The sequence below is a fragment of the Sebaldella termitidis ATCC 33386 genome (assembly GCF_000024405.1).
Taxonomy (GTDB): domain Bacteria; phylum Fusobacteriota; class Fusobacteriia; order Fusobacteriales; family Leptotrichiaceae; genus Sebaldella; species Sebaldella termitidis.
In genome coordinates, this window is record NC_013517.1 from 3806315 (window position 1) to 4037000 (window position 230686).

Annotated in this window: 213 protein-coding genes and 13 tRNA genes (2 of these 226 cut by a window edge); 46 read left to right on the forward strand and 180 right to left on the reverse strand. The window is 33.8% G+C overall.

The window, feature by feature from the left end; all coding sequences use genetic code 11:
* The 12 genes from STERM_RS17720 to STERM_RS17775 form a co-directional block, all read right to left on the reverse strand.
* On the reverse strand, nt 1-458 hold the start of the coding sequence (locus tag STERM_RS17720) for a DUF1848 domain-containing protein (RefSeq protein ID WP_012863003.1). Its footprint begins 478 nt before the window's first position; only the first 458 of its 936 coding nucleotides appear in the window; the start codon lies at nt 456-458; its stop codon lies beyond the left edge, outside the window.
* Nucleotides 455-910: a MarR family winged helix-turn-helix transcriptional regulator gene (locus STERM_RS17725; protein ID WP_012863004.1), complete on the reverse strand. Its 456-nt coding sequence runs from the start codon at nt 908-910 to the stop codon at nt 455-457. Before STERM_RS17725 ends, STERM_RS17720 begins: the two co-directional genes overlap by 4 nt.
* A 758-nt stretch (nt 911-1668) precedes the next feature.
* On the reverse strand, nt 1669-2160 hold the full coding sequence (nrdG, locus tag STERM_RS17730; protein WP_012863005.1) for an anaerobic ribonucleoside-triphosphate reductase activating protein: 492 nt from the start codon (nt 2158-2160) through the stop codon (nt 1669-1671).
* Entirely contained in the window at nt 2157-4319 is a 2163-nt protein-coding gene (locus STERM_RS17735; protein ID WP_012863006.1) for an anaerobic ribonucleoside triphosphate reductase, read from the reverse strand. The genes nrdG and STERM_RS17735 overlap by 4 nt, the downstream gene beginning before the upstream one ends.
* 295 nt (nt 4320-4614) lie before the next feature.
* Nucleotides 4615-7236, reverse strand: a complete 2622-nt coding sequence (mngB, locus tag STERM_RS17740; protein WP_012863007.1) for a mannosylglycerate hydrolase — start codon at nt 7234-7236, stop codon at nt 4615-4617.
* A 34-nt stretch (nt 7237-7270) separates the two neighbouring features.
* Nucleotides 7271-9184, reverse strand: coding sequence for a PTS 2-O-a-mannosyl-D-glycerate transporter subunit IIABC (gene mngA / locus STERM_RS17745; RefSeq protein ID WP_012863008.1), 1914 nt, complete (start codon nt 9182-9184; stop codon nt 7271-7273).
* 145 nt (nt 9185-9329) lie between these two features.
* Entirely contained in the window at nt 9330-10046 is a 717-nt protein-coding gene (locus STERM_RS17750) for a GntR family transcriptional regulator (protein WP_169305420.1), read from the reverse strand.
* Nucleotides 10047-10123: 77 nt separating this feature from the next.
* Nucleotides 10124-10639 carry a hypothetical protein gene (locus STERM_RS17755; protein WP_012863010.1) on the reverse strand — a complete coding sequence of 172 codons (516 nt, stop codon included), beginning with the start codon at nt 10637-10639 and terminating at the stop codon, nt 10124-10126.
* A 212-nt stretch (nt 10640-10851) separates the two neighbouring features.
* Nucleotides 10852-11097, reverse strand: coding sequence for a hypothetical protein (locus STERM_RS17760; protein ID WP_012863011.1), 246 nt, complete (start codon nt 11095-11097; stop codon nt 10852-10854).
* A gap of 74 nt (nt 11098-11171) precedes the next feature.
* Nucleotides 11172-11396 (reverse strand): hypothetical protein, encoded by a 225-nt coding sequence (locus STERM_RS17765; RefSeq protein ID WP_012863012.1) that lies wholly within the window; start codon nt 11394-11396, stop codon nt 11172-11174.
* A 371-nt stretch (nt 11397-11767) separates the two neighbouring features.
* Nucleotides 11768-12760, reverse strand: a complete 993-nt coding sequence (locus STERM_RS17770) for a PTS sugar transporter subunit IIC (protein WP_041311013.1) — start codon at nt 12758-12760, stop codon at nt 11768-11770.
* Between the two features lie 54 nt (nt 12761-12814).
* Nucleotides 12815-13339: a transcription repressor NadR gene (locus STERM_RS17775; protein ID WP_211205112.1), complete on the reverse strand. Its 525-nt coding sequence runs from the start codon at nt 13337-13339 to the stop codon at nt 12815-12817.
* Nucleotides 13340-13627: 288 nt separating this feature from the next.
* On the opposite strand from STERM_RS17775, the gene STERM_RS17780 reads away from it, so the two are divergent.
* From STERM_RS17780 to STERM_RS17790, 3 genes are read left to right on the forward strand one after another with little or no spacing between them, the layout of a single operon-like run.
* On the forward strand, nt 13628-14104 hold the full coding sequence (locus tag STERM_RS17780) for an NADH-quinone oxidoreductase subunit NuoE family protein (RefSeq protein ID WP_012863015.1): 477 nt from the start codon (nt 13628-13630) through the stop codon (nt 14102-14104).
* A gap of 50 nt (nt 14105-14154) precedes the next feature.
* Nucleotides 14155-15963: an NADH-quinone oxidoreductase subunit NuoF gene (locus tag STERM_RS17785; RefSeq protein ID WP_244407292.1), complete on the forward strand. Its 1809-nt coding sequence runs from the start codon at nt 14155-14157 to the stop codon at nt 15961-15963.
* Nucleotides 15964-16017: 54 nt separating this feature from the next.
* Entirely contained in the window at nt 16018-17781 is a 1764-nt protein-coding gene (locus STERM_RS17790; RefSeq protein WP_012863017.1) for an NADH-dependent [FeFe] hydrogenase, group A6, read from the forward strand.
* Nucleotides 17782-18228: 447 nt separating this feature from the next.
* On the opposite strand, the gene STERM_RS17795 is transcribed toward STERM_RS17790, so the two are convergent.
* The 8 genes from STERM_RS17795 to STERM_RS17830 form a co-directional block, all read right to left on the reverse strand.
* Nucleotides 18229-19374, reverse strand: coding sequence for a glycerate kinase family protein (locus STERM_RS17795; protein WP_012863018.1), 1146 nt, complete (start codon nt 19372-19374; stop codon nt 18229-18231).
* A 124-nt stretch (nt 19375-19498) separates the two neighbouring features.
* Nucleotides 19499-20173, reverse strand: coding sequence for a FadR/GntR family transcriptional regulator (locus STERM_RS17800; RefSeq protein WP_012863019.1), 675 nt, complete (start codon nt 20171-20173; stop codon nt 19499-19501).
* 587 nt (nt 20174-20760) lie between these two features.
* Nucleotides 20761-21741: an ADP-glyceromanno-heptose 6-epimerase gene (rfaD, locus tag STERM_RS17805; RefSeq protein WP_012863020.1), complete on the reverse strand. Its 981-nt coding sequence runs from the start codon at nt 21739-21741 to the stop codon at nt 20761-20763.
* 3 nt (nt 21742-21744) lie between these two features.
* Nucleotides 21745-22161 (reverse strand): nucleoside 2-deoxyribosyltransferase, encoded by a 417-nt coding sequence (locus tag STERM_RS17810; RefSeq protein ID WP_012863021.1) that lies wholly within the window; start codon nt 22159-22161, stop codon nt 21745-21747.
* A 102-nt stretch (nt 22162-22263) separates the two neighbouring features.
* The gene (locus STERM_RS17815) at nt 22264-23103 is read right to left on the reverse strand and encodes a PHP domain-containing protein (RefSeq protein WP_012863022.1); all 840 of its coding nucleotides are present in this window, start codon (nt 23101-23103) and stop codon (nt 22264-22266) included.
* Nucleotides 23104-23108: 5 nt separating this feature from the next.
* The gene (secA, locus tag STERM_RS17820) at nt 23109-25781 is read right to left on the reverse strand and encodes a preprotein translocase subunit SecA (protein ID WP_012863023.1); all 2673 of its coding nucleotides are present in this window, start codon (nt 25779-25781) and stop codon (nt 23109-23111) included.
* 58 nt (nt 25782-25839) lie between these two features.
* Entirely contained in the window at nt 25840-26211 is a 372-nt protein-coding gene (locus STERM_RS17825) for a hypothetical protein (protein WP_012863024.1), read from the reverse strand.
* A gap of 361 nt (nt 26212-26572) precedes the next feature.
* A complete protein-coding gene (locus STERM_RS17830) occupies nt 26573-26899 on the reverse strand; it encodes a hypothetical protein (RefSeq protein WP_012863025.1) in 327 nt (108 codons plus the stop codon).
* Nucleotides 26900-27065: 166 nt separating this feature from the next.
* On the opposite strand from STERM_RS17830, the gene STERM_RS17835 reads away from it, so the two are divergent.
* Nucleotides 27066-27512, forward strand: coding sequence for a hypothetical protein (locus STERM_RS17835; RefSeq protein WP_012863026.1), 447 nt, complete (start codon nt 27066-27068; stop codon nt 27510-27512).
* A 100-nt stretch (nt 27513-27612) separates the two neighbouring features.
* On the forward strand, nt 27613-28416 hold the full coding sequence (locus tag STERM_RS17840) for a MerR family transcriptional regulator (RefSeq protein ID WP_012863027.1): 804 nt from the start codon (nt 27613-27615) through the stop codon (nt 28414-28416).
* A gap of 97 nt (nt 28417-28513) precedes the next feature.
* Here the strand turns inward: STERM_RS17840 and STERM_RS17845 are convergent, their stop codons facing one another.
* The 4 genes from STERM_RS17845 to nifJ form a co-directional block, all read right to left on the reverse strand.
* Entirely contained in the window at nt 28514-29038 is a 525-nt protein-coding gene (locus STERM_RS17845; RefSeq protein ID WP_012863028.1) for a DJ-1/PfpI family protein, read from the reverse strand.
* A gap of 123 nt (nt 29039-29161) precedes the next feature.
* The gene (locus STERM_RS17850) at nt 29162-29767 is read right to left on the reverse strand and encodes a nitroreductase family protein (RefSeq protein ID WP_012863029.1); all 606 of its coding nucleotides are present in this window, start codon (nt 29765-29767) and stop codon (nt 29162-29164) included.
* A 48-nt stretch (nt 29768-29815) separates the two neighbouring features.
* Nucleotides 29816-30229 (reverse strand): Rrf2 family transcriptional regulator, encoded by a 414-nt coding sequence (locus STERM_RS17855; protein ID WP_012863030.1) that lies wholly within the window; start codon nt 30227-30229, stop codon nt 29816-29818.
* 222 nt (nt 30230-30451) lie between these two features.
* Nucleotides 30452-33988, reverse strand: coding sequence for a pyruvate:ferredoxin (flavodoxin) oxidoreductase (gene nifJ, locus STERM_RS17860; RefSeq protein WP_012863031.1), 3537 nt, complete (start codon nt 33986-33988; stop codon nt 30452-30454).
* Between the two features lie 712 nt (nt 33989-34700).
* Here nifJ and STERM_RS17865 point away from each other — a divergent pair.
* The 3 genes from STERM_RS17865 (at nt 34701) to STERM_RS22740 (ending at nt 37538) form a co-directional block, all read left to right on the forward strand.
* Nucleotides 34701-36104 carry a Do family serine endopeptidase gene (locus STERM_RS17865; protein ID WP_012863032.1) on the forward strand — a complete coding sequence of 468 codons (1404 nt, stop codon included), beginning with the start codon at nt 34701-34703 and terminating at the stop codon, nt 36102-36104.
* A 109-nt stretch (nt 36105-36213) separates the two neighbouring features.
* Complete coding sequence (locus STERM_RS17870; RefSeq protein WP_012863033.1) at nt 36214-37275, forward strand: FAD-binding protein; 1062 nt, start codon at nt 36214-36216, stop codon at nt 37273-37275.
* Nucleotides 37276-37409: 134 nt separating this feature from the next.
* Nucleotides 37410-37538, forward strand: a complete 129-nt coding sequence (locus STERM_RS22740; protein WP_012863034.1) for a hypothetical protein — start codon at nt 37410-37412, stop codon at nt 37536-37538.
* A 45-nt stretch (nt 37539-37583) separates the two neighbouring features.
* On the opposite strand, the gene STERM_RS17875 is transcribed toward STERM_RS22740, so the two are convergent.
* Nucleotides 37584-38459 carry a hypothetical protein gene (locus tag STERM_RS17875; RefSeq protein ID WP_012863035.1) on the reverse strand — a complete coding sequence of 292 codons (876 nt, stop codon included), beginning with the start codon at nt 38457-38459 and terminating at the stop codon, nt 37584-37586.
* A gap of 123 nt (nt 38460-38582) precedes the next feature.
* Between STERM_RS17875 and STERM_RS17880 the strand changes: the two genes are divergently transcribed.
* The 3 genes from STERM_RS17880 (at nt 38583) to STERM_RS22325 (ending at nt 40175) form a co-directional block, all read left to right on the forward strand.
* Nucleotides 38583-39188, forward strand: coding sequence for a class I SAM-dependent methyltransferase (locus tag STERM_RS17880; RefSeq protein WP_012863036.1), 606 nt, complete (start codon nt 38583-38585; stop codon nt 39186-39188).
* A gap of 113 nt (nt 39189-39301) precedes the next feature.
* Nucleotides 39302-40000, forward strand: coding sequence for a TIGR00266 family protein (locus tag STERM_RS17885; RefSeq protein ID WP_012863037.1), 699 nt, complete (start codon nt 39302-39304; stop codon nt 39998-40000).
* Between the two features lie 28 nt (nt 40001-40028).
* Entirely contained in the window at nt 40029-40175 is a 147-nt protein-coding gene (locus tag STERM_RS22325) for a hypothetical protein (protein ID WP_012863038.1), read from the forward strand.
* 257 nt (nt 40176-40432) lie between these two features.
* On the opposite strand, the gene STERM_RS17890 is transcribed toward STERM_RS22325, so the two are convergent.
* The 19 genes from STERM_RS17890 to STERM_RS17980 all read right to left on the reverse strand — a co-directional run bounded on the left by STERM_RS17890 (nt 40433) and on the right by STERM_RS17980 (nt 61121).
* On the reverse strand, nt 40433-41632 hold the full coding sequence (locus tag STERM_RS17890; RefSeq protein WP_012863039.1) for a M20 metallopeptidase family protein: 1200 nt from the start codon (nt 41630-41632) through the stop codon (nt 40433-40435).
* 195 nt (nt 41633-41827) lie between these two features.
* The gene (locus STERM_RS17895; protein WP_041310110.1) at nt 41828-42019 is read right to left on the reverse strand and encodes a hypothetical protein; all 192 of its coding nucleotides are present in this window, start codon (nt 42017-42019) and stop codon (nt 41828-41830) included.
* 248 nt (nt 42020-42267) lie between these two features.
* The gene (locus tag STERM_RS17900) at nt 42268-43014 is read right to left on the reverse strand and encodes a glutamine amidotransferase (RefSeq protein ID WP_012863040.1); all 747 of its coding nucleotides are present in this window, start codon (nt 43012-43014) and stop codon (nt 42268-42270) included.
* A 15-nt stretch (nt 43015-43029) separates the two neighbouring features.
* On the reverse strand, nt 43030-44283 hold the full coding sequence (locus tag STERM_RS17905; protein ID WP_012863041.1) for a M20 family metallopeptidase: 1254 nt from the start codon (nt 44281-44283) through the stop codon (nt 43030-43032).
* Between the two features lie 85 nt (nt 44284-44368).
* On the reverse strand, nt 44369-45295 hold the full coding sequence (locus STERM_RS17910) for a nucleoside hydrolase (RefSeq protein WP_012863042.1): 927 nt from the start codon (nt 45293-45295) through the stop codon (nt 44369-44371).
* Between the two features lie 171 nt (nt 45296-45466).
* Nucleotides 45467-46396: an ABC transporter permease gene (locus tag STERM_RS17915; protein WP_012863043.1), complete on the reverse strand. Its 930-nt coding sequence runs from the start codon at nt 46394-46396 to the stop codon at nt 45467-45469.
* Between the two features lie 4 nt (nt 46397-46400).
* On the reverse strand, nt 46401-47426 hold the full coding sequence (locus STERM_RS17920; protein ID WP_211205113.1) for an ABC transporter permease: 1026 nt from the start codon (nt 47424-47426) through the stop codon (nt 46401-46403).
* Nucleotides 47416-48948: an ABC transporter ATP-binding protein gene (locus tag STERM_RS22435; RefSeq protein ID WP_012863045.1), complete on the reverse strand. Its 1533-nt coding sequence runs from the start codon at nt 48946-48948 to the stop codon at nt 47416-47418. The genes STERM_RS17920 and STERM_RS22435 overlap by 11 nt, the downstream gene beginning before the upstream one ends.
* A gap of 33 nt (nt 48949-48981) precedes the next feature.
* Nucleotides 48982-50058 carry a BMP family lipoprotein gene (locus tag STERM_RS22440; RefSeq protein ID WP_012863046.1) on the reverse strand — a complete coding sequence of 359 codons (1077 nt, stop codon included), beginning with the start codon at nt 50056-50058 and terminating at the stop codon, nt 48982-48984.
* A gap of 22 nt (nt 50059-50080) precedes the next feature.
* Complete coding sequence (gene rbsK / locus STERM_RS17935; RefSeq protein ID WP_012863047.1) at nt 50081-50995, reverse strand: ribokinase; 915 nt, start codon at nt 50993-50995, stop codon at nt 50081-50083.
* Nucleotides 50992-52014 carry a LacI family DNA-binding transcriptional regulator gene (locus tag STERM_RS17940; protein ID WP_012863048.1) on the reverse strand — a complete coding sequence of 341 codons (1023 nt, stop codon included), beginning with the start codon at nt 52012-52014 and terminating at the stop codon, nt 50992-50994. Before STERM_RS17940 ends, rbsK begins: the two co-directional genes overlap by 4 nt.
* 446 nt (nt 52015-52460) lie before the next feature.
* Nucleotides 52461-53480 (reverse strand): glycosyltransferase family 4 protein, encoded by a 1020-nt coding sequence (locus tag STERM_RS17945; RefSeq protein ID WP_012863049.1) that lies wholly within the window; start codon nt 53478-53480, stop codon nt 52461-52463.
* Entirely contained in the window at nt 53383-54636 is a 1254-nt protein-coding gene (locus tag STERM_RS17950; protein WP_012863050.1) for a glycosyltransferase family 4 protein, read from the reverse strand. The genes STERM_RS17945 and STERM_RS17950 overlap by 98 nt, the downstream gene beginning before the upstream one ends.
* A 600-nt stretch (nt 54637-55236) precedes the next feature.
* The gene (locus tag STERM_RS17955; RefSeq protein WP_012863051.1) at nt 55237-56157 is read right to left on the reverse strand and encodes a DMT family transporter; all 921 of its coding nucleotides are present in this window, start codon (nt 56155-56157) and stop codon (nt 55237-55239) included.
* Nucleotides 56157-56867: a 3-oxoacyl-ACP reductase FabG gene (gene fabG, locus STERM_RS17960; protein WP_012863052.1), complete on the reverse strand. Its 711-nt coding sequence runs from the start codon at nt 56865-56867 to the stop codon at nt 56157-56159. The genes STERM_RS17955 and fabG overlap by 1 nt, the downstream gene beginning before the upstream one ends.
* Before the next feature lie 24 nt (nt 56868-56891).
* Nucleotides 56892-57383: a septal ring lytic transglycosylase RlpA family protein gene (locus STERM_RS22745; RefSeq protein WP_012863053.1), complete on the reverse strand. Its 492-nt coding sequence runs from the start codon at nt 57381-57383 to the stop codon at nt 56892-56894.
* A 207-nt stretch (nt 57384-57590) separates the two neighbouring features.
* The gene (locus tag STERM_RS17970) at nt 57591-58451 is read right to left on the reverse strand and encodes a thiamine pyrophosphate-dependent enzyme (protein WP_012863054.1); all 861 of its coding nucleotides are present in this window, start codon (nt 58449-58451) and stop codon (nt 57591-57593) included.
* Nucleotides 58452-58453: 2 nt separating this feature from the next.
* A complete protein-coding gene (locus STERM_RS17975) occupies nt 58454-60109 on the reverse strand; it encodes a 2-oxoacid:acceptor oxidoreductase subunit alpha (protein WP_012863055.1) in 1656 nt (551 codons plus the stop codon).
* A gap of 208 nt (nt 60110-60317) precedes the next feature.
* Nucleotides 60318-61121 carry a tetratricopeptide repeat protein gene (locus tag STERM_RS17980; RefSeq protein ID WP_012863056.1) on the reverse strand — a complete coding sequence of 268 codons (804 nt, stop codon included), beginning with the start codon at nt 61119-61121 and terminating at the stop codon, nt 60318-60320.
* Nucleotides 61122-61378: 257 nt separating this feature from the next.
* Between STERM_RS17980 and STERM_RS21430 the strand changes: the two genes are divergently transcribed.
* Entirely contained in the window at nt 61379-61822 is a 444-nt protein-coding gene (locus STERM_RS21430; RefSeq protein WP_012863057.1) for an META domain-containing protein, read from the forward strand.
* Between the two features lie 354 nt (nt 61823-62176).
* On the opposite strand, the gene STERM_RS17990 is transcribed toward STERM_RS21430, so the two are convergent.
* A complete protein-coding gene (locus STERM_RS17990) occupies nt 62177-62770 on the reverse strand; it encodes a DNA-3-methyladenine glycosylase (RefSeq protein ID WP_012863058.1) in 594 nt (197 codons plus the stop codon).
* Between the two features lie 84 nt (nt 62771-62854).
* Here STERM_RS17990 and argS point away from each other — a divergent pair, with 84 nt between their 5' ends.
* Entirely contained in the window at nt 62855-64570 is a 1716-nt protein-coding gene (gene argS / locus STERM_RS17995) for an arginine--tRNA ligase (RefSeq protein ID WP_012863059.1), read from the forward strand.
* Between the two features lie 15 nt (nt 64571-64585).
* Nucleotides 64586-65203, forward strand: coding sequence for an epoxyqueuosine reductase QueH (locus STERM_RS18000; protein ID WP_012863060.1), 618 nt, complete (start codon nt 64586-64588; stop codon nt 65201-65203).
* A 24-nt stretch (nt 65204-65227) separates the two neighbouring features.
* Here the strand turns inward: STERM_RS18000 and STERM_RS21435 are convergent, their stop codons facing one another.
* Nucleotides 65228-65674 carry a pyridoxamine 5'-phosphate oxidase family protein gene (locus STERM_RS21435; RefSeq protein ID WP_012863061.1) on the reverse strand — a complete coding sequence of 149 codons (447 nt, stop codon included), beginning with the start codon at nt 65672-65674 and terminating at the stop codon, nt 65228-65230.
* Nucleotides 65675-65773: 99 nt separating this feature from the next.
* Here STERM_RS21435 and STERM_RS18010 point away from each other — a divergent pair, with 99 nt between their 5' ends.
* Complete coding sequence (locus STERM_RS18010; protein ID WP_012863062.1) at nt 65774-66703, forward strand: helix-turn-helix transcriptional regulator; 930 nt, start codon at nt 65774-65776, stop codon at nt 66701-66703.
* 68 nt (nt 66704-66771) lie between these two features.
* Here the strand turns inward: STERM_RS18010 and STERM_RS18015 are convergent, their stop codons facing one another.
* Nucleotides 66772-67269, reverse strand: coding sequence for a hypothetical protein (locus STERM_RS18015; RefSeq protein WP_012863063.1), 498 nt, complete (start codon nt 67267-67269; stop codon nt 66772-66774).
* Nucleotides 67270-67428: 159 nt separating this feature from the next.
* Nucleotides 67429-68154 (reverse strand): Bax inhibitor-1/YccA family protein, encoded by a 726-nt coding sequence (locus STERM_RS18020; protein ID WP_012863064.1) that lies wholly within the window; start codon nt 68152-68154, stop codon nt 67429-67431.
* Between the two features lie 154 nt (nt 68155-68308).
* On the opposite strand from STERM_RS18020, the gene STERM_RS18025 reads away from it, so the two are divergent.
* Nucleotides 68309-68791: a hypothetical protein gene (locus STERM_RS18025; RefSeq protein ID WP_012863065.1), complete on the forward strand. Its 483-nt coding sequence runs from the start codon at nt 68309-68311 to the stop codon at nt 68789-68791.
* 124 nt (nt 68792-68915) lie between these two features.
* Here the strand turns inward: STERM_RS18025 and STERM_RS18030 are convergent.
* The 10 genes from STERM_RS18030 to STERM_RS18075 all read right to left on the reverse strand — a co-directional run bounded on the left by STERM_RS18030 (nt 68916) and on the right by STERM_RS18075 (nt 76503).
* Nucleotides 68916-68990 (reverse strand) — tRNA-Cys (locus STERM_RS18030).
* Nucleotides 68991-69008: 18 nt separating this feature from the next.
* A tRNA-Phe gene (locus STERM_RS18035) sits at nt 69009-69084 on the reverse strand.
* Between the two features lie 5 nt (nt 69085-69089).
* Nucleotides 69090-69166 (reverse strand) — tRNA-Asp (locus STERM_RS18040).
* Nucleotides 69167-69176: 10 nt separating this feature from the next.
* Nucleotides 69177-69252 (reverse strand) — tRNA-Val (locus tag STERM_RS18045).
* Between the two features lie 81 nt (nt 69253-69333).
* On the reverse strand, nt 69334-69819 hold the full coding sequence (locus STERM_RS18050; protein WP_012863066.1) for a hypothetical protein: 486 nt from the start codon (nt 69817-69819) through the stop codon (nt 69334-69336).
* Nucleotides 69820-69871: 52 nt separating this feature from the next.
* A complete protein-coding gene (locus STERM_RS18055; protein ID WP_012863067.1) occupies nt 69872-71020 on the reverse strand; it encodes a DNA polymerase III gamma/tau subunits in 1149 nt (382 codons plus the stop codon).
* A 1-nt stretch (nt 71021) separates the two neighbouring features.
* On the reverse strand, nt 71022-72059 hold the full coding sequence (gene mreB / locus STERM_RS18060) for a rod shape-determining protein (RefSeq protein ID WP_012863068.1): 1038 nt from the start codon (nt 72057-72059) through the stop codon (nt 71022-71024).
* Between the two features lie 19 nt (nt 72060-72078).
* The gene (cysS, locus tag STERM_RS18065) at nt 72079-73476 is read right to left on the reverse strand and encodes a cysteine--tRNA ligase (RefSeq protein WP_012863069.1); all 1398 of its coding nucleotides are present in this window, start codon (nt 73474-73476) and stop codon (nt 72079-72081) included.
* Nucleotides 73477-73486: 10 nt separating this feature from the next.
* Nucleotides 73487-74158: a 2-C-methyl-D-erythritol 4-phosphate cytidylyltransferase gene (ispD, locus tag STERM_RS18070; protein ID WP_012863070.1), complete on the reverse strand. Its 672-nt coding sequence runs from the start codon at nt 74156-74158 to the stop codon at nt 73487-73489.
* A gap of 2 nt (nt 74159-74160) precedes the next feature.
* The gene (locus tag STERM_RS18075; protein WP_012863071.1) at nt 74161-76503 is read right to left on the reverse strand and encodes an endonuclease MutS2; all 2343 of its coding nucleotides are present in this window, start codon (nt 76501-76503) and stop codon (nt 74161-74163) included.
* Nucleotides 76504-76686: 183 nt separating this feature from the next.
* Between STERM_RS18075 and STERM_RS18080 the strand changes: the two genes are divergently transcribed.
* The 4 genes from STERM_RS18080 (at nt 76687) to rpmB (ending at nt 81007) form a co-directional block, all read left to right on the forward strand.
* A complete protein-coding gene (locus tag STERM_RS18080; protein ID WP_012863072.1) occupies nt 76687-77679 on the forward strand; it encodes a LacI family DNA-binding transcriptional regulator in 993 nt (330 codons plus the stop codon).
* Between the two features lie 78 nt (nt 77680-77757).
* Nucleotides 77758-79194 carry a sucrose-specific PTS transporter subunit IIBC gene (locus STERM_RS18085; RefSeq protein WP_012863073.1) on the forward strand — a complete coding sequence of 479 codons (1437 nt, stop codon included), beginning with the start codon at nt 77758-77760 and terminating at the stop codon, nt 79192-79194.
* A gap of 3 nt (nt 79195-79197) precedes the next feature.
* Nucleotides 79198-80661, forward strand: a complete 1464-nt coding sequence (locus STERM_RS18090; protein WP_012863074.1) for a glycoside hydrolase family 32 protein — start codon at nt 79198-79200, stop codon at nt 80659-80661.
* 82 nt (nt 80662-80743) lie between these two features.
* On the forward strand, nt 80744-81007 hold the full coding sequence (gene rpmB, locus STERM_RS18095; RefSeq protein ID WP_012863075.1) for a 50S ribosomal protein L28: 264 nt from the start codon (nt 80744-80746) through the stop codon (nt 81005-81007).
* Nucleotides 81008-81215: 208 nt separating this feature from the next.
* Here the strand turns inward: rpmB and STERM_RS18100 are convergent, their stop codons facing one another.
* Together STERM_RS18100 and STERM_RS18105 are read right to left on the reverse strand one after the other, a co-directional pair.
* Complete coding sequence (locus STERM_RS18100; RefSeq protein ID WP_012863076.1) at nt 81216-82799, reverse strand: PTS transporter subunit EIIC; 1584 nt, start codon at nt 82797-82799, stop codon at nt 81216-81218.
* Between the two features lie 121 nt (nt 82800-82920).
* Nucleotides 82921-84261: a 6-phospho-alpha-glucosidase gene (locus tag STERM_RS18105; RefSeq protein ID WP_012863077.1), complete on the reverse strand. Its 1341-nt coding sequence runs from the start codon at nt 84259-84261 to the stop codon at nt 82921-82923.
* A gap of 269 nt (nt 84262-84530) precedes the next feature.
* Here STERM_RS18105 and STERM_RS18110 point away from each other — a divergent pair, with 269 nt between their 5' ends.
* Together STERM_RS18110 and STERM_RS18115 are read left to right on the forward strand one after the other, a co-directional pair.
* Nucleotides 84531-85286, forward strand: coding sequence for a MurR/RpiR family transcriptional regulator (locus STERM_RS18110; RefSeq protein WP_012863078.1), 756 nt, complete (start codon nt 84531-84533; stop codon nt 85284-85286).
* Between the two features lie 205 nt (nt 85287-85491).
* Nucleotides 85492-86022, forward strand: coding sequence for a hypothetical protein (locus STERM_RS18115; RefSeq protein ID WP_012863079.1), 531 nt, complete (start codon nt 85492-85494; stop codon nt 86020-86022).
* A 62-nt stretch (nt 86023-86084) separates the two neighbouring features.
* Here STERM_RS18115 and STERM_RS18120 read toward each other — a convergent pair whose 3' ends face one another.
* The 4 genes from STERM_RS18120 to nth all read right to left on the reverse strand — a co-directional run bounded on the left by STERM_RS18120 (nt 86085) and on the right by nth (nt 89447).
* On the reverse strand, nt 86085-86606 hold the full coding sequence (locus STERM_RS18120; RefSeq protein WP_012863080.1) for a hypothetical protein: 522 nt from the start codon (nt 86604-86606) through the stop codon (nt 86085-86087).
* 47 nt (nt 86607-86653) lie between these two features.
* On the reverse strand, nt 86654-87175 hold the full coding sequence (locus tag STERM_RS18125) for a hypothetical protein (RefSeq protein ID WP_012863081.1): 522 nt from the start codon (nt 87173-87175) through the stop codon (nt 86654-86656).
* A 125-nt stretch (nt 87176-87300) separates the two neighbouring features.
* Nucleotides 87301-88791, reverse strand: a complete 1491-nt coding sequence (locus STERM_RS18130) for a D-alanyl-D-alanine carboxypeptidase family protein (protein ID WP_012863082.1) — start codon at nt 88789-88791, stop codon at nt 87301-87303.
* Complete coding sequence (gene nth, locus STERM_RS18135; protein ID WP_012863083.1) at nt 88788-89447, reverse strand: endonuclease III; 660 nt, start codon at nt 89445-89447, stop codon at nt 88788-88790. Before nth ends, STERM_RS18130 begins: the two co-directional genes overlap by 4 nt.
* Before the next feature lie 388 nt (nt 89448-89835).
* Here nth and STERM_RS21440 point away from each other — a divergent pair, with 388 nt between their 5' ends.
* Nucleotides 89836-90186: a hypothetical protein gene (locus tag STERM_RS21440; RefSeq protein ID WP_012863084.1), complete on the forward strand. Its 351-nt coding sequence runs from the start codon at nt 89836-89838 to the stop codon at nt 90184-90186.
* A gap of 63 nt (nt 90187-90249) precedes the next feature.
* Here the strand turns inward: STERM_RS21440 and STERM_RS18145 are convergent, their stop codons facing one another.
* The 15 genes from STERM_RS18145 to STERM_RS18220 form a co-directional block, all read right to left on the reverse strand.
* The gene (locus tag STERM_RS18145) at nt 90250-90828 is read right to left on the reverse strand and encodes an IMPACT family protein (RefSeq protein WP_012863085.1); all 579 of its coding nucleotides are present in this window, start codon (nt 90826-90828) and stop codon (nt 90250-90252) included.
* Nucleotide 90829: 1 nt separating this feature from the next.
* Nucleotides 90830-91600 (reverse strand): site-2 protease family protein, encoded by a 771-nt coding sequence (locus STERM_RS18150; protein WP_012863086.1) that lies wholly within the window; start codon nt 91598-91600, stop codon nt 90830-90832.
* A gap of 14 nt (nt 91601-91614) precedes the next feature.
* Nucleotides 91615-92214, reverse strand: coding sequence for an HAD family hydrolase (locus STERM_RS18155; protein WP_012863087.1), 600 nt, complete (start codon nt 92212-92214; stop codon nt 91615-91617).
* Nucleotides 92215-92283: 69 nt separating this feature from the next.
* Nucleotides 92284-93648: a ComEC/Rec2 family competence protein gene (locus STERM_RS18160; protein WP_012863088.1), complete on the reverse strand. Its 1365-nt coding sequence runs from the start codon at nt 93646-93648 to the stop codon at nt 92284-92286.
* On the reverse strand, nt 93648-94172 hold the full coding sequence (locus tag STERM_RS18165; protein WP_012863089.1) for a hypothetical protein: 525 nt from the start codon (nt 94170-94172) through the stop codon (nt 93648-93650). Before STERM_RS18165 ends, STERM_RS18160 begins: the two co-directional genes overlap by 1 nt.
* Before the next feature lie 100 nt (nt 94173-94272).
* The gene (gene ruvA / locus STERM_RS18170; protein ID WP_012863090.1) at nt 94273-94890 is read right to left on the reverse strand and encodes a Holliday junction branch migration protein RuvA; all 618 of its coding nucleotides are present in this window, start codon (nt 94888-94890) and stop codon (nt 94273-94275) included.
* Between the two features lie 50 nt (nt 94891-94940).
* Complete coding sequence (gene murI, locus STERM_RS18175; RefSeq protein WP_012863091.1) at nt 94941-95717, reverse strand: glutamate racemase; 777 nt, start codon at nt 95715-95717, stop codon at nt 94941-94943.
* Nucleotides 95718-95925: 208 nt separating this feature from the next.
* Nucleotides 95926-96237, reverse strand: a complete 312-nt coding sequence (locus tag STERM_RS18180; protein WP_012863092.1) for a metal-sensitive transcriptional regulator — start codon at nt 96235-96237, stop codon at nt 95926-95928.
* Nucleotides 96224-98908: a heavy metal translocating P-type ATPase gene (locus tag STERM_RS18185; protein WP_012863093.1), complete on the reverse strand. Its 2685-nt coding sequence runs from the start codon at nt 98906-98908 to the stop codon at nt 96224-96226. Before STERM_RS18185 ends, STERM_RS18180 begins: the two co-directional genes overlap by 14 nt.
* Before the next feature lie 10 nt (nt 98909-98918).
* Nucleotides 98919-99635, reverse strand: coding sequence for a tyrosine-protein phosphatase (locus tag STERM_RS18190; RefSeq protein WP_012863094.1), 717 nt, complete (start codon nt 99633-99635; stop codon nt 98919-98921).
* 587 nt (nt 99636-100222) lie between these two features.
* Entirely contained in the window at nt 100223-100990 is a 768-nt protein-coding gene (locus tag STERM_RS18195) for a hypothetical protein (RefSeq protein WP_012863095.1), read from the reverse strand.
* Between the two features lie 852 nt (nt 100991-101842).
* Entirely contained in the window at nt 101843-102187 is a 345-nt protein-coding gene (locus STERM_RS18205) for a VOC family protein (RefSeq protein ID WP_012863097.1), read from the reverse strand.
* Nucleotides 102188-102375: 188 nt separating this feature from the next.
* Nucleotides 102376-102882, reverse strand: a complete 507-nt coding sequence (locus tag STERM_RS18210) for a TlpA family protein disulfide reductase (RefSeq protein WP_012863098.1) — start codon at nt 102880-102882, stop codon at nt 102376-102378.
* Between the two features lie 18 nt (nt 102883-102900).
* Complete coding sequence (gene tpx, locus STERM_RS18215) at nt 102901-103572, reverse strand: thiol peroxidase (RefSeq protein WP_012863099.1); 672 nt, start codon at nt 103570-103572, stop codon at nt 102901-102903.
* A gap of 143 nt (nt 103573-103715) precedes the next feature.
* Nucleotides 103716-104258, reverse strand: a complete 543-nt coding sequence (locus STERM_RS18220; RefSeq protein WP_012863100.1) for a helix-turn-helix domain-containing protein — start codon at nt 104256-104258, stop codon at nt 103716-103718.
* Nucleotides 104259-104596: 338 nt separating this feature from the next.
* Between STERM_RS18220 and STERM_RS18225 the strand changes: the two genes are divergently transcribed.
* The 3 genes from STERM_RS18225 (at nt 104597) to STERM_RS18235 (ending at nt 108869) form a co-directional block, all read left to right on the forward strand.
* The gene (locus STERM_RS18225; protein WP_012863101.1) at nt 104597-106759 is read left to right on the forward strand and encodes a patatin-like phospholipase family protein; all 2163 of its coding nucleotides are present in this window, start codon (nt 104597-104599) and stop codon (nt 106757-106759) included.
* Between the two features lie 146 nt (nt 106760-106905).
* Complete coding sequence (locus STERM_RS18230) at nt 106906-107559, forward strand: response regulator transcription factor (protein WP_012863102.1); 654 nt, start codon at nt 106906-106908, stop codon at nt 107557-107559.
* Nucleotides 107556-108869 (forward strand): HAMP domain-containing sensor histidine kinase, encoded by a 1314-nt coding sequence (locus STERM_RS18235; protein ID WP_012863103.1) that lies wholly within the window; start codon nt 107556-107558, stop codon nt 108867-108869. Before STERM_RS18230 ends, STERM_RS18235 begins: the two co-directional genes overlap by 4 nt.
* Before the next feature lie 55 nt (nt 108870-108924).
* Here the strand turns inward: STERM_RS18235 and STERM_RS18240 are convergent, their stop codons facing one another.
* The 5 genes from STERM_RS18240 to STERM_RS18260 all read right to left on the reverse strand — a co-directional run bounded on the left by STERM_RS18240 (nt 108925) and on the right by STERM_RS18260 (nt 113382).
* The gene (locus STERM_RS18240) at nt 108925-109305 is read right to left on the reverse strand and encodes a lipid-A-disaccharide synthase N-terminal domain-containing protein (RefSeq protein ID WP_012863104.1); all 381 of its coding nucleotides are present in this window, start codon (nt 109303-109305) and stop codon (nt 108925-108927) included.
* A gap of 1 nt (nt 109306) precedes the next feature.
* On the reverse strand, nt 109307-110881 hold the full coding sequence (locus STERM_RS18245; protein ID WP_012863105.1) for an ArnT family glycosyltransferase: 1575 nt from the start codon (nt 110879-110881) through the stop codon (nt 109307-109309).
* On the reverse strand, nt 110882-111586 hold the full coding sequence (locus tag STERM_RS18250; protein ID WP_012863106.1) for a glycosyltransferase family 2 protein: 705 nt from the start codon (nt 111584-111586) through the stop codon (nt 110882-110884).
* A 198-nt stretch (nt 111587-111784) separates the two neighbouring features.
* Nucleotides 111785-112765 carry an FAD-dependent oxidoreductase gene (locus STERM_RS18255; RefSeq protein ID WP_012863107.1) on the reverse strand — a complete coding sequence of 327 codons (981 nt, stop codon included), beginning with the start codon at nt 112763-112765 and terminating at the stop codon, nt 111785-111787.
* A 74-nt stretch (nt 112766-112839) separates the two neighbouring features.
* Nucleotides 112840-113382 (reverse strand): hypothetical protein, encoded by a 543-nt coding sequence (locus tag STERM_RS18260; protein WP_012863108.1) that lies wholly within the window; start codon nt 113380-113382, stop codon nt 112840-112842.
* 196 nt (nt 113383-113578) lie between these two features.
* Between STERM_RS18260 and STERM_RS18265 the strand changes: the two genes are divergently transcribed.
* Complete coding sequence (locus STERM_RS18265; RefSeq protein ID WP_012863109.1) at nt 113579-114478, forward strand: diacylglycerol/lipid kinase family protein; 900 nt, start codon at nt 113579-113581, stop codon at nt 114476-114478.
* Between the two features lie 133 nt (nt 114479-114611).
* Nucleotides 114612-114917 carry a sterile alpha motif-like domain-containing protein gene (locus STERM_RS18270; protein WP_012863110.1) on the forward strand — a complete coding sequence of 102 codons (306 nt, stop codon included), beginning with the start codon at nt 114612-114614 and terminating at the stop codon, nt 114915-114917.
* A gap of 82 nt (nt 114918-114999) precedes the next feature.
* Here STERM_RS18270 and fosB read toward each other — a convergent pair whose 3' ends face one another.
* The 5 genes from fosB to agaB form a co-directional block, all read right to left on the reverse strand.
* Entirely contained in the window at nt 115000-115410 is a 411-nt protein-coding gene (fosB, locus tag STERM_RS18275) for a metallothiol transferase FosB (protein ID WP_012863111.1), read from the reverse strand.
* A 199-nt stretch (nt 115411-115609) separates the two neighbouring features.
* The gene (locus STERM_RS18280) at nt 115610-116041 is read right to left on the reverse strand and encodes a PTS sugar transporter subunit IIA (protein WP_012863112.1); all 432 of its coding nucleotides are present in this window, start codon (nt 116039-116041) and stop codon (nt 115610-115612) included.
* 24 nt (nt 116042-116065) lie between these two features.
* The gene (gene agaD / locus STERM_RS18285) at nt 116066-116863 is read right to left on the reverse strand and encodes a PTS galactosamine transporter subunit IID (protein WP_012863113.1); all 798 of its coding nucleotides are present in this window, start codon (nt 116861-116863) and stop codon (nt 116066-116068) included.
* Nucleotides 116853-117665, reverse strand: coding sequence for a PTS galactosamine transporter subunit IIC (gene agaC, locus STERM_RS18290; protein WP_012863114.1), 813 nt, complete (start codon nt 117663-117665; stop codon nt 116853-116855). Before agaC ends, agaD begins: the two co-directional genes overlap by 11 nt.
* Before the next feature lie 184 nt (nt 117666-117849).
* Nucleotides 117850-118329, reverse strand: coding sequence for a PTS galactosamine transporter subunit IIB (gene agaB, locus STERM_RS18295; RefSeq protein ID WP_012863115.1), 480 nt, complete (start codon nt 118327-118329; stop codon nt 117850-117852).
* A 238-nt stretch (nt 118330-118567) separates the two neighbouring features.
* Between agaB and STERM_RS18300 the strand changes: the two genes are divergently transcribed.
* The 6 genes from STERM_RS18300 to STERM_RS18325 all read left to right on the forward strand — a co-directional run bounded on the left by STERM_RS18300 (nt 118568) and on the right by STERM_RS18325 (nt 126471).
* On the forward strand, nt 118568-119779 hold the full coding sequence (locus tag STERM_RS18300; RefSeq protein ID WP_012863116.1) for a replication initiation protein: 1212 nt from the start codon (nt 118568-118570) through the stop codon (nt 119777-119779).
* Nucleotides 119780-120087: 308 nt separating this feature from the next.
* Nucleotides 120088-121236, forward strand: a complete 1149-nt coding sequence (gene nagA / locus STERM_RS18305; RefSeq protein ID WP_012863117.1) for an N-acetylglucosamine-6-phosphate deacetylase — start codon at nt 120088-120090, stop codon at nt 121234-121236.
* Nucleotides 121233-121976 carry a glucosamine-6-phosphate deaminase gene (gene nagB / locus STERM_RS18310; RefSeq protein WP_012863118.1) on the forward strand — a complete coding sequence of 248 codons (744 nt, stop codon included), beginning with the start codon at nt 121233-121235 and terminating at the stop codon, nt 121974-121976. The genes nagA and nagB overlap by 4 nt, the downstream gene beginning before the upstream one ends.
* 64 nt (nt 121977-122040) lie before the next feature.
* A complete protein-coding gene (locus STERM_RS18315) occupies nt 122041-124464 on the forward strand; it encodes a glycyl radical protein (protein ID WP_012863119.1) in 2424 nt (807 codons plus the stop codon).
* Between the two features lie 220 nt (nt 124465-124684).
* Nucleotides 124685-125599 (forward strand): glycyl-radical enzyme activating protein, encoded by a 915-nt coding sequence (locus tag STERM_RS18320; protein ID WP_012863120.1) that lies wholly within the window; start codon nt 124685-124687, stop codon nt 125597-125599.
* Nucleotides 125600-125685: 86 nt separating this feature from the next.
* Nucleotides 125686-126471, forward strand: a complete 786-nt coding sequence (locus STERM_RS18325) for a DeoR/GlpR family DNA-binding transcription regulator (RefSeq protein ID WP_115388812.1) — start codon at nt 125686-125688, stop codon at nt 126469-126471.
* Nucleotides 126472-126702: 231 nt separating this feature from the next.
* Here the strand turns inward: STERM_RS18325 and STERM_RS18330 are convergent, their stop codons facing one another.
* The 17 genes from STERM_RS18330 to STERM_RS18410 form a co-directional block, all read right to left on the reverse strand.
* Nucleotides 126703-127386 carry a LytTR family DNA-binding domain-containing protein gene (locus STERM_RS18330; RefSeq protein ID WP_012863122.1) on the reverse strand — a complete coding sequence of 228 codons (684 nt, stop codon included), beginning with the start codon at nt 127384-127386 and terminating at the stop codon, nt 126703-126705.
* Nucleotides 127379-129139, reverse strand: coding sequence for a hypothetical protein (locus STERM_RS18335; RefSeq protein ID WP_012863123.1), 1761 nt, complete (start codon nt 129137-129139; stop codon nt 127379-127381). Before STERM_RS18335 ends, STERM_RS18330 begins: the two co-directional genes overlap by 8 nt.
* Nucleotides 129140-129319: 180 nt before the next feature.
* Nucleotides 129320-130090 (reverse strand): MipA/OmpV family protein, encoded by a 771-nt coding sequence (locus STERM_RS18340; protein WP_012863124.1) that lies wholly within the window; start codon nt 130088-130090, stop codon nt 129320-129322.
* A gap of 581 nt (nt 130091-130671) precedes the next feature.
* On the reverse strand, nt 130672-131274 hold the full coding sequence (locus STERM_RS18345) for a TetR/AcrR family transcriptional regulator (protein WP_012863125.1): 603 nt from the start codon (nt 131272-131274) through the stop codon (nt 130672-130674).
* An 89-nt stretch (nt 131275-131363) separates the two neighbouring features.
* The gene (locus STERM_RS18350) at nt 131364-138176 is read right to left on the reverse strand and encodes an autotransporter domain-containing protein (RefSeq protein WP_012863126.1); all 6813 of its coding nucleotides are present in this window, start codon (nt 138174-138176) and stop codon (nt 131364-131366) included.
* A 12-nt stretch (nt 138177-138188) separates the two neighbouring features.
* Complete coding sequence (locus tag STERM_RS18355) at nt 138189-138455, reverse strand: hypothetical protein (RefSeq protein WP_012863127.1); 267 nt, start codon at nt 138453-138455, stop codon at nt 138189-138191.
* An 18-nt stretch (nt 138456-138473) separates the two neighbouring features.
* Nucleotides 138474-138752: a hypothetical protein gene (locus STERM_RS18360; RefSeq protein ID WP_012863128.1), complete on the reverse strand. Its 279-nt coding sequence runs from the start codon at nt 138750-138752 to the stop codon at nt 138474-138476.
* A gap of 8 nt (nt 138753-138760) precedes the next feature.
* Entirely contained in the window at nt 138761-138970 is a 210-nt protein-coding gene (locus STERM_RS18365; protein WP_012863129.1) for a hypothetical protein, read from the reverse strand.
* A gap of 684 nt (nt 138971-139654) precedes the next feature.
* Nucleotides 139655-140068 carry a VOC family protein gene (locus STERM_RS18370; protein ID WP_012863130.1) on the reverse strand — a complete coding sequence of 138 codons (414 nt, stop codon included), beginning with the start codon at nt 140066-140068 and terminating at the stop codon, nt 139655-139657.
* 52 nt (nt 140069-140120) lie between these two features.
* Nucleotides 140121-140591 carry a GNAT family N-acetyltransferase gene (locus STERM_RS18375; protein WP_012863131.1) on the reverse strand — a complete coding sequence of 157 codons (471 nt, stop codon included), beginning with the start codon at nt 140589-140591 and terminating at the stop codon, nt 140121-140123.
* A gap of 15 nt (nt 140592-140606) precedes the next feature.
* A complete protein-coding gene (locus STERM_RS18380) occupies nt 140607-141380 on the reverse strand; it encodes a DeoR/GlpR family DNA-binding transcription regulator (RefSeq protein WP_012863132.1) in 774 nt (257 codons plus the stop codon).
* Between the two features lie 318 nt (nt 141381-141698).
* Nucleotides 141699-142142: a PTS sugar transporter subunit IIA gene (locus tag STERM_RS18385; RefSeq protein ID WP_169305421.1), complete on the reverse strand. Its 444-nt coding sequence runs from the start codon at nt 142140-142142 to the stop codon at nt 141699-141701.
* Between the two features lie 43 nt (nt 142143-142185).
* Nucleotides 142186-142485, reverse strand: coding sequence for a PTS sugar transporter subunit IIB (locus STERM_RS18390; RefSeq protein WP_012863134.1), 300 nt, complete (start codon nt 142483-142485; stop codon nt 142186-142188).
* Between the two features lie 4 nt (nt 142486-142489).
* The gene (gene deoC / locus STERM_RS18395; protein ID WP_012863135.1) at nt 142490-143158 is read right to left on the reverse strand and encodes a deoxyribose-phosphate aldolase; all 669 of its coding nucleotides are present in this window, start codon (nt 143156-143158) and stop codon (nt 142490-142492) included.
* Nucleotides 143159-143189: 31 nt separating this feature from the next.
* Nucleotides 143190-144437 carry a PTS galactitol transporter subunit IIC gene (locus STERM_RS18400; RefSeq protein WP_012863136.1) on the reverse strand — a complete coding sequence of 416 codons (1248 nt, stop codon included), beginning with the start codon at nt 144435-144437 and terminating at the stop codon, nt 143190-143192.
* Between the two features lie 85 nt (nt 144438-144522).
* Nucleotides 144523-145413: an aldo/keto reductase gene (locus STERM_RS18405; RefSeq protein WP_012863137.1), complete on the reverse strand. Its 891-nt coding sequence runs from the start codon at nt 145411-145413 to the stop codon at nt 144523-144525.
* A gap of 129 nt (nt 145414-145542) precedes the next feature.
* A complete protein-coding gene (locus STERM_RS18410) occupies nt 145543-145842 on the reverse strand; it encodes a PTS sugar transporter subunit IIB (RefSeq protein ID WP_012863138.1) in 300 nt (99 codons plus the stop codon).
* A 395-nt stretch (nt 145843-146237) separates the two neighbouring features.
* Between STERM_RS18410 and STERM_RS18415 the strand changes: the two genes are divergently transcribed.
* Nucleotides 146238-146801 (forward strand): TetR/AcrR family transcriptional regulator, encoded by a 564-nt coding sequence (locus tag STERM_RS18415; RefSeq protein ID WP_012863139.1) that lies wholly within the window; start codon nt 146238-146240, stop codon nt 146799-146801.
* Between the two features lie 331 nt (nt 146802-147132).
* Here STERM_RS18415 and STERM_RS18420 read toward each other — a convergent pair whose 3' ends face one another.
* Both STERM_RS18420 and STERM_RS18425 read right to left on the reverse strand, forming a co-directional pair.
* On the reverse strand, nt 147133-154245 hold the full coding sequence (locus STERM_RS18420; protein WP_012863140.1) for an autotransporter domain-containing protein: 7113 nt from the start codon (nt 154243-154245) through the stop codon (nt 147133-147135).
* Nucleotides 154246-154844: 599 nt separating this feature from the next.
* Nucleotides 154845-155777 (reverse strand): sugar-binding transcriptional regulator, encoded by a 933-nt coding sequence (locus tag STERM_RS18425; protein ID WP_012863141.1) that lies wholly within the window; start codon nt 155775-155777, stop codon nt 154845-154847.
* 343 nt (nt 155778-156120) lie between these two features.
* Here STERM_RS18425 and STERM_RS21445 point away from each other — a divergent pair, with 343 nt between their 5' ends.
* Nucleotides 156121-157140: a tetratricopeptide repeat protein gene (locus STERM_RS21445; protein ID WP_012863142.1), complete on the forward strand. Its 1020-nt coding sequence runs from the start codon at nt 156121-156123 to the stop codon at nt 157138-157140.
* A gap of 184 nt (nt 157141-157324) precedes the next feature.
* On the opposite strand, the gene STERM_RS22330 is transcribed toward STERM_RS21445, so the two are convergent.
* The 3 genes from STERM_RS22330 to STERM_RS18445 form a co-directional block, all read right to left on the reverse strand.
* Nucleotides 157325-157615, reverse strand: coding sequence for a hypothetical protein (locus tag STERM_RS22330; protein WP_147289497.1), 291 nt, complete (start codon nt 157613-157615; stop codon nt 157325-157327).
* A 260-nt stretch (nt 157616-157875) separates the two neighbouring features.
* Entirely contained in the window at nt 157876-158598 is a 723-nt protein-coding gene (locus tag STERM_RS18440) for a GDSL-type esterase/lipase family protein (RefSeq protein ID WP_211205114.1), read from the reverse strand.
* A gap of 293 nt (nt 158599-158891) precedes the next feature.
* Nucleotides 158892-161633, reverse strand: coding sequence for an autotransporter domain-containing protein (locus STERM_RS18445; RefSeq protein ID WP_012863145.1), 2742 nt, complete (start codon nt 161631-161633; stop codon nt 158892-158894).
* Nucleotides 161634-162327: 694 nt separating this feature from the next.
* Here STERM_RS18445 and STERM_RS18450 point away from each other — a divergent pair.
* The 4 genes from STERM_RS18450 (at nt 162328) to STERM_RS18465 (ending at nt 164113) form a co-directional block, all read left to right on the forward strand.
* Nucleotides 162328-162768 (forward strand): MarR family winged helix-turn-helix transcriptional regulator, encoded by a 441-nt coding sequence (locus STERM_RS18450; protein WP_280109821.1) that lies wholly within the window; start codon nt 162328-162330, stop codon nt 162766-162768.
* Nucleotides 162768-163286, forward strand: a complete 519-nt coding sequence (gene paiA / locus STERM_RS18455) for a spermidine/spermine N(1)-acetyltransferase (protein WP_012863147.1) — start codon at nt 162768-162770, stop codon at nt 163284-163286. The genes STERM_RS18450 and paiA overlap by 1 nt, the downstream gene beginning before the upstream one ends.
* A gap of 65 nt (nt 163287-163351) precedes the next feature.
* Nucleotides 163352-163573 carry a DUF6485 family protein gene (locus STERM_RS18460; RefSeq protein WP_012863148.1) on the forward strand — a complete coding sequence of 74 codons (222 nt, stop codon included), beginning with the start codon at nt 163352-163354 and terminating at the stop codon, nt 163571-163573.
* Between the two features lie 201 nt (nt 163574-163774).
* The gene (locus STERM_RS18465; RefSeq protein ID WP_012863149.1) at nt 163775-164113 is read left to right on the forward strand and encodes a hypothetical protein; all 339 of its coding nucleotides are present in this window, start codon (nt 163775-163777) and stop codon (nt 164111-164113) included.
* Nucleotides 164114-164370: 257 nt separating this feature from the next.
* Here STERM_RS18465 and rihB read toward each other — a convergent pair whose 3' ends face one another.
* Nucleotides 164371-165303: a ribosylpyrimidine nucleosidase gene (rihB, locus tag STERM_RS18470; protein WP_012863150.1), complete on the reverse strand. Its 933-nt coding sequence runs from the start codon at nt 165301-165303 to the stop codon at nt 164371-164373.
* A 115-nt stretch (nt 165304-165418) separates the two neighbouring features.
* Here rihB and STERM_RS18475 point away from each other — a divergent pair, with 115 nt between their 5' ends.
* The gene (locus tag STERM_RS18475; protein WP_012863151.1) at nt 165419-166102 is read left to right on the forward strand and encodes a transcriptional regulator YeiL; all 684 of its coding nucleotides are present in this window, start codon (nt 165419-165421) and stop codon (nt 166100-166102) included.
* A gap of 691 nt (nt 166103-166793) precedes the next feature.
* On the opposite strand, the gene STERM_RS18480 is transcribed toward STERM_RS18475, so the two are convergent.
* The 8 genes from STERM_RS18480 to STERM_RS18515 all read right to left on the reverse strand — a co-directional run bounded on the left by STERM_RS18480 (nt 166794) and on the right by STERM_RS18515 (nt 171912).
* The gene (locus tag STERM_RS18480; protein WP_012863152.1) at nt 166794-167072 is read right to left on the reverse strand and encodes a hypothetical protein; all 279 of its coding nucleotides are present in this window, start codon (nt 167070-167072) and stop codon (nt 166794-166796) included.
* Nucleotides 167073-167267: 195 nt separating this feature from the next.
* Nucleotides 167268-167549, reverse strand: a complete 282-nt coding sequence (locus tag STERM_RS18485) for a hypothetical protein (RefSeq protein WP_012863153.1) — start codon at nt 167547-167549, stop codon at nt 167268-167270.
* A gap of 4 nt (nt 167550-167553) precedes the next feature.
* On the reverse strand, nt 167554-169188 hold the full coding sequence (locus STERM_RS18490; protein WP_012863154.1) for a DUF4280 domain-containing protein: 1635 nt from the start codon (nt 169186-169188) through the stop codon (nt 167554-167556).
* A gap of 318 nt (nt 169189-169506) precedes the next feature.
* A complete protein-coding gene (locus STERM_RS18495; RefSeq protein ID WP_012863155.1) occupies nt 169507-170112 on the reverse strand; it encodes a hypothetical protein in 606 nt (201 codons plus the stop codon).
* 227 nt (nt 170113-170339) lie between these two features.
* A tRNA-Phe gene (locus STERM_RS18500) sits at nt 170340-170415 on the reverse strand.
* Nucleotides 170416-170419: 4 nt separating this feature from the next.
* Nucleotides 170420-170507 (reverse strand) — tRNA-Ser (locus STERM_RS18505).
* Nucleotides 170508-170735: 228 nt separating this feature from the next.
* Complete coding sequence (locus STERM_RS18510) at nt 170736-171386, reverse strand: uracil-DNA glycosylase (protein ID WP_012863156.1); 651 nt, start codon at nt 171384-171386, stop codon at nt 170736-170738.
* 217 nt (nt 171387-171603) lie between these two features.
* Nucleotides 171604-171912, reverse strand: coding sequence for a hypothetical protein (locus tag STERM_RS18515; RefSeq protein WP_012863157.1), 309 nt, complete (start codon nt 171910-171912; stop codon nt 171604-171606).
* Nucleotides 171913-172415: 503 nt separating this feature from the next.
* Between STERM_RS18515 and STERM_RS18520 the strand changes: the two genes are divergently transcribed.
* A complete protein-coding gene (locus STERM_RS18520) occupies nt 172416-172634 on the forward strand; it encodes a hypothetical protein (protein WP_169305422.1) in 219 nt (72 codons plus the stop codon).
* Nucleotides 172635-172754: 120 nt separating this feature from the next.
* On the opposite strand, the gene STERM_RS18525 is transcribed toward STERM_RS18520, so the two are convergent.
* The 19 genes from STERM_RS18525 to STERM_RS18615 all read right to left on the reverse strand — a co-directional run bounded on the left by STERM_RS18525 (nt 172755) and on the right by STERM_RS18615 (nt 185585).
* Complete coding sequence (locus STERM_RS18525; protein WP_012863159.1) at nt 172755-173132, reverse strand: hypothetical protein; 378 nt, start codon at nt 173130-173132, stop codon at nt 172755-172757.
* A 20-nt stretch (nt 173133-173152) separates the two neighbouring features.
* Nucleotides 173153-173536 (reverse strand): DUF5362 domain-containing protein, encoded by a 384-nt coding sequence (locus tag STERM_RS18530; protein ID WP_012863160.1) that lies wholly within the window; start codon nt 173534-173536, stop codon nt 173153-173155.
* 310 nt (nt 173537-173846) lie between these two features.
* Nucleotides 173847-173921 (reverse strand) — tRNA-Glu (locus tag STERM_RS18535).
* A gap of 3 nt (nt 173922-173924) precedes the next feature.
* Nucleotides 173925-174001: transfer RNA gene (locus tag STERM_RS18540), tRNA-Ile, on the reverse strand.
* A gap of 11 nt (nt 174002-174012) precedes the next feature.
* Nucleotides 174013-174089, reverse strand: a tRNA-Arg gene (locus STERM_RS18545).
* Nucleotides 174090-174102: 13 nt separating this feature from the next.
* Nucleotides 174103-174178: transfer RNA gene (locus STERM_RS18550), tRNA-Lys, on the reverse strand.
* Between the two features lie 3 nt (nt 174179-174181).
* Nucleotides 174182-174257 (reverse strand) — tRNA-Gly (locus STERM_RS18555).
* A gap of 20 nt (nt 174258-174277) precedes the next feature.
* Nucleotides 174278-174354: transfer RNA gene (locus STERM_RS18560), tRNA-Met, on the reverse strand.
* A 46-nt stretch (nt 174355-174400) separates the two neighbouring features.
* Nucleotides 174401-174488 (reverse strand) — tRNA-Leu (locus tag STERM_RS18565).
* A gap of 140 nt (nt 174489-174628) precedes the next feature.
* Complete coding sequence (locus STERM_RS18570; RefSeq protein WP_012863161.1) at nt 174629-175201, reverse strand: biotin transporter BioY; 573 nt, start codon at nt 175199-175201, stop codon at nt 174629-174631.
* A 187-nt stretch (nt 175202-175388) separates the two neighbouring features.
* Nucleotides 175389-177842 carry an AMP-binding protein gene (locus STERM_RS18575; RefSeq protein WP_244407198.1) on the reverse strand — a complete coding sequence of 818 codons (2454 nt, stop codon included), beginning with the start codon at nt 177840-177842 and terminating at the stop codon, nt 175389-175391.
* Nucleotides 177843-178002: 160 nt separating this feature from the next.
* Nucleotides 178003-178470: a hypothetical protein gene (locus tag STERM_RS18580; protein WP_012863163.1), complete on the reverse strand. Its 468-nt coding sequence runs from the start codon at nt 178468-178470 to the stop codon at nt 178003-178005.
* Between the two features lie 260 nt (nt 178471-178730).
* Entirely contained in the window at nt 178731-179360 is a 630-nt protein-coding gene (locus tag STERM_RS18585) for a ribulose-phosphate 3-epimerase (RefSeq protein WP_012863164.1), read from the reverse strand.
* Nucleotides 179361-179364: 4 nt separating this feature from the next.
* Nucleotides 179365-180183, reverse strand: a complete 819-nt coding sequence (locus STERM_RS18590) for a BtpA/SgcQ family protein (RefSeq protein WP_012863165.1) — start codon at nt 180181-180183, stop codon at nt 179365-179367.
* A gap of 58 nt (nt 180184-180241) precedes the next feature.
* Nucleotides 180242-181564 carry a PTS galactitol transporter subunit IIC gene (locus tag STERM_RS18595; protein ID WP_012863166.1) on the reverse strand — a complete coding sequence of 441 codons (1323 nt, stop codon included), beginning with the start codon at nt 181562-181564 and terminating at the stop codon, nt 180242-180244.
* Nucleotides 181565-181584: 20 nt separating this feature from the next.
* Nucleotides 181585-181860 carry a PTS sugar transporter subunit IIB gene (locus tag STERM_RS18600; protein ID WP_012863167.1) on the reverse strand — a complete coding sequence of 92 codons (276 nt, stop codon included), beginning with the start codon at nt 181858-181860 and terminating at the stop codon, nt 181585-181587.
* Between the two features lie 26 nt (nt 181861-181886).
* On the reverse strand, nt 181887-182987 hold the full coding sequence (locus STERM_RS18605; RefSeq protein WP_012863168.1) for a M42 family metallopeptidase: 1101 nt from the start codon (nt 182985-182987) through the stop codon (nt 181887-181889).
* An 18-nt stretch (nt 182988-183005) separates the two neighbouring features.
* Nucleotides 183006-183458: a PTS sugar transporter subunit IIA gene (locus tag STERM_RS18610; protein WP_012863169.1), complete on the reverse strand. Its 453-nt coding sequence runs from the start codon at nt 183456-183458 to the stop codon at nt 183006-183008.
* Nucleotides 183459-183467: 9 nt separating this feature from the next.
* Nucleotides 183468-185585 (reverse strand): BglG family transcription antiterminator, encoded by a 2118-nt coding sequence (locus tag STERM_RS18615; protein ID WP_012863170.1) that lies wholly within the window; start codon nt 185583-185585, stop codon nt 183468-183470.
* Between the two features lie 503 nt (nt 185586-186088).
* Between STERM_RS18615 and STERM_RS18620 the strand changes: the two genes are divergently transcribed.
* Nucleotides 186089-186544 carry a hypothetical protein gene (locus STERM_RS18620; protein ID WP_012863171.1) on the forward strand — a complete coding sequence of 152 codons (456 nt, stop codon included), beginning with the start codon at nt 186089-186091 and terminating at the stop codon, nt 186542-186544.
* Nucleotides 186545-186678: 134 nt separating this feature from the next.
* On the opposite strand, the gene STERM_RS18625 is transcribed toward STERM_RS18620, so the two are convergent.
* The 22 genes from STERM_RS18625 to STERM_RS18730 all read right to left on the reverse strand — a co-directional run bounded on the left by STERM_RS18625 (nt 186679) and on the right by STERM_RS18730 (nt 209704).
* The gene (locus STERM_RS18625) at nt 186679-186984 is read right to left on the reverse strand and encodes a barstar family protein (protein ID WP_012863172.1); all 306 of its coding nucleotides are present in this window, start codon (nt 186982-186984) and stop codon (nt 186679-186681) included.
* 107 nt (nt 186985-187091) lie between these two features.
* Entirely contained in the window at nt 187092-188111 is a 1020-nt protein-coding gene (locus STERM_RS18630; RefSeq protein ID WP_012863173.1) for a hypothetical protein, read from the reverse strand.
* Between the two features lie 202 nt (nt 188112-188313).
* A complete protein-coding gene (locus tag STERM_RS18635) occupies nt 188314-190218 on the reverse strand; it encodes a PTS fructose transporter subunit IIABC (protein ID WP_012863174.1) in 1905 nt (634 codons plus the stop codon).
* Nucleotide 190219: 1 nt separating this feature from the next.
* Nucleotides 190220-191134, reverse strand: coding sequence for a 1-phosphofructokinase (pfkB, locus tag STERM_RS18640; protein WP_012863175.1), 915 nt, complete (start codon nt 191132-191134; stop codon nt 190220-190222).
* Nucleotides 191134-191871, reverse strand: coding sequence for a DeoR/GlpR family DNA-binding transcription regulator (locus tag STERM_RS18645; protein ID WP_012863176.1), 738 nt, complete (start codon nt 191869-191871; stop codon nt 191134-191136). Before STERM_RS18645 ends, pfkB begins: the two co-directional genes overlap by 1 nt.
* 180 nt (nt 191872-192051) lie before the next feature.
* Nucleotides 192052-192666 (reverse strand): non-canonical purine NTP pyrophosphatase, encoded by a 615-nt coding sequence (locus STERM_RS18650; protein WP_012863177.1) that lies wholly within the window; start codon nt 192664-192666, stop codon nt 192052-192054.
* Nucleotides 192667-192919: 253 nt separating this feature from the next.
* The gene (locus tag STERM_RS18655; RefSeq protein ID WP_012863178.1) at nt 192920-193750 is read right to left on the reverse strand and encodes a 4Fe-4S binding protein; all 831 of its coding nucleotides are present in this window, start codon (nt 193748-193750) and stop codon (nt 192920-192922) included.
* A 490-nt stretch (nt 193751-194240) separates the two neighbouring features.
* Nucleotides 194241-194768: a DUF4352 domain-containing protein gene (locus tag STERM_RS18660; protein WP_012863179.1), complete on the reverse strand. Its 528-nt coding sequence runs from the start codon at nt 194766-194768 to the stop codon at nt 194241-194243.
* 144 nt (nt 194769-194912) lie between these two features.
* The gene (locus tag STERM_RS18665; protein ID WP_012863180.1) at nt 194913-195122 is read right to left on the reverse strand and encodes a hypothetical protein; all 210 of its coding nucleotides are present in this window, start codon (nt 195120-195122) and stop codon (nt 194913-194915) included.
* A 227-nt stretch (nt 195123-195349) separates the two neighbouring features.
* Nucleotides 195350-197329, reverse strand: coding sequence for a transketolase (tkt, locus tag STERM_RS18670; RefSeq protein WP_012863181.1), 1980 nt, complete (start codon nt 197327-197329; stop codon nt 195350-195352).
* Nucleotides 197330-197354: 25 nt separating this feature from the next.
* The gene (locus STERM_RS18675) at nt 197355-197729 is read right to left on the reverse strand and encodes a transcriptional regulator GutM (RefSeq protein ID WP_012863182.1); all 375 of its coding nucleotides are present in this window, start codon (nt 197727-197729) and stop codon (nt 197355-197357) included.
* Between the two features lie 3 nt (nt 197730-197732).
* Nucleotides 197733-198698 carry a sugar-binding transcriptional regulator gene (locus STERM_RS18680; RefSeq protein WP_012863183.1) on the reverse strand — a complete coding sequence of 322 codons (966 nt, stop codon included), beginning with the start codon at nt 198696-198698 and terminating at the stop codon, nt 197733-197735.
* 271 nt (nt 198699-198969) lie between these two features.
* On the reverse strand, nt 198970-199959 hold the full coding sequence (gene lplA / locus STERM_RS18685; RefSeq protein ID WP_012863184.1) for a lipoate--protein ligase: 990 nt from the start codon (nt 199957-199959) through the stop codon (nt 198970-198972).
* 368 nt (nt 199960-200327) lie between these two features.
* The gene (gene lpdA, locus STERM_RS18690) at nt 200328-202016 is read right to left on the reverse strand and encodes a dihydrolipoyl dehydrogenase (protein WP_012863185.1); all 1689 of its coding nucleotides are present in this window, start codon (nt 202014-202016) and stop codon (nt 200328-200330) included.
* A 19-nt stretch (nt 202017-202035) separates the two neighbouring features.
* A complete protein-coding gene (locus tag STERM_RS18695; protein WP_012859515.1) occupies nt 202036-203364 on the reverse strand; it encodes a dihydrolipoamide acetyltransferase family protein in 1329 nt (442 codons plus the stop codon).
* Between the two features lie 39 nt (nt 203365-203403).
* A complete protein-coding gene (locus STERM_RS18700; protein WP_012859516.1) occupies nt 203404-204387 on the reverse strand; it encodes an alpha-ketoacid dehydrogenase subunit beta in 984 nt (327 codons plus the stop codon).
* Between the two features lie 248 nt (nt 204388-204635).
* Complete coding sequence (locus STERM_RS18705; RefSeq protein WP_012863186.1) at nt 204636-205598, reverse strand: thiamine pyrophosphate-dependent dehydrogenase E1 component subunit alpha; 963 nt, start codon at nt 205596-205598, stop codon at nt 204636-204638.
* Between the two features lie 138 nt (nt 205599-205736).
* On the reverse strand, nt 205737-206009 hold the full coding sequence (locus STERM_RS18710) for a hypothetical protein (RefSeq protein ID WP_012863187.1): 273 nt from the start codon (nt 206007-206009) through the stop codon (nt 205737-205739).
* Nucleotides 206010-206245: 236 nt separating this feature from the next.
* On the reverse strand, nt 206246-206602 hold the full coding sequence (locus STERM_RS18715) for a PTS glucitol/sorbitol transporter subunit IIA (protein ID WP_012863188.1): 357 nt from the start codon (nt 206600-206602) through the stop codon (nt 206246-206248).
* Between the two features lie 17 nt (nt 206603-206619).
* Complete coding sequence (gene srlE, locus STERM_RS18720; RefSeq protein ID WP_012863189.1) at nt 206620-207630, reverse strand: PTS glucitol/sorbitol transporter subunit IIB; 1011 nt, start codon at nt 207628-207630, stop codon at nt 206620-206622.
* A gap of 11 nt (nt 207631-207641) precedes the next feature.
* Complete coding sequence (gene srlA, locus STERM_RS18725) at nt 207642-208193, reverse strand: PTS glucitol/sorbitol transporter subunit IIC (RefSeq protein WP_012863190.1); 552 nt, start codon at nt 208191-208193, stop codon at nt 207642-207644.
* 218 nt (nt 208194-208411) lie between these two features.
* A complete protein-coding gene (locus tag STERM_RS18730; protein ID WP_012863191.1) occupies nt 208412-209704 on the reverse strand; it encodes an NAD(P)H-dependent oxidoreductase in 1293 nt (430 codons plus the stop codon).
* Nucleotides 209705-210476: 772 nt separating this feature from the next.
* Here STERM_RS18730 and STERM_RS18735 point away from each other — a divergent pair.
* The gene (locus tag STERM_RS18735) at nt 210477-211313 is read left to right on the forward strand and encodes a histidinol-phosphatase HisJ family protein (RefSeq protein ID WP_012863192.1); all 837 of its coding nucleotides are present in this window, start codon (nt 210477-210479) and stop codon (nt 211311-211313) included.
* Between the two features lie 83 nt (nt 211314-211396).
* Here the strand turns inward: STERM_RS18735 and STERM_RS18740 are convergent, their stop codons facing one another.
* The 10 genes from STERM_RS18740 to rhaB form a co-directional block, all read right to left on the reverse strand.
* Nucleotides 211397-212128 (reverse strand): phosphatase, encoded by a 732-nt coding sequence (locus tag STERM_RS18740; protein ID WP_012863193.1) that lies wholly within the window; start codon nt 212126-212128, stop codon nt 211397-211399.
* Between the two features lie 178 nt (nt 212129-212306).
* The gene (locus STERM_RS18745; RefSeq protein WP_012863194.1) at nt 212307-212795 is read right to left on the reverse strand and encodes a hypothetical protein; all 489 of its coding nucleotides are present in this window, start codon (nt 212793-212795) and stop codon (nt 212307-212309) included.
* Between the two features lie 166 nt (nt 212796-212961).
* Nucleotides 212962-214116 (reverse strand): iron-containing alcohol dehydrogenase, encoded by a 1155-nt coding sequence (locus STERM_RS18750; RefSeq protein ID WP_012863195.1) that lies wholly within the window; start codon nt 214114-214116, stop codon nt 212962-212964.
* A gap of 272 nt (nt 214117-214388) precedes the next feature.
* Nucleotides 214389-215324 carry an alpha/beta hydrolase gene (locus STERM_RS18755; RefSeq protein ID WP_012863196.1) on the reverse strand — a complete coding sequence of 312 codons (936 nt, stop codon included), beginning with the start codon at nt 215322-215324 and terminating at the stop codon, nt 214389-214391.
* An 82-nt stretch (nt 215325-215406) separates the two neighbouring features.
* A complete protein-coding gene (gene bglB / locus STERM_RS18760; protein ID WP_012863197.1) occupies nt 215407-216498 on the reverse strand; it encodes a beta-galactosidase BglB in 1092 nt (363 codons plus the stop codon).
* A gap of 118 nt (nt 216499-216616) precedes the next feature.
* The gene (locus tag STERM_RS18765; protein ID WP_012863198.1) at nt 216617-217909 is read right to left on the reverse strand and encodes an ABC transporter substrate-binding protein; all 1293 of its coding nucleotides are present in this window, start codon (nt 217907-217909) and stop codon (nt 216617-216619) included.
* Between the two features lie 23 nt (nt 217910-217932).
* Entirely contained in the window at nt 217933-218757 is an 825-nt protein-coding gene (rhaD, locus tag STERM_RS18770; RefSeq protein ID WP_012863199.1) for a rhamnulose-1-phosphate aldolase, read from the reverse strand.
* Between the two features lie 63 nt (nt 218758-218820).
* Nucleotides 218821-219135, reverse strand: a complete 315-nt coding sequence (gene rhaM / locus STERM_RS18775) for an L-rhamnose mutarotase (RefSeq protein ID WP_012863200.1) — start codon at nt 219133-219135, stop codon at nt 218821-218823.
* A gap of 49 nt (nt 219136-219184) precedes the next feature.
* A complete protein-coding gene (locus STERM_RS18780) occupies nt 219185-220450 on the reverse strand; it encodes an L-rhamnose isomerase (protein WP_012863201.1) in 1266 nt (421 codons plus the stop codon).
* A gap of 149 nt (nt 220451-220599) precedes the next feature.
* Complete coding sequence (gene rhaB, locus STERM_RS18785; RefSeq protein WP_012863202.1) at nt 220600-222057, reverse strand: rhamnulokinase; 1458 nt, start codon at nt 222055-222057, stop codon at nt 220600-220602.
* Between the two features lie 282 nt (nt 222058-222339).
* Here rhaB and STERM_RS18790 point away from each other — a divergent pair, with 282 nt between their 5' ends.
* Together STERM_RS18790 and STERM_RS18795 are read left to right on the forward strand one after the other, a co-directional pair.
* Nucleotides 222340-223320: a LacI family DNA-binding transcriptional regulator gene (locus tag STERM_RS18790; RefSeq protein WP_012863203.1), complete on the forward strand. Its 981-nt coding sequence runs from the start codon at nt 222340-222342 to the stop codon at nt 223318-223320.
* A 64-nt stretch (nt 223321-223384) separates the two neighbouring features.
* A complete protein-coding gene (locus STERM_RS18795) occupies nt 223385-224104 on the forward strand; it encodes a hypothetical protein (protein WP_012863204.1) in 720 nt (239 codons plus the stop codon).
* A gap of 167 nt (nt 224105-224271) precedes the next feature.
* Here STERM_RS18795 and STERM_RS18800 read toward each other — a convergent pair whose 3' ends face one another.
* The 9 genes from STERM_RS18800 to rho all read right to left on the reverse strand — a co-directional run.
* Nucleotides 224272-224751 carry a flavodoxin gene (locus tag STERM_RS18800; protein WP_012863205.1) on the reverse strand — a complete coding sequence of 160 codons (480 nt, stop codon included), beginning with the start codon at nt 224749-224751 and terminating at the stop codon, nt 224272-224274.
* 96 nt (nt 224752-224847) lie between these two features.
* Nucleotides 224848-225381 carry a cyclophilin-like fold protein gene (locus STERM_RS18805; RefSeq protein ID WP_012863206.1) on the reverse strand — a complete coding sequence of 178 codons (534 nt, stop codon included), beginning with the start codon at nt 225379-225381 and terminating at the stop codon, nt 224848-224850.
* A 171-nt stretch (nt 225382-225552) separates the two neighbouring features.
* Nucleotides 225553-226254 (reverse strand): carboxymuconolactone decarboxylase family protein, encoded by a 702-nt coding sequence (locus STERM_RS18810; RefSeq protein ID WP_012863207.1) that lies wholly within the window; start codon nt 226252-226254, stop codon nt 225553-225555.
* Between the two features lie 313 nt (nt 226255-226567).
* Complete coding sequence (locus tag STERM_RS18815; RefSeq protein ID WP_012863208.1) at nt 226568-226849, reverse strand: peptidoglycan-binding domain-containing protein; 282 nt, start codon at nt 226847-226849, stop codon at nt 226568-226570.
* 215 nt (nt 226850-227064) lie between these two features.
* Nucleotides 227065-227454, reverse strand: a complete 390-nt coding sequence (locus STERM_RS18820; RefSeq protein ID WP_012863209.1) for a hypothetical protein — start codon at nt 227452-227454, stop codon at nt 227065-227067.
* A 66-nt stretch (nt 227455-227520) separates the two neighbouring features.
* Entirely contained in the window at nt 227521-227886 is a 366-nt protein-coding gene (locus tag STERM_RS18825; RefSeq protein ID WP_012863210.1) for a hypothetical protein, read from the reverse strand.
* Nucleotides 227887-228001: 115 nt separating this feature from the next.
* Entirely contained in the window at nt 228002-228538 is a 537-nt protein-coding gene (locus STERM_RS18830) for a LysM peptidoglycan-binding domain-containing protein (RefSeq protein WP_012863211.1), read from the reverse strand.
* A gap of 222 nt (nt 228539-228760) precedes the next feature.
* Nucleotides 228761-229270 (reverse strand): hypothetical protein, encoded by a 510-nt coding sequence (locus STERM_RS21450; RefSeq protein WP_012863212.1) that lies wholly within the window; start codon nt 229268-229270, stop codon nt 228761-228763.
* A 177-nt stretch (nt 229271-229447) separates the two neighbouring features.
* On the reverse strand, nt 229448-230686 hold the 3' portion of the coding sequence (gene rho / locus STERM_RS18840) for a transcription termination factor Rho (protein ID WP_012863213.1). 6 nt of this gene lie beyond the right edge of the window; only the last 1239 of its 1245 coding nucleotides appear in the window; its start codon lies off the right edge, out of view; its stop codon occupies nt 229448-229450.

Here is a 230686-nt window from a genome sequence, read left to right on the forward strand (position 1 = left end):
CTAAAAATACATCGATCAACATAAGGAGCAATTTCCTTAGCCATGTATGAAAAAGTTTTCATATGTGTCTGAACTGTATACTTGTCAGTCAGGAGTACAGGATCATAACGCCATGCTATACGCTGTTTGCCTGTAACGACAGATAACCTTTTCAATATCTCTATACTTTTTTCTATAGACGGTACTCCCGGTTCTATATCCTGTCCATATGCAGTAATTGTGTAGTGAAAGTATGTATTGAACCGATCTGTGATCTTAGACAAGTCTGTTAAAATAGGTTCATAATTTTTGGAACAGAACTGAATACAGTCTACTTTTTCCGGTGTCAGTTCATATCTTGATACCTTATTAGGAAACAGAGGATTGCGTGATAAAACATATCCTTCTTCAAAACGTTTCAGCAGCCATTTGGCATAGTACTGGACAGTATCCGTTCTCCCTCCTGTATTAATAATCATTTTTCATCCTCATTTCTATTCATTAAATCAGCAAGATTCCTTGTAAATTTTCTTGAAAGGCTGATAAGCTGTTCCTGCTCCTCTGGTGTAAACATCGACATGGCAGTATCTTCCGCCCGTGTAATATGAACAACTGGCTGTTTAGCATATGCTTTACCGCTTTCCGTCATCTTTACAAATTTATTTTTCTTATTTTGGGGATCCTCCTCTAACGTGATATACCCGTCTTTAAGAAGATTTTTAATAATCAAATTTACTGTCTGTTTTGAATTAAATGTCTTTTGGCAGATTTCTTTCTGTGTCATGCTGCTTGGTGCATAGTAAAGCACATTTAAGACAAGCAGTGTTTTCATGAGTAATCCGTGCCTTTTAGCATATTCATCATAAAGAGCATACTGCTCATCACGAAATTTGCAATATAAATATGCATTTCTTTTATCATTTTTTTTCATATTCCTCATCCTTTTAGTAAATTTATTGACTATTTTAAGTATAGTCCATATTTTGCATATTGTCAATTAATTGTTTCAAAAATAAACTGCTGCTAAAGCTGTTTTCATTCTGTTATATGAAAAATCCGTCCCGGTAAAAAAATAAATTCCAGACTGTAATAATAAAAAAATTTTCAAAAATATACTGCTTTAAATCCTCTGCATATAAAATTTTTCCCCAAAGTAACTTTGTTTAAAGTGTTCGTCTGCTTTACAAAAAAATCATCAAAGTCATTGTTTTTAAAGGGATTGTATGAGTTTTTGGTTTACAATTTTTCTTTTTTCATATTTTATTTACAAATATTATATTTTTTTGAATTTTGTAAACCAATTATACAACCAAAACCTTATTTTATATTGAATACAAATTATTTTATCTGTATATTTAATGATATTATGTCTGAAACCCTTAATTTTCAATTATTACATTATGATTTTGGTTTACAATTTTTATATCCCATTCAGTTTACATATTATATTTTTTAAAATTTTTGTAAACTAAAAATATTAAATTAACCTTATTTAACAAGGATATAAACAAATTTATTAACATTTTGAAATATATCTCATATTTTATCTAAGAGTTCTGCTCAGATCTTTTCGCAATGAAATTATAATGAAGCTCAGCTTCTCAGAATGACTCTATTTTTTTCTTTATTGGATATAAACAGATCACAAAACAGCTCTAACAAAAAAACGGCTCTGACAAGCCGTTTTTTCTAGAATTCAATATTATTATCTTTTATATACTCTTTTACATTTATAATTCTTTGATTTTTACTGCCTCTGAAACTCAACTCTTCAGAATGAAGTTCCTGTATAAAACGTCCGTCCACAAGAGTATTTATATACTTTAGACATTCCTTTTTTACCTTGTCCAAAAGCAGCTGTTCTATTGTATAACCTGTATAACACCATATATCTATATCCCCGGTTTCTTTTCTCAATCTCACAAGAAAATCCAGAAATTCCTCAGAGTCATAAAAAGGATCACCGCCGCTGATTGTTATACCGCTCAACATTTTATTGCCGTTTATTTCATCTGTTATCTTCTTGAAATACTTACTGTCCATAACCTCGCCGTTATCAGGATTCCATGATTCCTCATTATGGCATCCCGGACAGGCATGGGAACATCCCGAAAAATATATTGAATACCGGAAACCCGGACCATCAGATATAGTTTCCCTGAATATTTTTAATATTCTCATTTAGAAACTCCGTGCTTTGTTCTGTCCTTTTCTTCAGCTTTCTTAAATGAATTCCAACTGTCAAGATCTCCTGTAAGATATCCTGTTATTCTTCTTGTTCTTGAAATTTCCTCGCTTCCGCATATAGGACATTCTATTTCAATAAGACTTTCAAATCCGCATGACTTACATCTGTCTATAGGATGGTTAATAGAACCATAGCCTATATTATTATCCTTCATGGCTTTTATTATCTGAAGAATAACCACAGGATTCTTTTTCGCTTCCCCGTCAAGCTCTACATATGTGATATGTCCGCCCTTTGTAAGCTCGTGAAATCTTCCTTCTTTTTCTATTTTTTCAAGAGCCGAAATTTCAGACTTTACGTCAACATGGAAAGAGTTTACATAGTATTCTCTGTCATTTACATCTGTGATTTCACCAAATTTTTTCTTATCAATAGTTGTAAATCTTCCTGACAGACTTTCTGCCGGCGTAGCCAGTACAGAATAATTCAGATTATCTCTTTTCTTATATTTATCTACTACTTCATTCATTACTTCAAGTGCTTTTACTAAAGTATCATATGATTTTTGACTGTCTCCGTGCCCTTTGCCTGTTAAAGCTACCATCGCATTATGACCGCCGATAAATCCTACTCCTAATGTTCCTGAATCAAGCATAGATCCTACTTCATCATTTCCCATCAGAGTATTTCCGCCTTTCCAGATATTGTTTCTCATCATGAAAGGAAACTGTTTTGCAAGTGCTGTTCTCTGGAATTCATATCTTTCTTTTAACTGTTCTATTACGAATTCAGTATATTTTTTTAGTTTTTCAAAAAATCTTTCGATAGCCATATCTTCCAGAGACTGTGCATCTATATTGCTGTTTTCTGCCAAAATTTCATTCTTAGCTTCTACTGCAAGTCTTGGAAAGTTAATTGTAGTAAATGACAGATTTCCTCTTCCTATAGAAGTCTTATCTCCCGCTACATTTTCAAAAACTCTTGTTCTGCATCCCATTGTGGCTACTTCATATTTATACTTGTACGGATCATCCATTCTCCACATTTCATGCTTATTATAAGTAGTATCAAGAAATACGAAATTAGGGAATAATCTTTTTGCTGTAGTTAAAGTTGTTTTTATTAATAAGTCAAAATTCGGTGTTTTATACTTAAGCTCGCCTTTTATTGCCTTATCCCAGTTTTTAAGGGCCAGTTCATAGTCTTCTTCAGAATAATTCAGCCCTTCCTTTACCTTAAAAATCTGTATTGGGAAAATAGGTGTTTCACCATCTCCCAGTCCTGCTATTGTTGCATTCAGCAGTTCGTTTATAAGCATTCTTCCTTCAGGTGATGTATCTGTTCCATAGTTTATAGAAGAAAATACTACCTGATTTCCTCCACGTGAATGCATCGTGTTTAAATTATGTATGAATCCTTCCATTGCCTGGTATGTCTCATATTTAGTATCATAATATGCTACATGTATTGCTTTTTCTACTTCATTCATTGTTAAATTCAATTTAGATGACAAAATCAGCTTCTTCTCATCAGTAACTTCAATAGAGTCAATTATTTCCGTAAGAAGATCTTTTAATTCCTGATTTGCTTCTTCTACGTAATCAGACTCAAGATATGCTAAAACTCTGTATTTCAGATGTCTTCTGAAAGATTTTAACACTCCTTTTGCCATAAAAAAATCAAATGCCGGTATCGACTGACCACCATGCTGCTCATTTTGATTTGTCTGAAATATGATTGTAGCCAAAGTTGCATATGTCGATATACTTTTCGGCTGTCTTATGAATCCGTGCTTTGATTTAAATCCGTTTTCAAAAAGGTCTTCCAGATCATACTGAACACAAGTTGTTGTTTTTGTAGGATAATAATCCAGATCATGTATGTGGATATATCCTTCCTTATGAGCATCAGCATATTTTGGTGTCACCAGATACTTCAGGGCATAATCCTTCGATGTTTCAGAAGCAAATTTCATCATTTGTCCTGCAGGAGTATCAGATGACATGTTAGCATTTTCATTGTTGGTATTATTTTTTTCTACATTTATAATACCGTCAAAAATTTCTTTAAAGTTATTTTTTATTGTTGAAAATCCCTCGTATTCTGTTACTCTTTCCTCATCATTTTTATTTATATACACCATTCTATCCATAACGACCTCACTATATATTGTTTTATTTAATATAATATACCACTATATATAGTGTTTTGCAAATAATATCTTAGAATTTAAAAAAATGATTTTTCAAAATTTTTCAAGTTATTATTTGATTAAAAAATTTTAGTTTCCATAAATAAAGACCTGCTAAATTTATATTTTTTATTTTAAATTTTAAAATTATGTTCTATAAAACATTCGTTAATTATTTTTTATTTAAAAATATCGAATTTCATAATATATGCTACAGGCACCATAATTTGTACGACAACAATGCTTAAGACCTCGTTTATTTTGACAAAGCTACTGTTTTTACTTGGCATGGTTTCAAAATAATGTCTGCATTATTGAGATCATTTACCTTATCTTCATTTAAATTCGTTTCATATATGTTTTTTATACTCTTATCGAAAATAAGTGAATCCTGTATATCTTTATTAATATTTGGATTATATATTCTTATCAGCAGAGCTTCCTCCCTCTCTGCTTTTTTTACTGCACTGAGAACACTTCCTTCTATTTTTTTGCCGAACAGGGAATATCTGTCCGGAGTGTTAAACTCGGCGGGATTTAGTCTCATTGCATTATAAGGAATTTTATTATAAACAGTGACAGGTGTAACATATTCTCTTCCTTTTTGCGGCACCAGTCCCTCTATTTCATCTCCGCTGTGTATAAACACAGCAAACTCAAATTTCAGTTTCCCCAACATTTGCGAATCAGGTGTTTCAAGCTTTATTCCTGATGGTCTTCCAGGTCTGTAATACATCTCCTCCTTCCCCAGAAGTCCTACCCCTCTGAATAAAGTAAGTGCAATATTGCTAAAATCTTCTCCCGTGATTTCATATTCACGAAAACCATTTGTCAGCAAAGACATCCCGGAATTTTTATCATTCAAATCTGTAAAAGACATCATCTGATACACAGGAACAGGTTTCTCTTTCCACTTTTCCGCTTCCCACACTTCATTTGCAGTATCTATAACAGGTCTTTTTATAGTTCCGAACTGATTATCCGATACCGATTCTGTACTCTTATATCCTGTCGGCATTATAAATCTTACTCTGTGGTCTTTTGAATTATTATCTATTTCTGTTTTTATTTCCACTTTATCAGAATTTTTTCTTAATTTTATTTCTGTGGAAATTCTCATCTTTGAATCCTTTATTTTATTTTTTCTGCTTTCCAGATCCTTTGGTATATCCATTTCATATGAAACATAAGCTGTTTCGGCAAACGGAGTATGCTCGAACTTTATTTCCGCTGTCACATCTTTATTTGTAATAATAAAATCATCTTTCAGTGGTGAATAGTCATATTCATCACCGTCATCGGAACCGTCTTCCGCGATAAGCAGTTCCCTGTATTCTTTCATTAGTCTTTTATCTGAAAGATTTATTGTACCGTTTGAATTAACAGTAATTTTATAATATTTGTTTTCAATAAACGCTTTTTCTTCTGCTATTTCCTTTAATCCCTCATTACCTGTATTATATTTTATATAAAATGTTTCATAACCCATAGGAGGTATATTTTCAGCTGAAAACTGTATCAAAAATTCATGGAACGGGTCGTAATTCCCATAATGCACTATCTGCCTGTCAATCAGTCCCGGATCAAGCTCTCTCTTTTCTTTTACATAATAAGGAATTTCCTTTCCGTCTTTATTATATATAGTAAAGTTTCCGCCTCTGAGCCTTATTTTAGTTTCTACCTCTTCTGTACGCTCATACGGCAGAAGATTAAATACAGTCAGTTTGTCCATTCCCTCTTTGTCTTTTACTGCATCCACAATTTTTCTTTTATAAAAATCTATAAGCTTGTCAGCCTTATCATGTGCCAGTTCAAACCTCGCCATTATCTCCCTGTGCACCTGATCTGTACAGCAGCAGCTTATACTGTCATGTGCATGATTTTTCATAATTTCTTTCCACATAAGCTCTATAAGCCCGTGATGATATTCAAAACCGAGTGAATATGCTATAGATGCAAGCGGCTCCAGAATATTTGTTATTTTATTCTCTATAGTGACGTTGGCAATTTTTATATCCATTCTTGTAGATGATATAGTTCTATGCACTCTCATATACTTAGGATCATTAAATTCACCTTTTATCACATCCAGCTTTTCTCTGTTCTTCTCCAGTTCTGCAAATATATTCTCATATCTGCTTATAAAAAAATCTTTATCAGGATATATTTTTTTCATCATATCCATTACTTCAAATATATTCTGCTGAAGGGGCATCTGGTCATGCCCGTTCGGAAGTATAAGATTTTCAGTTACCGCACCTCTTTCCAGCACAGGAAAATATTTATCCAGTCTGTCTTTCAGTTCTTCCTCATTAAGCGGAAGATATTTTCCTATGGCGTATCCCAAGGGCAGTATTTGAGCAGTGACCTCGCTTCCGTCATTTGACTGCCATAAAAATTCTGTTTTGTTTGTTCCGTGTCTTTCAGAGCAGCCCCTCCAAAAAACTGTATCTTTTATTCCAAATCCGTTCAAAATCTGCGGCAGCTGGGCAGACTGACCGAAGGAATCGGGAAGATATCCTATCTTCATATAATCCCCGAATTCATTTGAATCTTTTATACCGTAAAGAAGGTTTCTAACTATTGATTCTCCCCCTACCATCATTTCATCTGTCTGGGTATACCAGGGACCGATTATGAGTTTTCCCTTTTGTACAAGACTTCTGACTCTTTCTTTATTTTCCGGCTTTACATCGAAGTAATCCTCGAGAATGGCCGTTTGTCCGTCGAGCATATAGTACTTATAATCCTCGTCATTCTCCAGTCTTTCTAATATTTCCTCCATATTATTTACCAGAAGTATTCTTGATTCCTCTGTAGTAAAATACCATTCCCTGTCCCAATGCATATGGGGTATTACATGTACTTTCCAGTCCATAGTTTTATTGCCTCCTGTTTTATTCTGAAATCTGTTATTTTGAAATACTTTTTTTATACTTATGCCCTTTTAAGATCAGCAGTAAAACAGTAGAAATAACAGTTCCTATTAACGCTGCTATCAGCCATAGAATTCCTCCTGCTATAGAGCTTTCTGCTCCGTCCATATTCATAAACAGCATAGAAAGTATTCCTGCTCCCGGAACTCCGAGTCCCAGCTTAAAGTATACAACCATCGCTCCGGTTACCATCGAACCTGCCACAAATGCTCCCAAAACCCTGAAAGGATCATTTAATGCCACAGGAATTGCACCCTCTGTAATCCCTGCAAGTCCCAGTATCCATGTAGAATTCCCCAGTTCTCTTTCTTCTTCAAGAAAATAATGCGGTTTTAATTTAGTTACCAGAGTTGTAGTAAATGCCGAGACCATTTTTACAGATGCAAAGGCTGCATACGGAACCAGATTTCCATTCCCCATTGCTCCGAGACAGAAAGCATAGGCTGCTTTATTCACCGGACCTCCAAGATCAAATGATACCATAGCTCCTATTATCGCTCCGAGTACAATTGCATTTGCTCCCTGCATTGCATTCAGCCAGTCTGTCAGCGCAGTATTAAGCCATGCCACCGGTTTTCCCACTACAAACATCATAAGTGTTCCTACCACAAATGTCCCTACTACGGGATACAAAAAGAAATTAAAGAAACCTGCAAGTGTTTTACCGCCTTTTATATTAGCCTTAATCCATTTCATTATATAACCGGCAAGGAATCCTCCAACTAATCCTCCAAGAAACCCTGAATTAATAAGATTCGCGGCAAATCCTGCGGCAAATCCCGGTGCAAGCCCCGGCTTATCTGATATTGAAAATGAAATATACGCTGCAAGTACCGGCACCATCAAGGTTCCAAGCAATCCGCCGCTTAATTTTCTGTACATCCACAGCCATGAATTTTCCTGATCCCATAATGCTTCCAGATGAAGTGTCTGCTTCATAAGAGTGGCTATAGCAAGAAGCATTCCCCCCGCTACAATCAACGGTACTATATATGATATCCCTGTTAATATTGCTCTTTTCGATTCTTCCCTGAATGAAAGCTTTCTTTCGGGTTCCTGCGCAGCTCCTGCATAAACACTTCTTCCCTTTTTGGCAATTTCAAGTGCTTTTTTTATTAGTCCTTCCCCGTTTTTAATAGGCTCGGCTACAGGTACTTCTATGCTCGGAATTCCTGCGAATCTTTCCTTTTCCTTTACTGCTACCTCAGCTGCAAATATTACAGCCTCAGCTTTGGCAAGCTCTTCATTGGTAAATCTTCCTTCTATTCCGTTTGCGCCCTGTTTCTCTGTCCTTACTTTTACATTTAGTTTTCTTCCTGCTTTTTCAAGTGATTCTGCTGCCATATATGTATGTGCTATTCCTGCCGGACACGCAGTAACTCCCAGTATTAATCTTTCTGTATCAAAATTTTTCTCATCTTCTTTTATTTCATCTTCCGAAAGCAGTTCAAGAAACTTTTTTTCATTATCAGCTTTCAGAAGCTTTTCTATTAACTCTTCATCGGCAAGCTTTGATGTAAGCTTGGTCAGTATTTCAATATGAGTACTTCCGGCCTGTGAATCCGGCACTGCAATTAAAAATATAAGCTCTGCATCTTCTGAAGTTTCATCTATTTTCTCCCAGTCTTTTATAGGTGTTTTTACAGTGGCTGCTGCAAAACATGGCTCCAGTACAAATGCCGATTTCCCGTGCGGAATAGCCAGCTTCATCCCTACATTTGTCGCTCCCTGCTTTTCTCTTGCTTCCACATCCTTAAGATAACCCTCTTTATCGCTTATTTTTCCGCTTTCATACAGCTTCTCTGCCAGAGCCTCCAAAGCTTCCTGCTTTGATTTGTAATCTGCTTTCAGAATTACCAAATCTTCATTTGTTAATTTTTTCAAATTCATAATTTCCTCCTTGTATAGACATGTTTAACTTTTTCAAAAAAAATTGTCTTTTTCCAATAAAATCAGTATTCCAACCTGTATAGACAACTTGTTTATTCCCAAAAAATAAAGAAGAAAAACTTCTTTACTTATATATACCATATTTTCAATATTTGTCAATATCTTTTTTCAAAATTTCCAAAAATTTATATTTTTCCTGATTATAAAAAGCCTTTGTATATTCGAATATTTCCCCGTTTTCGAGTATCGCAGTATTTTCCAGTTTAAATACAGGAATATTTTCTTTTATATTAAGAAGCTCCTTTATATCCCTGTTTGGCAATACACCCATATATTCCTTCTGCATCTCTTTTATTTTATAGTTTTCGCTTAATGCATAATTATACTTGGACTCAAAAAATTCATTTAACCTTTTTTCATTTACAAATTTTTTCGGAATATAAGTTATCTCTACCACCACAGGCTCTTCATTGATAAATCTCAGTCTTTTCAGATATACTATACGCTCCTCCTTATTTATATTGAGCTTTTTACTTATCTGGTCAGACGGAAAACGCTCCTCATACTGGAGTACATTAGTAACTGCACTGAGATTTTCTCTTTTTGTTCTTTCACTGAATCCTATTGCCTCATTCAAATAGATTATATGCTTATTTTCATTATTTTTTACATATGTTCCTTTTCCCTTTATCTTATACAGATAATTTCTCTGAACGAGATTTTCTATGGCTTTTCTGCATGTCATTCTGCTTACTCCGAACTTTTTTGCCAGCTCATTTTCAGATTCTATTTTTTCCTCTGATAAATATACATCACTTTTTATATTATTCAAAATATATTCTTCTATCTTATCGAATTTCATCATATTCTTAGTTTTATCCCTTTATTTTTATTATATGTTATATGCATGTTTTTTTCCAGTATTTTTATTTGCAGACATTACTCCATATACAGTATTTCTTCCAGAGAGGGCACCTCCGGATCATCTTCATAAGGCAGATCCACAAAAATATCATCTAAGTACCCGACCGTACCGTCCTTTTCAAAATAAACAGTCAGGTTCAGATTAGTAAATTCATATGATCCGTCGTATTGGTCTTCTTCATGCTCAAATTCAAAATCTTTATGTGATATCTTATGATAATATTCTACTTTTTCCAGAATTGTTCTCATATCCTCGCCGCTTTTTATTGTTAATCCTCTGTCCAGATACAGCTCATTCACTATAAAGCTCAGGGAATGATATTCTGCCTGATCTTTTTCCACATAATAATTAACTCTGTAAAAAATCTCCAAATCTATTTCGGAATACAGAAAACTCACCTTAAAATCTTTCAATTCAGAGTCTCTTTCTATTTTTCTCTCATTCGGCGTGCCGAATACATTTATTATTTCTCTTAAATCTATTCTTTCTATCCCGTTAATTCCGTTAGTATCATTTAAAGTAAATTTCATAACAACCTCCCTGTTGTTTATATATATATTTTGAATTTTACCATTTTTATATCAAAAGTCAAAAAATATATTATTTTTCTCTGTATAGTAATTTTCAGATATTTTTTTAGTTGATGATTTCACTAAATTATTTAGCTTCAATAAACAAAAAAAGGCTATATCAAAATTAAAATATCTTTTGATATAGCAAATTAATCAAATCATTTTTTATTTCAATTTGAGTTTTTTAAATACTCTCTCAAAGCAAAACCTGACTTAAAACTAAAATCAGCACATTCTAAAAGTTCATCAAGAATCATCTCACTTATCTTACAATAATCCTTAAACACTTCATTACCATATTTTTCCTGAAATTGATTTTCTAAATCCAAAATTTCTTGATTCAATTTTATAAGTTTTGGATCTGTAACTAGATTTTCCTCAAATAAAGTATTAAACAGTGTTTCTTTTGATATCATTGATACCACCCCTTTTTGTTTTTATATCAATATTATATCATTCCATTTTAAAAAGTCAAGATTTTTTAAAATAATCATTTACACTTTATTACTTCCAGAAAAATCTTTTTTAATGCTTCTGTAGTGCTTTTCAGATTATTTTCTTTTATATATTCATTAAGATTACTTCTCATTTCTTCATATTCATAGTCTTCTACTTTATATCCAAAAAATTTCTTTGGATTTTTCAATGTTTTTTTTCTGCCTGTAAAGACCCCATCTCCTGATTTTCTTCCGCTCTTGCCTTTTACTCCTGACATAATTTTCCTCCCCTGCTTTTTCAAATTATATCATTTTTAAAATAATTATGTAAATATCAATTAATATTCTGTCCCTAAATACAGATTTTTATTGCAATTAAAAAGACTGTCTTAATAAAGACAGCCTGAAAGTTTAAAATAAAATTTCTGGAGAGATTTCAGCACCCTGTTTTATACAGTCTTAAAAATAACTGCTAAGACCGGATGCGAGTGTTAATTACCTGTTGACTTTTTTCCCGACAGTATAAAGACTTTATTCCGATACTTTTAACCCAAAAAACTCCAATTTTTTAAATTATATAAATTTTTATACTGTTTGATATTATAATACTACTCCTATGTGAAGACAATGTGAATAAAAAAAATATTTTTTATATTTTCATATCCCCTTGTTTTATAAGTCCAGTTTTTCTCATAATACCTGATACTAAAAGAGCTATTACCGCCGGAAATATAAAATGCAGAAGAAGCATGGGAATAAGAGACTTTTCTCCCATCACTTCAAATGTAGTAAACTGCCCCACAAGACCGCTTGTACCCATTCCTGCACCTATTTTATTATTTTCCATTTTAAATATTGCTGCACCTACTCCCCCGAGTATTACCGAAGCTGCCATCGGAGGAACCAGAATAAGGGGATTCTTTATACTGTTCGCCATCTGAAGCTTTGAAGTTCCCAGTCCATGTGAAATAAGACCGTTAAATCCGTTGTCTTTATATCCCGCCACTGCAAAGCCCACCATATGACAGGCACATCCTATAGTCGCAGCACCAGCCGACAGTCCTGACAGACCTAGAGATATTGCCACAGCTGCGCTGCTTATCGGAGAAGTTATTATTATTCCCATTATTAATGCCACAAGAATTCCCATAGGCAGAGGATTTAGATTAGTAGATTTATTTATTATGTTTCCTATAAGCATCATAAATCTGCTGATATAGGGTGAAGCAAATATGCTTATCACACCGCCTGCTATGATAGTAATTCCCGGAACAACAATAATATCACACTTGGTTTTTCCAAATACTGCTTTTGATGCAAGTGCTCCTGCCACACTGGCTGCAAGCGACCCTACCGGCTCTCCCGATGCCAGTATATATGAGCTTCCTCCGTATTTAATAGTTCCTGCACCGAGCATTCCGCATACTACAGATGCAAAAACTCCCAGTGGCGGTGCTTCCAGTGATAATGCCACACCTGCACCTATAGCCGGTCCCATCATATACTGTGCTACCTGCCCAAACATAATTAATTCCTGAATATTCAGATATGTTCCGATCTGTTTCAGTATTACCCCTGTCACCAGTGACGCCATTAACCCAAGTGCCATCCCGTTCAAAATTTTTACCAAAGTATTGTTCAAAAATCCTGCTTCTTGTTTTTTCAATTCTCTTCTCCTTTTGTATATAAAAAATTTTTATATTATCAAATATCCTTTTTTCAGCAGCTCGTTTTTTATTTTCTCAAAGCTCTCTTTATTCGTTGTTTCAATGGTATGCATATGAAGTCCGTCAGTAAGTGAACATAAAGGCTCTACTCTTGATGCTTCCAGTTTTTCCATAAATTTTTCAATATCATCTTTAGTTCTTATATTCAGATTTCCTTTTACCTCACCGTAAACACCATGCTCCACAAATACATCCAGTACTTTCCCACCATGATTTACTATTATTCCCAGCTCGTCCTCCAGCTCATATTTTCCTGAATGACGGCAGACGATAGTATTAAGAACTCCTTCCCGCCTGAGCTTTATGTATCCGTTCGGAGTAGCTATGATATCCTCTCCGGTTGCTCTCAAAAGAGATATATCCTGTACTATTACCTGCCTTGAAACATTAAATTTTTTCCCCAAAGCACTTCCTTTTACACTTTCAGAAGATTCATTTAATATTTTCAATATTTGGTTTCTTCTTTCCTGATTATCCAAAATTTTACACCTCATTTCACACTGTATATTCTTCTGTCTTGTCACCTTTGATATTTAATTTATCATATTTTGAAGTTTTTTTCAAACTTTATTTTCAAAAAGTATGTATATAAAAATAATTTACACGATCTTATAATCTAATATTATAGACCTAATTTACTTTACATATGTAAAGCAAAGGAATATTTGTTCTTGACAATAAAAAAATTTTGAGCCTATAATTTATTACAGACTGTATTTTACCTGATATGAAAATAAATTGTTTCTATTTATAAAGATTTCTAGAAAAGGCGGTTGATAAGTATGTGTCCAAACCGATTAAAAGAAAACGGATTCAGGGAGCTGGAGTCTTATATAAATTCACTGGATACCAAGGAGGAAGCATTAATCACAGTTTTACATAAAGCTCAGGAAATCTTCGGTTATCTTCCCAAAGAGGTACAGGAATTTATCGCCGACAAACTCAATGAACCCCTTGCCCGTGTTTACGGCGTCGTTAGTTTTTATTCATTTTTTACCATGATTCCCAAAGGAGATATTGCAATATCCGTCTGTCTGGGAACAGCCTGCTTCGTCAGAGGAGCAGAAAAGGTACTAGATGAGTTTCAAAGCAGGCTTGGAATAAAAGCAGGCGAAACCTCTCCCGACGGAAAATTTTCACTGGATGTGCTGCGCTGCATAGGTGCCTGCGGAATCGCCCCTGTGGTGCTGGTAAACGGGAAAGTATACAAAAAAGTTGAAGCAGGTGAAGTAAAAAATATTGTTAGTGAATATATGTGAAGGGAGTGAAGTATATGCCCCGTGACGAACTTATTGAAAGACTCGAAGATATGAGAAGCAGTATTACCAAGGAAAGAAATTACAAAAAACAGGTACTTGTCTGCTGTGGAGTAAACTGTCTCACTTCGGGAAATGACATTATTCTGGATAAATTTCAGAGCAGGATGAAAGAAATGAGGCTGGATAACGAAATAAACGTAACAAAAACAGGCTGCTTCGGCTTTTGTGCCAGAGGCCCTATAGTAGAAATCCTCCCTGATAAAATCTTTTATACTGAAATAACATTGGATGACGTTGACAAAATTATAGACAAACATCTCTTAAAAAATCAGGAAATCGAAGAACTCTTATACACCAATCCTCTTACCAAAGAAAAAATAAGCAAACCTAAAAATATGGACTTTTATAAAAAACAGAAAAAAATTGCTCTCAGAAACTGTGGTATTATTGATCCAGAAAATATAGACGACTATGTTTTAGCTGACGGATATACTGCTTTGGACAAAGCTTTGAAAATGACTCCAGAAGAAGTCGTGGAAATCATCAAAAAATCAGGACTCAGAGGCCGCGGCGGTGCAGGCTTTCCTACTGGAAAAAAATGGGAAATAGCACTTCATAATAAGGCACCGAAAAAATATGTAGTCTGTAATGCTGATGAAGGTGATCCCGGAGCATTTATGGACAGATCTATCCTCGAAGGTGATCCTCATTCCATTGTGGAAGCTATGGCTGTCTGCGGTTATGCCATCGGAGCTGAATATGGTCTTGTATATATCAGGGCAGAATACCCTAATGCAATGAAAATCCTTGCTAAAGCTATAAAAGATGCAAAAAATCACGGCTTTCTCGGGAAAAATATTTATAATACCAATTTTAATTTTGATATTCAGCTGAAATATGGTGCCGGTGCTTTTGTCTGCGGCGAAGAAACCGCTCTTATACGTTCCATGCAGGGAAAAAGAGGGGAGCCTGTTAATAAACCGCCGTTTCCCGCAGAAAGAGGATATAAAAATTCTCCTACCAATGTAAATAATGTGGAAACTTTAGCTAATATTCCGGTTATTATAAAAAAAGGCGCAGAATGGTTCAGATCCTTTGGTACTGAAAATTCACCGGGAACAAAGGTATTTGCCCTTGCCGGAAAAATTAACAATACCGGTCTTATAGAAGTCCCTATGGGAACTACACTAAGAGAAATTATATACGAAATCGGCGGCGGAATCAAAAACGGCAAAAAATTCAAAGCTGTCCAGACAGGAGGACCGTCAGGAGGCTGTCTTACTATGGATGATCTGGATACTCCCATTGATTTTGACAATCTTGTTGCCAAAGGCTCTATGATGGGTTCCGGAGGTATGATTATTATGGATGAAGATAACTGCATGCCTGCCGTGGCAAAATTCTACCTTGATTTTACCGTGGATGAATCCTGCGGAAAATGTACTCCGTGCAGAATAGGAAATAAAAGACTTCTTGAAATATTAAAAAGAATAACTGATGGTGAAGGAACTGAGGATGATCTGGATACACTAAAAGAGCTTTCACTAATTATAAAAGATTCTGCATTATGCGGCTTGGGACAGACAGCTCCAAATCCTGTTCTTTCTACTCTTGAAAAATTCTGGGATGAATATGTCGCCCACGTAAGAGATAAAAAATGCCCTTCCGGACAGTGTAAAGCTTTGATAAAATATGTAATAAACAACAAATGTATAGGGTGTACGCTCTGTGCAAGAATCTGCCCCGAATCCTGCATTACCGGAAGCCCGAAACAAAGACATTATATTGATGCCGAAAAGTGTATTAAATGCGGTTCATGTTATGAGGCCTGTAAATTTCATGCAATTAACAGAGATTAATTATAAAGCATGTCAGTTTGCACAATTAACTGAATCCCAAAAAGGAGGATATTTATGAAACATAATTTAATCACCCTTACTATAGATCATAAAACTGTGGAAGTACCTGAAGGCACTACCATACTTGCTGCAGCTAAAAGTGTCGGCATTAGTATTCCTACTCTCTGTTACCTGAATCTTTCAGACTTCGGCTGTGTAAATACCCCGTCTTCTTGCAGAATGTGTCTTGTAGAAGTAGAAGGCAGAAGAAATCTTGCTCCTGCATGCGTTACTCCTGCTTCTGATAAAATGACAGTCAGTACTAACTCTGTAAGAGCACTGAAAACCAGAAAAACAATGCTGGAATTACTTCTTTCAGATCACCCGAAAGACTGCCTGACCTGTCAGAAATCAGGAAACTGTGAATTGCAGAGCCTTGCTGATAAATTTTCTATAAGAGATATAAAGCTGAAAGGAGAACAGTCTGCTTACAGACTGGATATCTCAAAATCCCTTATCCGTGATATGGATAAATGTATTATGTGCCGCCGCTGTGAAACAATGTGCAATGAAGTACAGACTGTAGGAGTATTATCTGCTATAAACAGAGGGTTTGAATCTGTTATTGCCACTGCTATGGAAATAAATCTGAGTGACTCTGTATGCACATATTGCGGACAGTGTGCTGCCGTCTGTCCCACAGGAGCCTTGGTAGAGAATGATGCTACATGGGATGTTGTCAAAGCTTTGGGAGACCCGGAAAAAACAGTCATTGTCCAGACTGCTCCTTCGGTAAGGGCAGCACTCGGAGAAGAATTCGGGCTGGAGCCGGGAACACTTGTTACGGGTAAAATGGTGGCAGCATTGCGCGGTCTTGGTTTTGACAAGGTATTTGATACAGATTTTGGTGCTGATCTTACTATAATGGAAGAAGCTTCCGAATTTTTAGACAGATTAACACGGCATCTTGACGGTGACACCAGTGTAAAACTTCCTATACTTACTTCTTGCTGTCCTGCATGGGTAAACTTTTTTGAGCATAATTTCAGCGACCTTCTGGATGTTCCTTCCACTTCAAAATCTCCTATGCAGATGTTCAGTGCCGTAGTAAAAAATGTTTACGCTCAGGAGCTGGGTGTAGACAGAAAAAACCTTGTGGTTGTTTCTGTTATGCCTTGTCTTGCAAAAAAATACGAAGCAAGCCGTGATGAATTTTCAATAGGAAATGACTATGATACTGATATCGTTCTTTCTACAAGGGAACTTGCAAAATTAATAAAACAATATAATATAGAATTTAATCTGCTGAAAGATGAAGAGTTTGATAATCCTCTCGGAGAATCAACAGGTGCAAGTATTATTTTCGGAAGAACAGGGGGAGTTATTGAAGCAGCGCTCAGAACAGCTGCTGACTGGTATACCAAAGAAGATCTGCAGGACATTGATTATACTCAGGTCAGAGGATTTGAAGGAGTTCGAAGTGCTGATGTAAAAATCGGCGATCTGGAGCTGAAAATCGGAATTGCTCATGGTCTGGGAGAAGCACGCAAGCTGCTTGAGGAAGTAAGAGCCGGAAAATCTGCATACCATGCTATAGAAATAATGGCCTGTAAAGGCGGATGTATCGGCGGCGGCGGACAGCCTTACCATCACGGGAATACTGCTATACTAAAGAAGCGAACCGAGGCGCTCAAAACTGAAGACGAATCTAAAAAAATCAGAAAATCCCATGAGAATCCTTATATTATAAAACTATATAAAGAGTATTTCGGAGAGCCTTTAAGCCACAGATCCCACGAATTACTGCATACAAAATATTTCAAAAAGCATAAAATATAAATATAAAACAGCTGGTAAGAAAAAAACAGCTGTTTTTATTTTATAATTATTATTTCTGTCAAAAAAAGAGGCTTGGCAGCTGCCAACCCCTTTTAGGTGTAAATTTAGGAGATAAGGTTTCTCTTTCAGCTGTTTCAGTATTCTCACATAAATTCTGAAACATTCTCTTCAAAACCCTTTTTCTTGCATTTACCCGCAGTATATAATACTATTTTCAAAACTTTTTACCAAAAACTCCCGGATTAACTACATTAACAAAAATATTATACTGCTTATATACATAATATTATTTCAATGTGAAAATAATGTGAATAATAAAAAAATTCTGCGTATATTTATACAGAATATGAACTAATTCTCTTTAAATATAAAAAAGAACTGTCTCAAAATATTTTTTTATTTCAATAATTTTATATCAAAATCTATTTTGAAGCAATTCTTTATATATTAATTTTTTTTATTCTGTTTTATAAGTCTGAATATCTGTTCTGCTGTTTTTTCTACCAGTCTTTGTGCATTTTTTGTATCCATAGCTTCACCAAGAGTCATCGGTGAATCTATTATTGAAAAAGCTGCTGTAATACCGCAGTCATATATATTACCTATCTCATCATCAACACTTCCGCCTATTGCTATAACAGGAATTCCGTATTTTTTAGCCAGCTTTGCCACTCCTGACGGTGTTTTTCCCATCGCCGACTGAAAATCTATTCTTCCTTCTCCCGTAATAACATAGTCCGAACCGTTTATCTTATTTTCCAATTCTATTTTTTCAGTAATGATATCTATTCCTGGTTTCAATTCTGAATTAAAAAAGGCTGTAAATGCTCCTCCAAGTCCTCCTGCTGCTCCTGAACCGGAAATATTTGAAATATCAGTTTTTTTTATTTTTTCTATTACATTTGAAAAATTTCTCATGCCGTCATCAAGTATTTTTATAATATCACCGGTAGCACCTTTTTGTTTCCCGTATACATGGGCGGCACCGTTAGTTCCGTAAAAAGGATTGTCCACATCACATGCAATCAGAAATTTTGCTTCTGACACTTCTTTCATGACTTTATCATCCTTAAAACTTTTTATATTAATAAGATTCTCTCCGTTTGGTTCCAATTCATTCCCGTTTTCATCCAGAAATATATATCCAAGAGCTGAAAGCATCCCTGTACCTGCATCATTAGTCGCACTTCCCCCAATTCCTATAATAAACTCCCGGCATCCTTTTTCAAGAGCATCTTTTATCAGCTCTCCTGTTCCGAATGTCGTAGCTTTTAGAGGATTGCGTTCGTCCGGGCTGAGAAGCGGGAGTCCGCTTGCTGCTGCCATCTCTATTACTGCTGTTTTCCCGTCTCCAGAAATGCCGTAAAATGAATCTATATCACGCATCAAAGGATCCTTCACCTTAATATTGACCATTTTTCCGTCCAGATTATCTATCAGTGCTTTTACCGTTCCTTCCCCGCCGTCTGCAAGAGGAATTTTTATGAATTCGGCATCCTTATATACTTTTTTTACACCTTTTTCAAATGCTGCTGCTACTTCCAATGATGTCATACTGCCTTTAAATGAATCTATTGCTGCTACTACTTTCACTTTTTTACTCCTCCTTATTGGAATATAATATTCTTTAGTTATAAGATAAATTCTATATTTTGTCAATTTAATTCTGTATTTTTTCTTATCCCCGAATTATTAATTTCAATCAGGTGCAGCAGTCTTACATATTTTCCTTAACTTCATTTATTGAGCTTTCTACATGTCTTACAGAAAAAATCTTTGCTGTTTCAATATCATTTTCTCTTATTGCATTCAAAATTTTTATATGTTCTTCAAGTCTGTCCTGATTCTCGCTATTATCTTTATCAATATTTCTTCGTCCGTGAATTTTTAATAATTGCGATATTATATCATATAATCTAGTCATTAGTTCATTATCAGTACATTCTGCAATTTTTTTATGAAATTCCATATCCCATTCGTTGAATTCCCTGTCTGAATCTTTATGCTCCATCATTTTTTCTACAATCGGTATCAGTTCCGCTGTCAAAATGCTGCAGTTATTAGCCATTGCCACACTGACTGCAAGCGGATCCAGAGCTTTTCTCACTTCCAGTATTTCGAGATATCCGTCCAAATTAAGTGAAATATTCGGTATAATATCATTAAAATAAATATTCGGCGTTAAATTGTTTACATAAGTCCCACCGCCCTGTGTTCTCGAAAGTATGTTTAGCGCAACAAATTTTTTTATAGCCTCTCTTACTACTGACCGGCTGACGCCTAATTCTTTGGAAAGAGATATTTCCGGTGTTATTTTATCTCCTATATCCCATTCGCCCGTCAAAATTTTTTCCTGTACATAGTTAAATACTTTACCAACCTTATCATCCATAGTTTTTCTCCCTTAAGTTTAAATAAATTATAGTTCCATACTTCTAAAATAATCCTAACAAAAAATTTTTCATAATACAAAATGACCTGATAATCTCCAGTTTAAAATATGATCATCATTAATTCTACATAATTAAAAAAATTATGACAGATTGTCAAATATATTCAGTTAAATTTTTTATTTTATACAATCACCTCCTTGTTTAATTCTTTCATTATCTTAAAAAAATATTAACTATTGACATGTTTTTCTAAAACAGTTTTTTATTTTGGGATGAGATTTTTTATTATAATTTCGTCTATTTGCATATATAATCATAGTATAAACATATATTATTATATTGTCAATAGAAATTTGCCATGCATTTCTGATAAAAGTATATACCTTTTCAATTTTTAATTTTTCCTTGTAATGAATCACCTAAAATTGTTTACATATTTTATTATCTTTTTATAAACGCTGATAATAAAATTTTATTTTCTCAGTTTTTATGATACATGGTCCGTTCTATGACTTTTTAGTCCAGATCTGTCTGATCAAAATCCATCCGGCATGTAGTAATGCTAATACTGCTTTATCATTTATTTTTACAGATACTTATCCTCTTTCATAAGATAATTCTGTACATAATCTTTTACTCCGTCTTCCAAAGAGGTAAAATCTCTGCTGTAACCGGCTTTTTTCAATTTATCTATCTTTGCCTCTGTAAAATACTGATACTTTCCTCTCAAATCCTCAGGCATATCTACAAACTTAATCTTGCCTGCATCTCCGTCTGCTGCTTCCACTGTAGATTTAGCTAATTCATAGAAAGCTCTTGCACTGCCTGTTCCAAGGTTATAAACACCGCTAGGGGCATTGATCTCTTTCATAAGAAAGTACATTACATTCGTAACATCTTTTATATATACAAAGTCTCTAAGCTGATATCCGTCTTTATATCCGTCTTTATGCGATTTAAAAAGTTTTACTTCTTTTTCTGCATTATATTGATTGAAAGCATGAAAAACCATACTTGCCATTCTTCCTTTATGATATTCCTGAGGTCCGTATACATTAAAATATTTTAGTCCGAACCATTTTTTCGGAGTTTTTTCCTGCTTTAAAGCCCATACATCAAAAATCTTTTTGGAATAACCGTATTTATTTAACGGTCTTAGTGCATTATGCCCTTCAAGACCTATTTCGTCATCATAGCCAAGCTCACCGTCTCCATATGTAGCAGCACTGCTTGCATATATGAAAACCGCATCATTTTTTACCGAATAATCCCAAAGTTTTTTTGTATATTCATAGTTATTTTCCATAAGAAAATCCATATCTTTTTCAGTTGTTGCAGAACATGCTCCCATATGAATAATCGCTGTTATCTTCTCAGCTGTTGTTTCCAGATAATCAAACAGCTTATCCTTATCAACCCAGTCGTAATATTTTCTCTTGGCAAGATTCAGCCATTTTTCCTCTGTTCTGAGCTTATCCGAAACTATGATATCCTCTATTCCCATTTCATTCAGCTGCCATACAAAGGCACTTCCTATAAATCCTGCTGCTCCAGTAACTATTATCATTTTTTATACCTCCCCGGCAAATATTTTAGCCAATCTTTCCATTGCTTCATTTATATCAGTATATTCAAGTATTGTTATTTTTTGGTTTCCTCTTATCATAGCCGACAGCTTTTTCTCAGAGCTCTGATCGTAAAGACATATTACCCTTTTTTCCATTGCATCGGCATAACCGATTTCATAGCCTACTCCTATAGAAAGTATCGATACTTCCGCGACCATTATGTCACTTTCTCTAAGCCAGTTTATATCCTGCTCATATATTTCCCTGTCTGTCTGATGATAAACGAATTTTTCCTCTTCAGGCTCTGATATATGCTCTGTAAGAACTTTACCATATTCCTTTAATTTTCCTATTATCATCTCGAATTCTTTTCTTTTTTCTCTTCCGCCTCTTACCGAGCCTGCAAAATATATTTTCATATTCTATTACACCTTTCTGTTTTCATTCATTTAGTTAAAAAGGAAGATTTGAAATTCTTCCTTTGGTCTGATACATCGATCCGCTTAGTTTGATCCAAAGTACTAATGCTTGTTTTTTTGTTCATAAAGCTCATTCCAGATGTAAAAAAGTTCTTTTGGTGCATAATTATCTCCAATATCCACACCTTTTCTATTTTCACCGTGAAAATCAGACCCGGCACTTCTTATAAGAGAAAATTTTTCTGCTATTTTTTCAAAGTATTTCATATCTTCCTTTGAAAATAGGGAATAGTATGTTTCTATTCCATCCAGTCCATGATCCTTCATATCCTTCACAAGCCGGACAAAGTCTTCTTCTTCCAGTCCTATAAGCTTAGGGTGGGCTAAAAACGCCAACCCTCCGCTTTTTTTTATTATCTCTATTCCGTCAAAAGGATTCAGATTTGATTTTGGAACATAGGCAAGTCCGTTTGATCCCAGATATTTGCTAAATGCTTCCTTTACATCTTTTACGTAACCTTTGGCTATCAGAGCTCTTGCCAGGTGTGTTCTGCTTATAATTACTCCTTCTGCCTCACGGAATGTATCCTCTTTCGTAATCTCTATTCCATGATTATTCAGTATTTTTATAGCTTTTTCATTTCTGTTGATTCTTGCCTGTTTCATTTCATTAGAAAAATCTATCAGGCTTTTATCTTTCTCATCTATAAAATAACCGAGTATATGTACTTCTTTTCCTTTATATTCTGTAGATATCTCTATTCCGTTTATGAATTTTATGTTATTTTCTATGCACTCTTTCGCAGCCTCGGCAAGTCCTTCCACAGTGTCATGATCTGTAAGCGACAATATTTTTATACCCTTTTCACCGGATCTTTTCACTAATTCAGAAACACTGAAAGTTCCGTCTGAATATAGAGAATGCATATGAAGATCTACCATTACTGCTACCTTCTTCCTTTATGATTCTGTCTTTCCAGTTCTCTTCTTTTCTTTCTTGAAACATGAAGCATTTCACTTTCCGCCTTCTCAAGTGCATCTTCCACTTCCTCGGCTTCTTCTATTTCTGCATGGGGAGCCTGAAGACTCTGTGCTCTTTCCTCAGCTTCCATCTCCTCTTCTGTTTTGAATCTCAGCTTCATCAGAAATGAACTTACTTCTCTTTTTATACCGTCTATCATTTCATTATAAAGATCGGTACTTATTATTTTATACTCATTAATCGGATTCTTTTGCCCGTATGATCTCAGATAAATTCCTTCACGTAATTCAGTAAGATTTTTCAGGTTCTCTCTCCATCTCTGATCCAATACCTCCAGCATTATGTATCTTTCCACATCTCTAAACTGATCAGAGCCGATTTCCCGCTCTTTGTTATTATATCTGTCAAGAAGATCCTGAATAATTTCAGCTTTCATTTTATTTTTTTCCATATCAAGATACAGCTCCGGAACATGGTAATTATAATTATCTCTCAAATTATCCACCAGATAATCAAAGTTCCAGTCCTCTCTTGAATCTCCCGAAAGAGCGTTATCAATTAAATCCTCTACTGTTTCTTTCATCATGGAAATAATCAGGTCTTTCAGATCTTCATTTCTCAAAACAAGATCTCTTTGCGCGTAGACTACTTCTCTCTGTTTATTATTAATATCATCATATTCCAGCAGATTTTTTCTTATTGAGAAGTTTCTGCTTTCTACTCTTTTTTGTGCTCCTTCTACTGCTTTTGTAATGAATTTATTTCTTATTTCCTCATGCTCTTCTACTTTCAGAGAAGCCATCATATTCTGCAGTCTGTCTCCGCCGAACAGTCTCATCAGATCATCCTCAAGAGACAGATAAAATTCTGATGCTCCCGGATCTCCCTGACGTCCTGCCCGTCCTCTAAGCTGGTTATCTATACGTCTGCTCTCGTGTCTCTCTGTTCCCAGTATGAATAATCCTCCTGCTGCTATGACTTTCTCCTTATTTTCCTCACATTCAATCTGATACTGATCTACCAGTTCCCTGAATTCAGGAGTTCCTCTTTCAGCAGTTTTTAGTGCAAGAGATTCAGGATCTCCGCCCAGTTTTATATCCGTTCCTCTTCCGGCCATGTTTGTCGCTATTGTTACTGCTTTATATCTTCCCGCCTGTGCTATTATCTCAGCTTCTCTTGTATGCTGCTTTGCATTCAGTACATCATGCGGAATCCTTGCTTTTTTCAGCAGCTTTGACAGATCCTCGGAGTTTTGTATTGAAGCCGTACCTACCAGTACCGGCTGTCCGTTCTCATAAAGTTCTTTTATTTTTTCTACTATTGCATTATATTTTGCTCTTTTTGTAATGTAAATAACATCAGAAAAATCTCTTCTTATAACAGGCTTATTTGTAGGTATTGCCACAACACCCAGCTTGTATATCTGCTTAAACTCATCTTCCTCTGTTTTTGCAGTACCCGTCATTCCCGACAATTTTTCATACATTCTGAAATAGTTCTGCAGTGTAATTGTAGCAAGAGTCTGATTTTCCCCGGCTACTTCCAGATTTTCCTTAGCTTCTATAGCCTGGTGAAGACCGTCGGAATATCTTCTTCCTTCCATTAGTCTTCCTGTAAACTCATCTACTATTATTACTTCGTCATCTTCATTTATTATGTAGTCTCTGTCCAGCTTAAACAGTTCTTTAGCCTTTAATGCCTGTGCCAGAAAGTGGGTAAGCTCTACATGCTCCGGTGAATAAAGGTTTTCTATATTCAGAATTTTCTCTACATTCTTTATACCTTTTTCAGTCATTGTTACATTGTGTCCTTTTTCATCCACTTCGTAATCTTCGTAGTCTTCCTCAGGTATCACAGTATTTTTCTTATCTTTTATTTTTTCTGTCTTCACACTTCTTTTCAGCTGCAGTACTACTTTCGCAAAAACATTATACCAGTGTGTAGTTTCTTCTGCTGCTCCCGAAATTATAAGAGGTGTTCTTGCCTCATCTATCAGAATCGAATCTATCTCATCGACTATTGCATAATGATGCAGTCTTTGTACTTTTTCTTTGATATTATGAACCATATTATCTCTCAGGTAATCAAAACCGAATTCATTATTCGTACCATAAGTAATATCAGATGCATAAGCTCTTTTTCTCTCTTCATTTGATATTCCGTTTATTATTACCCCTACTGACAGTCCGAGAAAATTATACAGAGGTCTCATTATCTCCATATCTCTTTGTGCCAGATAATCATTTACCGTAATTATATGTACACCTTTGCTTGAAAGTGCATTCAGATAAATAGCAAGTGTCGCCATCAGGGTTTTTCCTTCTCCGGTTTTCATCTCTGCTATTCTTCCGCTGTGCAGAATCATTCCTCCTATTAACTGCACATCATAATGACGCATTCGAAGTACTCTTTTTGCCCCTTCTCTTGCCACGGCAAAAGCTTCCGGCAATATATCGTCAAGATCTTCCCCGCCTTCAAATCTTATTTTGAACTCTTCTGTTTTTCCTTTCAGTTCAAAATCTGTAAGTTTTTCTATCTTTGGCTCAAGGGCATTTATCGCGTCTACCTTTTTCATTAATTTTCTTACTTCTCTCTCATCAGAAGTTCCGAATATTTTGTTTGCTACTGCGTTTAACATTTTTTCTCCTTTAAGTTTTATTTTTCAGTAATATTTATATGACAAAATAAAGGAGTTCCTATTCCAGACTTCTCTCCATCACTTCCTGAAGCTTTTTATTTTTTATTTCTTCATTTTTATTTATATATATTATTTTTTCAGTCTCTTTTTTTGAACTTATAAAATAATTTCTAAAGTCTTCGGGCTTTATGCTGGCTTCTGTATAATAACTGTCATGCAGATCCTTGAGCTCGTCTATACTAAGATTATCCTTTTTTATATCTTTTATCTTAAGTATAAGTCTTTTTAACTCTTCCTCATTCAGACCCGATATAAAGTCCAGTTTTTCCCTGTGTATAATTAAACCCTGACTTTTTTCAGCATAATTATTTGTATAACTTAAAAGAAATAATACTAATGATGCCAAAAACAAGGCTTTTTTACTTTTCATGTTTTACCTCTTTTTTCTTATTAATTATCGGTTTTTTTACAGGCATATTGTTAAATTAACTTGATTTCCGCCAATATCAAAACACTCATATCCATTCCGTTTATTCAAATATTAATATATAGACGGAACAGAGCAATCCTATTTTATCATTTATTAATAAATTTGTATAGTTAAATAGTGAAATTATTATGCTTTTCAAAGAAAAAAATATTTTTTTAATTATAAACAATATTTTGAGAAATATTCCGATAATTTATAACCTATATATTTTTTAATAAAATATTTTTATAAATTTATTTTTATTCTATTTTTATCATATTTAATCATAATTTTGTCAGATTGGATGCTTTGTTATATTTTTCTATCCTGCCAAAATAAATAATATTAATATAATAAAATAAAAGATATCAATTATTACAGTATATTTCATACTCTTTTTTGTTATAAAAAGAAATTTTACAATCAGCAGTAAAAGTGATATTACTGTCAGCAGAAATGCTATCTTTGTATTTATTCTCTCCATTCCGTAAACAGCTGTAAATATTAACAAAAAAAATATGTAAAAACCTGCTGTTGCAATACTCAGAAAATAATCGAATATTTTTACAAAGGCTTTCTCTCTATATTTTTTATACATAAAATATTTTATACCGTATATCAAAAAAATTATTCCTATTAATCCTGCCATGTTTATTTCATACTCCTTTATGAAAAATAAAATTTTATATACATTTTAGCACAAAAAATATAGAATATTCAAAGAAAATCTCAATAACAAAAGTTTTTTATGATATAATTCTGTTAAAATAAATCTAATTTCACAATGAAAAATTATAAATAAAGAGGTGTATAAAATGAAAGATATCATAATCTGCAAATATATGGAAAAATATACTGAAGCCCGTAGCAGCAGCAACGTAATAAAGATAATCCAGACATTAGCCGAAAACGGAGAAATTATTATCGAAAATAAATCTTATCCTATAGAATTCGGAAACCTTTATTTTATAAACTGCTCAAAAAAATACTCTGTAATACCAGCTCAAAAAGATGATTATCTCCAGAATACTGTTATGGTTTCCAGAGAATTTTTGGATAAACTCACAGAATTATTGGATTTTACCAAAGAGACAGAAGATATTTTTAAAAACGGATATTTTCTTCCTGTTAAACATCATAAAATCATTGATGACCACTTCAAAAAAATGTCTTCTGTATATAATTCAGAAAAGGCTTTTTCAAAAGCTCTCTTTACGGCTAAATTTTTGGAGCTGCTAAATTATGCTGTTTCTTCTCTTTAACAGTTAATAATATCTCAAAGTTTTCCTTGACCTTCCCCTTACGGAAAAGTGTATAATTATATCAAAGCCCGGGAAAATAATTTTAAGGAGGTTATAAAACATGCTGCCTATAGGTATTTTTTCAAAATTTTGTAATGTTACCACCAAAACTTTAAGATACTATGATGAAATAGGTCTTTTGAAACCTGTGTACATTAATAATGAAAACGGATACCGGTATTATAATACCGAACAGCTGGTAACAGTACTGGTAATAAAAAAGTTAAAACTATACGGTTTTTCTCTGGAGGAAATTTCAGAGATAATGAAAACACCTGATGACAATGATCTTTTTCTTTTTTATATGAAGAAAAAACAGGAGGATATGCAGAATAAAATAAAAGACTATACCCATATTCTTACTAGTTTAAATAAGGATATTATAAATTTAGAAAAAGGAGTAAATATTATGGCATATTTAGATGATATTCAAGTAAGCATCACAGAAACACAGCCTAAAAACATTCTTTTTCTCAGACAAAAAATGAATGTCAGCGATTACGGGGGGTATCTGGGCAGGCTCTATGAAATAATTATGAAAGATAAATACAAAACTATTGGTGCTCCCTTATCTATACATCACGATAAGGAGTTTGACCCGGAAAATTATGATATTGAGATAGCAGTGCCTGTAGAGGATAAAACTGAAAAAACCCGCGAGCTTTCAGGCGGTTTATGCGCAACAGTACTCTACAAAGGTCCGTATTCTAATCTTACTTCTGTTTATGCAAAATTGATTCAATGGATAGAAACTGAGGGATATAAAATTACAAATGCCCCATATGAAATTTATCTCACTAATCCCGGAACCACAGCGCCGGAAAATTATATGACAGAAATATATTTCCCTGTTGCCAAAAAATAAATCATCAGAATTTTGCAGTCAAAATCTGATAAAAAAATTTTATATGTTAAAAGGACAGTTTAAGCTGTCCTTTTTATCATAATTCTATTTTTAAAACTTACAAAGCCCATATAAAGTAAGGAATCATCTCCATTGCACTTTCTTCTGTCTTTGCAGTAAATACATTCTGAGATATCATCGAACTGTTATCAGTGGCAATTCCGCTGTTTACCGCTGCTTTGGCATATGGATGCAGTGCTACTTTTTTATCTTTTATCACACCTGCTATTTCAAATACCAGACCTGCTGCACAATGTCCTGCCAGTTTTTTGTTTAATTCATTAAATTTAGCTATTACCTCAAACATATCTTTATATTCTGCTTCTTCCTTATGCTTTGCAAATTCCTTGATCGCATCTCCGCATGCAAACACTGCACCGTCATATTCTGCTTCATGACCTTTCAGATCACCGATTACACCATCTAATTCCAAAGCCAGCCCTGAATTAGTTTTTACATTTTTTGTACTGTTTACTGCAAATGTTTTATACTCCACACCATTTTCAAAAAATGCTTCCAGATATGCGAATAATCCATAACCATTCACTGGATTTGGTACCAATACTGCTACTTTCTTTCCCATTACAAAACCTCCTGACTGTATTTTTTCTATATATAAATCTGCCTGTTTTTATGAGCTGTCATTTTATCTGCTGCAGTTTTATATTTTTTATCTATCTTACTCTTTACTATTAATATCAGCTGTTTAATAAAGCTTTACAACTTCGCTGAAATCAAGAAACTTTCTGTCTCCCGGTACTTCATCAGCAGCTCCGAAAGGCATTTGAGCTCTTAATCTCCATGTAGAAGGTACATTCCATTCCTTTTTTACCGAAGCATCTATCAGCGGGTTATAATGCTGCAATGATGCTGCAAGTCCTTCTGTATGTAACAGCATCCACACTGAGTGCTGCAGCATTCCGTTTGCCTGCTCTGCCCATACAGGAAAGTTATCTGCATATAATGAGAAATTATCCTGCATATTTTTTACTGTTGTATCTTCTTCAAAAAACAGTATTGTACCAAAACCTGCTGCAAAACCGTTTAATTTATCTTCAGTAGGCTTAAAATCCTGTCCTTCGGGTAATGTTTTCTTTACCTCGGCTTTAGCTATATCCCAAAGCTTTTTATTTTCATCTCCAGTTACTACAATCATTCTTGCACTCTGCATACCAAATGCAGAAGGTGTATAAAGTGCCACTTTTAAAATTTCTTCGATTTTTTCTTTTGTCATATTTTCAGGTTTTTTCAAATTTCTTATTGATCTACGTTCCTTAATTGCATCTGCAATACTTTTAGAATTCATTGACATTCTAAATCACTCCCTTAATTAAGTTTTATTTTAAAAGTTTCAAGTGTTTCATAATATTTCCAGAATATCTTTTATACTTGTATCTTTAAGAACCTGCTCCATAGCTTCCTGTGCTTTCAAAAGAAATATTTCCAGTACTCCCTGTATTTTTGCACCTACAGGACAGTCTGTATTGGGATGCTCATGAATACTGAACAGTTCTCCGGCAGAAACCACTTCTCCCGCCTTATACACATCATATAAAGATATCTCTTCCGGTGCCTTCAAAAGATGTGCACCGCCTGTACCGCTTTTCACGTCTATTAATCCTGCTTCTTTTAGTTTCCCCATAATTCTTCTTATGACCACAGGATTCGTATTTACGCTGCCGGCAATAAATTCAGAAGTAAATATTTTGTCTTTTCCGCATTCCAGCAATACCAATATATGAATTGCCACACTAAATCTACTGCTTATTTTCATTTTTACCACCTCTGATGTAACTATTATAGTTACATCTTCAAAAAAAGTCAAGTTATTTTTTTATATACAAATAAAATACAGCCTGCTTTAATTGATCAAAGCATTATTTTATTGAGCTTCACCAGCTTGATTATTATTTATTTTAATCTATATTTCTAATATCATAGTATATTTTTTTATTAATTAAGAAAAACCGGATCAAATGATCCGGTTTTCTCTATATTAATTTTGTGAATAATCAAGTGAAGCCAATCTCTTGTAGTAATTCCATCTGTCCTGAGCATTGCTCTTATTTTGTGCAAATAATACTTTTGCTCTTTCAGGGAATTCTCCTGCAAGAATTGTATATCTTCTTTCTCTTTTCAGATAATCTTCAAATTTATCCCAATCAGGATCCTTACAATCTATTTGTAACGGATTCTTACCTTGTTCGATTAATCTTGGATCAAATCTGAAAATTGGCCAGTATCCAGCTTCTGTAGCTAATTTTTCTTCAGTCTGAGATTTTCCCATACCTTCTTTGATTCCGTGTGCTATACATGGTGAGTATGCTATTACAATTGATGGTCCCGGATAAGCCTCAGCTTCTTTGAATGCTTTTAGTGCCTGATTTTGATTTGCACCCATAGAGATTTGAGCTACATAAATATTTCCATAAGTCATAGAAATAGCTGCCAGGTCTTTTTTCTTAGTTGGTTTACCAGATGCCGCAAATTTTTCTACAGATGCTGCAGGTGATGACTTAGATGCCTGTCCTCCAGTATTAGAATAAAGCTCTGTATCTAATACAAGAACATTTACATCTTCTCCTGATGCAAGTACATGGTCAAGACCTCCGTAACCTATATCATATGCCCATCCATCTCCTCCGAATATCCATTGTGATTTCTTAACGAGATATTGTTTTAGAGAAAGAATTTCTTTTGCTCCCTGTCCGCTTTCTTTTTCCAGTAACGGAAGCATTTTATTTCTTAATTCTTTTGTTTTATCTCCGTTTTGTTTGTTTTCTATCCATTCTTTGTATAATCCCTGTAATTCAGGAGATACTTCGTTCATAGTATTTGTCATTACTACTTCTATTCTGTTTCTAAGAGTTTCTACTCCTAAGAACATCCCGAATCCGTACTCAGCATTATCTTCAAATAATGAAGATGCCCAAGCTGGTCCTTCTCCGTCAGCATTTGTAGTATAAGGTGTTGCCGGTGCAGATCCTCCGTAAATAGAAGAACATCCTGTAGCATTTGCTACCATCATTCTGTCACCGAATAACTGTGTAACTAATTTTACATATGGTGTTTCCCCGCATCCTGCACATGCTCCAGAGAATTCAAATAACGGCTGTGCAAACTGAGAAGATTTTACATTATCTTTACCCATAATATGATCTTTGTAGCTTACTTTATTAAATAAGTAATCTGTATTTTCTTTTTCGCCTTTATCTATTTGTGATTCAATAGGCTCCATTTTAATAGCTTTTCCTTTTGGTGCAGGACATACGTTTACGCATGATCCGCATCCTGTACAGTCTAATGTAGAAACCTGTATTTTATACTGAAGACCTTCAAGTCCTTTACCCATAGCTTTTATAGTTGTTAATCCTTCCGGCGCAGCTGCAAGCTCTTCTTCATTAATTAAGAATGGTCTTATTACTGCATGAGGACAAACAAAAGCACACTGGTTACACTGTATACAGTTTTCAGGTACCCATTCAGGAACATTTACTGCTATTCCTCTTTTTTCATATGCAGTAGTTCCGTTTTCAAACGTTCCGTCTTCATATCCTAAGAATGCTGATACTGGTAATTCATCACCTTTTACTGCATTGATAGGTTCTGCTATTCTTTTTACGAATTCTGGTTTTCCGCTGTCTACTATATCTTTGTCTACAGGAAGGTTAGACCATGCAGGATCTACTGTTACTTCTACAAGTCCTTCAGTTCCTTTGTCTACAGCCGCCCAGTTCATTTTTACTATGTCCTGTCCTTTTGCACCGTATGTTTTTTCGATGTATTCTTTCATGTATGTTTTAGCTTCTTCATAAGGTATTACATTAGTCAGCTTGAAGAATGCAGACTGCATAATTGTATTCGTTCTAGTACCCAATCCTACTTCTTCCGCCATAGCTGTTGCGTTTATGATATAAAACTTTGCTTTTCTGTCAGCAAGTAATTTTTTTATTTCATTCGGCAGATGTTCCACTACTTTATCTGCATCCCAGATACTGTTTAGTAAGAAAGATCCTCCTTCTTTAAGTCCTGTAAGCATATCATATTTCCCTAAATATGCAGGAACAGAACATGCTACGAAGTTAGCCTTTGTAACTAAGTATGTAGATCTGATCGGATCTTTACTGAATCTAAGGTGAGATCTTGTTACTCCTCCTGATTTCTTAGAATCATATGCAAAATATCCTTGTGAATACAGAGGTGTTTTATCCCCTATGATTTTAATTGAGTTTTTGTTTGCTCCTACTGTTCCGTCTGATCCCAGTCCGAAGAATAAACACTCAGTTACATCTGCATTTCCTGTGAAAACAGGTTCAGCAAGCGGTAATGATGTGAATGTAACATCATCTATTATTCCTATAGTGAACTGATCTTTTGGTTCAGGCTGCTTTAAGTTATTATATACTGCTACTATCTGTTCAGGAGTAGTATCTTTTGAAGATAAACCGTATCTTCCCCCTACTATGATCGGAGCATTTTCTTTTCCGTAGTAAATAGATTTTACATCAAGATATAAAGGTTCTCCTGTAGCTCCAGGTTCTTTAGTTCTGTCTAATACTCCCAGTCTTTTTACACTCTTAGGCATTGCATCAAAGAAGTATTTTGCCGAGAATGGTCTGTATAGGTGAACACTTAGTAATCCTACTTTTTCACCTTTTGATATTAAAAGATCTACTGTTTCTTTTATAGCTTCTGTTACTGATCCCATTGCTACTATTACATATTCTGCATTCGGGTCTCCGTAATATACAAACGGTGCATATTCTCTTCCAGTTACCTTCGAGATTTCCTTTAAATAATGATTCATGATATCAGGTACTGCATCATAAAATTTATTTTGTACTTCTCTTGTCTGGAAATATATATCATCATTTTCAGCAGTTCCTCTTGTTACCGGATGCTCAGGATTTAATGCATGCTCTCTGAATCTTGTTACTGCTTCCATATCGATTAAGTCTTCATATACTTTATAATCCATTACTTCTACTTTTTGTATTTCATGTGAAGTTCTGAATCCGTCAAAAAAGTGTAAAACTGGAACTCTTGATTTTATTGCAGCTAAATGTGCAACACCAGCTAAGTCCATTACCTGCTGAACTGAACCAGTTGCCAGCATTGACCATCCGGCCTGTCTTGCAGAGTAAATATCAGAGTGGTCTCCAAAGATTGATAAAGCCTGAGCTGACAGTGCTCTAGCACTTACATGCATTACTCCAGGTAATAATTCTCCGGCTATTTTATACATATTAGGTATTTTTAAAAGTAAACCTTGTGACGCCGTATAAGTAGTCGTTAACGCTCCTGATTGCAGTGATCCATGTACAGTTCCTGCTGCTCCTCCTTCTGATTGCATTTCCGCCATTTTTACCGGTACGCCGAACAGATTTTTCTTTCCGTATGCTGCCCATTCATCTGTGTATTCAGCCATTGGTGAAGATGGTGTGATTGGATAAATTCCGGCAACTTCTGTAAATGCATATGATGCATATGCGGCTGCCTGGTTTCCATCCATAGTTTTCATTACTTTAGCCATTTCTTTTCCTCCCTAGATTTATATATAAAAATTATTATTACGTTCATAAAAATCATACTACTAATTTTGTCGTTTAGTCAAGCAGATTTTTTGCTCAAAGCCTTTGTTTCGAATACTTTGAAGTGTATATATTTTGAAGTTCAAAGCATTTATTTTCTAAAAGCTAGATATTTAGAGCCACCTAAAAAATCAACCTTGTTAATTTCTTAACTTTTTTCTGACTTTTACGATTATACTTTTTTTTTATAAATAAACCTAAATGTATTTATTTGATTTATGCTTTAAAATTTAGTATAAATCCGTCAATCATTAATTATATTAAAAATCTGTAAATCAAAAGTCCATGAGTAAAAACAGCATCTGGTGCTTTTTTCCTCCTGATCTGTCTGAACCGGATAAAATATCAAATTTCTAAAGACTTCTTGATATAATTATATTTTATATCAATTAATTCATTGTACAATATTTCACGAAAAATTTCAAATAAATTTGTATATGAAAATATTTGATAATAATATACACAGTATCTGTAATAAAAAAATAATTCAGACAGCTGTTTTTGCTTTCACAAATTATTCTATTCTTATTTTAAACTTATATTTACCTTAGATAATATTGACATTTAGGCACTTATAATTTAAACTTATTATACAATATGCAGAATGGAGAATTACTCCAAAATATATACAGGAAATAAACGGAGGTATTTTATATGTATTTTAAAAAGTCACTTTTAACAGTGGTGTGTGCTTTATTTTTATTCAGCTGTTCCAATTCCAAAGCAGACAGCCAGACTGCAATAACTTCTTCCAGTCTTGCAGTGTCTAAAAATGCTATTGAAACACAAAATGAATTTGTTAGTGTTTCTAATAAGCTAAAGGATTCTGTGGTAAATATAAGGACTAAAAAGACCGTTTATGTGAATTATTATAATCCTATCGAGCAGTTTTTATACGGAAGATCGGAGCCCAGAACTGAAAAGAAAGAATCCGGTTCTCTTGGTTCAGGATTTATAATATCTACAGATGGTTATGTTATGACGAATAACCATGTGGTAAACGGTGCCGATGAAATTTTTGTAAAATTCTCTGACGGAAGAGAATTAGAGGCAAAGCTTGTTGGTAATGATCCTGAAGTTGATATAGCAATATTAAAAATACAGTCAAAGGAAACATTTAAACCGGCAGAGTTTGGGAATTCCGACAATATAAGTGTCGGTCAATGGGCTATTGCTTTTGGAAATCCTCTTGGTTTAAATGATACTATGACAGTAGGTATAGTAAGTGCAAAAGGAAGAAGCTCATTAGGAATTGAAAAAATAGAGAACTTTATACAGACTGATGCTGCAATAAATCAGGGAAACAGTGGCGGACCTCTTGTTGATATAAGCGGGAAAGTAATAGGAATTAATACTGCCATCTATTCTCCTTCTGGAGGAAGCATAGGAATCGGATTTGCAATTCCGGCTAATCTGGCTGTTAATATCAAAGATTCCATAATAAGAACAGGTAAAGTGGAGCGTGCATTTTTAGGAACAGAGCTTCAGGATCTGAATCCGCAGCTGGTTAAACAGTTTAATTTATCCACTTCAAACGGAGTTCTTGTTACAAATGTAACTGAAGGCTCACCTGCAGAAAAAGCCGGATTGAAATCAGGAGATGTTATTACACAGCTGAATGATTCAAGAGTCAACAGTGCAAGCCAGCTGGTAGCACAAATAGCATCTTTAAGAGTGGGAAGCAATATCTCGCTTACTTATATAAGAGACGGTAAAACTTATAAGGCAAACACAGTGTTAACCAAAAGAGCCGAAACACCAGTTTCACAGGCAGCAGCCTTTTCTGGTCTGTCACTAAAAACACTTACTAAACAGGATATTCAGAAATACGGATATTCAGCCAGTATGACAGGACTTATTGTCACAGGCGTAGGCAGCAATACAGAAGCTGCAAAGATAGGTATACAGCCGGGCATGATAGTCAGAAGCATAAACAGAGTTTCTGTTAATTCAGTAGAAGATTTCAAAAAAGTATATGACAGCATCCAAAAAGGAGCAAGCATGTTAATTTTAATTGCTACTCCTAACGGTTCACAGTACATAACATTAAACAAATAGTAAAACATACACAGCGGGTTTTTACCCGCTTTTTTATTATTTTCCCCGTGAAAATCTGCTGTATTTATGGTATAATTTTAAAAACATCATTATAATTTAAGGAGCTGCAATGTACGATATCGCAATAATAGGTCTGGGACCTGCCGGTTCCACACTGGCAAGAATGTTAGATAAAAAATTTAAAATAATCGCTATAGATAAAAAAACAGAAGATGAAAACAAAGGATTTCAAAAACCCTGCGGCGGTCTTCTTTCGCCTGATGCACAGAAAATGCTTATACAGTTTAATCTTACCCTGCCTGTAAATATTCTGTCGAACCCTCAGATTTTCGGTGTAAAAACCATCGATACCGGATCAAACCTGCTGCGCAATTATCAGCGTACCTATGTTAACGTAGACCGTCATAAATTTGATTTATGGCTGAAATCTCTGATTCCTGAGAATATAGAAATAAAAAACAATTCTTTTTGCAGAAATATAAGAAAAACTGAAAACGGCTATCTTCTTAATTTCGTAGAAAACGGAAAAGAAAGTACTATATCGGCAAAATATATCATAGGAGCAGACGGTGCCAATTCCATTGTACGAAATACTGTTTACGGAAAAAATAAAATACCGCAGTACACCTCTATTCAGCAGTGGTTCAGGGATATAAACCCTAATCCCTTTTATTCATGTATATTTGACAGGGATATTCTGAAAACATGTGCATGGAGTATATCCAAGGACGGCTATTTTATATTTGGCGGTGCATTTGGACTTGAAAAATCAAGGGAGAATTTTGAAAAGTTAAAAGAAAAGCTGAAAAAATACGGCTTCAATTTTGGAGATGTCATCAAGACCGAGGCCTGCCTTGTTTTGGCTCCAAAGAAATTTTCAAATTTCTGCTGCGGAAAGGACAACTCTTTTCTTATAGGTGAAGCTGCCGGCTTTATAAGTCCGAGTTCATATGAAGGAATAAGCTACGCCTTTGACAGTGCCTATATATTAAGTAAAGTTCTTAATTCGGAAATTAGCAGCCCGAATCAAAAATATAAATCAAAGACACTGAAAATACGTTTAAAAATTTTTACAAAAATTATAAAAGCAAAAATTTTATATAATCCTTTCCTAAGAAAAATGATTATGAAAAGCGGAATCAGCAATATTAATATAATTGATGAAAAATAAATAAATTTTTGGACTGCAGTTTAGAGCTGCAGTTTTTTTATCTGAAAATTCTAAGGAAACAGACACAGAACTGCCATATTCTTTCGCTATAATGAATGTAACCAAAAAATACGCTATATTTAGGAGGTAACATCATGAAAAAGTTTATTTTATTTTCAGTTTTATTTACTCTCACTACATTTTCAGTGATGGCAGATGCAATAACTTATGATACGCCTGAGGAAATAATAGGAAGAATCCAAATGGAAATGAAACATAAATAACATGCAGGAAGGTGTAAACAAAACACCTTCTTTTTATTATTATGCTTATCTGTTTTCTCCTGTATATTTTTCAAGCAAATAGGTTATCCATTCCCCCTTTTTTCCGCGTTTGTCAAATACAGTATAACCGGCTCCGCTGTATACATAGTCAGTCTTCCAGAAATTATCCGATGTTTTCTTCTGCTTTATATAATTCAGGGCACTCTCACAGGATATATCATTAATATTTCCCGTAAGATACATTATTTCCAGTAATTCCATTATGTTTAGCTGATATGACTGCGGATAAGATATATCGAGCATATGTCTGTTTATCGGCTCTTCATTACTTAAGTGCTTATAAAGACGATGTTTTTTTATATAAGTGATTCCTTTTTGAATCAGTTTTTCCGCTTTTACATCATAATTTGAGGAATATTTATTATAGTATATAAGTGCTTTTACACTTTTTACCACTCCTGTATAACAAGGGGTCATTTTCAGGCAGCCGCCGTATTTCTGTATTCCTTTACCATTCCAACACGTCTTTTCATTTCTTTCAAAAAGCTGATATTTTTTTATCCAGTTTACTGATCTTTTGACGAAGTCAGCATCTGCAAAACCTAATTTTGAAAAGGCTTCGGCCAGCATAGCATTATAACAAGGAAGTAAATCTGTTTTTTTTCCTGAAAGTGTAAATCCTTCACCGTCAAACATATTTTTTCTTATATACTTTATCAGTCTTTTTGTGTATTTCAGTTCTGCCGTATATGGTATTTCCGCCAGAGCTGTTATTCTCCATACAGCATACAGAGGTTTTTCAGCTAATTCTGATACTAAATCCGAAATCAGATTTGAAGAATTCAATAAAGAAACTGCTTCATTTTTACTTATTTCCTCACCGCTGTCACATAATTTTCTCAAAATAAGTGCACTGTCCATAATATCACCTTCCTTATCAGAATTTTACTGTATATAATATGACAACTGCATGTTCACTTTAATTATGCTTTTTTTCTATACTTAAAATATGTTATAATTCAATAAAAAATAAAGGGAGTCGGTATGAACCATTATTATTCGGAAAAACCAACATCAAAATCTGATATAAAAGAAATAGAATTTCTATTTTTAAATAAAAGCTTTAAATTTTTAACTGACAGCGGAGTCTTTTCAAAAAATAAAATAGATTTTGGAAGTGAACTTATGCTGAAAACCTTCCTTAAACACAGCAGTCTCAAAGAAGGAAAATTCCTTGATATAGGCTGCGGCTACGGCCCTGTGGGAATTATTGCCAAAAGCTTTGTTCCGGGTCTGGATATATCTTTATCTGACGTAAACGAAAGAGCACTGGAGCTTGCCGAAAAAAATATAAAGCTTAATAATATAACAGAGTATAATATTATAAAATCCTATATTTTTGATAATATTCATGAAAACTTTGACTGCATACTCTCTAATCCTCCAATACGTGCAGGTAAGGATGTCATTTTCAAGATTTATGAAGAATCTTGGAAGCATCTTAATACCAATGGTGTATTTTACTGTGTACTGCAGACGAAGCATGGTGCTAAAAGTACATTCAAAAAGCTGGAAGAAATATTTGGAAACTGCAAAACACTTGATATCGATGCAGGATACAGAATTTTATTCTCACAAAAAAACACATAAACGGACATTGCATATCTTTAGATATATAACAGCTAATTCAGATATAATACTCAATTGAATTAACATTCAAAATATGGTAGAATATTTTAAAATTATAAAAAAAGGAGTATTTTATGAATTATCGTTTATCAAATGAAGGAGCTTTTCCTTTAGTTTTAGTTAATTTAAATGCCAATGAAGAGATCAGAATAGAGAGCGGATCAATGGTTTATCACAATGGAAAGGTCACTCTTGAAGGAAAAATGAACAGCAACGGTTCAGGCGGAATAGGCGGACTTCTGAAAGCTGCGGCAAGATCAGTAGTCAGCGGTGAAGGATTTTTTATCACTACTGCAAAGGGTACTGCTGATAATGCATTAGTAGCAATCGCACCGGGATCAATCGGGCAGATTAAAGAGCTAAAAGTAGGAGAATCAAAATGGTGTATTAATGACGGAGCTTTCCTTGCATGTGACAGCTCAGTTACATATAATATGAAGAAGCAGTCTGTAGGCCGTGCTATTTTCGGCGGTACAGGAGGATTTTTCGTAATGGAAACAGCAGGTGAGGGGACAATGCTGGTTAACGGATTCGGAGATATCATAGAGGTAGATCTTGACGGTTCAAGTCCGTTTGTAGTGGATAACTTTCATGTGGTAGCATGGGAAAGCACGCTGGCATATAATATTAAAGCTGCCTCTGGTATGTTTGGATTTACTACAGGAGAAGGTGTAGTAAATGAATTTACAGGAAGAGGAAAACTTCTGGTTCAGACAAGAAATATTTCAGGACTTGCAGGATTAGTAAGACCTTTTATTCCTACAGGGAAATAATATATAAAATTACAAAAGAGGTTTAAAAGTGAAAAAATATATCAACAGACAAATATCAGATGCAGTATATAAAGGGCTTACTAAAATTTTCGGAGAAAAAGGTGCACATTTTGCCTGGGGCGGATTAATTATACTTGGAATTATGATAGGAGTAATACTAAATTTAGCCAGATAAGAACGATTACTATTTACTGATTCACATTCCCTTTTGCTGTTAATTGCAGTAAAAGGGAATTTTTATAATCTTTACTCTTATTATTCGACCCTGTAATAAAACCAAATCTTCATATTTTCCTCAGGCATAAAAAAAGCAGTGCATATTTTTTATGCCTGCTTTTTTATGCTTTAAAACCAGTAATTTCATATCTCTTTTTCATGAACAACTGCCGCCGAAATTTAAGGCAGTTTTTTTTACTAATACTTATACTTTCACTAATTGTCCAATGACAAATATTTTAGTATAAACATAATATTGATATAAACAACCTTATATAAATTTTCCTCGTTAATATCGAATTTTTCAGTATGATGCGCATGATAAGCCCCGTCTATAAGACGTTTTGAACCGAAAAAATAATAAAATCCGGGTATTTCCTTTAGGAAATAACTAAAATCCTCACCTATCATCGTAGGTCTGTCCAGAATTTTATATTCATTTTCCGGCATATTTTCTCTAAGGACTTCTATGAATTCTTTCACAAGATCCTTATTATTTTCTAAAACAGGTGCTCCATAAATGTAATTATAATCTATGTCAGCTCTGTAAGCTTTTGCTGTATGATATGCTATTTCTTCTATTCTGTTATTAATATAATTTCTTATATTTTCATCAGTACATCTTACAGTTCCTTCCAGTTCTATACTTTTTGGAATTATATTGGCTGCTGTCCCTCCCTCTATCTTTCCGAAACTGACAACTGCACTCTCCTTCGTGTTTATTTCCCTGCTTACTATGCTTTGCACACCCAGAAGAATTTCTGCAGTTGCTATAAAAGGATCTCTTGCCTTATACGGCTCTGCTCCGTGAGATTCTTTTCCCGTCATTTTCAGACTGAAAGTGTCAAGACTACTCATAACCTTGCCAAATCCTATTCCGAATTCTCCATCTCCTAACTCATCAAATATAGATCCTACATGTGAAGAAAAAATAACATCAGGTTTAATATCTTTAAACAAATCTTCTTTCAGCATCTTTTCAGCTCCGAGATATCCTTCTTCACCGGGCTGAAATATAAACATAACACTGCCATCCAGATTATCCTTAATCTGGTTTAAAATCCTCAAAGTCAAAAGCATTACCGCCATATGGCCGTCATGACCGCAGGCATGCATATTACCGTTATCCGAAGCAAAGCTCAGCCCTGTTTTTTCTCTTATAGGCAAAGCATCCATATCACTTCTTACAGCAATTATTTTTCCTCTGTTTTTTCCTTCTATCAAACCGTAAACTCCATCTACGGTTTTTGTTTCTCTATATTTTATTCCGGAGCTGTCCAGCTCCTTCTTTATATATTCTATTGTTTTAGGTAGTTTCAATCCAATTTCAGGTATCCTGTGCAAGTTTCTTCTATGTCTAACTAAATCTTCTTTAAAATCTTCGATTATTTCCTTTATCTGATGTTTATCTGTCATTTTTTCACATCCTGAGTTATAGATTAGAATACTATAGTTCCTTTGCTGCATATAATTTTACATTTTATAAAGCACCTGCCAAACAAAACACTTCCTAAATTTATCGGCCTCCTTATTTTTCACGATTAAAAGTTAATGATATGGTTAATCAAAACCTTGAAAAACTCTTCCTCACTCTCCTTTCACCCTAAAGTTTTAAAGTGCTGTTTTTATATGTCTGTATCTCTTAAATATTTCAATGGCAACACTGCTGTTTTTCAGATAACTAACTAAACTAATAAACTCCTTTCTGATTTTTATAAAACAAAAATAATTTAAAACTCCAAAAAGCAGAACACTTGCCTGCTGTCCTGAGATGAGATTACTTTTTTTATTATATTCAGACATAGTTCTGCTGTCTTTACATCTCTTCTGAAATAAGCAGGTTTCCTATATTCATATATTACCTTAAAAAATGTAAAATGCAACTTATAAAAAATATATAGTATGATAAATCTAGTATATAAAAAATCCATTAATGAATTTTTTTCATAATCAATATGATTATTTAATGGAAGACTGTACGAAATATCCTGTTAATATTACGGATATTTAGACAGTCTTCATTGTTTTTTCATCTAAAACATCTATGCTTATTATTTTTCGGTAAGCCAGCTTATAATATTCAGCCACAATTTATCGTAATATTTCCATTCCACAAATTCCATTGAACCCCAGTGAGGAGCAAAATCAGATGTGAATGCCAGACTTTTTCCTTTCCCGAAATTTCCTGCGGCTATAAACGGATCTCCATTTATTTCTGCAAGGATTTCACCTATTTCACTGCATCCTATTGTTTTATTATATCCGAGAAAATATGGAAATTCCTCATCTATTCCTTTGAAAATCTTATGTTCCTTTACTTTTTTCGGATTTACACCCTGAGGAAGTTCCTGTCTGTCGTCTTTATCCAGAAGCTTTACAGGCAGTATATCCTTAACTGCTGTTTCACCATATCTTGTTTTGGCATCTACCCCTGTAAATGACATATATCCTCCTATCATTACAAAAGCTCCGCCTTCATTTACATATTCCTTCAGCAGCTCACATCTGTTAGGAACCTTCATTCCTTTAGCAAATACCTGATCAGGGAGAAGAAGAGTATTTGATCCTATATCAGAAAGAAATACCACATCATATTTTTTTAGTTCTTCAAGAGTTACCGGAAATTTTTCCGGTGCAAGATGATTTGGTATATAATCTACCTCTACCCCGTTTTTCTCCAGTCCTTCTTTAAACCATTTTACTCCTTCCTCATACTTGCTTGTAGTAAATGTATCAAAACCTTTTATGTGAATTGTATGGCTTGTCCATGATTCACCTGCTATTAATATTTTAGTCATTCTGTTTCTCCTCTCCTAAAAACTCATAATTAAATCTGCATAGATTTTTATATATTTGAAATACTCGTCTATACTTATACTTTCATCTATACTGTGACAATCCACAAGCCTTCCAGGCCCTAAAATAACAGTAGGAATATTTCCAAGATTTTTCAAAAGTCTTGCATCATTACCTGCTATTCCTCCATTTATTGGAATATCAGCGGTTTCATTTGCTTTTTCATGGACAAATTTCACGAATTCATCCGAGGAGTCCATTTCAAAGCCTCCTCCCAGCTGATAAATCTCTACCTCAGGCAGATTATCCTTTAAGAATTCATCCCCCTGTGAACGTAAAAATATCCGTCTTTCAAATTCCTGTTTTACTTGTGAAAAACTCATAATTCCAGGTAAATAATGAACACAAACCTTGAATTCACAAAAATCCGGTACAGTGGAACCGGCAGTTCCTCCGTTTATCACACCTACATTTAAAGTCGGCGGTGGCAGTAAAGGATGCTTATATTTCATAAGCCATTCTTTTTCCAGTTCACCCAGCTCATGAATAAGACTTACAGCTTTTTCTATAGCATTTACACCATTCCACTTTCCTGCCGAATGAAGGGCTTTACCTTTTACTGATACTTTAAAAAATACAAATCCCATATGGGCTATAAGAATCTCATTATCTGACGGTTCACACACTACCGCAGCATCTCCGGTATCTTTATTCATCATAGCTGTGATAGTTCCGTTTCCTCCGCCCTCTTCATCGGCTACAGACATTATTTTTACATTACACGGCAGTTCAAGACCGGAATCCTTTATTAATTTTACTGCCATTATTCCGGCCATGAGTCCGCCTTTCATATCTGTGCTTCCGAGTCCGTATACTTTTCCGTCTTCCACTACAGGATCCAGCGGATCATGCTTCCATGCTTCTTTTTCACCGTAAGGCATAGTGTCTATATGACCGTTAAATATAATTGTTTTATCTTTTTTCCCTTTAAAATCTCCTATTATATTGTATCTGTCTTTATTATTATGTCCGAGATTTCCTTCATTATATGTTTCATATGCCTGTTTTAACAAAGCTTCATCAAGATCTTCTTTTTTTATTTCCGCTCCAAGATCACTAAGAAGCTTTTGAATGTACTCCTGTCCTTCTTTTTCCTTTCCTCCGAGTATCCCGTGTCCGATTGTCTGTGTATCTATACTGAGAAGTTTTTTCAGGTGTCCAAGGTACTCTTCTTTTTTATTGTTTAATGTTTTTTCTAATACATCAAGCATACCTTTCTCCTTTTAAATTTATCTACCAAAAGCCTTAATTTTTTCAGTGTCAAAACACTAGTTTTATATTTCTTCAAAATAAATATTATTTATACAGCTTTAAAGTTTCGTATACTATATTCCAAAATTTATCAAAATCAAGCTTTACAGCTACATCTACATTTGGTTCCTTTTTAAGTATCCCAAAATAATCACATAGTGTTCTTCCGTAAGAATCCTCACTCTTTAGCTCTATTTTACAATACATAGGCTTTGTTTCTATACATGAAGGATCTATCAGATATGCCACTGTAGTAGGGTCATGTACCGGAGGTGCACTCCACCCGAATACATCATGCTGTGTTTTGGCAAAAAATTCCATTAAATCCACAAATAATTTTGATGCTTTATTGTTCAGGCTCCCTATTTTATCAACTACCTCTTTTGTTGCAAGAGCCTGTCTTGTAAGATCCAGACCCATCATTACCACGGGAAGACCGGAACTAAATACTACATATGCAGCCTCAGGATCGGCAAAAATATTAAATTCTGCAGCGGGTGTGCTGTTCCCGAGCTGATACGCCCCTCCCATCAGTACTATTTGTTCTATTTTTTCTTTGATACGCGGCTCTTTTCTTAGCGCCATACCTATATTACTAAGCGGTCCTGTAGGCACCAAAGTTATTTTTTCATCTGACCCCAGCAGTTTTTCGATAATATAATCCACTGCATGCATTGTTTCGCCTTTTTTTGTTATCTCACCGAAATCTGGACCGTCCAGACCTGTTTCACCATGAATATCATCTGCTATTACCTGCTCTCTTACCATAGGTCCCGGCATTCCTTTATACACAGGTACATCTATTCCAAGATGAGAACATACCTTCAGAGCATTGTTAAAAGTCTTTTCCAATGTCTGATTCCCTGCAACTACAGTAATTCCCAACAAGTCTATTTCCGGGTTAAAAGCTGCCAGCATTATTGCCACAGCATCATCATGTCCGGGATCTACATCCAAAATTATCTTTTTCATTAAGCCTCCTAGCGTTTTATTTAACTTATATTCAAAATAACTAATCCTTTATATTATCAAATTTCTTATACCTGTTCCTGCCTCTAATATTACCGAAATATAGACAGGCTAAAATTCCGTTTTTTTTTCTGATTCATTTAAACAGCCTGACTTCCCTATAAATCAGCTGTATTAATTTACTGCACTCTTCATCTTTTTATTTTTTCTCTGTTTACTTATCATGGAAATTGCCAATATAATTACCGTAGAAAGATAAGGTATCATAAGTACAAACTGCGACGGAAATCCGTAAGCCTGAAGTCTGGCACCTATGGAATCCGCAAAACCGAAAATGAAGCATCCTATTGTAGTGAATACAGGATTTGCATTTCCGAAAAACATTGCTGCTACTCCCATAAATCCTCTACCGTTTGTCATATTTTCCACGAACATATTAGAATAACCAAGGGACAAATGTGCTCCCGCAAGTCCTCCTATTACTCCGGATAAAAGTATTACCTGAAATTTTCTTTTATATGTATTTATACCGGCTGTTTCTGCCGCTTCCTCATTTAATCCTATACTCCTTGTCCTTAATCCCCATATTGTTTTATATAATACAAACCACATTAGTACAACAATCGGAACGATTAGAACCTCTAAAAGTGAGTAATTATTAAAAACACTGTTTAGTATTGGTGTTTTCTCCAAAAAGGCAAAGTGTATCTTCGGCATTGGTGCTATTTCCGCTGAGTAAAAACTTCCAGAAGCTTTTAAAAGTTTCTGTAGTAAAAATCTTGTTAAAGCAAGTACCAAAAGATTTACAGTCATACCTACGGCAAATATATCACCCTTATACTTTAGATGGGCCAAGCCTATGATTACAGCAACCAGAAGACCTACTACCACTGCAGCCAGTACCGCAAGAATCCAGCTCCCTGTGAGAAAACTTACATATACTGCCATAAAAGCACTCATCAGCATTATTCCTTCTACACCTACATTCAGTATATTTGCCTGCTGGGTTATTACCGCTGAAAAAGCTGCAAGCAGTATAGGAGTGGAAGCTCTTATTGTGGCATGTATTATTGAATAATCTATTATAGAAGTTAATCCTTTCATTTTTCTACTCCTTATTCTTTTTTTTCTTGCTTTTTATGAAACTAAATAAAGTATCCATCGTGGCAAGCAGTATAAATAATGCTATCAGTACATCGATCAAAGACTTTGGTACCCCGGTATATCTTTCCATTCCCAGTGAACCGCTCTTCAGCGCTGCTATAAACAGGCTCAAAACAGGGAGTGCCGCCAGACTTCCTTTTGCTATCAAGGCTGCCAGCATACCGTCTCCTGCTATATTCAATGAAAAGTTATCCAGAAATACTCCGTAAATCCCCATTACTTCTATTGCTCCTGCAAGTCCTCCAATAGCTCCGCTCATCAGCATACCCAGTATCATTACTTTTTTAGGTCTTACCCCTACATACTCTGCAAAAAAAGGATTGCTTCCCGTATTTCTCATTTCAAATCCAAATTTAGTTTTTCTTATAATAAAATATATAAGGATACATACACCAATTGCTATAAACAAACCTATATTTGCCCTGCTGGGTTTCAGTATTCTCATTAAAGAAGCCGTTTTTTCTATAGGCGGAGTCTGAGAAACACCTGTATGACCCGACAGCGGGTAGTTTACCAAATAAGAAGTTATATAAATTGCCACATAGTTCATAAGAATCGTAACACACACTTCATTTACGCTGAAATATGCCTTTAGATACGCAGGTATGAATGCCCATGCAGCTCCTACTATCATTGCAGCTGCGAAACATAAAATTATGTGTATTACACTCGGCATTCCTTTCAGGCTGTACCCTACCCAGGCTGCAGTTACTGCCCCAAGATAAAGTTCACCTTCCACTCCTACGTTAAAAACTCCTACTTTGGCTCCTACTATAAATGCCAAACCTGTAAGTAACAGAGGAACAAATTTCTCCAGAGTCGAACCCAGATTAAAGTTTCCGACAAATGCTCCCCTGAATAACTGAATATATGCTTCGACAGGATCTTCTCCCATTATGGCTATAATTATACCGCTTAAAAACATACATACAATAATGGAGATAAATATATTTATATACTTATTTTTCATATTCATGAGCTTTATTTCCTCCTGTCATTAGAAATCCTACATTCTCCTCCGTAGCCTCTTCTGCACTGAGAATTCCCGCTATTCCGCCTTCATACATTACAATTATTCTGTCAGATAGAGACATTACTTCTTCCAGCTCGGCTGAAACCAGTAAAATACCTTTTCCTCTGCTCTTATACTCATTTATGTTTTTTCTGATAAATTCTATGGAACCAATGTCTATTCCTCTTGTAGGCTGCGAAGCAATCAGAAGATCAGATTCACTTCCCAGCTCTCTTGCCACTATTATTTTTTGTGCATTTCCTCCTGACAGACTTTTTGTACTTATTTCAGGATTATCAGGACGAATATCAAATTTCTTTATTGCTTCCACAGCGTAATTTCTTATTTTTTTATAATCCAGCAGAATTTTTCCTGAAAATTCTTTTTTATAAAATCTTGTAGCAACAAGATTCTCTTCTATATTCATATCCCTGTTAAGACCTCTTTTGTTTCTGTCTTCCGGAATATGTGATATTCCTATATCTCGAATTGTCTTTACCGTTTTATTTTTTATATCCTTACCTTTGAATGTTATATTTCCTTTTTCTACTTCCCTTATGCCTGTTATGGCTTCTATCAGTTCACTCTGACCATTTCCGTCCACTCCGGCTATTCCTACTATTTCTCCTCTTTTTACCTCAAATGAAATACCTCTTATCTTCGCGAGCTCCCTTTCACTGGAAACATAGATATCGTCTACTTTCAGCAGTGTTTCTTCTACCTGCGGCTTTGTTTTTTCTATATTCAGAAAAACCTCACGGCCTACCATCATTTTAGCCAGTTCTACAGGATTAGTCTCATTTTTGGCAACAGTATTTATATGCTTGCTTTGTCTCATGACAGTTATTCTGTCACTGATCTTCATTACTTCATTTAATTTATGAGAAATAAAAATTATAGATTTCCCGTTATTTTTCAGATTTTCCAAAATCACAAAGAGCTTTTCAGTTTCCTGAGGCGTAAGAACTGCTGTAGGTTCATCCAGAATCAGAATATCAACACCTCTGTAAAGTGTCTTTATTATTTCCACCCTCTGTGCTTCTCCCACAGATATATCCTGAATTTTTTTATTAACCTGTACATCAAGGTTATATTTTTCAATATATTCCTCTATAGATTCCTTTGCTTTGGCAAAGTCAATTCTGTCCATTGATTTTTTTGGTTCAAAACCAAGTATTATATTTTCCAGAACTGTCATTTCCTTAACCAGCATGAACTCCTGATGCACCATTCCTATCCCGAGCTCTATTGCTGTTTTAGTAGAGTAGTCATCATAAACTGTTCCCCGTACTTCGAGCGTTCCCCCGTCTTTCGGATAGAGACCGTATAAAATTTTCATCATAGTGGATTTCCCGGCTCCGTTTTCACCTATAAGCGAGTGAATCTCACCTTCATATAAATCAAAAAATCCGTTTTTTATTGCTGAAATACTGCCGAATCTTTTTTCTATGTCTTTCATTAATACAATCTGTTTTTTCAATTCCTTTTTCCTCCCGTTCTTTTTTGAGGAACATTATTCAAATTTGAACCCTGGATAAGATTCTACTTTTATTTCTCCAGATTTTATTTTTTCTGTTAATTCATTTATTGTTGTAAGTATGTCCTCAGGAAATTTATCTCCCAGTGCCTGTTTCATTACTGACATATCTGTAAGACCGATTCCTCCGTTAGCCACATTCATTTTTAGGATTTCTCCGCCTTTGAATTTATCTTCTGCTACTGATTTGATTACTTCATATGTTCCTACGTCCACTCTCTTAAGCATAGATGTAAGTATGAATCCCGGATAAATGTCATCCTGATTGATATCCACACCAACTGCATATTTTTGTGAATCTTTTGCAGCTTCCAATACTCCGTTTCCAGTGTTTGAAGCTACGTTCATTATTATATCAGCACCCTGGCTGTATTGTGCAAGTGCAAGCTCTTTCCCTTTCAAAGGATCATTAAAAGTCCCGGCAAATGATACTAATACCTTTGTATCAGGATCTATATATGTTGCACCCTGCTTATATCCTGTAAGAAAATCCTGAAGTACGGGAATATCCATTCCTCCTACCCATCCTATTATCTTTTCGGCATTTACATTAGGCACATCTGTTTTTTGTGTAAATAATGCAGCGGCTGCGCCTGCAAGAAACGATCCTTCGTTTTGTGCAAATACTACAGACATTACATTTGGCTCATCTACTACTGTATCAATAATCGCAAATTTTACATTTGGAAATTCAGGAGCATGTTTTTTTATAATATCCTGAAACTGGCTTGAGTTACCTATTACCAGATCATATCCTTCCGAAGCCATAGAAACCACATTTGTTTCCCAGTCAGACGGTACCTTTGATTCCAGTGTTTTTACCTCTATGTCATATTCAGCCATTGCTTTTTTTATTCCTTCGTTGGCTGAGTCATTAAACGACTTATCCCCTAAAAATCCGGCATGCACTATAGCTATTCTTAATTTTTTCTTTCCGCCTTCTGACGTTCCTCCTGCTGCCTGATCTCCGTCTTTCTTGTCACCGCCGCAGCTTACTACCATCAAAAATACCAATAACATTGTAAAAACTCTCATAAAACTTTTTACTTTCATTTCTTACCTCCAAAAATAGACTTTATTTAGATTCTAAAAACAATTTTAATTCTTCTTGTGTAGGCAATGATTGTTGTGCGCCGCTTCTTGTTACCGTTAGTGCTGAAACGCCTACGGCAAACTCAAGAGCATCTGATACACCTGCATTCTCTGCAAGCTTTAGTGCAAAAGCTCCTATAAAAGAGTCTCCTGCTGCTGTAGTATCTACAGCTGTTACTTTTAGAGCTTTATACTCCTTTATTTCCTCTCCCTCTGTGTACATTCCTCCTTTCTCACCCAGAGTCAGTATAATATTTTTGGCTCCTTTGTTTCTTAATTCATTTATCGTATAAATATATTCTGTTTCAGGTATACTTTCTTTTCCCGATATTATCTCAAGTTCTGTTTCATTTAATATCAGAAAGTCAGTCGCAGCCAGTACTTTTTCACTTATCTTCACTGCCGGAGCAGGATTTAATATTGTTATTTTCCCTTTTTCGGCTGCCAGCTCCAAGGCATATTCCACAGTTTCCATCGGAATTTCCTGCTGTAATATTACTATATCTGCTTTATCAATTAAGTCAGATGCCGAATCCAAATCTTCCTTTGAGAGTTTTAAGTTACTGCCCGGAATAACCACAATACTGTTATTTCCCTTGCTGTCTACTTCTATGACAGCAGTACCGGTAATATCATCACATCTTATAATTCCTTCTGTCTTAATATTATTACTTTTCAGATTCAGAAGTAATTGTTCACCATAGTTGTCCTTTCCCAGCTTTCCTATCATACTTACATTGCCGCCCAGTTTCGCTGCTGCTACAGCCTGATTGGCTCCTTTTCCCCCGGGATTTTCATAAAGCGTTTCACCCAATATTGTTTCCCCGAGTTTTGGCAGTTTTTCCACTTTCACTACCAAATCCATATTTAAGCTTCCTATTACCAGAATGTGTTTCACTTTTTTACATCCTCCTTCCCTCTAATGTTCTTTATACTCAACTTTTGATTTGCAGCCCTTTCTAAATCCACCTCTACTTTTTGGTTAAAAGTCTTGTCTTCTATTCTTCTGAAAAGAACTTCTACCGCTTTTTGCCCCATGAGTTCGAATGGTATCTTATATGCAGAAATCTCAAGTCCGAAATATTCTCCCCATTCTATTTCCTCAAATGAAAATACACTTATATCTTCCGGTATTCTATGTCCTGATTCACGTGCTGCCTTTAGAAGTCCTATTGTCATCAGGTTATTCGATACGAATACTCCTGTGATTTTTTTGTTTTTCAGTATCTCCTTTGACATTTCATATCCGCTCTCTACATTAAAGTCTCCGTAAAATATATTTTGTTTCTTTACTTTCAGCTTGTTGTCAAGCATTGCTTTTTTATAACCTTCCAGTCTGTCAGTAGCTGTTTTTTCAGTTAATGGACCTGTGATTATGGCAATCTCTTTATGTCCGTTTTCTATAAAAAGCTTCGTAGCATCATATGCCAGTTCAAAGTTCGGCATCAAAACACTTGGAAGGTCTGTTTTAAGTGCTCTGTCTAATATAATAACAGGAATTTCTTTTATATATTCTTTCAAAAAATCACTTTTGGGATATGTCTCCCTTGTCGCAATAAGTATAATGCCTTTTATTCTCTGCTCTATCAGTGTCTTTATAAATTTTTCCTGATTTTTGAATTCTTCTCCCGAATTGCACAAAAATACATTCAGTCCCTTTTTTTCCGCCTCTATAGATATTTTATCCACTATTTTTGCGAAAAACGGGTTACTTATATCTGGAATAATAACACCTATGGAATTATTTTCTCTTTTTGATAAATTTCTTGCTATTGCATTAGGGTAATAATTATTTTTTTCAATAATTTTCATTATTTTTTCTCTTGTTTCTTCCTTTACATTGGGACTGTTATTTAATACCCTTGATACTGTTGCTTTCGATACTCCCGATAACTCTGCTATGTCTGTTATTTTCATAAAACCACCTTTTTGGAAACGGTTACATTTTTTCACCGCCTTAAAAATCCTTTAGTTTTTTGGAAACGGTTACATAATTTTTATAAAAAAAATTTGTGTTAATAATTTTTGTTTTTGTATGAATTTTTGTAATTTACCAGATAAGTCAGATTGTAGATTTAGATGTTTTGAATTTTCACTACTAAGATACCTTGAAAATTATAAAATGCAAAATTATATAATATATATTTATAAATAGAAAATAAATATACATAACAGATATATCATCAGTAAAATTTTACTTTACACTATGATTTTCCTATATTCTTTTCAATTCAAAAATTTTCTGTTTTTTATAATTTATAATATTTTTTTGAAGATAAAAAGCACTTTATAATTTTTTCACAATACTTTCGCCAAAAAAAATCATAAAAAAAACAAGATTCATAAAAAATCTTGTTTTTGAACTAATTCTCTTCTTTTGACAGTATATAATCATAATATTCTTTATATTTTATTCCTATTTTGGAAAGCTCTCTCTCCCTTGCCACCTCATAAGCATTCTCTGTTACTTCAGAAGTATTATTATTTATAATATATTCTATATGCTTAGTAAATTCCGCATTATTACTTCCTTTAAAACATGTTTTTTTATTTTTCAGCCAGTCTTCATAAACAGGTATATCTCTGAGAAGCGCAGGCAGTTTCATAGACAATGCCTCTAAAACAACTATTCCTTCATTTTCCTCATATGTGGGGAAAAAAAACAGATTTGCCGAGCTGTAAGCCCCAAGCAAAATTTCCTCATCCACAAAACCCGGAAAAATCACATTTTTGGGAGGATTTTCTATGATATTTTTTACTTTTTTCGGAAGTATATTTTTTATGCTTGAAGCCCCGAACCAGATAAATTTATACTCGGGATTTTCCTTCGCTATCTCCACGAGATCCAGTACTCCTTTTCTCTGAAAAGGAAGACCAGCTGATATTATTACTATATCTTCATCACTATAGCCGAACTTCTCTCTGAATTTCCGGCCAAGCTCCTCATTTTTGCTAAAACGTTTTATATCCACACCATTTGATATTACTCTTATTTCCTTGTTATTCACATATTTTGATGAAATAAGATTTTTTGTGTAATTAGTAGGCGAAATCAGATAATCAGCACTATTATAGAGCTTTTTTGCCCAAAATTTTATAATAACCGAAAGCTGATTGCTGAACTTTATACTTCCCCTAAAATCTTCACTTGTAGTATGTGTATGATAGACTACAGGTTTTTTCTTTTTTTTGGCACTTCTCAGTACTCTCCAAGAAGCAAGTCCTATTGTATTTATATGTGCTATATCATATTCATCATCAGGATCAAGCGTATACTCTACCCCGTTAAGACCAAGGGCCTTTTTTTGGTGCTCTAAAGCCTTTCCAACGCCTGATTTGCTGAATAAATTTTTTCCCTCCGAAAAAAGTAAAATTTTTGCCATGTTTAAACTCCTTTATTGTGTCATAATAGACATTTTCTATACTGACCCCAAAAGCTTCAGCCGAAAATTCTTTTGAGATTTCCAGGGCATTGTTTTTTAATACTTTTACCAGCTCTTTATCAGCCTTTATTGTTTTGATATTAGAAAGAAATTCGTCTGTATCTTTATAAAGCAGTCCTGCTTCTCTTTTAGTTATTAGTTTTTCAAGATTTTCATCAAATCTGGCATTAACTATTACTTCCGCAGCCATAGCTTCAATAAAAGTAAGACCCTGAGTTTCGGAAATACTTGCATTCAAAAATACATCACCGATCTGGTAATATATTGGTATTTTCTCATACGGAATTTCTCCTGAAAATATAACTCTGCCTCCAAAATCAAACTGTTCGGCAAAGAGCTTAAAATCCTCCAGATCAGGTCCTTTTCCTATTATCAAAAGTTTCATTTTTTCATCATCTATTTTGGCAAATGACTCTATCAGATAGTCTATACTTTTTTCCTTAGCCACTCTTCCTATATAGACACACAAAAATTCGTCATCCTTTATACCATATTCATGTCTTAACTGCTGTCTCTCTTCATCTGTATAATTCTTTCTGTAGAATCTCTCTACATCTATTCCTGTAGGGATAATATATATATCCTTTTCCACACCGTAAGATTTTATTATTTTTTCCACCTTTTCAGTGGGAACTACCAGAGAATCACACATATCACAGTAAAATTTGCTTATTTTCTGTGCCAGCTTACGTGCCTGCTTCTTAAAATGCCCTTTAGTCACATAATGGGTATAATATTCATACAATGTGTGATATGTATGGACTAAGGGAATATTAAGCCTCTTGGCAGCAAATCTTGAAAATGTTCCAACGCCCCATTCTGTCTGTGAATGGATTATATCAAGATTCAGTTTTTTTATTTTATTTATTACTCTGTTTGAATAGATCATTCCAAGCCTGTATTGTGGAGCAGGTCTGAAAACAAGACTGGGAAGTCTCAGAACATTACTCTCCGGAGAATGAACCTCCGGATCCGAAGTTGTTATAATATAAACTTTGTGCCCCTTTTTTCTGAGTTCTCTTTCTAGTACAGTGATAGAAGTTACTACTCCGTTTACCTGCGGCTTGTACGTATCGGTAAAAATCCCTATTTTCATTCTTATCCACCTTAAAAATTAATTGTTTATACTATTATGATATTAAAAAAGCAAAAAAAAGTCAAAATAATTTACTTTTTGCTAAATGTACATTTTTTTATTCAAAAAATGTATTTTGATCCCTTTAAAAAACATCTGTTACACAAAAGGTTTTTAAAGACGGCCAAAACTATAATAAAATGAATAATACATTTGGCGTTTTTTCTTAAATATACCTGTATGCATTCCAAAGTGTACAGACGTATTATATCACATTCAGATTTTCTAAACAATTGATTTTGTTATATCTTTACATGAATTTTTTCTATACTTGAAATATTTATTCATAAAATTATGCTCTCAAAAATTTTCATTCAATTTCACACTCTGAAAAAAAAGAACTGTCAATAATAGCCCAGCATCTTACAGTCCAAAAAAACACTTGATTAATTACAGAAAAACATTATGCTGAAATACTGAAAAACCTTATTTATATTTTAATCAGAAAAAATTTAACGATATTCGATTTAAAGAATTAAAAAAACGGTTTTTTATCTAATTTAAAAAACCGTCATTTATATTTGATTAATTATTGTTAAAAAATTTAGAAAAAATCATATTTTATTCCGATTTTTTTTGCTTTTTTGAATTAAAAAATAAAGAAAGTACTACCAGTACTAATCCTGCTATCGTATAAATATTAGGTATTTCTTTAAGAAGTAAAAATGCAAGAATCGCTCCGCTCACAGGCGTTATGAACTTCCATATATTCAATTCTGATACTGTCATCAGCTTTTTTTGAAGAATTGTGTACCAGATAGTGAAAGCAAATGTAGAAACTATTACCAGCCATCCTATTGCCATCAGCAAAGGCATTTCAAACTGGAGAAAATTCTGCTCTTCTCCCGCTATCGTTCCCAGCAGTATCAATAAAGCTCCGCCGATAAAAAGCTGCCCGCCGTTTATAATAACAGGATTCACACCAAGCGATTTTTTTGCCACATATATATTTACCAAAGCATTTATAATCTGATTCAGTATTAATAAAAATGCACTGACCAGAGTTATGAGAAAAGGATTATGAGCAGTACCGTCTCCTCCTGAAGCCTTTCCTATAACCACTACAAATATCCCCAAAAATCCCAGTACCAGACTGATTATCTTATTTTTATTAAGCTTATCATCCTTTAGTACTATATGTGAGACGAGAGCCGTTGTCACCGGACTGCCTCCCACAATTATTGAAGAAACCGTAGCATCAATATATTTCAAAGCTGTGTAAAATACTGCATAACCTATAAATATCTGAAAAAAACCTATTATAAACAATACCTTAAAATTAGCAAAAAACATTTTCATATACTTTAATGAGAACAATAATAAAATAACACCGGCAAGAAAAAATCTTATCCCTGCAAAAGTAAACTGACCACTGTAATACCTGTACCCTATTTTAATTGCTACAAAAGCCGTTGACCACAAAAAGGAACTTATAAAAGCACCCAGTGCGGCAACAGCTCTTGTATTTTTAATCTCAGACACTATAAGTTTAATCCTCCGTCTACTCTTATTACCTGTCCTGTAATAAATTTCGACATATCGCTGGCTAAAAATAAAGCGGCATTAGATACATCCTCAGATTCTCCCATTGAACGCAAAGGAGTATTTGCAAGAACAGATTCTATTACCTGTTCAGGAAGTACATGTGTCATGTCAGTTTTTATAAATCCTGGTGCAATTGCATTTGATCTTACATTTCTTCTTCCGAATTCTTTCGCCCAAGTTTTTGCCATGGCGATAACTCCGCCTTTTGTAGCAGAATAGTTAGTTTGTCCTGCATTCCCGTCAAGACCTACTACTGAAGCCATGTTTATTATACTTGCGTTTCCGCTCTTTAAAAGAAGTGAAATGAATCCCTGCGTTACGTTATAAACACCTTTCAGGTTTATATCCACAACCAGATCCCAGTCTTCCTCTTTCATTTTTAATAATATGGCGTCTCTTGTAATTCCGGCATTATTTACTAATATATCTAATTTTCCATACTGTTCTTTTATTTTTGATGCAGCTTCTTTTATGTTATCTCTGTCAGTAACATTAAGTTTAACAAAGCTTACATTTTCATGTGTATAATCCGGATCAATCAGATCTCCGGAAATTACTGTTGCTCCATTATTAGCATATTTTAATACTATATCTTTTCCTATTCCTCTGGATCCGCCTGTAACTAAGGCTATTTTTCCCTGTAGCAATTTTACCACCTTTCTTCATAAACACTATTTTATAATTTCTAATTTCACTGAAGTAACTCCAGTATTTAAACTTTCAATAGCTCCGAATGCAGCAGTACTTAAGTCAATAACTCTGCCTTTTACATAAGGTCCTCTGTTATTTATTCTAACAACTACTGATTTACCGTTGTTTAAGTTTGTTACTTTTACTTTTGTTCCGAACGGTAAAGTTTTATGTGCTGCTGTCATGGTATACGTATCAAAAATTTCACCATTAGCTGTTTTTCTTCCGTGCCACTTCCCTCCGTAAAATGATGCTTTACCAGTTTCATAATACTCAAGCTTATCTGCCTTTGCTACCTCCACTGTATTTTTATCCGGTAAACTTTTAGCCTCTTCAAAGAACTGCGGTAAGATTACGCTCTCTCTTATTTTATCAGCCGCGTCATTTACATTGTTACTCTTTTTACCAGCTGTACTTTCTGTATAAGTTATTGTGCTCATTAGTACCACAAGTAAAATTAGTGCCTTTTTCATAAAACAAAAACCTCCAATTTTTTTGGTTGCTAGAATTATATCATATTATTTAAAAAAATCAAAATTTAATAGAGTCCGCATAAAGCGGACTCTAATAAAAGGGGGGGTTAATTGAGGTTTCAGATCTTACGATCTAAAATGATTATACTACACTTATTGAATAAATGCTATTATTATTTTATTAATTTTTGTTTTTTTTTATATTAACTACATTCCGAGTTTGTGTAAAACCCTTTCTATTGCTGCTTTTCTTTCATACAATGGTTTTTTTGAATCTTTATAAAACCACATATTATCTTCCTGTGTAGGAATATCCTCTCTTTTGTATATTATACCCAAACCGAACATTTCTCTTTCATGATCGTCAAAAGCCAGTTTCAATGCTTTTTCCCTATCTGCAGGGTCATGACCTTCAAGTTTATATGTATGCTCCTGATACCATTTGAAGGTATTCGTTTTATTGAAGCTCGGACATGGATCAAAAATATCTACCAAAGCGTATCCTTTATGCTGTATTGCTGCTTTTATAATTTCCTTTGTTCCCTGCATATCGCCTGTAAAAGCTTTTGCTACAAATGTCGCACCGAGACTTATTGCTACAGCTATTGGATTAAAAGGAATTGATGTGACTCCGTTAAGCTGGAGACTTGTTTTCTGACCTATTGAACTCGTAGGAGAACCCTGTCCCTTTGTAAGTCCGTATACCTGATTATCATGCACTAAATGTACAATATCAGGATTTCTTCTTACATTATGTATAAAATGATTTCCGCCTTCTCCGTACATATCACCGTCTCCGCCTTCTGCAATTACATTCAGGTTAGGATTCGCCATTTTTATTGCGACCGCCACAGGAAGCCCTCTTCCATGAAGTCCGTTATAAAAATTCAGATCTATATACTGCGGCATTTTAGCTGCCTGTCCGATCCCCGAAGAAATCACGGTATTTTTAGGATCCATATCCAGCTCTTTTAATGCACTCTGAATTATTCTCAGTAAAGAAAAATTCCCGCATCCAGGGCACCAGGCAATATCTTCATTTTTTGCAATTTTGAATTTATCTTCCATAATTAATACTCTCCTATCTCTTGGATTAATTCTTCTATATTAAAAGGCAGACCGTTATATTTCAAAACTTTTTTATGAAACTCTACCCCGGTTTTCAGCTTTATCAGATCGCCAAAATGTCCCACTGCGTTATTCTCAATCAAAACAAGCTTTTTAGCCTTATCCAGATAGCTCTTTGTAGACTTCGGCAGCGGGAATACCTGCTTAAAACTCAGAAATGCTGTTTTTTCATTTCCGCTCTTCAAAAGAGCTTCTTTTATTGCCCCGTATGTAGAACCCCAGCCTACGATCAGTGTTTCATAATCAGGATTTCCTACTAATTCAGGTTCTATATCAACATATTTATCAAGCTTTTTCATTCTCTTATCCATCATTTTTATTCTGACATCAAAGTCTTCTGTAATAAGCCCTTCCTCAGTATGCTCATCAGAATCTACTTTTACAAGTCCTTTTCCGTAGCCAGGAACAGATCTCGGTGATATTCCCGATTCTGTATACTGATATCTCTTATAATCCTCGGTACTTTCTACAACGTGATATTCATTTTCTTCAAGATTTACTTTTCCCAAATTCATTGACTGAGACAAATAATTAGCATCACTTAGTATTATTACCGGCACTTGATATTTATCAGCTATATTAAAGGCTTTTTGCCCCAGCTCCACACCGCTTTCAAGTGATGTAGGCGCCAGAAGAACACGCGGAAAGTCTCCATGTCCTGCATACATTGCCAGATTCAAATCACCCTGTTCCGTTCTCGTAGGCAGCCCGGTTCCCGGACCTGGTCTCATAGCATTATGAATTACAAGAGGCAGCTCCCCTATACCGGACATGCTTATTGCTTCCTCCATTAATGCAAATCCTCCCCCAGAAGTAGAAGTCATCGCCCTTGCACCTGCATACCATGCACCAAGAACCATATTTACAGCAGCGATTTCATCTTCTGCCTGCTCTACTATTATCCCGAATTCTTTCTCCCACTGTGCTGCAAGCATTACTACATCAGTACCCGGAGACATAGGATAAGCTGCTACAAAGTTCATGCCGCCTGCTGCTGCACCGTATGTAACAGCCTCATTACCGGAAATATGCTTTTGCGGTTCTCCTTTTTTCAGATTCAGTTTATACTCTTCACCAAGAGAATATCCTTTTTCAAAAGCTGCTATATTTTCCTGAACCAGTTTTTCCCCTTTTCTGGCAAATTTCTCGTCTAGTGCCTTATATACTTCTTCTTTCGTAGCATTCAACATTCCTAAAATCATTCCCATAACAATTGTATTGGAATAAATAGGGTTTCCTATTTCACTTGCCAGCCGCAGGAATTCGGCTTCTTTTATATTATACTTTCCAAAATCCTCTTCTTTAAAAAATGATTTCGGTCCGATTATTACTGTTTCTTTCTGGATTCTGTCTTCTAGTCTATATAATGCATTCGGATTAAATACGAACAAAAAATCTGTTTTATTAACATATGAACCAATATATGAATTAGACACTCTTATTTGGGTAGTATTATTTCCGCCCCTTACTCTTGACATAATTTCTTTTGACGCATATATATTATATCCGTCTTGAGCCAATATTTTGGTAACCATCTCTTCTACTGTTTTCAAGCCTTTTCCGGCTTCTCCCGATAGGACAATTGAGATTTCATCCATCAAAGCTACACCTCCATGAAATATTTTTCATTTTACTCTACAAACAATATATAATTTTTTTCAGAAAAAATCAAGCTTTCTTTTTATTTTGTCGCTTTTATTCTGTATTTTCCCTGACATTTTTATCAGACAATTCCTTTAACCCTACGTTTTTCAATATTTGTATAAAAAAATTACAAAAAAAGATTTTTTGTAATTTTTAATTTCATTAAAATTTATAACCTCTGGGCAGTACATTTCTGTCCTGAAATATTTTCAAATACCGCCCTGCAAGCTTTTTATTCTTTTTATTCAGTTTTTCCAGACTTTCCACCACTGCATTGGTATAATTCTGTCTTTCTATGTCACTGTAATTGGAACTAAGAGGATTGATAAGCAGAAGCTTTTCAAGAGCTTTTACATACTCTGCCTTGACTGTATAAATATCCGCTATCCCTATGATAGAATCCAGCCTTCTGTTTTCCAGTATTACTTCTGCTCTGTCAGGAAACTTCTCTGTATTATAATTATTATAGTTTTTTAAGGCATCTGAATAATATTTCAGGGCATAATCCTCATTTTCCTCTTCTTCATATATTTGAGCAAGAATATAATACCCGTCAGGATAATCCGGATGTTTTTCCACAAGTATTTCTGCATACATTCTCATTTTTTCTTTATTTCCTTCTGAACGGTATAAATCTATTAAATAATTATATGAATCATAGCCGTCAGGGTTTACCTCTATGGATTTCAGATAATAATTTCCTGCCTCCTGTATATTCCCTTCCATTCTGGCTATATTTCCCAGCTCATCAAGTGCAAGATAATTACGCCCGTCTTCTTTTACAGCATCTCTGTATGCACTTCTTATTTCACTGTTTTCTCCGTTCATACTTTTTATGTTTAAAGCTTTATTATAATATTCTATTGATTTATCCGAAATTCCAAATTCATGTAAAAATACATCATTTGTTTTTGAAAAAATTCCGGAAGTAATTATAAATAATAATATTATAATCAATTTTTTCATAATTTTCCTCCATTTCATTTCAGAAATATTTGTATTTTAATCCAATCAATTTTCCTAACTTTTTTCAAATAAATTATAACATATTTATAATTAAGAAAAAATAGTATGTGTTATGTATTTTTTGTTTAACTCTGATTTTTTTACAGAAAAATATCTCTTTAGAAACATGATAAAAACTCTTTTTTACAATAAATAGCTTTTAATTTTCCTAAATATAGTATATAATTCTGTTAATAATCTATATGTAGGAGGGAACAATGAAAAAAGTTTTATTAATCATGTTGTCTGTACTGTTTTTGTTCACTGTATCATCTGCCAAAACAGCAAAATTTAAAAAGATAAAAACTTTATCGTCAACTTCTTGGAAATTAACTGATTTTCAGAATGAAACATTAATATACCAATATATAGGCTCAAAAACTTTAGGAGAAATTACTCTTAATTTTGCCAAAAAAGAAAATCTGGTATCAGGATTTTCAGGAGTAAATACTTACAGCGGAAACTTTGAAATAAATGGTGAAAATATCACATTTTCAAATTTGGCAAGTACTAAATTATATGGTCCGAGAAATGTAATGGAACAGGAATATAAATATCTTACTGTACTTCCTGAAACTGCCACGTATAAAGTGCTGGACGAAAAAACCCTGAAGCTGATTACTTCTGACGGGACAGAATTAACATTTACAAGAACTAAATAAAGATTATCAAATCATTAGTTTAAAACTAACAAAAAAGGAATCATCTTCTAAAAAAATTTAAGATAATTCCTTTTTTTATTGCTCCCCCCTCATTTCCGGCTTTATTCTTCCAGATTCCGACCCCCAGAAATCCTCCCCCCTTTAATAAAGCCATTTTTAATATTCGCTTTTTGATAATTATGCGAACTTTTTAGTTGATGAAAAATTTGTTTCTCTCTATATTTTACATACTTAAATACATTAGATTAATTATTCAATTTAAAAATATTAATTATACAAAAAAAATAGATTGACATTTTGTTTTTTTGTATGTATAATAAATTATGATTCGCATAATTATCAATGTGCGAATATTTATTTTTTACTTATAAATTTATTATTTTTTATATAAAATCTCCAAAGCTTATCTTTATATTCTTCTGCATAATCAATACCAATTCTCTTAGAGCATACTACCTCAATATCTTTTCTGTTTTCATTTTTTTCCAGATATAATTCTTTCCCGCTGATAAGATCGTATCCTGAAAAGGTTCTGTCTATTCCGAGAGCCGAGCATAATTTTCCTGGTCCGTTGCTAAGATTATGTATATTTTTCACAGGGCTTCTGTTATCAAAAAGAAGATCAAATTCATTCAAAGGCTCTACGGCTCTCAGCAGCAGTGCTTCTGGCTTTCCCTTCCGCTGACATACTATATTTATACAGTTATACATTCCGTAAATCAAATATACATATGCATGTCCGCCTTCACTAAACATCGGCTCTGTTCTTGCTGTTCTTTTATTCTTATAAGTATGGGCGCCCTTATCCTCCGGTCCCACATACGCCTCTACTTCTGTTATCATTGTCTTTACAGTCCTGTCGTTTATTTTTCTTATAAGATAATGACCCAAAATTTCGGGCCCTACTTCAAGTGCATCACGTAAAAAATATTCTCTGTCAAACCTCATTGCAAGCTCCTTTTCTGATAAATACTTTATTTTATGGACATATTTTGATATAATTATTTATATTATATAACATTGGGGTGAATTATGGAACTTATTAATAAACAGCTTGAAAAACTAATATATGAAAATGTTAAAAATATTTTTAACATTGATTCAGACATAGAAATTCAAAGCTCAAACAAAAAAGGATTTGGAGATTTTGCTACGAATTTTGCCATGGTTAATTCAAAAACACTTGGTAAAAATCCAAGGGAAATTGCCCAGACATTCATAGATAATTTTTCAGAAAATGATATTATCGAAAAACTTGAAATTGCCGGACCAGGCTTTATAAATATATTTTTGAAAAGTAAATTTATAAATAGTGAATTTAAAAAAATAGGGAAAGAAGACTATGATTTTTCATTCCTTGATAACGGGAAAAAAACTATTATTGACTATTCATCGCCTAATATAGCCAAAAGAATGCATATCGGCCACCTTAGAAGTACGATTATAGGTGATTCCATAAAAAGAATCATGAAATTTACCGGTTTTGAGATATTGGCGGATAATCATATCGGCGACTGGGGAACACAGTTTGGTAAATTAATCGTTGGTTATGACAGATGGCTTGATCAAAAAAATTATGAAGAAGACCCTATAGAGGAATTGGAAAGAATCTATGTAAAATTTTCCGAAGAATCCAAAAATGATCCTGAGCTGGAAAGCATCGCCCGTGAAGAACTGAGAAAGCTCCAGAGCGGTGATGAAAGAAATAACAGACTCTGGCATGAATTCATAGATATTTCACTAAAAGAATATGACAAAATCTACAAAAGACTTAATATTACATTTGATTTATATAACGGTGAATCATTTTATAATGATATGATGCCCGATATTCTGGATATACTTGTTTCAAGAAAGATAGCAGTAGAAGATCAGGATGCTCTTGTTGTATTTTTTGATGAAGATACAAAGCTTCACCCTTGTATAGTTCAGAAAAAAGACGGGAGTTTTCTGTATTCTACCTCAGATCTTGCAACTATAAAATATAGAAGAGAAGTGCTCCATATTGATAAAGCAATCTATATTACTGATGAAAGACAGCAGGATCATTTTAGACAGGTATTTAAAATAGCTGAGATACTTGGTGACGGCTTTGATTATGAAAAAGTACATGTTTGGTTTGGTATTATGAGATTTAAAGATGGAATATTCTCTACCAGACTGGGTAATATTATTAAACTTAATGACCTTCTGGATGAAGCCAAAAAAGAAGTACGTAAAACTATTGAAATCAAAAATCCGGGAATCCCTGATGATGAAAAAGAAAAAATTTCTGAAATTGTCGGTATCGGAGCTATCAAATATTTTGATCTTAGTCAGAACAGAACTTCACCTGTTATATTTGAATGGGAAAAGGTACTGAGCTTTGAAGGAAATACAGGACCGTATTTACAGTATACATATGCAAGAATTATGTCTGTTTTTAGAAAGCTTAACGGAGAGAATATAGGATATAACGAAGAATCAGAAATCATTCTGGAATCTGACATAGAAAGAGACCTGTCGCTTATGCTTCTGAATTTTCCAAATATAGTGGTAAAAGCCGGGGAAACATACAGACCAAACCTGATTGCAGATTACTTATTTGAAACAGCAAAAACTTTCAGTACTTTTTATAATCAAAAGCATATTGCAAATGAAACAGATTTAGCACTACGAAATTCAAGAATAACTCTTGCTTCCAAAACGGCACATGTTTTAAAAGCAGGACTGGATCTTCTTGGAATCAAAACTGTCGACAGAATGTAAGATGAGGTAAAAAACATGAATAAAATAAATTATAATAAAAAAATGGAAGAAATCATAAAAAGCTTAGCCGGGAAAAAGGCTAAGCTTTTGCTTCACAGCTGCTGTGCACCGTGCAGCTCATATGTACTGGAATATTTATCTTCTTCTTTTGATATTACACTTTACTATTATAACCAGAATATACACCCCGAAAGTGAATATATACGAAGATTCAATGAATTAAAGGATTTTACCGGAGAAGTCTACAAAGGTAAAATAGAGATTATTTCTGAAACATATAATCCGACGGAATTTTTTGATACTATACATAATTATGAGGATAAAGCCGAGGGCGGTTCACGCTGTTCATTATGCTACCATATGAGATTAAAAAAAGCGGCAGAAAGAGCAAAAGAGGGGGGCTTTGATTACTTTGGCTCTGTTCTTACTATCAGCCCTCATAAGAATGCTGACAGAATTAATCTGATCGGTGCAAACCTTGAAAAAATATATAACATAAAATTTTTATATTCCGATTTCAAAAAGAATAATGGTTTTAAAAGATCACTTGAAATCAGCAGGGAATATGATCTTTACAGACAGCAGTACTGCGGCTGTTCTTTTTCTATAAGAAATCAGGCGGAATATTTATAATTCAGTTTATGACATCTGCCTTTTTTATACTCTTGAAACTGCTCTCTTATCTTCAAAATCTATAATTACACCATCCATCACCTGTATATCTTTCCACCATCTGCATTCTATAAGAACAAATTCTGCCAGCACTGCTTCCGGCTTTGATGCAAAACGCTCAAATGAAGCGGGAAGTATATTTTTATATTCTGTCATAATTTCTTTATTTTTCTCATCTGAAGCATATCCTAAAATTTTTCCGGTTCCTTTTATCTGTATAGTATCTGCACATAGTGCTATATTAGGATTTTTTTCTATCTGTTCCAGCTTTTCACTTCCCATAGACGTAATATAGAATTTTTCATTAAACAGAATAACAGTTACCATACGTGAGCTTACATTCCCCTCATATGAAGCAGACAATACCATATTATATGTTTTCCCTATTTTATCAAATAATTCCTTTTTTTCTCTTTCAAAATTTCTTTTCATTTATTTCCTCCTTAATATTTATAAAAAAATTATAACACAAAAACTTGACATCACTATGTCATGATTCTATAATAATAATAAAACTTAAGGAGATTATTTATGAAAATAGAACGTCTGCTTTCTATTATTGTTATTCTGCTGGAAAGAAAAAAAGTACCTGCACCAAGACTGGCTGAAATTTTTGAAGTCTCTACGCGTACTATTTACAGAGATATTGACACTCTTAATGCTGCTGGAATTCCTGTCATTACTTATCCAGGTGTCAATGGCGGTGTAGGAATCCTTGAGGAATTTAAACTTGAAAAAAATTTATTTACTTCTGAGGACCTTAGTTCGCTTCTTACAGGACTCAGCAGTATCAGCTCTGCTTTTTCAAGCTCTGAAATCACAAACGCACTGATCAAGCTGAAAGGAATCATTCCGGAAAAAAGGCTGAAAGATATAGAAAAGAAAACAAACAGAATAATTATTGACCTTACTCCATGGAAAAATACAAATAATGTCAGCTCTGATCTGAAAAGCATTAAGTCTGCAATGGACAAAAATAAAATCCTGACCTTCAAATATGAGGACAGACAGCGAAAAAAAAGTACACGCAAAATAGAGCCGTACAGAATTATACTTAAAGGTAATGACTGGTATGTTGAGGGGTTTTGCATTCTGCGAAATGATTTCAGATATTTTAAATTATCCAGAATATCTGACTTAAAAATTACAAAAAAATCATTTGCACCAAGAGAGATTCCCGAAGCTGAGCCTGAAAACGGCCCTATTCAGGAAAATATAATAATATTGAGAGTATCTGTTGATAAATCACTAAAAGGGGAATTTACCGAATTATATGGAGAACAATGTTTTATTTCTGAAAAAGACAGTAAATATGTAGCTGATATACCATTTGCTGATAATGAATACAGTTACCGGATTTTGATGGGTTTTGCAGATAAATGTGAGATTCTTGAGCCTAAAAACATAAGAAATGAATTTATTTCAAGAATAAAAAAAGCTGCCGCTCTTTACAAAATGTAGTATTAAAAAACAGGACTTTTTATAAAAATAACAGTCCTGTTTTTATTATTTATTTACTTTTCTTATTCTTATTCATTTTCTGTAATTTCACTGCTGACAGTGTGATTAATAAAAGCCATTCTGATATAATATACATTTTTTCCGTATACTTTCAAATGTGAAAGAGCTTCCGGAGGTAAAAGTCCCTTTAATTCACTGTCTTCTGACGAGACTGACACTGTTATGGCACTGGCAAGATTTTCGTCTATTTCTGCAGGTCTTGTCTTTTTAGGCATTGGTTTTGTCTTAGTTTCTATCAGCTGCAGATCTCCTTCTTTAGAATCTACTATAATCATTTCTCTGTATTTTATGTACATTCCATTGTGTCCGTCTTCATTTTTAAATACCTTAAATTCCTTATAAGGATTTCCCTTAAATATTACGCTGCAGTCTTTTTTAGCAGTAGAATCACTTGAAATACAAATACTCCATGTACTATTTTTATTGTATTTCCTTTCTAACTGGATTTCTTCTGAAAAACCAATTACTGATATTACAAGTACTAGACACAAAATTATTCTTTTCATAGTCTGCCTCCTAAAATCAATTTTTGTTACTTAATTATAACATTAAGTAATAATTTTTTAAATAGTATGACATTGATTTTTTTTAAATTATTTTCTTATCAAAAAAATACAGTTTTATTCAGGTTTTATACCCGCCTAAAACTGTATTCATCAGAAAATTTATCTTTTTTTCCCGAAAAGTCTTAATAAATAAAGGAATAAATTTATAAAATCAAGATATAAATTTAATGCCCCTGCTATTTGTATTCTGTCCAGCATAGTATTGTCTTCCATAGCATAGTCTGTGAGTCTGTGTCTGATTATATTCATATCTATTGCTGTGAATGCCGAAAATATTATTACTCCTGCATATGACATTATCCAGTAAAAATAATCATTTTTCATAAAAATATTTAACAGAGACACTACTATAAGTGCTATTAAACCAGCCATTACATAAGGAAGATATCTTCCTAAATTATCTCTTGTAAGATAACCATATGCAGCAAGACAGGCATAATATACTACTGTCCCTAAAAATACATAAATAATTGACTCGCCTGTATAAATATAACCTATTATGCTTAAAGTTATCCCGTTTAGTACAGCGTATAATAAAAACATTCCACGTAATGCTCCTACAGAAGCTTTCATTAACATCATCGAAAACATAAATACAAGACCTAGTTCCACAAAAAACAATACATAATACAAGTTTGTTCCAAATATAAGACTCATTATTTCAACATTTGTCATTACTAAAAATCCACTTATCCCAGATACAAGAAGCCCGACAACCATCCAAAGTATACACCCAGTCATTTTCTGAGCTACAATTCTGTTTATCTCTTCATAATCAAGGTAGCCTGATCTGTAATCATCATGTCCAAAATCATCATTTCTCATTCATTTCACCTCTTATAAGCTTTTATAGTATTATACTAAATATATTTAAAACCGTCAAATATATCGTAGCCCGTGATTTTACTTTCAGATATCAAAGTGTTATAATTTATGTTGTTTTAAAAATTTTTATAAAATACAAAAGGCGGTTGATTATATGAAGAAATTATTATTAATTCTCCTGACTTATTTATTGGTACTTACCTGCTCAAACAGCAGAACAATAAAGCTCCCTGATAAAAATCTCAAAATAACAGATGATATTATTTATTATAAAAATGAACCATATACAGGTACACTCAGCGGAACGGACATAAATAATAATTCTGCCAGATTCAGAGCAGAGATAAAAAACGGGATAGTTGAAGGAAAAGTAGAGCTTCTGGCTTCTGATATAGATTTTATTTATAATATTTCAGGCGGGAAACTTAACGGGGAAAGTTCTGTACTGGATATAATAATGCTTTATAAAGATGATGTAATACAGAAATGTTATTCCAATGTCTCTTTTGCCACGCAGGAAATGGCAGATGCATTTTGCAGAGTTGTAAAAGAGAATCCTGACGGGGAAAGCTTTCCTTCCACAGGAAAGGAACTTCAGAAAAGAACGATTAATATTATAAGAAGGCTTAATAATTAAAAAAATGCTCATTTGATAGATAAAAGTATATTATCAAAGGAGCATTTTATATTTTAAATATTATTATCATATAAATTTTTGCCTGTAAATAAAAAAAGAATAGCATATCTATCCTGTTAAAAAATGGAGGCGACGACCGGAATCGAACCGGTGTACAAGGTTTTGCAGACCTCTGCCTAAGCCTCTCGACCACGTCGCCATTATTAGAGTTTCTACATGGTGCCCAGACGCGGAATCGAACCACGGACACAGGGATTTTCAGTCCCTTGCTCTACCGACTGAGCTATCTGGGCTTGTATGGCGGGAGTGACGGGGCTCGAACCCGCGACCTCTGGCGTGACAGGCCAGCGCTCTAACCAGCTGAGCTACACCCCCAAAAAAATAATGGTGGTCGCTACTGGGCTCGAACCAGTGACCCCCTGCTTGTAAGGCAGGTGCTCTCCCAACTGAGCTAAGCGACCTTCTCCATAATACTCAAACATTATATCGTAATTTCTCAAATTTTGCAAGCATTTATTTCAAAAAGTTTTATTTTTCTCTTGCTAATCCTCTGTGTCTGTATCCTCGTATATCCCAAGTGCAGATAAAACAACTGTTTGAGGAGTCTGATTTCCGCTGGTATTTTCTTCAAAATATTTTTCTATCTCAATATTCTTTAATTCTAATGTTTTTTCGGAATTTTTTATTTTAAGCTCTGTTATAGTACCATTTTTGGCTTTGCCTTTCACTTCTGCACCATGCCATAATTCACTGAATGATATAAATTCAAATTTACCGTTCATCAATCCTTTTTTCACTGTTACAAATCCTTCTGATATCTGAACTCCGTTTATTTTTGCCTTATATCCTTCCGATTCTGTTACTTTTCCAGTATATTTTTCACCTGCTTTAGTATACAGCACACCGTTTTTATATTGCAGACTATCACCCTGAACACTTTCTGGTCCGGAATTTGAAAAAAAGACAGCTGCAATAAAAATCAGGATAATTATCGAAAATATTCCATAAAACTGTTTTCTGTTTATCATTTTGCTTTCCTTTCCTGATACTTAAAATCGTATCCTTTTACTTCACGGATTACTACTCATAAAACATAAAAAAATTAGAAATCAGAGCTCTTATATTTACATTATTATCAATACTGTTTTTTATTTCTATTATTTTTTTCAGATTCTTTATTTTATTTTTCTTTATAAAAATCAATCTGTCCAAAAAATTCTTTAAATCTTTTTTATTTTTAGTAAAAATATCGTTTACTCTTTGATTAACCTCTATCTTTTCAGAGCTTTTATAATATTTATAATTTTTACCAAGCATCATTATACTTTGTATATACTTTATCTTTATAATCAGATAGATTTCTTTGAGATACAGATTCACAGCCTGAAGATGAAGGGCAAAATCATCATTATTCTTTAGCTTTTCCACATCAAAAGAATCCTCTGTATCTTCATAAATCTCCAGCAGCTCTTTTATATAATCCTTAAAGATCTTAAAGTCCGGCTTGCTCATAAACTCCTTTTTATCGTTGAACAGCTTTTCTGCCTGTACTCTCATAAGAAGCTCCGTCAGCTCATTATAAATATAATATACTTCGATATTTCTGAAAATCTCCTCCAGAGAAAGCTGTCCGCAGCTAAGATCTTGTTTTTTCTTTTTCCATAGTTCTATATCTTTTACATTTCCGTCAAAAAAATAGTAGATTTCTTTTTCTACCTCCAGAGCTTCTATATCAAGCGGTTTTATCACAAAAGTCATAACTCTTGATTTTATAGTCGGAATTATATTCAGACTCTTTGAAAGGAGTATGAAATAAAGATTTTTTGGCGGTTCTTCTATTATTTTCAGTAATGCATTTGCTGATTCTTTACGCAGCTTTTCCACTCCGTTCAGGATATAAACTTTTTTCTTTGCCTTATATGGTGATTCTATGGCATTTAGTATTATTTCCCTTACATCATCTATTTTTACACCCTGCTCATCTTTATTTATTATTTCTATATCAGGATATGAATAATTATCTACACTTTTGCATACATTGCACACACCGCAGTAATCATTATCCTTAAAATTTTCACACAAAAAAAGTTTTGAAAACTCTAAAGCATAAAAAAGCAAGTCTACTCTTTTATCACCATAAAAAAGATAACTTGCGCTTTCTTTATCTTTAGCAGCCTCATTAATCAGTCTGTCTATTAAAAAAGTATCTTTAAGATCCTTTATGCTCATTTTACGTATTTTCCTTCATTTGAAGAGTTCTCAGAAGATTTCTGTTATCAAATGCCAGTCCTCCGCCCAGAACTACAGATTCCAGCGGCTGTTCAGCAAGGAATACATTTATCTTTGTCTCTTCTTCCATCAGGTTTGTAAAGTTTCTTACAAGCGAACCTCCGCCTGTCATAACTATACCATTATCCAATATATCCACAACCAGCTCCGGCGGACATTTTTCCAATACTTCTTTTGTGTTATTTATAATTTCATATAATGAATCTCTTATAGCTTCATATATTTCATTCGAAGAAAGTTTTACAGTTTTTGGAAGTCCCGTGATTAAATCTCTTCCCTTTATGTCTATTATTTCCTCTTCCTCAAGCGGTATTGCAGTTCCAAGTTCCTTTTTTATCTTTTCTGCTGTTCTTTCCCCTATAAGAAGACTGTATTTTTTCTTAACATATTTTATAATATCATCATCAAATGTATTACTAGCTATTCTCAGGGACTTACTGACAACTATTTCGTCAAGAGACAGAATTGCTATATCAGTAGAACCTCCTCCTATATCTATTACCATGTTTCCTTCAGGTGCGGAAATATTTACTCCTGATCCCAGAACTGCTGCTCTTCCTTCTTCTATGATGTATACTTTTTTAGCTCCGGTAATAGAATCAAACAGGGCTTTTTTCTCTACAGAAGTTACTTCCAAAGGTACACATATCATTACTTCCGGCTTAAAAGGCGATCTTCCGTATATTTTATGAAGAAATAATCTAAGCATTTCTCTTGTAACGTCAAAATCAGCTATTACTCCGTCCTTCAGCGGTTTTACCGCAATAATGCTGTCAGGTGTTTTTCCTAACATTTCTCTTGCTTCTTTTCCCACTGCTATTACCTTTTTTGTTTTTCTGTCCTGCGCCACTACTGACGGTTCATTTAGTACTATTTTCTTTTTCTGTCTGTCGTAAATCAGTGTGTTGGCTGTTCCTAAATCAATTGCCAAACTTTTTTTTATTCTAAAAAAATTAAATGTCCTAGAAAAAAATCCCATATTATTACTTCTCCTTTTATTATTTTATTATATAGCTCGTTGTCCCGTCTTTATTATCCTTCAGCTCTATCCCCAGTTCAGAAAGTTTATCCCTTATCAAGTCAGACAGCTTAAAGTTTTTCTCACTTCTGGCTTCTTTTCTTATATAAATGAATAAATCCAGCAGACTTGAACTTAAATCTTCCAGACCGCTTTCTTTTAGTTCTATTCCAAGTACATTTGCCATTCTGTCATTAATGACAGCAACTGCTTCTTTTATTATAACAGATTTTCCGTAATTATCAATAAATTTATTTATTTCTCTTAAAAATTCATGTATTAAAGATACTGCCAAAGGTGTATTCAGATCATCCTCCATGGCCTGATCGAATTTTTCCGAAAATTCCTTTATAGATCCCTCTAATATATTATCATACTTTGTATTATTTTCTATTATAAAATCCTTAGCCCGTAATAATGCACCGTTTATTTTTTCAAGTGCTGCCTTTGCTGCAAGCATATCTTCCTTTGAAAAATTAATCGGCTTTCTATAATGCGTTCCGGCTAAAAACCATCTGAATACATTACCGTCGAATTCTTCCAGAACATCTCTCAATAAAAAGAAATTCCCTTTTGACTTTGACATTTTTTCTCCGTCCAGCTGTATATAGCCGTTATGCAGCCAGTAATTCGCAAAATTCCCGCCGTAAGCACATCTTGCCTGAGCTATTTCATTTTCATGATGCGGGAAAATAAGATCCTGTCCGCCTCCGTGAATATCAAAATTCAGTCCAAAATACTTATGACTCATTGCAGTACATTCTATATGCCAGCCCGGTCTTCCCTCGCCCCACGGTGCTTTCCAGAACGGCTCTCCTTTTTTTTTATTTTTCCATAAAACGAAGTCCTGAGGATTTCTTTTATTTTCTCCCACTTCAATCCTCGCTCCCGCTTCAAGCTGATCGGTTTTTTGGTTTGACAGCTTTCCGTACTCGCTGTATTTAGTGACATCAAATAAGACATCCCCGTTTAGTTCATATGCATATCCTTTATCTATAAGAGCTTCTATTGTTATGATCATATCCTCTATATACTCGGTTGCTTTAGGACGTATTATATCAGCAGAAATATTCAGCTTTTTTGTGTCCTCCAAAAAGGCCTCTATATATCTATCGGCTATTTCACGTACTGTTTTCCCCTCTTCATTTGCTTTATTTATCATTTTATCATCAATATCAGTAAAGTTCTGAACATACTCTACCACATAATTCTTATGTCTGAAATATCTCGCCAGTATATCAAAAACTACAATAGGTCTTGCATTTCCTATATGTATATAGTTATATACAGTGGGTCCGCATACATACATTTTCACTTTACCGGGTTCTATTGGTTTGAATTCCTCTGTCTGATTAGTCAGAGTATTATAAAATTTCATATATTACCACCTATTCAAAATATCTGAGATCTTCTTTTGTTGTTATCTTAACATTATCAGCATGTCCTTCATAAACCTTTACTCTTCCGCCTATTCTTTCCACAAGGGAAGAATCATCAGTCCCTAAAAAACTATCCTTTTCAGCTTTTTCATATGCTTCTTTCAGAATAGTACTTCTAAATACCTGCGGCGTATGAGCTGAAAATAGAGTTTTTCTTTCAGGGGTACTTACTATAAAGCCGTATTTATCAATTACCTTAACAGTGTCTTTCAAAGGAATTCCTACTACAAGACCGTCAAGATTTTCTTCTGCCATAAGAATCTCATAAGTACTTTCTATATATTCCTGTCTTATATTGGGACGAACCCCATCCTGTACAGCTATTATAGCTTCTTCTTCTATATGATCAAGTGCATTTTTTATAGAGTACTGTCTTTCGCTCCCGCCTTCCACTATCTTTTTTACTTTGGTAATTTTAAATTCACGCAGATAATTCTCCACAAGCTTAATATCTTTTTTGTTAACTGATATGTATATACCGTCTACAAGTTTATTTTTTTCTATTACTTCCAAAGTAGATATAAAAATCGGTTTTTCCTTTATCCGATAATATTGTTTTGGGATATTCAGCCCCATTCTTTTACCTAATCCTGCGATAGGAACAATAAAATAATACTTCATTTTTATTTTAACTTAGCGACAGTACAGCCAAGCCCTCCCTCATTCTGATTTGCATCTCTATACTCCGATATATATTTAGACTTTTTCAAATACTCCTGTATTCTGGTTCTTAATGCCATAGTTCCTTTTCCGTGAATTATGTATACTTCTGAATACCCTGTCAGCATTGCCCTGTCCAGATACAGCTCTAGCTCAGTCATTGCTTCATCACCGGTCATTCCTCTCAAATCCACTTCTCCTTTTACATTAGTTGATTTTAATGATGCAAATCCGCCTAATTTCTTTTTATTTTTCTTTTCTATCTTCTGTATGTCATCAGTACTTACCACAAGTTTCAATATTCCTGCCTGTATCTGAACACTGTCTGATTCTCCGATTATTCTTAGGATTTTTCCGTTCTGATTTATCGACTTTACAAAAACTTCCTCACCAAGCTGAAAATCTGTCTTTTTGTTTGTTTTTACTTTTTTCTTTACATTCTGCTCTTTTTCAAGCCTGAAAGATTCACGAAGCATATTCAGACTTCTCTGTGCATCCTTTGCCTCTTCTTTTTTCATCTCATCCTGGCTTATTTTATCCACAAGATTCTTAGCCTTTGCCTGAACCTCACGCAGATACTTGTCAGCTTCATCATATGCTTCTTTTACTATTTGATTTTTTTCATTTTCCAGAGTGATTATGTCAGCTTCATACTTCTGCTTTCTGCTCTCCATTTCTTCTTTTGCATTTTCCAGCTCTATCTTCAGTTTTTCTACTTCATCTGTTTTTTCCTTTATGGATATAAGCATTTTCTCCACTTTTTGATTTTCTTCACTTATATATGATTTTGCATTATTTATGATCTCTTCGTTTATACCGTATTTCCCGGCAATAATCAAAGCATTGCTTTCTCCCGGAATACCTTCCAGAAGTCTGTATGTGGGAAGCAGCGTTTCTACGTTAAATTCCATGGAAGCACTCTTTATCCCGTCAGTATTAAAGGCATGTGCCTTTACTTCACTGTAGTGTGTAGTGATTATTGATTTCACATTCTTCTGATTCAGATAATCAATTACTGACATTGCAAAAGCTGCTCCCTCCATAGGATCAGTTCCGCTCCCGATTTCATCTATAAGAACAAGCGATCTTCTGTTGGCTGCTTCAAGTATTTCTTTTATATTCTTTATATGTGCAGAAAACGACGACAGATTCTGTTCTATACTCTGTTCATCCCCTATATCCGCAAGAACACTGCCAAAAAATCCTATTTCCGTTTTTTCATCTGCCGGAATAGGAATTCCTGATAAAGCCATTATTGTAAGAAGTCCTGCTATCTTTTGCGTTACAGTCTTCCCCCCTGTATTAGGACCGGTTATAAGCATAATATTGTCATTGTCCCCGAGTTCAAAGTTAATAGGAACCATTTTTTCCCTGTCTATAAGAGGATGTCTTGCTACTACTAGCTTCAGATACTCTTTATTGACTACCTTAGGCACTCTGCACTCATTTTCTATTGAATAAAGAACTTTGGCATTGATAAAATCCAGTCTTTCGAGAAGATCCTTTATTAATGCTATTTCGTCTTTTTTATTTCTTATAAGCTCTGTAATACGGATAAGGACTTTTCTTATTTCCTCTCTTTCCTTTGCCTCGTATTCTCTGAGTTTATTATTTAATGAAACTGTATTCAGGGGTTCTATGTATACAGTACTTCCTGTTGATGATCTGTCATGCTCTATTCCCTTTACAAGAGATTTGAACTCTGTTTTCACAGGTATTACATAACGCTCGTTCCTTTTAGTAACGATCTTTTCCTGTATTGCCTTCTGCAAATCTCTGTTATTTATTATCTCATCAAACTTTTCTTTTATATTGACATTTATATTGCTTTTTTGTCTTCTGATATCTCTTAAGCCCAGCGAAGCTGTGTCCTTCATATTTCCCTCGTCATCCACCACTTCGGAAATAAAGTCTTCCAGATCTTTCAAATCTTCTGTATCAGAAAAAATATTCCATACAAGACCGTACTTATCCTTTATATTCTTAGCACGGCTTTTGGAAATTCTGTAAACAGCAAGATTTTTTCTTAATTCCGCCAGATCTTCTACAGACAAATAGGAACCTATCAAATCTATCGTTCTAAGAAATTTTCCTATATCTGAAAGATTAGTCAGCTCCAGTCCGTCGTCATATTTATAAAAATCAATAAACTCTACCAAAAGGGCAAGCTCTTTATCCAGTTCACCTTTATTTTTCATAATGTCCAAATCTAGAAACTTTTCCTTGGTAGCTTCCAGCTTTGCCAAATCTATTATTTTATTAATAACTTTATGAAATTCCAAAACTTCATAACTTCTATTTTCCATTTTTTCTCCTATAACATTTCACATGTAAGATTTCCGATAAATTATATCATATTTTCTATACTTTTTCTATTTTAATTTATTAATGATGCATAGCAGAAAATAATTTTATTTGAAGTGCTTATTGACTTTTATTAATTTCATGGTATACTAAATGTGTTAACGTTTACATATTTAGGAGAAAATATGACTATAAAAGAAATTGCCAAAATGGCCGGAGTTTCCACTGCCACTGTATCACGTGCCATAAATAATTCCGGATACATAAAAATTGAAGTAAAGGAAAAAATTTTAAGAATCATAGAAGAAACCGGATTTACTCCCAGCTCGGTAGCACAGGATCTGAAAAGAAACCGAACTAATCTGATCGGGGTTATCATTCCCAAAATCAGTTCCTTTTCTGTAGCACAGGTAGTAGACGGGATTTCCCTTGAGCTAAACAAGCGAAATTTCAGTATTCTTCTAGCTAATACGAATAATAACGCTGAAGAAGAATTAAAGTATCTGAAAATTTTTCAGGAAAAAAGAGCAAATGGTATTCTTATTTTAGGAACTGAAATATCCGAAGAACATAAAAATCTCATAAACTCTTCTTCTATTCCTGTTATTGTCATCGGTCAGAATGTATCCGAAGCCGGCATTCCCTGTGTAGTACAGCAGGAAAAAGAAGCTGCCTATGATATTACCAGATATCTGACAGATAATAATCATAAAAGAATAGCTTATATTGGTACAGATATTGAGGATTTTGCCGTTAGAAACGAAAGAAAAGCCGGATTTTTGAAAGCTCTGGCAGATTCTGACATTTATTTTGATGAAAAATGTACTTATTATTCCGGATTTTCATCTGATACCGGCTATACAGGCATCAAAAAGCTTTTGAAAGAATTTCCTGATCTTACAGCTGTTTTTTGTGCAACAGGAACTATGGCTACAGGAGCTGTAAATGCACTTTTGGAAAGCGGGTCCGGAGTTCCTGAAAATGTTTCAGTAACAGGAATGGGTAGTACTAATTACGGTATAAACACCCTGAAAATAACCTCTGTTATTTATGATTATGTCAAAACAGGCTCAGAAGGAGCAAAAATGCTTTTGAATATCCTTGACAATAAGAGTAAATCTGAAAAAATCTCTGTTCCTTATAGATTTTTTCAGGGAAACACAGTAAAAAAGATTTGATTTCTTTTATCAGTCTTTTTTTAAAAGAATATGTAAACGTTAACATATTATAATTTAGATTAATTTTATGGAGGAAAAATGGATGATAAAAAAATAGCCGAAGAAATTCTGATAAGTCTCGGAGGAAAAGATAATATTGAGGCAGCTGCACATTGTGCTACTCGTCTGAGAATTGTACTAAAGGATAATGCAAAATTAAATAAAACCGAACTGGAAAAAACAGATGGTGTAAAAGGATATTTTGAAACAGGCGGACAGCATCAGATTATACTTGGAAGCGGACTTGTCCAAAAAGTGTACAAGGAATTTGTAAAAATAGCAGAAATAGAATCGTCAAATACCGCAGCTGTGAACTCTGCCGGAACAAAAAAACTAAATATTCTGCAAAGATTTGTAAAAATGCTTTCTGATATTTTCGTACCTATTATACCCGCAATAGTGGCAGGCGGTCTTTTAATGGGAATTAACAATATTCTGGTCGCCAAGGGACTTTTTGCTGCAGGAAAATCTGTAATTGACCTGTATCCGCAGACTGCTGATCTGGCAAATATGATAGATACCTTCGCTAATGCCCCATTTGTTTTTTTACCTGTATTAATAGCTTTTTCAGCTACTAAAAGATTCGGCGGCAATCCTTATCTGGGAGCAGCTCTTGGTATGCTTATGGTACATCCCGCATTACTAAACGGCTGGTCTTATGGAGATGCTGTAATAAACGGACAAATTCCGTACTGGAATATCTATGGTTTTAAAATAGCTAAAGTCGGTTATCAGGGTACTGTTCTTCCTGTACTGGCTTCATCTTATATTCTTGCCTATATAGAAAATAAACTTAGAAAAATTGTTCCGACTTTTTTAGATAATCTTCTTACGCCAATGTTTTCATTATTCATAACCGGACTTCTTACCTTTGTATGTCTTGGTCCGCTTATGCGTACATGCGGAAATCTTCTTACAGACGGTATATTAATGCTGTATAACACAGGCGGTATAGTCGGAGGAGGAATTTTTGGTTTTTTCTATGCACCTATCGTTATCACAGGAATGCATCACAGTTTTATAGCTATAGAAACCCAGCTTCTTGCTGATATGGCAAGAACCGGAGGAAGTTTTATCTTTCCTATTGCAGCTATGTCAAATATAGCTCAGGGTGCAGCATGTCTCAGTGCTTTTTTCCTTATAAAAGATGAAAAACTAAAAGGGTTAGCAGTTCCATCAGGTTTTTCAGCACTTCTGGGAATTACAGAGCCGGCTATGTTCGGAGTAAATCTGAAGCTTCGATATCCCTTTCTGGGTGCTGTTATAGGCTCATGTGCAGCAAGTATTTTTATTACTTATAAGCATGTACTGGCTCAGGCGCTGGGTGCCGCCGGACTGCCCGGAATTATTTCCATAAGACCCCAGAATATAGTTTCATATATTATAGGTATGCTTATTTCCTTTGTAATTTCTGCTGCTGTTACTTTTGTCCTTGGAAAAAGAGAAAATATAAAAAAACAAAGGAAGGCGGGCTGAAATATGACTTTTGACAGTAAAAACCGTTATCGAAATATAAAAGATGCACATGCTGATGAATTGGAAAATATTGAAAAAATTGTAAATTCTGACCATTGGAGACAAAAATTTCATATTATGCCTAAAACCGGACTGCTGAATGATCCTAACGGGCTTGCTTATTTTAACGGTAAATATCATATTTTCTTTCAATGGTTCCCCTTTGGACCTGTTCATGGTTTGAAGCACTGGGCTCATTATGTTTCAGAGGATATGGTCAGCTGGTATGAAGATAAAAGGATTCTTATTCCTGAAGAATGGTACGAAAGTCACGGAGCATTCTCCGGGAGTGCTGTCATAAAAGATAACCAGCTTTATCTCATGTATACAGGAAATGTGAGAACAAAAGACAATAGGAGAAAATCTTATCAGTGTTTAGCACGTCTTGAAGAAAAAAAGATAGTAAAAGACCCTGATAATCCGGTCATTAATAGTATTCCGGACGGATTTACAAATGAATTCCGAGATCCGAAAATTTTTCAGAAAGACGGCTCCTTTTATCTTGTCATAGGAGGACAGAAAGAAAATATGACCGGAAGCATAGCAGTTTATCAGTCAAAAGATCTGCATAACTGGAATTTTATAGGTGAATTAAAAACCGGACTTGAAAATTTCGGCTATATGTGGGAATGTCCTGACTATTTCGAACTAAATGATACCGGAATTCTCCTTTTCTGCCCTCAGGGACTTAAGCCTAATAAGGATTGCTTCAATAATATCTACCAGAGCGGCTATATTGCCGGAGATAAACTTAATTTGGATACACTCGAATTCAGGCATTCTGATTTTACAGAGCTTGACAGAGGATTTGACTTTTATGCACCGCAGACTTTTGAAAAAGACGGCAGACGCCTTATGATCGGATGGATGGGACTGCCGGAGATAGAATATCCTTCGGAAAAAAATTTCTGGGTACACTGTCTGACTATTCCCAGAGAATTAAAATTAATGAATAACAGACTTGTACAATCACCTGCTTCTGAATTAAAAAAGCTCCGAAAAGAAAAAGAAACATTTTCAGAAAATCTGCATAAACAAAAAATAAAACTTCCAATATCAGGAACTGTTTATGAGCTTTTAGCTGAGTTTTCCGATTTTTCAGGTGACTTCGGGCTTGAACTGCGCACTGGTCCGGGTGATGAAAAAACTGTTTTATGGTACGACTATAAAAACAGCAAAATTATTTTAGACAGAACAAATTCCGGAGAAAAATTCGGACTTGATTATGGAAGTCTGAGAATGGTTCATTTTATTGCTCCTGTTATAAAGTTCCATATTTTTATGGATTCTTCATCTGTTGAAATATTTATAAATGATGGTAAAGAAACATTTACTGCCAGAATTTTCCCCGGGGAAAACAGCTCGGGAATATCGGTTTTTTCTACAGGAACAGCTAAAATAAACCTGAGTAAGTGGAACCTCGCCTGATTATTTATCTATTTTTTTTCTTGTAATTTTAAAATATTAATGGTATAATGAACACCGATTGTATAAAAGGAGGTGAACGAAAATGAAAATATGTGAAGTTTTTGGAAAGAAAGTGGGACATGGTAATTTAGTCAGTCACTCACATCGTTCAACTAAAAGAATATGGAGACCAAATCTACAGGTTATGACAATAAACGTAGATGGTAAAGACGTAAGAGTAAGAGTTTGTACAAAAGCAATGAAAACACTAAAAGGGAAAAACCCTGATCAAGTGAAGAAAATCCTAATGGAAAATAAAAATAACTTAAGTCCGAAGTTATCTAAAGTTTTATTTTCTAATAATTAATAAAGAAGTAAGTTTCTATAGCTTACTTCTTTTTTATTTAAACTGGATATTTTAAGGCTTGCATATTATTCCGCCAAAAAGCTAACCGCCCCTTGAAAGAGGCGGCTCTGATTTTTAATATGCCAAAAATATATTTAAAAAAATTTATTGTCTTTCATAAAAAAACTGCATCAATTTTTTCCTGTACTGCCTCCTTTTACATTCTGCTTCATAAATTTTTTAGTGTTTTCTTAAGGATATTTGCCATTTTTTCTACTTTTGTTCCATATACTATCTGAATATTTTTATCGTTGATTTTTACTATGCCCAGAGAACCGGTTTGTTTAATCAGATCATCGTTTACCTGAGAAGTATCATCCAAAATCAAACGAAGTCTGGAAATACAATTTTCTATTTCTTTTATATTTTCTTTTCCCCCTAATGCTCTGACTAATAATTCACCCAATTTTTCATCAGTTTCTGCAATTTCCTCGAACAGCTCTTCTTGTTCGTCTTCACGTCCTGGAGTTTTAATATCAAATTTTAATATTAAGGTTTTGAATGTAAAATAATATATAAATGCAAATCCAATACCAATCAGAAGATTTATATACCATCTTGTCTCTAATCCTTTAAATACTCCGAAGATCAGAAAATCAAATACTCCGCCCTGAGCATTTCCAATCATAACATCTAATAAATTATTTAATAAAAATGACATCCCGGCCATGAATGCATGAAATAAAAATAATACCGGAGAAATAAAGATAAATGCAAATTCTATGGGCTCTGTTATCCCTGTCAGGAATGACGTAAATGCAGCAGCTATGAAAACAGCCTTTACTCTTTTTTTCTGTTCAACTTTTGCAGTTTTATAAATAGCCAGACATGCAGCCGGCAGACCGAAAAGCATAAACGGATGTGTTCCCTGTGATAAAAATTTAGTCGCTGACCTCATTTGTTCCAAATCAGGACTTGCCTGTGTCATCAATGTATTGTAAATGATAAGCGCGCCGCTTACCTGCTCGCCGTTTATCAGTGTACTTCCCCCGAACGGCGTAAAACGAATCAGCTGGTTTAATATATGATGAAGACCTGTAGGAATTAACAGTCTCTCAAGAAAACCGTATATAAATACTCCGAAGTATCCTGATTCAGATATTATAAAACCAATTTGGTTTATTGCCATTCCAAGAAAAGGCCATATAAAATACATAACTAATCCTATTACAGGCATAGTCAGAGTTATCATAATCGGAACAAACCGTGTTCCGCTGAAAAAACCAAACGCAACAGGCAGCTCTGTTTTATGAAACTTATTATGGATAAAAGCAGTCCAAAGACCTGTTATTATCCCCCCAAATATACTCATTCTATATGTAAAAATACCGAATACTGTATCATAAGCAGATACAGCTTTCACTGCATCCAGCTGTGATTTTCCATGCTCTGTCAGATATGCCGCGTTCATTGTATCGGGAGTTATCCCGTTCAGCTTCAAAAAGTAACTTATTGTAGAATGAAACAGCACAAAAGCAATAACTGTAGAAAAAGCAGCTACTTCTTTATTATCTTTAGCCATACCCATAGCAACCGATATGGCAAACAATACCGGTAAAAGTCCGAATAATCCTAATACTACTGTTTGTACCAGCCCCACAAATCCCTGTATCAATGTATAATTTGCCAGTGTACTCCCTACTATCGCAGGATTCTGCAGCAAAGAAACAATTCCCAGCAGCAGCCCGGCTGCTACTATAATTGAAAGCGGCGTCATAAGACATTTACCTAATTTTTGAATACTTGTTCTCATTATATTTCCCTCCTATAAATCACAGGATAATTTCAAAAAACACTGTTTTATATCTTGGAGAGTATATTTATAATGGTTTGTAGTTATTTGTTTTTTAGAAATACCTGAGTAATATTAATTCTTATTTTAAATTCGGCCAGTAATCTATATTAGCTTCAATCAGTTCATCTAATATAACCTTAGCCAGATCAGCATCACCCATTGTACGGGATAACGTCAAGGCCTGCCATAATTTTTGATACGATTCTTCTACATAGGCTTCCACTGCCAGCTTTTCCACTGCCAGCTGCTGCTGAATAAGTCCTCTTTGGAAAGTCGGGATTTCACCTATAGATAAAGGCTCCGGACCGTTGGCACCGACAATGCACGGGATTTCAACCATAGCTGTAGGATCCACGCCGCATATAGCTCCTTTATTTTCTACAATAAGAAGCATTCTTTCATGTGTATTAAATGCAAGTGCTCTTGCTAAATCCACAATATAGCTGGCATGAACACCTATTTCCAAATTTGTTTCCTTTGCGGTATTCTTTTCCACGATGGTACTGCATTCATCAAAAACTCTTTTTTCCCGTCCGTCCATTACCTGATTTGCCCGTGTATAATTTTTATCAGTATGCTTTACAGCATAATCAGAAAACAGATAATATTTAAAATAAGTAGTCGGAAGAGTTTCAGTATCCAGACGATAAACTTCCTTTGCAAAACGGTATGTATCAAGCCAGTCAGGATCATTAAGCCTTACCTCTTTATTTAACAGCTCTAAATTATATCCATTTTCCAGAACATACTTTTTTATCACAGGCATAAGGTCATTTCCGTCTTTATCTCTTATATCATCCCACCATCCGAAGTGATTTAGTCCGTAATAACGCACTGTCATATCTTTTCTTGATTCCAGCCCTGCAATCACAGCCATGCGTTCTTCTATATCTATAGGCATATCACAGATATTCAAAACTTTTGAATCAGGTCTCAGAACTCTGACACCTTCTGCCACTATTGAAGCAGGATTGGAGTAATTCAGCATCCATGCATTCGGTGAGTATTCTTCCATATAGTCAATAAGCTCCACCACTCCGGTAATTGATCTGAGTCCATAGGCTATACCGCCGGGTCCGCAGGTTTCCTGCCCGACTATTCCGTGCTCCAAAGGAATTTTTTCATCCTTTTCCCTCATTTCATACTTTCCTACTCTAATATGTGCCATTACAAAATCTATATCTGTAAACCCGTCTTTTGGGTTTGTTGTTGATAAAAATTCAATTTCGGGAGCTCTTTCACGGAGTATTATTTCACATGCATCTGCTACCAGTTTTTGACGTTCATAATCATTATCATAAAAAATAATTTTTCTAATAGGAAAACGATCCAGGTTTTCTAAAAGCATTAGAATTATTTCAGGTGTATAGGTACTGCCGCCGCCTGCAATAGAAATTGAAAAGGCATTTTTTTTATTCATATTTTTTCTCCTTAATAATTTTTTTATTGTTTCCATGGAATATCTGAGCTCATTTTAATTATATCCAATAAAACAAAAAAAACAACTAAACCAGCAGTATTAGTAATAATTAACACTTTAAGTTTTATTTTTCAAATCATGAAAAATTTTACATCAAAAAAATTCTGATTAAAATAAAGAGATTTGACTTAAAATTGACATCTTATCCAGTATATAGTTATAATAAGTTAAGAATTAATTTTCTTAATCTGAAAAATTAGGAGAAAGCCATGAAATTAGATGTTTTAATTAACAAATATTATGAAAAATTAAATAGTAATGATTTATATATATTGAACTATATAAAAAATAATCCTGAGACCTCTGATGTTAATATAACTTTGCTTTCTAAAATGTGTAATTCCTCCACAGCCTCTATTCTCCGAATGACCAAAAAACTGGGTTTTTCAGGATACAGCGAATTTAAATATTTTTTAAAAAGTCTGACAGCCTCTAAAGAAAGTCAGGATTTGAAAACAAGACTGGAAGTTCTGGCCTCTGATGTAGAGCATACTATGAAAATATTTAAAAATAATAACCAGCTCAGTGAAACATGTGATTTGTTATATAATGCAAAAAATATCTATGCTTATGGAACCGGATATGGTCAAAAGCTGATGCTTCAGGAATTTTCCCGTTGTATGCTGAATTGCGGAAAAAATATCATAATAATTCCTGCATTTACTGAATTCAGAATTGCAGTTCAGAATATGAAAGAAAGTGATATGGTAATAATAGCCTCATTATCTGGTAATGCCCGCGATATTGCCGAACTGATACACATATTAAATCTAAAAAACATACCTATTTTATCAATAACTAATTTTAACGATAATACACTTTCTAAATTAACTCCGTATAATCTTTATTATCAGTCTTCAAATATAAATACCGAGGACAGTCTGAATAATTCTTCTTATGTTACCCTAAATTTATTGCTTAATTTTATTTATGAAGGATATATGGATTTTATCGAATCAAAATAAATATAAGCAGTCTGCCGAAAAAATATATTTTTGCCTTTATTCCTTTTATATTTATAATAAATTTAGTATAATTAACTTGCATAAGTAAAATTAACTCATATATTGCAAAATATGATATTTTTTAATGCAGGTTTTTTTTACTTTTCTGCACTAAAATAATGTGCAGTTTGTTTTTTATCTAAAAATATATATGAAAGGAGATAAGATGAAAAAGTTATATTTAGTATGTTTATTATTTATTTTGGGACTTGTTTCTTTCGCAGAAACATATACAAAGACTGAACAGCGTGAAATCGTAAAACAGTTCGGCGTGTTCCAAAGTGCTCTGAAAGGAAAAAAATTTGATAAGACAGCAGAGGTAATATATTTTCCGCTGTCATATGAATTTGAGGATGCAGAAACTGCTTCTGAAAATAAAAACGAATTTTTCAAAAGCCTGAAAGACCTCACTCTTCCAAAGGTTGACACTAAAACAAACAAAATATCAAAATACAGTAAAAAAGGTAATTCAAAAACATGTGATTTTGAAGTAACAAATAAGTTTGTTTCATCTGATGACAGCGAATTTCTGGAAAATTACGGAGTAAATACAGATAAATATTTTGTTGTCACTGCAAGTTATTTTACAACATCTGATGATACTGACCTTATAGACGGCTGCGCAGGTTACAATACTTATTTTTTCCAGCTTAAAAACAAAGAATTGAAATTGGTAAAAAAAGTAGAACTTCCATAAATAAAAAAGCTGCCTGATTCATCCAGAATTTTGGCAGCTTTATTTATTTATTTTATTGATATTTACGGTCCGACATACAAAGCATGAAGTTTAAGCTTATTATTCTCAAATTCAAAAACATAACGGGCATACCCCGGATATTCAGGATCATCATAATAGTAAAAAACTTCAAACGTTTTTTCATCAGGATCAAGTCCCCAGCCTTCATTGTTTTCAGTCGTAGAAAAACCGGCTGTTATCTCAAGAACACCGTTTTTATATTTTTTTACAGTATTAGAATTCAAATCTACCTTCAAAAGAGCCATTTCTTTTATCTCATTCAAAAATTTAGTTTTATACTTGACTATTTCCTCATGACTCACAGGTACCTCATAATCAGTATAGGATTTCCCGTCTATATAGTTAAAACCATACACAGGGTTATCAATATAATTCTTCAAAGTATTTATATCCTTATTTTTCAATGCTTTTTGAAATTCCACAAATTGTTTTAAAGCGATATTTTTTTCATTTTCGGTAAAATTTTCTTTGCTGAAAGAAAAGACGCTGATTAATAACAACAGCATTAATATTAACTTTTTCATATTTCCACTCCTTTTATTCACTTTTTTATTTTTCCGATAAATATAATTTACGGCATGCTATATATACAAATAAACTTTAACTGACTGTCCTTCATTTTAAAAATATATTGTGCAACTGACGGATATTCAGGATCATTATAAAAAGCAGAAACTTCAAACATTTTATCCCCTTTATGCCCCCAGATATAATTATCCTCTTCCATAACAAAGAAATCTGCCGATATTGTCTCTTCGCCTTTAGTATATTTTATTACTTCGTTATTTTTCAAATCTGTTTTTACAAGTGTCACTTCTTTTAATGATTTGAAAAATTCATCTTTATATCTGACTATTTCATCATAACTCACAGACTCTGTATTTAGTCTGTAAGCCGGTCCGTCATTTAGAACAAGCCCGTACAAAGAACCGTCAATAAATTTTTCTATTGCTTTTATATCCTTGTTCTTTACTGCTTTCTGAAACTCTGTAAACTGTTTTAAGACAGCATTTTTTTCATTTTTGGTAAAATCTTCCCTGCTAAAAGAAAATACACTGACAAATACCAAAAATATAAATACTAACTTTTTCATGCCTTCACTCCTTTATTTTTTATTAAATAATACATGGATTATAATTTATCAGCACACAAAAGTCAATAAATTTTTTACTCAAAAAAAACAGAAGTTCAATTTTAAAAACTTCTGTTTTTTTATTTTTATAACCAGCCGAATGTAATAAATCTTAAAAATTTACCAAAACCGCTTAATTCTTTTACCTCTTCACTTGAAATAATATTTACTTTTCCTATCTCTTTTCCGCCTTTTTTTATAATCAGCTCACCGATTACAGTTCCTTTCTGTACAGGCGCTTTTATATTCAGATCTCTTGTTTCGTATTCATAAGGATTATTTTTTACTTCATAGACATCCTCTGCAAGAGTACCTTTTATTGTTTTCTTTTTGCCGTCTTTCAGCTTGAACTCACCCATATCTGACCCGGCTTTTTTTACTATAGTCAGTTGTGCCTCTATAGCTTGAAATTCCTCTGTAAGAAGCTTTGTTCTGGCTGCATCAGTAACCTCTCCGAGCACTACAGCTACTATCTCTACATTTCCTTTTTTACTTGTCACGATTATATTATATCCTGATAAATTATGAAATCCGGTCTTCAGTCCCCAAATTCCAAATTTTTCAAGCAAATGATTTCTGCTTGGATAAATTATCTGTTCTCCCAGACTATTTTCCAGTATGAGCTCTTTTTCCCCTGCCCATTCTCTTATTCTTTTATCTTTCATCGCTGCCATAGCAAGAAGGTAAAGATCATCAGCTGTAGATGTATCAAGCTGTCTTCCTGTCATAGAAGTGGGAAGTCCTGCCGGAGTATAAAATTTAGTGTTCTTCATCCCAAGCTCTTTTGCTTTTTCATTCATTAATTCCACGAATTTATCTATTGAACCGTTTCCTATGTGCTTTGCCACGAGATAAGCTGCGTTATTGGCAGAATATATATTTTCAGCTCTCAGCAGATCTCTTAATACAAAGCATTCTCCCGCTTTTACATTCAGCCAGCTGCCGCCCACATTGGCCGTAGCCTGATCAAAGCATACTTTATCATCCAGAGATTTATTCCCCTTGTCTACCTGATCAAGAGCAACAAGTATATTCATGACCTTAGCCAGCGATGCAGTGGGATGAACCACAGCAGAACCGTTTGACTTGATTTTATATCCGTCTGCAGTTGCTATATATGTTAATATTTCACCTTTATAGAAGGTAGGCCCTTCCTGCTCTTTATCAATTGCCTGTTTCACAGGTTTTTTAGGATCTATCTTGGCAGGTCCGGATTTCACAGGAGCTTTTGGAGGCTCTACAGTTATTTCCGGAGTTCCGTTTTCCGGATTAATAGGTATTTCTCCGTTTTCTGCTCCATTCCCTCCCGGAGTTCCGTTTATTGTATTCGGCGTACCAGTTCCTGACTCTGTTCCCAGTGTGTCTGTACCGGGATTTCCTGTTTTTTCATTTTGTACTTCTTTTACTGCCTTATTTATACTGTCCTTAACTTCCTGATTTTTATCTTTTTCAGTTTTTTCTTTTGTCTTTACAGTCTCTGCCGGTGTATCTCCGCCTCCGCTGCTGCCTGCCGGTTCCCCTTCGGCAAATAAAAATGTAACTAACATTGCCAGAACGACAAAATATCTCTTCTTCATGACTTCTCCTTATTCTTTTTTAAATTTGTTTCATAATATTTACAATATTCCTTTATTTCACAAATCTCACATTTGGGTTTTCTGGCTATACATTTATCTCTGCCGTGAAGAATGAGATAATGTGAGTACTCAAACCAATGTTTTTTCGGAATAAATTTCATGAGTTCCTTTTCTATAATCTCAGGATTATCACTCTTAACAAATCCTATTCTGTTTGAAAGTCTCTTTACATGCGTATCTACAACAATTCCTTCACGAATATTCCAGATATCCCCTAATACCACATTGGCGGTCTTCCTTCCGACTCCCGCAAGTCCTCTCAGCTCTTCCATGGTATTCGGAACTTCACCGTTATATTTTTCCAAAAGCTGTCTGGAACACATCTGTATATTTTTAGCTTTATTTTTATAAAAACCTGTAGATCTTATGTGTTTTTCTATTTCCTTCAGATCCATTTCAGCAAGATCTTTCGGTCCCTTTACTATTTTAAATAATTCTTTCGTAACTATATTCACTCTTACATCTGTGCATTGTGCCGACAAAATAACGGCAATCAATAACTGATAAGGTGTTTCATAGTTCAAAGCAGTAATAGGTACTTGAAATTTCTGCTCCAAGATAGGAAATACCTTATTAAAGCGTTCTTTTTTTGTCATTTGTCATGCTCCTTGATTTTTCAGATATACTATTTATTATACATACTATTCATATATATGTCCATTATAAAAAAGATTCTCAGATCGATAATATAACAGATAAGATCAGTAAAAACAGGATTATTTTTTCAAAAAAAAAATGTTCTCACTTCATATCATTATAGTATATGAAAATTAAAAAATCAAATAAAAACTGGTATATTGTTTCATCTTATTTAATTAATTATATATAATCTGCGGTACTAAAATCCCTGTTAAACCACTTCCGGTTTTTATCTGTAAATACATTAATCCCCCCTATTAAAGAATAAAAGGCTTATAATCATCTTTATCATCATGCTGACACAAAATAATGTTACTATGATATTAACAAAGGAGGTGAGTTACAATGAACAAAAAAAAACTCCTGATCGGAATAGCTGCTTTATGTTTCGTATTCGCCGGCGGCTTTGCGATCGGTAATTTTTCAAGACCAAAACCAAGAATAGAAAATATCAGACCGGGATTTGCCAACAGCAGAGGCAGACACATAAAAAACCGCAGAAATCCGGAAATTAATCCGGAAAAACAAATTGCAATGGACGAAAAAAGGCTTGAGATAGAGAAAGAACTGGCTAAAAGTGAACCTGACTGGACAAGAATAGAAAATATCAACAAAGAGATTGCACTTGAAAGAGCTGCAACAAAAACAGAATATTTAAAACAGGTGAAGCAACAGCAGAATATACCTAATCAATAAAATTTCACATAGATAAAAAGTGAAACCCGCATATTTCGGTTTCACTTTTTTATTTTCAATATATTATAATTTAACCACAATAACACCGTTTAAAGCCTCTATTTCACTTTCCATCTCTTTATCAGTTTCTATTTTTACGGATATTCTGTCAAGATAATTTTGTTCAATTATTTTCACATCATTTTTGGCAAAAAAGCTCTCCATATCCGAAGTCATGGAATAATCATAATCAAGAATAAAAACTGCCCTTTCCCTGTATTCTGTGATCCCGGCTTCATTCACTGCCAGTTTTGCCGTCTTGGCATAATTTCTTATAAGTCCCCCGGCTCCCAGCTTTATTCCGCCAAAATATCTTGTTGCCACTAATGCCACATTATATATATCAAGAATATTTAATATTTCAGCCATAGGTTTTCCGGCAGTGCTGCTAGGCTCACCGTCATCGTTATACTTAAAATACTCCTGACCGTTTTCTACTACTCTGTACAGAGGAACATTATGTGTCGCATTAGGGTGCATTGCCTTTATTTCGTTTATAAATTTTTCAGCTTCCTTTACACTGTTTACTGGTTTTATATAACCTAGAAATTTTGATTTTTTTTCCTCAAATTCTATAACAGTTTCATTTTTTACAGTATTCATTTTATCCTCCAAGCAGCTTTATCAAAAAATCAAATACTTTTTCAAATATATTACTGAATAAGCCCGCCCATAACAATGCAAATACTATTAATATACCGTATTTTTCAATTCTGTCATAAAAATCCTTTACAGGCTTTGGAGCAAAAGAATATACTATTCTTCCACCGTCAAGCGGTGTAACGGGAATCAGGTTAAAAACCCCGAGTAATACATTAATAAAGAAAAAATATATAAAAAATTTTACGACTATCTCATGTAAAAGGTCTCCTCTTACCATTATATCTTCATAAAAAATATGATATGAATCTGAAAAAAATGTTCGAAGCAGGAGAAGTGAAACAGCTGCCAGAACAAAATTCACAAAAATCCCAGCTACAGACACTACGAAAAACCCTGTTCTATACGGACGCAGTCTGCTAAAATTCACAGGAACAGGTTTTGCCCATCCTATCAGAAATTTTACTCCGCATAAAAGAAGAAGTATCGGAAGAAGCAGTCCCTGTAAATCTATATGCTTTAAAGGGTTAAAAGACAGCCTTCCTGCTTTTTTGGCAGTATCATCGCCAAAAAGGTAGGCTGCGTATCCGTGTGCCACCTCATGTGATACTGCTGCAATAATAAATGCCGCAAAAACAATTATATAATCTATGGAAAACTCAAAAGATCTAAAGGTATTCCCAATTGCAAAAACAAATAATGCTATTATGAAAAGAAGCTTTATCCCTGAAAATTTAGGATTTGCCTCTTTAAATTTTTTATAAAAATTTTTCATTTTATTCCTCTGTTCTAAAATATTATATTTTTACTTTTCAATCTGTCGGAAAGAGTATTATAATCTGTTAAATGTATAGTATTTATTCCTATTTTTCCCGCAGCCTCCACATTTTCAGCCAAATCGTCGATAAACAAAGTTTCTTCCGGTTTTAGACCGTATTTTTCAATGAGAAGTCTGTATATCCTTTCATCGGGCTTTAAGCACTGATGGTATGCCGAAACAATACCCCCGTCAAAGTAACTGAAAAATTCATGCTTTGAACTTACCGTTTCAAAAGATTCCTTATGAAAATTAGATAAAATATACAAATTATAGTTTTTTTTCAAATTCTTTAAAAGCTCAGTATTTTTCATTATGGGCTTCAAAAGACTGTAAAGATTATCCCCAAACAGTATATCCACTTCACTGTCACAGTCCTTCAGCTTTTCTTTAAATATTTTTTTGGCATTCTCATAACTAAGAGTTCCCAAATCCAGTTTTTTCCACTCATCACTTTTGAAAACCACATCTAGAAATTTTTCTCTTTTTTCCGGACTTACTGATTTATTCACATATCCCGAAGGATCAAATAATATTAATACATTTCCCAGATCAAATATAATATTTTTCATTTTATCACTCCAAAATTATTCTGTATTTTCTACATTATATCAGAAATAACAGCAACTGACAAAAATAATTCACTTAATTGAAAGCGGTTTTTTATAGCCGTATTTTATTTCATAATATCTTAAAAACTGTATTCCGGCTGCAATTATAATATAGTAAAACAGTATAAATACCCAGTGTATATGAATTTCAGTATTTATCTGCAGCAGAGGAATTTTATCCAGAAAATATATAATTGTCTCAAAAGCATTAAATATAAATTTTATTATTAAAAGAAATATTTTATTAAAAAGCTCTATTCCGAAAACATTCAAGAGCAAGACCAGAAATATCAGCTGTATCAGTAGAGTTCCCAATGGTATCCCGACTATATTGCACAAAAATGAAAACACTGGCATTGTCTGAAAATTATATAAAAATACAGGAAATGTCATTATCTGAATCACAAAACTTAAAAGAGCCGTTTTCAGGATATGATTGATAAAATTATCTTTTATTCTGCATTTAGCTGAATACAGTCTCTCAAAAACAGGATATATAAAAAGAATACTTCCCACTGCACCGTATGAAAGCTGAAATGATATATCAAATAATGAATAAGGCAGAATCATAACTGTGACTATCAGGGATATAAAAAAGGATTTTCTGCTGTCCTTCTCCTCAAAGAATATCTTTGAAAAAATCATAATACTTCCGGTAATATATGTCCGCAGCACAGAAACCGAAAAACCTATTACCGCACAATAAACAGAGAGCAGGCTCCATGTCAGTATATATTTCATTTTATAGGAATATATTGTATTTTCAAAAATTTTTAGAAAGACTATAATTATAAGCCCTATAAGAAGTCCTGATATTACTATGAGATGTGAAAGTCCTGTGTTCTTGAACATTCTGTTAAATTCCTCGTCAATATTTCCTTTTTCTCCGAGTACCGCTGCCTTGGCAAATACACTGATATCATATTCCCCGTCAAAAGCATTTTCCAGCTTCTGAAGCATAAAATTCCTGATAAAATTCAATTTTCCCTCTTTAATTTCTTTCAGCCTTCCATTTATTGTAAATATCCCGTTTTTCTTTTTTATCTGCTGTATCTTATATGTCAATGTGTAAAAACCATAAGGGTAACCTGTATTATTAATAAATATCCTTTTATCCGTATATCTGTTATCAATTCTTAAAACAGTTCCGGTTCTCCCGTCAAACTTCACAAACAGCTTTCTTTCACCGCTTAAATCACCGTTATAAGTGACTAAATTCAGATAAATATAAAATACTAACAGTAAAATGACATAAATAAGATTTTTTTCCTTTATGAAGAAATAAAATAATACTGTAATAATCAAAAGAATAAACACAATACCGGTAATTTTAATATTCATATATAAAAGCACCGCACATATTAAAGCCGAAAATATTCTGATCAGCTCTGACATTACAGCTCCTCATCCCATAAACTATAATCAAGATAGTTTTCATCAGATTTCATAGGTTTTTTTGCCTTATATACGCTTATTACCGGATATTTCATTGTATTTACAGTGCTTACAGATATTTTATAGTATATTTTCCCCAGGCTTCTGTCTGCTAAAAATATAGAAAATCCTTTGTCAAAATTCCCGTTTTTAGTAGTCTTCCTTATAAAGTCAGCTTTTTTATCAGAGTTATTGGAAAAATAACCTATATTTTCCGGAAGTCTTAACTCTTCTAATATTTCACCGTCTTTTTCTTTAAATATTACCTTTTTACCGGAAAAATTAAATTCCAGCTGATATTCATTTTCACTCTGAAAGCCGTACTTCTGTACCTTTCTTATAAATAACGCAAGCTCTGTTTTTACTTTTCCGAATGATTCGGCTCTTTTTCTCTTTTCCAGCGAATAAGCCGTAAAACAAAAAAATATGCTGATCAACCCTAAAAACAATAACACCTCGATTATTGTATACCCTCTTTTATTCATTACCCCTCCCCTTTTATTTATCTTAATATATTTTTCAATTAAAATCAATCAAAAATTTTAAAAAAATAAAAATCTCTGAATTTCTTCAGAGACTCCTGTTTTATTTTGATTGTATTTTTTTTAAAATATCTCTTATCGCATCTTCTACACGCTCATATTTCTCTATTTCCTCATCTTTTATCCACTTTGATACATCAGCATTGGAATAACCGAGAGATTCAAGCGCAAGCTTTAAGTCTTCCTTCATAATAAGTGCCTTTGTGCTGGATACGCTGCTCGCTGTATCGTGGCTTCCATCCTGTGCAATCCCGATTACATTGAGCTTCTTTACCTTATCTTTCAGATCCACAATCAGCTTTTGGGCTTTTTTCTGCCCTAATCCCGGTACCCTTACAAGAAGCTTGGCATTTTCCTCTATTACTATGTCGATCACTTCTTGTGTATTAAATGTGGAAAGTATCGCCAGCCCGAGCTTAGGCCCTACTCCGCTTATACTTACCAATGCTTTGAACAGCTCTCTTTCACTTTCAGTCTTAAATCCGTATAATGAAAAATCATCTTCCTTTACATTAGTGTAAATAAATAATTTTTCAGTATCCTCTGTAAGCATATCATAGGTTTTTAGTGAGATGAATATTTTGTATGCAATACCGTTTACTTCAAGAGCCACATAATCTATCTTTTTTACCGTGAGTTCTCCTCTTATATATTCAAACATAATTACTCCTTATCTTCATATTTTGTTGTCTAAAACATACAAAAATAACATCAGAGCTTTATCAGCTCTATATCTTCTATTTCTTCATCAAGAAACATACTGCCTATATTCCTGAAATTTTGTACACCGTCAGATACATAAAATTTTACATGGCCGCCTTTATTTTCTGCAGCATTATTTTCTGTCAGCACTTTTTTCAGATCAAGTGCAGTTTCCATTGCCGGATCTATGAGATTCAGATCTGGATAAATTTTCTGTATTTCCTTTTTCAAAAGCGGATAATGAGTACATCCTAAAATAAGGGTATCTACTTTATCATCAAAATCCCCCAGATAGTGTTTTATAATACTTTCTATTATTTCCCCGTCCAAAAGTCCTTCTTCTACCACATGAACGAATAAAGGGCATGCTTTCTGATACACTACTATATCCTTATTTCTCCTGTGTATTTCCTGCTTATACTTCTCGGAATTTATAGTTGCTTTTGTTCCTATTACACCTATCTCATTAGTTTTAGTTACCGAAAGTGCACTTCTCACTCCCGCCTCTATCACACCTATTACCGGTATATCATAGACTGCTTTCAGCTCTTCCAGTGCAAGTGCCGTTGCTGTATTGCATGCAACCACAAGTACATTGATATTCTTGGTCAAAAGAAAATCAGTTATTTCTTTTGAATATCTTATTATCAGCTCTTTTGTCTTTTCTCCGTAAGGAACACGTGCAGTATCACCGAAATAAAAAATTTCTTCATTTGGAAATATTTTTCTTACTTCCTTCAATACTGTAAGTCCTCCAAGACCAGAATCAAATATCCCTATTGACATTAATATCATTCCTTTATTATATATTTTATAAATTTTATTTTAAAAAATTAAATTTGATAAGCAAGATATTATAACACATTTAATCCCTGATATAAAGAAAATACAAATATTTCTGTGGATACAGCCCAGTCCGTAAATAAAAATCACAGCGGATAAAAGTAACACCCGCCATGATTCTTTATTTCATATTATTATTGTTTTCTACAGATCATTTTATCATTTTTTTTATGGTAACCATAAGCTCATCTACCACTTCTTCCTTGCCTTCTTTTATCTGCCGTACTACACAGCTGTTTATATGAGCCTTCAACAGTTCTTTTGACACTCCGTCCAGTGAGGCTTTGGCAGACATTATCTGATGGAGTATCTCATCACAGTATATATCTTCTTCTACCATTTTTTTTATTCCTCTTATCTGCCCCTCTATTCTGTTCAGTCTTTTTACGAGAGAATCTTTTAAGTCATTGGCATGCTCTGCTTTTCTTTTCTCTTTGATTTCATTTTCTTTACTCTGCTTCATATCCTGCCTCTTTTATTTTTTCTATGACTTCTTTTATAACATCTTTTTCTGCACTATACTTTACAGCTCCCGAATTCAAATCCACAGATACAGAGCTTACACCATCTATACTTTCTACTGCTGTCTTTACTCTCTTTACACAATGCTCACAGCTCATACCTTTTACTTTTAATTCTTTTTCCATAAAATTCTCACTTCCTTTGTATTTTTTTGTTTTCTTTCTGAACTTATAATTTTCAGCTTTAAAAAATTTCAGCCTGAGGGCATTCAGCAATACTGATACCGAACTCAAGGACATAGCCAGTGCCGCAATCATAGGATCCAGCTTCGGGCCTCCGAATGCATAGAATACACCTGCTGCAAATGGTATACCCAAAGTATTATAGGCAAATGCCCAGAATAAGTTCTGCTTTATGTTTCTTATCGTAGCCTTGCTTAATTTTATTGCGTTGACAACATCAAGAATATCACTTCTGATAAGTACTATATCTGCTGATTCTATTGCTACATCGGTTCCGCTTCCTATTGCTATACCCACATTTGCCTGAGCCAGTGCAGGTGAATCATTTATCCCGTCACCAACCATTGCTACGAAATCTCCTTTTTTCTGATAAGATTTTACGGCATTTGATTTTTCATCAGGAAGAACCTCTGCTATAACTTCGTCTATTCCCACTTGCTTTGCTATATATTCGGCAGTTTTTCTGTTATCTCCGGTAAGCATTACTACTTTTATTCCCATTTCATGAAGTTCCTTCACTGCCCTTGCGCTGCTTTCCTTTACTACATCCGCTATTGCTGCTATTCCCTCTGTTTTTCCATCTGCAGCAAGGAAGACTACAGTTTTCCCTTCATCAGAGAGTCTGTCAAAATCTTTTTCAAATTTACTTATATCCATATTATTTTCTGTCATTAATTTTTTATTTCCAAGGAATACCGTTTTTCCGTTAACTTCACATTTTATCCCATATCCCGGAATATTTTCAAACTTCTCTGCGTTATATAATTCTATGTTCCGCTCTTTACTGTAAGCCATTACAGCTTCTGCAAGAGGATGCTCAGAGCCTTTTTCGGCACTTGCCGCATACTGCAGAAAAATACCTTCATTATCTGCAATTACATCTGTTACTACAGGTTTCCCCTGTGTTATAGTTCCTGTTTTATCAAATATTATAGTATCTATACTGTGTGTAGTTTCCAGAGCCTCACCGCTTTTTATGAGTATACCGTTTTCGGCACCTTTTCCGGTTCCTACCATTATTGCAGTAGGAGTTGCCAGCCCCAGCGCACACGGACAGGCTATTACCAAGACCGCTATAAAAATCGTAAGTGCAAATACAAGACCTGATCCGCTTATATACCATGCCAGACCTGCTATTACCGCTATAACCATTACTATTGGAACAAAATATCCCGAAATCGTATCAGCCATTCTTGAGATAGGAGCTTTTGACCCCTGAGCTTCTTCCACCAGCTTTATAATCTGGGAAAGCATTGTATCTGTACCTACTTTGGTAGCTCTGAATTCTATACTTCCATTCTTATTTATACTTCCGCCTATTACTTTGTCATCTGCTTTTTTACCCACAGGTATGCTTTCACCGGTAAGCATGGACTCATCAACACTGGTATGTCCTTTTACCACTATACCGTCCACGGGTATCTTTTCTCCAGGTTTTACAAGGATAATATCCCCGGCATTTATTTCTTCAATAAGAACCTCATGCGGCTCTCCGTCTTTTATTATCACTGCTTTTTTCGGCTGCAGCCCGATTAATTTCTTTATTGCGGAAGAAGTTTTCCCTTTTGTTTTGGCTTCAAGAAACTTCCCAAGAAGAATAAGGGTTATTATCACTCCTGCCGACTCAAAATACAAGTCCATCACATAATGTACCTGCCCTGAAAATATCTGATACACCGAAAATGATCCGTATAATACTGCTGCCGATGTACCCACAGCTATCAGTGAATCCATATTAGGACTTCTCTTAAGCAAATTTCTGAATCCTCTTACAAAAAATCCGTTTCCTGCTACAAGTATAGGAATTACCAGAATTACCTGAGCAATCGCAAAGTTTCCGGGATTAATTTCAGGATTTATAAAATCAGGAAGATGAAGTCCCATCATATGTCCCATTGCCACATATAGCAGCGGAACTGCAAATATAAGTGAAACAATAAATTTTATACCTAAACTTCTGATTTCTTTATTGTATAAATCTTCCTTTTCCTCTTCTTTCATATCGGCATCCAGCGGTTTATACCCGGCCTCTGTTATTTTTTCCTTTATCTTCCCTATATTTACAGCAGCAGGATCGTATTCAAAATATCCTGTTCCATTGGCAAAATTTACAGAAGCTTTTTTAATTCCCTCTAATTTTAATACACTTCTCTCCACTGCCGCAGAACATGCTGAGCATGTCATACCGCTTATTGAAACCGAAACTTTCTTTATTTTCTCATCATCAGCCAGATCATAGCCAATTTTTTTCACTTCATTTTTTATTTTATCAAAGTCATACTTTGCTTCATCATATTCTACTTTTAATTTTTCAGTAGCAAAGTTTACATTTGCTTCTTTTATACCGTCCAGTTTGCCGAGACCTCTCTCTATAGCTCCTGCACAGGCTGTACATGTCATTCCCTTTACATCATATAATCCGGTTTTCATTTTATCCTCCTTATTCTGCATCCTCAAGAAAACTTTCTTTTAATGACCTTATTTCACTCTCTTTAAGCCCGATTTTACTCATATAGGCTTCTGCTCCCCCGTACTTTTTTTCTATATGATCAACAAATTTTTCAATATATTCTCTTTCAGACCCGAGATAATCCTTCAGATTCTCGTCATTTTCACGAGAAAATCTGTCCAAAACAGAGTGTAAATTCTCTCTGGTTACAGTATAATCCAATATTATATCTTCCTTTGATACTCCTGCGAGCATTAGCAGAAGTGCTGCTGTCATACCTGTTCTGTCTTTGCCTGCAGCACAGTGAAACAATATAGTCTTTTCGGGATTATCTGCCATCAGCCTGAATACTTTGTAAAATGCCTTTTTACATGAATCAGAGGCATCCACGTATATTCCGCCGAGTGATCCGAAAGTTATTTTCAGATCCTTCAGCAGCTGAATCTGATAATAGTCTACCTCATTACAATACTGCAGAACATCTACCCATGCTTCATATTCCATATCTGACCTTAAATCTATGTCAATGCTTAATCCGTAATCAAGGAGCTTACTTATATCAGATTTAGTAAGACTCTCTAGTCCATCTGAACGGATAAATTTTTTCCATCTGGTAATCTTGCCGTTTTCAGCTTTATATCCGCCTATATCTCTTACATTATGCGCTCCTTCTAGCACAATCTGTCTCTTTTTATTTAATTCAGTCATATCTCCTCCTTTTTAGGTATACCCCCATACCCTATATAAGTATGATACTACTATTTTATTTTTTTGTCAAATAAATTTATTTCTGTATCTGTAAAATATACTTCAAAGGCTATATTTTATTATATTTCTCATTTTTAAGCTATTTCATTTTTTAAATTATTTCTATAAAAAACAGACGCTAAATTCACAATCTTTTTTTATTACCTATCTTATTAAATCAAATATATCCGTTTATTAAAAAAATTATTTTAGTTCTCTTTCAGTTTCTTTTTTCGAAACTTATTAATTTAAATTCTTTAACTATAAAAATATTCATTAATATATTTTCAAAGATATTTTTTAATTCAGCATCACAAATTCAATGGTATATTGAAAATTATATTATACCGGACAGAACCACTTTTACTATTTTCAAAATCATTTTATTCTTTACTTAATAAATAGATAAGGAGCTTACGCTCCTTATTCATATCTTATACAATCAAAATTTCTTATTTCATCTATTTTATTTAATTTCAATACTTTAGCTTTAAATTCACTTCCCTTACTATTTAAAGAATTATTTTTCATGACGTAAATTTTTATATCTAATATTTAACAGTCACAACATCAACAAAAAACTGCAAAAATGATCTTGCTAACCCGTCTTTTTCCCATTTTTTAAAAGCTGCTGTTTCAATAATAAGATTATAAGAAGCATCGCCTGGAGAACGCTTAATAAAATAGGTTACATTATCATCCCAATTATATTCATCATACATCACATATAAAATTTGAAATTCTTTTTTTTTAAAATTTATCGTATGAACTTGACCATATAAAAAATTTCCATCTCCTACTGCAAAGTAAAAATCATTTTCAGAAAGCTTGCTTTTATCTCTTATTATTTCCGGTATATTTTCATAGGCATAATACTTTAATATACTTTCTTTTGAAATTGTTCTTTCACTTGCATATCTTACATTATGTAACAATACATTTTTTATTTTTTCACTGTAAATTCTTACATTACCTCTTATTGAAAAGTTATAACCATAAAAAGCAAGAAAATCTGTTCCCGCTATACTAAAATGTTTTTTAGCAATATCCCCGAATCTCTTTAAACCTAACCCTAAAAACTGCCCTCCACCAAAATATTCTTTTAAAGAGGGTCTATTGGGATAACTCAGATAATACTCCATACACCTTGTTGATGTAAGCCATAATTTATAAGATTTCATTACCTGTTTAAAATTATCCCTATACAGTTTATCTGCTTTAGCTTCTAGTAAAATTACAGAAAGTCCGTCATAATTTACTTTTATGTCCGGATTATCTGATAATTTCCCGGTTCTTTTTAAAAAGTTATTACTCATTAAACATTCTCCCTCTAAAAATAGTTCGTTTTATATCTTATAAGCATGCATAAGATAATATATAAATATATTAATAAAAATTTTTTATCATAAAATTTACTTGGAAAGAAAACCAAAATAGCTATATAAAAAATATCTATCATATAATATGAAAATAAAGCATTATAACCTGAAATGAAAAAACCTGCCCCGCTTAAAATATTTAAGTTTAGGATATTTTCAAAAAAAACTAAATAAAATGAAGTAATATAAAAATAGAATTTCAAGAAAAACTTGCCTTTTTTATTTTTCAAATAGAATACAAATAAAATAAAAAAGAAAAGAAATAAAAATTTTATATAATCATAATTACTAAAAACCTGTTCCGGGACTTCTCTCCAATCAAAAATAGAAATTCTTTCAATATAGAAGCTTGTTATTATTTGAAATAACAGAAGCTCCATATCCAGCTCTATGTTTTTCTTTTTCAGAATAAAAGAATTGAGAAAAGAAAATAATATCAAAGTAACTGTGATATTAAAAAGATTTACCTTCATAAAAAATAAAGTAAATAAAATAAAAAGAATTAAATTTAATAACCTCAAAGCTAAATTCATATATCTCCCTTTATTAAATATAAAATAATTTTAAAATTAATTATACCATATTTTTAAAAAGTGCAATATCTTTACTTTAAATAAATACATAAAAGTTCAACATTTGATATTAAAGAATCAGGGTTTAAAAACAGATTTTTTTTATTTTGATACAGCCTAAAACACCTGTTAATCATACATTACCTGATATCTTTAAAATTAAACTGGTACCTGAATCTTATGTATATGAAAACCATGACTAAATACTTCACCAACATCATAAAAATGTCCTGAACACCACAAAATTTCCATCCGGATCGGAAAAGCGCATATTCTTTGCTCCCCACGGCTGTATTGTTGGTATATCCAAGATTTTTACCCCGATTTTTTTCAAGCGTTCATATTCTTCATCCACATTATCAACTGTAAAAATCATTGTCATATTAGAATTTCCTGCTTGGGTAATTCCATCATTTTTTAGTATTGCAAAAGAAGCACCTTTTGTAAATATTTCCTGATGAATTTCATCATCATAATCTGATGCAGTCTGTAATATTTCTTTGTAAAAATCAGCTAATTTTCTTACATCCTCAGTCATCAGGCATATTCCGGCAAAAATCATAATTTTCCTCCCTGCATTTCGTAAAATCTCTCCTAATTATATAAAAGCAAAAATCTGGTCGCATCAACTCATTGATACAAAACTGTTCTCTATAATTATCATATCATATTTTTATAAATGGGCAAGCCTGCTGTAAAATACCGCTATAAAAAACAAAAAGACCGTCCTAAAACGATCTTTATATATATTTACTTAATTAATTTTTCTACCAGACTGTCGTAGCTTAATTCACCTTCGACTATTTCTTCTATCTTCCCGTCTTTTCCTATCACTGCATTAAAAGGAAATGATTCTATTTTAGAACCGTACAGAATTACATTATCATGGTCATAATAAGCAGGGAAAGTATATTTATTTTTCGTCAGATATTCAGTTACTATTTCAGGACTTGAATTATTTGCACTATATATAACTACTATATTAGCTTCATCTTTATGCTTTTCATAAAATTCCTGTATTTCTATCGCCTCATCACGGCAGTGCGGGCACCATTCGGCAGCAATGACAAATAACGTCTTTTTATCACTTTTCAAGAGATCAGTACTTTTAAATGTTTCTTTCCCGTCAATTGATTTCGCTGTAAACGCAGGAAACTTCGCACCTTTTGTTGCATCTAAATCAAATGTCGCAGACGTTTCACCAGAACATGACATCAAAAATATTACTCCCAATATTACCATCATTAATTTTTTCATTTTATACCTCACTAAATTTTATTTTTTCAGCATTTTCTTTTCCAGAAAATCTATTGCTTTTCCAAGATCAAGCTGATCTGTCACTTCTTTTCCATAATCCACATATCTTACAATATTATCTTCATCCACTATTATTACTGCTCTTGTCAGTAACTGGTATTCTTTCATTAAAAAACCATTTTTAGCAGAAAATTCATGTGTCTGAAAATCAGACAAAGTTTTCAGATTTGCTATTCCGTTATCAGAACAAAATCTCATCATAGCAAAAGGTAAATCATCAGTTATTGAATAAAAAAAGACATCTGCATGCTCTTTTGCCTTCTCATCAAGCATCTTAGTCTGAAGCGAGCATACCGGAGTATCCAGCGACGGTGCAGTATAAATTAATTTTATACCTTTATCATCTGAAAGTCTCACTTTTTTCATTTTATTGAATTCATTAACAGGAGCAATTAATTCTGCATCCTCTAGCTTATCCCCGACTTTTATTCTTTTATTTTCTATTGTAACTTCTATTCCGTCTACTGTTACCTTCTCACTTTCAGGAACTTTCTCTTTTTTCAGAGTTTCTTTTTCCGGAGCTGATACCTCTTTAGTTTCAGTTGTTTTTTCAACAGCGGCACCCTCTTCTTTTACCCCGCAGCTAAAAATCAAAAATATTGTCATTGCAGCAATCATAAACTTTTTCATGCAAATCCTCCCAATGTATTTATATATACAAATAAAAACAATCATCTGAATAATAACTTAATTAATTAAACTATTATTCAAACTACTTCACTTCCCAGTTGCTCTATATAATAATAATTTTTATATTTTTTGTCAATCTTTTTTTAAAATGACGGCGGAGTTGCTACCCATAAAACTTTTGATACCCCTGTTTTTGATACATTCGAGATATAGTGGTCTACACTCGGCTTGTAATAAAAGCTCTCACCTTTTTTGGCCCTGTATTTTTTATTCCCCAAATGTATGTTAACTGCACCTGACAAAACATATCCGAACTCTTCCCCCTCATGTGCCACCTCAAGCTTGTATCTTCCTCCGGGCTCCAAAGTTATCAGAATCGGTTCCATTTTATTTTTCTGTGCATTTGGGATTATCCATTTTATTTCATATCCTAATTCTTCATTTTGAAATTCATAAAAATCTTCAACTGAAAATACAATTTTTTCCTGCTGTGTTTCATTAAAAAAATCTCTTATATTCGTCCCCAATACTTCCAGTATATCCTCCAAAGTGGATAAAGACGGGGATGTAAGGTCTCTTTCCAGCTGTGATATGAATCCTTTTGATAATTCACATCTATCTGCTAATTCATTTTGCGTTAAAAGCTTTTCCTGCCTTAAGCTTTTGAGCTTTTCACCGATTTTCACAGAAATCTCCAACTTTCTCTTTTGATATAGCAAATACTGCCTCTTATCCGCTGCACCTGACCTGGGGACAGCACAAAAAAAGTTCTCCAATATTTGCTTCCACTATTTTAGCATTTTCTAAGATTTTTATCAAATTCAACATTTTTATTAAAATTTATCTCTCCTGTTTTCCAGCGTTCCTGTTCATTAAAATACAGATTCAAATTTATTTGATACTTTGCTATTGAAAAAAGACCTGAAAAAGGGTAAAATTGATTAAAAACAGAAAAATATTTATACATAAAAAGTTTAAGCAGATATCATGTTCTTTTTATTGTATCCAATCGATCGGAGGATTTATGCAAAAAAAATTCAGGTATAAAAATATAGCTAAAAGACTTTTTCTCCTTCTTATTCTTTTTTCATGCAGCTTTAGCGACGGTGACGATAAAAGAATAGGGCTTGTATTAAGCGGTGGTTCGGCAAAAGGACTGGCTCATATAGGTGTCTTAAAAGTGCTGGAAGAAGAAAAAGTTCCTGTTGAATATATAACCGGAACAAGTATGGGCAGTATCGTAGGCGGACTTTACGCTGCTGGATATACCGTGGAGGAAATAGAGAAACTGGCAGTAGAAATAGATTGGTTTGGTATGTTTACAGATAATATCCCGAGAGATTCAAAAGGCGCTGTAAGAAATTATTTTGAGGATAAAAATACAATTGCACTGCCGTTTCAGGGATTTTCCGTGAGCTTTCCCAGCGGAGCTATCGGCGGTAAAAATATCAGCAGTAATCTAAATGATTTGTTCTACGGAGTAGAAGATGTCAATGATTTTAGAAAATTCCCCCAGAAGTTTGCATTGGTTGCTACTGATCTTGAAACCGGAGAAGCCGTTATGATAGATAAGGGATCTCTTCCTACTGCAATAAGAGCGAGTATGTCACTGCCTACTGTTATTTCTCCTGTAAGATATCAGAATAAGCTTCTTATTGACGGAGGACTGGTAAGAAATCTTCCTGTTCAGGAAGCAAAAATACTCGGGGCTGACTATACAATAGGAGTTAATGTCGGTGAGGGCTTTACTAAGCTCGACGAAAATAAGATGAATCTAGTCAATATTACTGAAAATGCACTTACCATGGCGGGTAAGCGTGAAGTGGACAGACAGATCAGAATGCTTGACCTTTATATAGTACCTGATGTTGCAGATATAGCATCTCCTGATTTTTCCAAAGCCGAGGTCATAATAGCCCTTGGTGAGGCTGCTGCACGTAAGAATATTGAGGAAATAAAAAAATTAAGTGATCCGGTAAAATTTGAAGAAATTCAGGAAAAAAGAAAAGAATTCAGAAAAACCTGGAATGATACTTATTCTATAAAAAATATAAAAGTAGTGGGGAATAAAAAATATAACGAAAAATTCTTTAATAAATTTATTCCGAATAATCTAAATGCCTTAAAAAAAGAAGATATTGACAGTATTATAAACAAAATTTATTCCAACGGGGATTTTTTAACAGTGTATTATGAAATAGAGGACGATAACCTCACATTTGTAGTTCAGGAAAAGGCAAGCAACTATCTTACACTAGGGGGAAATTTAAATACAGAGGATTACGCTACTATTTCTATAGGCGTTCAGGGTAACAGATCCTTTGACGCAACAGCTCTGAGATACTCTCTAGTCGGAATACTCAGTCAGGAGTATGCCCTGAACGGTCAGCTCGTCCTGAGTACCGGGCTTGATTCCAAAGTGTTTATAATGCCTACTTTCCACATAAAAAACGACATTATAAAAAATCAAAATTATAATGGAAAAAAATTTGATTTTGAAAATAAAGTATCAAATATTAATCTTGGTTTCGGAGTAGAGCTGGATAAGAATCTTGTTTTTATAGCAAGTGGCGGTTTTGAAGAATCAAGTGTTAATCAAAATGAAGATAATTCAAAAAATAAAAAAACGGACTATCCTGTGTACAGTGCCCAGCTTATATATGACACAAGAAATTCATTTATTTATCCTACGAAAGGATATTACCTGAATACTATTTATGCCTACGGCAATTCATCCGAAGCTGATTTCAGCTCGCTGAGCTTCATAGGACGGGGTATATTCCCTGTTACAAAGAATTTAAGTATCATCCCTACACTTGAGTATCTTAGTGCTTCCGGAGATGATATTCCGGAAACATATCAGCCTAAGCTCGGAGGATATAAGACAAGAGATCACTCATTGGAATTCAGAGGGGTCGAAGAAAACAGCCTTAGAGGGCAGAGTATCACTACTGCTAATCTGAAGCTTCAGTACAGTATTAATAAATACATCTATGTAGATGCGGGAATTTCATATGCTGCAATATCGGATACTGCATTCTCAATAGACGGTGACACTACAAAACAGAGTTATGATATCGGAATAGGAATAAAAACTCCTTTAGGACCGAGCTATATCGGCGGTTCCAAAACTGAGGGCGAAAAAATAAGATATTATCTGAATCTCGGTTATGATATAGGCGAGTAATAATTTGGTTCTTCTGTACAGAAGGGCCATTTTTTATATTAACAAAAGAAAACAGTTACTGCAAAAGAAATTATCTTCCTAATTAATTTAAAAATGTGGTAAAATATAAAGGTAATATAATACTTTATAAGAAATAAGGTGGACTTATGCCAAAAATATTAATAGTCGAAGATGATGAAAAATTAGCCAAAATATTAAAAATCCAGCTGGAGCATAAAGGCTTTCAGGTGGAAAATGCCTATACAGGGCTTGAAGCTGTGGAAAAAGCAGAAAACAGCAAAGATATAGATCTTATTCTGCTTGATCTTGGTCTTCCCGATATAGAAGGAAACCGTATATGCAAAACTATAAGCTCTGCAGTTCATGTTCCCATTATCGTAGTATCTGCTCGAAGCCATATAGAAGATAAGGTGGAGCTCCTTACTATAGGAGCCGTAGACTATGTAACCAAGCCATATGATATTCTGGAACTGGAAGCCAGAATAAAAATACATCTAAAAAAAGATTCTTCCGATATTCTGAAATATGCTGATCTGGAAATGGATACAGTCAACTTTACATTTACCAAAGCCGGAACACTTATTCCTTTGAGTAAAACAGAATTTGATATGATGAAATTATTTCTTGAAAATCAGAATATAGTTCTCAAGCGTGAAAGAATTATAGATGAAATATGGGGCTGGAATGCCAGCAGTAATCTTCTTGATGTAACAATGAAGAATTTACGGCAAAAACTGGGAAAAGATTATATCATTACTGTAAGAGGTATAGGTTATTCACTTAAAAGGGAGCAGCAATGAAAATAAAAATAAAAAAAATTTCTCATAAAATTATAATTTTTAATACCATGGGAATACTTTTCTGTACACTGTTAATTGGTATTGTAACATGGATTTTCATTATAAATGAATATGTTGTGGAAGAAAACAACGAGCTTGACAATATTGCAAATGGTGTAACTGAAACACTCGGAAAAGTTTCCGCATATGATATTTCTGATTTTTATCAGACACTGGAATTCGGGGATAAGGACGAAATTCTTATTTCCATGAAATATCCTGACGGTCATATTGTAAAACTCGGCGACTCTAATATCTCTTATAAAGATATTCCTGAAAATAACTGGGTTTTCAAGAAAAGATATGCTCTTCATTTTAAGGAAAAAAATGTAAATAATATCGAATTTACTTTTATAAGAAAATATTCATATGATCGTGCGATAAAAACAACCCGGATTATATTTTATCTCTTTATACTCCTTGCTGTATCTATAATAATAATTTCATATTATATGACTAAAAATATACTAAAACCTGTTACTTATATCATAAAAGAAAGTGAAAAAATAAATGCAAAAAACCTGAATATAAAACTTCCTAAAATCAGGGATGATGAAATAGGTGATTTAATCGATGTTATAAATAATTTATTTTCAAAAATGCATGAAATACTTCTCAATCAGAAAAACTTTTCCAGTAATGTCTCTCATGAATTAAAAACACCTGTTGCTATTATGAAAGGTTATCTTGATATACTGAAATGGGGAAGAGATGATCCTGTTCTTCTTAACGAGGCCCTGGAAAATATAGAAACAGAAATTATAAATATTGAGAAGCTTATTACGAACCTTTTGTTTTTATCTCAGGCAGAAAAATTAAAAACTTTGAATGAAAAAATAGAAATATGCCTTCTGCTAACAAAGCTGAAAAATGATTACCAGCTTTTGAAAACAGATAAAAAGCTTATTATCAGCTGCAGCAATACAGTCATATACGGCAATCAAAATCTTATTTCCGAAGCCTTACGCGGAATTATTGACAACAGCATAAAGTACTCTGATGGTAAAGAAATTTATATAACTGTTGAAGAAACCGATACTTTTATCAAAATTCTTATCAGAGATTTTGGAACTCATATTTCCAATGAAGATATTAAAAAGATTTTTGACAGACACTACCGTACAGAAAGACAGGATACTAAAAGCACACGCGGTCTTGGTCTCGGACTCTCTATAATAAAGGAAATTATAGAACTCCATAATGCTAAAATAGAACTGATAAACAGAGATGACGGTCTTGATACCGAAATATATTTTAATAAACAGATATAATAAAAAAATTGTGTCATAAACTAAATAATGTTTTGACACAATTTTGATATAAAATTTAATTCAGCTCTATTTCTTCCGTCATTTTTTGAAGACGGTATTCGCTGTTATTGTGAACTTGTTCTATTTTTGCACCTTCATTCTGTGAGGCTTCCTCTTTTTTATTTTTATGTATCAAATATATATTTCTTGAGTAGATAAAAACTCCCGGTGCCTGCCCCATTATAAAAACAGGATCTCTATGATAAACAGCATATACAAGCAGTATTATACCGCCTGAAAGGCTGAAATACCAAAATGCCACAGGAATTACACTTTTTTTTGCCTTTTCGCTATATATCCACTGTATAATAAATCTCATGGAAAAACACAGCTGTCCAAACAATCCAATATACAAAAATATTTTATTCATTGTGAAATATCCACTTAATGCATTCATTTTATCCTTCTTTCCTGATATATTTAATAATAACAAATTTACTGTTAGAATATACCATTTCATAATTCTCAGGCAGATCACTTATATCTTTATTCTGCAATAAAATTATTACATTTTCATTTTTTATTATCTTATTAAGTTTTTCCGGATTTTCTATATTTATGATATTATCATCATTTATTATATATGCCATTCTGTTGGCTTCATTTTCTTTGTAGCCGAAAATTTTCAGACTGCGGTCTTTTTCCTTTTCTGCCTTTATGATCCCGGCAAATTTGGAAAAACCAATATATTCGTTTGCCGCAGGTGCAGATATTGTCAATATTCCCAGTAAAGCAATCATATTAATAACTATATTCCAGACATAACAATAAGCTTTTTCTTTTAACGAAAAATAGATCCCGGCTGCGGCAGTAAATATGGAAAATACTCCGTAGACCAATACCAAACCATACAAAAACGGATCCATCCCTGCCAGCTTTTCCTTAGAAATAAAAGCGGCAATTATAAATAAAAAGTAAAACATACTTGTTATTATCCCAATTATTTTTTTTGCTTTTCCGTTTTTTTTCGCAAGTATTTTTTCTGTTATTACAGCTATTGCGCCATATGCAGGTATCAAATATATATCCAGTTTACTGCTGACCAGTGAAAATATAATAAAAGGCACAGCAAACCAGCATATTATAAAAATCATAAATTTTTCCTGTTTTTTTGCTCTTATAAGCAACATTATAAAAGAAGCAAAAAAGAATAATGTCCAGGGAAATAAATTCGGGAACAGATTAATAAGATAATAATATATCGGTTTTTTATGCACACTGGTATTTACTGCTCTGTTTACCGTCTGCTTCAAAAGCAGCTCGTTCACTGCCGAATTCACTCCGAGACTCATTATCAAAGGAATAAACCATATAAGTGCAAATATAACTATAATAATAATTCCTTTGCCGAATTTTAACTTTTTTATTTTGTCCTTTTGTTTTGTTACAAGCAGATATGCAAGAATAACACCAATTGGTATAAAAACTGCTGCAAGTCCCTTTATCAAAAAACCTATCCCGGCATATACATAAGGCATATAAGGATTTCCTCTGTCTTTTTCCGCTATGTTATAAAAAGAAATCAAAGCCTTTACTATAAACATGGTCATAAACATATCCATACGAATTACCAGAACAGATCCTGCAAAATATAAAATTGTATATAATATTAATATAACTGTGCATGCTCTTTTTTTGTCATACTCATTTTCCGTAAGAAATCTGTATATATCTACTCCTGTCACTATTGCCGGAAGTACACACATAACAAGCCCTATAGAAAACAATGTATATTTGCCTGTTACCAGTCTTATCAAAGCAGCTATCCAAAAATACAGCGGCGGCTTATCCGTGTACAGTGAACCGTCAAACTGAAGCTTTATCCAGTCTCCGGATTTCAGCATATGATCAACTATATTTATATACTTCAATTCATTCGTAGGGGTAAAATCCCTGAAAATAAACAGCGGAATATACAATAACAACGCAGCTGCTATTATCAGCCATATGTATTTATCCTTTCGTAAAACCATTTATATCTCCTCATTAAGCACTGTATAATATATATGTCTTTTTTTCATCCATCTGACTGCAAATGCATCCTTCAGTCCTTTAAAAAGCCTGTTCCATACTCCGTACTTAGACTGACCGAACATCCTGTCGTAATGGCGTACAGGTACTTCTATCACCCTGAAACCGTTTATTTTAGCTAATGTCGGTAAAAATCTGTGCATCCCTTCATATAAATAATAAGATTTTGCTACTTCTTTCCTGAAAAGCTTCAAAGGACAGCCTGTATCCTTTATATCATCACCTGTAATAATATTTCTTGCAGTATTTCCAACCCATGAAGAAATCTTTTTTATTATTCCGTCTTCTCTTGTTGCACGCCGTCCGTTTATCATATCATAATTCTCAAGGTATGAGTAAAGAACCAGTATATCCTCAGGATCAGTCTGCAAATCAGCATCTATAGTTACTATTATATCTCCTTCGGAATATTTAAATCCTGCTGCTGTGGCCGCTGTCTGACCGCAGTTTTTCTCAAAATGAATGACTTTCACATTCTCGTTCTCCACACTATCAAGTATTTCTTTGCTTTTATCAGTACTTCCATCATTAACTAAAAGTATTTCATAACTTTTAAAATTTTGCTTTAATACTTTTTCTACATTTTCAATTAATCTGTTAATATTCTCCTCTTCGTTATAAACAGGGGCAATTACTGATATTTCCATATCTCCTCCACTTTTCTTCTTTATTATGTATCTTAAGTGTAACAGATACATATTAGAAGGTACTTTGCAAAAAATGAAATTAAACTGAAAAGAAAAATAACTGATATCGGAATCTTCTAAAAATTCATTTTATTATATCACGCCACTATAAAATAAAAAACTGGCTTTAAAAACCAGTTTTTATATCTAATATTTTTTTTAATACTCTTTCAGCAGGTAATCAAAAGCCCCTAAAGCAGCTTTTGCTCCTTCTCCTACAGATATGACTATCTGTTTTTGTTTTACTGTTGTTACATCACCTGAAGCAAAGATTCCTTTTATGTTAGTCATATTGTTTTCATCAATTATGATTTCCCCGATTTTGTTAGTCGCTATCAGATCCTTTGCGAATTCGCTGTTTGGTGTAAGTCCTATTTCTATAAATACACCGTCGATATTCAGTTCATGTGTACTTTCATCTGCTCTGTTTTTATATTCCATTCCTTTTGTAAAGTCTTCCCCGTATATTTTTGTAGTAGCAGCATTTGTGATGACTTTGATATTATTTCTTTCATTTAGTTTATCCTGTAATATTTTATCAGCTTTTAGTTCAGGCATGAATTCCACTACAGTTACATTTTTGGCTATCCCTGCCATATCAAGGGCAGCTTCTATTCCGGAATTTCCTCCGCCTACCACAGCTACATCCAGTCCTTTGTAAAACGGTCCGTCACAAGTAGCACAGTAGTGAACTCCTTTTCCTTTATATTCCTGCTCTCCGGGAACATTTAATTCTCTCCACTTAGCACCAGTTGCTATTATTACAGTTTTTGATTTATATATTTTCTTATCACTTGTAGTAATTAATTTATTTTTTCCGTCTTCTTCTATTTTTGTCACATATGTCCCTTCTTTAAAGGCAACACAATATTCTTTCAAATGCTTTTCAAGATTCTCGGCATACTCTGACCCTGTAGTTTTAGCTGTACCTATGATATTTTCTATCTCTCTTGTGTCCAAAACCTGTCCGCCTATTTTAAGTCCTATCATTGCAACATCAAGACCTTTTCTTGCTGCATATATTGCAGCTGAAACTGCTGACGGCCCTGTACCAACTACAAGCACATCATATAATTTATCACAAGAAATCTCTGATAAGTTTCCCTCATCTATGCACCCAAGATTTAAATTAAAGTCCATATTTCCTCCTAAAATAATTTTAAAATTGTAATCATTATAATATTATTTTATGACAAAAATTGAAAAATGTCAACTTAATTTGTTGTTTTTATATTTTGAAGCCTGTCAATCTCACCTTGAAGCTTTTCCTGGAAAAAATCATCAGTTTCTTCTTTCACTCTGTCTTTTGATAATACATAAATAACTCCGATTTCAGTATTTCCAGTCTGAAATTCGGCTCTTTTCTCAGATTCATTCAGAAGTTTTACCGCTATTTCATTTGCATAATTATTAACACTGTAATCACTGAAATCCCCTGTTTTCAGATTGGCAACATCCAGCTTTTGTCTTATATCCTTATAAGCTTCTGAACGGATTGCCTTTCTTAATGCATCTTTGGCAAGAACCTCAGCTTTATTTCTGGCTATTTCTTCCCCTTCTGATCCTACTTTACTCTTTCCTGCAGCATACAGCTCAGTTATTGTATTAACGTTTTTAGCTACTTCCATTTTCAGGTCATTCGTTACCATAGGCATAGTAGACGTCGTACTTGCTGTATTAAATGTTGATGTAATAGAATTACAAGAACTCAATAATACTATTACTGACATTAATGAAATTAACTTAACTTTTTTCATATATTAGTTCCTCCACAATTATAATTATTTTTAAAATATCCAGTTTAATTATACCATATTCTTAAATTAGTGTATATATTTATTGTCTTCTATATTTTTACTGACTTAATATTTTGTTTTTGAAAGTGTTTTTCCTTTTGTGTTTAGAATATGTTATAATATTAATATAAGATACTATATCATCGAGGTGATTTTCATGAAAAAAGCACTGCTGATTTATAATCCGAATTCAGGTAACAGCAAGATTATTTTGGAGAATTTTGACAAAATAACAAGAAAATTTCTGAAAAATAATATTTCACTTACTCTGTACAGTATAGATAAAAAGTACAACCGCCTTATTGACGTCGTAAAAAATCATGAATTCGACATACTTATACTTTCAGGAGGAGACGGAACTCTGGGGCGTACTATTACACAGCTCTATAATGCCGGCATCGAACTCCCCGAAATAGGTATCTTCCCTCTGGGAACATGCAATGATTTCGCAAGATGTCTTCATTTAGGCGAAAATATCGATGACTGGATAGAAAATATTATCAAAGGCAAAATCCAAAATGTAGATTTCGGACTTATAAACGGAAAAAACATATTTCTTTCTTCATATGCCGGAGGGCTTTTTACAAAGGCTTCCTATTCCACTGATAAAAATATGAAGAAAAATATAGGAAAACTTGCATATTTTATTAACGGTATTAATGAACTAATCAACATAAAAAGATTCAGGTTAAACATGAAACTGGATGATAATACAGAAATAGAAGAAAAAGCCATTTTGTATATGATCATAAACGGAGAAGGTGCAGGAGGCTTTGACAATCTTGATAATTCAGCGAACATGGCCGACGGGCTCATGAATATTATCATTGTAAAGGAAACAAAATCTGCAATAGATCTTTCTACCATAATTTTTGATCTGATGAATAATAATCTGGTAAATAATAACTTTGTAAGAACTCTTACCGCCAAAAAATGTGAAATAAAAAAGATTAAAAAAGACATTAATGTAAGTATTGACGGTGAAGAAGGAGAAAACGAAGATGTTGTTATTGAATTTATCAGCAACAAATTAAAAGTCTTTACTTCCCATCCATAATATTTTTTATACGGCCTCTGTAAAACTTATTACAGAGGCCTGGAACTCTCTCTTCTCTCCCCTCATATCTGTCACTTCACGCTTCTTTACTCTGCCTGATGTATTTATTCTCTCTCGGAAGGGAGGTGTAACTATGGCTGCAATAATTGAAGAACCACTTTATGCTTCTTATTATAACTGGATTACTTTATTTAAAAATATAGAAACACCTATAGGAGAGCTTGCTACTAATATTGCCGGAGATCCGTGTTTTCCGAAATATTCAGATTCCCCGCAGGAAATACTGGATTATATTTACAGTTCCTACCTGCTTTTAGCCGGAGAACACAGCAGTATTCTGGAAACCTTTCAGTATTCATGGCTTTTATATAAGTTTGAAATTGGTGAAGCAATTTACAGAAACGGAAGAATACAGTATGCAGATTCCAAAAAAATCTAAAAAGAATAAAGGCTGTTTAAAACCTTTTATTTTCAGAATATATAAGTTTTTCTGTTTTGGTTTTTTATACAGCCTTTTATATTTATTTTTTTATATCATTAAAGTATTCAAGTCTGTCCTTCATTGTTCCGCAGTGAAATTCAAATTTATGACCGTCAGGATCCTGAAAATAAACAGATTTTTTCTCCCTTATGTTTCTTCCTCTTCCCAGCGAATAGACTATTTTATGTTTTTCAAAATATTCTGTTATATGATCAAACTCTTCTTCCGGCACACTAAATGCCATATGTGTATATGAATGCTTTATATCATTCCGCAGTATGTCCTTTTCCTCGTTCAGAGCCAGCCAGTAGCCGCACAAATCATAATATACCCCCTGTTTCCATTTGTATGCCGGTTTTACCCCGAATACCTTTTCATAAAACTCACATGATTTTTCCAGATTGCTTACAGAGAATGTTATATGATTTATTCCTGTTATTTTATAATTCATTTGTCTCCTTATTATTCCCAGTTTTTTATTTGATAATAACCTATAAATTACTGCAAGTCAACAGATTTTCCCGGTATATTTCACTGCCTAAGCAAAGGATTATAATAAAAAATGGAACTTTCAGAAAAATCTTTATACTCCTTTGATATTTCCCTTAGTCCCATTTTATTTCGTAAAATCTCATATGCAAATTACCGTGTTATATTCCGTCTTCACAGCTTTCCATATTTTCTCTGATTTCTATTTCAAATTTAACGACATTATTCTTCGTATTCTCTATTGCAGATTCGCATAATTCCTCCAGATTCATCTCGTCCTTAGTAAGACAAGCCTCAAGAATGGAACCCGGATTACATCCTGCTGCTGTTAAAATCCGCGGATTTCCTGCTGAAACCTCCACAGCTTTGTTAAACGGCGTTCCTCCGATAATATCAGCTAAAAATAAGACACCAGAATCTTTATTTTCTTTTACCATTTTCTCAAAAGCTTCTTTTAAGTCATCAACGGATATATCCGAATGAAAATCAACAAATTCTACACCCGGGATATCTCCAGCCACTTCCTTTATAAATGATTTTATCCCTGCGGCATAACGGCCGTGACCTGTGATGATAATAGTATTTTTATTCATAATCCACACTTCTTCCTGAAAAATTTACAGTATTTTGAAAAACGAACATATTATAGCCAGTACAAATGTTGTTACGATCAGTGTTACCGGATTTACCTTTTTAAACTTCATCAGATAGTACATTAAGAAGGTATATCCCAGAGGAACAAGCTTCGGAAGGATTTTATCCAGAAAATCCTGCTGTATGGAAATTACATGTCCTTCGCTTATTGGTATGCTGAGCAGCACATCTATATTTATATAAGAAGCAATCAGTCCTCCGATGACTGTTATTCCCAGAATTGTTGCAGCCTTTGATACATGCTTTGAAACATTTTTCAGCTTGTCTATTGCTTTGGAACCAATGTCATATCCTATCTTAACAAGGTATATTCTCGATAAAAATACACCTATATATACAATCAGAAATACCAGCGGTCCCACAAGATTTCCCTGCTGTGCAAACGAGGAACATATTCCTGCCACTATCGGAAGCAGCGTAAACCATAAAAGTGCATCTCCGATACCTGCCAGCGGTCCAAAAAGTGCTATTTTCAAACTATTTATCAAATTTCTGTCTTCCTTTTTTTCCTCAAGAGATATAATCAGTCCCATTAAAAATGCCGCAGCAGTGGGATTGGTATTTATAAATCCCGAGTTATCCTTCATTGCATTTGCCAGACCCTCTTTATCATCCTTATATATTTTTTCAAGTGCGGGAAGCATGGCATGCGTCCATCCCATTCCCTGCATTCTTTCATAATTATACGAAGACTGGAGCAGGGCGGATCTCATTGCCAGTTTCTTTATATCACTGTTATGCAGTATTTTTTTATATTCCATCGCTATAATCCTCCTTGTCTTCATTCGTCAGTCCAAGACTCAAAAGCTGTTCCAGTTCCTTTTCTCTCTTTATATCTTCATAATATTTATAAATTGCTATTGCAGTACCTATAAGAGCTACCGGAAGCAGATTTGAAAAATTCAGGAAGATTGACATAATAAATCCGATAATCAGAAACGGAAGATACTCGAATTTGAACATTATTTTCAGAAGCAGTCCGAATCCTACCGCAGGCAGTATGCCACCGGCTATTTCAAAGCCGTGAGTCAGCCATTCAGGCATTGAATTTACCAGAAGCTTCATCGGCTCCTGAGCCACATATACACATAAAAATATTACTATTCCGTATGTCAGCGATACAATAATCATAGTTATATTTGACAGCTGTTTATATTTCTTGGCATCTGCATTTTCTGCATATTTATCAAATTTTGTAACGAATAATGAAAATGAAGAATAGTAAAACAAGATTATATACTGCATAAGAAAGCTGAACGGCAGTGCCAGTCCTATAGTTGTCTTGACGTCAAATCCGGTAGAATGCGCCAAAACAGTTGTCATAATTGCTGCCAAAACCGGATTCGGCGGCTGTGTTCCTCCTACCGGTGTCAGTCCTGCAAATGATAATTCCACCAGACCGCCGGCCAGCAGTCCTACTCTCAAGTCACCCAAAATCAGACCAGTCAGCGTACAAACTATTATAGGTCTGAAAATAAACAAAACTTCAAGATAAGAATCTAAACCAACTACTATACCCATAAGAGCTATTAAAAGCCCCTGCATTAAAGTTATTTCATTCATAATTTCCCTTTCTGTTTTTTAAAAAAACTATTTTCATATTTTTCGATATATTGTTCTGCCATATCTGATATTCCAAATCAGTTTATTCAAATATCAAATATGAATAGAACAAAATATCAGTATCCGGTTCTGTTCAAGATTAATCATTATATTACCGTATTATAAGTATAAACAGACCGGAGCATTAGTCCAGAATACTGATTTCATAAACCGGCTCTTCAGGAACTTCCTGAAAAAATACATGAACCCCTTTTGATGAAATATATCTTATATCCTCTTCCTCCTGCGAATTCACATGAACTTTTTTTGTTATCTGCTTTTTCCCTTCTCCCGGATGCATATTTCCCACATTCAGTTTTTCTATAGGTACACCTCCGTCGATAAGCTTCCTTGCTACTCCCGGATTTTTGCAGATAATGAATATCTTTTGGCTGTCTGATGCTTTCCCTATTATTTTGATAGTTTTTTCCACAGTAAAAAATCTTATTCCTACTCCGGCATTTTCCGCGGTCATTGTCATTAGCTGCTGCTGCAGTTTATCATCTGCTGCTTCATCATCTACCACTACCAGAAGATTTGCCCCGAGTGAGCTTGTCCATGTTACTCCTACCTGTCCGTGTACCAGTCTGTTATCTATTCTTGTGAGTAAAATGTTTAATGCCATTTTTTTCTCCTTTCCAAAAATTTTTTCGACATGTCTTAAACAATATTACTATACCTCCAAATTCCATCATGTCAAATTTTTCGTTTTTTTCGTTATCAGAATTTTTATATATTTTGAAAATATCAATTTACATATATATTTTTTGATGCTATGATATTTGATATATAAAAAAATATTCATTTTTTTCGTTATCAGAATTTAAAAAATGAATTTTTTAAAAAAGGAGTTTGGAAATTTTATGAAAAAAATTTTTGATAAAGAAGATATTTTCATCTCTTTCAACAAAAAGCTCAGCTCAAATGAAAATATTATATTTAAAAGAATTGTAAAGCACATACTTTTGAATAACACACCTTATATGGAGCTTTCCGAAAATGAACTGAATAAACTGATTAAGCTGGATCAAAACAATAACCTGAAAAACTTTTTTGAAAATTTTATGAAAAAGAAAATTTTGTATAGTTATAATAAGCTGGATTACATAAAATATGAGGGCATGTTTTATATTATTTCATCCTACAGAATAATAAACCAGAAATACTATATTACTTTTTCCGAGGATTTTTATAAGGTATTCAATAAAGAATCCAATGATTTTAAAGTATACAAATTTAACCTCCTCCTGCAGTTCAATGATTCCACTAGCAGAAACTTTTTTATGATGCTCACGCAGAAAAATATTTTAAATAATTTCATCGATATCTCTCTTACCGAGCTTAAAAAAATCCTTGAAATAGAAAAAAACTATTCCAGATTTTATGATTTTGAAAAATATATTCTGCTGCCTGTAATCAAAGAAATAAAAGATATTTCAAATATCGAAATAGAATACGAAAAAATAAAAATATCAAATAACCGTAAAATCATAGGACTTCGTCTTTATGTCAAGGACAGGCTCAATATGCAGCTGGACACACAGGCCGAAAAACTGATGGAAGATATTGAAAGCCTTATTTCAAACCGGCACGGTGCCTATGAGCTCATCAGAAAATACATCCAGACAAAGGGCCTTGATTATGTCAAAAAGAATATCTATTATTCAAAACTTCACTACAGCGGAAAATTTGATACATTTCTTGTGGAAAGTATAAAATATGATTATTTTAACAAAAGATTCAAAGAGAAAATCCAGAATAAATATAATCTGATTTTTTCTTATGAGAAAAAATTTAAGAATCTGAAAAATCTAAAGGAAAGTATTTTTGAGATATTACAGAATTCACGTTTTTTACACTTATCGAATATTGCCTCTATCCTTGAAGATACTTTCGGAATTATTGACGACAGATATCAGACTGGACTTTTGAAGGAATTCGTTCCTTTTTATAATGAATTCACGCATAATCTGGATAAATCCAACGAATGCAGATATGAGGACGACGTATTTCTAATATTTATAGAATTTAACGGAATTTATGACAGTTACATATACATATATAAAAAATACTAGATGTTCAAATGCATATAACAGAAAATAATAAAACCGGATACACTCTGGTTTTATTACTTTCTGCAGCTATATGTTCTTTTATGATCTTTTCCATGCAACATTTACTTTTTCTCTGTTTTATCATGTTCTTTTCCATAATTATGCTTTATCTCGCCTCTCATTCCTTATTCCTTCCAAAGATAAATATATCAAATATCTGTTGACTTTCTAAAAAAATAATGGTAATATCAAAATATAACATAAAACAACATTATATTTTTTTCTTTTATGATTTTTGTGTTTAATTTCTGAAGAAGGGATGTAAAATTATGATTCTAAAAAACGCCGATGTTTTTCAGGAAAATGGTAATTTTTTACAGCATGACATCTTCATTAACGGAGAATACATAACAGATCATAAACCGGAACAAACCGCAGAAGACAGTACAGTAATTGATGCTGACGGTTTATATGCCATACCCGGTTTGATTGATATTCACTTTCACGGATGCATGAACAGGGATTTCTGTGATGCAGACCATGAATCTATCAGAATAATATCCGAATATCAGTTGAATAACGGTATCACATCTATACTTCCCGCCACGATGACATTAGGCGAAGAAGATTTATGCAATATCTGCCGCACTGCATATACATACAAAGGAAACACAGGTTCCGAAATTCTGGGAATTAATCTTGAAGGACCCTTTATCTCTGAATCCAAAAGAGGTGCACAGGATTCTTCATTCATACTAAAACCCGACACTGCAGTATTCAAAAAATTCCAGGAAGCAGCAGGCGGAATGATAAAAATTGCCTGTATTGCCCCTGAAGAAGAGAACGGCATGGAATTTATCGAAGAACTAAAAGATGAAGTAATATTATCAATAGCCCATACTGCCGCAGATTATGAAACAGCAGTAAAAGCATTTGAAAAAGGCGCTGTCCATGTGACGCATCTTTACAATGCAATGCCCGCGTTTCACCACCGTTTTCCCGGAGTAGTGGGGGCAGCCCGTCAGAATGAAAGCTGCTTTGTGGAACTCATATGCGACGGTGTTCTCCTGCATCCAAGCACAATAAACAGTACATTCAAAATGTTCGGAGACAACAGAGTCATAATGATCAGCGACAGCGTCATGGCAGCAGGTATGCCGGAAGGAAGCTACACACTCGGCGGACAGAAAATAACAGTAACAGGAAAAACTGCTACTGTAGATGCAACAGGTGCCTTAGCCGGCTCAGTAAGCAATTTGATGGAATGTATGTGTTTATGTGTAAGAGAAATGGGAATTCCTCTTGGAAGTGCGGTAAAAGCCGCTTCATCGAATCCGGCAAAAGCTTTGAGAATATATGATAAATATGGAAGTATTTCTCATGGAAAATATGCCGATATTGTATTGTTAGACAGAGATTTGAATATAAGAAAAATTATTTTCAGAGGAAAATTATTAGACAGAAGGAGAAATTTATGAAAGTAATTATTGAGAAAGATTATACTGCTATGAGTAACAAAGCGGCAGAAATAACAGCAGAGGTGATAAAGAATAATCCACATGCAGTTTTATCACTGCCTACAGGTTCTACTCCCGTCGGATGTCTTGAAAAACTCGCAGATATGCATAAAACCGAAAATCTGAATTTTGAAAATGTAAGTATATTTAACATGGATGAATATGTTGCCCTGAAAAAAGATGATCCGCAGGGATATTACTATTTTCTGAATCATTATTTATATAAGCATGTAAATATCAATTTAGAAAATACTTATTGTCCGGATATCGAAAATCCTGATCTGGAGAAGGCCTGTAAAGAATATACAGACCTGATTGAAAAAAAAGGCGGGTTCGACCTGATTCTTCTCGGAATAGGGAGAGACGGACACATTGCATTTAATATGCCCGGTAACAGGCTTCAGGCTTATACACATATAGAACAGCTTTCCAATGAAACGATAGAGGATAATTCACGTTTTTTTGAAAATAAGGAAGACACTCCCACACGTGCAGTTACCCTTGGCATTACCCCTATACTCGCCAGTAAAAAAATTCTTTTAATAGTAAACGGGAAAAATAAAGGAGAGGCAGTAAAGAAATTTTTGGAAAACAAAGAAATTACCACTGCTCTTCCTATTTCATTTCTGTGGCTTCATAATGATGTTACTGTAATACTGGATGAAGAGGCAGCTACCTGTCTTAAACCGGAGTATAAGTAACTTTCAGATTATTTTATAAAAAAAATTCATTATAAAAATAAAAAAATTTTTAGGAGGTAATAAAATGACAGACTTTTTAAGTTTCAAACCGCAAAACAATGATTGTGACTTCAAAAGAATTGAATATTTACAGGAAAAAATGAATAACAGAATTCCTGTAATCTGTCCTGAAAGAGCGGAAATAATTACTGAATCTTTCAAAAAAACAGAAGGAGAGCCTGTAGTTATCAGAAGAGCTAAGGCCTTGGACGAGATACTGTCAAAAATGAGTATTTACATAGAGGAAGGAATGCTTATTATAGGAAATCAGGCAAGTTCAAACTTTGCAGCACCTATTTTTCCTGAATATTCTTTTAACTGGGTAATTAACGAGCTGGATGAATTTTCAAAACGTTCCGGTGATTACTTTAATATTACTGAAGAAACAAAAGACAGACTTCGTGTATTACAGGATTACTGGCAGGGTATAACACATCAGGATAATGTCCTCCACAATCTGCCTGAAATAAACAGAAAGGCAGAAGAACAGGGAGTCTTACACAGAGGAGGAATCAGTATGTCAGGTGACGGGCATATTATTCCAAACCATGATCTTGTTCTGGCTGAAGGCTTCGGCGGGCTGGCAAGAATAGCAGAAGAAAATTCAAAAAGAGAAGGACTTACACAGGAACAGAAGGATTTTTATGAAGCAGTAAAAATTACAATGAATGCTGCTCTAAAGTATATAAAGCGTTTTAGTGAGCTTGCCGCCAGAGAAGCTGAAAAGGAAACTGACGAAAAACGTAAAAATGAATTAAAAGATCTCAGCAAAATGTTTGCACATCTTATGGAAGGCAAGGCCGAAAGCTTTCATGAGGCAGTAGAAGCTGTCTACCTCACACATCTGCTTATGATGATAGAAAGCAACGGGCATTCTTTTTCTTTCGGACGTTTTGACCAGTATATCTATCCTTATTACAAGGCTGATATAGATTCAGGAAAAATTTCCAAAGAAAAAGCACTGGAAATCATAACACATTTTTTTCTTATGACTAACAGCCTGAATAAAGTACGTCCGTGGGGACACACTCAATACAGCGGGGGATATCCTCTGTATTCGAACCTTATTGTGGGCGGCATGAAGCCTGACGGCAGTGAAGGGACAAATGACATTTCATATCTCTGTCTTGAAGCAATGAACCTGTCACGTCTTCCGGAGCCAAACCTGAGTGTCAGATTCTGTGAAGAAACTCCGCGTTCTCTGCTAAAAGATTCTGCAAGACTTATAAGAAAAGGATTCGGTATGCCGTCGCTTTTCTGTGACGAAGTAGTAATTCCTGCCATGATGACTCTGGATCTGGATATAGAAACTGCAAGAGACTATGCTTCTATGGGCTGTGTAGAAACTGCAATTCCCGGAAAATGGGGTCACAGAGCCACAGGTATGACTTATATTAATTTTGGTAAAATCCTTGAACTGATAATGAATAACGGAATGGATCCTGCCAGCGGAATACAGCTGTTTTCCATAACAGGAAAAAATGACAGAAATATTGATTTTAAAAGTTATGATGAATTATGGAAAGCATGGGAAACAGCATTAAAATTTTACTCAGATTTAGCTGTAGACTGCGACCTCGTTTGTGACAGATCATTAAAACACTTCGATGCCGATGCTTTTGCATCTGCTACGATAAACTGTTCACTTGAAAGAGGAAAGACGCTGAAAAACGGCGGGGCAGAATACGATTATGTAAGTCAGTCCAATATCGGACCTTCTGTAGTCGGAGACTCACTGGCTGCTGTAAAAAAACTTGTATTTGATGATAAGGTTATTACTATGAAACAGCTGCGTGATGCTATGGATACGAACTTTGAAGGAATCGAAGGCGCAAAAATACGTAAGCTCTGCCGACAGGCGCCTAAATTTGGAAATGACATTGATTATGTGGATAATATAGTAGCTGATGTTTACGAGTCTTATCTGGCTCTGCTTCCAAATTATCATACAGACCGTTACGGATGCGGGCCTAAAGGATGCGGCTATACAATGTCTACATCAAATATTACTTCTTATGTTCCAAACGGTTTTGATGTAGGAGCCACTCCTGACGGCAGATTTGCTGGAAAACCGCTTAATGAAGGAGCTTCACCATGTCTGGGAGCAGATAAGGAAGGTCCTACAGCAGTTATAAATTCTGTTTCAAAGCTTCCTAATAAAAAAATTGCAGGCGGACAGCTGTTAAACATGAGATTTGCGCCGGGTGCCCTTGCAGGTGAGGAAAATCTTGAAAAATTCGTTTCATTTATTGAAGCGGCAAGATACAAGAATATTTTCCATAATCAGTTTAATATAGTAGACGGTGCTACCTTGAAAGCAGCGAAAGAGAACCCGGAAGAACATGCAGATCTGATGGTTCGTGTAGCCGGATACTGTGCATTATTTTCTACTCTGATGCCTGAGGCTCAGGATGCAATAATAGAAAGAACAGAATTGGACTGGAATTAATTTCTAATTTTAAATAATTAAATATATAACAGAGCGGTTCGTCTATTAATACATATAAAAATTACGAACCGCTGATGTTACTAATTAGTTAAGCGGTACTGAACAGTTTAGTATCCGGCAAAGCTGATAATAAAACAGACAGTAAAATTTGACTAATTATGAACAGAGCACAGTACCAGATATATTTATTTGTAAATCAACAGAAATGTAGGTGAGTTTTATGAAGGAAATTACCGGATTAGTATCAAATATACAGAGATATTCCACCAAGGACGGACCGGGCTTGAGAACAACAGTATTTTTAACAGGCTGCAACCTGCGCTGTAAATGGTGTGCAAATCCTGAATCTATGTATCCCGGAAAAAAAATTTTTTATCACAGTGATAGATGTAAAAGATGCGGACTTTGTGTTGCAGCAGCAAATAATAACTCCATAGCTCTCGGAGAATCAGGGTGTATAATAAACCGCGAAGCTTGTACAAATCTGGCAGAAATGCCTGATATTTGTCCGTATGATGCTTATGAAACAAAGGGCACAGAAATGACAGCCGAGGAATTAAGCAGCAAACTAATTCGTGATATGGATTTTTATAAAACTTCCGGGGGCGGAGTCACATTTTCCGGGGGTGAGCCTTGTCTTCAGGATGAGTTCGTATATGAAACAGCAAAGCTTTTGAAAAATCATAATATACATACAGCTCTTGATACAGCGGCACATATCAAGAAAGAAAAGCTCGCAAAAATTCTGGAGGTCATAGATTTAGTTTTGTTGGATATTAAGGCCTTTGATCCTTTGATACACGAAAAAGGCACTTTGGTAAAAAATGACCTGATTCTAAAAAATGCAAAAATGATTGCCGATATAAAAAAAGACATGCTTGTAAGAATAGTTATTATTCCGGGAATGAATGACGATCTTGATGATATCAGAAAAAGACTCGAATTTGTGAAATCTCTGGGGAATTCTGTAAAGCAGACTGATATTCTAAAATATCATAAATTCGGTGAAGGAAAATATCTGAAAATGGGACTTGAATATCCGATGTCCGGCACTCCCGAGTGTGATGACAATCTTATTGAAAAGATAGAGGATATCGCCCGTTCCCTTGATCTAAAATTTACAATAGGCGCTTAATATGAAGTATAAAATTGAAAAAAAACTCTAATTATTGTATAATTTTCTTAAATATAAATTTCTTTAGAGGGATAAAGTGAAAAAATATGGAAAAAATGAATTCTACAAAGCGCAGAATGGAGATTTTTAATATTCTCCAAAAGGAGCAGTCTGTAAAAGTACTGGATTTAGCTGAAATTTTTGAAGTTTCTTTAATGACAATACGGCGTGATCTTGCTTTATTTGAAAAACAGGGGTTAATAACTACCAATTACGGCGGGGCATATTTAAACAGCAAATCTGCAATTGAACCCAGCTTTTCACTGAAATCAAGCCAGATGACTGATAAAAAGCAGCTTATTGGATATGAAGCAGCAAAACTTGTGGAAGAAGGAGATACAATTATTGTCGACTGCGGAACTACAACACTGCAGATGGTAAAATATATACAGGACAAAAAATTAACAGTAATCACTAATTCATGGCCTGTGGTAAACTATCTGGGAAATAATCCGAAAATAAAGCTGATTTTAGCTCCCGGAGAGTATAACGATGTTTCTGCCGGTGCTATCAGCGACTTAACAATAAGCTTTTTCAGCAATTTTCATGCTGATAAGGTTTTTATGGGAAGCCACGGCTGCGGACTGAAATCCGGAGCAACAGTTCCTGAAATAATGGATGCAAATGTTAAGAGAACAATTTTGCATGCTGCAAAACAAAAAATACTTCTTGCTGATAATACAAAATTTGATCAGACATACCTTATGAAATATGCTGATTTATCAGAATTTGATTACTTGATCACTGATAATTCCATAGATAAAAAATACTGTACACAGCTGAAAAACATTGTGGAAAATGTTATTACTGCCGGCAATGAAAGCGACAGCTGATAAAAAATATAATATTTGACTTTTCTTTATATATTTATTAAAACAGGACTGTATCAAAAAAGATACAGTCCTGCTGCTTTTATCACATTTTAATAAATTGTTATCTCCCTGACGCAGTCTGGTTTGTCATACAGGTCAATGTTTGAAGTGCCGTCTGTCAGGTGATTTTTTTCTTCTGTATATAATAAAAACATTCTTTTTATTTACCCGTAAAAATTTTGAATTATAATTCTACAGCTTAATAACATCTTCGCTGTTTATCCAAAAAGTCTCCAGTTTTTTCAAAATTCTTCTGCTTAATTGTAAAATCTCATTATTATCGAATATCAGCATTTCTTCCTTAAAATTAATTCCGCTTATCCTGTTCATATTCACTATATTGCTTCTTTCTATTCTCACAAATTCAGAAAACCTTGACAGCAGTCCTTCTATTTCAAAAAGATGTCTTGCAGTAAAATATTCCTGATCACTTGTTTTTATTACTGACTTTCTAATAACCTTGGAATAGCTGATATACAGAATATCATGAGGCTCTACCAATACTTTCATAGAACTGGTATCTATAAAGAGTTTATTTTTTGCATTATTCTGAGTAGTAATAAAGCCCATAATTTCTTCTATAAGCTGATAGTCTTTCTTTTTCAAAAAATCAAAAATTAAATTTTCACGTATATATTTTCGTAAAATCTGTATATCAAAATCAGATGATAAAAACAATACTTTGATATTATATTTTTTCAGGAGCTTTAGCCGAAGTTCCGCATTTTTATCAGAATCATCCATTATTAATAAGGTAATATCTTCTTTCAAAATATCATGCACTTCATAATTTACTGTATTTATAAAGTCATATTCATAATATTCCCTCAGTAATATTTCCAGATTTCTGTCTATCTCCAATGCTATTCTATTCAAGCTTATCACCTAAATCTTTTACATTCTTCAGAATGATTTCAGAGTATGTTTTTATATTTTCTTCTTTTGATTTTTTCTTTATTAATAAGGAAAATTCTCTTATAAAAATCAGATGTTCTTCCAGAATTTTACTCATTTCCTCTTTTTCATTCTTTTTTTCAAGGTTGCTTTTCAAATTCAGTGTTCTTATATAATTCACTATATATACAAGATCATCCATAAATACTGAAAGAGATGCCATAAATTCATTGAGGTATTTTCCATTTTTAGTTTTCACCAGCAGTAATGCTATACAGACCTCTCCCTTTACCTTCATTCTCAGTCCAAAATCGTACTTTTGAAGCTTTTCCTGTAAATATTCATTTTTTATTATTTTATCATTATCCAAAATTCGGACATATTCTTTTTCTTCATTATAGTCTGATAAAATTTTGAATTTTACTGATTCCAAAGAATTTCTTTTGAGAATTTCTTCTTCTATAATATTTTGAAATTCTCCAATATCATTTACTCCCCTTAATTTATTAAAAAATTTATTATATGAATTAATATTTCTTTTAGAGCTTACAGCTATGCATAAATAATATACCCCTTCCCCAAAAATATAAATTAATAAAACCGGGATCATCTCATAATAGCTTTTGCTGCAAATAATATAAATATATATAAATACAAAAATACTCAGAACTTTTAATATATATGAATATAAATGTCTGTTTTTCCTGTGTATTTCCAATGCAGCTTCCATATTAGCCCCAAAAAACAATACCCAGAAAAGCACAGTAGTCCCTAACAAAAACAAAACATCATATCTTGGGTACAGACTAAAATTTGATTCCAGTATTGTTGCTCCCAAAACTGTTATTAGAAATATCAAAGTCAGGAATAAAATCTGGTAACCTTTCATCCTTTTGTAGTCTTTATCCTGAGTATTTATAAATATATTTATCAGTATGATATACGGTATAATATAGTTAAAAAGATTCAAAGCAATGTTTACTATTAAATTAATTATCATGAGACTGTTAAATAAAACAGGATGATATTTTACAAAATAAACCAATATACTCTCATTTACTATAAATATTAGCAGCGAAATAATAAACACCAGTACCATAGTCAAAATTGCAAAAACACAATTCGCCAGTTTCTTATTTTTCTTCTTTAGATATGATAAAAAATAAGCTGCCAAAAAAGAAAACAGGCTTATTTCAAGTGTCATCTGCACTATTGTAAGCTGATAGCCTGTGAAAATATTAGTAAAACTGAGAAAATGAATTAATACTATATGGCAGAAAATCAAGAGTAATCTTTTATTTTCTTTTTTATAAAACAATTTAAAAAGAAAAAGATTAAAAACAAGGCTCCCCAGACCAAAAAGTCTCGTAAAATTATCCAAATACTTTATTTCAGGAGCCTGTTCCATAAAAATCTTATATTTAAGTCTTTCTCCTGCCAGTTTTTCTATATCCTTGATAATCACATCATTATCATAAGATGCTTCGATTCTATAGCTGCCCTCATCGACTATATAAAGACCGTCTATAAAATAATTGCTCTTTTCGATTTCCTGATTTGTTTTTTTATCTGTAAGTTTTATTTTGGGATGTTCTTTACAATATAATCTTGGATTATTTATGAATCCTGTCTCTATAATTATATAATCATCTACTTTTCTTTCTATGCTGCATTTATGTATATAAAATAACATAACACTTAAAAACAGCACCAATAACAGCAGAATTTTCTTCATTTTTTTACCTCTTCTATCCTAATCTTAGTTTTTGCATAATCCTTTAAAAAATATTATATAAACGAAATAAAACCTAATTATTATATTTTATTCAATTCAAAGAAACCATTATAACATAATTGACAATTTCCCATAAACTAAATTTACAATTTTATTTTTGCGAATTTGAGCCGAAGCTTATTAAAACTCAAAGCTGTACATCACTCCCAAGCCAAGCGTATAAATATCCCTGTCCTTAACCAAAGGACTGTCTGCTGCTTCACTTCCATATCTTACATATCCTGCACTAATAAGTCCCTTAAAACTTCTGTTTATTGTCACTATGCTTCTGACTCCGCCTTCCAGATTATAAGTATCCCCGGCCTTGTAACTTTTTCCGTTATTTATGCCATTTTCAGCCTCACTGCTTTTTATCCCGAAATAATAATCGGAATAATTCTTATTCATATATTCTATACCTATATAAGGCTGTACAATAATTCTTTCCCCCAAAAACAGCGGCTGGTTTAATTCTGCCCGAACAACTGTCCCGTTGCTTTTTCCTGATATATCTCCCGAAATATGTGAAATTAATTCTGTACGCCACGCACCAAAATTATACTTTCCTCTTAAACCAAGATGCAGGTCATCATTTCTTTTATCCATATCCTTGAATTCATCTTCCATATCATCAGGCTTGTAGCCTGTATAAAGATTATATCTTCCGTATGCTGTCAGTGTAAGATTTTCGCTGTTATAAAAATGATATCCGATTTCTAAAGGTGCCTCAAAATAAAAGTCTTTAATCCTCATACCTATAAAAGGAACCGGCAATACCGAATCGTTATCCTTTTCTTTGTAAACATTATTTCTATAAAATGCACCTAACCCTATATCTATGCTTTTCGTCTTATTATCTTCGGAAAATATTACCATAGTCAGCAGCAATCCTGTCAGTAAAATTTTTTTCATAAATTCCCTCCTTATTTATACATGGAATATCTTTTCTGCTTACTTAGTAAAGTAATGTCAAATAAGTATATAAAAAGACAAAAACCAGAATAATTATTATTAATATGTACATTACGTCCATATTTTCCTCTCTGCCTGTGAAACTAAAACAGACTGTCCTTATTTTTCAGCCAAATTCTACGATTTCTATAAGTTACTGTTCCAAATCATATATACATCATCAGCTGTATCAAATATTACCTTTCATCTACATATGTATTTTTATACATCCATTTTTTATTTTCATAATTTTCTCTGTATTATTTTTTCACCGGTGAGATAATACAGGATTTTCTGACTATTAAAATTTAATCAATAAAAATAAATTCCTGATGTCATGGATAGATATTACAATAAAATCATACATAAAACAATAACCTGTAACTGAAAACAGGATTTTTATGTTTGAAAAGACAAGTTTTATGTCCAAAACTGATTAATAGGATTTTTATTTTGTGGTACTTAATATTATTACATCTAAACTAAAAAATCAGGCTCTGTTAAAGCCCGATCTCAAATAAAAATTATCAGCATCATTTTTGTTAGTTTTCCCGTGACAAATCGGGAATTAAATCATTTTGTTCATATATTTTGTAGCTCTCTTCCAAATCATTTCCCCAAAAAGACATATAAATTTCTTCTATCTCTTTTTCATTCAAATTTCTGTTATTTACTAATTTATTTACATACAATACTTCATATATCGATCCCAAAAACATATTCAGCCTCAGAGTTATCAGCTTTTCATTTCCCATATAAACTTTTTCATCCAATAAAGCATTTTTAAAACTTATCAAAAAATTAGGCGAATCCAATTCTTTGTTTAGATAATAGGAGCCTTTTATTCCTATCAGAAAAAATAAAATTTCTTCTCTTTCTTCAAAAGTTTTTATTAACATTCTAGTTAATGCAAATAAATAATTTTTTTTATTTCTCACAGTTTTTACTCTATCCAGATACTTTGTTATTTCCTCCAGAGAATAATCCAAAACTTCTTTATATATGTCATTTTTACTTTTGAAATGATAATACAGATTTCCCGGACTTGAATCCAGTCTCTTCACTATTTCCCCTATTGAGGTCTTTTCCAGCTTCTTCTCTTTTATCAGTTCCAACGTTATTTTAATTACATCCTTTTTATCCATTCTTATCCTTTCAGAGATAAGAAAAGAGTGTTTCCGGTGTGAACATACCAAGTTTTTTCCGGAAACCCTCTACTTTCTCTTTTTATTAATTAAAATACTGCCTTTAAAGTTACTCCTGCTCTGTAATCATTTTCCTTATCATTTCCTGTTGAGTATTCTCCTGTCAGGAATATTCCGTATCTGTCTTCTACCTCTACTCCTATTGCCGCTCTTGTTCTGAATGTTCCTTTTTCATCTTCCGGCTTCGACAATTTATGATAGCCGTCTTCTATGGCTATCAGTCTTGCCTTTTCTCTTTCATTAAGGTCTGCAAGCTCATATTCGTATGCAAGGTCAAGTGTTCCTTTCAGCTGCCATGCTGTCTTAGCTCCTAAAGGTATTGCTCCTTTCAGCTCTACCCCAGCTCTAGGCTTCGCACTCCATGCATCATTTCCTTCCACCTCAAGGGCTTCCAGTCCGCTTTCATTAAATGTAGGTCTTGTCACATACATTGCTCTGAATGCTCCATATGGCATTATACTTGCTTTTTTCCCTAATCCGAATTCTTTCCCTAGTATATTGTCACTTGTTATACTGTATGTTTCATATGTTCCGTTCATTTCTGATCTTTCTAACGGTGAAGGCCAGTCTATATTTCTGTCCACATTATGGATACTTGCTCTTCCTGTCAGGTCATTTACTATTTTCCATCCATTTGATCTATACTTGTTATGTACTCCCAGCTGGATTGTATCTACCCATTCTTCACTTTCATTTCCGTCTTTGAATTCAAAGCCTGTATGAACATATCCTAATGAATAACCAAATGTATGCTTATATGTTCTTTCCACTTCTCTTAAAGCCAGTACTCCTGTTGTTGTATAGTCATACCCTGTTACACCGTCTGTTTCTTCTTTATTTTTACCTTTTCCAGCTATTACACTTATTTTTACATTTTCTTTTGTATTGTTTGTTGAATCCTGCAATAAGTGCAGTGATTCTTCAAATGCCTTTGCTATGTCGTATTCTCTCTGGTTTATATTAGCATATACATTTCCTGCAAGACTTGCCATTACATGTCTGAAATCAGATTCTGTTTCTATTACATCTATTTTATCATAAATCTTTAAGGCATCTCCCTGAGCATTAAAGTATTTATCATCCAATGCACGTCCAAAATCTTCATACCATAAACCATCTGTGAATTCGTCATAGTCTATTTTCTCCATCCAGATATCTACATTTCCAGAATTATTCACTACAGGTGTCGCTCTCCATGTTAGTGATTTACTTACTACCGGAACTAATCCTGCATCTATTCCATTTCCTGATCCTGGTATTATTACATCCTCCAGTTTATACTTCTTCACATTTGTTCCTTCTGCAAAATTTCCAGTTATCTGTAATGGATTTGTTATATTAAATGATGGTGCTTCTATACTTGTCGCATTGGATATCAGATAATCCGCCCCGTGTGCTATAGGATCATATCCTCCGGTTGTTACTTCCGAAGCTGTCGGTACTGTTACTGTACTTGGATCTACTTTTATCACTACATTTATTCCGTCAGTTTCAAATTTTTCCGATACCTTTATTACCCCTGAATTTATTATTGAAGGTGTCGGATATGTAGTCCCAACAGATGAACCATAATTTCCAGATGTAATAGAATTTACTATCATTGTTCCGGATACTGTATTATCTAAAGTAGAACCCTGTGACAGCACTATTCCCTGAGCTCCCGGTCCATTAGCTATTATCGTACCTGCATTTATTATTTCTGATTTAAGATTTCCATACATTCCTATTGCATTTTGACCGCTTACATTTATAACTCCTGTTGAACTGTTTATTAATACAGAACCTTTTCCATTACCTGCCATTCCTATAACATCATCTCCAACTAATGTTATAGTTCCATTATTAGTTACAGTAGCCCCTTCAGAATACATTCCCATCATTCTATCCCCGGTTCCTGTAATTGCTCCGTCATTTACAGCACTTCCTTTTTTAGCAACTACTCCTATTGAACCATAACCAATTGAAATATTCCCTAATGATTGATTTGTAATAACAGAATTTTCCCCGTAAACTCCTACAGCATATTTACTGTTTTGAACATCCACGGATTTTACACCATCTGAATCAGTAAGAATTATAAGGTCTGAAGCTCCTACTGCAATTGTTCCAGTATTATCAATTTTTCCCCCTACATTATAAATACCAACGTTATTATTTCCTATTGTTCCTGTTATATTGGCATTATTTACAATTTCTCCGCCATCTACTATATAGAAACCTATGTTATCTGAACCGCTCATTGTCACTGTAGAACCATTTGTAATTGTTCCCAAACCAGATCTATAAACATAAACCGAGTCACTTCCCATAGTTACACTGCCCGTTCCTCCTGTAAATGTACCATTTGTAAGAACAAAACCATAATTTCCGCTTCCTATATTCATTGTCGCATTATTTGTTACTGCAGAATTTATCGCATATACTCCTACTGCATTGTCAGTTCCAAAATTAAATACCGAAGTCCCCCCTACATTTACTGTTCCATTTGTAGAGTATATTCCTACTCCTGTATTTCCTATATCAGATACTCCGTTTTGGATTACTGTTCCTCCTGCGCTGTATATTCCTATTGAATTTATTCCAGATTTTATTGTATTTGTATTTGTTATCACATCTCCTGCATTTTCACTGAATATTCCTATGCTCGGATCATTTATGCTGCTCGAATTCCCTACCTCTATTAATCCGGTATTATTTATTGCTTTTACGCTCGCACCTTTAGTGAATATTCCTATTGACTTATCCCCCAGAAGCTGTATCGTTCCATTGTTTATTATAGGAGCTGTCACATTATCTGCATATATTCCTACTGAATTAATTCCAGAGCTAAATATACCAGCACCTGTATCATTTATAATATCTGCTCCGTCTTTTAGCGTAATTCCCTGTGAACCAGATCCTACAGTTATTATCCCAGTATTCACTGCTGTACTTCCTGCTCCTGATGTCATTATTCCAGCTGACTGATCTCCTACTGTTATTGTTCCCCCTGTATTTTTCAGTCTTGCACCATTCTTACCATATAATCCTACTGATACATTTTCCAAAATTATTGTCCCGTTATTTTCACCATCTGTGTTAGCCGACATTCCTGCAACAAAAGTTCCAGCCTGTCCATCAAGAGCTATTGCTGCTACATTCGTAGAACCCGGATTTACTGTTATTGTTGACCCGTTTAGAAATACTGATGAATATTGACCCGATACTAATACTCCATTTGATGAAAGTATACTTGATCCTGTGTAATTAAATGATCCATTTACTATATTCCCTATCGTATAAGTAGAACCTGGAGCTATTCCCGTTACATTAAAGTTATTAGAAATTATTCCACTTGAATTCATATTAAATAATACTATATTTTTACCATTTATATTTATATCACCACTACCATTAAAGTTTGTTACTCCATCAAGGTAAATTCCTAATGAATTATCTCCAAATAAATTTATCGTAGTTCCTGTCAAAGTTACATGACTATCTTTAGCATAAAAGGCTACTCCGTTTTTACCTACGGTTATTGTAGAGCCTAAATCAGTTACAGTTCCTTTATTTACATAAACTCCTATTCCACTATCTGAAGCGGAAACATCTACAATTCCTGATAAAAGTTTTATTTGTGCATCTCCTAGTATCCCTCCTGTCTTATTATTATTAGCATATACTCCAATTGCTTTAGATCCAACACCTGCAATTATTGTACCATTATTCTCAATATCTATTTTTCCATTACCGTATGTCTGGGCAGAAGAAGGTGTTTGATAAGAAATTCCATAAATACCTATTCCTGCATCACCTATTGTTATTGTTCCTGTATTTTTTATTTTTGTATCATTTTCTCCAAAAATGGCTAATCCACCTTGGCCTGTTATATTTAATGTACTATTATTATTAATTTCCCCATTATCAGTATAAAATCCTATTGTATTTTTTCCAGTTAAACTGATTATTCCATTATTAGTCATTTTCACATATACTGTAGAATATGGATTTATATCAGCAAAACCAATTTGATTATCTTTTGTACCATTTACTACATAACCTGTATCAACTTCTACACCAGACACAGACTTTTCTACATTAAAGTACGGGTCGGAAGCATTGTCTAAATTTACAGTTCCAATTCCATCTAATTTTAATACACCCTTCCATAGAAACATCCCTTTTCCACCATTATCGAATACATTATTAAATATTCCTGTACCCAAACTTATGCTAGAAACTGCACTAAAATCTGATGTCCCATAATTTTCTACTACAAATAATCTTGATCCTGCATCTAGTGTCATATCTAAATTAGTCAATCCTGAAAAATTATTTGCAAGCGCAGAATTTATCCCAGCTATCGACAATGGACTACCAAGAGAATCAAATATAAATCCTGTTGATCCATTTTTTAATGTTACCTCTAAATCCCCTGCCGTTCCTAAAAAATTAATTTTGTTTGTTCCACCATTTGAAATTGCAAATACTGAACCATCTCCGACGCTCATTATTGCTTTGCCTCCTGTAGCGTCTATATTAATTTCTCCTAAATTATCTTTGTAAAACAATACTCCATTTGTATTTACTTCATAATTATTAGTTCCAACTCCTGATCTTAAGGTAACTATTCCTCCATTATCTGCATATACTGTTAGTGATTTATCCCCCAATGCTTTATAATCACCACCATTATTAAATATTATACTTCCTCCATCTGCAAATAATGTTGCTGTTTCATCTCTAACTGTAGTTACATTTACTCTGTTTAAAATGGTCGCATTATTTTTTATAGTACCACCTGTTTCCGCAAAAAAAGCATGTGCTCCTATTCCATATGTATTTACTGTTGTTCCACTGAATGTTATCTCTCCATTATTCCCAGCATATGCTGCTATTGAATTATCTGAATTTTTCAGAGAAGTTCCTACTTGTATATCTGGTCGTACCTCTAGTGATGAATTAGATCCTGTTACTACAAAACCAAAATTACCCGAATCCCCACCTATATTTATTGTTGATATATTACTGTTACCTAATATTAAGTCTCCTTTGTCTATTCTCACTAATGTACTATGTTTAGCATAATCTCCAAATGTTATATCATAATTCTCCAATGTTCTTTCAGCATTAGTAAAAGTGCTTATATTTTGTGTCACATTATAATATATTCCTATTGCATCCTCTACAAGGGCAGAATCATTACCAGCTAAATTCCCAGTTGATGCAAGATTTTTTGTTGTTGTATAAGTTGAAGCATCATACCCTTTATTTCTATCATCACCTATTACAAGATTAAGCTTTGACAATCCAAGATTTATTTCCCTTAAAAAAGCTAAACCTATAGAGCCGTCTCCTCTTAGTTTCAATGGATTATTAAATGTCAATTTCGTTCCACCAGGATTATTATTTATCTGTGCATTAAAAGTTCCATTCGGAGCATTCGGATTCAATATAGCTCCTTTAGACTCTACACCATTTAGTAATATCTCCCCATCATTAGTAAAGTATGTTCCTCCATTAATATTTCCAGGAACATTAACTGCTACAAGTAAATCTCTCAATCCATCAAGTTCAATTAGTCCGCTAGAATTATTTGTCATATAAAAATATCTGTTATTATTAATTGTATTATCATACGAAGTATTAAAAATTATTCTGTCATGTGAATTTGATAACAGATTATCTGCTACTATGGTTCCTGAATTTTCTAGCCCTGAATCTGTAGCACTTCCGTGTGACTGCACAGAATACAACAAGATATTTTCACCTTTTAATGTTATATTCGTAGCATTTCCAATTGACCAGATAGAGGCTCTATTCCCATTATTATGTGCATCTGTAAAGAATAATGGTTTTGTAAGTGTTGATCCTGCATTTCCCTGATAAACTATCTCCATATTATCTATATTACTTGTTACTCCACCTACTATTTTCAATATATATGCTTGGTTTAAATTCAACCACTGACCATTGAGTACCCCGTTTGCTGTGCTTGTATTTGTTGATCCCTTTTTTCCAACAATAGTAGTATTAGCAATATCAGCAGTATATGTACCACCATTATTTTCAATATTTAAAGTACCTCCGCTCAGATCTTGTTGTGCTATTATAGCATTCTGATAAGACCCTGAGCCTATTTGATGTCCTGACCCACTCCAATTTAGTACCCATTGTTCATCAGTATTTCCAGTATCAGGAACTGAAAACGGTATTATTGAAACTGGATTTATTGTTGGTGGATCTACGCTGGGTAAATTTATACTAAATTCATTAATATTTATACTCCCATTGTATGAAAATGTTGGTGGAGTAATATTTTGTGTATTTGGATTAATAACAATTTCTCCTGCTGGACTCAAAGATAAGTTAAGTGGCTCTCTTGTCATTCCTTTTATTGGAATACTAACTCCAAGATTTATTTCTTTCGGCTGCTGCAGTGGTTTATGTGGTTTCCCTTCCAGTCCGCCTATCATACCGCTTGTTACAACATAATTTCCGTTATCATCATAATATCCAGTTACCTTTGAGTGATATTTTGCATTCTCCTTGGAATTATCCACTCCTTCATTATATTCTTCATAAAACCCTGTAAAAAATACCTGCCATTCCAGATATTCAGGCTTTACTATATAATCTCCCTGTAGATACAAATCTTTTAATTCCTTATTTTTCTGATTTAATATTTTCTCTATTGTTTGGTAGGTTTTTTCATTTGAACTGCCTTTTTCCAGATTCTTTACTATTCCGTTATACATTCGCTCATATCTTGCCGATTGTACTGTTTCTGCCTGTGCATAAGATGTTAGTATCGCATTCAGTGCTAGAAATGATACTAATAATTTCTTATTTCTTTTCATTATTCCTCCCTGTTATCTTATATTATTTGCTGCTTTGTACTGTTCTATTCTAAATAATAAATCTTCTATTTCCTGTATCTCACTTACCTTTTTATCTATCTGCCTGTCCACCTTTACCAGTTCTTTTTCCAGCCTTTGGCCGCTGTTCAGATGTTTTCTCAGATTTGTCCATTTTCCTCTTGCACCTTCCCTTAATTCTCTTTTATATTCATAAGTCGGTGCTGAATAAAGCATCGTTCCCATTACTGTCAAAAATATTAAGATTACTGTTTTTTTCATTTTACCTCCCTTAAAGCGCTATCTTCTTCTCATTCTGTTAATTTCTTCCGGCATCAGTTCCTCTTCCTCTGCTTTTACTCTGTCCAGTATTGTATACCAGTATCCTCTTTTTTCAGGAAGCTTTACATATACTGACTCCTGAGCTCTTCTCAAAGCTTTTTCATACGAGGAATAAACTCCGTCCTGATCATAGTCCTTTGTTATACTTTCTTCCACTGATCTGTCTACTTTTATTTCCTCGCCAAAAGCCATCAATGACAGTGTTAACAGTGAAAAAATCAAAATTATCCTTCTCATTCTGCCTCCTACTTTTTAGATTTGTTAAGGTATTTCAACACCTTGTTATATTCTGTTTTATGCCAGGCTACATCTTTCTTGGCTCTATAGTTTTCTATTTTATCTGCTTTTTCCATTTGTGCTTCTATATTCGGAACTTCAATTTCCTGCTTATTTTTCTTAGCTGCCAGAGAGATACAGCTGACAATAATTAACATTGCAATTATACTTTTCTTCATTAAACCTCCTTTCAAAATAAGTTATATTTTATAAGTTTTTTTATATATTCGCCTTTGTTAAATTTTACGAATAGAAAATACATGTTTTAAGCGATTATTACAAGTCGGACAAATTATTATTCTTTTATTCTATTTACATTAAAATTGACTTTAAAGCTAAAATTTAGTAAAATATTTATATTAGTATATTCGTAAAATTTAACAAAGGCGTACTTTTATTTAACCATTTGCTCAATATTATATTAGAATATTTTTTTATATTTTTTTATTATTCTATTTTTAATAAAAAAAAATTTTTCATTTTCAAAAATATGAATCAATCCATTATTAACAAAGAATAATATTTTAATTCAGAAAATAATTTCATATATAATATATAAATAACTTATTTCAAATTAATTATATTTTCTATTTTTATTGTAAAAACAACTGTTTATACAACATAAATTGTAATACAATGGTTTTGTTTTATTATTCGAAATCAAGAGACATAAATGTAACTTTTCTCTATAAAATAATAAATAGAATTTTTACATTTTTATATTATTTATATCTTTATAATTTCTACTGTATACCTTATTTTTTCTACAGCAATAAAAAATGAGAGACAGAAATAATTTATCCAAATTATCGACTCTCAATTTTTTTTATTAAATTTCAACAATTGATCTCTTGTTATTTTTCCTATACAGAAGCATGATGCCCCTCGGCAAATTGAACTAAATCCCACAGATTTCCGTACAAATCCTTGAAGACCGCTACTGTCCCGTATTCTTGTTCTTTAGGTTCTCTTACAAACTCTATATTTTTAGAAAGCATATCATTATAGTCCCTCCAAAAATCATCTGTTGCCAGAAATAAAAAGACTCTGCCCCCGGCCTGATTGCCTATAAATGTCTCCTGCTCCGGATTAGAGGGCTTTGCTAAAAGCAATGTTGTCCCCGCAGATCCTCGGGGTGCCACTATTACCCAGCGTTTATCCTGCTCTGGCTGATAAGTATCTTCAATAAGTGTAAAATGTAATTTATTCGTATAAAAATCTATGGCCTCATCATAATCTTTTACTATTAAGGCAATATGTGCCAGTGATTGTATCATATCCCAACTCCGTTCATAGTAATTTTATTTAATCCGATCCAAAAACCTGCGCTCAGACTACATGCAGCACAAATTTCTGACATGGATAATCAAATTCTTCAATTAATTCACCTTCTTCAAAACCGCATTTTTTATATAAAATTCTGGCGGTTTCTCCTTTGGTATCTCCTTCTCTGTAAGTGGTAACCCATATATTACTGTTTTTGGGAAATTTCTTTACCATATTCCTGATTAAAGCTGTAGCCGTTCCTATTCCCCTGTATTCCGGGTGAACGGCAAGAAAAGATAAAATATTTTCTTTTACTGAAAAAAGCAATACTCCGATTATTTTATCTTTGACTTTTGCACACAAGGCTGTTTTAGACTCTATATTATCCAGCAGTATTTTTTCATACTCTTCCTTAATTAATCCCGTAAAATCATTTTTTACCACATCTACCAATTTCATCCATTCATTTATGTCTGTTTTTTCTGCATATGATATATCATAGCCGGTTTGCTGACTTTTTTTATTTTCTTTCATGGTTTCCCTCCTTTTTTATTCCGCATTGTCAGGGGAAGCTATTATAATATCTGTTTTTTCACTGTATTTTTCCAAAATTTCTTTATTAATTTTATAATCAGTTATAATTCCGTCAATTTCATCCAGAGATGCTACTTTTTTGAAACCAAAATTGTCAAATTTAGTATGTTCACATACTATAAATGTTTTTTTTGAATTTTTTATTATTATTTTTTTGGATTCTGCCTCAAGAGATGTGTAAGTACAGACTCCGAATTTAGAATCTATACCGTTTGTTCCTATAAAGGCTATATTATACCTGTTTTCAGAAAATTGAGTTACTGTAGCAGGTCCCTCCATAGAATTATGTTTATGGATAAAATTTCCTCCTGTAACCACAAGGTCAATTCCTTCTTTTTGCGAAATATAGATTGCCACATCAAGGTTATTAGTAACTATTGTAACATTTTTGGCAGTTATTTCTTTTGCTATTAATATAGTAACAGTACTTGAATTCAGGCAAACCACGTCATTATCCTTTACAAGACTCGCAGCTTTTTTAGCAATAAGCTTTTTTTCCTCTATATAGGGATCTTCTTTCTCATTATATGAAGTCGCGGGTATAGAATTTTCATTTAAAACTGCCCCCCCATGAGTTCTTTTTAATACTCCGGAAGCTTCGAGCGAATCCAGATCTCTCCTTATTGTAGATTTGGCAACTCCAAAATATTCTACCAGCTCGTTTACTTTTATGCTCTTTTTTTTCATTAATTTATCAATAATTATCTGTTTTCTTTCTGCTTCTAACATTTTTCCTCCAAATAGTTTCACATAATATGATTCTTTTTACTTCATTCTACCACATTTCATCTTAATTTATCAACTTTATAACAAATAAAACCATAAAGAATCAAAAATAAATGATAAAAATTTTTATCAAAGCATAAGTTATCATAAAGCTGTAGAGAAAAAGCAGCAATATTTTATATCAGAAAAAACTAAATACTGTACTGCTGCTTCATAATATTCTCATATAAAAAACAGGAAGAGAAAATTTATAAAAAATTTCTCTTCCTGTCTGCTAAAAATAATATATCTCTAAAAATTTTTTTATTTCATGAAAACTGTCTAATCTTCATATATTAATAAATCGTATACCTCATCAGGAGTTTTTGCTGATTTTATCCCGTTCATTATTTCCTCATTGGATAAAGCTTCTACCAGTGATTTTAACACATCAATCTGTTTTTCAGGTTCAAGAATGCACAGCACAAAAATGAATTCAGCATTTATTTCATTTTCCTCATCTCCCACATCCTGAAATTTTACAGGATTAACAAGTCTTATACAGCTGACCGCTTCTTTTATTACATGTTCGGGATCAGTATGAGGAATCGCTACCTGAAACGGCTCTGTGGCAAGCCCTGTGGGAAATTTACTTTCCCTTTCCATAAGTGCATCAGAAAAACTGCTTTTTACATATCCCAATTCACCGAATCTTCTTCCTACCTCTCTAAATAATTCTTCCTTTGAATGAAAGTCAACATCCAGCCATATTAACTCTTTTTTCAAATTCAGTACACCTTGTGTCATCTGTTTACACACCTGCCTGTTATCAATTTTTTATTTCAATATTCAATATCTCTTCTATCATTTTATTTCTATCCATCCAGCCGTACATAAGACCCATACCGTTTATTACAGGAAGCACCGATTCGATATTAAGCGTTCCCATTGCAAGAACCATATCGTTGCTTTCCTCGAAAGATGACAAATCCTTTTGTTCATAAGTATTAACCGTCGTAATAACAGGAGTTATATTTTCTTTTTTTAATATTTCTTCCAGTTCCTTTATTTTCTTTTCAAATTTATCCTGTGTCAGACCGCCTGCCATAAGAATTCTCAGCTCTTTCATAAAATCACATTCCTGCTTCAAGCTCTTTTAAAATCTCCTGTGTTTTGCTTATTCCTATTCTGTCTGATCCGGCCTCTATCATTGCTATACAGTCTGCATATGTTGATATCCCTCCGGCAGCTTTTACTTTCATCTTATCCGAAACAGACGCTCTCATTAATTTTATATCCTCCACAGTTGCACCACCCGGAGCAAAACCTGTAGAAGTCTTAACATAATGTGCACCTGCTTCTTCCGCCAGTTTACATGCAAGAGCAATTTCTTCCTTAGTAAGGTAATAATTTTCAAAAATAACCTTTACTATAGCCGGACTGGCTTTTACCACAGCCTCTATATCTTTTCTCACATCATCGGCTTCACCGTTTCTAAGTGCTCCTATATCTATAACCATATCCATTTCTACTGCTCCTCTTGCATATGCATCTATAGTTTCCGCTACTTTTGAAAATGTAGTATGCGCTCCTGAAGGAAATCCAATAACAGTTCCTATTTTTACATCCGTATCTTTCAAAATTTCATAAGCAAGATCAAGGTTGCAGGTATTAATACAGACAGCCGCACATTCATTTTCCTTTGCAAAATTCAGACCTGCCACTACCTCCTCTTTTGTAAGATTTGGTTTTAATAATGAGTGATCTACATACTTTAAAAATTCTTTTTTTGTCAATTTCATAGTTTCATTCTCCTTTTGTTTTTAGTTTTTTTTATTTGAATAACGAGAAAAATTTAACAAGAAGCCACGTTATTAAATTTGCTCTGTCCAGATTTCCTATTAATGTCGCTCCGTCAGGCAGCGTTACTCCTGCTGTTTTTGCCATAATTGTTTCAGCAGGTGCAAGATTTGTAGCAAATACGAGTACAATTGCCATAACAATCGTAGATATCATCAAAGATCTTATTACGTTTCCTTTTGACATTGCCGTGATCAGACATACTATAAACGGAATAACAGCCAGATCAGCAAATGGAAGCAGCTGATTTCCCGGAACAATAAAGGCAAGAATAATAGTAATCGGCACCATTAATAGCCCCACTGCTATAACTGACGGCTCCCCGAGAGATACTGCCGCATCCAGCCCGATAAAAATTTCCCGCCCTGCGAATTTCTTAGCCATGAATTCTCTTGCTGCCTCAGAAACAGGTATAAGTCCTTCCATTAATATTGCCACCATTTTCGGCATAATAAACATAACAGATGCCATCGCAATTGCCAGCTTCAAAACTTCACTTACTCCAAAGCCTGCAAGAATTCCAAGTAATGCTCCTATGATTATTCCCATTATCATCGGCTCTCCGAATATTCCGAATTTTTTTCTGATCGTATCAGGACTTGCGTACAATTTGTTTATTCCGGGAATTCTGTCAAAAATCCAGTTAAGCGGAATAACCAGCGGCATGAATCCAAGAGCTGTCAGATGCGGAAAAGAAATTCCCGGCATACCGAAATAGTTTTCAATATATTTTTGTGTATAATCAGCCAAAAGAAGTGCGATGACTGCCGCAACACTGGCTGCCACCATTCCCCACATTACGCTTCCGCTTGTAGCAGTGACTGCTGCTCCTATAAATGAAAACTGCCAGAAATTCCATAAATCCACATTCATTGTTTTAGTTAATTTTAAGGACAGCATTATAAAGTTAATAACAAGAACAACCGGAATCAGAAGACCGGCAGCAACCCATGCCCATGATATAGCGGACATTGCAGGCCATCCTATATCAATAATGGTAAGATTCAGTCCCAGTCTTTCAGTCATTGCTATTGAAGCCGGTCCCAGCGAAGAGGTAAGAAGATTGATAACAAGATTGATTCCCGTAAAACCAATTCCGATAGTAATACCTGATCTGAATGATTTTGTAAAGCCTGCCCCCATTATCATGGCAAAAACAAACATGATAATAGGAAGCATTACAGAAGCACCCAGACCCAAAATCCATTGTAATATTTCCATTTATAAACCTCCATTTATAATTTTCTTTTATCATAATAACCGGATATCCGGTTTTATTAATATCAATACGGAAGATTATGCAAAATTATAATACTTTATGACCTTTTACCGCTGTCCATATCATAAACCACTGCTCGGGTGTAAGCTTATATTTTAGTGCTTCCACAGGCTTTCTTACATACTTCATTTCTCCCGAACCTGTTATCGGAACTACTTTCGCAGGATGTGAAAGCAGCCAGGCAAATGCAACCACATCTATAGAATCTGCTCCGATATCCTCTCTTACTATCTCCAGAGTTTCTCTCAAACGTACTTCTTTTTCTCCGTCGCCGGTAAATATCTTACCGCCTGCCAGCGGAGACCATATCATAGGATGTATTCTCTCTTCAAGACACATAGGAATAGTCCCGTTTTCAAGGTTTTCCATATGCAGACACGAAAGCTCGACCTGATTGGTAACAAGAGGTACATTCAGATAAGATTTCAGCATTTTATATTCATGCGGTAAATAGTTCGAAACTCCGAAGCTTTTTACTTTTCCGTCTTTATGTAATTTATCAAATGCTCTGGATACCTCTTCCGGGTCCATAAACGGATCCGGTCTGTGTAAAAGTAATGTATCCAGATAATCCGTACGCATATTTTTAAGTGATCTTTCTACCTGAGAAACAATGTATTTTTCACTGCTGTCATAATACTTTACTCTTACAGTTGCAGATGGATAGACTATTGTACATTTTGTTACTATTTCCATCCTTTTTCTCAGATCGGGTCTTAATTCCAGCGCTTTTCCAAAAAGCTCCTCAAATGTATAATTCCCGTAGATATCAGCATGATCCATTGTTGTTATTCCGATATCCATACATTCTTCCAAAAACTTAATAAGCTCTTCCGTGCTTAAGTTCCATTCATCCATCCTCCAAAATCCAAGAACAATTCTTGAAAACATCAGATCTTCGGACATTTTGATTCTCATGATTAATAATACCTCCTATATTTTTTTATTATATTGTATTCCTTAATTGTCTCGAAAAATGTATATCCCAAAATTTCCTGTGCAGTGACATATTCACTTTTAATTTAAAATAACAGACTATTTGTAAGACTAATTTGATCCTGCTATTTTTTTCAGCTTCTCTATAACATCAGAATCGGTTTTTTCTCTGTTTACTCCCGTTAAGTAATTAATGGCAAAAACATAAGGCGTTGTTACAGTATCAGGTATCTTTGTACTTGCTACAATCAGATCAAAATCTTTGGACATATTTTCTACCTGTACTACCTTTACCTGCTGTACATTAACGTTAAAACCATTCTCCTCGCATAACCTCTTTACTCTATCAGCAATAACAGTACTTGTAGCAACTCCGCTTCCACAGGCTACCAATATTTTATATGTTTTCATACTTTTTCCTCCTCTCAATCTTTTTACAAACGATCATTTGTTCACTATATGTTCTTATGTTCTTTCAGTAATATTATACAATATTTTTTTATATTGTCAACAAGGAATAAAATTTATTTTATATTAAAAGGCTGAAATATACTTTTTTTAGAGTAGTATCTGCATATAATTCCATTATTTTATAAATTTTGCCAGTTTTATATTTATTTGAAAAACTCAGGCTGCTCTTTGCTGTTTCTAAAAAATTACGTAAAAATATAAATTTATCTTTGAATTCATATCATATTTTTACGAATACAAAAATAAAACATAGATTTTTCAAATTTTTCATTATATAATGTAATTGTATTTTTAGCTTCTTAATACTAATAATTTTTAAGAGAGGTGAGGCAAAATTGGGTGTTAATACCAAAGAAAAAATTTTATCTGCCGCAGAAAAATTATTCATGGAAAATGATCATGAGGATGTTTCTGTCAGAAGAATATGTGCAGCAGCCGGAGTTTCTAACGGCTCATTTTATCATCATATAGGGTCAAAAGAAAATCTTATCAAAATGATTTACTATTCTTCTGATGAAATGGGAATAAAAATTTTCCTGCAAAAAAGTAAAAATAAAAATATTTTTGAAAAAATAGAATTAATCGCTGATATTTATACAGATTTTGCTTTAAAATACGGGCCCAAATTTTGCAAACATATTATTTATCTGAAACTAAGCGATCACTTCATTGATTCGGAAACTTATTTATTAGGCTCTCAGATGAAATTGCTTATTAAGGATGCTTATTCTAATAATTATTTTAATAATGAATATACCGAGAATTTTATTCTTTCTGTTTTTCTTACTACCATAAGAGGTTTTGCTTATGAATGGAGTACACAGAACGGAGAAGGCGATCTAAAAAAATACACCTTATCCGCAATAAAAATTCTGATCAATCAATTTAAAAATATTTAGTTATACCAAAAAACCATCCTTCCGGATGGTTTTTAATTTTACTGCTAAAAGCTATTTCAGCCCTTATATTATTACCTGACGAAATTCATAAATATTCACTGCATATGTCAAATAAATATTTTGAGGAATTTATTTTTATCAAAAGTTTTATTTATAAATTTTCCATCTGAATAAAATAATATTATTTCTTGTATGAACATACCACATATTGCATAAGAATATATTTTTTATTCACAATTTTTACAAAATCCATGCTAATATAATTCAAAATTCTTTTTCCGTAAGAACAGGAAAACCCCTATTTCATCTCCTGTTCTCAAATACTTAACTCCTAAAAAACCGCTTTCAAAGTCAATCCTGCTCTGTATTCATTTTCACTGTTATTACCAGTTTTATACTCTCCTGTAAGAAAGATTCCGTATCTGTCCTCTATCTCTGCACCTATTATTGCTTTAGTACTTAGTACTCCTTTTTCTTCCTCCGGTTTTGACAGTTTATGATAATTCTGCTCTACATTTACCAATCTTGCATATTCTCTCTCATTGAAGTCACCCAGCTCATAACCGTAAGCTATATCTACCGCACCTTTTAGTTTCCATTGTTTCTTTTCTCCCAATGGAAGCTCTCCTTTTAGTTCCATTCCGGCTTTCGGCATTATGCTCCACGCATTATTCCCCTGTACTTCCAGCGCTTCAAGACCATTTTCGTTAAATGCCGGTCTTGTAATATAAGTTGCATCTAATCCGCCGTATGGTGTTATGCTTGCATTTTTCCCAAGTGAAAGTTCTTTCCCTAATTTATTATCACTTGTTATGCTGTAAGTTTCATATGTTCCGTTCATTTCTGATCTTCCTGTATTTGTCCAGTCTATATTTCTGTCTGTATTATGGAAACTCACTCTTCCTAACAAATCATTTCTTAATATCCAATCATTTGATCTGTATTTATTATGCAATCCGAGCTGTAATGTATCCGCATCCTCTTCACTGCTGTTTCCATCCAGCATTTCATAGTTCGTATGAAGATATCCAGCAGAGTATCCGAATGTATGTTTATATGTTCTTTCTACCTCCCTTAAGGCCAGCACTCCCACAGATTCATAGTTGTAACCTATTACACCGTCTGTATCCTCTGTCAGCTTTCCTTTTCCTGCTATCACATTTATTTTTACATTTTCTTTTGTGTTATTTTTTGAGTCCTGAAGAAGATTTAACGATGTACCTAAAACATCTATTATTGTCTCCTCTCTCTGATTCATATTAGCATACATATTTCCTGATAAACTTGCCATTGTCTTTCTAAAATCACTTTCTGTTTCTATACTGTCCAGTTTGTCAAATATCTGTCCTGCTTTTCCCACAGAGCCGACATACTTTTCATCCAGCGTACGGCCAAAGTCTTCATACCATAATCCTGATGTAAAATCATCATATGGTATTTTCTGCATCCAGATATCCACACATCCGTCCTCATCCATTACCGGTGTCGCACTCCATGTCAATGATTTACTTTTTACTTTTACCAGTCCTGTATTTGGTCCTCCATGATCATCTGTCAAAGGATTAAATACATCTTCGAATTTATATACATCTGCATGTGTTCCGGCAGTAAATCCGCTTAAAATTCCTATCGGGTCTGTCGTATTAAATGTCGGTGCATAAAACTTTACCGCATTTGATACAAAGGCTGCTCCGGCATCTGCTGCTATTGTTGGTGCTGTTATTGTTGCCGGGTCTACTTTTATTGATATATCTATTCCTTTTGTCTCAAAGTTTTCCGATACTCTTATTACTCCTGCATTTATTATACTTGGTATCGGATAGCTTGTTCCGCCGTATGATATATTCGTTGAACCTGTTACTCCTCCGGCTATATTCATTGTACCGCCGTTGATTATTTTTGATCCGCCTTTTAAGACTACTGCACTGCTGTTATTTCCGTTGACATTTATAGTTCCCTGATTATCCAGCGTTGAATTTATATTCAGCATTACTCCTGTAGAATCATCGTTATTCAGAGTTATTACGCCGTGGTTTACTATATCTGATGTCTTGTTTCCGTAGATACCTATAGAGTTCTTCCCTCCGAGTGTTATATCTCCGTAGTTCTCCACTTTGCTGTATTCTGCAAATATTCCTATTGCTCCGTCTGAGCTGCTCGTTATATCTCCATAGTTCTTTGCCGGCACTGATGCTTTCTTTGTATAAATTCCTACTCCGTTTGCTCCTACTGATATGTCCCCGTAATTTTCCATTACTGAATTATCTCCGTAAATTCCTATTGCATAACTGTTTTTTGTAGAATCATTCGGATCTATTATTATTGAATCCCCTACTGATATATTCCCTGTATTATTTATACTTCCCCCATGGTTATATATTCCCATATTGGCCTGACCTGTTACACCTGTTATTAGAGCGCTGTTTACTATTGTACCGCCGTTTTCACTGTAGATCCCCACATTATTAGAACCTGTCATTGATATATTACCGTTATTTATTACTGTTCCTGCTCCGTCTGCATACACAAGCACTGCACTTTCTCCCAGTACTGCTGCTGTATTATTTGTCAGATCAGCTCCTGATTTTAATGCATATCCGTAGCTTTCATTTCCTGTTATTGTTGTTCCGTTATTTACTACTGCAGCTCCGTTTAATGCATATACCCCCACTCCGTTGCCTGTCCCTGTCTCCAGTACAGATCCTGCTGTAAGGTTTACAGTTGCTCCGTCTGCATAAATTCCTGTTCCGTTTGATCCTGTTTTTATCTGTCCGTTTTGGTTTACTGTTCCTGATTTACTGTAAATTCCTACTGATGATACTCCTGTCTCCACTGTCCCGTTATTTGTTATTATATCTCCTGCATTATCACTGTAAATTCCTGTTCCGGGCTTTGATACATCTGATGAATTTCCTGTTTTTACTGTTCCTGTATTTACTATTGTTTTTATTCCTGTTCCTTTGGTATAGATTCCTCTTGAATCATTTCCCTGCATGTCTATTATTCCACTGTTATTTATTGACATTGCTGATGTACTTTCTGCATAAAGACCAGTCCCGCTTGCAGAAATCCCTGTTATATTTCCTGCATTTATTATACTTGTACTTTCATTTCCGTATATTCCTTCCGAACCTGCTCCCAATGTTATATTTCCGTCATTTGTAAGTGATGAACCAGTTCCTTTCCCTGACATGCCTATTGAAGCATTTCCTACATTTATAGTTCCTTTATTCAGAAGTTTTGCCCCGTTTGTCCCGTACAAGCCTGCCGAATTATCACCAAGAACTATTGAACCTCTGTTCTCCCCGTCTACAGCTGATGTAAATCCTGCAGGTGCTGTTCCTGTATACTGACCGTTTAGTACGGCTCCTACTATATTTGATCCTGTCCCTGTTATATTTGATGATGTATCAAGAAGCACTGCCGAATTTGCCCCGTTTATCAAGCTTCCGTTTGCTCCTAAATTTGCTGTACCATTATAATAAAATGTTCCGTTATTTACGTTTCCTACCACATAGCTTGAGCCTGCTGTTGATGTTACGTTAAAATTATTTGCAAAGCTTCCGCTTGAATTTGTATTAAATAATGCTATGTTCTGACCATCTACATTTATGTTTCCGCTTCCCGAGAAGTTTGTTGTCCCGTCAAGATAGAATCCTAATGCATTGTTTCCATAAAGATTCAGTGTCATACCTGTCAGATTTACATTACTGTCTTTAGCATACATTCCAAGTCCGTTTGCTCCTACTGTTACTGTTCCGCCACCTGTTACATTTGTATTATTTGCATATACTCCTACTGCTCCGTTTGATGTTCTAAGGTCTATATTTGAGCCTGAACCTAATATTACCGAAGATGCTGCTCCCGCTGTGTTATCCGCATAGATTCCGTATACTTTGTCTGTACCTGTCGAAGTTATCTTTCCGTTATTATTTATATTTATACTATCATCTCCATAACCCAATACTGTTGATGATGTTACTCCGTCAAGATAATTTACTCCGTAGATTCCTGCTGTATCTGATCCCCCTATTACTACTTCACCGTTATTTTCTGTTAATGTTCCGTTTGCAGATACTATTCCTATTGAATTTGATCCTGTTGTCCGGATTTTATTAATATTTATTACATGTCCGTAATCCGCTGCTATCCCCACTGAATTACTTCCTGAAAGATCTATTACTCCTGCATTATCCAGTTTTATTTCATTTATTCCTGTTGTTCCGCTGTAGTTTTTCTGTGCAATTCCTATCTGTCCATTTTGTGTTCCCGATAATGTTGTCCCGCTGTTTACATCTACTGATACTGATGTAAATTCTGATCTTTTGTATATGTCGGAACTGTTATCAAGATTTACACTTCTGTCCAATACAAGAGTTCCTTTATCCATTGATAATGGTATATAGTCACTTACACTCGCACTGTTTATTTCTACATTTGGAGTAAGAAGAGAACCGGGTGCTGACATACTGTCTATTGCTGTTAAGTTCATTGTCGTTCCTTTTCCTTCAAGTATGTACAGTTTTGATCCTGACTGCATTGTTAAATCCAGTTTTCCGCTTCCTGTAAATGAATTATTTAAATACCCTGTCAGAGACTGCCCGTTCTTCACATAAAAGGCATTTCCGCCGTTTTCTACTGTTGCTGCTACTGTTCCGGTCATGTTGTATTTCCCTGCAAGTCCTGCTGTATCATAGTTATAGAATAAAAGTCCTTTATTTCCCGACTGTAATGTTAGTCCCTGTGAAAGATTCATTACGGAGTTTCTATCTGAATAAAGTCCTATTCCTCCGTTTTCTACCCTTACTGTTCCTCCAGAAAGATTAGTATCAAGGTTTGACAGTGCACTGTATACTCCTACTGCTGCTGCTCCGTCTGCTGTTATTTTTCCGCTTACCATATTAAATTTTTCATTATTATATACACCAAGGTTATGAGCCTTTACATTTACTGTTCCTCCAGAAAGTTCCCCGTATCCTGTTGCTTTTACTGCTATTCCTGTATTATCAGTTCCGTTAACTGTTATTACTCCGTTTTTATGATAAAATATACCGTTATTTTCTATCTGAGTTCCTACCTGCTCTGTTCCATCGATATTTAATATCATTCCGTCAGTAGTCACCTGTGCATTATCTCCTGAAATATATATTCCTGCATTATTTTTACCGCCTGCAAGAAGATTTATTTCATGATTAGTAGAAGCATCAGATGATGAACCAAGTATTACATCCCCGTATTCCTCTACTCTTAATCCTGCACCGCCTCTTGAGTATGAACCTACATTTAGCAGATAGTCTGATAATGTAAACTGCGGGTTATCTATATGGCTTGTTGATATATTTATGTTATTTGCCGGATTAACCTGATCATATACATACTTAGATTCATAAATTACATTCCCGGTCATATTAACATAGATACCAGCTGAGCCGTCAGTATACAAGGCATCTCCGCCTGCTGCATTACCGCTGTTTTCCAGTCCGTTAACACCTGCTGCGTTTACTACATTCTGTCTTGGATCTTCCGTACCAATATCAAGTTTTATTTTGGAATTGGCAAAATTAAGTTCTCTTTCTATATCAACACCTATACTTTGGTCTCCAAGTATTGTAAGAGGATTATTAAATCTTATTTCTGTTCTTTGAAGACCGTTGCCTATTCCTTTACTTTTATTCCAGCTTGTTGTATAGTTATACTCATTGTTATATTTGTTCATTAACGGGGCATTATTGGTATACACTCCGATATTATTGTTCCCGTAAAGTTTAATATCACCGCTGTTCATCAAAAAATGCTTTCCGGGATTATCATTTATATTGTTATTTCCGTAACTGTCTGAGTTTTCAGAATAGTCATATGAAGAAGCATTACTTGTCATAAGATAGATTACACTTTGAGGTGCTCTCATTTCTATTGTTCCTGTATTATCAAAACCTTCCTGTTTTCTCTGGGCTGTTCCTTCCGTAAACATAAATGCAACCTGTTTTCCGATAAGATTATTCGTACTGCTTGCTTCATTTAATCCTGTTATTTTCCCTTTATTCATAAAGATGCTGTCTGCATCTGACCATCCGCCGTGAGCCTGTATATTTACCCCTACTACATTGGATCCTTTCAGATTCCATGTACTGTTGTTCTCTACATATTGAAATGGTCTGTTTGCTGTAGTATGACCAAGTGCAGTATCCAGAAATTTTCCGGCCAGTTCTGATTTTTCCGCTGATGTTATCCAGCTTCTTTCCTCAAGTTCATCAAGTGTATATGTTTTCCACATACCGCTGACAGGATCTGGTATTCCGCTGTAGTGTTCATCATAATGGAGTATCTGCTCCAAAAATTGCGCATTTGGCACATCCCCTTCAAGAGTTACTGTAAGATCATTTACATTTCCGCCCGGAGTACCAAATCTTGTTACCGGATTATCTATTACTTTAAACACGCCCTGCACACTGCTTGTATATCCTCCCGGATTATTGTTAATCGAATCTGTGTATACTCCTGTGGGCAGCAGCGCCTGTTCATAAGTGTATGTCCCTGTCCCGGGATTATATATACTTCTGCTGTCATATACAAGCCCTGCTGATGGTGCTCCTGTTACATTATTCAATGTATAGCTGTAATATCCGGGATTATCATAATCCCAATTTCCCGGAACACTCCCTGTTGATCGGTCTGTTCTTACATTTATAGTTCCGCTTGTAATATCCATCTGTGATATTATTGAGTTTTGTCCTGAGCCGTCCCCATATGGGAAAAACCCTGTTATTCCGCCGTTTCCTCCGCCTGTTCCGTTTAAGCTTAATACTGGTATAGGATTAAAACTTATTGTTGTTATCTTAGGAGTACTTGGATTAAATCCTGCAAGATTTATTTTTGGTATTGATAATGATGACGGAGCATTGAAGCTTATCTCTGATGAGCTTACCACTACAGGCTTCGTATCTTCTACAATTATATCAGACATATTTTTTTCTATACCTTTTATGTTAAGACTTACCCCCAGATCTACGAATTTACTTTCCTGTTCCGGCTTGTACGGTTTGAATTTTCCGTTTATTTCCATATCACTGTATAATGATGTCTGACTTGGATCAAGTGTGCTTTCCCCGCTTGTTTTCTGAGGATCTGAGTAATATTTTGCATTTGACAATGTATTGTCGCCTTTATTTTTTTCGTTATAAAAACCGCTGAAAAATATCTGCCATTCCAAATATTCCGGCTTCACTATATAACTTCCTTGTAAATACAAATCTTTTAATTCTTTATTTTTCTGCTTTAAAATATTTTCTATCAGCTTAAAGTTTTTATTATTTGATTTCCCTGTTTGAATATTCTTCACAATATTATTATATAATTTATCTGTTTTACTTTCTGCTGCCTCCCCTGGCATTGCAGCTAAAGTATTTAAAGCTAATAACGCAAGTATTTTTTTATCCGCTTTCATTTTCTCTCCTTCAAATCGATGCTGTCATATCTGCATCTTTCTTAAACATAATATATTTACCAATAACTTACATTATATTTCTCAATTTATAGTTTTTTCATCTCCTTTACAATTTTATCTTTTATTTTTTGGAACAAAGTTCTGAAAAATTCAATTATATTTTTACTGCTTTATTCGTTTAGCTCTTTAATTTTATAATCAATTTTCTTCACCTGAATTTTAAATTAGATCTTTGTTCTATATTTTGATTATATTCCTTTTTATTTTTTTTGTCAACAAAATTTTACTTCTATATAATTATTTTTTTTTGACAGTTGAAAGATATAATTATAAAGGTTTTTATCACATTACATTATTTTAATTCCGGAAAATTTTTATAAAAAAATGAATTCAAAAACATCATAGAACATTGTTCCAAAAAAATTTCTTTTAAAATATTTCCATTTTATATTTAAGAGTCAAAAACACTAAAAAAAGATGACTTCTGTCTGATACCAAAATCATCTCTTATTCTAATATTTTCCTTTTTGATTATTTTTATTCATGATGCTTTTTTAAATAGATCTCTAACAGATACAGCTTACAGCTTTCCATCAAAATTAATTTTGCAGAAGATATTCTGCCATCTTATTATCCAGAATGAGTACATCAATAAAATCTGCTTCTAGAGCTATTTTAGCAGTAATATACTTTGAAGCTCCTTCGATAACACAGATTTTTACCGGTATTTTTTTCAGTTCCTCAGGCTTAATCCCGATACTTCTGTTAGTAATACTTTCACAGCAGGTTTTTCCCTTATCGTTTAGAAAAAGTATTGAAACTACATCACATAATGCATTTTCCTTATGCAGAAGCTTCATATCATTTTCCGAAAGATAACCCGATTTTTCAATACTGTTATCTGAAATAAGAGGATTCCCCAGACTGAAAAGTGCAAAATCCGCTTTTGCCGAAGCTGTTAAAACCTCCTGAATTATATTGTCATTCAAAAGGATCTCCTTATCAATACTGGTCTGTGCAAATGCCGGAGCCAGAAGCGAAAGAGAGCTGCATCCCGTTTCTTTGGCAAGACTGGACGCTATTGTAGAGGCATGGATATCAAACTGACTCTTCCCGTGCCCGCCTATAATAGGAGAAAACAGAATTTTTTTATTTATGGGATTTATGTGATTCTGTACCAGTCTTAATGTAGTCCCCCATCCCACTGCTACAGTACATTCATCTGTAAGATTATTCTCAAGATAATATGCAGCTGCCGAGGCAACCATATTTTTAGAGTTGGTATCAATACTGTCGTCTACTATTATTACATCTTTCAGCTTGTATTTTTCAGCAATTTTATTTTCCATTTCCAGAAAAGAACCGCTGTAATCAACAGTAATTTTAACAATACCCATATCCTTTGCTTTTTGAAGCAGTCTGGACACTTTTATTCTGGACAGACCTGTTATTTTCGATATCTCCTGCTGTGTCATATTTTTCTCATAATACAAAAAACTGATCTGGGTAAGCTGTCTCCTTTGTAAATCCATATCAATCACCTAACGTTCATATATTCATATAGTGTTAATTTGATCTGAATTATAACATGCATTTTATTTCGTGTCAATATTGACTCTTTTGTTAATATTTTTTCTTTATGGTATTAAATTATCCTGATCTCCTGTAAATATAATAAAATTATTGAATTTTCATAGTTCTTAGTATTGATATTATACTGGTATAATATTAGTCATTTTTTTATTTTCATTATTGTTAAAAATCAGAAATATGATTTTTGTCTTTAATTTTTTCATATAACATCTGTTATATAAATATTTGACTTTATATATTTTTAAAGTTAAAATATGTTAAATATTCTAATCAGGAGGCTTTATGAAAAAAATTATTCTTTTACTATTACTCTTAGCAGTTAATTATAACAGCTTTGCCGTTTCCAAAGAGGACAAGGAAAGAGAGAGCTCTTATCTTTTGCAAATAAAAAATGAAAATGACAGTGATGCTATGTTTGATCTCGGACTATTATATGATGAGCAGGAAAAATATGATCTTGCGGAAAAGTATTATCTTATGGCCGTGAAATATAATAACGGCAGTGCCATGACCAATCTCGGGCTGATATATGAAAATCAAAAAAAATATGATCTCGCAGAAAAATATTATCTCATGGCTGTAGAAGAAGAATCGGATACCGGTATGTATAATCTGGGCTTACTGTATGATAATCAAAAAAAATATACCCTTGCGGAAAAGTATTACCTTATGGCTATTCAGAAGAATTACAGCGATGCCATGTATAATTTGGCACTGTTATATGACAATCAGGAGAAATTCAGCCTTGCAGAAAAATACTATCTCATGGCGATAAAAGAAAATGACAGTGATGCGATGTATAATTTAGCCCTTATATACGATAATCAGAAAAAATATCCTCTTGCAGAAAAGTATTATCTCATGGCTGTTGAAGCCAATGACAGTGATGCTACATTTAATCTGGCGTTACTGTATGACAATCAAAAGAAATATAATCTCGCAGAAAAGTATTATCTTATAGCTGTAAAAGATAACAGTACCAAGGCTATGTACAATTTAGGAATACTATATAAAATTCAGAAAAAATTCTCCCTTGCAGAAAAATATTACCTTATGGCTATAAAAAATAACAGCAGTGATGCTATGTTTAATCTGGGATTATTATATGACGAGCAGGGAAAATACGATCTAGCGGAGAAATATTATCTTATGGGCGTAAAACATAATGACAGCGATTCTATGTATAATTTGGGAGTTCTGTATTATAATCAGGAAAAATACCAGACTGCAAAAAATTACTTTTTAATGGCAGAAAAATTTGGAAATAAAGAAGCAGCAAAAATATTAAGAGAAAATTTTTAACCTGTAAGCAATTAAATGAGACAAAAACTAAAAATAAAAAGATTTTTTTAAGCTGTTGGTAATTAATTCTGAAAAATTCTAATAAAATTATTTTTTACTTGCAGCTTTTTTACTTTTCAATGCTTTGATTTTTACTTGCAATATTTATTTATGATATAATAATTTTCAATATAGTCAGAAAGGACTAAGAAATGGAGAAAAAATTAATTAATAAGATTATAGGAATAATACTCATAATAGCCGGTACTCTCAGAACTTTACTGTTTTCAGTCTTAATTTTATTTACCTTCGATGCACCCGAAACATCCCGTATTACCTTTGAAAGAAGTATATTTATATTATATCTGGGAATAGGAAGCTTAGCCATACTCTCAGCCGGAACATTATTGTTAATCAATCGAAAATCAGGCAGAATTATCCTGCTGGCAACTGCTGTTTCTCTTACTTTAATTTCTCTCTTTGCTGGTTTTATCAATATAGTTTATAAAGAACTAATATTTTACATATTATTAATACTTATACTATTCTGGAACTTTAAAACCAGAAAAAATCTAAAGAATAGCTAAAATAAATACGGTCATATATATCAAAATAAAAATACCGGCAGTTTAAAATTATCTTATTAAAAAATCAGGAAAAACGGAGTTTCTATAAAAACAAATCCTGTTTTTTTATATTTTCTGACATTTTATAATCAAGTATTCTCTTACAGCTGATTGCAAATATACCGCACCACTAATCCTTTAAATAAGGCAGTAAAAGCTGTGATACTTTTTTATAACCTTCAGCATTCAAATGCAGTCCTTCTATTGTATATTTTATATCCAGATTATTTTCTTCATCAGTTAAATGCCTGTAAATATCAATATATATAACTGTTTTACCATCTGCTGCTTTTTCTAATAACTTATTTATTTCACTTATTTTTTCATTATTTCTTTTTCCAATTTCAGTTTTCTTTATTTTTTTGTTATTTGTTTTATTAACAGGATAAACAGACTGAATATAGATTTTAGTATTTTTTCTTTCTGCTCTGATTTTTTCAGTGATTTTTATGATTCTCCCTGCAATTATTTCAGGAGAATCATTTGTTTTCTCCAGATCATTTGTCCCGATCAGTATAAAAACCTTTGACGGAGCCAGCCCATAAACGCTTTCATTCATTCTGCCCAGAACTCCCAATGTCGTATCTCCAAAAATTCCTCTGTTAATAACAGAAAAATCAGGAAAGTATTCATCCAGCATAAAATCCTCTGTTATTGAATCCCCAATGAAAACAATACTTTTCTCCGGAATAAATTTATTAGTCAGTATCCAGTTTTCCAATCTGTTTTCATATCTTTTCTGTATAAAAACTCTCATATAAGCTTTTATGCTTATCATAGAAGCAGTGAGAACCGCTATTCCCAAAACCGGTATAAAAATTAAAATCCATCTGTATTTTTTTATTTTCAACACTTTATCCTCCAATTTTGTATTTATTATTATATAATAAAAAATAATAAACATAGTAAACATTCCGCCCTAAAAACTAATGGTTTTATTTTTGCATTATAGTGCAAAAATAACTTTTTGTCAAATAAAAACCTGAAACTGAATTAAATAAAAAAAATCTTTTATCGATAAAGTAATCAGATACAGAATGTAAAAAGAAAAAATAACTTCCAAAATAAAAAGGTGTGTGTCTCTGTTAAAACCACACACCTTAAACTATTTCTTCCGAGTTATTCTCCATCACTGCACCAACTTTCTCATTTTACATTAAATCTGAATCCTGCTGAAAATACATTATTTGAAATGTCAGAGTCACTTATCTGCATATCATAGTTCGCATACCATGCCCATCTGTCATTTACTTCTGTACTTACTCCCACACCTGTCCATACTGAATCTCCGGGAAGTCCTATACCCTCTACTGTGAATTTTTCTGACGGCAGTCCTACATATGATGCTTCAAAATCCAGACTTTCATCACTAAAAGCTTTCTGCCATGACACATATCCCAAAATTGTACTTTTTCCGCCTGCCCATTCAAAGTCATATTTCCCTCTAAGTCCTATAAATCCTGACATCTGATCATAAGTTTTATTATCAGCTTCAAGTCCCAAAAGGCTTCCATCCTCTGAAAAGCTTCCTCTTTTTACTAAATCATATGATATTCCTGCAAATGGTGTTAAGTTAAAGTTTTTCGCCAATTTGAATTTATAGCCCGTTTCACCATATCCTGAATATACATAATCATCATGATTTATTGATACATTTTCACTCTGTACTCCTGTTACTACTTCTCTGTCTACATCACTTGATACAAATCCTACTCCCAATCTTCCCAATACATAGAATTTGTCTTCTTTCTGCCCGTACCTTCCGTAAAGTGATACTCCAAAGTTCTGGCTTTTTGATTTTCCTCCGTATCGGTCGAAATCTGCTTCTGCATCTGAGTAAGAAAGTGCTATACCTAATATTGTACTGTCATTTATATTCTTATCTATTCCTACCTGTCCGCCGTATGATGTTGTATCCGCCGAAGCATAACCCGATTCTTTTAGTTTTCCTGTAGAAGCTATGCCGCTGAACCATAGACCTGCTATATCTGCCTTATTTTCCATGCTTCCAAGCATTACCAGTCTGTTTGTAAGGTCTCTGTTCACTGCCTGTGACTGTTGGAATGTTAATGCCTGTGCTGAAGCATAAATCTGTCCTGATAAACTGTCCAGTGTTGCTGCCAGATCTGATGATGACGACTGCTGCAGCATTGCTATTTTTGTTCTAAACTCATCGCTTCCTTTATTATTGTCCAGTGCTGTCAAAACCTGTTCCAGATTTTGTGATGAATTATTTCTTGTTGCATCTGAATTATAAGCTTCATCAGCATATTCTGCTATATCTCTTCTTGCTACACTTAATTTTACTCCGTCATTTCCGTATATAACGTCTGATTGAAGAAATACAGGTGTTTCCACTTTTCCAAATGTGCTTGTTACTCCGTTTGCTGCATTTACTACATTTTCTGTTATCACTTCTTTACTTATGTATACTGGATTATTATCATCATCTTTAGGAGCTGTTACTCTTAAAGTAGAATTATTTAAATCTGCTGTTCCGCCCACATTTATTGTTGCTCCTGCTGTACTTACTATTACACCTTCAGGAGTAGAAGTATAATTTCCCTGTATATTCATTCCCTTACCTGTATTGCTAATAATTCCTCCGTTATTGATCACATTATTATTTATGTATCCTCCGTTGCTTGACAGGGTTCCTCCGGGCTGTACATACACTTCCGATACTACCTGTCCGTTTACTTCCAGTACTCCGCCGTTTACTACGTTTTTCCCTGTATATGTATTTTTCCCGCTGAGTATTAATTTTCCTGTCCCTGCTTTTATAAGTCCCGCATCTCCCGATATATCATTTTCAAATGTAGAAGTAGTATTATCAAATGCTACATTGACATAATCACCTAACGCAAGTCTTTTATCAAAAAGTGCAGGTCCTTTTACTGCTTTGCTTATATTCAAAAGTCCCCATCCATATACTGGATCTGCATCTTTAATTCCTTTATCAGTGGCTGTAGATAAGATTGTCTGTCTTATAAGATCTCCGTTCATCCACGGATACTTTTCCTGAACCACAGCTGCTGTTCCTGTTACTGCCGGTGCTGCAAATGAAGTACCCATTCCTGAAACATTTCTTACATTAAAATCATAATCACCAACTGCTGCTATACACCAATTCTGTGCTATACCGCATTTATTTGAATAATCACTGGGAGCTCCGTCAGTAGAATTTACAGCCATAACAGCTATCCATCCTTTCTGCATCTCCGGATAAAGATATGGAAGTCCTGCTTCTGCCGAAACCTCCTCTGTTCCGGAATTGCCTGCTGCCCAGACGAAAAGGCTGTCTGTTGATGCCTTATCTCTGTAAAAAGCTATTACCGGATCTGACAAGGGCATATCAGTTTTTGTAGTTGTTTTTATTGTTCTTGATGCTACTCCGAATGATTGGTTGTATATTCTTACACCATGATCATATAATTCATCATACATCTCTCTTTTTACTGAAATACAATTATTAGAGCCATTAGAACAAATTGTTCCTGCAGCTATTCCTCTCATTTCTACATTAGTTGCTATCCCCATTGTTCTTCCTCCCAGAACTTCAGCAACCAAACTTCCATGAATATTTGTGGTTCCGGAATAATTTCTGCTTCTTGACAGACGCGGTTTATTTTCCTCACTGTAAAACTCTTTATGTGTAGTATCAAAATTACTGTCTACAATACCCACAGTGATATTATCACCATCACTGTCTGTTTCTTTTGCCTCATTATTATTATGCGGATCTTCTGGATTAAACGGAATATCTCTTGTAACATCAATCGGTGTAGGCGGTGACGGGGAAGGGTTTTGATTTGATTGGCCGCCGGAGCTTGAACAGCTTAAGACAACAATTACCAAAGCAATGATTAGTATCAACTTCTTTTTCATAATAATTCCTCCTCTACTAAATAAATTATAAATAATCGCCAGACTATTACTTATAATTCCAAAGGAATATTATTTATAAAAAAGATTTTTTTATAAAAATGAATTCATTCTATAATTCATTATACTGAACGATCAGTTTATTTTCAATATATTTTATAATTAAAATATTTTTTAAAGATCATATTTTACATTAATAAAAAGGAAAAAATTAAATTTAAAAACCAAAATAAAAATTGATCCATTATTTAATTATTAGCATTTTGATATTGATATAATTACAATAATTAAAATATTTTTATTAATCTTATATATTTTTTATTTTTTTTATATCTTATTAAAAAAAAATAAAATTAAAAAACTGAGTAAAATCATATATGAATACTAATAAAAATTTATATATTATAAATAAGTAATATTCCTTTTATGGTATATATACATGACTAAAAAGTCATTTTATTTTCTTAGTATTTAATACTTCTACTTATTCCAGAATAAAAACAATATTAACATTTTCATTTTCAATATTAAAATATAAAGATATTTGTATTATTATTTTTAATAATAATTTCTAAAATACTTCAGCTTAAAAATAATCAAAGAAAATATTTTTCAGTTTTTATTGCAAATGCAATAAAAATATTGTAAAATAAATTGAATAATTAATTTCAGAAAGGAGCTGATTAAAATAGAAATTTTGCGAGAAATAGGAATGATCGCCAGAGCTCTGGACTCTATAAGCAACATAGAATTCAAAGATTATGATCTTACTAAGGGCCAGTATCTATATCTTGTCCGAATCTGCGAAAATCCCGGTATTATTATGGAAAAATTAATTGATCTGATCAAAGTTGATCGTGCGACCGCTGCCCGTGCGATAAAAAAGCTTGAAAAAAAAGGATTTATTGAAAAAAAATTTGATGAGCATAATAAAAAAAATAAAAAGCTTTTCCCCACTGGCAGCGGAAAGAATATATATCCCTTTATAATAAGAGAAAACGAATACTCTAACAACATTGCACTAAAGAATTTTTCAGAAAAAGAAACAGAATTGCTTACTGATCTTCTGCAAAGAATGAGGAAAAATATAGATAATGACTGGAAATATGTAAAAAAAGGAAATAAAAGGAGCTACTAATGAATATAAAAATAAAAAAAATTAATTCTGATGATATAAAAATACTTCAGGAAATAAGTATTGAAACATTTACTGATACGTTCGGAGAGCAAAATTCCTCTGAAAACTTAAAAAATTATTTGGAAAAAGCTTTTAATTCTAAAAAACTTTTATCAGAAATAGCCAATCCTTTTTCTGATTTTTATCTTATCTATTTTGATAAGGAACCTGCAGGATATTTAAAACTAAATGACGGCGAGGCCCAATCTGAAAAGATGGATGAAGAAGCACTTGAAATAGAAAGGATTTATATCAGAAAAAAATTTCAGAGAAACGGACTTGGTAAGTTCTTACTGAATAAGGCCATTGATATAGCAAAAAATCAGGATAAAAAAATTATTTGGCTGGGCGTATGGGAAAACAATAAAAATGCAATTGAATTTTATAAAAAATCAGGATTCATTCAAAGCGGACAGCATTCATTCTATATGGGCAGCGAAAAACAAGTTGATTTTATAATGAAAAAAAAATTACCTTAGAAGGAATTTTGGGTTACTTACTATAAATAATTACAAATTTTTAATAAAAATACAGGAGGAGTAATATGAAACCAGTGAAAGCAGCAGAATTTTGTACCTGTACCGAACACCAATGTCCTTTTAACCCGGTCAATAACAGTAAAGGGTGCGACCTTTGCATACTAAAATGCCTGAAGCTAAATGAAATACCATCATGTTTTTTCAAAAAAATATCAACAGAAATTCCTGAAAATGAAGATTATACATTTAAAGGATTTGCTGATTTTACCAATAAATATTACAAATAATTTTATTTATAAAAAAATACTGTACTGACAAAAGATGCAGTATTTTTTTATAATCATATATAATACCTCTATATTTTCAGCTGGGCAGATCAGGAAATTAATAATATTATTTTGATACGATTCTTTTCTGATTTATGAAAATGTTGTATAATTGAATATTATAGCTTCTGCCAATAAAAAACCAAAAGGAGATATCGACAAATGAGTGAAGAAATAAATGAAAATGATAAAATTATTCTGGCCTTTCATCTAATGTGGGATAGCTTTCCGGGAAGTGCCCGTCTCATAAACAGCAGACATATTATTATTGCTTCAAATAAAACAGCTGAAGAAAATGGATTTACCGAAGGGGTTATCTGTGCAAGAGTTGGTTCTCCAGAATTACATAAAGGCTGTATGGCTAATCACACATTAAAAACAAGAACAGCACAAACCGACAGAAAACTGGATGACAGAATACGGGGATGGCTCCCACTTGAAGGCTATGATGATCTATTCGTCCACTTTACACTGCCAATACCGAAAAAAATAAATGAATAAAATATAAGCCTGAAGAAGATGTATAAAATGAAATGTATCGATACGGCTTCTTATTTTCTCTTTTTAAATAAAAGGGCAGTATTAAATACTGCCTTTTTATTTTTTTATGAATACAATATTCCGGTTAAGATTCTGTTCATTCTATAAATATCTTTATAATTTAACTTGCTTATATCTCCGCTGTTTTTAAAATATCATTCTCTGAGCTGACACCCGCAGAACTCAGATCTAATTATAAACATACAAATATGTGAATCTTACTGATAGCTTTTTATACTTCTCTCTACCATATTCCAGAATTCATCTACATCGATTTTCATTCCTACTTTAGAATTATGCGGTTTTTTCAGAACATCAAGAACATCGCAGACTGTACGCCCATAGCATAATTCACTTTTTATATCTATTGCTGTATACATTGACTCCAGTATAAATAAAGAAGGATCTGTCAAATATGCAATACAGGTAGCGTCATGCAAAGGACCGCCCGAAAGACCAAATTCTTCATTTTGTGTTTTTAATACGAAACGCATAATATCGCAGAATAAAGCTGATGCTTTATTTCCTATAGCTTCCATACGTTTTATTACTTCTTCGGTACACACAGTCTGGTTTGTTAAATCCAATCCCATCATTACAATAGGCACACCAGAAGTAAAAACTACATGAGCAGCTTCCGGATCAGCAAAAAAATTAAATTCAGCAGACGGAGTAAAATTCCCGATTGCATAGGCTCCTCCCATTAGCACAATTTCCTTGATTTTAGGTATGATACGCGGTTCAATACGCATAGCCATGGCAATATTGCTTAATGGGCCAATCGGCACAAGAGTAATATCATTATCCGATGTCATAAGTGTTTCAATTATATATGTAATAGCATGTTTTTCTTCAGCTTTTATTTTAAGTGGTTCAAAAACAGGACCATCCAGACCTGTTTCCCCGTGGACATTTGCGGCAACTACCTGCTCCCGTACCATGGGAAGTGACATTCCGGCATATACCGGTACTTTAATATTGAGTGCCTGACATACATTCAGACCATTTTGACGGGTTTTTTCGAGAGTCTGATTCCCCGCCACAATAGTAATACCCAGCAGATCAAGTTTTGGATTGTTGTACGCCATCATAAGAGCAATAGCATCATCATGTCCCGGGTCACAATCTATAATAATTTTTCTTTTTTCCATTTTATCATTTCCCTTCATAATAAGTTTGGGTGTCGACATCCTTAGTTGAATTATAATATGATTCGAGCTATAATAATATGAGAAATCTCATATTTAATGTAAAAGGAGAAAATATATGAGGGAAAATAAAAATAAATCAGATATAAATGCTGAAATTCAAAGATCAGGCTTTATGAATTTTTTTTCATTTCCAGCTGATTCTTTTGTAAAATTAGTAACTTTTTCGCCTAATGAATATATTATTGAGGAAAGCCTTCTGCCTTCCCATCTTTTCTTTTTAACTTCTGGGCGTGCAAAGCTTTATACTACTCTTGCCAATGGTAAAATTGCTCTGATTGACTTTTTTAGAGCACCTTGTTTTGTCGGGGAAATGGAGCTTGTTGGTCATACACAGGATATCTGCTCCGTACAGGCAATCGAACCGTGTGTATGCCTTGCACTGCCTATTTTACAATGCAGGGAAATGCTGCTGACTGATCCTGTTTTTCTTCGAAAAATCTGTCTGTATCTGGGCGGTAAAAATGCCAGAAATATCCGCTCATTAACAAAAAATCAGGCATATACTCTGGAAAACCGTCTTGCAGGCTTTATTTTACTGTCCACTGCCACTGACATTTATAAAGAAAAACACAGCCATGCTGCTGATTATCTTGGTGTCTCTTATCGTCATCTGCTGTACGTGATGGCCCAGTTTATTGAAAAAGGATTTCTGAAAAAGGAAAATCGTATTTATAGAATTGCTGATAAACAGGCACTGCTGGAATTAGCACATGTGGTTGATCCTGATTTGTTTTTCTGATTTGAGCGGCAATCTCTTTTTTTATTGTGAAATGGTTTTTTATCAATTTTCTAAAATCTGTTATCTGAAAAAATTTAGAATTATATTTATAAAACTGCATTCTGATTTTTTTATTGTCATTCTATTTATATAAGACTGTATTCAAATCATTTCCAAATTTTATAATACTTTCATCAACTCCGCCATAAAAAACCGTCTTCTGTAAGAAACACTGTCATTTCTTCAGTTGGAACTTCTGCTATTGGTATCATATTTTTTAAAAAATAAATTTGTAATTTCTGACCATTATACTAAATATACTTTTCACTGAATAGAGAGAGAATCATATGAATTTAACTGGCATATTCTTTAATTGTGGATAACGAATAGCCCTAGGATTTTCAAAAGTAATATCTAAATAAGAAAAATTCTTTAAAAATTTTAACTGCATATCATTACAAACATATCTTATTTTCTCATAATATTCAAGAATTTTATTAATACAAACCACTTCCTTTTAATAAAATCAAAATGGTATCATCAAATTTAAACATAATATTCCCTTTCTAATACATCACTTTCTACTTATAATACCAATCCTACTATTTTATCAAATATTGTACTTCATCATATATTTAAGACATAGTTTGAATATAAAACGTCTATATTCATTACAAAAAATCTTCACAATCTCTTTCTATTTAGGGACTCTTTAAGTATAGCTAGGTACCAATGAATCAAAATCAATTGTTTTATCATCCATTTCTACCATTTTAGCCTTTTTGAGAATTCCAATACGACTGATATAAATTCCATGCTTGCACACATTGCACCAAACTTGCAAATACCCTGTCATATCTTTTTTACAACCAATATACAAATAATAAATTTCCTTCTTTCCACAATAAATAGAAATCAAAGAGTAAATATTATCATAATTTCCATTTTTATCAGATAAAAGCAAACATTTCTCTATTTTTATAAATTTCATTAAATATCCACTTCACACCATACTTAGCTTTATATCTCGCCCACCAAAGACCTTCTGATCTATGTGCAACTCTTTCAAAGAGCATCATAAAAATAATAAATAAATTTTATATTTCAATTTCCCACCTTATTCCCGCCATATTTTTTCTGATCTTTTTGCAACTTCCTCTAAAGATTTTAAAACTTCTGTTTTTAATTAAATCAAATCTTTTTTGAATGCAAATTTCCTTGACTCCTTTATCTTTTCACTTTCAATATTACTATCAACAATCAACCCAATACTTAAATTTCCATTTCTTGATGGTTTGAGATGATTTGTAAAAATTGCACTTGTTATAACTTTATTATCCGATGTTAACAAAAAAATTTCATCGTCCATTTTATATTCCTTTATCTCTTCCACAACTTTATTATTTATAACAATTGTCCACTCTTTAAAGACATAAAAAATTCCTTCTATTTTAAAAATTCCTTTCATAAACTCACATCCCATTCTTTAACTTATACCAATAATCTAATTCTTCTTTTAAAATCCTCAACTCATTTTGACTCCAACCAAACATTTTTTTATGTCTATACATGAAATCTCTCACTTGCCATTCCATTTGATTAACATAATTATTACCGTAACCAACAGAAGCTTTTAACGGAATATTATTTCCTTGTGCTACCCTAACTTGAGTTCCATGTAAAAATTCTTCAACTACAGTTAGTTTAGCTGCTTTCTCTCTTAAAAGAATATTTGTATTTCCTTCCCCTCCCGCAACACCTTCGGCATTCATTAATTCTGTTAAATAAACATAATCATCAGTACCTTCTTTTGCAATAACAACATCCCTTCTTAATTTAACTTTTTCTAATAATTCATCAGAAACAACTTCTGTTCCTCTAATTTTAGAAGATTTCAAAGAACTATTATTAAGTATTTTTTCATCCTTAGATTTACTACCAGTCTTAACCTTACCCTTTGTCGACATATCTAAAGCTTTTACCATTTGATAATATCCATATACCTCATTATATGCTGACATCCCATCATTAGCCGTTTTCCTTAACATATATGCCGCTTTTCCATCATCACTTAATGAATTTACTATCTGAGCCGATTCCATTGGATCATAATTTGTATACCCTCCTGCATATGCTGCCTGTAATGGATGGTATCCCAATACACCAGGAAGCATTTTTTTGTTCTGACAATCCATTCCTTTTTCCCAAAGTTCTGTTATTCCTTCTTTACTTGTTCCCCTGCTAAAGAAATCTCCTATTGTCATATCTGGTAACACTGAACGGATATCTCTTACTTTAGTTTCTATATAATAACCTGCTGCAAATAAAGGATTTGTTAAAGCCATTAATCCTGATATCCTTCGCGGTTCTAAATCTACCTTATTAGGGTTTTCCTGCATTTTAGCATAAATATCTCTTAAATTCACGTTTTTTATATCCTGCCAGTTATCAGCTTCATATATTTGCTTGCTTCTCTGTAATTGAGCCAGTTCCTCTCTTGGATCATAACCTGTCTGCATGTACATATAAGAGTTTCCTTTATTATTTCTTTCCATGTCTCTTACAGTACTTCTCAGCCTATTCTCTTCATTTGTAAAATATTCAGTCATTGCTCCGGCAAACATTCCTATTAAAGACTTTACAGCCATATCAGATAAATTTTCCATACTGTCTTTCATCTGTTCTACTGTGTCTGCAAAATCTCCAAATAATTCTGTCATTGCTGAAGCATAATCAATCTGTCTACTATCGGAAATTGTTATCCTGCCGCCATACGGGCAAAAACAATAACTATCTTCCAATAATGCCTCACTTCCTGCAAGTATTACTTTTGAATAAGTCTCAAACCAGATCAAAAACTGACCATATAAATCTGATTCCATTTTACACTTTCCCGTAACACTGCAGCTGCCAAATGATTTAATATGCTTTCCTGCAACATTGTCTGCTTGACTTGCTACATAATATCCCTGTAACTTAATATTCTTTGGTGATACCTCAAATTTACTTTCAAATTCTCCTTTATCACAGATAAGTTCACTTCCAAGAATTAAGTATTCTTTATTTTCTCTACTAATTAAACTACGCCCCTTTCTATATTTTCTCATTTTATTTTTTTAAATTATAACTTAAAAAATATATATTTACAATTTTTTATCAAGAGAAAAATAAAAAAATTTAAATGAAATATTTTAATTTTTATAAAAATATATTTTATTGGATATTTTTATATATAACAAAAGCCTATTTTATAAATTTCTCGCAAATCTATAAAATAAGCTCTTAAGTCTATTAAAAGTATCCAGATGATCTCAGACAAATTGAATTTTTTAAGCATTTCCTAGAAACTAGACACTACAGTCATAAAAATATTGATCTTATAAAATTAAAGAACGAAAGAACTATTATCTGCTGATATCTCTGAATCAAATATTACCTTCTTCACTTGTTTTGAAATATCTTTTATTCAATGATTCCATCATATAAAAAATTGCAGGATAAAGTCTTTGTATTAAATCACTGTTATCTTCCATATCCCACTTTTCTTTCTTAATCATGTTCATTTTTATTACTTCTTCTTTTATTTCAAAATCATTTCCGGCTATATCTGTTATAATATTATAGACATTTTTTTTATAAGTTTTTTCATCAATTTCTTCCATATCATACTTCATTAATTCCAGAACTTCTCTTTCCATTATTTGTCTGTATTTTTCCTCAGAAATATCTCTATATATTTTATATACAGCTTTAACTGTCAGAATACTTCTATTTCCCTGTTCTTCCACATCTAAAACAATATATTTATTCCCGTCAGAAAAAATTCTGTGTACATCCAGATATTCACTGGCTTTTACTAACTCTTCCAAAGCATTTGTCATTTCTTTATCATTTTTATATTTTTCATAATCACCTGTTAGTGCCACTTCTATTATTTTATCAAAGACTCTTTTTGATTCATACTGATCTAAATCTTTTCCTATTCCGATACTTCCTATTACTAACAATAAGATTGCTATAATTTTTTTCATTATTCCTCCTGAAATTACTTTTATTTATTTTGTCATGTTTATTTAAAAGTGTCAATCAATGAAACAGTTTTAATTCTTAAAAATCCACTAAAATTAAACTAGATATCTAAAGATGTCTATTTATAGCACAATATTTATAAACATAATTCCAAAATAAAAAAACTTATTTTACAAAGCTCTTGAAGCCTTTTAAAATAAGTTTTTGTTGATAGTCTGTGGATTCTACATGGTGCCCAGACGCGGAATCGAACCACGGACACAGGGATTTTCAGTCCCTTGCTCTACCGACTGAGCTATCTGGGCATAATGGCGGAAGAACTGGGACTCGAACCCAGACACCTTGCGGTTTCGCCGGTTTTCAAGACCGGTTCCTTAGCCAATTCGGACATTCTTCCATATTTTTATAACTGCATAATGTTTAACAGAACCCATATAATATACCAAAAAATAAGCTTGATGTCAAGAGAAAAAAACAAAAAAATTCATAAATCCAACAAAACCCTTTAAAATCAACATTTAATATCCTTTATACATTTTATCTCAAAACAAAAAAACAGGGTAAATCTCCTCTCCCTGTTTTTTCTATATAAATCATCATAAAATTTAGTAATCAAAATCCAATATTACCAATTAATCGGTTTTTTTCCGGCTTCTTCCAGGTATTCATTAATTCTGCTGAACGGCTTACTGCCAAAAAATCCTGTATGTGCAGACAGCGGACTTGGATGGACCCCCTCAATAATTTTATGCTTCGGATTAGTAATTAAAGGTACTTTCTTTTTGGCATCCCCGCCCCAAAGTACGAATATCACCTGTTCATCCTTGTCATTTAGTTTTTTTATAATAGTATCAGTAAAAGTTTCCCAGCCTTTTTTTCTGTGCGAAGCAGCCTTTCCAGCCTGAACTGTTAATACAGTATTCAAAAGCAGTACTCCCTGCTCTGCCCAGTCTGTAAGATTACGTTCTGTTCTTTCTATATCAAGATCTGTTTTAAGCTCCTTGAACATATTACGAAGTGAAGGGGGAAATTTTGCTTTTTCCGACTCTATAGAAAAACTTAAGCCGTGTGCCTGATGCGGTCCGTGATATGGATCCTGCCCCAGAATAATTACATTTGTACCTTCATAACTGGTCAAATCTAATGCATTATATAAATTTTTTCTTTCAGGATAAATTTCATTCTCTTCATATTCTTTATCCAGAAATTCTTCCAGCTTTTTAAAATATTCTTTCTCTTTTTCTTCTTCCAGTAATTTTTTCCATGTATCTGTCATTTTTAACTGCCCTCCTGAATTTTATTTGGAAACTGTTGATTCCATAACAAAACCATACCAAAATATCATTTTTTTATGTTCTGATATTCAAGAATGCTTTCATAATATATAATTTTATCCCAACCTATTTTTTTTGTCAAATAAATTCCAGTTTTTGCTGTACTATTTACTTAATAAAATATTGCCTCTATAATCTGTCATTATTATTTCTTTTTTATCATCCATATGCCATTATTATTCTTGCTGCTATTCCCGGAGTAATTATTTTATCACTCCAAACAGGACATTTTATTCTTTGCCAGCCGATAAATTTTTTCCCGGAAAAAAATTTGCCGGAAGTTATAGTAAAAAAATCACTTCCTATAAGATAGTGACCTGCTTCTTTTCTGTTTTCAGATATAATATAAAGTGTAAGTCCGTAAAGATTCTTATCTATTATACCTGCACTATACCAGTCATTTTTTACATACCAGTAAAATATTCCATGTTCTGTTTTCAAAATGCGTTTTCCTTTTTTGCTGACCATAGTCCCTCCTAAATTATTCTATTTTTCACTATTTATTGTAAAAAAATCTTTTTTTATCATATAAAGTCACTTTTATCTTAAGCTACGCTCCCCAAACACCAAGAAATACAATTCTCTCATACTCTCAGAACGAAAAAAACGCTGATTCTCGCCATTTTTCAGCACACAGACTGACAAGAGGTCCTATAGACAAAGTAAACCCTTTAAAAATAAAAAAAGATTATTAATTCTAATAATCGATACACTATTTTCTAAAAATATAAATAAAGCCTGAACATAAAATGCTGAACTTTATCAAATAAAAAAATCACCGTAGTTTATCTCCAATATCAGTATATGTACCAATATATTATAAACTTTGGTATACCCTGGTCCTTAAATAAATAATGTTACCGTAAATTTCCTTTTCTATATAAATATTAAATCATCTATGCAATATGATTTTATCACTCTCTATTTAAAAAATCAAATTATTGGAGCAGACAAAATTGACTAAAGATAAAATGAATGCACTTTTTAAAAAGTCACAGCAAATTGTAAATTGGATGAATAAACTTGAAATTCAGAAATATCATAGATATTCTGTCACGGATACTGGCGCTGAGAATTTTCTTGTATTATCCGGAATTTCAATTACTTCTTCATTGTTCAATACTTACCTTGGAAATGATTTAAGTAAATTCATACCTAGGACTGCTGTTGAAATTATGGAAAAATTTTAGAATAATATTGAAAATTTTTATTCTTTATTTACTAAAAAGTACTGACTATATACTAGCTTCTGTATTTTTTATCCCGATATATAAAAAGAACCCTTTCAGGTTCTTCTCGGCCGTCTAGCCTCATTCATTACTCGCTGTTTCTTCTTTTTTCCCTATTATTTCAATAAAAAAGTACACTATTGGCACTATTGTATATAAAAAATACATTCCTACCAAATAAAGTATCTTAGCAGTATCTCCTATTCTTTTATTTTTTACAATACATATTATAAAAATTATTAGTGTCAAATAAATTGAAATATTCATTAAAAGTCCAAAGATTATTAAAAATACTGCAAAAAAGATAAATTCTCTTCCGTCAGAATAAGCCAGTGAACCGTCTATTGCACCAAATATTATTTTCGCATAGAATAATAGTATTATCCCTATAAAAAGAGTTGTTACCACTAATGGAGAAAAAGATAACACCCCAAGCCATATTTTTTTAGTTTTACTCATCTTACACCCCTATTTTCATCCTAATATCCTTGTGAAGCAGCAACTATTGTGATTATCATTATTACTACCATAAGTAATATGTATAATACTATCCATATTACAAATCCTATTAACATTAACTTCATTCCTTTTGCAAGACCTGCAATTGCCTCTCTCAGACTCTCGCCGCTTTCATTTCTTGAAGTATCCCCAAAAGCTCCTCCTGATTTAAATATATTCAAAGCTCCTATTATATAAGGCACTCCTGCTGCTGCCCCTATTATCGTCAAGCACATTATCGCACCGCTAATTATTGTTAAAACTCCCATAATTTGCTGAACCAGTCCTATAAACTTTAACTGTTTAGGCAATGCTTCGTCTACAGCAATTATGATCTCTCCTTTTTTCTCTAACATTTCGTCCATTCTTCCTCCTAAACTTTTATATACACTTATTTAAAATGCATTTGAGTATAACATATTTTATAAAAAAAAGAAATCTGAAATTAATCAGGTTTATCTTCTTCTCTTTTATCCTACTCTTTAAAATACCCTTTTTAAAAATCTCTAGGTATTATTATTCCTATATTTTTGATATATTTCCAGTATTGACAAAAACATCATATCAATATATCAATTGTTCCAAACAGAAATTTTAAATAAAAAAATCGCCGTAAATCCAAACAGCGAATATTTATCTCCAATATCGGTATATGTACCAATACATTATAAACTTTGGTACACCCTAGGGGGATCGAACCCCTGTTGCCGGGATGAAAACCCGGTGTCCTAACCACTAGACGAAGGGTGCAAATGGTGGATCCGACTGGGATCGAACCAGTGACCACTCGGTTATGAGCCGAGTGCTCTAACCACCTGAGCTACGGATCCATAATTTTGTATGGCGTGCCTGAAGAGATTCGAACTCCTGACCCACGGCTTAGAAGGCCGTTGCTCTATCCAACTGAGCTACAGGCACAAAATTATTTTTTTGGTGAGCCATACTGGAATCGAACCAGTGACACCATGATTAAAAGTCATGTGCTCTACCGACTGAGCTAATGGCTCTTATGGAGCGGGAGACGAGGGTCGAACTCGCGACATTCAGCTTGGAAGGCTGACGCTCTACCAACTGAGCTACTCCCGCATATAAGTGTTGTATTTTTTTGGTTGCGGAGGCTGGATTTGAACCAACGACCTTCGGGTTATGAGCCCGACGAGCTACCAGACTGCTCTACTCCGCGTCAAAGTATCTTCTGTCCCATTACTCAGCAACATGTAATTCTCCGATGGTGCCTCGGGCCGGACTTGAACCGGCACGGTGATATTCACCACAGGATTTTAAGTCCTGTGCGTCTACCGATTTCGCCACCAAGGCACACAGACAAGAAGTATTATATAGCATCTAGCTTCAGAAGTCAACAGATTTCTTACTTAATTTAGCATTAAAAAGATCATTGTTTTATCAAAGCCTTAAAATTCAATACTTCCCGGAGAAAATTTTTTTTCATTTTTTTGTTATTTTTTGAAAAAATCCACTGCTTTCCATATGCTGGGAACCGAAAAAGTCACCAGTGACATTTTTATTAAGTCACCTATTACAAACGGATACAGCCCCATTTCAAGAACATTCGCCTTTATAAAAAATGATAAATGAATCATACCGCATAAATACATAGCTGTTTCTGCAAGAAGCATTATTCCGAAAGTTTTAATATATGATTTCCCCCAACCTTTTTCAGTAAGGTAACCGCATATCAAAACCATGAAAACATACCCTATAAGATATCCTCCTGTAGGTTTCAGAAACAGAATACTTGGTCCTGCAGTGCTGAAAAAAGGCAGTCCTGCCATCCCGGCAGCAAGATATGAACCTATAGTTTTCAATCCCAGTTTCCTTCCATAAACCAGTCCGATCATAAGGACACCGAATGTCTGCCCTGTAATTGGAACAGGAGTAAACGGAAGCATAATTGATATTCTTGCTGTCATGCCCAGAAAAACTGCTCCTGAAATTATTAGCAATAATTCTGTCATTCTGCTTTCGCTTTTTTCTTTTATTATCTTATTAATTAAAATATTTTCTCTCACTTAAATCACACCTTTCTTGAGAATAACAAGTGTATTTTATCAATTTATCCGCTTAATGTCAAATCGGCTGCTAATCCAGATATATCAGACTTTTCCGAGCTCCTGAATTCTCCCATTGTTTTCAATAATGGAAAAGACCGGCATCATATCTCATATATAATACCGGTCTGATTATTCATATATTTTTTTAATTCTCTACATATTCCCTGATTATATTTTCTGCTTTAGCTGCTATTTCTTCATATGTTCCTTCAGGAGAAAATTTTTCCAGCACTTTAACTTCTATTTTTCTTGGCTTTGGAAATTTCATATATCTTGAATATGCTTCAAATGCACCTTTTATACCTATACATTGAACACTGATGTTTAATTCTTTAGCCAGAATAGCAAAAACTTTTTTGAACTGGCCTACTTTGCCGTCTTTTGTCCTTGCGCCTTCAGGAAAAATAAGAATATTTTTGCCCTGCTTTAAAGCATTTGTTATTTCTTCTATTGTATGCTTTATATTGTTATTTATATCTATAACTACTATATTTGCATTTTCAGCTATATATTTCATAAAACCTTTTTTGAAATAAAGATCAATTGCCAGAAAAGAGGTTTTTTTCAATATTCTTGCCGGAAATACCCCGGCCACTACAAGGGCATCTATAAAGCTTTGATGATTTGAAACGAAAATCACCTGTTCGTCTGTAAGCTTTTTCTTGTCCGCTCTTTTTAGTCTGAAATATGCCTTTAATATAAGCAGAATGGGAAGCCTGAATACCTTTACTATCCATCCGGATTTTGTTTTTCTTACAGGTACTTCTTCTATTATTTCACTCCAGTCCACTTCTTTTTCATAAAATTCCGTTGCACGTTCTTTTATGTATTCTGAAAGCTTTCTTAATGTAGAAATTTCAGAAAATTTTCCTTCGTCCAGCTTCAATCCGAAGCTATTCTCTATATATGCCAGTAATTCTACTTTATCTAGTGAATCAAGCCCTATCTCCAGTTCCAGATTATCATCCGGTCCCGGTTCAAAGCCTTTTATCTTTTTTACATAGTCCCTTAATACCCTGTACTCATTGGTATCCGGTTCAGGAACCTTTTCTTTTTTTACTACCTTATCATCAAGAATATCCGGCAGCATAAATCTTTTCAGCTTTCCGATCCTTGTTTTAGGCAGCTCTTCCTCCACCAGCTTAAAGTGCAGAACTTTTCTGTAGCTTGCCGCCTCAAGGTTATAATCCTCTATGATTTCCTTTACATACTGCTGTATATTTGTTTTTCCCTGCTTTTTGAATTCCACAAGATCAGGCACTACTATTGCATTTAATTTTTCATTCTTTGGCACAATTCCCAGTTCTTTTATCAAATTTTTACTTATAGCCTGTATTTTAGTTTCTATTGCTTCCGGATCTATATTTTTTCCGTTTGATAATACTATCATACTTGATTTACGGCCTTTTACCGTCAGATAACCTTCACTGTCAAGATCTCCAAGGTCTCCTGTTTTCAGCCAGCCGTCTTCCGTTATGATTTCCTTTGTTTTGTCAGGCTTATTATAGTAGCCTTTCATTACCTGAGGCCCTTTTATCCAGATTTCGTCTTCCACTATTTTTACTTCTGTTCTCGGGAGAAGCTTTCCTACTGTACCCAGCTTTCTCTCAGTTATTGTAGCGACAGCAATAATAGGCGACGTCTCTGTCAGCCCATATCCTTCTGTTACATAAAATCCCAGACGTTCAAATAATTCACCTACTTCCACATCCAGCTTTGCCCCTCCGGAAATAAGCTGTTTAAGATTACTCCCCAGTTTTTTATGTACCTTTGCAAAAATAGTTTTTCTTAACTTCATTGATTTTAGGAATTTTGTTGATTTATATATCTGTCTTGGAAGAAAACTGCTGTCTATCTGTGCCTTTATTCCGTCAGCAAGAAGCTTATATACTCTGGGTACTCCTACCATTATCGTAACTCTGTTTTTTCCCAGAGCCTCAAGCATTTCTTTACTGGCTATTTTTGAAACAAAAACTATTGATGCTCCTGAATGCATTACTACTAAAGTAACCATTAAAGGAAGCACATGGTGAAACGGAAGCAGAGCCAGTGTCTGATCCCTATCTGTTATAATCTCTCTTGCTATTATTCCTTCCATATTTGACAGCAGATTTTCAAATGAAAGCATTACACCCTTTGGATTTCCTGTAGTTCCTGAGGTATAAAGCATGGCTGCCGTGTCATCTTTGCTCGGAACCCGGAAATCACCCGGTTTTTCCTTCAATTCTTCTGCTTTTATATTATCCACATTTATTATTTTTACACTATCCGGCAGAAAATCTATTTTTTCAAGAGCCTTTTCCATATTTCCCTTAGTTTCATCCGAACAAAATATTATCTTCGGTACAGCATCACTTATCACATAAGCCATTTCATCAGGATTGCTGTTAGCGTCAATTGCTACTCCCACACCCTTGTTATTCCATATTGAAAAAAAGGCATACAGCCATTCCGGTCTGTTTTCCATCAATATCAGTATATTTTCTCCGTTAAGTTCATCATATATACTTGAAAATCTTTTTATATTCGACATTAATTCTGCATATGTATGCGGTTTATTGTCAAAATCCACAAATGCAAGATGGTTATCTTCTCTCATAAACATATATTATCAGCCTCTTAAATTTATTTTTTATTTATCATATCATAAATTATACTATAAAAAAATAATAATTTAAAATATTTAATATAATCCTGTTACTGCACTGCTTATTGATATCTATACTATCATCTGTTTTTTCGAAATTTTACCTCTGACTTTAATATTTCTGTTTAATTAAATCCACTGAAATAACAATATCCTCCTTATCCAAAAATACTATCATATATTTCCGTCTTACTCCGCTCTCTCCATAAAACTGAAACCCTCTTTTTTCTGCCTCAATGACATACTGAAGACTGTTGGAATAACCATTTTTATTCTGATATCCGTCACCAATAATAAATTTTGGATTTCCCGGCCCCAGAACAGCACTCACCTCATTTTTTGTTAATCCGGACAGTTTTTTTGATTTTATAATCTTTTTTGCCATTTTAGTACGTCTTCTTGATATTTTGAACATCTCGAATGATGATAATGCCTTACTTTCTTCAAATGATTCCGACATATCATAAACCATATAGAAATCATTGGTATTTTTCCAGTAATTCTCATCAAAATCAACCTTACCCGTACAGGAGCTGAAGATCAAAATCAATACCAGCATAAGCGGAATTCTTTTTTTCATTTTTTTCTCCATTTGAATATTTTTCTATTTACTCTATTATACCATAATTATGAAAACAATTTAAATAATCTTAAATATATGAATTTTCTTTTCTTTTTTATTCTGATTAAAAAAATAACCATATTTTCTGCTTGACTTTTTCTGATTAACTTATATAATTAAGAAAAAGACTGACTAAAAAACATTGTACTTTTTTATTAAACCTATGCTATCTGTCCAGGATTCTATAGATTTAATTTTCGTTTTTAGTCAGTCTTCTTTTATTTATAATTTATCCTTTTCAGAAAATCCTCGGGATTTTCTCTGTCAAATATCTCTCTGCCCATTACTGCATAATCTATCTGTTTTTTTTTCAAAAATTCCAGATGTTCCTCTTTTACTCCGCCGTCTACCCATAATTCCAGTCTTTTCTCACCCAGCGCTTCCTCTATATTTTCCAAAACTGCCGGATTAAATATCTGTCCTCTAAAATCCGGTTCCGATGTCATAAACATTACTGCATCTGTTATTCCGAATAGATATCTGTAATTTTTCAAATCAGAACATGGATTTAATGCTATCCCTGCTCTTATTCCCAGAGATTTTATTTTATTCAGCACCTCGCTTAAATATCTGCATGACTCTACATGTATAAAAATTATGCAGCAGCCCGTGTTTTTCAGTTCATTAATATAATTCTCAGGATTGCTTACCATAAGATGCACTGAAAAAGGCAGCTTATAATTTTCTCTTATCTGTCTCACAGTTTTCAGCCCAAATGTAATATTTGGTATAAAATTACCGTCTTCTATGTCTATGTGCAAATTCTCATAATATCTGCTTCCGATTCTGCCTAATTCTTTCTCAATATTATATTGACTGGCAGAAGCTATAGAAGGAAGAATTTTCATATTATCACAAACCTTTTGAACTTCTGAATTTCTTTACCTTATCCATAAATTCTTTTACTCTTGCCTTATCTACATGATTTTCAAACTTTCCGTCATATTTAAACGTAGTTCCCACTACTGCCCCGTCTGCAATAGACAGCTGTTCCTCCACATTATTCAGTCTTACCCCTGTATTGGCAAAAATTACTGTTTCTCCTGCCACATCCTTTACCTGCTTTAATACTGCAGAATCTGTCTCGCTTCCTGCTGTAAGTCCGGATACGCACAGTGCATCTGGTCTGTTATTAAATATAGTTGATCTTGCTACATCCTTTATATCTCTGTCTGCCAGATATCTTGCTGCTTCCGGTACAATATTAAAGAGCAGCTTTACATTTTCCGCACCGATTCTTCTCTGATGTCTTATAGTTTCACCTATATTAGTATTCCAGATACCAAAGTCACTGGCATAAACTCCTGTAAATATTTCTCTTACGAATTTTGCATCTGTTGCTGCTGCAAGATCGAGTGATTTTTTTGCATCCCATAACACATTTACCCCGTAAGGAATTTTTATTTCAGATTTTAATTCTCCTATTATTCTTGCCATAGCTGCTACAGTTTCAGTTTTTACTTCTGTAAGATAAGGAAGCGAAAATTCATTTGAAAACATAACCGCATCCACTCCGCCTTCCTGAAGTGCCAGAAAATCCTCTCTTGCTTTTTCCATCACATAAGCCATACCTTTTTCCTTGTCATAATAAGGGTCTCCGGGCAACGGCAGCAAATGACACATTGCTATTATCGCCTTTTCTGTTCCAATCACATCTTTTAACCAACTCATTTTTATTCCTCCTATATATTGTTATTTGTACAAAACATTATTTATATCTCCATAGATATCAATCTGCAAGTGCTTTTTTTCTGTTATAATATACAGCACCCGCTGCCAATGCCAGAAGACACACTATTCCTATTATTCCGAATCTCATAAACTGTGTAATAACCCAGTCAAAAACATTTCCTACTGCCAGTGCCGATATCTTTGCATCTCCCTGTGTAAGCCCCAGCTGTCCGTCTACTGCCATCTGTGTAAAGTACGGTGCAAAATAGCTCGCTATCAGTAAAACTATTACCATATTTATTACAGAGCTTATAAGTGTTCTAAGCATATCACCCTTATGTATTACAGTAGCCATACATATAAAGAACGGTTCAAACGGAAGATCAGCCAGCGGAAGCACTGTATTTCCGGGAAGTATAGCCGCTATCAGTATCATTATCGGTATTAATATTATTCCTACGGATATTGTGGTAGGATGTCCCAAGGTAACCGCCGAATCCATCCCGATATAGAATTCCTTTCCTTGAAAATGTTTATTAAAGAATTTTTTTGCTGCTTCTGAAATCGGCAAAAGTCCTTCAACAATAATTTTTATCATTCTCGGAAACAGTATCATAATTCCTACTACTGCTATTATCAGAGTTAATGCGTCTCTCAGTCCGTATCCCGCAAGCAGGCTGAATAAAATTCCCAAGGCTATTCCTATTATTACAGGATCTCCTATCATTCCGAATTTTTTTTGAATAAACTGTGAATCTATTTTTTTATTTTTCATAAAGGGTATTTTGTTATAGAGACATTCAAGCAGATAGAACAGTGGTACTGTACTTGCCCCGTATCCCTGACATATGGATATTCCGTCTATCCCAATTATATTCTGTACCCTTTTGGCTGTAAAATCAGCTGATATGAGACAGAACGCCGCATGAAACATTGCTCCTGCTAAGCCGAATATAAGACTTCCTGTCATCAGATAAACTATTGATCCTGTAATCGAATAATGCCAGTAATTATAAATATCAATATTCATTGTCTTAGTTACTCTCAAAAAAAGCAAAACTATATTCAGAACAAATATTACCGGAATTACCAAGGCTCCCACCGCTGTGGCATATCCTACACCTGATGCAGTTCCCGAGCCTACATCAATCACATTCAGATTTAATCCGAATCTTTTTACCATAATATCTACTGCCGGGTTCAGATACTGCACTACCACGCCGACCACAAGATTCATTCCCAGAAAACCTACTCCGGCTGTTACTCCGGCTTTTATTGATTTTAGAAAGCTCAGTCTGAAAAGAAGAGCCACCAAAATCAGTACAATCGGTACAAAAACCATACCTCCGAGACTCAAAATATAGTTAATAAATCCCTGCATGTTATCCTCCTTCTATTTTACTAAGATAAAATTTCCAATAATTTTTCAGTGGCTTCTTCTTCATTTATGCCTGTCAAAAAAGCCGTTCCAAGCAGTACAGGCGCATTATATTCCTCATCCACCCTCATTGACGTAACTATCAAATCAACATTTGATGCATTAGATGCTATTTCTGACAAAATACACTGGTTTATTACACAGTCGATTCCCTTTTCTTCAAGAATTCCTTTTATTTTTTCAGAAATCATTGTAGAAGTCGCCATTCCTGTTCCGCAGGCTACAAGTATTTTTTTCATGTTTTTTCCTCTCCTTTTATTTGATTTTATTTACATAACTGATCTTTGCCAAATTCCATTTCAGGACTGTAATTTTTCAAAAAAGTATAAAGAAATTTATACATATTTTCCAGATCCTCCATACTTATTACTTCTACAGGGGCATGTGTATATCTTGTGGGAATAGAGATACTTCCCGTTACTGTTTTAGCATTCTCAAACAGTATGTAGGCTGTTTCGGTAAGCACTCCCAGAGCCACTTCCCTTTGAAACGGAATGTTATTTTCCCTGCATATTTTTTCAAGATATGCCGAAAATTTTCTGTTGGGAAGATATCCTGCAAGCGTCCCTCTGCCGTGATGATTCATATAAGTAATGCCCGGTCCTTTTCCTATTACTACGTCTGAATATCCTGCAAGATCCGGTGTATCACATGAAGGTGTCACATCTACACCTATTGCTATATCAGGGTTTATCTCTTTTACAGCCGGCATGATTCCTCTTATATTGAACTCCTCCTGAACGCTGAAAACTATATAGAGTTCATAATCCAGCTTTTCTTTTTGTATTTCTTCCGCAAGACACAATAGTGCTGCCAGCGGTGCCCTGTCATCCATTGCCTTATTGCTTACAAGATTATTTGCCAGCTCGTTAAAGTTACTTTTGACTGTTACCGGATTCCCGGGTTCTATTCCCAGCTTGTATACATTTTCTTTTGAAACAGCACCTATATCAACATAAAGCTTCTCATAAGAACCTATAATTCCTTTTTCATCAGGCTTTAGATAATGATGTGATTTCACTCCCACCACACCGGTTACAGTTCCTTTGCTGCCTGCTATTTCTACCACTGAACCCGGAAGCGTGTTCAAATTTACCGAACCCAGTTTTTCTACTCTCAAAAACCCGCTGTTTTCTATCTTTCTGACTACAAGCCCTACTTCGTCCATATGTCCGAATAACATAACTTTTTTGCTGTTTTCCCGCGAAGAATCAAATTTCACCGTAAGGTTTCCTATAGAGTCCGCTTTTATATGATCTGCCTTATTTTTCAGCTTTTCATACAGATACTTTATTACTTCATCTTCATATCCTGAATTTCCCTGTAATTCTGTAAGCTCTCTTACATATTTTTTCATTTTGTCCATTGTTCCTCCTTTTTCACTTTATTTGAATGTTTCATCCAAGAGATCATAAATCTCATCTTTTGTTACGGATTTTTTTATTTTTTCAAGCTTTCCGGAATCCTGTATAAGATTCGAAAGTCTCATTAAATAATCAATATGCTTATCTCTGTTATGAAAAACCAGTCCAAAAACTATATTTACGCCGATCATTCCTTTATCCTCGGCATTTTGAAATTCTACAGGCTTTTCCAGTGTAAGCACTACCAGCTTGTCTGCCCTGCTGTTCACAGGATCGGCATGCGGCATTGCTATATTTATATTTTTCAGCTGAAATCCCGTAGGAAACTTCTCTTCCCTTTTGTTAACAGCCTCTTCATATGTATCAGTCACATAATTTCTTTTTTTTAGTTCATCTGCAATAAATCCAAACAGTTCACTTTTATTTTCAAAATTCATATTTATAAAAATAAGGTCTTTGTCAATTTCTCTCATGTTTTCCTCCTATATCTTTATTTTCTCCCAGCCGGACTTTATCTCCCTGTATACCTCATCACCCGAATTTTTTTCTGAGATTTTTTTATACAGATCACAGTTTTCTATGACCCTGTGTAATTCCAAAAGCCCGAATGTATGTTCCTTTTTATCACGGCTGCATAATGTGATTACACAGTTAATAAAGTGATTTTCAGGAAATTCCACCCCTTCTTTTATATAAAGAAATGACAATCCTGCTTTTCTAACTTTTTCAAGATAATTCCCGTGTCCCAATATAAAGTTCTTTTTCAAAACCATATATGTCCCGTGTTTATAGACCATGTCTATTACACTTTCTACATATTCCCATTCTGTGTAGCCGTTATCCACCAGAATACGGCCGGATATTTCCATTGCTTCCTGCCAGTTTTTTACACTGTTTACCACTTTTATATTTTCCTTCGGAAGGAGTTCCAGAAGATTCTTTCTGTGAGATTCCATTATTTTTTCATCCTCTGTACTGAATATCTTCTCAAGCCCTTCTGTGAGCTCTTTGCTATTTCTTACGTCACAGTTCTCCTTTATCACTTTAAGAACCTCATGCATGTAATATTCCCTGCTTGCATTTTTCCTTTTTATCCCCAGCTGTTCTATATTCTTTTTATCCTGAAGATTAGGTATGGTATTTATTGTAAGATACGGCTTATCAGGCAGCTCCTTTATTTTTACAGTGGAAAGAATTATATCCGTTTTATCCAGATTATATTTTTCCAGCTGATATACAGGAATAAGATCCGTTATCTCCACATTAAATTCCTCACTGATTATCTTTTTCAAAAGCTTTGAAGTTCCATAGCCGAGTCCGCATACAATAAGGATTCTTTTCTTTCCAAGATTATAATTTCTGTCAATTGACATTTTGAAATGTATTGTAATAAAGGCTATTTCATCTTTATTAAGTTTTTCATCCAGATACTGTTCATATCCTGCTATTCTTTTTTCCACAATACCGAACAAAAATGGTACTTCATCTTCTACCTCCTTATAAATACTGTTTTTCAGCTTTATATTGTTTTTTATTCTGTAGGCTGCCAGCTTCATATGATAGATAAGATCATTTAACAGGATTAGATCATTTGTCATATCTAGATTTATATCTGACGACACTTTTGATATGAGATTTTCCAGAATTTGTTTTACCTGTTTCCATGAATTATTTACATCATAATTCTTATTTTCAATGTATATCTCTACTATTTTTATTATTTCCTGAGGTGTCAGCTTTATATCCGCTTTATTTTCCAGAATATTTATATGTGATTTTATGATTTTATGCTCCTTTATATTTTCCAGAAATAAAACATCATCAAGATCTTCTTTAAGGTATTTCTTATTTCTTATACGAAGAATCATTAACCGCAGATAATTCATAATATAGTTATGCAGAACATCAGAAAATTTTTCATTCATATCTTCGTTTATTTCTTCCAGATATTCTCTAATTGCTCTTTCTGTCTGCAAATTGCTTTCCTCTTTTTCTGCTTTTGTCCCGCTGTATGAATTCAGAAATATCTGCTTCAGATTTCTTTTAAAAACATCTATTTTATCTCTCTGATCTGTACCAAAAGATTCTAAACCGCTTTCCAGAAGGATATTCAGAATCATTCTTCTTATACTGTCTTCACTGCCTTGTACCTTCAGTCCCTTTTTGGCTATCTGTACCAGCTTCAGGCCATTTTTTCCGAGTATCAGCTTTAGTTCCCTTATGTCATTTTTTAGTGTAGACAGGCTTACTCCTATTTCATCCAGCACAGACTGTATGGTAAATGTCCCTGTTTTCAAAAGTATAAAAATAAGTACCAGTCTCTGCCTCTCATCTTTACTGAATATATAATCCTCATCTTTTATTATAAAAGTACTGTTCTCAAGTAAAATTCTGTCCTCGCTGCCAAAAAAAAGTTCTCCTTTTGCTGTTGTTTTTATAACAGGAAGTTTTTCTTTATTCAGATAGAAATTTATATTATCCAGTTTATATCTGATATTTCTGTCGGTGGTATTATATTTTTTCACCAGCTCTCCGGGAAATACAGATTCATTTTTTATTATTTCATTTAGAATAGAACAATCCAGATTATTTATACTCATATGTTTCTCCTTCCATGATCATTTATACCTTATTATTTTTTATTTTTAAAGTTTAAGCTTTTTCCTAAATAGAAGAAAAGATTTATCTGTTTCTGAAATTTTTTTTATATTTTTTTCAATAACAGCATATATTTGACGTCATGATTATCTGTTAAATTTTTCCATCAGAATATTTTCCCGAATTTTCGGCTGTACATTTTGATATATCAAATTTTCAGCATGTTATTTCTATATTAATTATATCTCATCTTAATAACAGCAATATTTGCCTAAAAATAAAACTACTGTTTTTTTTAGTTAAACATCAATGAATATTTTTTACGAAAAAAATAAATGTTATATATGATGGTTATACATCAGACAGTAAAATCAGAGGTTAAGCCTGATGAGAGCCAGGACCGGCATTTCAGACACAGATATTTTCTTTCAAAATATTTTTATCCGGTTGTATTCATTTTTATAATAATATATAATTTATTATAAACAAATCAGGGAGGTATAAAATGGTTCATTTAGTTTACTGTGACAATAAAGAAAAAGTTCTTGAGAAGATTCTTGACGGTTCAAAAACAATGATAGTCAGAGGCGCTGCCGGGAGAAAAATTCCGCACAGCAGAGTTTTTGATGATGAAATACTGTATTTTATGAAAAAAGGCAGTAAAAAAATTTCTGCCAAAGCCAGAGTTAAAAATGTCCAAAATTTTCTGAAATTAACAGATCAGGAAATAAAAGAAACTCTTGAAAAAAATCAGGACAAGCTGATGCTGTCGGAAAAACAAAAAGAGAGATGGCATAAAAAATGTCTGTGTCTGATAGAATTTGACAATCTGGAGGAAATTACCCCTTTAGACTTTGATCATCAGGGAAATATGGATGACTGGCTGATAATTGAAAAAATTGAAGATGTGGTAGTAGGAACGAGTATTCCTTATAACTATGAAAAATCAAAATTTAAATAAATTTATTATTTGATCTGTCTGATTTATAAATATAAAAACTGATTTGTATACTTTCAAAATGAAAGAGTGCAAATCAGTTTTATTTTATAAAAATTAATTATATAATTTTTTATATTAATATTCTAAATTTTTATCTAATCTAAAATAAGCTTTGTTCTGAACAGCGAAAAAAGATTATTGTATCTTTCCAGAGTATTTACCAGAATCTCGGCATCCTGCGGAAGATCCTTCTTTAGAATTTTATAGCCTTTAATTATTGTAACTTCCGGCAGCTGTACAAGTCCGGTAATAGCATCCCAGAAAGCATCCCAGCTCATTCCGTAAAAATGGGGAAACTCCAGTTCGGACTTCAAAAGCTTATGCAGTTCCTGAGAGTCTTTTATATTTTCCACATTAATTACAACATATTTTTTTCTTGTTCCTTCTTCTTTTACGTCCATACAAACCTCCTATCCTTATATTTTTCACAGAATTCCCGATACTAAAACTCTGCATCAATATATTTACCTCTATAATATCACAAAATTTACGTTTTTGGTCATTTTTTTTATAAATCATACTGAAATTTTCCGGGTGAATTTCCGAGAATTCCTTCCAGCATATAGAAAAACTCTTCATATTCAGAAAATACCTTATCTTTTTTTCCTGCCTTTGATACCTTGAATCCCAGAATATAAGTTTTTTTCTTTCCGTCATATCTGTATATTTTCAAATTTCTGTTTATATTCCCCACATAATAAGACGGCGGCGTGAGAGAAATCTTACTTATTTCGTTAAAATTAAAACGTTCTTCATCAAGAGATATTTCATTTGTTCTAAGCTTTATATTTTCAGGCATTTTTCTTTTTGTTCTGCCTAAACTAAATAAAACAAGCAACAAGTATATTAAAAGACATACTGCCATCCCGGCTAAGAAAAACCATGAATCCCTTTCACCGAAATAAGTCAGAAGAAAAAATAATGCCAACAGTAAAAATGATCCAAATATCAGTCCGAAATATTTTTTGAAGGCTATATTCCTGAATATTTTATTTTTATCAAGGAAAAAGTCCTTGTTTACCTCACTCAAAATTATATTCGGAGTTTCCTTTACCGTACCCTTTGTTTCGGCATTTCCGGAATATGCTATTATTAATGACATGAATTCATCGAAGTCTTTTTTAGTCAGAGCACAGACATACTTTTTTTCTTTTTTCCCGTCATCTGCTATCAGCTGTCTTGAAGTTCCTGTTGGTATACCGTTGTAACTGTTTCTGACTACATAAGAGGACATCACATACTTTTCATACGGTAATTCACGTGTGATTTTATCTCTTTTTTTAAATAAAACCCCTTTATTTGTCACTATATAATCTGGTCCGTCTACAATGCGGTAAATGGATATGATCATAACAAGTACCACTAATACTGCAGATATAATTACTGATATCAGTGTTTCGAATTTTACCAGATCAGTAAAAATATAATATGATATCAGAAAAAATATAAGACCGAGAAATATCATGCCAAACACCGGCATTATCAGTCCCAATAATGATTTATGCTTATTCTTGAAGTAATGCTCCACTTAATCTACCTCCAATTTATTTTTTAGATATTATATCATATTTTATTCATAATATATACCAGATATGACAATTGTACTTTTTTCCAGAAAAAAAAACTGTACCGAAACTACGCCGGTACAGTTTAATAAATAATATTATACAATGTTTTATCAGTAATATTGAAAAGCTTCGGTTCTGTACCTTCAAAGCCTTATTTATTTCTTAATTTACTTTCTTTTTAAGAAGCCCCAGAATAACTGCAGTAATAACAGCACCTATTAATATAGCAAGAAGATATACCCACGCATTATTTGATAAAAATGCTACTACCAGTCCTCCATGCGGTGCAGGTATGGAAATATTAAAGAACATTGATATTGCACCTGCCACTGCCGACCCTGCTATTGATGCCGGAAGCACTCTCAAAGGATCTCCTGCCGCGAATGGTATTGCTCCCTCAGTAATAAAGGACAATCCCATTATATAGTTTGTTTTTCCTGCTTCACGTTCTTCCGTATTGAATTTATTCTTAAATATAGTAGTAGCAAGAGCTATTCCTAAAGGCGGCACCATTCCTCCGGCCATTACTGCTGCCATTATCGGTGTTCCGTATTCTCCTGCCGCAGCTGTAGCCAGCGTACCTGTGGCAAATACATAAGCCGCTTTATTTACAGGACCTCCCATATCCACAGCCATCATTCCGCCCAGTATAATTCCCAGCAGTATTCTGCTTGTTCCGCCCATTGTCTGAAGCCAGTGTACAAGACTTTCATTTATAAATCTTACAGGCGGATTCAGTATGATTATCATCAGCACACCTGTAAGCAGCACTGTCAATAAAGGATAAAGCAGAATAGCTTTTATTCCGTTCAAACTCTTAGGCAGTCCTTTTAATGATGCAATGACCAGCTTCGTAACATAACCGGCAAGGAATCCGGCAAGCATGGCACCAAGAAACCCTGAACCTCCTGAAACTGCTAATGCTCCGCCGACAAAGCCTGCTGTAAGAGCTGGTCTTTCTCCTATACTGTATGCAATATATGCTCCCAAAATAGGAATAAACAGACCAAATGCCGCTCCCCCGATATCCATAAATAATTTCGCAATATATGTAGTACTTCCAAGAGCCGAGCTTCCAGCAGCATCTGCTGCTCCCTGTACTCCTGCCAGCTTATCAAATAAAAATGCCAGTGCTATTAATATACCTCCGCTCACTACGAAAGGCAGCATAAATGATACTCCTGTCATCAAATGCTTATAAATCCCAGTTTTCTCCTTAGATGCTCCTTTTCCGCCTGAGCTAGTTTCACCTGAACCTGCGAATACAGGCATATCTCCGGCAACAGCTCTTTGGATAAGACCTTTTGCATCACGTATAGCTTCTTTTGTTCCTGTCTGTATTACTTTTTTACCGCTGAATCTGTCTGTTTCTATTCCTCTGTCTATTGCAAGTATTACACCTTTTGCTTTTTCTATATCTTCTGCGGTAAGCTTATGCTTTACTCCGTCAGTTCCGTTAGTTTCCACTTTTATCGGCACACCCAGCTCGGCTGCTGCTTTTTTTAATGCTTCTTCTGCCATATACGTGTGTGCTATCCCTGTAGGACACGCTGTTGCCGCTATTATGAAATTATCACTGCTGTTATCCGCTTCTGCATTTTCTTCCAGCTTTGCACTTTCTTTTTTGTTTATTAGATCAAGTATCTCTTCCTTAGTCCCCATCTCAAGTATATTTGTTCTGAAATCTGTATCCAAAAGCATCTGAGTCAGTCTTGCCAAAGTTTCTATATGTGCATTATTGGCGTCCTCAGGTGCTGCTATCATAAAAAATATAGTTGACGGCTCCCCGTCCAATGATTCATAATCTATCCCTTTTTTGCTTCTCCCGAATGCAAGTGCAGGTTTTTTTACATATTTTGTTTTGGCATGAGGAATTGCTATTCCTTCTTCCAAAGCTGTAGAGCTTAATGCTTCCCTGTTTTTTATCTCACCCATAAATCCTTCAAGGTCGTCTATAATTCCCGTACTAAGAAACATTTCGGCAAGTTCATTGATTACATCTTCTTTGGTTACCGACTGTAAATCCAGATTCATTCTTTCTTTAATCAGCAGTTCAGTAATTTTCATCCTATACTCCTTCCTTTTTTAGAGTAACTTCATTATAAAGTCTATATATTAAATCCTTTTCTCCCAAACCATACGAATAAGCAGTAGCAGATCCCGAAGCTACGGCAAGCCTGAAAGAATCTTCAGGTGATCTGCCTGTTTCTATTCCGGCTATAAATCCTGCTACCATGGAATCTCCGGCTCCCACGGAATTTATAAGCTCTCCTTTAGGTGCTTCGGCAAGGTATGCCCCTTCTTTATTTACCAGCAGAGCTCCCTTACCGCCCATTGAAACTATAACATTTTTTACATTTCTTTCCAGAAAATAAGCACACTTTTTTATTATGTCGGCTGTAGTACTGAGCCTTGTCTCGAACATCTCTTCCAATTCGGCTATATTAGGTTTTATCAAAAAATTCCCGTTTAGATTTTCTTTTAAAAGGTTTCCTCTTGTATCCAGAACTATCTTTGTACCTTCCGGAAGCATTTCTGCAAGCTTCTTATATATATTTCTTTCAATACTTCCCGGAATACTCCCTGAAAGTATAAGAATATCATCCTTCTGCAATTTTGATATTTTTTCAATAAGTTTTTCTTCTGCTTCCTTTGTTATTTTCGGTGACAAACCGGCTATTTCAGTCTCTTTGGAATTATTGTTTATTTTTACATTTATTCTTGTTATACCGTCCAGTTCCACAAAGTCCGATTCTATTCCCTCGTCATAAAGATTTTTTTTTATAAAGTCTCCTGTAAAGCCTGCTGTATAACCCAGAGCCTTCGATTTTATTCCCAGATTGGCAAGAAGCTTCGATACATTAATTCCCTTTCCTCCTGCTCTGATATTAACCTCTTTTGATAAATTCAGGTCTCCCTCCTGAAAACTGTCCATATATATATCATAATCCAGTGCAGGATTAAGAGTTAGTGTATATATCATTATATTTCCTCCTTTAACATGTATTTGTTATATCTGCTGTCTGTAAAATCATCTGTTATGAGTATACAGTTTTCTACATTACCGAATTTTACACTGGATGACATGCCGAATTTTTCTTTATCCGCTAAGATATATGTTGTATCTGATATTTCCAGTATTTTTTCTTTTAGAATAGCTTCTTTTATGTCCGGCGTCATAAGACCCTTATCGATATCCACTCCGTTTACCCCCAGAAAGCTTATGTCAAATCTGTATTTTTCTATATTTTTCAAAGCTTCTATTCCGACTACAGCTTTAGTGGTTGGCTTTACCTCGCCGCCGATTATAATTGTCCTGATTTTACACTGTATCAATTTATCAAGATGCATTAATCCGTTAGTAACAACTGTTATGTTCTTATTTTTCAGATACTCTATCATATAATATGTAGTCGAACCGGCATCAAGAAATATAAAATCACCCTTTTTTACAAGCCTTGCTGCCCTTTTGGCAATTTTTTTCTTTGCCTCGACATTCTCCTCAAATTTTATATTTATTTCCGGTTCAAAATTAATCTTTCTTTTGGCGACTATCCCTCCGCTGACTTTACTCAGAAGGTCTCTGCCTTCAAGCTTATTTATATCTCTTCTTATTGTCGCTATGGAAACATTCAAAAATTCTTCTATTTCCTCATATGATAATCTACCCTTTTCCTCTAATTTTTTTAGAATTATCTCATGTCTTTCTATTTCAAACATTTTTATCACCACTTTAACTATACCACATATTTTTTTAAAGTCAATCATTTTTTTTCAAAAAAAATCATTTTTGATCATAAAAAATTATTTTTGATCGTGATTAACAACTGCACCATAAAAAAATACCTGATCATTGATAATTTCAATTTTCAGGTAATTCATTTATATTTTTAATTTCTTTTACTGCTTTATTTTTTTTAAAACCATTTCAAAAAAATTTCTAAATCCTTCCTCATGCCCGAACGAATCCTTCTCTTCTTCCATTTCCACATAGTATTTTCCGGATTTCATATGTATGGAAATACTGTCCAGAGGATAACCCTCAGTTTGTATCCTATGCCGAAACGGGGACAGGATAAATCTTTCTCCCGAAATATCATCTCCGCTGTAGCTGAAAATATTTTTTTCATCTGCAATGAGACATATCGCATTACGGTATCTTGCTTTACATTTTCCGCTGAAAGTACCTGCCAGCTTTGAATAATATTCTATCATCTCATTATCACTCATATATATTCCGTTAACTCTCCGCACATGCACCCCGGGCTGAATATTTTCATCCAGTCCCTCAATAAAGAGACCTGAATCACATGAAAAAACGGGCATTTTCAAAATTTTGTAGTAAGCCAGAGCCTTTATTTCTGCATTTTTCAAAGGATCATTCCCTGATTCATCCACATCAGGAAGAATAATACCGGTATCTGATAAACCGGTTATTTCCAGATCCAGTCCGCCTAATATCTTTCTCATATCCTCAAGCTTTGCTTTATTTTTTGTACCATATATGATTTTCATCTGTCCACCGCCTTATTTCCCATTATATCATAACCTGTCAAGCCATTTAAAGGAAAAATATTCTATGCCTGCTAAATTTCCAAATAAAATAACAGCAGTCGGAATATTAATATTCTTAAGCTTTTCTAAAATAAAAAAACAGAAAAATCTATCCTTGCCGATATACTTTTCTGTTTTTTAAAGCTTTATTTTTAATATATAATATTATTATTTCGGATCTTATTACAGTTAATCTGCATACAGCAGCAAAATTTTATAAAAAAACCTCCGGTTCTCTTCTGGCCGAGAATTTTTTTTCAAAAATCTTACTTGCTAAAGCATAGCGTACTCCGGAAAAGCCTCTGCTGTTCGTCGGACATGCTGTAAAACATGCCGTACACCTAATACATACTTTTCTGTTTATCTTTTCGGGCTGTTCTGTAGAAATTGCATTTACAGGACAGATTCCGGCACAGAGTCCGCATTTCCTGCATGTTTTTTGTACAGATGGATTTAATGGGATTGCGGCAGGCTCTCTATACGGGAAATTTCCCTTTACTTCAAAGTTTATTTCCTTAATATCCGGAATGGATTCGAATTTTTCACAGCTGTCTTTTGCAAACCTTCTTACAGCCTGTTTATCTTTTATATCAGGTCTCAGATATCCTACTCCCGGAAAAATCGAATGCTGGGCAATAAAAGCTCCTGCACTGATCACTATAAATCCGTTTTCTCCCAAAATAGTTTTTAGTTCAAGCAGTGCATCGTCATAATCTCTGTTGCCATATATCACAGCAGCTATTACAGGTGTATTATTTCCTTTTATCTTTGAAAGACTTTCAGCACATACGGCTGGTATCCGACCTGCATATACAGGCATTCCCACCACTACAAAATCTTCATTTCCAAATGATATTTCTTCTTCAGGAGGATTATTTAGCAAATCATATTCTTCTTTTTTCCGCGAAAAATATTTGGTAATTTCATTTACAATAGTTTTCGTTGTTCCTGTAGGACTGAAATAAATTTCCTTCATATGGTTATATTCCATTAATACGCTCCCTCCATTTTCTATATTCGATTCTATTGCCGAATATTTCACCATTTTTAACCTCTTTATTTTTATATACCAAAAAAGATCATAACATTAGATTATTTTTAAAGCTGTTTCTTCTGATTACACAGAAATTACAACAGAAAACTGATTATTTCAAATGGATTTTTTTTATTATTTTAGAACAGATTTCTGAATAAATACAGAATTGAATTTGAAATTATCTGATTATATTATTTTTTCATGTTACACTTTATAAAAAAACAGATTTAAAAACAGAAATATTAATTTTATTAAAAATACAAAAATAAAAAGGTTTTTCAGAATCAAAACCCGTTACTAAAATATATATGAATAATCACTATTATTCTATACAATATCGCAGGTTCAAAAAATTCTTCAATCTATTATACCCCGAATAATTCATTATGTCGATAGCTGTTCCTCAATATTTCCGGAATATTTTTCCAGTTGTTGCAAATCAAAGCCTCGAAATTCAAGGTATATATCATTTTAAAATATAAAAAACTATTTTAACAAATTATTGAAGTCTTATTTTCACACCGCTGCCGAATACATCCCAGATAATTGCTTCATCTCCGTACTCAACCGGTATTTTAAATACAATTTTACTTTCTTTAGCTTCTTCAGGCTTTATCTGTCCGGAAAATGCCCCATAACCCGGCTCATCTGTTTTTACGCTGTCTATTTCCAGCATATACTCCGCTTCCCCCAGAAGTATTTTCCCCGAATTCGGCAGATTTTTATTTTCGCTGTTTTTGTTTTTGACCATTACATCTATAACAAAATATTCTGCTCCTTCTTCTTTATTTAACAATATTTTTGAGTCATTTTTTAAAGAATCGGAGAGACTTGTTTTTATAATAGTAATTTCAAAATGATCCGCTAAGAACGGCTTGTTAAACCTCACCAGCCTTACTTTTTTTTCACCTACCTCATAAGTTTTCACTGCTTTGTAATTCTTCACAAAAAGTCTGCAGCCTATACCGCCTGCAGCTAAAATCACAAGAAAAATAACCCCTGAAATTAAGATTCTTTTTCTTTTCATTTTTGCTCACATCCTTATACTAAATTAAACATTTAATTTCCAAAAATCATATTAATATTTTATACAGTAAAACAGCTTTCTTACAGTTATTCCTCCAGTTTGACAAAAAGCTCCTCTAAAGCAATGCAGGCAGTTTCCACTTTTTCACTGTCCTGCTCGGATAAAAATCGGCTTCCCCCAGAGAGAAAATCCGTTAAATAAATACAGCTTAAGAATAATCGTTTTGGAATATAGTCCTGTTTTTTCCAGATTTCTGTAAATCTCGTTATATAATAAATCATCAAATGTATTTTCATTTCTCAGTTTTACCAGAAAATTCATTACCTTATTTTCAAAATCATTGAAATTCTCCATTTTCCAAAACCACTCCCAAAGAAAAAACTGTTTTTTATTCATAAAAATATATAAAACATTGTATCACGTACTCTGTGAAAACTCTAACATTATTAATTTAACACTGCTTTAGTAAAATTTATTTATTTTCCATTTTTTGCAATACACATTTTATATTAGAACATAACATAATATTATTTTTACATAATATCAAAAAAAGCTGCCCTTATTAAGAGCAGCCTGTGTTTTTATCCTTTTATTTTATTAACGATTTTTTCTACTGTAAATCCATATTCTTCTATTACTTTTCCTGCCGGTGCTGATGCTCCGAATGTATCTATTCCTATTGCCAGTCCGTCCATTCCTACATATTTATGCCATCCGAATGTCGATCCCATCTCAAGTGATACTCTGTTTCTTACTCCTTTTGGAAGGATACTTTCCTTATACTCACAGCTCTGTCTTTCAAAAAGCTCCATACTCGGCATACTTACTACCCTTACTGATTCTCCTGCTTTTTCCAGTTCCTTTGCTGCTCCCACTGCCAGAGATACTTCTGATCCTGTTGCTATTATTATTCTTCCAAAATCTTTGTTTGTCTCGTAAGATACATATGCTCCCTTTGCTACATCTTCCATTGACGAACCTTCTGTTACATCCAGATTCTGTCTGCTTAATACTAAAAGTGTCGGTGTCTTCTTACTTTCTGCAGCTACCTTCCATGCTCCCTGTGTTTCTCTGCTGTCTGCTGGTCTTATTACATTTATATTCGGAATTGCTCTTAAACCTGCAAGCTGTTCTATCGGTTCATGTGTCGGACCGTCTTCCCCTACTGCTATACTGTCATGAGTAAGTACATAAGTTACCGGTAATCCCATTAATGCTGATAATCTTATTGCTGCCTTCACATAGTCACTGAATACAAAGAATGTTCCCCCGAATGTCTTCAGTCCTCCGTGTAATACCATTCCGTTCAGTATCGCTCCCATTGCAAATTCTCTTACTCCAAACTGAATATTTCTGTTTTCTCTGTGCTCTGCGTCAAACAGTCCTTCTCCTTTTATCATTGTCATATTTGAATGTGCTAAGTCTGCCGAGCCTCCTATGAAATTCGGTATCTGTCCTGCTATTGCATTTATCGCATCATTTGATGCATTTCTTGTTGCCTGTGAATGTCCTGCTTCATATGCCGGGAATTCTATCTTTATATTATCAAATAATGTTCCTGCCGCTATTTCTTCTATCTCTTTTCCCAGCTCAGGATATTTTTCCTTATACTTTCCTACAAGGGCTTTCCATTCCTCTGACTTTGCTGTTCCTCTTTCTGCTACTGATTTCTTATAGTCCTCATATACCTCTGCCGGAACTTCAAATGCTTCATAGTCCCATTTCAGATATTCTCTTAATCCTTTTGTTTCTTCTGCTCCCAAAGGTGCCCCGTGTGAACTGTTCTTTCCTGCTTTTGTCGGTGCTCCGTATCCTATTACTGTTTTTATCTCTATTAATGTCGGCTTTGTTACATCTTTCTTTGCTTCTTTTATTGCCGCATCTATTGCTCCAAGATCATTGCCGTCTTTTACCGTTAGTACCTGCCAGCCGTAAGCTTCATATCTCTTAGCCACATCTTCTGTAAATGTTTCTCTTGTTTCACCATCAAGACATATATCATTGGAATCATAAAGTACTACCAGTTTCCCCAGCTTCTGTACTCCTGCAAATGAACTTGCCTCTCCGCTCACACCTTCCATAAGATCTCCGTCTCCGCAGATTACATATGTAAAGTGATCTATTATATTCATATCTTCTTTATTATATTTTTTCGCAAGATGTGTTTCTGCCAGTGCCATTCCCACTGCTGTGGCAATTCCCTGTCCAAGGGGACCTGTTGTCGTGTCCACTCCTTTTGTATGTCCGAACTCAGGATGTCCTGGTGTCTTAGAACCCCACTGTCTGAAATTCTTTATGTCTTCCATAAACACATCAAAACCGCTTAAATGTAATAATGAATATATTAACATCGATCCGTGTCCTGCTGACAGTACAAATCTGTCTCTGTTCAGCCATTCAGGTTCTTTTGGATTCACGTTAAGGTGTTCGCTCCAAAGTGTGTACGCCATAGGTGCCGCACCTAATACTATTCCGGGATGTCCTGACTTTGACTTCTCTATCGCATCCACTCCCAGCATTCTTATTGCATCTACTGACAATTGTTTTACATTTTTTTCCATTTAGCCATCTCCTCTTTTCCTTTTTTTAGTTTTCTTCTTTATTTTTCAAATTTCTTATCTGTTCTACGGCTGTTTTTATACTTTTTCCATATTTCTTATCTGTGTAAGCTTTATTATAAAGATCATCAATATTTTCTCCCAATATTTCGGACAAATCCTTGAATCTGCTGAAAGTGCTGAATCCTCTCATAATTTTGCTGTCTATAACTGTCCCGCCTGCATCGGAACACAGTATGACGGCACAGCCTGAAAAAGCTCCCTTTGCCACGCCGAATCCTACATCTCCTTTTTGCCTTAATTCTATCAGCATCTGGGTATAATTTTTGGACTGCAGATATATAAAATATCTCTGAAGTGCCATGGCTATTACCACAAGTATTATTATATAAATATAATTCATAGTCTATTCACCTTTTTCTATATAGTTTTCTATCTCCTTAGCAATACTGTAGTTAGTTACCAGTACATCCAGAAATTTACCGTTCAATGCACCAATTACCGCATCTGTCTTTTCTACTCCTGCTGCGGCTCCGATTACTGTTCTTATTTTCTTCAGATCATCAAGCTCTATTCCTATAACTCTTTCATTAAATTCAAAATTGTAATTTTCCCCGCTTTTATTGTAGAACTGCAGACATATATCCCCCACTACATTATTCTGCTTAAACTCTTCCAGCTCTGTTTTATTAAAATAGCCTGTTTTCATCATTGTAGACTCCTGACTCAGCGGTGTTCCTATTCCCACCATGGCAATATCGCATTTTTTTCCGTATGAAATTATATCTGAAATATTTTTTTCTTTCAAAAATTCATTTTTTATCTCTTTTTTGGAAACAACTGCCGGTGCATGAAGAAGCTTAAATTCCCCTCCGTATTTTTTTACAAAATCAAGAACAATATCATTCGGATGTATTTCCTGCTGTATTTGTCCGGTTCCTCCTATCAGCGGAAGAAACGTAAGATTCAGATTCTGCCTTTTAGTTACATAATCCACTACGAGTTTTATTGTAGTTCCCATAGAAAAGCCTATTATATTATCTTTTTCAAGGACTCTGTCAAAATATTCCGCAGCAGCTTTTGCCACTTCCTTTTTTTGGATATATTCATCATTTTCATCAGGCACTATTATTACTTCCCTGAGTTCGTATCTTTTTTCCAGCTTTTCTGCAAGGTCAAAATAGTCATTGTTAAAAGGGTTTACAAGTTCCAGTTTTACTATCCCCTGTTCTTTTCCTCCTTTTAGAAGTCTTGCCACTGTTGGTCTTGATATCCCAAGGATTTCAGCTATCTCATTCTGTGTATAGCCTTCTTCATAATATAATTTGCATGTCTTGTATATCATTGCTAATTCGTCTGTTATTTTTTTCACACTCTACCTCCAATTAGCTACAAAGCTTGTATTTTTGACTTAGTATGCATTTATCTTTTGTTCTTATGCATTACATATGTAATCATTATATAGCTTATTTTTTCATTTGTCAAATAATAAAACTACCAATCTTTAGCTATTGATTTTATATCTGTTACTTTTCCGGTGTGTTAGGGATATATTATTTTTGTTGTACAGCCTGATATGCTTTTGACAGAAGACGGAACGGAAATCTTCATGTAATTTCCGTTTATCTTCTTTATTTACAGCCTTAAATAATTACATCCAAAATTTCTTCTTCAGAAAATCCTGAGAAATATTCACTAACATTTACTGTCTTCAAATATTCCGCTATTTCACTTATCATATATTTTTTTCCTTTCAAGCCACTTTCCAAATCTTCTATTTCCCTGCTTGAAAAGAAATCTCCATATAGTTTTATATTTTCTATAAGTCCGTCTTTTAATTTTATATAGCTTTCTACCTTTCCGGCAGTATATTTTCTCTGTCTGTGAATGTCCGCTTCAGGTGATTCGCCATAATTCCATTCCCATTTGTCATATTTTTCTTTTTTCAGCTTCTCTATCTCTTTTTTGTCATTTTCAGTAAGAACATACTCCTCAAATTCTTCCATTCTGTTTTTCATATGTTCAAATAAGGCAACTTTAAAATCTGAAACTTCCTTTATCTTACTGTCTTCCCCTATATAATCCTTTATGTTGGCTACCCTGCTTTTTATTGATTTCAGACCCTTTGATTCGATTTTATCCTTTGATACCTTCAAACTGTTTACCAGCTCTTCCATTTCGCTGTTAAATAATAAAGTTCCGTGATGCAGAATTTTTTTCTTAAAAATATATTGGGCATTTCCAGAGAATTTTTTACCATCTATTGCCAGATCATTTCTGCTGTTAAATTCCGCTTTTATTCCTAATTCACCCAGAAGATCAACTATAGGTCTTGTAAAAAAGCTGAAATCAAAATCAGCAAGATCCTTTTTTTCCTGTATAAAAGAAAAATTTATATTTCCCAGATCGTGATAAACTGCTCCTCCTCCTGACATACGTCTTACTACATGTATTCCCTTTTTTTCCACATAATCAAGATTAATTTCAGATATGGTATTCTGGTGCTTTCCTATTACTATAGTAGGTTCATTCTGCCATAAGAAAAAATACTCGCCGTCAAGATTTTTCAGCACATACTCTTCAAGTGCAAGATTATATCTGGGGTTATTATTTTCATTAATTATATATTTCATTCCGGACCTCTTTTCCATTATCTAAATTTATATATAAAACAAACAGGATATCCAGTCTGTTAACGATATTCTGCCGGACTGTCCTTCTTTATTTTATACATCGATTTACACAGATATTCAGAATAATTTTCTGTTTCCTAAAAATATACATAATACTAGAAAATTATAGCATAGAAACTATAAAACTATATTTAAAATAAAAAATTTTCTGCATAATATTTTATTATATTCTGAATCTGTATTAGACAGATTTCTCCAAACCCTTTATTTCACAATACTAAATTCTAAAAAAAACAAGGAACTCATACAAAATTTATTTTTATTTTGAAGTAGTCCCTTGTTTATTATTTATATGAATGGGGAATTCATTATTTTTTCTTCGGCAGATGAAGAGCCTTTCCAAGACAGTCAGCACATGCCTCCAGTATTGCTTCCGAGAATGTAGGGTGCGCATAGATCAGCTCTGAAGCTTCCTCTATTGTTATCTCCATTTCCATCAAGATTACTCCCGCACTTATCATCTCTGTTGCCTTACTCCCTATTACATGCACTCCCAGTATCTCTCCGTAATTATCATCACAGATTACCTTTACAAATCCTTCTTCCTCACTTGAAGCTATCGCTCTCCCGTTGGCTCCAAAGTTAAATCTTCCTGTTCTTATCTTTCCGTATTTCTTTAACGCTTCTTCTTCTGTCAGTCCCACTGATGCTATCTCTGGAAGAGTATACACACATTTCGGCGTATTATCCAGTCTTACCTCTTCTCTTCCTCCCAGTGCATTTCCTGCTGCCGTTTCTCCCATCTTAAAGGCTGAATGGGCTAACATCGATAATCCATTTATATCTCCTGCTGCATAAACTCCCGCTATACTTGTTTCCATATATTCATTTACTATAAGCCTTCCTCTGTCCTGCTTTATTTCCAATCCATCCACACAGCTTAGGTCTGCCTCTCTTCCTATTGAGAAAAGTACATAGTCGCTGCTTAAGCTCTCTCCGCTCTTTAATACTGTCTCTATCTCTTTTCCCTTATCCTTAAATCCTGTTACCTGTTTATCTGTCAGAAGCTTTATCCCTTTTTTCTTAAATATCTTTTCCAGCTCCTGTGATATCTCCTTATCATTGAAAGGTAAAAGGTTTGACATTGCTTCCACTATTGTTACTTCTGTTCCGTATCCTCTGAATATCTCCGCAAACTCACAGCCTATTACTCCTCCTCCGACTATAACCAGTCTTTCAGGTACTTTATTAAGGTCTAGTATCGTTGTACTTGTCAGTATCTTATCACTGTCTATTCCGGGTATATTCAGATATCTTGTTTTTGATCCTCCTGCAAGGATTATCTTCTTACCTTTCAGTACCTGTCCGTCTTCCAGTGTTACTTTCTTTCCTTCTCCAAGCTTTCCTGCTGTACTGTATACATCTACGCCGTAGCTTCTCAGCAAGCCTCCCACTCCCTGTGAAAGCTTCTTTGTTACCTTATTCTTAAATTCCACTGCCTTTGTCAGATCTGATATATTCTTTGTTACCTTTATATCCAGTCCTCTTGACTCTGCTTTTTCTGCTTCTTCCAATATTTCTATATTCTTTATATATGTTTTGGTAGGAATACAGCCTCTGTTCAGACATGTTCCTCCAAGCTCTCTTTTTTCTACTAAAGCTGTTTTGGCTCCAAGCTGGGATGCCTTGTTGGCTGATATATATCCTGCCGGTCCTCCGCCTATTACTATTACATCATATTCTTTTTCATCTGATGTCTTTGTTTCGGTCTTTACTTCCTCTTTCTTTTCTGCTTCTTTTACTTCGCTTACACTTTCTCCTTTTTCTCCAATATAGCCTATTACTGTAAATACCGGCAGTACTTCATTCTCAAATCTTACTTTCTTTAGAAGATAACCCGAGCTCTCGGCTTCTACCTCCATATTTACTTTATCTGTCAGTATTTCGACTATTGGTTCCCCTTCTTTTATGGCTTCTCCTTCTTCCTTCAGCCACTTTATTATAGTTCCTTCTTCCATTGACATTCCTGCTTTAGGCATTATTATTTCTACTGACATATTATTCCTTTCTATCCTATTATATTAACAGACTATAAGGGTCTTCTATTAATTTCTTTACATACTGCATAAACTCTGCTCCAAGTGCTCCGTCTATTACTCTGTGATCAAATGTTGCACTAAGGTAAATTACTTTCTTTACTGATATTTTTCCTGCTTTTGCCACAGGCTTTTCTTCTATTGTTCCTACTCCTATTATACAGCTGTTTGGCTGGTTTATTATCGGATTAAAGTAATGAACTCCATACATTCCAAGATTGCTTAATGTTATTGTACTTCCGCTCTGTTCTGCTGCTCCCAGTTTTCCTTCTCTTGCTTTTTTGATCAGATCTTTTCCTTCTGTAAGTATATTTCTTATTCCTTTATCTTCTGTATTCTTTACTACAGGCACCATTAATACCCCGTTCCCTGATACTGCAAAGCCTACATTTATCTCTTTATGACAAAGGATTCCTTTATCTGTTAATGATACATTTATATCCGGGTATTTTCTTACTCCTCTGCTTACTGCCAGAATAAGAAGATCATTTATTGTCAGCTTTTCTCCTGTTTCATCCATCAGCGGTGCGGCTATTTTATCTTTCAGTTTTAGTAATTTATTTACTCCTACTTCTATATTAAGTGTAAATGTCGGTGCTGAGAACTGACTTTCTGTCATTCTGTCCCCTATTACTTTTCTTATTCCTGAATATGGTTTCAGCTCTGCTTCTTTTGATATTATTTCCGGAGCTGCATTAAGAACAAGATCTCTTTTGAATATCTTTCCTTTTGCTCCTGTTCCGCTTATACCGTCCAGGTCTATTCCTTCCTGTCCTGCTATTTTTCTTGCAAGAGGAGTAGCCTTTACTGTACTTCCTGCTGCGAAGCTTTCCACATCTGCAAGCTGGACTCTTCCTTTCGGTCCTGAGCCTGGTATATCCCCGAGGTTCAGATTATTATCTCTTGCTTTCTTTCTTGCTGCTGGTGTTGCCCTGTTTAGTTTATCTGACTGCATAAGAGATTTATTAAAGAAGACAGAGTTTTCTTCTGTTTCCTTTTTGTCAGGTTTCTTTTCATCCTTGATTACTTCCGCTGTTTTGGCTTTTTCTTCTCTTTCACTTACGGTTTCACCTTTCTCACCTATATATCCTATTACTGTAAATACCGGCAGCACTTCATCTTCAAATCTTACTTTTTTTATCAGAAAACCTGAGCTTTCAGCCTCTACTTCCATATTAACCTTATCTGTTAATATTTCTACTATAGGCTCCCCTTCTTTTATTTCATCTCCTTCACTTTTCAGCCATTTTACTATTGTTCCTTCTTCCATTGACATTCCTGCCTTTGGCATTATTATCTCTACTGACATGTTTCCTCCTTCTTAGAAAGTTCTAAAAGCGGTTTTCTTTTATTTTCTGTTCATTGCCTTATATATTGCTTCTGTTATATCTTCCTTACTTGGTACTACATAGGCTTCCAGCTTAGGGTTATATGGTATAGGTGTATTTTTTCCCGAAAGTCTTATTATCTCTGAATCAAGATAATCAAATGCTTCGCTTTCCACTACTTCTGATACTATTTCCCCTGCATAGCTTCCTCTTTTTACCGCTTCATTAACTACTATAAGTCTTCCTGTTTTGATTACAGAATTCTTTATTGTTTCTATATCAAGAGGTACAAGTGTTCTCGGATCAATTACTTCTACATCTATTCCGTCTTTTGCTGCTTCTTCTGCTGCTTCAAGAACTCTCGGAAGCATTCTTCCATATGTAACTACAGTAACATCTTTACCGGTTCTTTTTATATCAGCAACACCTAAAGGGATAGTATATTCTTCCTCAGGTACTTCGCCTTTTGTTCTGTACAGAAGCTTCTGTTCCACGAAGATAACAGGATTATTATCTCTGATAGAACTTTTTAGAAGACCTTTTACATCATAAGGTGTAGAAGGTGCAACAACTTTCAGTCCCGGAATATGACAGAACCATGCTTCCAGACTTTGTGAATGCTGGGCGGCAGCTCCTGTACCTGATCCTGCAGGACATCTTAATACAAAGGGAACCTGTGCTTTACCGCCGAACATATATCTCATTTTAGCTGCCTGGTTAACAATGGCATCCATAGCAATAGTAGAAAAGTCCATAAACATAAGTTCTGCTATTGGTCTCATACCTGTAACTGCCGATCCAGCAGCAGCACCGGCAATAACTGCTTCAGATATCGGAGTATCTCTTACTCTCTCTTCACCGAATTCATCTATCATTCCTACAGATACACCAAAGGCTCCGCCGTATATACCTACATCTTCCCCTAACAGATATACATTTTCATCCCTTCTCATTTCTTCCGACATAGCTTCTCTGATTGCTTCTGCATATGTTATTTCTCTCATTTTTTTCCTCCTAGTGTTTTGTCTAACTTAATTTCAAAAAACATAGACCTCTTAATGTCAAAACACTTGTGCCCCAAGCTGACTCTCATATTTTAAAATACAGATAAGGCAGGGTGCTAGTGTTTTGTCTAACTTAATTTCAAAAAACATAGACCTCTCAATGTCAAAACACTTGTGCCCCAACCCGACACTCATATTTCAAAATGCGGATAAAACAGGGTGCTTGTGTTCTTGCTTACTTTTTATGCTTAATCAGCATATACATCAGTCAATGCTGTTTCCAATTCAGGATCAGGTGAATTATTAGCAAATTCCACTGCCTTTTCTATATCTGCCTTAGCCTGTTCCTCTATTGCAGTTAATTCCGCCTCTTTAAATATTTTTTCGCTTACAAGATACTTTTTCATTCTTTCTATAGGGTCCTTTGATTTCCAGTCCTCTATTTCTTCCTTTGTTCTGTATACATTGGCATCACTCTTTGAGTGTCCGAGCCATCTGTAAGTTTTGCTTTCCACAAGTACAGGTCCGTTTCCTTCCCTTACATACTTAAATATTTCAAGCATTTTATCATAAAGTCCCACAGCATCATTTCCGTCAACTATATGTCCGGGAATACCGTAGCTTGATGCTCTGTCTGCGATATTTGTAATATTCATGTGTCTTTCCATTGACATAGACATACCGTAAAGATTGTTTTCGCAATAAAAGATAACAGGAAGCTTCCATATCGATGCCAGATTAAGAGCCTCATGAAAACTGCCTTCATTAGCAGCACCATCCCCAAAAAAGCAAAGTACAATTTTTCCTGTTTTTTTCATTTGCTGTGTTAATGCAGCACCTACCGAGAGACCATGTCCTCCACCCACTACACCGTTAGCTCCGAGATTTCCAGAATCAATATCGGCAATGTGCATAGAACCGCCTTTACCTTTACAGTAACCCGTAGCCTTACCAAGAAGCTCGGCCATCATTTTATTAAGGTCTACTCCTTTACCTATTACCTGACTGTGTCCTCTGTGTGTAGAAGTAATTAAGTCGCCGTCTTCAAGTGCCATGCAGGGAGCTACTCCCGAGGCTTCCTCACCCATAGAAAGGTGTGTAGTTCCGTGAACCATTCCTCTTGAAAAGAACCATGATACTTTTTGTTCAAAGGCTCTTGCCTCATTCATTCTTTTGTACATTTCTCGATATGTTTCTTTTTTTACTTTCATTTCTCTCTCTCCTTTGCTTTTTCATTCTTGAATTCCCACTTTTAACCGATACTTATTTTTACACAGACTTTCCCCTGATAAAACCCGGATTAAAAGAGAATATTTAAGAAGGAAAATCCTAAAAAGTTATTTTTATTGTTATAAATAACGGATCACTTCTTCACATACTGTTTTAATCCCGTTTTTTGTTTCTATTTCATTTCCTGATACCACGGGTACCTTTGTTTCTATATGGTTTTTACCTAATATTACTATTACGTCGGGAATCTTTGTTTCCTTATTTATTTCGTATACATTTCTCCCTCTTACTTCCACATCTATATTTCTTCCTCTGCAGTATTCCGATATTGTCTGCATTGTATAATTCATTTTTTTGACAGATACCCCTGCTGCCACTAATACTTTTTTCATACTATTTCCTCCCGAGCTCAGTATATATTTATGATATTTTTCTTTCCAATAATAACCCGTTTAATATAATAATTTTTTATTTTCTTTGAAACAAAAAGAGTATCCGGAAATTAAATTTTACTTTTTATTCCAATACTCTTTTTATTTACACAGACTCATAAATTTCCATATGAGTCTGTGCTTTCTGTAAAATTTAATTTTCTACAATTTGTCTTAATAATTTTTCTATATAAATACTATTTAAAACTTATATAATCTCCTATTTCAATCACCGGATGATTTTCTCCTGCAAGTTCGATCTGTCCCGGAACTTCTGCTTCAGACTTCCCTGTGAACTTAAATGTACAATGTCCCAGTTCTTTCAGAGTAAGCATAGCTTCTGTTCCTACAGCCGTTACTTTATATCCGTGTTTCCCGAGAATTATTTCATCTCCGACTTTTATATCTCTTTTTATTTCACCTTCTTCGTGCAAAACAGCTATTTCAGCCAGTTCCTCAGGTGCTATATCATCAAATATTATCAAACATCCGCATTCCTCGTATAATTCCATTGCGCTCATTCCGATTTTGTTAACCTTAACGTTATAATTCATGTACCTTTCCTTTCCGACTAAAATAATCCTATACTTGCTATATAAGCCAATACTACAGACAGCGGACCGGTTACCAGTCTTGAGAACAGTATTGCAGGTACCCCTACTTCTATTGTTTCAGCTTCTGCGTCTCCCAAGCTTAGTCCTACCGGTATAAAGTCACATCCTACCTGTGGATCAATAGCGAACAGTGCCGGTAATGCCAGTGATGCCGGTATAGTTCCAAGACCTATCTGAGTTCCTACCAACACTCCTACTACTTGAGCTATAACAGCTCCCGGACCTAATAATGGTGAAAATACAGGTATTGCACATATTATGGAAATTATAAGCAGTCCTATCATATTTCCTGCAAGCGGAGCAAGTTTGTTAGCTATGAAATCTCCTATTCCCGTACCCAGAATTATCCCTATTAGCATACTTGTAAAAGCCATAAACGGTAATATATTTTTTATTACAGTTTCTATTACTTCTCTACCTGATTGATAGAAAACAGCAATTACTCCGCCTGTAGCTTTTCCAAGTCTAGTCAGAAAACCTTCTTTTTCATACTTCGTATCTGCCAGCTTTTCTCTTGCTTCTTTTTTCAGTGCTTCACCTTTCTGCTTATTTGTCATTCCTTCCATAGCATCAGTTTCCGCAGCTGCAGTTACTTCTCCTTCTTCTGCAAGAGTTACGTTTTTATCTTTTACATCTGATACGTAAATATCTGAAGTTATATACTGCGCCAATGGACCAGCCTGTCCCACAGGCATTACATTTATAGTAAATATTCTTTTCTTTGGATACACGCCGCATCTTGCTGTTCCGCCGCAGTCTACTATTACCACCATTATTTCATCTTCAGGTACTCCCGTAACAAATCCGTTAACTATCTCGCAGCCAGTCAGTTCAGCCAGTTTATATGCTAAAGGATGAATTGTTTTCCCGGTTATACTTACTATCTTATTCTTTTTTTCAGTAGGAGTGATAATTAACGGACCACCCCATCCATTCGGACCTTTTTCTATTTTTACCGCTTTATACATACTCATCCTCCTCACCCAGCTTTAGCTACTTTTTTAGATTTTCTACCCATTAGTATAAGAGTTATTCTTTCTGTCAATACTCCTCTTATGAAAATAACCAGTATCCCCACAAGGAAATATCTTGTTGCAAGACCTGCTATTGGAAGCCCTAACTGTGTTATCCCGTTTGCGATTCCCATATAGACAAACAGCTCTCCTGCATTAGCATGCGGGAATAAACCTGTCACCGGGTGAACAAATGAAACTGCCGAATCATAAAATGCCGGTTTGTACTTTTCTTCAACGAATTTCCCAAAAGTGTAACACATTGGGTTAGTTAAAAATAATACTGCTAATATTGGTAGTAATGTATATCTTGTAATTATATTCTTAGATGCCCATCTAGCTGCTGTATTTACCCTTTCTTCCCCGATTAACTTTATAACAGCCGTTATTCCTGTCATCAATACCACAAGTAATGGAATTATTCCTGAAACCCAGCCGGCAAATACTTCTCCGCCTTGTTGGAACAAACCTATAAAGTGCGTTGCGATTTTTGATATAAAATCGATAATACCAAACATCCTAAACCTCCTATATTTTTAATTACTAGTTTCTGCATGATTAAAATTTCAAATATCAATGCCAAAACACCTGTACCCTGTTTTATACCCCAGTTCAAAATTATAGCAGACAAGGTACTAAAATTCAGATCCTCTTTTATGCACTAAGATTTTTACTGTATCTTTACAGATACATTTTCCGATAAAATTACAAGAATTTATTTATTCCTTTCTAAAAATTAACCAAATAATTTGTCCTGTACTCTTCTTAACTGCAGTATGAATGAACTTTCATCAAGCTCTACCATATCATAAGTTATTACTTCACCTTTTTTAACATCTTTTACCAGCTTTGTTTTTTTAGTTATCAATCCTACAGGAAGTGCGTTCATTTCTTTTGCTGTTTCATATACTTCCACCGAACCGTATACTGTATATCCTCCGATTCCGTCTAAGTTTTCTCCTGCTTTAAGATCTTTTTTAGCTATTGTAATTACTTCTGAAACAAGTCCTCCCATTGGTGCTATTGTAGCTTCATGGTCTATTACTGCTTTTGCAGCTGATAATGGTGTTTCAAGACTGCACAGGTGATATGGTCTGTATAAGATGTAGTTCGGCCCGTCTCCCATGTCCAGATATTTCATCTCTTTTCTTACTTCCTCCAGTTTGCTTGATACTACTACGAATACTCCTGGTGCTATTCCGTCTACGAAATCTACTACACCGTATTTACTAAGTATTCCTCCTTCTTCTTTCAGACTGAATACTTTTGGTACATCATTTACTTCACCTTTTATTCCGTGTGCTCCTCTTACATCAGGTATATATCCTGTAGAATTTGACATTACTGCTAATTCAACCATTGTTTTACTTCCTTCTTTAAATGAAGCAAGCATATGTGCACTGACTCCTCTTCTTTCAGCTTCTTCGGCTACTGTATCAGGATTACAGTCTTTATCAATTTTATTATTTTTTCCTTTTCCTATTACTCTTACATCGAATCCTGCTGCTTTTGCAAAATCATATAATTCTTTTGTTGCTGCAGGTTCGTCTCCTGCTGCTCCTGTATAAACTACTCCTGCATTATCAGCCAGTTTTTTTAATAATGGTCCGATAACTACATCAGTTTCAGCATTCAACATTACTAAGTGTTTTTTACCCATGATAGTATCAAGTGCTATCTTAGCCCCTACTTCTGTTACTCCTGTTGCTTCGATCAGAACTTCTATTTTTTTAGAATCTGTTACTACTTTCGAATCATCTGTTACAACAAAGTTTCCTTGTGCTATCCATTCATCAGCTTCACATGAGCATTTTGTATACTTTATTTTATCTTCGCTCACTCCTGCGTGCAGTAAAGCTTTTTTAGCCAGCTCTGTATTTATATCCACTACTATTGCAGGATTCATTCCTTCCATAAGATACATTTGGCTTACCATTCCCTGACCCATTTGTCCTGCACCTATTATTCCTGTAAGTATTGGTGTTCCGGCTTTCTCAAGCTTTTCCAGCTTATAGTTCAATCCTAACATAAACTTCCTCCTAAAATATATTTTTATTTTTACATTTGTTTTCACGTTTTACTTTTGATAATTAATTATACTTCATTTTTTACCATTGTCAATATTATTTTTCTTTTTGAAAACATCGTTAACATTTGTAAAAATATTCGTTTTATAATTAAAGGAAGTTATTTTATTTTTGTTCTTTCTTACTTACTATTAGTGATTTACAGATATTCGAATGTTTTTTTATTTTATATTTTTTTTATTATCAAACTAAAAGATAACTAAAATCAAAAATAAAAATAATCATTTTTTATCATTTTTATTATAAGTAAATAAATAATATAATGGATTTAAGTATAACATATATAAATATTTCTTTACTTTTATGTTTGCATTTGTAAAAATAATTATACAGTATATAAAAAAGTGGCTCTTTTAGTACAAAGCCAATTTTCCCCTTTTATTACTCGAATAATAAAATATTTATACTGGCAATACCACATATCATTTTTACTTTTGCTATTATCTGTTTTTTCCTCCTTCTTTTATTTTTATTTTTGGTCTGTCTTACATTTCACCTCCATACATTAATAATATATTTTACCTCGTTTCTTGATTTTGAAAAGTATTTATTATACAAATTTATAATTTCATTTTTTTACTTATTAATAGTCATTTTTTGCATTTATAAATATTTTGGGAACAACTCCTGTTATCAAATCTTCATTGTCTGTAGTTAAACAAGATGTAATAATATGTTATAATGAATTATATTTTTCGAAAGGCGGTAGATATAATGTTAGCAGATTATCATATACACTCAGAATACAGTGATGATTCTGTCGAACCAATGGAAGCAATAATAAAAAGTGCAATAGAGAAAAATATTTCCGAAATATGTTTTACAGATCATGTGGATTATGATATAAAAATAGACCACGATATTTTCAGGCAGATGAATGATGAGGAAAAGGTCAGATATGAAAAAGTATTAAATGTGAATTATCCTGATTATTTTAAAGAAATAGAAATTTTAAAAAATAAATATAAAGACCGGATCATAATAAAAAAAGGGCTGGAGTTTGGAATTCAGACACATACAGTCGAAAAATTCCGGAATTTATTTAACAGCTATGATTTAGATTTCATTATCCTTTCATGTCACCAGTCTGATAATAAGGAATTTTGGAATTATGCCTATCAGGAGGGAAAAACAGAAGATGAGTATAATCTGGGATACTATCAGGAAATTTACAGCTGTATACATCAGTATAATGATTATAGTGTTCTCGGGCATCTTGACCTGATCCAGAGATATAACAAAAAAAGATATCCTTTTGAAAAATCCAAAGATATTATCACCGAAATTCTAAAAAAGATAATTAAGGAAAATAAAGGCATAGAGGTCAATACTTCCAGCTTTGCATATAAATTGGAAGATCTGACACCGTCAAGAGATATTCTGTCGTTATATTATGAATTAGGCGGAAAGATCATTACTATCGGGTCCGATGCGCATAATGCCAAGAGTGTCGGCAGCCACATTGCGCTAATCCAGCAGGAATTAAAAAATATAGGTTTTCGTTACTTTTGTACATTTGATAAAATGAAGCCTGTTTTTCATGAGTTATGATTTTTAAAAATCAAAAAATAGATCTGTCAGCCTATAAGACCGAGGATCTATTTTTTTTATTGTTAATATAAAGATATTTATAATTATATTTTTTCTCTTTCCCTGTTTCTTTTTATAAATTCCCGAAACTTCTCCGCCGAATTGTTTATCACCAGCTCTTCCGGAAAATTTACAGTTTCAAGAACCTTTTCCACATTGTCAAAATTGGCAATATCAGTCATATAATGTGCATCACTGCTTATTAATACAGGTATATTATGCTGTCTGCATAATTCCAGAATTTTTACCGAATTTTCAAACACATTTTTTCTTCTGCTGCTTCTCAAAGAATTATTGTTTATTTCTAACAGTACATGATATTCTTTTGCTGCCTGAACTACTTCATCATAGTCAAGAGGACAGTTGCCGTCATCCGGATGACTGATAATATCTATCACAGGATTTTTTATTGTATTTATTATTGCCTGTGTATTTTCAGCAATAGTTCCGGATTTATAACACATCTCGTGAATACCGGCTATACGTATATCCAAGTGCTTGAAATACCATTCATCCAGCCCCAGAGTCCCTTTATAATCCAGAATATTTATCTCTGCACCGAGCATAAGCTCTATTCCAAACATATTTCTCGGAACCACTACCATATTTCCAAAGTAAAATTCATCACAAGTTCCCGGAATTCCCGTAGTATGTTCTGTTATCCCCAGTATTTTCAGTCCTTTTTCCGAAGCTGCCTTGGCCATTTCAGTTATCGTCCCGTAAGCATGCCCGCTTGCTATAGTATGAGTATGTACATCCAGTTCATATTTTCTCATTATTTTCTCCTTTTCAGCTTTTTATTGTAAACTGACCATGATATTTTCTGATATTGCCAATCTCTCTTTTTTCTTAATTTTACTACAATCTGAAATGAATTACAATGTGAAAATCAAGCCAGTATCTCTGTTCTTTTTTTAATTATGTCCTGAAAAATCATGCAAAAATACATTTCTGTTATTTATTAATAACACTATCCAGCCTGCCAAATTTAGAAAGACAGGAAATATACTGAGCTACTAGAAAGTAATTGGACAGTTCCTTTTCATTCAGACCATGAAAAGCTGTAAGCTCATCATACAAAAAACTGCTTCCCTCTACCAGAAAAAAATTTGTTTCATATTCGATACCGACAATAATCTTACTTCCTGCAAAAATTTTATCCTGTTTTTCATATAATTTTTTACCTGCTCCGCTGTTATTGATGTAGAAGCCTCTGGATTTCAGCATATCCTTTTTTGGACGATACTCTAAAAGAGGATTTTCTGCCGCATTGCCTTTGATGACAAAATCTAACTTTTCATCAAATATCTCCGTCAGCGCATACTTCTGATTAAGATAGTTCAGAAGCTCTGTTACGTTTTTTTTATCGGGATAGAGCTTATCCTTATATTGTTCATATATATTTTTCCACTCTTCAATCATTTCAGGTGCAGGCTTAGTCATTAACATCATTTCCCCAATCTTGAAAAATTATTCCGGCATTCATAAATCTGTACTAAAGAAAATTATACCGTATTAATATTTTATCATATATATTTTTACTTTATAACAAAACTCCTGAAAAAACTGTATATTTTTCAGGAGTCTCTTATTTTATCAGCTTAATTATTTAAAGTGCCTCTTTATACAGAGCTATTGTATCTTCCAGAGTAACCTCTCTTGGATTTGTCCCGGCACACACATCTTTCAGTGCATTTTCTGCCATTACCTTAAAGTCCTCTTCTTTTACCCCGAGTTCTTTCAGCCCTTTAGGTATTCCCACTCTTTCAGACAGCTTCATTATAGCTTCTATAGCCTTTGCATTTGCTTCTTCCACAGACAGTCCCTCTACATTTTCTCCGAGTATTTCCGCTACTTTTCTCAGTTTATCACCTGTATTTGCGGAATTAAATTTTTCCACATGAGGAAGAAGTATTGCATTACATACACCATGCGGAAGATTATAGAAACCGCCGAGCTGATGTGCCATCGAATGCACATATCCCAGTCCTGCATTGTTAAAAGACATTCCTGCTATATAAGAAGCATATGCCATCTTTGATCTTGCCTCTATATTATTCCCGTCTTTTACGGCATCCTCAAGAGATTCGCCTATCAGCTTTACAGCTTCCAGTGCAAGAACATCTGTAAGCTCGTATGCGCCTGTAGAAACATATGCTTCTATAGCGTGTGTCAGCGCATCCATTCCTGTAGCCGCAGTAAGATCAGCAGGTTTTCCCGTCATCAGCTCAGGATCGCTTACAGCTATACTTGCAAGACAGTTTTTATCAACCATAACCATTTTTATATGTGTATCTTCATTTGTTATAACATAGTTTATAGTAACCTCGCTTGCAGTACCGGCTGTAGTATTGATTGCAATTATAGGTACAGATTTGTGTTTTGACATGTTTATTCCTTCGTAATCCTTGATTTCACCGCCGTTTGTAGCCAGAAGACCTATTGCCTTACCTGCATCCTGAGGTGAACCACCTCCGATTGATATTACGAAATCACAATTTTCAGATTTGTAAGTGTTCAGACCGTCATGAATATTTTTCATTGTAGGATTAGGCTGTATATCATCTACTACAACGTAATTTATACCGCTTTCATCCAGTACATCAGTTACTTTTTTCACTACTCCGATCTTAACAAGAACATTATCTGTTACTACCAGAGCTTTTTTCAAACCTAAGTCCTTAATATCTCCTCCTATTTCTTTTACACACCCAGGCCCTATCAGAGTGACTGCAGGCCAGTAAATCCTTCTGCTTACTTTCATAAATACCTCCATATCTATTTTATAATATATTTGAAAACCACTTAAAAAATATAAATATTTTGCTGCTTTATTCATAAATACAAGATTTTTTTACTTTATTTCGGAATACTGAGATTTTACAGGTTAATTGAAAAGAAAAACATGAGTACTTTATAAAAGTATATCATAATAAAACCTTTTGTCAATTCCCCGACAATAAAAAACTTTAACACTATACTTCAATTAAGTTAATCAGAATACTGATATTTATTATAAATATAAATCATATTTTTTTATAATTTTTTTTCTTTATTCAAAAAAACAGATATATTATTATATATCTCACGACATTCTTCCAAATATGGGAGAGCATGCATAAAAGCATGATTGAGACCGGAATATCTCGCGAACTCTACTCTGACCGAAGCTTTTTCCAGACATTCGGCATAATGCCGAGCTTCGTCACTAAGCGGATCATACTCAGAACATATTATAAAGGTCTCGGGAAGTCCGAAAAGATTATTATCCCTGCTTAAAGAAACATAGATATTATCTTCATCCTCTTTATTTCCAAGATAAAAACTCCAGTATCTGTGCATGCTGCTGCTTGAAAGACCATATCCCCAGCTGTATTTTTTATATGACTCATATTTTGTTTCACTGTTCTTACTGTAAAAATCAATAACAGGGTATATCAGTATCTGCTTTGATATTTTTATTTTCCTGTTATTTTTAAACTTTTTAGCTGCTGCTCCGGCAAGATTTCCTCCAGCACTATCCCCGCACACAGCAATTCTTTCCGGATCTATCCTTAACCGCTCTGCATTCTCTGCAGCCCATTCCACCACTTTACAGCAGTCTTCCAAAGGAACAGGAAATTTATACTCGGGAGCAAGTCTGTATTCAGGCGATATCACTTTCCAGCCTGTATACTTTGCCAGATTTCTGCACATATCATCATGTGTTTCCACACTGCAGCGCACGAATCCTCCCCCGTGAAAAAATATTATCACAGGCTTTATTTTACCATCATCTTTATATTCATAAATTCTTACCGGAATTTCATAAGTATTATTTTTCACATGATCATTGCTTATTTTATCTATTTTTGTTCTTTGTTCCAGAGGCATATCCCAATCCGCCACTCTCATTTCTTCCACTGTAGGACTAAAATTCTTTGGTATGGGATTTTGTTCCAAATTTCTGGCTACTTCAGGATGCAAAGGCATTTCTTCCTCCTTTAAAAAATTTCATAAACAGGCTGCTCTGCTCAAGGATTAAAAACAGCCTGTTTTTTATGAAAAATTCTTATTATTTAAAATAATTCAGATATTCTACAAGGCACAATACCGACAGGGACTGTCCGTAAGGCATCGGAGTAATAGGAATATCCTTATAAAACTGAAGATCATTTCCCATAGCTGTGCCAAATGATACATTCTGCACTTCGCCGTCCTCATTTATATTATTTATCACAGCATTAACAGCTTTTAATGCTGTATCTTCATATTTTCTGTCTATATAACGCTTTCTTATGGCTTTCAAAATACCGAATGCAAAACCCGCAGTTGCCGAAGTTTCCACATAAGAGGAATTATCCATAAGAAGAGTGTGCCATAATCCGTTTTCATTCTGAACCTCTGCAAGTGTTTCTATTTGTCTTTTCAGTGTATCTATCAGATATTCCCTGAAAAAATCCCCTTCCTTCAGATCCAGAGTTTCAATTATTTCGGGAATAACAATAGTTACCCAGCAGTTTCCCCTTCCCCATAATGCTTCTGCAAAGTTATGATTTCCGTCAAATGTCCAGCCATGGAACCACAGACCGGTTTTTTTGTCAAAAAGATACTTTATATGCACCAAAAACTGCTTTTTAGCCTGTTCTATATATTCAGGCCTGTTTAAAAGCTTTCCTATTTTTGCCAGAGGAAGAACACTCATCATCAGTGTATCATCCCAAAGCTGATCTTTATTTTCACTCAAAAACACCTTATGCTGTATTCCGTCATCTTTAGTACGGGGTATTCCGTGCATTACCCACTCTGCCCATATTTCCAGATAGGGAAGATACTTGGGATTTTTTGTTATTTCATATAAATACGCCAGTGTAAGCATAGGTGCCACAGTATTTACATTTTTTTCAGGCAGTCCCTCTTCGAATCTTCTGTCATACCATTCTGTCAGTAAATCCAGAAGCTTTCTATCTCCTGTTTGTTCATAATATTTATATATTCCGTAAAGAGCCACTCCCTGCGTCCATTCCCATCCGTTAAAACTTTTTGTATCATAAATAGAGCCGTCCTCAAGATGCCACACAAATTCCAGCTTCTCATCCTTCAGATTTTTCAGATTTTCCAGTAATAAATCAATATAATTTTCTATATCTTTCTGCTTAAGCAACAATTTTATTTCTCCTCTCCCGTGTATTCCGGTAATTCAAATTCAGCTTTACTTATTATAGCATACCCGGACAGAGAGGTATTCTTTTATGAAAAAACCTGTATCTGCCGGAGTATTTTTATTATCTCAAAATATTCTTTAATGCTGCTTCCATATCAGCAATAATCCCTTCTGCCGCCTTGTCTATGTCAATCTGACCATAATCAATTTTTTGCACATAACCTGCAAATATCTTAATAAGTCTTTCGTCCTCATAATAAGGGCTTATCATTTTCCCCTGATATGCCAGAGCCTTATCAAGTACTTCTTTTGATATTCCTGTTATCATATTTTCCTGCTCCAATACCTCAAGAGCTTTTTTATTTGAAGGTATTCCTCTTGTCATTCCGAGTATTTTAGTAGCCTCAGGATCAGAAAGCATAAAATTCAAAAATTTTGCTGCTGCTTCGGGATGTTTTGTATTTTTATTTACTGCAAATGCCATATTCAGTCTTATGAATGCTGCATTATGATCGCCTAAACCTTTAATATAGTTCCCGGAAGCCACCTGTCCTTCCTTAAGAGTGTCCTGAAATACCCCTGTTCTCGAAGACCATTCATAGGTTCCGCCGATATGCCCGTCTACCCACAGAGGATTCTGATCTCCGGGAACATTTCCAAGTCCCGCTCTGTCTTTCGTAGATAATGTAACCTTTTCATCAACCATTCTCTTATAAAATCTCAAAGCATCTGCAAGCTCTTCTTTTGTGATCCCTATCTTATTTTCCTCATTTATCAGATTATTTCCTGTTTTTTGCAGAAGATAATAATTTATAAAATAATAGTTTACTTTTTCATCTGATACATCAAGAGGATAGTAATCGTCACCGAGCTTTTCTTTAAACATTTTATTTACTGCAAAAAGTTCATCTGCTGTTTCAGGAAATTTTGCCCCTGCTTTATCAAATACGCTTTGGTTATAATAAAAGCCCATTCCGTTCAGCCCTACCGGAACAGCATTAAGTTTATCTTTTATAACAGTATGGTTCAGAATTGCCTCGTCATAATTACTGAGATCAAAGTCTTTCAGGTCTTTCACATTATAAAAACCGTCTCCGTTTTTAGAGAAAATATACAGCCAGTTCCAGTCTACCTGCATAACATCAGGAGCTGTTTTTCCGCTCATCTGTGTAGACAGTTTTTCCAGATACCCTTCATACCCTGAATATTCAGCCTTTATTTTTATTCCGGGATTTTTTTCCTCAAAAAGCTTTATTGCATCTAATGTAGCTTTATGTCTTGCATCAGACCCCCACCACATTACTCTTAATTCTACTTCTTTTCCTCCGTCTCCCCCGGTACCGCTGCTTTTTTTCTCTCCGCATCCAATTAAAAATAATAATGTTAATATCAATAAACAAATTTTACTTTTCATCAGGTCCTCCTAATTATTATATTTTATAATTTTAAAATTCCTTTACGCGGTGTTACTCCAAAACTTTCTGCCAGATCTGCCAGCTCTCTGTCAGTTATTTCCTGCTTTCTTCCTCCCATCGATATGACTTTCACCAGTATCTCCGCTGCTTTCTCAGCTGTATCTATAAGTCCAAAAGCTTCATCAAGCGTTGCCCCCGTTCCGAATATCCCATGAAACGGCCATATTACCAGATTAAAGTCTTTCATCTTTTCCATTGTCTTATTTCCTATTTCCACAGTTCCAGGAACTACCCAAGGTATTACGCCTATTCCTTCCGGAAATACCACAAGACACTCTGTACTCATCTTCCAGAGCTCCTTTGAAAACGTCTCCGTATTCAGATCCAGAACATATGTAAGTGATATAAGATTAGTAGCATGATTATGCATTACTACCCTGCTTTTATCCCCGCACAGTGATTTTTTTACCGAATGTGCCGACAAATGTGTAGGAAGCTCGCTTGTAGGCACTCCGCCGTTTTTATAACCCCATACTTTTCTGTATTTTGTCCCGTTTTCATTTATTTTTATTATACCCAGTGTATCTTCCGGATCAAGTATCACATTTCGAAAAAATTTTCCGGATCCTGTGACAAGAAAATATTCATTTGCCAGATTCGGCACTTCAAAATTCAAATCTGTATAATCTGTGTTCTCTGTTTCCTGTATATACTCCTCTGCTTCCTCATTTTTTATACGGTAACTGACATTTCCGCCGTTTCTTTCATCCCATCCTTTCAGCCACATATCGTGTATTACCTTTACCATTTCTTTCAAAAAACCGGCTTCAAATATATCCTTTTTCATATTTCCTCGCTTTCATTATGCATTTTCCAATCCGGTGTTACGGCTTTACCGGAAAAAAACACTTTATTTAAGATAAAAAACCTCTTTCAGTTCCACAGATTTCGGACTGTTATCATTGTTTGTCTCCATGATATCCTTCATAAAATCCCACCACTTTTTGCATTCTTCTGTTTCGGCTACTTTATTCCATAATTCTTCACTTTCCAGCTCCACATAAGCAAAAAGACTGTCTGTTTCTCCGTCAAGAAATATTGAATAATTATGTGCCCCGTGGCTTTTCAAAACATTTTTCAATGATTCCCAGATTTCATCGTGTCTCCTTTTATATTCCCCGTGATACTGACTGTACACTTTCATTTTAAGCGCTTTTCTTATCATAACTGCCTCCTTCCCAGATAAGCCCCTTTTACATTTTTATCTTTTCAAATCAGCTTCTTTTGCTTAATTCATTTCTTTCATATTCCTTTACAATCTCAAGCCATGCTTCCCCTGCTGGGATATTCTTTACACTGCAGTAATAATCCCATACTGCTCCGGCAGGATACATTTTATATTCTTCAAGAAGTGCAAGTCTGCTTGTGAAATCTCCCGAAAGCTCTGTTTCCTTTAATTTTTCCACTGGCTCCAAAAGAGCAAGCATTAATGCCTTTCTTGTGTTTCTTACTCCTATTGCCCATGCTGCTATTCTGTTTATACTTGCATCAAAGAAATCTATCCCTATATGCACTCTTTTATCAAAATCATATCTTATAATCTGATTTGCTATTGCTCTCAGCTCGTCATCCAGAATAACAACATGATCACTGTCCCATTTTACCGGTCTGCTTACATGAAGCAGTATCTGATCAAGAAATAAGAGCACTGACGGTATCTTATCCGATATTACTTCCGTAGGATGAAAATGTCCTGCATCAAGACACAAAAGTGTTTTATTTTCCACAGCATAACCCATATAAAATTCATGTGATCCCACAGTGTAAGATTCCAGCCCCAGACCGAATACCTTTGATTCCACTGCATCAAGATTATATTCAGGGTTGATTTTTTCTTTCATAATTTCATCAAGTGATTCTTTCAGACGTTTTCTCGGCATATATCTGTCTACGGGTATATCCTTATATCCGTCGGGAATCCATATATTAGTTACACACGGAATACCAAGCTCCTTTCCGAAATACTCCCCTATTTTTCTCGAAGCTTTGCAGTGCTTTATCCAATAATCCCTTATTTTTTTGTCAGGATGTGATAAAGTCGCTTCTTCTGCAAGGGGATGTGAGAATAATGTCGGGTTAAAATCAAGACCAAGATTCATTTTTTTTGCCCATTCTACCCAATTCCTAAAGTGTTCGGGCTTTATCTCGTCTCTTCCTGTTTTTTCTCCTCCAAACTCTCCGTATATCGCATGAAGATTTACCTTATGTTTTCCGGGTACAAGCTTAAATACCATTTCCAGATCCTGTCTCAGTTCGTCGGCGCTTCTTGCCTTTCCGGGATAATTCCCTGTAGCCTGAATTCCGCCGGTTAATGCTCCCTCCGGATTTTCAAACCCCTGCACATCGTCTCCCTGCCAGCAATGAACAGAAATCATTATTTCATCCAGTCTTTTTAATATTTCATCTGTATCCACACCTATTTTTCCGTATTGTTCTTTTGCAAGCTCATAGCTTTTTATAATATTTTCCTTATTCTGCATTATTTCCTCCTGTCAGTTATATTTCCCCAATCTTCCCCGTAAAATCAGATTAGATAAGCTGTATCAGGTGTTTTGCGGTTTTATTCCTTTAGATTTTGATATGGCAAAACACCGGAAAAGAATTTTTTATTATTACATGCAATTTTTGATTAACATAATTCAAGAAATTTTTTATACAGATCTTTCAAATCTCTTTCAGGTCTGTAGTATTTCAGTCCTGACGAGTTTTTGATTATTTCTCTTCCTTCTTCTATGCTTTTTATTTCGCCTCCTGCATAAGCCTGAACTGTTACATTTCCCAGAACAGTTGCTTCTACCGGCCCTGCAATAACCTTTATTTCTGCTGCATCTGAAGTAAGCTGGTTCAGATATTCATTCTGCGATCCTCCTCCTATTATATTCAGGCTTCTTATTGTAAGTCCGCTTAATTCGGACAGCTCTTTCAAAGTCTTGGCATAAAGAAATGCAAGACTGTGGAATATAAGCTTTCCAAACTGCCCGATGTTTTCCGGTGCCTTTTGATTAGTCTCAATGCAGTAATCACTTATTGCTTTTCTCATATTCTCAGGATTCAGAAATCTGTCATCATTAGGATTAATAAGAGATGTGAAATCTTTTTCTTCTTTTGCAAGAGCAGCTATTTCAGAAAATGAAAATTCATCGTTATATTCTTTTTTTACCCTTTGGATCAGCCATAATCCCATAATATTTTTCAAAAATCTCGATTTATTTTCTATCACACTGGCTTCATTGGTAAAATTCAGCCCGTATGATTTTTCATTTACTATATACCCGCTTTCTATGCCCATCAGAGACCACGTTCCCGAGCTTATATATGCTGCTGTTCCTTCTTCTCCGGAATACGGTACTGCTGCAATGGCAGATGCGGTATCATGTGTTCCCGGAAGTATTACAGCAAGGTTTTTCACGCCAAGCTCCCTCTGTACCGTGCTGCTTATATTACCGACAGTATCTCCCGCTTTTCCCAGCTTTGTATTCTTTATCTTTTCAAAGCCGGTAATTTTTACTATTTCATCATCCCAAAAGCCTGTTTTATAATTCATCATCTGTGTAGTTGATGCATTTGTTATTTCATTTATCTTCTCTCCTGTCAGCAGATAGTTCAGATAATCAGGAATCATAAGAAACGTTTCAGCTTTTTCCAAAAGTTCTTTATTTTTCAAATTCAGTGCATAGAGCTGAAATAAAGTATTAAATTCCATAAACTGAATTCCTGTTTTTTCATAAATTTTCTCTTTTGCCATAATTCCGAAAACTTTCTCCATCATACCGTTCGTTCTTGAATCTCTGTAAGAAACAGCCTTGCCAAGCATACGGTCTTTACCGTCCAGAATTACAAAGTCCACTCCCCAGGTATCTATTCCTATACTCAGACCATCTTCTGCATTTTCATTAAAATATTTTTTTAAACCTGATATTATAGAACCGTAAATTTTCTCAATATCCCAAAAATAAGTTTTTTCTTCATACCTCAGGTAATCATCAAACCGGAATATTTCTCTCAATTCTATCTTTCTGTCATTTAGTACCGCTTCAAATATTCTTCCGCTTGAGGCTCCTATATCTGCCGCAAGATACTTTGCCATGCTACCTCCCTATATTCATTCCTGATATATCTGCATTTTTACAGATTTTCATTTTTTATCATCTTTATTTTTGCATAATTTTGCAAAATATTTTTCTTTATTCTTGCACTAATTTATAACCTTGATTTTTTATTTTGTCAATAGGCATTTTGAAAATTTATGTTGAAATATATTCAAAAACTTTATATAATTAACTAATTGCTGCACTGGTATCATTTATTATTTTCCTGATTCTAAATAAGATACTGTACTAGCTTAATATATTCTGCAGGGAGGCTGAAAATGACTTTAGAAGAAATCGCAAAATTATGCAATGTTTCTACTTCTACAGTTTCAAGAGTTCTCAATAATAAAAAAGGAATTAGTGAAAAAACAAGAAAAAATATTCTGGATTTAGTTAAGGATTTGGAGAAACAGGAAATACCAATATTGAAAAAAACAACGAAAACAATAGCTTTTATTGTTCCGTCTTTATCAAACTATTTTTTTTCCACTCTCCTGAAAAAAATTCTTATTGAAGTTGAAAATAAAAATATCGATATACTGGTTTTTGATATTAATGATGATATAGAACGTGAAATAGAAGTAATAAAAAATCTAAGCAATAAAAATATCGATGGTATGATTCTCATAAGCTCCAGTAAAAATGACGAAAAGTTTAAGATAAAAAAAGAGCTTCTTACTTTTGTCCATCCGTTTATTCTTATGGACAGAAAATTAAAAGACGCCAGTTTTGACGGTGTTTATGTAGATAATATAAGAGGTGTTTTCGCACTTACCGAATATCTTATAAAAAAAGGAAAGAAAGATATTACCATTATTACCGGTGATAAAAACTCCAATATCAGTATGGAACGGATAGAAGGGTATAAAGAAGCCCTTTATATGAATGGAATTGAAATTTCCAGCGGTCATATTGTCTTTGCGGATTTTTATGATTCACGCAAAATAGAAAAAAGTTTAAAATCTGTTATTACCGAAAAAAATTATCCCAAGACATTAATATGCTGTAATAATATAATACTGCAGATAGTTATTAAATTAATCATGCAGAATAACCTGAGAATAAACAAGGATATTACAGTTGTTTCTTTTGATAATACCGATTTTCTGGATAATCTCGGCTTCAAAATCAGCTGTGTTTCACCTGATCTTGATACTCTGGTTTCACAGTCTATAAATCTGATTTTGGAAAATATATTAAATAAAAAGAATACTACAAGACAGATCGATATTATCCCTGAGCTTGTAGAAAAAAATTAAACTCCGGCAGTCATTGTCCGGTGCATAATTGATCAAATACTGCATTATAAGGAGCGTGAAGTTTATGCCAAGTCACTTTGAAGCAATTGGTGTTAAAATTAATTCCATGGAAGAAATGGAAGAATTATTTTCAAAATGTTTAGAACATGGTACAGAAATTAATACCGAATACGGTATGTATTATTTCTGGGATATGGGAAACGGCGCAGAGCTTTGGGGACAGCTGGACTCTGATAATGAGGCTGGATTAAATCCTCATTTTTCAGGCAGTTCTTCATTTAAAGCAATACTGGAACGTGAAATAAAGGATGAGGAAAGGCCCGCAATGGACGGCTCGCTTCATTGCCAGTCAGTAGAAGGGCAGTATCCCTTTGCTGTGGATATACCTGATATGAAAGTCAGAAAAGTTGAATTTCCCAAAACGTGCAGTATTCAGCTTTCGGCATTTGCTCATAATGTCGATATTTATGAATCTGAAGAAGATTATAATAAGAAAAATACTTCTGAACCAAAATTTGCCACAGAACATTTTATTCCCACAGGACTGTTTACCGATGACGGACAAACAGCAACAGCTCATGCTATGTTCGGAGGAATAATAAAAACAGCTGAAAAAAGAAAAAATTCTGTTACAGGACTGGATTTTTATTATGCTTTGGTAAAAACACTGGGCGGAGAAATTGATGTTGTTATTTCTCCTGATCTGATAAAAGATGGTATTGTCTTGCAAAAAGACTATATCTTAAGCGGACACTTCTGGCTTTCTGCCAAAATTTCCGGTTAGTTCTTATCAGGATAATAATTCTAAAAATTAAATATTTACTTCAAGAATTTGAAAAGGATTGAGCTCTGTATAATACAGATTCAATCCTTTTATTTTATATCTTCTTCCAGTAATAATCCAGCTCTGTAAAATACATATTATTTTTTCTCCTTAATAATTTTTAGCTGTCAAATATCCAGATCATTAAGCCATTTTTCTATTTCTTCCTGAGAAGCAGAAGATGCGAATCGTTTTTCTGCAATAAAAACTGCATTAGGGGAAGATTTTTTTAATTCTGAAGTTGTATTTCCCATTCCGCTCATACCTGATGTAGCAAATAAAGCGATTTTCTTGCCGGAAAAATTATAGCTTTCCAGAAAAGTATTTATAATTGTTGGAGCTACATACCACCAAATCGGGAAGCCCAGTAAAATAGCATCGTATTCATCAATTTTTTCAATTTTACTGCTTATGGGCGGGCGGCTTGATTTATCCTGCATTTCGACAGAACTTCTACTCTGAGAATTCTGCCAGTCCAGATCATTATCAGTATAGAGCTGCTCCGGGACGATTTCAAATATATCGGCTTTTGCAGATGATGCTATTTTTTCGGCTGTTTTTTTTGTTACACCGCTTGCACTAAAATATGCTACAAGTTTTTTACTCATGTTATCTCCTCACTTTCATTATAATTACGGCTTTAATAGTTTACGAATTTCCCGCTGCTGACAATCCGTTTTTCTATTTATTTTTTTATATTTAAATTACTGAAGAATTTCTACCTTAACTTCGCCGTCAATATCTTTCAGATTTTCTAATCCGGCCTCTGTTTCACCTAAGATAATTAATCCGTTTGAATATTGAAAATCCTTATAAAAAACTGCTAAATTTCCCCATGGAGAATAGTAGGCAAAGCTTCCGGCTGACGGCTTGCTTCCGGAGGGTGCTCCGTCTTTAGATAATTTTTTCGGAAGATCACTGACTTTTTCTGTACCCGCATAATCTCTAAAATCTAATTTTAACGGAAGCAATTCTATAAAATCTCTAGCTGTCTTATTATCATTCATTCTGACAATAATCTCCTTATTATTAAAAGTTAGTTTTATCCTTATGTCCTCCATTTTATCCGCCTCTTTTTTATTATTATTCCCGCTTATTTTCTGAAAATTTTTATTATCCGATATCTCTATTTTTCTATTTTTCAAAACAGAATTTATCTGATCATATCTGTTATTAGCTATAATCACAATAATTCCCAAAAAAGATATCAAAATTATTATTACAGATATTTTTTTCATATTTTATTCCTCTCTTTAATTTATAACTGATTTTCAGAACAAAAACAAATATTTTTTAAACTATTTTAAATTTACAGCCTGTTTTTCTATAAAAAATATCTCCAGCCGGTCTAATTAAGTAACTCTTTGAAGATACATACAGTTTTTTATACCGACTATCGTTTCATCCGGCTATTTTCGAACGGACTCAAAGACTTTTTCAGCATTGTCTGCTTGTTTTCTGTTTATTTTTTCTTTAAAAATAACTATTATTTCTTCTATCTCTTCTTTTGTTATCCCGGTATTCATTCCTATGTTAAAATGACCAGCAAGCTGTGGATTTACACCATTCATACTAGTCAGAGCAGATATTGTTACTATTTCTCTTGTTCTGTAATCCAAAATATCGCGGCCGAATATATCGCCAAATAAATGCCCTTTCAAATATTCATCTATATCCGGAGCAAAGCTATAAATTTCTCCTGTGACAGGCATTCCTACTAATTCTGTCTGAACATCAGTACCATATTTAACACTGTCCCTATCCTTGGGAACTGGTGTTGAATTTCTTCCGTCCTGATCTTTTATTCCTCTCGCTTCTCTATCTTTCAAGACTTCCATAAAAGTCGCTAATCCGTTTAAACTGCGCGGAAAACCACTGTAAGCATATAAATGAACTAAAACTTCCTTTATTTCATTCACGGTAAGTCCTGCATCAAGCCCTTCGTTCAAAGCTTTATTTAATTTTTCAAGATTTCCGTCTGCTGTAAATGCAGAAATCATTACTATTTTTTGTTCTTTTTCAGTTAAGCCTTCTTTTTTCATTATACCCGCAGCCGATGTAAAACCAAAAGTAAATAATGAGATTAAAAGTATCAGTAATTTATTTTCCATAATTGAATCCTCCTGATTTTTTATTGCAAAAAATTTTGAAAGAGAAGATACGTGTATTCACTACTTCCCTTTATAAGTTTAATATATAATTTTTCCAATATCAAATACTTATATTGCATTGATTACCATGCTTTTTAAGCATATTTTCAATTATACTGATTTTTCCGAAAAATAATTTAATTTTTTCACTTTATTTTCTAATAACATCTTACAATACTATAAAATCTAAGTTTTATTTTTTGGAATTCAGTTTTACAAATAAACCGGCTGATAAAAGAAAAAGAGAGCTTACGCTCTCAATATTTCTTATTATTTAATTTAATCCCTCTCTTGCAAGAAGCTGTTCCAGTTTTTTATCTGTCCCCTGATTGTTTTTATACGTCTGAATAGCCTTTTTAGTCAGACTTCCGTTTATTCCGTCAAGCTTTCCTGTATAATATCCCATGTTTTTCAGTCTTTTCTGTATCTCTACAAAATTTGTTCTTCTCTTTTCTTTTGTTACCGACTGTGTTTTAGACGGTGCGGCAGCATTTATTACACTAAAACTCAAAACCGCCGTTAATAACAAAAATGCAGCTAATCTTAATTTTCTCATAAACTTCTCCTTTTTAAATCTTTTTTCTATTATATACTTTTTTGAATTTCTTTGTAAATCTAAATTTACTTTAAAATTACATGTACAAAATAGGAAATAAAAAAACAGATTTAATTTTAATCCAGTGATTAAACAAGTAAATCTGTTTTCCGCTCCGGTTAATAATTAGAACTGCTCTTTTCCGGATATCCTCATCATAAATTCTCACTATTATTTTATTTCTTTACCCATGCACTCGTATATTCCTGCAGCTTTCCTTTCAGATAAGTAAGCCCGTTCATAATCTGATTCATATCACGGTCACTGAAACTGTCTTTGTTTTTTACGAATTTATCAAGTATTGTGTTTGCCCTTTTATCATAATACTTATTAAGTTTTACAAAATCTTCCTTTGACGTCAGCATAGAATCTACCTGTGCATCATATACCAGTCTTGTAAAGTCATCCATTACTTCCTGTGCCACAGGACTTTCCATTACAGGTCTTGTAAGTCCCACCACATTATATACTGTCTGTATTTTTTCTTCTTTGCCGTTGCTGTAATAAGGTTTTGTATATGCTATTACTCCCAATAACAAAAACAAAGCAACCAGAACTTTTTTCATTTTTCCTCCTCAAATCTTTTATGCTTAATAGACTGTGTTTCTTTTGTACTCTTTCATTTTCTTGTTTTACTGAAACTGATCTACGATTGCTTCTAATTTATTAAGATGATCCAATATCTTCTCTGCATCAGCTTCACTCATAGTGTTAATATTTTTATCCAGTTTGTCAAGCACTGCATTTGTTCTGCCCATGTAATAATCATCAAGCTTACTGTAATCCTTTTCAGGTGTCTCTGCATAATCCTGTACAGATTCATAAGTTATTCTTGTGAACTCATCAACTATTCCCTGTGCTGCCTGATTTTTCAAAACAGGTCTTTTCAGATTCATCTGACTGTAAACAGTGGTTATAGGTTCCTCTTTCCCGTAATAAGTCTTTGAAAATGCTGTTACTGTCAACAGTAAAAATAGCAATACAAAAGTTTTTTTCATACTTCCTCCTTATTTTTATTTATATATATATCAAACCCTTTTATGTACACGATAATTATTTCATATTCATGTGAATTTATTGTGAATAAAATAAAATTCTTTTTTATTTTTTCAGTTACTGACGAAGTATTTTCAGTTTCCGGCTTTCTTCCTGCTGTATCAAATAAAGCTTCATTTTATTTTCTTCTGCCTTTACATAGACTGTTCCGTCTATATCTTTTCCTGAATTCAATTCTTCTGTTTCACCTTCGGCAAGACCAAATTTTTTGTCTATATCTGAAAATTTTTCGTTTCCGGCTTTTCTGTATGTAATTATGTTATCCGAATACACTCTGAGCACGTTCCCTGCTGCTGCGATATTATCCATTTCCATATCCGGATTGTTAAGCAGGAGAACAGTAAGACTCTGTCCTGTTTTTTTAGTAATCTTGTAGATATTGTCGCCTTTTTGAACTGTATATTCTCTCTCGGTAATTCCGTTTACTGTTTTTATATTTTTCAGTCCTGTTATTTCTTCCTCTGCATCAGCTCTCAGTGTAAAATCATATGAGTATTTTTTCTGATATTGATTATTGCTGAATATATCTGACCAGACAGTAAATATTATCCCTGAAAAAAATATTCCCAAAACGGCTGTCTTCATCTTTTTCATATATCACCCGGTTTATCTGAAATTTTCTAAAATAAATTATATAATATACATTTATCTCAGTATAATTTTATAAAAAATCTTAGTAGATATTTATAAGTATTCTAACATACCGGAATAAAATTGTATAGTATTTAAATATGATATTATTCTATAAAAAAATACCTCAATAAGAGGTATTGTTAAAATCCTGTATATCTTCAGGTTTGGACAGTACAGTTATTCTCAGAGCCGCTGTCTGTAATCCTTATGACTCAAACCAAAGGCCGCAAAATAAAGATTTTCTGTCTCGGTATTCCCGTAATCTTCGTTATATTCAGGAGAAAAATACAGCTCCACATTACTGTCCAATACCCTGATTATTACACTTTCATATTTATGCATCAAAGTAAAATTTAATTTATTCTGATTAAGTATAGCTATCATTTTGGAAACGTTTAATCTCTTTACATCGTTAAAAATCCATTTATTAAGCTTAATATTTTTTCCGGCAGTAAAATCAATAAAATTATCACACCAGATAGAAAAAAGAATCTCTTTATCAAAGTGAAACTCTATTCTTCCATACAGCCAGATTGATAATCCATGACCCATATCCCCGATCTGGTCAGGATCCGGAAAATTATTCAGTATCCACTCCTTTGTCTGACCATTTTCTATATAATCAAATTCTCCTTTTGTAACAAACTTAAATAAATCAACATTTACAGGGTTTTTTAGTTTGATTTTTATCATCTCCGCTTTTATAACAATTATTATTCTTTTGTACTGTACATTTTTTATTATATCATATTTTTTTTAAAATTCTGAAAGGCAGTCTCAGCATTATTTTTTTATAAATATAACTAAGCAATAATTTTTCCTAATAAAAAAACCGCATCAAAAGTAAAATTTCGATACAGTTCTTTTAGTTTACATTGTTATTTTCGAATTATCTTTTGATATCATATTTATCAGTTCGTCATTTGACTTTGTTTTCTTAATAAGGTCGATCAGTTTTTTCACTGCCTCAGCCTCATTATAATTGCTTAGATATCTTCTGAAATTCCATATTGTCTTTAATGTTTTTTCATCAAGAAGTATTTCCTCTTTTCTTGTTCCGCTCTTTAATACATCTATTGCCGGGAATATTCTTAATTCTGCCAGAGATCTCTCCAGAATTACTTCCATGTTTCCTGTTCCCTTGAATTCCTCAAATATTATGTCATCCATTTTACTTCCTGTTTCTATAAGCGCTGTAGCTATTATAGTCAGACTTCCGCCTTTTCTTATATTTCTTGCAGCTCCGAGAAATCTTTTCGGATAATAAAGAGCTTTCGGGTCAATACCTCCGGATATCAGCTTTCCGCTTGAAGGAACTACTATATTATATGATCTGGCAAGTCTTGTCAGACTATCCATCAATATTACTATATCCTTCCCTTTTTCTACCTCTCTTTTTGCCTTTTCAAGTACATCCTCTGTTACCTTTATATGTACACTCGGATCTTCATCAAATGTTGCCGAAAAAACTTCCGCATCACGTACATTTTCCTTTATATCGGTAACCTCTTCCGGTCTCTCGTCAATAAGCAGTATCCACAGCTCTACTTCCGGATTATTATTTATAATATCATTTGCCAGAGTAGATAAAAGTATTGTTTTACCTGCTTTCGGCGGTGCTACTATCAGACCTCTCTGCCCTTTACCTATCGGTGCTATCAGGTCTATTATTCTGGAAGACAGACTTGCCGATGATAAATTCAGCTTTTCTTCCGGATACGAAGGTGTAAGATCATCAAAAAACGGTCTGTTCGTTGATTTTTCAGGAGCATCTCCATTTATAAGAAGAGTTTTTATAAGTGCATAATTTTTTTCTGTTCCTATTGGTTCTCTTACTTCCCCCAAAACTATATCTTCATTTCTAAGTGCAAATTTTCTCGCCTGAGATGCTGATACATAAATATCAGGACCTACACTACTTTCTCTTAAAAATCCGTATCCGTCGGACATCATATCCAGTCTTCCTGATCCTAATATAATATTGTCTTTTTTAGCTTCTTCAATATAGATATTTGTTATAAGATCTGACTTCCCCATCGTGGAAAAACCAGTTATCCCATATTCTTTTGCTTTTTTTCTTAATTCCGTTAATTTCATTTCGAAAATATT

What these genes read in the sequence shown, in the direction of transcription:
- STERM_RS18375 (WP_012863131.1), bottom strand. Translation starts at nt 140,591, where the DNA reads ATGAAAGAAAATAAAAAAAGTCAGCAAACCGGCTATGATATATCATAT.
- STERM_RS17980 (WP_012863056.1), bottom strand. Translation starts at nt 61,121, where the DNA reads ATGAAAAAATTGATTATAATATTATTATTTATAATTACTTCCGGAATT.
- STERM_RS18225 (WP_012863101.1), top strand. Translation starts at nt 104,597, where the DNA reads ATGCAAAAAAAATTCAGGTATAAAAATATAGCTAAAAGACTTTTTCTC.
- rhaM (WP_012863200.1), bottom strand. Translation starts at nt 219,135, where the DNA reads ATGATAAGAAAAGCGCTTAAAATGAAAGTGTACAGTCAGTATCACGGG.
- STERM_RS18265 (WP_012863109.1), top strand. Translation starts at nt 113,579, where the DNA reads ATGAAAAAAGCACTGCTGATTTATAATCCGAATTCAGGTAACAGCAAG.
- STERM_RS18130 (WP_012863082.1), bottom strand. Translation starts at nt 88,791, where the DNA reads ATGAAGAAGAGATATTTTGTCGTTCTGGCAATGTTAGTTACATTTTTA.
- STERM_RS18620 (WP_012863171.1), top strand. Translation starts at nt 186,089, where the DNA reads ATGGTTCATTTAGTTTACTGTGACAATAAAGAAAAAGTTCTTGAGAAG.
- STERM_RS21435 (WP_012863061.1), bottom strand. Translation starts at nt 65,674, where the DNA reads ATGAAAAGAAATTTTGAAAGAGAAAAAAAGGAATTATTTGATAAAATA.
- STERM_RS18650 (WP_012863177.1), bottom strand. Translation starts at nt 192,666, where the DNA reads ATGAAAATCATATATGGTACAAAAAATAAAGCAAAGCTTGAGGATATG.
- paiA (WP_012863147.1), top strand. Translation starts at nt 162,768, where the DNA reads ATGAATATAAAAATAAAAAAAATTAATTCTGATGATATAAAAATACTT.
- mreB (WP_012863068.1), bottom strand. Translation starts at nt 72,059, where the DNA reads ATGGGATTTTTTTCTAGGACATTTAATTTTTTTAGAATAAAAAAAAGT.
- STERM_RS18255 (WP_012863107.1), bottom strand. Translation starts at nt 112,765, where the DNA reads ATGGACTTTAATTTAAATCTTGGGTGCATAGATGAGGGAAACTTATCA.
- STERM_RS18675 (WP_012863182.1), bottom strand. Translation starts at nt 197,729, where the DNA reads ATGAATTATATTTATATAATAATACTTGTGGTAATAGCCATGGCACTT.
- STERM_RS18635 (WP_012863174.1), bottom strand. Translation starts at nt 190,218, where the DNA reads ATGAAAATTACTGAACTGCTGATTAAAGAAAGAATGAATCTGGATTTA.
- agaD (WP_012863113.1), bottom strand. Translation starts at nt 116,863, where the DNA reads ATGGAATATAAAAAAATACTGCATAACAGTGATATAAAGAAACTGGCA.
- ruvA (WP_012863090.1), bottom strand. Translation starts at nt 94,890, where the DNA reads ATGTTTGAATATATAAGAGGAGAACTCACGGTAAAAAAGATAGATTAT.
- STERM_RS18105 (WP_012863077.1), bottom strand. Translation starts at nt 84,261, where the DNA reads ATGAATAAAAAAAATGCCTTTTCAATTTCTATTGCAGGCGGCGGCAGT.
- STERM_RS18405 (WP_012863137.1), bottom strand. Translation starts at nt 145,413, where the DNA reads ATGAGAATCAAAATGTCCGAAGATCTGATGTTTTCAAGAATTGTTCTT.
- STERM_RS18335 (WP_012863123.1), bottom strand. Translation starts at nt 129,139, where the DNA reads ATGAAGAAAATTCTGCTGTTATTGGTGCTGTTTTTAAGTGTTATGTTA.
- STERM_RS18475 (WP_012863151.1), top strand. Translation starts at nt 165,419, where the DNA reads ATGAGGGAAAATAAAAATAAATCAGATATAAATGCTGAAATTCAAAGA.
- nrdG (WP_012863005.1), bottom strand. Translation starts at nt 2,160, where the DNA reads ATGAGAATATTAAAAATATTCAGGGAAACTATATCTGATGGTCCGGGT.
- STERM_RS18700 (WP_012859516.1), bottom strand. Translation starts at nt 204,387, where the DNA reads ATGAGAGAAATAACATATGCAGAAGCAATCAGAGAAGCTATGTCGGAA.
- argS (WP_012863059.1), top strand. Translation starts at nt 62,855, where the DNA reads ATGGAACTTATTAATAAACAGCTTGAAAAACTAATATATGAAAATGTT.
- STERM_RS18075 (WP_012863071.1), bottom strand. Translation starts at nt 76,503, where the DNA reads ATGGAAAATAGAAGTTATGAAGTTTTGGAATTTCATAAAGTTATTAAT.
- STERM_RS18485 (WP_012863153.1), bottom strand. Translation starts at nt 167,549, where the DNA reads ATGAAAGGAATTTTTAAAATAGAAGGAATTTTTTATGTCTTTAAAGAG.
- STERM_RS18380 (WP_012863132.1), bottom strand. Translation starts at nt 141,380, where the DNA reads ATGTTAGAAGCAGAAAGAAAACAGATAATTATTGATAAATTAATGAAA.
- STERM_RS22440 (WP_012863046.1), bottom strand. Translation starts at nt 50,058, where the DNA reads ATGAAAGTAAAAAGTTTTATGAGAGTTTTTACAATGTTATTGGTATTT.
- STERM_RS17835 (WP_012863026.1), top strand. Translation starts at nt 27,066, where the DNA reads ATGAAAGATATCATAATCTGCAAATATATGGAAAAATATACTGAAGCC.
- STERM_RS18585 (WP_012863164.1), bottom strand. Translation starts at nt 179,360, where the DNA reads ATGAAAATTCTTCCTTCTATAGCTTCTGCCAGTCAATATAATATTGAG.
- STERM_RS18590 (WP_012863165.1), bottom strand. Translation starts at nt 180,183, where the DNA reads ATGAGTTGGTTAAAAGATGTGATTGGAACAGAAAAGGCGATAATAGCA.
- STERM_RS18370 (WP_012863130.1), bottom strand. Translation starts at nt 140,068, where the DNA reads ATGATACAATCACTGGCACATATTGCCTTAATAGTAAAAGATTATGAT.
- STERM_RS18080 (WP_012863072.1), top strand. Translation starts at nt 76,687, where the DNA reads ATGACTATAAAAGAAATTGCCAAAATGGCCGGAGTTTCCACTGCCACT.
- STERM_RS18695 (WP_012859515.1), bottom strand. Translation starts at nt 203,364, where the DNA reads ATGTCAGTAGAGATAATAATGCCAAAGGCAGGAATGTCAATGGAAGAA.
- nifJ (WP_012863031.1), bottom strand. Translation starts at nt 33,988, where the DNA reads ATGGCTAAAGTAATGAAAACTATGGATGGAAACCAGGCAGCCGCATAT.
- STERM_RS18100 (WP_012863076.1), bottom strand. Translation starts at nt 82,799, where the DNA reads ATGAGAACAAGTATTCAAAAATTAGGTAAATGTCTTATGACGCCGCTT.
- STERM_RS17800 (WP_012863019.1), bottom strand. Translation starts at nt 20,173, where the DNA reads ATGGATGATAAGGTTGGTAAAGTATTTAACTATGTACAGGAAAAAATT.
- STERM_RS21440 (WP_012863084.1), top strand. Translation starts at nt 89,836, where the DNA reads ATGAACAAAAAAAAACTCCTGATCGGAATAGCTGCTTTATGTTTCGTA.
- STERM_RS17890 (WP_012863039.1), bottom strand. Translation starts at nt 41,632, where the DNA reads ATGACAGATAAACATCAGATAAAGGAAATAATCGAAGATTTTAAAGAA.
- STERM_RS17900 (WP_012863040.1), bottom strand. Translation starts at nt 43,014, where the DNA reads ATGACTAAAATATTAATAGCAGGTGAATCATGGACAAGCCATACAATT.
- STERM_RS21450 (WP_012863212.1), bottom strand. Translation starts at nt 229,270, where the DNA reads ATGATAAAAATCAAACTAAAAAACCCTGTAAATGTTGATTTATTTAAG.
- STERM_RS18610 (WP_012863169.1), bottom strand. Translation starts at nt 183,458, where the DNA reads ATGAGAGAAATTGACAAAGACCTTATTTTTATAAATATGAATTTTGAA.
- STERM_RS18350 (WP_012863126.1), bottom strand. Translation starts at nt 138,176, where the DNA reads ATGAAAAGAAATAAGAAATTATTAGTATCATTTCTAGCACTGAATGCG.
- STERM_RS17810 (WP_012863021.1), bottom strand. Translation starts at nt 22,161, where the DNA reads ATGAAAATATATTTTGCAGGCTCGGTAAGAGGCGGAAGAGAAAAAAGA.
- STERM_RS18820 (WP_012863209.1), bottom strand. Translation starts at nt 227,454, where the DNA reads ATGAAAAAAGTTCTGGTTGCTTTGTTTTTGTTATTGGGAGTAATAGCA.
- STERM_RS18235 (WP_012863103.1), top strand. Translation starts at nt 107,556, where the DNA reads ATGAAAATAAAAATAAAAAAAATTTCTCATAAAATTATAATTTTTAAT.
- STERM_RS18230 (WP_012863102.1), top strand. Translation starts at nt 106,906, where the DNA reads ATGCCAAAAATATTAATAGTCGAAGATGATGAAAAATTAGCCAAAATA.
- ispD (WP_012863070.1), bottom strand. Translation starts at nt 74,158, where the DNA reads ATGAAGTATTATTTTATTGTTCCTATCGCAGGATTAGGTAAAAGAATG.
- rpmB (WP_012863075.1), top strand. Translation starts at nt 80,744, where the DNA reads ATGAAAATATGTGAAGTTTTTGGAAAGAAAGTGGGACATGGTAATTTA.
- STERM_RS18765 (WP_012863198.1), bottom strand. Translation starts at nt 217,909, where the DNA reads ATGAAAAGTAAAATTTGTTTATTGATATTAACATTATTATTTTTAATT.
- STERM_RS18355 (WP_012863127.1), bottom strand. Translation starts at nt 138,455, where the DNA reads ATGAAAAAAACAGTAATCTTAATATTTTTGACAGTAATGGGAACGATG.
- STERM_RS18795 (WP_012863204.1), top strand. Translation starts at nt 223,385, where the DNA reads ATGCCAAGTCACTTTGAAGCAATTGGTGTTAAAATTAATTCCATGGAA.
- STERM_RS17880 (WP_012863036.1), top strand. Translation starts at nt 38,583, where the DNA reads ATGAACCATTATTATTCGGAAAAACCAACATCAAAATCTGATATAAAA.
- agaC (WP_012863114.1), bottom strand. Translation starts at nt 117,665, where the DNA reads ATGAATGAAATAACTTTAATGCAGGGGCTTTTAATAGCTCTTATGGGT.
- STERM_RS18800 (WP_012863205.1), bottom strand. Translation starts at nt 224,751, where the DNA reads ATGAGTAAAAAACTTGTAGCATATTTTAGTGCAAGCGGTGTAACAAAA.
- STERM_RS18315 (WP_012863119.1), top strand. Translation starts at nt 122,041, where the DNA reads ATGACAGACTTTTTAAGTTTCAAACCGCAAAACAATGATTGTGACTTC.
- STERM_RS17975 (WP_012863055.1), bottom strand. Translation starts at nt 60,109, where the DNA reads ATGGATGAAATCTCAATTGTCCTATCGGGAGAAGCCGGAAAAGGCTTG.
- STERM_RS18655 (WP_012863178.1), bottom strand. Translation starts at nt 193,750, where the DNA reads ATGGTGAAATATTCGGCAATAGAATCGAATATAGAAAATGGAGGGAGC.
- mngB (WP_012863007.1), bottom strand. Translation starts at nt 7,236, where the DNA reads ATGGACTGGAAAGTACATGTAATACCCCATATGCATTGGGACAGGGAA.
- STERM_RS18815 (WP_012863208.1), bottom strand. Translation starts at nt 226,849, where the DNA reads ATGAGAAAATTAAGATTAGCTGCATTTTTGTTATTAACGGCGGTTTTG.
- rhaB (WP_012863202.1), bottom strand. Translation starts at nt 222,057, where the DNA reads ATGGCAAAGTATCTTGCGGCAGATATAGGAGCCTCAAGCGGAAGAATA.
- STERM_RS17945 (WP_012863049.1), bottom strand. Translation starts at nt 53,480, where the DNA reads ATGGCAAAAATTTTACTTTTTTCGGAGGGAAAAAATTTATTCAGCAAA.
- STERM_RS17920 (WP_211205113.1), bottom strand. Translation starts at nt 47,426, where the DNA reads ATGAAAAATAAGTATATAAATATATTTATCTCCATTATTGTATGTATG.
- STERM_RS18445 (WP_012863145.1), bottom strand. Translation starts at nt 161,633, where the DNA reads ATGAAAAAGAAGTTGATACTAATCATTGCTTTGGTAATTGTTGTCTTA.
- STERM_RS18365 (WP_012863129.1), bottom strand. Translation starts at nt 138,970, where the DNA reads ATGAAGAAAAGTATAATTGCAATGTTAATTATTGTCAGCTGTATCTCT.
- STERM_RS18490 (WP_012863154.1), bottom strand. Translation starts at nt 169,188, where the DNA reads ATGAGAAAATATAGAAAGGGGCGTAGTTTAATTAGTAGAGAAAATAAA.
- STERM_RS18460 (WP_012863148.1), top strand. Translation starts at nt 163,352, where the DNA reads ATGAAACCAGTGAAAGCAGCAGAATTTTGTACCTGTACCGAACACCAA.
- STERM_RS18520 (WP_169305422.1), top strand. Translation starts at nt 172,416, where the DNA reads ATGAATGCACTTTTTAAAAAGTCACAGCAAATTGTAAATTGGATGAAT.
- STERM_RS18705 (WP_012863186.1), bottom strand. Translation starts at nt 205,598, where the DNA reads ATGAAAGTAAAAAAAGAAACATATCGAGAAATGTACAAAAGAATGAAT.
- STERM_RS17850 (WP_012863029.1), bottom strand. Translation starts at nt 29,767, where the DNA reads ATGTCAATGAATTCTAAAAGTATTGCAGATGCAATTAAGGAACGTAGA.
- lplA (WP_012863184.1), bottom strand. Translation starts at nt 199,959, where the DNA reads ATGAAATATATAATTAATGAAAATAATAACCCCAGATATAATCTTGCA.
- STERM_RS17780 (WP_012863015.1), top strand. Translation starts at nt 13,628, where the DNA reads ATGTGTCCAAACCGATTAAAAGAAAACGGATTCAGGGAGCTGGAGTCT.
- STERM_RS17970 (WP_012863054.1), bottom strand. Translation starts at nt 58,451, where the DNA reads ATGGAAGATAAATTCAAAATTGCAAAAAATGAAGATATTGCCTGGTGC.
- STERM_RS18245 (WP_012863105.1), bottom strand. Translation starts at nt 110,881, where the DNA reads ATGGTTTTACGAAAGGATAAATACATATGGCTGATAATAGCAGCTGCG.
- STERM_RS17735 (WP_012863006.1), bottom strand. Translation starts at nt 4,319, where the DNA reads ATGGATAGAATGGTGTATATAAATAAAAATGATGAGGAAAGAGTAACA.
- cysS (WP_012863069.1), bottom strand. Translation starts at nt 73,476, where the DNA reads ATGAAATTTTATAATACTCTGACTAATCAGACAGAGGAATTCAAACCA.
- STERM_RS17940 (WP_012863048.1), bottom strand. Translation starts at nt 52,014, where the DNA reads ATGAAAATAACAGACATAGCAGAGTTATCGGGAGTATCGAAAGCAACA.
- STERM_RS18155 (WP_012863087.1), bottom strand. Translation starts at nt 92,214, where the DNA reads ATGAAAAATATTATATTTGATCTGGGAAATGTATTAATATTATTTGAT.
- STERM_RS18025 (WP_012863065.1), top strand. Translation starts at nt 68,309, where the DNA reads ATGAAGAAATTATTATTAATTCTCCTGACTTATTTATTGGTACTTACC.
- STERM_RS18805 (WP_012863206.1), bottom strand. Translation starts at nt 225,381, where the DNA reads ATGAAAAAAATATCTGTAATAATAATTTTGATATCTTTTTTGGGAATT.
- nth (WP_012863083.1), bottom strand. Translation starts at nt 89,447, where the DNA reads ATGACAAAAAAAGAACGCTTTAATAAGGTATTTCCTATCTTGGAGCAG.
- pfkB (WP_012863175.1), bottom strand. Translation starts at nt 191,134, where the DNA reads ATGATATATACACTAACTCTTAATCCTGCACTGGATTATGATATATAT.
- STERM_RS18055 (WP_012863067.1), bottom strand. Translation starts at nt 71,020, where the DNA reads ATGAGCATAAAGGATCTTAAAGATACTTTTTTAATAGACAGACTGATT.
- STERM_RS17950 (WP_012863050.1), bottom strand. Translation starts at nt 54,636, where the DNA reads ATGAAAATAGGGATTTTTACCGATACGTACAAGCCGCAGGTAAACGGA.
- nagB (WP_012863118.1), top strand. Translation starts at nt 121,233, where the DNA reads ATGAAAGTAATTATTGAGAAAGATTATACTGCTATGAGTAACAAAGCG.
- STERM_RS18110 (WP_012863078.1), top strand. Translation starts at nt 84,531, where the DNA reads ATGAAATTAGATGTTTTAATTAACAAATATTATGAAAAATTAAATAGT.
- srlA (WP_012863190.1), bottom strand. Translation starts at nt 208,193, where the DNA reads ATGTTTGGTATTATCGATTTTATATCAAAAATCGCAACGCACTTTATA.
- secA (WP_012863023.1), bottom strand. Translation starts at nt 25,781, where the DNA reads ATGTTAAACGCAGTAGCAAACAAAATATTCGGAACTTCTGATGAGAGA.
- STERM_RS18150 (WP_012863086.1), bottom strand. Translation starts at nt 91,600, where the DNA reads ATGAAAAATTTTTATAAAAAATTTAAAGAGGCAAATCCTAAATTTTCA.
- STERM_RS18115 (WP_012863079.1), top strand. Translation starts at nt 85,492, where the DNA reads ATGAAAAAGTTATATTTAGTATGTTTATTATTTATTTTGGGACTTGTT.
- tkt (WP_012863181.1), bottom strand. Translation starts at nt 197,329, where the DNA reads ATGGAAAAAAATGTAAAACAATTGTCAGTAGATGCAATAAGAATGCTG.
- STERM_RS17875 (WP_012863035.1), bottom strand. Translation starts at nt 38,459, where the DNA reads ATGGACAGTGCACTTATTTTGAGAAAATTATGTGACAGCGGTGAGGAA.
- STERM_RS18160 (WP_012863088.1), bottom strand. Translation starts at nt 93,648, where the DNA reads ATGTCAGAGCTGATCAGAATATTTTCGGCTTTAATATGTGCGGTGCTT.
- STERM_RS17785 (WP_244407292.1), top strand. Translation starts at nt 14,155, where the DNA reads ATGAGAAGCAGTATTACCAAGGAAAGAAATTACAAAAAACAGGTACTT.
- STERM_RS18665 (WP_012863180.1), bottom strand. Translation starts at nt 195,122, where the DNA reads ATGGAGAATTTCAATGATTTTGAAAATAAGGTAATGAATTTTCTGGTA.
- STERM_RS18825 (WP_012863210.1), bottom strand. Translation starts at nt 227,886, where the DNA reads ATGAAAAAAACTTTTGTATTGCTATTTTTACTGTTGACAGTAACAGCA.
- STERM_RS22740 (WP_012863034.1), top strand. Translation starts at nt 37,410, where the DNA reads ATGAAAAAGTTTATTTTATTTTCAGTTTTATTTACTCTCACTACATTT.
- deoC (WP_012863135.1), bottom strand. Translation starts at nt 143,158, where the DNA reads ATGAAATTGACAAAAAAAGAATTTTTAAAGTATGTAGATCACTCATTA.
- STERM_RS18495 (WP_012863155.1), bottom strand. Translation starts at nt 170,112, where the DNA reads ATGAAAAAAATTATAGCAATCTTATTGTTAGTAATAGGAAGTATCGGA.
- STERM_RS18480 (WP_012863152.1), bottom strand. Translation starts at nt 167,072, where the DNA reads ATGAAATTTATAAAAATAGAGAAATGTTTGCTTTTATCTGATAAAAAT.
- STERM_RS18730 (WP_012863191.1), bottom strand. Translation starts at nt 209,704, where the DNA reads ATGTTAGGATTGAACTATAAGCTGGAAAAGCTTGAGAAAGCCGGAACA.
- STERM_RS18195 (WP_012863095.1), bottom strand. Translation starts at nt 100,990, where the DNA reads ATGAGTAATAACTTTTTAAAAAGAACCGGGAAATTATCAGATAATCCG.
- STERM_RS18515 (WP_012863157.1), bottom strand. Translation starts at nt 171,912, where the DNA reads ATGGTCAGCAAAAAAGGAAAACGCATTTTGAAAACAGAACATGGAATA.
- STERM_RS18190 (WP_012863094.1), bottom strand. Translation starts at nt 99,635, where the DNA reads ATGACTGAATTAAATAAAAAGAGACAGATTGTGCTAGAAGGAGCGCAT.
- STERM_RS17855 (WP_012863030.1), bottom strand. Translation starts at nt 30,229, where the DNA reads ATGAAAATAAGCAGTAGATTTAGTGTGGCAATTCATATATTGGTATTG.
- STERM_RS18300 (WP_012863116.1), top strand. Translation starts at nt 118,568, where the DNA reads ATGAAAAAAATTTTTGATAAAGAAGATATTTTCATCTCTTTCAACAAA.
- nagA (WP_012863117.1), top strand. Translation starts at nt 120,088, where the DNA reads ATGATTCTAAAAAACGCCGATGTTTTTCAGGAAAATGGTAATTTTTTA.
- STERM_RS18000 (WP_012863060.1), top strand. Translation starts at nt 64,586, where the DNA reads ATGAATAAAATAAATTATAATAAAAAAATGGAAGAAATCATAAAAAGC.
- STERM_RS18625 (WP_012863172.1), bottom strand. Translation starts at nt 186,984, where the DNA reads ATGGACGTAAAAGAAGAAGGAACAAGAAAAAAATATGTTGTAATTAAT.
- STERM_RS18340 (WP_012863124.1), bottom strand. Translation starts at nt 130,090, where the DNA reads ATGAAAAAAATTTTACTGACAGGATTGCTGCTGACTATGGTAATATTT.
- tpx (WP_012863099.1), bottom strand. Translation starts at nt 103,572, where the DNA reads ATGAAAAAGTTTATGATTGCTGCAATGACAATATTTTTGATTTTTAGC.
- STERM_RS18745 (WP_012863194.1), bottom strand. Translation starts at nt 212,795, where the DNA reads ATGACTAAGCCTGCACCTGAAATGATTGAAGAGTGGAAAAATATATAT.
- STERM_RS18185 (WP_012863093.1), bottom strand. Translation starts at nt 98,908, where the DNA reads ATGAAAACCGGATTATATGATGTAAAGGGAATGACATGTACAGCCTGT.
- STERM_RS18145 (WP_012863085.1), bottom strand. Translation starts at nt 90,828, where the DNA reads ATGAATACTGTAAAAAATGAAACTGTTATAGAATTTGAGGAAAAAAAA.
- STERM_RS18360 (WP_012863128.1), bottom strand. Translation starts at nt 138,752, where the DNA reads ATGAGAAGGATAATTTTGATTTTTTCACTGTTAACACTGTCATTGATG.
- fosB (WP_012863111.1), bottom strand. Translation starts at nt 115,410, where the DNA reads ATGAATTATAAAATAACAGGAATAAATCATATAACATTCTCTGTAAGC.
- STERM_RS18575 (WP_244407198.1), bottom strand. Translation starts at nt 177,842, where the DNA reads ATGAGAGAAGATAACCATCTTGCATTTGTGGATTTTGACAATAAACCG.
- STERM_RS18205 (WP_012863097.1), bottom strand. Translation starts at nt 102,187, where the DNA reads ATGATTTTTGCCGGAATATGCCTGATGACTGAGGATGTAAGAAAATTA.
- STERM_RS18125 (WP_012863081.1), bottom strand. Translation starts at nt 87,175, where the DNA reads ATGAAAAAGTTAGTATTTATATTTTTGGTATTTGTCAGTGTATTTTCT.
- STERM_RS18400 (WP_012863136.1), bottom strand. Translation starts at nt 144,437, where the DNA reads ATGGAAATATTACAATGGATTTTGGGTCTGGGTGCTTCTGTAATGCTT.
- STERM_RS18580 (WP_012863163.1), bottom strand. Translation starts at nt 178,470, where the DNA reads ATGAAAAAAAGAATTCCGCTTATGCTGGTATTGATTTTGATCTTCAGC.
- STERM_RS17885 (WP_012863037.1), top strand. Translation starts at nt 39,302, where the DNA reads ATGAATTATCGTTTATCAAATGAAGGAGCTTTTCCTTTAGTTTTAGTT.
- STERM_RS18015 (WP_012863063.1), bottom strand. Translation starts at nt 67,269, where the DNA reads ATGAAAAGAATAATTTTGTGTCTAGTACTTGTAATATCAGTAATTGGT.
- STERM_RS18390 (WP_012863134.1), bottom strand. Translation starts at nt 142,485, where the DNA reads ATGAAAGAGCTGAGAATTCTTATGGCAGGCGGTCTGACACAGGATAAA.
- mngA (WP_012863008.1), bottom strand. Translation starts at nt 9,184, where the DNA reads ATGAATTTGAAAAAATTAACAAATGAAGATTTGGTAATTCTGAAAGCA.
- STERM_RS17760 (WP_012863011.1), bottom strand. Translation starts at nt 11,097, where the DNA reads ATGATATCAAAAGAAACACTGTTTAATACTTTATTTGAGGAAAATCTA.
- STERM_RS17990 (WP_012863058.1), bottom strand. Translation starts at nt 62,770, where the DNA reads ATGAGGTTTGACAGAGAATATTTTTTACGTGATGCACTTGAAGTAGGG.
- STERM_RS18740 (WP_012863193.1), bottom strand. Translation starts at nt 212,128, where the DNA reads ATGAGAAAATATGAACTGGATGTACATACTCATACTATAGCAAGCGGG.
- STERM_RS18320 (WP_012863120.1), top strand. Translation starts at nt 124,685, where the DNA reads ATGAAGGAAATTACCGGATTAGTATCAAATATACAGAGATATTCCACC.
- STERM_RS18210 (WP_012863098.1), bottom strand. Translation starts at nt 102,882, where the DNA reads ATGAAAAAATTAATGATGGTAATATTGGGAGTAATATTTTTGATGTCA.
- STERM_RS17915 (WP_012863043.1), bottom strand. Translation starts at nt 46,396, where the DNA reads ATGAAAGGATTAACTTCTATAATAGATTATTCAATAATACATGCCACA.
- STERM_RS18410 (WP_012863138.1), bottom strand. Translation starts at nt 145,842, where the DNA reads ATGAAAACATATAAAATATTGGTAGCCTGTGGAAGCGGAGTTGCTACA.
- STERM_RS18425 (WP_012863141.1), bottom strand. Translation starts at nt 155,777, where the DNA reads ATGGATTTACAAAGGAGACAGCTTACCCAGATCAGTTTTTTGTATTAT.
- STERM_RS17815 (WP_012863022.1), bottom strand. Translation starts at nt 23,103, where the DNA reads ATGGTAGATCTTCATATGCATTCTCTATATTCAGACGGAACTTTCAGT.
- STERM_RS17840 (WP_012863027.1), top strand. Translation starts at nt 27,613, where the DNA reads ATGCTGCCTATAGGTATTTTTTCAAAATTTTGTAATGTTACCACCAAA.
- agaB (WP_012863115.1), bottom strand. Translation starts at nt 118,329, where the DNA reads ATGGCATTAAACATTTTACTCACAAGAATAGATAACAGACTGGTACAC.
- STERM_RS18010 (WP_012863062.1), top strand. Translation starts at nt 65,774, where the DNA reads ATGAAAATAGAACGTCTGCTTTCTATTATTGTTATTCTGCTGGAAAGA.
- STERM_RS18735 (WP_012863192.1), top strand. Translation starts at nt 210,477, where the DNA reads ATGTTAGCAGATTATCATATACACTCAGAATACAGTGATGATTCTGTC.
- STERM_RS18790 (WP_012863203.1), top strand. Translation starts at nt 222,340, where the DNA reads ATGACTTTAGAAGAAATCGCAAAATTATGCAATGTTTCTACTTCTACA.
- STERM_RS18240 (WP_012863104.1), bottom strand. Translation starts at nt 109,305, where the DNA reads ATGAATGCATTAAGTGGATATTTCACAATGAATAAAATATTTTTGTAT.
- STERM_RS17750 (WP_169305420.1), bottom strand. Translation starts at nt 10,046, where the DNA reads ATGAAATTCGATAAGATAGAAGAATATATTTTGAATAATATAAAAAGT.
- rihB (WP_012863150.1), bottom strand. Translation starts at nt 165,303, where the DNA reads ATGGAAAAAAGAAAAATTATTATAGATTGTGACCCGGGACATGATGAT.
- STERM_RS17725 (WP_012863004.1), bottom strand. Translation starts at nt 910, where the DNA reads ATGAAAAAAAATGATAAAAGAAATGCATATTTATATTGCAAATTTCGT.
- STERM_RS18270 (WP_012863110.1), top strand. Translation starts at nt 114,612, where the DNA reads ATGGCTGCAATAATTGAAGAACCACTTTATGCTTCTTATTATAACTGG.
- STERM_RS18755 (WP_012863196.1), bottom strand. Translation starts at nt 215,324, where the DNA reads ATGCCTTTGCATCCTGAAGTAGCCAGAAATTTGGAACAAAATCCCATA.
- STERM_RS21445 (WP_012863142.1), top strand. Translation starts at nt 156,121, where the DNA reads ATGAAAAAAATTATTCTTTTACTATTACTCTTAGCAGTTAATTATAAC.
- STERM_RS17765 (WP_012863012.1), bottom strand. Translation starts at nt 11,396, where the DNA reads ATGTCAGGAGTAAAAGGCAAGAGCGGAAGAAAATCAGGAGATGGGGTC.
- STERM_RS21430 (WP_012863057.1), top strand. Translation starts at nt 61,379, where the DNA reads ATGAAAAAAGTTTTATTAATCATGTTGTCTGTACTGTTTTTGTTCACT.
- STERM_RS17910 (WP_012863042.1), bottom strand. Translation starts at nt 45,295, where the DNA reads ATGAAAAAGATAATTTTGGATGTAGATCCCGGACATGATGATGCTGTG.
- STERM_RS18020 (WP_012863064.1), bottom strand. Translation starts at nt 68,154, where the DNA reads ATGAGAAATGATGATTTTGGACATGATGATTACAGATCAGGCTACCTT.
- STERM_RS18595 (WP_012863166.1), bottom strand. Translation starts at nt 181,564, where the DNA reads ATGCAGGGATTTATTAACTATATTTTGAGTCTCGGAGGTATGGTTTTT.
- STERM_RS18165 (WP_012863089.1), bottom strand. Translation starts at nt 94,172, where the DNA reads ATGAATAAAAGAGGGTATACAATAATCGAGGTGTTATTGTTTTTAGGG.
- STERM_RS18085 (WP_012863073.1), top strand. Translation starts at nt 77,758, where the DNA reads ATGGATGATAAAAAAATAGCCGAAGAAATTCTGATAAGTCTCGGAGGA.
- STERM_RS17905 (WP_012863041.1), bottom strand. Translation starts at nt 44,283, where the DNA reads ATGCTTGATGTATTAGAAAAAACATTAAACAATAAAAAAGAAGAGTAC.
- STERM_RS18510 (WP_012863156.1), bottom strand. Translation starts at nt 171,386, where the DNA reads ATGACAGATACATGGAAAAAATTACTGGAAGAAGAAAAAGAGAAAGAA.
- STERM_RS18325 (WP_115388812.1), top strand. Translation starts at nt 125,686, where the DNA reads ATGGAAAAAATGAATTCTACAAAGCGCAGAATGGAGATTTTTAATATT.
- STERM_RS17790 (WP_012863017.1), top strand. Translation starts at nt 16,018, where the DNA reads ATGAAACATAATTTAATCACCCTTACTATAGATCATAAAACTGTGGAA.
- STERM_RS17895 (WP_041310110.1), bottom strand. Translation starts at nt 42,019, where the DNA reads ATGTCTGAATATAATAAAAAAAGTAATCTCATCTCAGGACAGCAGGCA.
- STERM_RS17870 (WP_012863033.1), top strand. Translation starts at nt 36,214, where the DNA reads ATGTACGATATCGCAATAATAGGTCTGGGACCTGCCGGTTCCACACTG.
- rfaD (WP_012863020.1), bottom strand. Translation starts at nt 21,741, where the DNA reads ATGATAATAGTTACTGGAGCAGCAGGATTTATAGGAAGTGCCTTTGTA.
- STERM_RS17825 (WP_012863024.1), bottom strand. Translation starts at nt 26,211, where the DNA reads ATGAAAAGTAAAAAAGCCTTGTTTTTGGCATCATTAGTATTATTTCTT.
- STERM_RS18250 (WP_012863106.1), bottom strand. Translation starts at nt 111,586, where the DNA reads ATGGAAATATCAGTAATTGCCCCTGTTTATAACGAAGAGGAGAATATT.
- STERM_RS18345 (WP_012863125.1), bottom strand. Translation starts at nt 131,274, where the DNA reads ATGGATAAAAAGGATGTAATTAAAATAACGTTGGAACTGATAAAAGAG.
- STERM_RS18530 (WP_012863160.1), bottom strand. Translation starts at nt 173,536, where the DNA reads ATGGACGAAATGTTAGAGAAAAAAGGAGAGATCATAATTGCTGTAGAC.
- STERM_RS17830 (WP_012863025.1), bottom strand. Translation starts at nt 26,899, where the DNA reads ATGGCAGGATTAATAGGAATAATTTTTTTGATATACGGTATAAAATAT.
- STERM_RS17775 (WP_211205112.1), bottom strand. Translation starts at nt 13,339, where the DNA reads ATGAGGTGTAAAATTTTGGATAATCAGGAAAGAAGAAACCAAATATTG.
- STERM_RS18525 (WP_012863159.1), bottom strand. Translation starts at nt 173,132, where the DNA reads ATGAGTAAAACTAAAAAAATATGGCTTGGGGTGTTATCTTTTTCTCCA.
- STERM_RS18830 (WP_012863211.1), bottom strand. Translation starts at nt 228,538, where the DNA reads ATGAAAAAGATGAAGACAGCCGTTTTGGGAATATTTTTTTCAGGGATA.
- STERM_RS18615 (WP_012863170.1), bottom strand. Translation starts at nt 185,585, where the DNA reads ATGAGTATAAATAATCTGGATTGTTCTATTCTAAATGAAATAATAAAA.
- STERM_RS18660 (WP_012863179.1), bottom strand. Translation starts at nt 194,768, where the DNA reads ATGAAAAGAAAAAGAATCTTAATTTCAGGGGTTATTTTTCTTGTGATT.
- STERM_RS18780 (WP_012863201.1), bottom strand. Translation starts at nt 220,450, where the DNA reads ATGCAGAATAAGGAAAATATTATAAAAAGCTATGAGCTTGCAAAAGAA.
- murI (WP_012863091.1), bottom strand. Translation starts at nt 95,717, where the DNA reads ATGTCAATAGGGATATTTGATTCTGGTCTTGGAGGACTTACAGTATTG.
- STERM_RS18120 (WP_012863080.1), bottom strand. Translation starts at nt 86,606, where the DNA reads ATGAAAAAGTTAATATTAATGCTGTTGTTATTAATCAGCGTCTTTTCT.
- STERM_RS18090 (WP_012863074.1), top strand. Translation starts at nt 79,198, where the DNA reads ATGACTTTTGACAGTAAAAACCGTTATCGAAATATAAAAGATGCACAT.
- STERM_RS18260 (WP_012863108.1), bottom strand. Translation starts at nt 113,382, where the DNA reads ATGAAAAAAGTTAAGTTAATTTCATTAATGTCAGTAATAGTATTATTG.
- STERM_RS17845 (WP_012863028.1), bottom strand. Translation starts at nt 29,038, where the DNA reads ATGGGAAAGAAAGTAGCAGTATTGGTACCAAATCCAGTGAATGGTTAT.
- STERM_RS17755 (WP_012863010.1), bottom strand. Translation starts at nt 10,639, where the DNA reads ATGAAATTTACTTTAAATGATACTAACGGAATTAACGGGATAGAAAGA.
- srlE (WP_012863189.1), bottom strand. Translation starts at nt 207,630, where the DNA reads ATGTATAAAGCGGTAAAAATAGAAAAAGGTCCGAATGGATGGGGTGGT.
- STERM_RS18750 (WP_012863195.1), bottom strand. Translation starts at nt 214,116, where the DNA reads ATGAAAGTAAGCAGAAGGATTTACTGGCCTGCAGTCACTCTGATAGGG.
- lpdA (WP_012863185.1), bottom strand. Translation starts at nt 202,016, where the DNA reads ATGTCAGTAGAAATAATAATGCCTAAAGCAGGAATGTCAATGGAAGAA.
- STERM_RS18180 (WP_012863092.1), bottom strand. Translation starts at nt 96,237, where the DNA reads ATGAAGCAGAGTAAAGAAAATGAAATCAAAGAGAAAAGAAAAGCAGAG.
- STERM_RS18645 (WP_012863176.1), bottom strand. Translation starts at nt 191,871, where the DNA reads ATGTTTGAAATAGAAAGACATGAGATAATTCTAAAAAAATTAGAGGAA.
- STERM_RS18600 (WP_012863167.1), bottom strand. Translation starts at nt 181,860, where the DNA reads ATGAAAAAAATACTTGTAGCCTGCGGAACAGGAATGGCGACTTCTACA.
- STERM_RS18050 (WP_012863066.1), bottom strand. Translation starts at nt 69,819, where the DNA reads ATGATAAACAGAAAACAGTTTTATGGAATATTTTCGATAATTATCCTG.
- STERM_RS18715 (WP_012863188.1), bottom strand. Translation starts at nt 206,602, where the DNA reads ATGAATTATAACGTTAAGGTTAACAAAATCGGAATGAGCGCAATGGAA.
- STERM_RS17865 (WP_012863032.1), top strand. Translation starts at nt 34,701, where the DNA reads ATGTATTTTAAAAAGTCACTTTTAACAGTGGTGTGTGCTTTATTTTTA.
- STERM_RS18710 (WP_012863187.1), bottom strand. Translation starts at nt 206,009, where the DNA reads ATGAAAAAAGTATTAGTGGCAGCAGGGGTATCTGTCAAAAAAATGAAT.
- STERM_RS22745 (WP_012863053.1), bottom strand. Translation starts at nt 57,383, where the DNA reads ATGAAAAAGGCACTAATTTTACTTGTGGTACTAATGAGCACAATAACT.
- STERM_RS18280 (WP_012863112.1), bottom strand. Translation starts at nt 116,041, where the DNA reads ATGAATAAAAATACTATTATCATCACAGGTCACGGCCGTTATGCCGCA.
- rhaD (WP_012863199.1), bottom strand. Translation starts at nt 218,757, where the DNA reads ATGAAAAAGGATATATTTGAAGCCGGTTTTTTGAAAGAAATGGTAAAG.
- STERM_RS18420 (WP_012863140.1), bottom strand. Translation starts at nt 154,245, where the DNA reads ATGAAAGCGGATAAAAAAATACTTGCGTTATTAGCTTTAAATACTTTA.
- STERM_RS18605 (WP_012863168.1), bottom strand. Translation starts at nt 182,987, where the DNA reads ATGGACAAAATGAAAAAATATGTAAGAGAGCTTACAGAATTACAGGGA.
- STERM_RS18810 (WP_012863207.1), bottom strand. Translation starts at nt 226,254, where the DNA reads ATGGAAAATAAATTACTGATACTTTTAATCTCATTATTTACTTTTGGT.
- STERM_RS18465 (WP_012863149.1), top strand. Translation starts at nt 163,775, where the DNA reads ATGAGTGAAGAAATAAATGAAAATGATAAAATTATTCTGGCCTTTCAT.